The sequence below is a fragment of the Mycobacterium sp. 236(2023) genome, from assembly GCF_029623955.1.
GTDB lineage: Bacteria > Actinomycetota > Actinomycetes > Mycobacteriales > Mycobacteriaceae > Mycobacterium.
The window spans coordinates 56,985-283,497 of record NZ_JARSBP010000002.1 but is presented as its reverse complement, the minus strand read 5'-3'; the positions used below and the strand labels follow the sequence as shown (position 1 = coordinate 283,497).

The following is a 226,513-nucleotide window of genomic DNA, read 5'->3' as shown; positions in this document are numbered from 1 at the left end:
CTACGGGGACACCGACACCGACGAGATGTTCGCGCTGTTGAATACCTACACGGTGCTGAACATGGCTCAGCAGTTGGCACTTTCGCGGCTGAAGATCACCGACGTCCAGGATCCCCGCGTCGGCAAGACGGTGCGCAACCTCGTGCTGACCGAGGACTTCTTCCTGATCCAGAAGTTGCAGCGCTATGCCCGCGAGGCCATCGACGGGTTCACCGACGAGGTTCTCGCGGTGTTCATCGCCAACAAACGCATCAGCGACTACAAGGACGCCTTGTCCCAGCGCAACGTCTTGTCGATGGACAGTCCAGGCACGTACGGCTGGATCCTGTACCAGGACTCGAAGAACGTCGAACGCATCGGCCGGCTGCCCTCGTTCGAGGAACTTTTTGCTGCGCAATCGGTTCCGGATGTCGTCGCGTCGCTCGCCAGTTTGGAGACCACGCCGTGAAAATCGCCTATATCCCCCAGGACGCGCCGTTCAACGAGGACCAGCGCGCCTGGCTCTCGGGGTTCCTCGCCGGGCTGCACTCGCGGCTGGCGATGAACATGGCGCCACCGCCGCCGCCGACGTCCGACCAGTCGGCGCCGCGCCCGCCACTGCGCGTGCTGTACGGCACGCAGACCGGCAACGCCGAGGGTGTCGCCAACGATGCGGCCGCGGCGGCCAAGCTTCAGGGTTTCGACGTGACGGTGAGCGGGCTGGACGAGATCGAGCTCGACGAGTTCGCGGGGCTGAAGTTCGTGCTGATCATCACCTCCACCTACGGTGAGGGCGAGATGCCCGACAACGCCGAATTGTTCTGGGAGGCTTTGTCCTCGTCAGTGGCGCCGCGCCTGGAAGGCGTGTCCTACGGCGTGCTCGCGCTCGGTGACACCAGCTACGACGGGTTCTGTCAGGCAGGCAAGCTGTTCGACACCAGGCTCGAACAGCTCGGCGCATCACGGGTGACCAGCCGCGTCGACTGCGACGTCGACTACGAGTCCCAGGCCGCCGAATGGATCCAGGGCGCACTGACGGCGCTGGTTCCCACCTCGGGCGCCACCGGCACCCCGAGCACTCCGCCGCCGAGCGCGGTCGCACGGTCGGGGTGGACCCGCAAGAACCCGTTCGTCGCCGAACTGGCGGTCAACCGGCTGCTGTCCGGCGACGGCTCGGACAAGGAGATCCGGCACTACGAGTTCGCGTTGGCCGACAGCGGAATCGAGTACGACGCCGGCGACGCGCTGGCTGTCATCCCGGAGAACAACCCGGAGCTCGTCGAGGCGATCGCCGAACACTTCCGGGTGTCGGCGGACACGCTCGTCGACGGTGAACCGCTGGGTGAACTGCTCGGGCATCGTTACGAGATCAGCGCGCCGTCGCGGAACCTCCTCGGCGAAGTCGAGAGCCGCGCCGACAACGAGGAACTGTCGCACGTGCTGCGCGGCGGCGTGAAGGACACGCTGGATCGCTGGCTCTACGGCAAGGACATTCTCGACGTGCTGCGCATCGCGGGCGACGCCTTGAGCCTCGAGGAGTTCGTCGGGCTGCTGAAACCGTTGGCGCACCGGGCGTATTCGATCTCGTCGAGTCCGCTCGCACATCCCGACCGGATTCATCTGACGGTGGCCAGCGTGCGCTACCAGAAGGACGGCCGGATCCGCGGCGGCGTGTGCTCGACGTTCCTCGCCGATCGCGGTGGCACGGCCAAGATCTTCCTGCAGCCGAACAAGTCGTTCCGGGTGCCTGCCGATGACGGCACGCCGATGATCATGGTCGGTCCCGGCACCGGCGTCGCCCCCTTCCGGGCCTTCCTGCAGGAGCGCGCGAAGCGCGACGCCGGCGGACGCAACTGGTTGTTCTTCGGAGATCAGCATCGTGAGCACGATTTCGCCTATGCCGATGAGCTTTTGGGCTGGCAGGAATCGGGACTGCTGACGCGGCTGGACTTGGCGTTCTCCCGCGATCAGGCCGAGAAGGTCTATGTCCAGCACCGCATGCGCGAACACGGCCGAGAGCTGTTCTCCTGGCTGGAAGAGGGCGGGCACTTCTACGTGTGCGGCGACGCGACGCGGATGGCCAAGGACGTCGACAAGGCATTGCACGAAGTCGTCGCCGAGCACGGCGGCTTGGGTGTGGACGCCGCGACGGAGTACGTGAACTCGTTGAAGCGGGAGAAGCGGTACGTGCGCGATGTGTACTGAGCGCTGCGACAAGCGCGGCTTAGACGGCCGGACGGATCCCGGAGTGCGCGGCTGAGGCGACCATCCGCTCGGTGAGCTCATGATTGGCTTTGACGCTCAACGGGTTCGGTTCGCCGGCGGTCCACACCAGTTCCCCGCCCACCACGACCTGGGTGAGATTCCGCAGTCCGCAGGCCAGCACGTAGGTGGCCACCGGATCCCAGATCGGTCCGGTGTGGGGTGACGATGGGTCGACGACGAGGAAGTCGGCGAACTTGCCGACCTCGAGCGAGCCGACGCGATCGGCCACCCCGATCGCTGCCGCGGAGCCGAGGGTGTGCGCCGTGAGGACGTCAGCCGGCGTCAGGATGGCGGCATCGCTGTGTAGCGCCCGCTGGGAGAACAACCCCATCCGCATGTTCTCGAACGGGTCGGAGATGTCGGTGCAGGACTGATCGTCGACGCCCATGCCGACGGTGACGGCGTCACGCAGCAGCCGCGGTACATCGCAGAAGCCAGACCCCAGCCGCCCGTTGGACATCGGCTGCCACACCACCGATGTGCCGGTCTCACGCACCCGCGACACCATCTCCTCGGTCGGGTGCACGAAGTGGCCGAACGCGAATTCCGGACCCAGTACTCCTGCGGCGTCATACCATCCGAACTTCGACTGCTGGATCTCGATCTGTTCGGCGGTCTCGACGAAGTGCGCCTGGTTGGTGATCCCGTAGCGGTCCATCAGCATCCGCTCGCGCTCGGCGGTGGCCGGGGACGACGACCACTGCACGGCTCCGTAGACCGACCCGCCGAGGTTGAGGTCGGGCGCGACGGTGTCGAGGTGGCGCATCGCGGTGTCGAACGCAGCGAAAGCGTCGTCTTCACCGACCTGCTCGTCGTCGAGCCGCACGCTGGTGACGAATCGGATGCCGGCGTCGGCCAGGCCGTCGACCTGGCGGGTGACGAACTCCGACGGGTGGATGCGGGCGGCTTTGAGGACCGACTTGTCGTAGTCGAAGATCGAGATGACGCGGGACTGGGTGAAGTTGTACACCGAGGTGATTCCGGCGGCGAGATGGTCGAGCCCGCCGGCGAGCGTCATCCAGTACAGATCCTCGGCGTCGGAGCCGAGCAACATCTCGCCGTTGAGCGAAACCCATTCGTAGAGGGGGCTGCTGGCCGCGACCCCGCGCATTCCTCCGGTATAGATGTGGCTGTGCGCCGAGACGAAGCCCGGGGCGAGGAAGCAGCCGCGCAGGTCGTGGTGCGGCTGCGGGGCATCGGCGGGTGGCGAACCTTGCCCGATCCCGGAGATGCGCCCGCGCTCGTCGACCGACAGCCAGCCGAGAAACCACGGCTTCTCCCCGGCGACGGGAAGGATCACGGCATTGTGAAAGGTGCTCATCCAGGAAGTACTTCCGCGGTCCACGACTCGCCGGCGCGACGGAAGCGGGTGCGCTGCGACGGGCCGTCGGGGTCGCCGCGCCAGAACGTGATCTCACGCAGTTTGACGGCGAACCCGGTCCACGTCATCGGCGGCTCCAAAACTGGATGAGCAGAGTCGAATTCAGCCCACCGGCGACGGCGTTCATCGGCGGACAGCGCTGCCGCCTGCGCATCGTTGAGCCATGCCAGCAGTTGCAGATAGCGGGTCCGTTGCGCGTAGGTCTGCCGCAGTGCGTCGTCGGGCACGCCGTGGACATCGCCGTGCGCGGCGATCTGACGGCCCAGCGCCGGCCATGCGAGGGTGACCGCGGCGCGCGGTCGCGCGGCCAGTTCGGCGACTTTGGCGGACCTGCTGTCGGTGTGGAAATACACGGCACTGTCGTCGGCCTCGCTGAGCAGCACGTGCCGCACCCGCGGGTAGCCGTCGTTACCGATCGTGGCGAGTGCCATCAGTGCGGGCGGGCTGTCGGGAGACGGGAGCCAGCGCCGCAGAAGGTGAAGCGGGTCGATAGACAGGTATTCCTCGACAGCGCAATCGCTTCCGAATTCGACACTGCTGGTGATCACGGCCGGACCCGGCCCGGATCGAAGGACGCGATCTCCCCCAGAGATGCGACCAGCGCCGCCACCCGCTCGTCGAACAGCTTCTCGCCGATGTCGGCAGACGCCCCGGTGGGGTCGCCGATCACTCCTGACTCGGCGAAATCAGTGGAGAGCCAACCGAACTTGACGGTCTTGGTGAATCCGACGTGCTCGGCGTCGGCGACGGCGTCGGCCACTGACGGCTCGGCGAGTTCCATGTGCACGAGGTCGGGGCGTAGGTGCAGCATCATCGACGTCTCCGCCCAGCCCGCGTGGATGCCGAGCCCACGCTCGGTGGGCCCGGGTTGGGCGGGACCTGAGGCGAAGAATGTCTGGAGGTCGAACCGACGGCGCAGTTCTCGCGCGGCCACCTCGATCAGCGCGGTGTTGCCGCCGTGGGCGTTGAGGAACAGCAGGCGACGGACCGGCGTCTGCGCGATCGCGGCGCCGATGTCGACCAGGGTCTCGAACAGCGTGGCGGCGCGCAGCCAGATCGTCCCCGGCAACTGCGCATGCTCGTCGGACTTCGTATAGCCGAGGGCGGGCAGCAGCCAGACGTCGTGTCCCGCCGCAGCGCCTCGCTCCACGACAGCCTTCGATACCGCTTCGGCCACAATGAGATCGGTGGCCAGGGGTAGATGCGGCCCGTGTGGTTCGATCGCGCCGGTCGGCAGCACCAGCACCGAGTCCCGCGACAGCAGGGTGGCGACCTGTTCGGTGGTGAGCTCGGCGTAGCGCCTGTTCTGGACAGCGGAGGTCACATCCACCTCCCCGGGTTCAGCAGTCCTTTCGGGTCCGTGGTGGCAGCCAGTGCGCGCACGCGGTCGGCGTCGAGGTCGACGTACCACTGGTGCGGGGAGTGCACGCCCACGCCGAGTTCCTCCAGAGCGGCGACGCCGTCGATGACCTGCTGCGGGCTGCGGTAGATGCCGTTGAGCATCCCGAACATCATCTCGTGGCCGACCTCGAGGTGCAGCATGCCGCCCTCATAGACCTTCTCGACCTCCTCGAGCCGCGTCACCAGCGCGTTGCCCCGGACCTCCATGTGAAACCATGTGTCCGGCTGCGCTTTCTGTAGCCACCACGTCGGATGGTTATACGACAGTGTCGACAGTTTGACGGTTTCGGCGATCCCCTCACGCACCGCTTCGACCCGTCCGCCACCGCTGACCACCACATCGCAGGCCGCATCGACGACGCGCGCGTCGAGAATGCCCCGCACGCTGGCGCGGCCGGTGACGAGCGCCGGATCGTCGGGCAGCGCGTCGACGATCGTCGGTCCGTCGGCGGACAGCAGGCGCGGCTTGGGGTCCAGTTCCGCGACGAGCATCGCCGCGTCGAACGCTTCCCGATGTGAGCCGAAACTCGCGTAGAGGCAGCGCCATTCCTGCAGTGGTTCCACCCGGACCGCCGCGCTGACGATGATCCCGGCGACGCCGTAGGTGTGGACGAACGGTTGCGCCTCGTCCCCTTCGAGGTGGACGACTTCGGCGTCGTCGGTGCCGTAGACGATGTCGAGCGCGTCGACGAAGCCTTCGTGGTTGCGGCCGTGAACGATGGTGCCGGTTCCCGCCGAGCCGCCGCTGAGGAACCCGCCGAGCGTGGACTGCACCGTCGACGGGTACATCCACAGCTGGCTGCCGCGGTTCCACGCGGTCTGTTCCAGGTTGATCATCCGGGCCCCGGCCTGCGCGGTGATGGAACGGTCGGTGACGGAATGGATTTCGGTCAGCGACGTCATGTCGAGCACGAGTCCGCCGAACCGCGGGATCACCTGGCCGTAGTTTCCGGTGCCCTTGCCCCGCGTCGTGATGGGCACCCCGCGCGCGACCGCGGCGCGCACGATGGCGGGGACCACATCCGCGGTCCGCGGGTAGCACACCAGGTCCGGTGTCCCGAGGTCCTGTGCGGACAGGATCGGGCTCATCCCCGACCCGTCGCGCCCGGCCCGCTGCAGCGCCCGCGGCAGGAGGCTGACGCCGCGGGGACCGAGGATCGCGATCAGATCGTCGGCGAGCGCATCGACGTCGCCGGTGCCGAACTCGGGCCGTCCGTCGTCGGTGTCGACCGCGATGACGGGGGCTGTCACGGCAGGCTCACCGACGGATCGATGAATCGATTGGTGGCCACCGCCTCCGGCGCCAGACCGTCGGCGGGCGCGGTGCCCTGCTCGACGAAGATCGGCGCGGTGATGTCGATGACGCCCTGGATGCGGGCGGTGTCGAAATCGCCGATGGTGCCGTCGGGACCGTTGCCGACCAGCTTCAGGTCCAACATGGCCTGCTTGGCGTAGTCGGCGTTGCGCTGCGAGTACACCCAACCGGTGTTGTATTGCTCGACGGCGTCGAGGATGACGTCGTTGGCGGCCTGCGGCGAGGCCATGTAGTCGACGGCGCCGCGCTGCAGCACCGGGACGAGCTTCTCCAGGCACGCGGCGTTCGACTCGAGATCGGCGGATCGCACGGCCATCGCCGACTTGTAGATCGGATAGCCGACGTCGTGCACGAGTTGGTACTTGATGGGCTTCTTCCAGCCCTCGACCTCTTCCTGGTACACCTGCGGTTCGGAGCTTGCATAGCCCTGCTGGGCCGCCTTTCCGGCGTCGGCGACGAAGTTGGCCGGCGACCCGTCGTAGCTGCCGTCGGTCTGGTCCGGGGACAGGATGCCGGCTCCGGTCAGGTAGCTCATGTAGGTGGCGCCGTCGAAATAGAGGACACGCGCGTTGGGCGGTTTCAGGTCGGCGATGGCCTGTGCCTGCGGATAAGTGGCAGGGTCCCACATGATCATCTGCGGACTGATGTCGAGCGGGGCCATGACGGCCGTCGTCGGATTCGACTCGGAGTTCTGGATGCCCTGGTCGGTGTCGACGTAGCCGAGCAGGATTTCAGGATCGGCGTACATCTGCGAGGTGACCGACTGGAAGCCGATCGCCGGTCCGCCTGCACGGATCTCGATGTCGACGCCGGTGTACTGGCCGCGGTCGAACAGCGGGCCGACGACGCGCTTGTTCTCGGCGTTGATCTGGGCGTCGGGGCCGAGCAGCTGGTAGAGGTGTCCGTGTTCGGCCTCGGGGTTCCAGTCGGTCTGTACGACGACCTTCGCCGGGCAGACCTCTTTGAGGTTGACGGGTCCGATCCCACCGGAATAGCCGGAGGCTTCGGTACTTTCGTCGGACCCGCAGGCGGCGACGAACGTGATGGCGGCGGCGGCGAGCGCGGCGCTCGTGACGAGGCGATGCATGTTTACTCCTTGATCTAGGGGTGGTACCAGCGGCCGACGACGCGCTTGCCGAGCCAGCCGAAGAACCAGAAGACGGCGACGCCGAGCAGCGACGCGAGGATGATCGAGGCGAACAGTTCCGGTGCCTGCAGCCGCGATCGGTAGTTGTCGATCAGGATGCCGATGCCGGGATCGCCTTGCTTGAAGAAGAAGTCGCCGACGATTGCGCCGACCACCGACAGCCCGGCCGAGATACGCAGGCCCGCGAAGATGGCGGGCATCGCGGCGGGGAACTCAAGCTTGCGCAGGACAGTGAGGCGGCTGGGGCGGTGCAGCGCGAAGAGATCCCGCATCTGCCGGTCGACGGATCGCAGGCCGAACAACGTGTTCGACACGATCGGGAACAGCGAGATCAGCACGCAGACGAAAACCCGTGCGGTGAAGCCGAACCCGAACCAGAAGCCGACCAGCGGAACGAGCGCCAGGATCGGGATGCACTGCAGCACCACCGCGTACGGGAACAGCGCGTTCTCCATCGTGTCGGACTGGGACATCAGGACCGCCCAGATGATGCCGATGACGGCGGCCAGCGCCAGGCCGGTGAGCGCCACGGTCGCGGTCTTGCCCAGCCCTTCCCACATGTCGGGTGCGGCGTCGCCGAAGATGCCGTCGGTGATGATCTGGTGCGGGGGCGGCATCAGGAAACGGCGGCCGGGGTCGAGGAATGCGTAACTCACGACGTACCAGAGCCCCAGGACGAGCCCGAGCACCGTCAGCGGTGCAATTACGGCGATGATCTTGCGAGAACCCTTGCGGGGCTTGGGCCGCGATGTCCCCGTGACATCGGGTTCCGCCCGGACTTCCGTCTCGGTCGTGGTCATGAGTGTGCCTCCTTCAGTGCCCGCGAGATCCGGGCGGCGATCTCGCCGAACTCCGGCTCGAAGCGCAGGTCGGGCTTGCGCGGATACGGGAACGGCACGTCGATTTCGTCGACGATCGTGCCGGGCCGCCCCGACATCACCAGGACCCGAGAGGACAGGAACGCGGCTTCGGAGACGGAGTGGGTGATGAACAGTCCGGCAAAGGCTTTGACGGCGAACAGTTCGTTGAGCTCGACGCCGAGGCGTTCGCGGGTGATCTCGTCGAGTGCGGCGAACGGCTCGTCGAACAGGAACAGGTCGGGATCCAGCGTCAGTGACCGCGCGAGCGACACCCGCATCCGCATGCCGCCGGAGAGCATGTGCGGCAGGTGGTCTTCGAATCCGTCGAGGCCGACGGTGGACAGCGCAGCCGCGGCGCGCTGCTTGCGGTCGGCGGGCGGGACGCCGTCGAGTTCACCGAGCAGTTCCACGTTGTCCTTGACGGAGCGCCACGGCAGAAGCGTGGCGTCCTGGAACACATACCCGATCCGGTCCGCACCGCACTGCATGTAGCCGCCGGTGATGGACTCCAGCCCGGACGCCAGCCGCAGCAATGTGGACTTTCCGCATCCGGAAGGGCCGACGACGCTGACGAATTCGCCTTCGCGGACAGTGAGGTTCACGTCGTTAAGGGCGTGGGTGCCGTCGGGGTAGGTCAGCTCGGTGTGCTCGAACCCGACGAGCTGGCGCCCGAGCGTGGCGGTGGATGTGGTTTCTGGTGAGGTCATCAGTTCTCCACGGAGCAGAGGGTCGGGACGGCGGTCCAGCTGGTGGTCTCGGTGCGGGCGACAGGTGTTCCGTTGACGATCACGACGCGGTCTGACGGGGCGGTGGCGATCGTCTCGACGAGGTCGTCGCCGCGGACGGCGAGGAAGTCGGCGCGGGCACCGACCTGGGGACCTGCGGGTTCGAGGCCGATCGCGGTCCGCGCTGCATCGGTGACGAGCTGCATTGCCGCTGAGGGTGTTTGGTGGGCGGCAGTGACGAGCAGCGACGCGGTCTCCAGCGGATCGGTGCGGCCGACGGGGTTGAACGGGTCGCGGACGTTGTCGGCGCCGGCTGCCACCAGAACGCCGGCGTCGCGCAGCACGTCGATGGTCGTGATGCCCCGTCGCCCCGCGGACGGGCCGTGACGCCCCTGCAGGTACAGGTTGGTGATGGGTAACGCGATGACCGAGACGGACGCGCGGGCGAGTGCGCCGGCGACGCGGTGGAGGTCCTCGGGTGGCAGTGTGGACAACCGGCTGCAGTGTCCGGCGCGGCGGATGCGCCCGGCGGGCCAGTCGGCGACGCGGTCGGCGTAGGCCTCGATCGTCAGGTGGTCGCCGTCGAGGAACTCGTCGATATGCAGATCGGCTCCGACACCGTGCTTTTCGGCGATGTCGAGAAGCTTCGTCACCTCGGCAACCGGGTCGTCGGCGATGTGTGGCGCTCCCCCTACGAGATCCGCTCCGGCGTCGAGTGCCGCTTCGATCAGCGCACCGGGTGTGGCGGGGGTCGCAAGCACGACGAGCTGGAGGTCGACGAGTCCGCGCAGGCCGTGACGGACCTCGGCGAGTGCGCGGACGGCCCGCAGCGGATCGTCGTCACCCAGCACGTCGACGTGTGTGGCGATGGCGGTGATCCCGTTGCGCAGCATGGACTCCGTCGTCGCGAGGGCACGCCGCAGGAAGGAGTGCTCGTCGAGCTGGACACTGCCGGCGCGCCAGGCGGTGATCGCGTCGTGCAGATCGCCGATGGGCGGCTTGAGCTCCGAGTACGACAGCGCCTTGTCGAGATGGGCGTGCGGCTCGGCGGCCGCGGCGGTCAGCACGAAGTCGCGCAGATCGAGCCAGTCGGCGCCGATCTGCCGCTGTTCGTGCGGTCGGATGCCGTCCACCCGCGTGATGCCGTCGGCGTCGGCGGACAGGTCGATGTCCACGACGGACCCGTCGGACAGTGAGCCCGTGATACCTCGCGCAGGTGGTGCCTGCATGCGTGTACTCCGTAGCGATTGCGTGTGATTGCGCATCGTTGCGCCTGGCTTTGGTCCGCCGTGGCTGGGATCGGCAGAGTGTTGCTTCGAGTAGTCTGTTGACCACGTCAACATTCATCAAACGCGGAGTCTGTTGCAGTTCGGTTAATTGAGGCTGCGTGCGTGTAACCATCGGCGGAGGGCAGACATGGCACTCGATCAGCCCGACGTGGCGCAGGTGTCGCTGGGCGCCGAGATCCGGCGGCGCCGCAAGCAGCACGGCCTGACGTTGGCGAATCTTGCTGCCCAGGCTGAAATTTCACATCCATTCCTTTCGCAACTCGAGCGCGGCTATGCGCGGCCGAGCATGACGACGTTGGAACGCATCGCCCGCGCACTGGAAACCACGCAGGTCAGCCTGATGCTCGCGGCCAACCCCAGCGGCGCGAGGAGCGCACCGGCCGCCGTTCCCGACGGCGCGCATCTGGTCCGTTCCGACGAGGGCGTCACCCTTCCCCAGGAGGGCGACACGATCGGCTACGCGCGTCTGCTCGTCGGCGGCGAGGCCGCGTTCTTCCCGCAGGAGCAGGTGCTGAGCAGGCGTGAGTACGCCGGCTACTTCCAGCATCCGCAGGACGAATGGGTGTACGTCGTGACGGGTGACATTGAAGTCGACCTCGGCGACGGCAGTTTCGTCGAATTGCGGACCGGCGACAGCCTTTATTACGCTGGCGGCATTCCTCACCGGTGGAGACTGGTCGGGCCCGACATCGCGAAGGTGATCGTGGTCCAGGCGGGCCACTAGAGGCGGTTCCCGTGGCTGGGGCCCGGCGGAGATCAACATCGCCCGTACGAGGAGATCTCCGATGTCATTGGCATCCCAGCCGATTCGCGTTCACATCGTGGGGCGGCGCACAGTCGCCGACCGCATCGACGAGTTCGTCCTGGCCTCCGCCACCGGCGAATCGCTGCCGTCGTGGTCGCCGGGATCGCACATCGACCTGACGACGCCGGCAGGTCCGGTCCGCCAGTATTCGCTCTGCCCCGCCGATGCCGGCACCTACCGGATCGCCGTCGAGCGCCGCACCGACAGCCGCGGTGGCTCGGTGTCGGCCCACGCCGACCTTGCCGTCGGCGACGAGACGTCAATCAGCGCACCGCGCAATCACTTTGCACTGACCCGTGCCCTCGCCTACGTGTTCGTCGCCGGTGGCATCGGCATCACGCCGATCGTTTCCCTCATCGGCGAGGCCGAGCGGGCGGGCCGGCCGTGGCGGCTCATCTACGTCGGGCGGACGCGCGAGGAGATGGCGTACGGCGCCGAGCTCACTGGGGCGCACCCCGATCACGTGACGGTCCACGAGTCACGCCGGTCGGGACGGCTCAACCTCGCCGACGAACTCTCGGATCTACCGCGGGGCACGGCGGTCTACGCCTGCGGGCCGCCGACGATGCTCGACGCTGTCGCCGACGCGTGCGCACCGCAGGCCGCCGTCGACTCGTTCACCGAGCGCTTCACCGCCGCTGTGCAGTCCGACGTGCCGAACCTGGAGTTCGAACTGTCACTGGCCTTCTCGGGTCTGACGGTGACCGTTCCCGACGATCGCACCATCCTCGATGTCCTCGACGCACGTGGCGTCGTGGCTCCTGCGTCGTGCCGCGAAGGGATGTGTGGGACCTGCGAGACGGGCGTCGTCAGCGGTGAAGTGGACCATCGCGATGCGATCCTGTCCCCCGAGGAGCGCTCGGAGAACGAGTCGATGATGATCTGTGTCTCCCGGTGCACGAGCGGACGGCTGGTTCTCGAGCTGTGACCGCGACCGTCCTCTCGGGCGCCGAGACGGTCATGGTCGATGCCGACACGGCGAGCGACACCGTCGTCGTCGTGGGCGGCCGCATCGCCTCGACGGCACCCCCTGACGCCGAGGTCGTCGACGTCTCCGGCTGCGTCGTGACGCCCGGCCTCGTGAACGCGCACCATCACCTGCTGCAGAGCGCATTTCGGTCCACGGCCGACACCCGGTTCCTGCCGATGAAGGACTGGCTTGCGCGAATGGCGCAGCGCTACAAGGACATGCGGGTCGATGCGGTGTTGGCCGAGGCGGCCGCCGCGGTCGGTCTGGCCGAGTCGCTGTTGTGTGGCGTGACGACGGTGGCCGATCATCATTTGACGTGGCCGCCCGACCAGGATCCGATTGCTCTGGCCGGAGCCACCGTTGGCGCGGCGCGCCGGCTGGGAGCGCGGCTCGTCTTCGTGCGCGGGTCCGCAGGCAATGATCCTGACGTGGCGGTGAAGTCGGTGGAGGACATCCACGCCGCGCATCTGCCGGACGCACGGGACGGCGTCTCGGCCGACGGCATGGTCCAGCTGGCCGTCGGCCCTGCCGGCGTCCACTCCGACGGGCCGGATATGTTCGCAGCGCTCGCCGACGTCGCGGCGCGGTTCGGGCTTCGCCGCAGAACGCAGGCCAACGAGCAGGTCGACGTCGAGATCGCGGTCGACCGATACGGCAACAGGCCGCTGGCGCTTCTCGACGCATGGGGGTGGCTCGACGCGGACGTGACTCTCGCCCACCTGTGCGACGTCACCGAGGAAGAGATCGAGCTCGTCGCAGGGTCCGGCGCGACGGTGACCCACGCTCCCGGCTGCGACGTGCCGATGGGGTGGGGCGTGGCGCGCGTGGCCGCACTGCAGAAGTCCGGTGTCCGTGTGGGTTTGGGCACGAGCGGCGGCGGGAGCAACGACGGCGGGCATCTGCTCGCGGATGCTCGGCTCGCGATGCAGGTGTCGGGCCTGATCGGTGAGCCGATGTCGGCGCGAGAGTTTCTTGCGATTGCCACCGAGGGTTCCGCGTTCGGGTTGGGGCGGGCCGAGCTGGGACACCTTCGGGTCGGTGCCGCGGCGGACCTGTGCGTCTGGGACTGCTCGGACGTGTTCGACGCCGGAGCGCCGGATGCCCTCGACGGCCTCTTGTGGACCGCGCCGGGTAGGCGCCCGCGCGACGTGATGGTGAACGGCCGCTGGGTGGTCCGCGACGGCGGGCTCGTGTCGGCAGATTCGCGCGAGATCGCCGCCGACCTGCGGGCAGTGCTGGCCCGCTGATCCGCCGTCGCCTAGGGAAGTTGTCGGGCGACCCACTGCACGAGGGGCCTGCTCGCCGGCCACGAATCCGACTCAGCCGGAAAGACGTTCTGCGCGATGCCGTGCTCGATCATGGCCCGGGCATCGGCCAGCGGCATGTCCCCGAAGCTGATGTCAGCATCGGTGTTCTGTTGCTCGGCAACGGACACGACGTTGTCGATGGTGTTCGGCACGAAGAACGCGTCCTTCACCTCGGACCCCTTGGTGTGGTCGATCAGTACACAGCACGTCAGCTCACCGGCGCCCGCCAACCGAACGCCGAGGATGATCTCGTCGCCCTCGCCGTCGCCGTCCGTCATCCGCACCGCGCGGTAGACATCGACGCTGCCGAGCTCTTCGATCCACTGCGGCAATGCGTCACGACGGGCCGCGACCTCGCGCCGGCACCGTTCGTCGTCGAGAAACTCGGCGAGCACGGCCAGCAGCGCGGTCGTCTCCGGAATCGGGTGGCCGGCGAAGCTGCCGATCATCGTGCCCAGGTCGACCGACTCCCGCTCCGATCCGTCGGCCACGAACGTCAGCGGCGCAGGCTTGGTGGCTTCGATCAGCGTGCTGACCAGGCCGAGCAGATCGATGGGTTGCCCCGTCGCCAGGGCGGCCCGCACCTCGTCGACCAGCGGGGCCTCCTCGGCTTCGCGAGGCCTGGACCGCCGCGCATCGCGCCGCTCCTGCTTGGCCTTGCGGCGCCTGCGTCCGTCGCTCATGCCGAGCACGCTACGCCCGTGGATTGATCGCGAGCGGTCTGGAAGCATGGGCTGATGAAACGTCGCGTCCCCCGCGTCAAGGACCTCGCGCCGCTGATGCAGTTCAAGAAGCCCGAGTTCAACGCTCGGACGCGCAGACTGGAGCGCGCGCTGACGATCGAGGATCTGCGTACGATCGCCAAGCGGCGTACCCCGAAGGCCGCGTTCGACTACACCGACGGCTCGGCCGAGGCGGAACTGTCGCTGGCGCGGGCCCGGCAGGCGTTCCAGGACATCGAGTTCCACCCGGCGATCCTGCGCGACGTGTCCAAGGTCGACACCAGCTGCACCATCCTGGGCGGCCGGTCGGAGTTGCCGTTCGGTATCGCGCCCACCGGGTTCACCCGGATGATGCAGACCGAGGGTGAGTATGCCGGCGCTCACGCCGCCGCGCGGGCCGGGATCCCGTTCTCGCTGTCAACCATGGGCACCGCGTCCATCGAGGACGTCAAAGCCGCCAATCCGCACGGCCGCAACTGGTTTCAGTTGTACATGTGGAAGGACCGGGACAGGTCGATGGCGCTCGTGGAGCGGGCAGCGGCCGCGGGCTTCGACACGATGCTGGTGACGGTCGACGTGCCGGTCGCCGGGGCGCGGTTGCGGGACAAGCGCAACGGCATGTCCATTCCGCCCGCGCTGACCGCGAAGACGGTCCTCAACGCAATTCCGCGTCCAAAGTGGTGGATCGACTTCCTGACCACCGAGCCGCTGGCGTTCGCGTCGCTGGACCGGTGGTCGGGCACCGTGGCCGAGCTGTTGGACACGATGTTCGACCCGACGGTGACGTTCGACGATCTGGCGTGGATCAAGTCGCAGTGGCCGGGCAAGCTGGTCGTCAAGGGCATTCAGACCGTCGAGGATGCCGTCGCGGTGACCGACCTCGGTGTGGACGGCATGATCCTGTCCAACCATGGTGGCCGCCAACTGGATCGGGCCCCGATCCCGTTCCACCTGCTGCCCGATGTCGTCAAAGCCGTCGGGGATCGCACGGAGGTGATCCTCGACACCGGCATCATGTCGGGCGCCGACATCGTCGCGTCGATCGCGCTCGGCGCCCGCTTCACCCTCGTCGGCCGCGCGTACCTGTACGGCCTGATGGCCGGCGGGGAGGCTGGTGTGGACCGGGCTATCACGATCCTCACCGAACAGATCACGCGCACCATGCGGCTGCTCGGCGTCGCGTCCCTGGATCAGCTGCAGCCGGGGCACGTCACCCAACTCGAGCGCCTGGTCCCCCGCGCCCGGAGCTGACTCACGCGCGTCGAGGGAGGCGGCCCGGTCGCCGCTTGACGGAGCGGCCCTGCCGCCGCCGCTGGTCGTACATGTCCTGGTCGGCACGGTCGAGCACGGAGTCGATGGAGCGGCCGTCGCCGGGTCGGTTCGACGCGGAGCCGATGGTGAGCACCACGGGGACCACGGTCCCGTCGGGCAACGTGATCGGCACGCTGTCCAGTTCGTCGTTGATCCGGCGGGCCAGCACCGCCAGCCCGTGTTCCTCGAAAGAGCTTGTGACAACCAGGAATTCGTCACCTCCCCAGCGGGCCACCAGGTCGTCCTCCCCCACCGCGGCCAACAGGCGGCCGGCCACCGCGACCAGCAGGCGGTCACCGGCATGGTGGCCACTGCGGTCGTTGACGGCCTTGAAACGCTCGATGTCGCAGAACAGGACGCCGTAACCCTCGCCGGCGGCGTCGAGTTGCTCCAGGTGCTGCCACGCGGCTGACCTGTTGGCGATGGAGGTGAGTTGGTCGGTATTCGCCTGGCGGGCCAGGTCGGCCTCGCGGGCGCGCTCCGCGGTGACGTCCACGATCTGAGAGACGAAGCACTGGGGCCGGTCCCGTGGAGCGTGCACGAGCACCACGGTGAGAGCGCCCCAGACGACGTGGCCGTCGGCGGCGATGTAACGCTTGTCCATGCGGTATGACCGTCGCCGCCCGGCGAGACACTCGTTGACCAGCGCGAGGTCCAGATCGAGATCGTCGGGGTGGGTGAGGTCCTGAAATGTCAACTTTTCCAGTGCTTTTCGGCTATATCCGAGCATGGTCCGCAACGCGCGGTTGGTGCGCAGGAAAGTGCCGTCCAGGCCGACGACGCACATGCCGATCGGCGAGTGCGACAGGGCGAGCTCGAATCGGCGCTCCCCCAAGAGATCCACCGTCGCGGGTTGCAGCGGATCAGACGGCGCGGCAACGACCTCGGCGGGCGGGAATCCGTGCTGGAACGGTTTGGGACGACTGAGGAAATAGCCCTGCGCCAGGGTGATTCCCGCGGCGCTGACGGCGTCGAGTTCGCCCTGGGTTTCCACGCCTTCAGCGATGACGGTGGCGCCGATCTGGCCGGCGAACTCGGCGATGGCCTGTGCGAGCCTGCGGCGGGCGTCGTCGTTGTCGATGTTGCGGGTGATCGACTGGTCGATCTTGACGAACTCCGGCCCCAGTTCGAGCACGTGAGAAAACGATGCGAAGCCGGCGCCGACGTCGTCGACGGCGACACGCATGCCGTGCGATCGGCACTGCTCCATGACGTCGTCGAGCGCTTCGTAATCGGGCACAGCGCTGTGCTCGGTGATTTCGAGGACGATGCGCGACCGGTCCACCCCTTCCAGGAGCCTGTCCCACGGGGCGACCAGCGCGGCAGCCGGCGAGACGTTGATCGCGACGAACGCCTCAGCAGGAAGGTGGACCATCTTCGCCGCGACGCGGGCCACGATCGAATGTTCCAGTTCGATGCCCAAACCCAGCGCGGCAGCCTGCTGGAAGAAGGCGTCGGGCCGGTACGGCTCACAGGAGAACCGGGCCAGCGCTTCGACACCCACCACCTTGCCGGTCGCGATGTCGTGGACGGACTGGAAGTTCACTTCGAAGTCTTGTTCGGCCACCACCCGGCGGATCGCTGCGCGTTGCTCGGCGCTGCGGTTCGGCCCGCCGGTGGGCGGGGTGATGAGCGTGCTGACCAAGTCGGCGACCTGTTTGACGAGCAGCAGATCGTCGTCGTTGAGACCCGGTTTCGGGCTTCGGCCGATGACGGCCGCCATCCCCGCCGGGGCTCCGTCCGGGCCGTTGATGGGGGCACCGACGTAGGATCCGACCCCGACCTCACTGGTGATCGGCAGTGCCGCAGTGGTCTGGTTGAGCGACGTGTCGGGAATGACCGGGGGAAGGCGCCCGTCGATGACCCGGACGCAATACGACTCCGATACCGAGAGTTCGCGATCGGGGAGGGGGTTCCATTCGTCGAGGTTGCTGACGAATTCGTCGATGACGTAGACGCCGTCGTGGAATGAGGCCACCCAGGCGTAATCGAGGTCCAGCCGTCGACGGACGAAGCTCAGCAACGTTCGAATCAGCGCAGCAGGTGTCTCCGATTTGCTCTCGTCGAGGTCGCCGCCCACCCCCTCAGTGCGCATAGCAAAGAATAATAAACCCGTGCAGGCGCAGAACCCGGCCCATTCGTCCTCGAATGACAATGAGAAATGACTGAACCAAACTGCGTTTCAGCCTGCGCCAATTGTGCTAACGCCCAAGAGCGGTTTGTTGCTTAGGAAATGAAACAGGCTGCCACTTCGTAGCTCGGCCAGGCAAAGACGCGATGTCAGTCGTCGGTGACGGTGAGTGTCACGTCGATGTTGCCGCGGGTGGCGTTGGAGTAGGGGCAGACCTGATGCGCGGCTTCGGCGAGCTGGAGCGCGGTGTCGTGGTCGACGTTGGGCAGGGTGATCTCGAGTTCGACGGCGAGGCCGAAGGCCCCGTTGTCCAGGGAGCCGAGAACGACCTTGGCGCCGACGGCGGAGTCGGAGACGTCGGCCTTCTGCTGGCGGGCGACGAGCCGCAGCGCGGAGTGGAAGCAGGCGGCGTAGCCGACGGCGAAGAGCTGCTCGGGATTGGTCCCTTCGCCGGATCCGCCCATTTCCTTCGGAATGCTCAGTGCGACATCGACTTTGCCGTCCGAGGTGACACCGTGCCCGTCGCGGCCCTATCCGGTGGCGAGGGCTTCGGCGGTGTAGAGCGCGTTCATGCGTTTCCTTTCGGTTGGTCCACGGAGTCGAGGAGCTGATCGTCGCTGTGGGCGACAGGCAGGCGGTCTATAGTAGTGAACAATTAAATTGTGCGCAATTGGTATTAGTGCGCAGAAGGCCGGTGCGGCTGTTCTAGGCTGGGTTGGCCATGTCGTGGACAACCAGGGGAACCAGGTGGTGAGCTTTGCCGATCTCCGCTCAGCCCAACCGCACCTATGGCACGAGGCGGGTGTGGATCTGCGGAGCGCGTCGCTTCTTCACGACGACACCTGCGATGAGATCCACGCCAATGGTGTGCGGGCACTCGAGGACAACTGGGCGGACGCGGTCGGCGACCTCGCCAAGGGCGAGCTGACGAAGCTGGCCGACAAGTTCCGCGTAATGGGGGTCCTCGACAGCGGTGCCGCGTCAGCGATGGACACGCTGGACGATGCGATCTTGGTCGCGCAGCGGGAAGTGAACGACGCCGTGTATGCCGCCGAGAGCAAGGGCTTGGAAGTGTCGGCCGACGGGCGTGTCAGCCTGCCCTCCGATACCACCGGTCATGACGTCGAACTCCTGGAGTGGCACCGCGACAACGCGCAGCGCATGATCGATGATGCCGTCGAGGCGGCAACGCAAGCTGACGAAGCAGGGCGCGCGGCGATCGAGGGCTTGAAAGTGGATCCCGACACGACGACGTCGGCCCGCGCCCTCGAACTACAGGCCGACGCGGTGCACGACGCGTTGTCGATGATGCGCAATCAGCTGCCCGACGGCCTGTCCCCCGAACAGCAGACCGCGTGGTGGAACAGCTTGACGCCGGAGATGCAGGAAGACTTCAAGAAGGCTGTGCCGCTCGATCTCTACAACCTGCCCGGGCTACCCGCATCGGTCAAGACAGAGCTGGAAGCCAGAGACCGGGGGTACAACGCCATGGAGACGTTGCAGTACGCACGAGATCAATGGGACGACACCGGATCCGACATCTTCCCCAACAATTGCGCGCACTTCGTCTCGCAGGCGTTGCATGCCGGCGGCCTCCCCTATAAGGGCAGCTCCACGATGGACGAGAACGGTTGGGGCCGAAGCGCTGCCGGCGAGTGGGAGTGGGACATGCCGGACAAAGATTACTGGCCTGAAGTGGAGGGCTTCACTCACAGCCGTTCGTGGTACAACGCCGACAGTCAGCAGGGCTTCCTCTTGAACAACGGAGGTGAATCAGTGGGTATCGCCAACGCCCGCCCCGGCGATGTCGTGTATTTCGACTACGCCGACGGCCCAGGCGGAAATGTCGACGGTGAAGCGCATCACGCAGCGGTGGTGACGGCGGTGCTCCCGGACGGCGAGGTCCTCTACACACAGCACACCGCCGGTGCCGAGAACTCCACCCTGACGGGCCGACTCCCCATGGTCGCACAGGATGAAGGCGCGCAGACGGTGACGGTAGTGCGTCCGAAGCAGACGTGGTAACTCCGTTGTCTCCCAGTCGCTTTCGTGATCCGTTGAGTGTCGGCCTGCTCGGCTTTCTCGCACTGCTGGTGGGCACTGCGGCGACTGCGGCGCTCGATCGGATCGACTCGTACCGGATGCAGGTCATCGGAGTGGCGCCGTGCACCAAACGCGCGCTGGGGTTCGAGCCCTTCGAGCCGATTCTCACATGGGTCTCGCTGGGCGGCCTTGGCGTGGCGTTGACGGTCGGCATCGGGGCGGTGGCGTTGTCGCGCAGTGCAGGTCGTCGCCTCGTCACGCCGGTTCTGTTGGTGGTGGTGTCGGCATTGATGCTAGCGCTGGCCGTTGTCTCCCACAGCAGCCCGTTCGACTTCGATGACAGCTCGCTGCCGATGTGCGGAGCAGCAGTAAGGCTTGGCGCCCTGTGAATCCCGTTGTGAGAACGGCGCTGTTGACCGCCGGCGCCCTGGCGGGGCTGGTCGCCGTGTGGTCACTCGCCGGTTTCGTCGGCACGATGGCCTATCGCGACGCGCAGATCGGTCAGCAAGCGTGCCTGGCTGAGGCGCCCTGGCCCGAAGGACTCTTCGGAAGCGGTGTCATCGCCATGGTCGTCACCGTGGTTACCGTCGCATTGTCACTGCTCGGGGGCACCAGTTTCGGCCGCACGGCGACGGTGTGGGCATCGGCGGCCTTTCTCGTGGTTACCGTGCCGTTGTTGGCGGCATCTGCCGTCATGCATTCGAGCGTCGAGAAGCCGCAGACGATGTCCCGCGACGCGTGCATCGGCGGCGACCGGGCGGAAGGCACCTCGTGACCGACGACATCCACATCCGTCCGGACGAAGTGAAGAGCTCCGGTGCTTTGATCGATGAGAAGGCAGAGGAGGCGCGTGCGCGTATCGCCACTCTCTACGACGCCGGGGTTCCCGCGCGCGACGGAAACCGTGGCTTCACCACGGGACCGGCGCTCGTCGCCTACGTCGACGCCATGCGGGCGGAGGCGCTCAACGCGGTACAACGTCTCCAAGACACCGGTCGCGAGATCGTCGCAACCGCCCAGGACATCGCCAGTACGGACGAGAAGAACGCCGAGGCGGTCAGCCGGATCGCGACGGCGCTCGACGTGCCCGATGGGTGATACGTGCACGGCATTCACTCATTTGCGCTGGTCATAGCCCTGTACCTCGCGACACAGGCGGTTCCCTGAAAGTCGCCTGGCAGACTTGGTGGCAACCGAGACCTGGAGGTGGGACGCACACATGCTCGACATCAGCCCCGTGACGTGGGGTGTGACGATCGGCATCATCATCGCGCTGCTGGCGGTGGACCTTCTCCTGGCGGCGCTGCGCCCACATAAGGTCGGCTTCAAAGAGGCCACCGCGTGGTCGATGTTCTACATCCTGGTCGCCGTCGCGTTCGGGGTGTGGTTCGCGACGGCTTACGGCGGCGACGCCGGCACCGAGTACTTCGCCGGCTACATCGTCGAGAAGAGTTTGTCCGTCGACAACCTGTTCGTGTTCGTCATCATCATGGCGACGTTCGCCGTCCCCGAAGAGCACCAGCACAAGGTATTGACGTTCGGCATCATCCTCGCCCTGATCATGCGTGCGATCTTCATCGTGGTCGGCGCGACGCTGCTGTCGATGTTCTCGTTCATGTTCCTGCTCTTCGGACTGTTGTTGATCTACACGGCAATTCAGCTGTTCCGGCACCGCGACGAGGATCCCGACGTCGAGAACAACGTGATGGTGCGCGCGACCCGCAAGTTTCTGCCGATTACCGACGACTACGACGGCGGCAAGCTGCTCACCCGGCAGAACGGCCGCCGGATGGTGACACCGCTGCTGGCGGTGCTGATCGCGATCGGCAGCGTGGATCTGCTGTTCGCGCTGGACTCGATCCCTGCTGTGTTCGGCATCACCAGCGAGCCGTTCATCGTGTTCGCCGCCAATGCCTTTGCGCTGCTGGGGCTTCGGGCGTTGTTCTTCCTCGTCAAGGGCTTGCTGGACCGGCTGGTGTACCTGTCGACGGGGCTGTCGATCATCCTCGCGTTCATCGGCGTCAAGCTGGTGCTGCACTGGGGTCACGTCGACATCAACCCCAGCATCCCGGAGATCAACACCTACCTGAGCCTGGTGATCATCGTCGTAATCCTGGCGGTGGTGACGGTCGCGAGCCTGATCAAGACACGGCGCGATCCGTCGGCCAAGGCACATCCGGGATCGCTGCGGGCCAGCAAGCGCCGGGAGGAGACCGACCCCTCACGTTGAGACTGCAGCCACGGCGCGGCGCACTCGCACATTCGCGCCGTCAGCGCAGCCTCAATCGCGTGTCACCTATGACCGTCAGCGGCGGGTGAGCGCGATGACCGGGATGACCCGCGACGTCTTCTGTTCGTACTCGGCGAACCCCGGATAGCGCTGCGCCTGAAGGGCGTACTTCCGGTCGCGCTCCTCGCGGTCGAGTTCGGTGGCGCGCACGTCGAGGACGTCGTCGCCGACCTCGATGCGGACGTCGGGGTGGGCCTTGAGGTTCCAGTACCAGGCGGGGTTGTCGTCGGCGCCCGCTTTGGAGGCGAAGATCAGGTATCGGTCGTCGTCGGCCAGATACATCATGATGTTGGTCCGCGGCTCACCGCTTTTCGCACCGGTGCTGTGCAGGATCAGGAGCGGGGCTCCCTCGAACTGACCACCCACGCGGCCGTGGTTGGCCCGGAACTCAGCGATGTTGCGTTCGTTGAAGTCGCCGATCAGATTCTCTCCTCGCGGACGTGTCAGACCCTCGCTTTACAGTCTGGCTCACCATCTTGGGAGGAGACGGATATGGCACCGAAACCTGTGGCCACGGCACGGCCGGTCGACGTCGTGGCGCCGCGGTCGCGTCCGGCGATGACGGTGGCGGTCGCCGTCGCCAGCCGCGGCAGGTCCGTGTTCGCATACTCGGCGTGCTCGGCCGGCCAGCGCTGGTCGGGGACCGTCGAGGCCGAGTCGGCCGATACGGCTGTGCTGGATGCCATCAACCGCGTCCGCGAAGCATCCGACGTCGAACGGATCAAGTTCCTCGTCGCGCTGCCGACACGCAGTACGCTATGGGCGCTACGCGACGAGGTGGCGCTGCTGATGCCCGGGGTGTGGATCGAGCGGCCGAGGTTCTCCGACGAGGCACTGGTTCATCGAGCCCATGCCGTTCTGCGTGAGGTGCAGGCGCCGGTGTGCGTCGCGACGGACGGGTCGGTGCGGGGCAAGATCACGGGCTACGGGTGGCTGGCCTCAACGGGTGAGTATGGGCTGCAAGGCTTTCGGCATTCAGTCCGGCTGATCGGCCCGCAGGTGGTGCTCGTCGCCGAGCTGCGGGCGATCGCTGCCGCGGTGCAGCATCTCCGTGGCCGCGACATCACGGTGCTGTGCGACAGCACGCTCGCGGTGGCGATGGTGAAGCGGTGGATGGCCGGCGAGGACGTGCTGCCGGAGGGTTACTCGGCCTATCGCCAGAGCGGCAAGACGCCGGGGCTGGTGCGGGCGCGGCAGATGATCTTCGAGGAACGCGACCGGATCACGCCGGTATGGGTGAAGGGCCATCAGGGCGAGCCTCTCAACGAGGGCGCCGACGCGCTGGCCCGGTTGGCGTCACGATTTGCGTTGGGCGACAGCATGCTTGACGGTCCCGAGTACCACCGCCGCTCCGCCGATTTGGCAGAGACGTTCTCTCATTCCGCCAATTTGAACGCCAACACCGTCACCCAGTTCGCCGGATCGGGTTCGGTCGCGGGCCCATTATCGTAGACCTCGACGCGGCCGGCCCATTCCTCGCCGCGGTCGGTCGGCGTCGAATCCCACTGCAGGCCTTGCTCTGCGCCCCAGGACAGTAGTCGGTCCGTCGCGTCCATCAGTCCGTCGAAGTGGCCGCGGTGAGTGGCCACGGCGTAGCGCCCGCCGGGCAACGTGTCGGTCGTGACGGCTACGTCGGCGGGCAGCGGCGCGTCGATCGGCACGCACGCCTCGATGCGGAGTTCGCGGTCCATGTCGATGACGCGGTAGCGCAGGAAGGGCGCGCCGGTGGGCTCGAGGCCGTGCTTGGCGACGGCATCGAACACCTCGGGGAAACGGTCGGCGATCGCGCTGACCTGGTCCATGGTGACGGCGCCGCCGATCGACGCGTAGAGCTGGGGTGCGCGGTTCTCGATGGCCGGTTGTTCAGTCGTCATGTCTGTACCGACCGTGTCGGCGCCCGAAACTCATCAGGCGCCGCAGACGACCTTCGGTATCGGGTCGTAGCGCACGGTGTGTGACTCCGTCCGCTCCTGCCCGGTGGCGATGTCGCGCAACGTGCGGGTGTCGGTGATCGTGAAGCCCGGCGAACCGCTGCTAGCACTGCACGACTCCCCGTCAGGGATCGTGATGGTCTGCGGGCTGGTCGGCGCCGACCGCGGACTCTGCGCGGACGACACGTCGTAACGCTTGATCCCGACCAGCCGGACCGTCACGGATCCCGACGTCCAGACGGTCTGGATCTGCACCGGGGTTTTGCCGTCGTTGCGGAACTTCACGTCGATGACGTCGCCGGAGACCGTCGCCTCCCGGCCCGCCGGATACCGGCTGATGTAGTAGCTGTGTTCTTGGTGCTCAACGAGTTCCATGCCGGCGAAGTACGCGGCATTGAACAGCGTGGTGGCCACCTGGGAGACACCGCCGCCGACGCCGCGGTCCGGTCGGCCGTGCATGATGATGCCGGCTTCGACGTAGCCGTTGGCGGCGTTGCGCGGGTTGGTGGCGCCGTTGAGGCTGAAGGTCTCCCCCGGTGCGACGACGAGTCCGTCGATCGCTCCGGCGGCGCGTTTGATGTTGACGCCGGAGTCGCCCGAGAAGCCCGATGTCTGGAATTCGCCGATGACCTCGACGGGCCCGAGCGCGTCGATGTCCTCGGTGGTGAATTCCGCAGGCTCGTCGACGTAGACGGCGGAGATCTCGCGGTCGTCGGTGCTCGTGAGCGCGTCCATCAGGTCGGTGAGGGATTCGTCGTAGTCGATGCGGCGGCCGTCCTGCGACGGGACTTTCGCCGGTGGTGAGACGGCAAAGTCGATGGTGGCTTCGCGCCTCGGAGTCTCGGACGCGGCTAATTGGGGTCGAGCGGCGTCGGCGATGGCGGTCTCGCCGACGGTCGCCGTGATGTCGCTGTCCTCGACGTTGAAGGTCAGGGCGGTGGCGATGACGTCCTCGGAGATGACGGCCTGGGCGTCGTCGTCGCCGTTGATGATCAGCGGTGCGGAGACGGCCGGGGTGGCGATATCGTCGATGGCGGCTTGGACATCGGAAGTTGTTGTGCTGGGCTGAAGTTCGAGGACGGGGAGCTCGACGGCGGCGCCGGCGGCCCAGTTGCGTTTGAGGAGTTCTGCGGAGGCATCGACGTCGAGTTCGCGGCCGTTCTCCGGGTCGACGGCGACGGGTTCGCGCCCGTCGAACCGGACCGTCCCTTCGACGGGATCTTTGGCGATGGTGGTGCCGAGTTGGTCGAGGGCGGCGGTGAGTGCCGTGTTGTCGGCGGTGGAGACGACGCCGATTTCGCGGCTGCTGAACAGTGACGTCAGGCGGGTGATCGGGTTGAGGGGCTGGGTGCCGGCTTGGGCGACGGTGGCGGCCCAGTCGACGGACAGGCCGGTCGCGGCCGGGTCGATCTCGGCCTGTTCGCCGGCAAGGGTGACGGACACCGGCCGGGTCGCGCGGGGTGTGACGGCAGTGCGGAGGCGGCTCTCGGCATCGCCGAGAGCCATGCCGCCGATGGGAACGCCGGCGGCGGTGACACCGCGGGGGACGCGGTCGGAGCTCAAGAGCAGGTCCCCGAGGTAGAGGGTCGCGAGGATCGCGAAGGGGGCGGCGATGAGGAACCACAGGCGGCGGAATCGGGCGGGCTTGGAGTGCCTGCCGCCGGGGATGACCTGGGGGTGCGCTTTACCGCCCGGCGTCCCGGTGGGGTGCCCTTCGAGCGGCATCGACGTGGTACCTCGCTGGCGTGTCCGGCGCGTCAGCAAACACGCCGTAAGCCAGCTTATCGACTGGAGAAGATTCGTGCCGTGGGGCGATTACGAGCGACGGCGCCCGTTACCGATCTTGCAGTCAGCATCATCGCCCTTTGATGACAACCGCCCGCACCAGAGAGACTGATGGCAAGCGAAGCTCGAAGTACGCGTCAAAGCTAGTTATTGGTCGGCGGTGGCGGCTCGAAGGGGTTGTACCACTTCCAGTCGGCGCGTTCGGCGAGCGGTCCTCGGCATGGCTTGACCGCAGGAGCAGGAGTGGTCGGCGGCCGGGCCAGCGGTCCATGGGGCAGGACGTCGCCGTCGCTGTCCGCGACCGATTACGTCTCATACCGAAAACCCCTGCAACACAAGGTAAACCGTGGACCGCTGTAGAGATCCTGCCCCGATCATCAGTCAAACCCAATGGTGACGATGTGAAGATCACCGCCCAATGGGGACTAACGTGCCCCTAGCGATCAAGGTTGCCTGCCTTAATCCAGGCCAGCCGCATCCACGAAAGCCGCGAGAACCTCAGCGGCCCGTTGACCGTCAAGGTCGCCCCAGGGGTAGCTAGCGTTTGAGCCGATGAGGCCTGCCAGTAAGCCTCCGCATGTATATTACGAGCGCGACAATATTATTGGAGCGCGGGGGAGCGCAGAGGGGGGTGGCATTAAAGAATCAGGGCGCTCAGGACCCCGTTTTACTTGCTTCGAGACCGGTGGCGAATCAAACCTCCCCACCTTCGTCCTTCGCGATGTACCGGTATACCCATCGCCGCTGGTCAACGCTCCAGAAAAGGGATGGGCAGATTCTGTCATTTTGTTGCGACCGCCAGCGCAAACGTCTATGGTTTTGCCGGGTCGGGGGATCTTCTTCACGCAAATAGGGGGTAGTACATGCGCGCACCTATCATCACCATTGCCTTGGGCGCGATCGTTATCGGCGGAGCTGCAACGGCGAGCGCTCAGCCCGGGCCGACGCGTTTCGTTAACTACTCGGCGGCCGAGGGCGCTGGTAACTTCGACCATCCATCGTTGTTGAAGTACTACGGTCCGCATCTCGATCGCGACGATGACGGCATCGGTTGCGAGAGCTGATGAAGCGCCTCGCTCTCGCCCTTGCCGGCGTCATCTTGGCCTCGGGCCTGGCGGCGCCGTTGGCGGACGCCCAAGGGTCGAACTGCTTCAGCGACGAGGTGCGTCGCGGCATCTTCGGGCTGACATTTTTGACGCGGACCATGTGCGACGGACCGATCCTGCCGGATGGCTCCTGGATGCGCCACCGAGTGATCGGCATTCCCGCCCACTACCGGAACGCGCGCTCCACTTGCACTGGGGGGAGCTATTCGAGCACGTGCACCTACTACGAGGCTGGGTGGGTTGAGGATGACGTCTGGGAGGACGACTGGTACCCGGTACGCCCGGAGACGGTGCTACCGGACGAGCCAGGTCACATCGGCTAGTCGAAAAGGTCAATCATGAAGAAGGTCATAATCGTCAAGTCGATACGTCGGCATAGCCTCGGGCGACTGGACAGATGGTTCCACCGAGCATGCTCTCAAGAGTCCGACCGACAAGACGCGGCGACCCGAACTGGCTTATTGCGATTTTCTGTTCCCCCATATGCCAGACCGTACCGGGCAAAGCGAGCAAACTTGTGATCCTGGTTCAGGACGGTTTACTCTCCGCGACGGTCGGGGGACCACACACGATCCTTGGGGGGATTGCATTGATTCTGCGCGCTCTGATTCTTGGCTCTGCTGTTGGCGCAATCGCGCTCGGCGGGGCGGTGACGGCAATCGCTCAGCCAGGATCGACGCCCTTCGAAAACTGCACTGCGGCTCGGAAAGCCGGTTACGGGGACATTCCCTCGTCGTCGCCGTATTACGGCACGCACCTCGACAGTGATAGTGACGGCATCGGCTGCGAGAGATAGGGCCTGATTCCAATGACTCGATACGCTTTTATCTTTGGAATGTCGACACTCGTGCTCGTCGCCTGCGGCAGTAGCGAACAGGCTTCACCGGCAACGGTTACCGTGACGGACACCAGCACCGTCGCTGCGCCCACCCCGGTTCAGACGCCCGCTCCGGCACCGCCGGCCGCTACGGTGGAGCAGGCGGCGCCCCCGGCCGCGCCGGCCTCGTGGACGATGCCGAACCTTATTGGCCGCGACCTGCAGGCGGCGCAGGACGCTATTCAAGCTCTGACAAATTTCGAGGTTTCTTTCAGCACCTCGACCGACCTCACCGGACAAGGCCGCGCACAAATCATGGATCGCAATTGGCAAGTGTGCTCGTCCTCCCCATCGCCCGGGGCGGCTTTAACGACCAATACACCAGTCGATTTCGGCGTTGTGCGGGATTCGGAAAGTTGCCCATGACGCCTCGGAACACCGACCTCAGTACATCGTCACACAGTCTGGAGTCGTCCAGGTGACCGTCCCTGAGCGCTGGGAGTCAAAGGCTCCTCTTGAGTCCGAGGTGTTCCTGCCTCCACCGACCGCTGCCGCCGTTGCGGCGAATTGGTACCCCGACCCAACCAGTCCCGGGATTCTTCGCTACTGGGATGGGATGCAGTGGACTGAGCACCGGACGGCCGCAACGCCGGTGGCTACCGCGACGGTGGTTAACAACGTCCGAGTCTCAGGGGGTGGCTCGGATGCAGGTCTACACCTGCTCCTGACGATCTTTACCTGCGGGCTGTGGCTGCCGGTCTGGATTCTGATCGAGATCATCAGAGCGTTCAGCCGCTAGAAGATTCGGCAAAATGCGGTCCAAAACAGGGGTTTTTATAGGTTGTTCTGCCGGTCGCTGACAAGGGCGGTTCGGAACCGCCATCTCGTGGACGATCCGCTGCGTCCGAAACAACTGCAGCGCAAGGGACCCCGTGTTGTACGGCAGATCGTACTTGTCGCAGAGCTCGCGCACGCGGACGCTGATCTCTGGGAGTCGCCGGCTCGGCAGATCCGGGAACAGGTGGTGCTCGATCTGGTAGCAGAGGTGACCGCCCGAGACGGCCAGCAGCGGGCCGGCGGTGAAGTTCGCCGTCCCGAGCATCTGGCGCAGATACCACTCACCCTTGGTTTCGTCTTCGACCACGGCCGGGTCAAAGACCTCGGCGCCGCCGGGGATGTGCCCGCAGATGATGTTCACGTACACCCATAGGTTGCGGATCACGTTCGCCGTAAAGTTGGCGGCCAGGGTGCGGCGCCACCGGCGCAGGCTCAGAGCGGGAAAGAACACGTAGTCCTTGCCGAGCTGGCGGAAGATCTTGCCGCGCAGCTTGCGCTTTGCGGCATCGAACGCCTCTGGCGTATCAGAGTCGTCCTGCTCGGCGCGGATGCCGTGCACCGCGATGCCCCATTCGAAAGTGGCTGCCAGCACCAGGTTTCGCAACGGCGTGAACAGAAGCTGCCATCGCCACGGCTGATGCTCGGTCACCCGCAGCCAGCGGTAGCCGATGTCGTCGTCCATGCCGAGCACGTTGTTGTAGATGTGGTGGCGGTAGTTGTGCGAGTTCCGCCACTGCGCCGAATACCCGACCATGTCCCACTCCCAGGTGTTGGAGTGGATCTCAGGGTCGTTCATCCAGTCCCACTGGCCGTGGGAGACGTTGTGGCCGAGCTCCATGTTCTCGAGGGACTTCGCGTAGGCCAGTGCCGCCGTTCCGAGCAGCCAGCTCTTCTTGGACCGGCTGCCGGCGATCACCAGGCGGGCCGCCACGTCGAGGCCGCGCTGGAACCCGATCACCCGCCGGATGTAGGCCGCGTCCTTCTCGCCGAGGGAGTCCTCGACGTCACGCCGGATTACGTCGAGCTCGTCGGCGATGGCTTCGACGTCCTCCCTACTCAGATGGAGGTATGCGGGCACATCGGCGATCGCCATCAGGGTCCTCGGGTGGGTGCGGCGGTACTGCGGCGCATCCGGGCCACCGCGAGATCAGACCGCAGCGTAAAGGCTGAGAGTTACCTGGGGGTAATCGCGATCGAACGATCGGGCCAAATGGTGACGCGGATCACGCGTGAGGGGTTTCGGCAGCCCTGGCGATGAGCGGACGAGGCTCATCACAGCAGCATTGTGATCACATGATGCGCGTAAAAGTCGTCCGGCCTGTCCGTATGGGCCGCATAAATCAACGGTGACAACGTGCTACCGAGCGACGGCGGGATACCGCGGGCCGTCCATGCGCATGCATTTGTGAAGCATCACTTCATGGCTGCAATCGAGGGCAGGCATCGAACACCGTGCGTAAATTCAGAGCCTTTCCGCACGACGAAGTACCATCGCCTACGGTTCATTGGTCGACGCCGCACGGAGGACGTCCCACCACGTCACGACGACCGGCACCCCTGGCTGGTCGCAAGGAGTAAGTACCGTCACGTCGATTGAGTCGGCCCACGCAGGAAGATGATCAACAAACTCGAGATCGGCAACAAAGTAGATGTCGCCGCCCGGGCCGGGGTATCCATTCGCTACTAAGTCGGCTCTTGTTACCGGCCGCCAGCGCACTACGTTGGCCCCGTGGGTCACGTAAAGGGCACCGTTCCTGTTCTCGTAAAGAAGGAGCAGTCTTGCGCCAAGTTCACGTCCCCCAATCTCGACGGCCCCGCCGCGATCTCCCGATCGGATGTTGTACTGCTCCATCTGCTCAATCCACTGGCGATGCTCAGGATCGCGGATAAAGCCGAGCAACACATCCGTATCGGCCGGAGGTTCGTCCAGAAAGTCGGTTACCAGTATTGATGCGGGAGTGGGTTCGCCCGGTCGATGTACTGTCTCAGTCCAAAAGCGAAGCCGCTCGTCGCGCGTGACCTGACTGGCTACATGGTCGAGAACGCCATCCAGGAACTGATCGAGGGCGCGCGATGACGAAGCCAGACCGTCACTCGGCCTTAAGGGGAATGCACCCAAACCCGGCAATACTTCCTGGAAGCCTGGATGGCGCCGTATGTCTTCGACGTCCCAACCGGGGTACAGCACATAGGCGCCGGCCGTTCGGGCGATCGCGTCTCGGTAGGCATGCATCTTGAGTAGGTCGTCTCGCTTCGCGCCGACTGACGTCTTCGATTCCGCGGCCGATTCATCCGTCTCAGGCAGAGCGGCCAGCTGGGCCAACGGGTTATCCACGCGGTATTTGGCATCAAAATGCAACCAAACGTCAAGATTCTCGCGGGGAACACGGCGAGGCGTGCTGGCCTCTGGCCTAATTCGCACTGAGCAGTCGGGCCGCATTGCCTGACTCCACGATCCCCGCCGATCATCTGCACCAGCGAAAGTACGATTGAAGAACACTTCGATACGAAGCGGTCGGCCACCTCGTTGAATTAACCACTGCAGTTTCGATGCGCGGCCGGACTTCATGGTCAAAGACATGCCGTCTCCAGCGACGGCGAAGGCACGTACCGTACGATCTTCGCCGCACACTCGCCCGAGCGAATCTACCAACGCGAGAAAGCACCAGAATTCGTAGAGCGTTGCAATGTTGCGCTGTGAGGCGGCAAATAGGTCGGCCGACTCCCCGAAGTCCATTCGCAGGGTGGGCCCCGATTCCGTTAATGCGAATGTCCGAAAGACTTCGCGGTAGCCCGATCGTTTGAGGAGGACCTGGTCCGACGTTGGCAATCGGCTTAGGGAGCTGACTTCACGAAAGAGGGGATGCGCCAGGTATTCATCCAGCAGCGAACCGATTTCGGCAGCGACCTGTTGGCCGCGACGTAACGGTCCCGACTCGATATTCGTCGAGGCGCGGACGAGTACCTCCATAAGCTCCAGCGCGACTCCACGCCAACGCTCCAACGCAAACTTGATGAACCGGTTTGCCAAGCTGTCGACACTTGCTTCGGTACGAGCGCGAGTAAGAGCTATAGGCAATGAAGCGAGTGCAGCATGACCACCAGACCATGGCACCCGTTGACCGGGGGCACTTAGAGCGCGACGAAAGGCGGCCCCCGCAGGGAACGGAGATCCGATCGGACGGACCTCGGTCTCCGATACCCAGATTCGGTGCGGCTGCGAAGTGATACGACCCATCGCGGACTCAAATTCCGGATCCTGCAGGTAAGCAGCGATCATCGCGAAACGTAAGTACAGCAATTCGGCAGGAAGCTCACTTGGCGCCAGCTCCAACATGCTGGGGGCGAATCCCTGAAGCACCGCCTCAGTAGCAAGGGTCGATATGTCAGCGAGCATCTGACGATACTCAGCGTCATGGGCCATCTTGACGGCTACGACTTCAACTTCAGCCCTGCCTGCAGGGCCCTCTCCACGATTAGCGACTTGGATCCGCAGGCGGCCGACGTGCTGACGCGGCAGTAGTCGGCCCCGTTTAAAGCTGTCATCGTCGGGATCAAACAGCTCACGTGGCTCGACATCGACTCTTGTTGCATCACAATCGATTTCATAGCGGTAGACCGCGGCTTCCCGTAAAGCGGGGGTTCCGGACACTGTCGAGGTGATGTCGTTCCGACCTGGGAGATTGGTGATGTGAAGCAGCCCAACGTTGTTGCCGTCGAGATCGCACAACTCCAGCCGTAATGACTCCGGTGACATAACTACTCAGCAAAGCTGACAAACTGGTTCGCTCGAATGGAGTCGATCATCCGAACAATCTTGTTGTGGGTGATGGGAAGTCGCGGAACTGCACCGGATCCAACCGCGAGCGCGTCCAGAGCAATCAGGACTGGCTCGACCCGCCTGCGCGACCCGTTAACCTTCGGTAAGACCTTCTGCATCACTGCAAGATCGAGCGCGGTGTCAGCGTTGATGTTTCCCGTCGCCGCGAAGAACGCACAGAATCGCAGGATGTCATACAGCGTGCGGTGCCCGAACTCTAGATTGGCCTTGGCCAGTATCGCGTGCGCCTCGCGTAGAAACGAGACGATCCCGTCGCGCAGGGGATGTGGATGCTCGCTCTGCCAATTGTCGATCTCTGCGAGTGATGCAAAGGCACGCACTATTTGCCCTTCCCCGGGCTTCGCGGCCACGGGACGTCCTAGCTCCGCGTCTAATTCCTCCGACGTGACGCGGAATTCGAAAGTGAACGCCCTGTCGAGAACCTTCGGCGAGAACATATATGTCGTCTCGTCCACATTCACTGTTCCTACAACAAAGAGGTTCCTGGGCAACGAACGTCGTTGCGCCCCGGCGTCGCGCAAAACCCATTGCCGGGACAGTTCGTCGAAGATTAGGTCGGGCAAGACGGGGCGCCGGGACTCGACACCGGAGAGGAAGTCAGAGAAGTACCGTTCGACATGGGCCAGGTTCATCTCGTCGAGAATCAGTAGGTACGGATGCGACGGGTCGTCCGCTGCGCGAAGGATAAACTCAAATGCTTCCGGTACAAACCACACTGGAGCCCGCGAAGTCGACGTCCGCAGCGCATCTTCATAGCCAAAGATCGACTCCGGGCCGGTCCAATCAGGTCTCACGGGAACGACCACGTGGCGATGTCTTCCGTGTTCATCAGTGCCGAACCATTCACCGAGTCTCATCGCCAGCTGAGTCTTTCCTGCGCCGGCGAGGCCCGTGAGGATGGCAAATGGCTTTGTCAACAGGCTGCTAACGAAGGATCGAACTAGGTTCGAACCCGAGGGAAAGCGAAGCCCCGAGGCTTCCACTGCATCGGCGAAGTCACGAAAAAGTTCAGACGGCGTCGGGGCCTCCGGTGCTGTGTGATCCGAAAGTGCAACTGCCGGGATCTCAGGCAGATGCGTCGCGAGTTCTGGGAACCGTAGGACTAATTCGTTGACGAAGTCGTCATGGAGGCGAAAGAGATAGCCTTGGCGGACGGATCCCGTTACTGTGAACGGCGCTCCCTGCGTGATGCGGGCGCTTTCATCGATTGAGGCGAGCGCAATCGGTTCGTTCAACTCCAGATACTGGCATTCGACAAGCCGGCCCGCTCTGCCCCATGTTTCGTCGTCGGGGAATGGGTTCGCTTGCGGGCGGGAGGGTGCGCTGACTCGGCTCACGGCTCGTAACGAACTGTCTTTGTAGTGGACCACAACATCGCCTTCGCGAATCTGATCCATGTTGTCCCAATGAGGTTCTGGACGCGGAGGACTCGCCCGATTGAGCAGTGGGGCCCAAAGAAAACCACCGTCACGCTCCTGCGTATATGTCGAGCCCTGGTTCACCCACCAGACTGAAGGCCGTTGCCCCACCAACGCAGTCCCTACTTCGGTTAGGCCTCCACTCCGATCGATAAGCCCGGTCTCGATCAGGAGTTCTCGGTACCGGGCCCCCTGCGATTCAAAGGTCCGCTCCGACTGCCACCGTTCGGACTTCGCATGTTCAGCCAGTGCGCGCCCCAGATCGTCGTTAGACCATCCCGGCGCCAAGTCTCGCACCACTTCCAGGGCGGCATGGACATCCTTCTCCAGTTCAGCGCCTCCTCCGAACAGCTGGTCGCGAAGAATGGAAGCCTGTGCCTGGTCAACAATCCAAGGGTTACTTGCGTCTACGCGCTCAACGTAGGCGTCACCCGGTTCAGTAAGCATCCATTTGCGGTCGCTCTCCACCACCAGGTTGAGCATCCGCGCAAAGCGAAGACAATCGCGAGCCCGCCTTTCGGGGTTCTCGAACGGCCCGTCGGACTTAAACCGTTGATCAGGCTCGGTTCCGAGTAGATCCGCGACAGTTGCAGAGTCGAGCTCGCGGAGCCGAACGAGGAGCAGATTGCCGTAGCTGAACTTGAGAGTAGGGATAGCCAGCACGGTCTCAGGCTAGTGGGATGCGCCAGCGCACACACGGGAGTTATGCGTCTTTCCGCCGCCTAATCCGGTGTTGGCCGAGTCAACTGACACCTCACGCCCAGCGACAGAGTCCAGGCGGTTCGGAGGTCAACATCCGAACGGAAGCCTGCATGACCAGCTGACAGACCAATTGAGTGACGCCGTTTGGACCAATTGGTGACGGTAGCGAGAGAGCGGACGTTAAGCGAGCTACCCCTCAACCCAGCACCAATGCCACCCCACCGGCCCTCAGTTCGTCGAACGAGTAACTCAGCTCGCCCCGGTCCCCCACCTCCACGACGTAGCGATCCTGGCCTTCGGTGACATCGAATGTGAATCCGAACGTGCACATGTACCGGCCGCCTTTGCCTTCCTCCAGGTAGGTCGTCGTCAGGATCTCACCCTTGCCGTTCCTTACCGTCACGGGCGTTCCCGGATTGACGTCCGAATACCCACTCGCCCCCACGCAGGACGTCCCGTCGACGTCGATCGCCGGCGAGTACACATTCGGATCCTCATCGTTCAGCGTGAAGCTCCCCGAAATCGTCGCCGTCTCCAGCACGTGAAATCCTTCGACGAACTGCGGGCAGAAGTATTGCACCGCAACCTCATCCGCAGGCATGCCCTGCTGCGCGCCACCGCTTTCCAACTGCCGGCACACCTGCTTGCCATGCGCGACTGCGTTCGCATCGGAGTTGAACTCCGCCGAGAACCCCTCCTGCTTCAACGCTGTCAGGTACCGGTCATCAACCGTCGTGCGGTCCCGATTCAGGTACACGTAGGCCCCAACGCCTCCGCCGACCAACGCAAGGACAGTCAGCGCAGCCGCCACCGCGACCCAGACCCGGCGGGCCTTCTGAACCGGCGTATCAGCCGAAAAATGTTCGGCAACAGCCGGTTCCAACTGCTGCTTGCCGAGCGGATCCAGTGCCTCTTCACCGCCATTGCGGATCAAATCCGTCGGCTGCCCGCCCACAAAATAACGGCCCTCGTGCCGGCCTGTCGGGTCCGGCATCCAGCCGGCACCCGAAGCTGCGGCCGACGCCGCAGGCGCACCGTAGGCCGATTCGTGCCACGTCCCGCCGACGTTGACCGCACCACACGACGTGCACTGCATCGCGTCGGTCAGTCCACCGCCGCAGAACACGCAGAAACCCACCGCCATCACTTCCTGTACGCCGTGGTGCCTTCGACACCAAAGAGGGAGCTGACGAACTTCGCGAAGCAGTCGTTGACCCCCAGCCCCTGAGAGTCGCACCACCCGTTCGCTTCTGCCGGCGCCAACTTCGGGTTACCGATCACTGTCACCCACCAGTCCGGGGCACTGAACGTCGTCCACTGCCCCGACGACACCAATCGCACCCCGCTGTACTTCCCGCGCAGGGCGAGGTGATCGCGCAGGACATCGGCGCTCGTCAACGTCTTGCCGTTGACTTCGCGACCCGACTTCTTAGAACTGATCTGCGGCACCCAACGATTCGCGATCGACCCTGACACGAACGAGTAGTCGGCGTCGCGGATCTCGCGCAGGACCGCCTCGGCGACACCGTCGACACTTCCGTGTTCGGGAGTCGCGACCGAATGGGCTATCAACCGGTCCGACGTCGACGACGAGGCCGGCGTCGCCTCCGACCGGTCGCCGGGGTGGAACACCAGCTGAGGCGCCCCGGAGAACATCGCCGTTGTCCGCCAGTACATTCCGGCGGGGAAGACCAGGGTTCGTCGCGCGGTTTGGCCGGGCTTCATCGTCACCGGCGAGGCGGAGAAGTCGAAAAGCCCTGCGGCGATATCCCGTTGGCCGTCGGCAACCGTGATCCGCACACCGGAGCCGGCTTCGGTGTTTCCGCCCGCGCACTGGGAGAGGAACGCCGCGCTCACCGTCAACCCGTCGGGAGTCATGTCGACCGACTCGGCCTGCACCGCGGGCGCTGCTGTGCACTCGGGCACCAGCAACGCCGGGTCCATCGTCGCGGTCGTGAAAACGCCCCGATCTGGCGCACCCGCCTCGTCATCCGACGGGGTTGCGACCATAACGGCAACCACACCGACGACGACAACTAACGCGATAAGGGCTCCGACAACGCCGCCGATCAGCAGACCGCGGCGTCGCGGCGGCCGGGCCTCTGCATCTCCTTCGTCCTCCGGGAACGCCACCACCCCGATGGGCGATCCGCACTGCCCGCAGAATTTGTAGTTCCAGGCGTTGATGTGTCCCTGTGGGCAGAACACTGTCGGCGATGTGCCGTCGAACTCGCCGCTCATCGCAGGCGCCTTACCTGCGCGACGAATGCCGGATCACCCGGCGCGCACAGTCGGTCGAACTTCATTCCAGCAATGATTGGGCAGAGCACTGACAGAGGGAATCGGGGATTCCCCTCGTTCCTTGCAGAGAAAAGAAACTTGCGCACCTTGGATAACAGGAGCCACACATGCACCACGGGTTCGCGGAGGTCGAGGGGAATCCCCGATTCCCTCCGCCTCACCGATGGCCGCACCATTGATCCACCCGCGGATCCCACCGCGACCGACAACCCCAAGGACAACCCCATGAAGTACCTCGGCCTGCTCGGTGTCGTCTGCGGGGCGGTCGCTATCAGTGCAGCCGCTCCCGCAGCCGCAGCGCCCCAGGATGGTGCGTTCTTGAGCCGGCTCAACCAGGTCGGCATTACGTCGTCGAATGTGTATGCGACATTCCGCGAGGCCTACGCCGTGTGCCGGCACCTTGAGTTCGGGACTCCGCACTCGCGCGTGGTCGGCATCGTGCTCAGCAACAATCCGGACCTCGATTACGAGAGCGCGGCCGACTTCGTCGTCCTCGCGAACATGACGTACTGCCCGCCGGCCTGACCTCCGATACCTGTCGGTGGGTGGCCATACCCTGCGCATGTGATGCCAGGAGTCGACTCTCGCGTCGTGCAGATCGCCGACGACGCGTTGGCCGATCACCAGTTCGTCACGGCGATAGACGTCATAGTCGGCCTGGGCTGGATTACGCCGGCGAACGTCGATCTATGGCTGGCGGGATTCGTCACCACGCTCGACCGCTGCCTCCGCGTCACCAGCTCTGAGATCCACGACGCCCTCGCCATTGGGCGCCTGGGCTCGCGAACGCGGCCTACACTCGTTCGAAACCAATCACACAGGGCGATCTTTCAGCGACGATCCCGAATCCGAACGAGCCTTCCGCATCCGGTGGGCGCCCGGCGCCACTCCGGCACCGCACGTCGCACCACCGCGGCCGACGGTGTTTATCGAATTCCTCAACGTCTGGTGCAACAACTGCGGCGGTGTCCACAAACCGATCGTCAGCACCAAGGACGGCGACTTCTGCCTCGTGTGGCCGGCCTCGGTCATCTGGTGTTCCTGCCAGCCGGCGATGCCGCGCTGACCCGTCGCACGACCAAGACCGCCCGCCTGACCATCACCGTCCGTCGCGTCTACACCCGAAGTACCCGAGAAGGCATCCTGGCCGAGCAACGCGACATCGAGCGAGCAGCACAACAGTGCCTCGCCGACACCGCGCCCGCCGACGGTCTGCGACGCGAGATCACCGAGGGCATCCGCGCAGAATTCCCCGGCTGCCCAACGGCACGCGCAGGCGGCATCGCTTACTTACTCGCGGTGGATGGCGGCCACGCCCCCAGCGCCTGCATGCACCCTGACACCATCTGCGAGTGGGTCGCCGAGTCCGTCCGTCGCGTCGACACCGGCTACGACGATCTCATCCTGTCCGGAGTCGAACCCGCCGATGCGCGCCGCCTGGTGCAACCTCGCGTCGATGACATGCTCGACACCTGGCGCAGCGGCATCGTCGACCTGGATCTGTAGCGCGCACTCACATCCGCGAATACCGCGTCAGCGCAAAGCTATAGAGCCCATACGCCGCGAAGCCCGCCGCCGCGACCAGCAAGATCGTCTGCCCGAACTGGGCCTCCCCCAACGCTTCCACCGCAGCGTCGAGTCCCCTGGCCTGTGCCGGGTCGTGCAGGACCGCCGTCCCGGCGATCAGAACCCCGGCGGCGATCAGCACCAGGCCTTCGGCCACGTGACCGCAGACCCCCAGCACCGTGACCACCGGCCCGCCCGAAACCCGGAGATCCGCGAGGAACTTCCTCCACGCGCCCTTGTAGACGAAGTAACCACCGAACGCGACGACTGCCGCACCGATGGCGACGAGGATCGCCTTCCCGCCACCCGTCTGCATCAACCGCGCGCTCAAACCTTCCGCCCGTTCACCTCCCTGCCGTCCCACCCCGAGGGCGAACTGCACCGCGGTGAACGACAACAGCAGGTAGACCAGCGCCAGTCCAAATGCTTTGAGCCGATTGATCAGTGGGACGTCTCGGCGATGCGCGTTGGCATGTTCGCCGGGATGCAGCCCCACGACCGTCTCGGCCAGTCGCCACATCGCCAACGCGAGCATCCCGAACGCGACGACCCACAGCGACCACGAACCACCGGGCTGCTCGGCAAGCGTCGCCAACGCTCCCGTCTGATCGGCGTCACCGGCCAACCCGAACGCGATCCGCCCGATGGTGGCCGCGATCAATAGATGCAGCAGTCCGTTGACGGGGTAGCCGATGCGCGCGAGCCACTCCACGGTGCGACTCTCGGTGGCGCGATTGACCGCACCTTTGAACGTCATCCTGGCAAGTGCCCTTCTAACCGCAGAGGGACTCGGCTACCCACCTGCGCATTCCCGAAACCGCATCCAACATCCCGTTCCGGATTCGTGACGTCCAGGTCTCCCGCGCGTCGACATGATGAACAACCCGCGCACAACCCTCAGCGCAATCTCGGCGCGAGCGTCACACCCGGAACGCCGAGCCCCGCTCGCGGTCCAGGTACGTCTCGCTCTTGTTCTTCAGGAAGAACACATACACAAAGAGAGACACCGCGATACACACCGTCACGTACGCGATGAACAGCGGCACATGGCCGGACTCCTTCATCGCCTGGTAGATCAGCGGGGCGGTGCCACCAAAGATCGAGTTCGCCAGCGCATACCCAACACCCACGCCCAACGCTCGCACCCGCTGCGGGAACAGCTCCGACTTCACCAGCGCATTGATCGACGTGTACCCCGTCAAGATCACATAGCCCACCGCCACCAACGCGAAAGACACCAGCGGCGACTGAGTTTCAGGCAGGTACGTGATCAACACGTACGTCCAGAACAACCCGCCGACACCGAAGAACACCAGCATCGGCTTGCGCCCCACCTTGTCGCTGATCATCCCGCCCACCGGCTGCAACAGCATCAGGAAGATCAGCCCGAACAGGTTCAGCCACGTCGCCGTCATCGGGTCGTCCTTGAACGCCGTCTTCACGATCGCCGGCGCATTCACGCTGTACGTGTAGAACGCCACCGTGCCGCCCATCGTGATCAGGAAGCACAACAGCAGCGGCCGCCAGTACGTCGTGAACAGCTCCCGCATCGACCCGGCGCCCTTGTCCTCACCCGACCGGGCCGCCTCGATCACCTCTTCCGACAGCGACTCGTCCATCGTCCGCCGCAGCCAGAACACCACGATCGCCGCCACACCACCGATGGCAAACGCGATGCGCCAACCGAATTCACGCATCTGATCGTCCGACAGGAACGACTGCAGGATCAGCAGCGTGAACTGCGCCAGCACGTGCCCGCCCACCAGCGTCACGTACTGGAACGACGAGAAGAACCCGCGGCGCTCTCGCGTCGCCGCCTCCGACATGTACGTCGCCGACGTCCCGTACTCCCCGCCCGTCGCGAAGCCCTGCACCAACCGCGCCAGGATCAGGATGACCGGCGCCGCAAGGCCGATCGACGCCTGCGACGGCACCAACGCGATCACCGCCGAACACAACGCCATCAACGACACGCTGAACGTCAGCGCCGCCCGCCTGCCCCGCCGGTCAGCGAACCGGCCGAAGAACCACGACCCAACCGGCCGCATCACGAACGTGATCGCGAAGATCGCATACACGTAGACCGTCGAGTTCTTCTCCGACTCCGCGAAGAACTGGCCCTCGAAATATGTTGCGAACACGGTGTAGACGTAGACGTCGTACCACTCGACGAGGTTGCCCGAGGATCCGCGCAGCGTATTCCAGATCGCGCGCCGCGTCTGAGCTGGGCTCGACTTCGGCTGCGGTGCCTCAGTACTGGCGGTCATCGGTCGTCCTCCCCTGTTAGCTAGCCGAACCGTACTCCAACGCCGGCTCCGCCGAATCCACACTGCCACCACTGGAAATCGTCAACTCATCCGGCTGGATGTCATACCGCGCGCCGTCCGACCCGGTGACCGTGAACCCGTCACCCGAGCGCGTCGCCCCGTCGATCTCCCGGTTCGCGCCGTCACGCAGCCGCTCCCCGCGGTAGTAGAAGTCGCCCGAGGACCGCTCGCAGATGATCGCCATCGACAGCGACGTCCGGATCAGCGCCGCTGGGGTGTCCCCGGAGTCGCAGCGCGCCGTATGTCCCACGAAGCCTTGCGAATCCGTGCCCGACACGCCCTCGACTGCCGACGTCGTCGACGTGGGCGTCTCGGACGACGATGCCGGTGGCTTCGCCGCGATGCGCGGCTGCGACGGCTCGGAATCTCCTCCGAACACCAGCGCCACCGTCAAAATGATTGCGAGAGCGAACAATCCGACGATCCCGGCCACCAACGCCTTCTGCCCACGACCGAACCGTCGCGGCGTCGGCGGCGCCACCGGCATCGGCGGCGGCGTCGGATACGACGCCGAGAACTGCCGCGTCGACGGCGGCGTCACCGGCGCGACCGGTTCCGCCGTCACCGCACCGTCCAGCGCGGCTAACGCTGCCCGCGCCAGCTCCCCCGCCGTCGCGTAGCGGTCCTGCGGCTGCTTGGCCATCCCCCGCGCGATCACGTCGTCGAACGCGCGGCTGATCCCGCGCCGCATGATGCTCGGCCGCGGCGGCGGCGAGAACATGTGCGCGCTCCACACTTGACGAACATCGGCCGCCTCGAACGGCGCCCGTCCCGTCAGCGCCTCATACAGCAGGCATGCCAGCGAATAGATGTCCGAGGCCGGACCGCCCCGCTCGCCGCTGAACCGCTCCGGCGCCATGAACGCGCTCGACCCGACCACCAGACCCGTCGACGTCACCGACGCCTCACCGCCGCCGTGCGCGATCCCGAAGTCCACCAGATAGGCGAAGTCGCTCGGCGTCAGCAACACGTTCTCGGGCTTGATGTCGCGGTGGATCAGGCCGTTGGCATGCGCGTCGTCGAGCGCCGCGGCAACCTGCCCGATGATCGACACCGCCCGCGCCGGCGCCAGTGCTCCTTCGGCGCGCAACGCATCCTTGACGCTCTGGCCCTCGACCAGGCGCATGTCGATGTAGAGGACGCCGTCGATCTCGCCGAAGTTGTGGACCGGGATGACGTGCGGCTCCTGCAGACGGGCCGCGACCCGCGACTCGCGGCGGAATCGCTCCTGGAAGTCGTGATCGGCGGCCATCTCCGGCCTCAGCAGCTTGATCGCCACCATGCGCTCCCGAAGCGTGTCGTACGCGCGATAGACCTCGCCCATGCCCCCGACGCCGATCACCGACTGCAGCTCATAGGGCCCGAATTTTGTGCCCAACCGAGAGGCGCCCTTGCGGGTGCTCACATGCAATCCTTCCCGTCTGAAGACTGGCAGCAGCGGGTAGCCTTCCCCGTCGCACCACGTTGTAACCACGACGGGGACGCGCGCCCAAGACGACGTCCAGGGTAGTGCAGATCGGCATGCCTTAGCCGTGACGGGTGTGACCCCTGTTGAGAGCCAGATCGGGAATTGCTCAGCGCGAGGGTCGCTTTCAGTGTCCGATCAGCAGGCGCTGAGCAGCTCTTTGAGCTCCAGGTCGAAGCGGTCGGCCAGATCCCACAGGTCGTCGACAAGCTGCGGGCAGGAGATGACGCCGATGTTGAGCTTGTCGCCCATCGACATCACGGTGATGTTCAGGCCCGCACCGGGGAACAGCGGGCCCAGCGGGTACAGCCCGGTGATCTCGGCGCCGCCGCTGTACAGCGTCGTCGGCGGGCCCGCCACGTTGGAGATGACGAGGTTGGTGATCGCCGTCGTGCCCAGCGCTGTGCGCGACAGCAGACCCAGCGTCCAGCCGAACACGTTGCGCGACACGCTCTGCGCCAGGTCGATCAGCATTGTCGGGCCCAGCGACGCGCTATGGTCCTTAGCGCGCCCGGTCGACTCGCCGATCGCCCGCAACCGCTCCAGCGGGTCGGCGATGTCGGTATGCAGGTTGGAGAACATCCCGGACAGCTGATTGCGGCCCGGGCGATCGGAATCGTCGTGCACCGACGACGGGACGAACGCGATCAGCGGCTTGTCCGGCAGCTCCGCATTCTTTTCGAGAAAGCCCCGCAGCGCCCCGGCACACAACGCCATCACGACGTCGTTGACCTTCACACCGCACTCGTTCTTGATCTTTTTGACGTCCTCCAGCGGCAGCTGCGCGAACGCGACGCTGCGCTCCGGTGTCAGCTTCTTGTTGAAGGGCGTCGACGGCGCGGAGAACGGCGCCGCCATCGCGGTACCGCTGACCGCACGTCCGACGGTGCCGGTGATCATCGACGCCGCTGCCGGCACGACCCGCGTCAGCTGCCACGGCCGTGTCACCACCCGCCACAGCCCGTCAGCGGCGATCTCCCACATCCCCGCGGCTTGCGGCCCCTCGACCGGGTCGGGCGGTGGCGCGTCGGGTTCGGTGTCGAGTAACTGGCTGAGCAGGTTCGCCGCGGAGACGCCGTCCACGGCGGCGTGATGCACTTTGAGCAGCAGCGCCACCCCGTCACGGCTGCCGCCCACACCCTCGATGACCCACATCTCCCACAGCGGCTTGCTGCGTTCCAATGGCGTCCCGACGATCCGGCCGCACACCTCGGCAAGTTCGTCACGCCCGCCCGGCTCCGGCAGCGCAATGCGGTTGACGTGGCGCGACAGTTGAAAGTCTGTGTCCTCGACCCACACCGGATGGTCGAAGTTCAGGTCGTTGTCGGTGATCTTGGTCCGGAACTCGGGGATCGCGGGGATGCGGGACGCCAGATGCTCGCGGAACTTGTCGAAGGTGTAGCCGCCCGGCACCGTCGAGGTGTCGAGTTCGGTGATCGAACAGACCTGCAGCGGCACCGTGGGCGACTCGCTATAGAGAAAGCCCGCGTCGAGGCCACTGAGACGTTCCATGCCGCGGGCTTACCCGATGTGACCGCCGTCTCAAACCGTAGCGTCTACCCCGCCACCAGCGCATGGCACGCGAACTCCGCCGCCCCCACCGCGCCGTCTTCGCGGCCCAGCTGGCACGTCCCGATCGTCAGGCCCTTCGTCGCCGCCGGCCGCGCGTGCTCGTACACCCGCTGCCTGATCGCGCTGAGCACGACGTTCTCCGCGCCACGGATGCCCGTCGAGATGAACACCGCCGCCGGGTTCAGGATCGTCACCAACCCCGCGATCGCATAACCGACGTCCAACCCTGCCGCGCGCAGCAACGCCGTCGCCGCCGGGTCCTCCAACTCCGCAGCCTGACCGATCGCCTGCATCGACAGCGGACCCTTGGCCTTCAACTCGGCAAGGGCCGGGCTCTTCCCCGACGCCGCCAGCGCCTCGGCCTCGCGCACCAGCGCCGGCGCCGACACCGACGCCTCCAGGCACCCGGTATTCCCGCACGCACAGATCGCGGTGCTGCCGGCGTCGATCGTGACGTGGCCGATGTCGCCGGCGAACCCGTCGCTGCCCCGCACCAACCGCTCGTTGACGACCAGTCCGCACCCGACGCCGCTGGACACCTTGACGACGGCGTAGTTGCACAGTCCCGACGCCGGGCCGCCCCTGGCCCGCTCCGCGATCGCCAGGACGTTGACGTCGTTCTCGACGAACGTGGGTACGCCAAAGCACTTCTGGAAGTGCTCGGCGATCGACACGCCCGCCCAGGCCGGCATCGTCGGCGGCGGCTCGGACACGTACCCGCCGTTGTCGATGTCCGCGGCGATCGACACCCCGATCATCCGCAGCGGGCTGCGGGCCTTGGCCGTCTCCCGCTTCAGTGCCGCGTCGATCGCGCTCAGTGCCGGCTGTGGGTCCGCCGGCGCCGAGCAGTCGACGACGCGACGGGACACCACCGTGCCGTCCAGTTGCATCAACACCATCGACACGCCGCCCGCATCGATGTCGACGCCGGCCACCAACCCGAAGCCACGGTCGCCGAGCACCAGCTTCGTCGCGCGCCGGCCGCCGGTCGACTCCATCGACTCTTCCTCGCGGACAACCTTTTTCGTGATCATTCCGCCGACCTCAGGCGACAGCCGGGACCGGCTGACATCCAACCGCTCCGTCAGCTCGGCGCGCGCCAGCGGCCCGTAGGTCAGCAGCGCCGCGACGACACGGCGCTGCAGCGACGACAGCCTCACGAGTTCTGTCACAGAAAGACGCAAGTTGTTCTAGACACAGACGGAAGGGTCTCATAGCGTCGAGATCGTCAGCAAGACCCAACGTTGTAAGGGATCTCATGAGGCTCGGGTTTTACACCGACTACAGCGAGGACATCGCCCGGTTCGCACAGGACACCGGCTTCACGTCGATGGAGCTGTCCGCGTGGCCGCAGTCGTCGCTCAACGCCGACGACGTCACCGACGAACGCATCAAACAGATCCGCGTCGACCTCGACGACCGCAACATCGAGATCTCCGCGCTGGGCTACTACCCCAACTACCTTGCCGCCGACAAGGACGAAGCCGCCGAGTACAAGCGCTACTTCCGCAAGGTCATGCAACTGGCCGCGCGCATGGAGGTGCCCGCGGTCTGCACGTTCGCGGGCATGACACCAGGCCTGACCGTCGAGCAGTGCATGGATCCCTGGGCGGAACTGTTCTCCGAATTCTGCTTGGAGGCAGAGGATCTGGGCATCAAGATCGGTCTCGAGAACTGCCCGATGCTCAACCACAAAGACCGCACCGGCGAGAACCTCGCGTTCAGCCCCGAGATCTGGCAGGCCATGTTCGAGGCCGTCCCGTCGCCGGCGCTCGGTCTGGAGATCGACCCGTCGCACCTGGTGTTCCTCGGCATCGACTACCTCCAGGCGATCTACGACTTCGGCGACCGCATCGTCCATTTCCACGCCAAGGACATCGACATTGACGAACGCAAGCGCGGCCGGCTCGGCTTCTACGGCCAAGCCTTCGGGCCGCTGAAGGGATTTGGCAACGGCTGGTGGCGATTCCGCGCACCCGGCTGGGGTGTCATCGACTGGCGCCGCGTCATCACCGCCCTCACCGACGTCGGTTACACCGGCAACCTCGACATCGAGCACGAGGACGAAGTGTTCGCCGCCGCCGCCATGTCGAAGATCGACAGCGAGGCCGACATCGTCGAGATGCTCGGAAAAGAGCCCAACGCACTGGTTTTGGGATACCGCTACCTGGCGCCGATGATGCCGCTGGACTCCACGGAACTGCTTCCGCACTAGAAGGAGCTGTCATGAGAATCAAGCGCATCATCACCGTCGCGGCCGTCGGAATCCTTGCCATGGGCGGGTTTACCGCCTGTGGCAGCTCCGAGGACACCACCGCCTCTGGCACGTCCAGTACCGGGGTGACGTCGGAGCCCGCCGCCAAACCGGACCGCCTCGTCATCCGCATCTGGAGCGGCGACCAGGAGAAGGTCTACGCCGAGACGGCTGCCGCGAAATTCACCGAGGAGACGGGCATCCCGATCGTCTGGGACACCACCGACGAAGCCGTGAGTTACGCCAAGCTCAACTCCGAGATGCAGGCCAACCAGCGGCCCAGCGCCGACGCCAGCTTCAACGCCCAGCAGCGCGCCTACACCAATGCCGCACGCGGATGGACGGTTCCACTCGACCCGTCGGTGGTCCCCAACCTGGAGAAGGTGACCGCGGAGACCGCCGCTCCGCCGGATCACACCGACGGGCCGTGGGCCTACGTGAACCCCTACACGCTGACGGTGCCCTTCATCGTCCGCACCGACGAGATCGACCCCGCCACGGTCAAGACGTGGGACGACCTGTTCAAACAGGAACTGGCGCAGAGCCTCGCGGTCGACACCATCTACTCGTCCACCGCATTCGGCTTCGCCCAGTCGATGGGCATCGACCCCGCCGAGAACCCACCCGCGGGTATGGATCCCGTGTGGGAGAAGATCTCCGGCCTGCGGCCCAACCTCGCGCAGCTCGGTTCCAACGCCGACGTCGTCACCGCGCTGACCAACGGGTCGGTCAAGCTCGCCATCAGCAACACCGGCTCGGGCATCCAGGCGCAGAACGCCGGCGCGCCCGTCGCACTCGTCGCCCCCGAGGACGGCATCTACGTCGTCGGCGACGCCTACTACATCCACAAAGGCATCCCTGACGAGAATGCCTATTACGCCCAGGTTTTCGCCAACTACCTGCTCGACCCCGAAGTGCAGTCCGTGGTCGCCGACAAGCTGGGCCTGATCCCCGTCAACCCTGAGGCCACCGTGCCCGCCTACATGGCCGACAACAAGGCCGTCTTCCCCCGTACCGCCGAGGATCTCGAGGCCGTCAAAGCGATCGTGGCGCCGGTGCCGCTGATGGCGAAGAATGACGAAGCGTGGCAGAAGGCCTTCGACACCGCGATCGGCCGGTAGGAAGAACTGAATGAACTCGACCGCCGCCATCCGGGTGGACCACGTCGTGAAGAATTACGGCGTGCTCACCGTCCTCGACGACGTGTCCGTCGAGATCGGCGACGGCGAGTTCTTCACCCTGCTCGGCCCGTCGGGCTCCGGCAAGTCCACGCTGCTGCGCATCATCGCCGGCCTGCTCGACGCCGACAGCGGCGACGTGGTGATCGGCGGGCAGAGCATGACGGGCCGCCCGGCGCACACGCGCGAACTCGGCGTCGTCTTCCAGTCGCTGGCGCTGTTTCCCCACCTGAGCGTCGGTGACAACGTCGGCTTTCCCCTGCGGATGCGCCGCGTCGGTCGCAAAGAGATCGCGCGGCGCGTCAGCGAGGCGTTGGATCTGGTGCAGCTGCCCGATCTACAGCACCGCGCGGTCAGCGAGCTCTCCGGCGGACAGAGCCAGCGCGTCGCCCTCGCCCGAGCCCTGGTCTACCAGCCGCGCATCCTGCTGCTCGACGAGCCGCTGTCCGCGCTGGACCGTCGCCTGCGCGAGAGCATGCAGCTCGAGCTGACCCGCATCCACCGCGAGCTCGGCGTCACCATCGTCAACGTCACCCACGACCAGCGTGAGGCCCTGATGGTCAGCGACCGAATCGCCGTCATGGACGCCGGGCGCATCGTGCAGTGCGGCCGCGGCACCGACCTCTACGCTTCGCCCGCAACGACTTTCGTTGCCGGCTTCCTCGGCGACCCGCTGCTGCTCGAAGGATCCATTGCCACCGCGGGGACGTTGGAGAGCTCCGGCGTCACCGTCGCGGTCGGTTCGTCGGTGCCGTTGGGCCGCGCGACGGCGGTCATGCGGCCCGAGCGGCTGCGCCTCGTCGACGCCGACGCACGGCACTGCTTCGACAACGGACTGCCCGGCGAGGTGCTGTTCTCCGCGTTCGACGGACACGGCACGTTCTATCAGGTCCGCCTCGACTGCGGGCCCACCGCCGCCGTCCACATCCCCGCCGGGCGTAACGCCTCGTCGCATGCGATCGGCGACGCGGTGATCGTCGCGTGGAACGCCGACGACGTCCCCATCGTCACGCAGGCCTGACTCATGCACTCCCGCAATGCCTCCGACCCGGCCGCCTCGGCGCCGTGGCGGGTCGTCGACGCGCTCATCACGCTCCGCGAGGTCTGCTCCCGGGCGGTGCCGTCACGGTTGACGCGGGTGGTGGCGTTGGTGCCGGCGTTGATTCTCGCCGGGTCTCTCGTGGCCGGGCTCGCGGCGCTGCTGTGGCGCAGCCTGCACGCCTACGACAGCTTCCTGCTCCAGCAGGGCGACCTGTCTCTGGTGCAGTACAGCGACCTCGTCGCCGATGCGCAGTTCCACACCGTGTTGATGCGGTCGCTGACGATGGCCGTGCTGGCGCCGTTGGTGGCCGTCGCGATCGCCATTCCGTACGCGTTGACGTTGACGCGCGTGCGGCGACGGTGGCTGCGCCTGGCGCTGCTGATCGGCGTGTTCGTGCCGATGCTGACCGGCGACATCACCCGCACTTTTGGCCTGCTCGTCGCGATCGGCCCCGGCGGGCCGGTGGAATGGCTGACCTCGGCGAACCTGGTCGGCGGGCTGTGGGGCATCGGGATCGGCATCGTGCAGATCCTGCTGCCCGCGGCCGTCGTCGTCCTGCTGCCTGCGGTGTTGCGCATCAATCCCGAACTCGGCGCTGCGGCAGCCACTCTCGGCGCACCCCCGAAGACCGTCTTCCTCCGCATCACGCTGCCGCAGCTGCGCGTCGGGATCATCGCCGCCTTCGCGGCCTGCTTCGCAATGACGATGGCCGCGTTCGCCGATCCCGCCATCCTCGGCCGCGGCCTGAAGAACTTCGTGTCGAACTTCCTGCAGGACCGCTATCTCGGGCTGGGTAACCCTGCGCAGGGTGCTGCGATCGGTGTGCTGCTGATGCTGATCGTCAGCTTCGGCACGGCGCTCATCCTGGTGATCGGCCGGGCCCGGAGGCGACGGTGAAACGCATCCGGTTGGCCGCCGTCGTCACGGGCCTGGCGCTGATCCCGTTGCTGGCGCCGACGGCGCTCGTGCTGATGGCGTCGCTGTCGTCGGGCGAGGTGCTGACGTTCCCCCCGCAGGGCTTCACCTTTGACTGGTACAGCGCGATGTTCGGCAACGAGGCGGTGTGGACGGCACTGGGCAACAGCCTGTACGTCGCCGGCCTGAGCGTGCTCATCAACGTCGTGTGCGGCGTTCCCGCCGCGCTGGCGCTGCCGAATGTCGGGCGGTACAGCAGAACGCTGTTCACGGTGCTGCTGTCGCTAGGCTTGTCGTCGCCCACCATCGTCACGGCCTTCGCGTACTTCGATCTCTACGGGCAGCTCGGCGTGCGGGGCAGCCTGACCGCGCTGGCGATCGCCGTGGCGGTGACGTGCTTTCCGTTCATGCTGTGGACGGTGCTGGCCGCGATCGAGGACACCGACCCGAACCTGGTGCCCGCGGCCGCGACCCTGGGCGCCGATCCTGTCGAGCAGTTCCTTTTCGTGCGGCTGCCACTGCTCGCGCCGGGCATCGTGACGGGTGCCCTGGTCGTGTTCGTCTTGAGCATCACCGATTTCGTCGTCGCCCAAGTGTTGACGACGATCGACAACCAGACGCTGCCGGTGTTCGTGTATTCGGGGCTGCGCGGGGCGATCTCGCCGTCGCTCGGAGCGGTCTCCGCGTTCTTCATCGCCGTCGTGGCGCTGGCGTTCGCCGTCGTATTGCGCCTCGGAAAGGTGGAACGATTCCTGTTTCGGACATGACGGCGGCCATCGTCGGCACCGGTTTCATGGCGCGCACCCATGCAGAAGCGTTGGCGCGCATCGGTGTTCTCGTCGCCGGCGTCGTCGGCTCTCGCACCGTCGAGTATGCCCACACGTACGACAGCTTCGACGAGATGCTCGACGACCCTCGCGTCGACATCGTGCACATCTGTTCGCCCAACCACATGCACTTCGAGCAGGCGATGGCCTGCCTGCAGGCCGGTAAGCATGTCGTGTGCGAGAAGCCGCTGGCGATGTCGTCCTCTCAGGCGCACATGCTGTCCGCCGCGGCCACCGAGCTGGGTCTCGTCAACGCCGTCTGCTTCCTCTCGCGCTTCTACCCGCTGTGCCAAGAGGCGGCGGCCCGGTCCGTCGGCGACGTGCGACTCGTAACCGGAAACTATTTGCAGGACTGGCTGTCTGAGGACACCGACTGGAACTGGCGGCTCGACCCCGCGGTCGGCGGCCCGTTGCGGGTGGTCGGGGACATCGGTTCGCACTGGCTGGATCTCGTCGGTTTCGTGACGGGCCAGCGGGTCGAGGCGGTGATGGCGGACCTAACGACGGTTCTCCCGGTGCGCCAAGGCTCGACCGTGACGACCGAGGACATGGCGGGCGTGCTGCTGCGGTTCGACGGCGGGGCGCGCGGGGTGCTGACGCTGTCGCAGGTGTCGCCGGGGCGGAAGAACCATCTGAGCTTCGAGGTCAGCGGTTCCGAAGCGTCGCTGGCGTGGAACTCGGAGAATCCGGACCAGTTGTGGACCGGGCACCGCTCGTCGCCCAACCAGCTCGAATTGCGTTCGGCTGGTGACTACCCGGCGGGGCACGCGATGGGGTACCCCGACGCGTTTAAGGCCTTGTTCCGCGCGGTCTACGACGGTGGCGAGTACCCGACATTCGAGGACGGCCTCGAGCAGGTGCTCATCGGTGAGGCGATCGCGGAAAGCGCGCGACTCGGACAGTGGGCTACCGTCCAGCGCTGACACCCCCGGACTCTCACTCGGGCGTGCCCTGACAGAGTAGGCCTGTGCCGCACCAGTTCTGCTGGTTGAGCTGGTCGAGCATCGCCGTCTCCGCCGCGCCCGGGTTGCGTCGCAGCCCGAGAAGGACGGGCTCAGCGAGGGAGGGCTCCAGCGGGCGGGCGAGTTCTTCGAAGCCCTCGGGGATGGCGGAGGCCGGAACCACAGCGATACCCAGGCCCTCAGCCACGAGGCGTACCGCCGTGGAGATCTGTGACGCGCGGGCCACCGTCTGTGGCCCGAGGCCTGCATCGGCGAGCAGGCGGGCCAGGTACTCGTCGAGCAGGCTGGTGCGCCGGAATCGGATCCAACCCTCTGCCGCCAGCTCTTCCAGGCGCACGGTTGTGTTATCGGCGAGAAGAGGGTGCCCCTTGGGCAGGACGGCGACGTAGGCCTCCTCGCCCAGTGGGTGGATGTCGAAGGTGCATCCGGCGGGGACGCGGTGCACCAGGACCATGTCCAGCGATCCCTGGCGCAGCAGACGCTCCATGTCCGCAGGATCGGGCTCCTCGTGCAGAGTCACCTGAAGCTTTGGATGCCGCTGGCGAAGCTGGCCCAAAGCCTTTGGCAGCTGGCGCGCCCCCAGACCCATGTGAACGGCGATGATCAGTTCGCCCGCCAGTTCCCCGTCAGCTGCGCGGGCTGCAGTGACGGCGCGTCGGGATGCAGTCGTCGCGACCTTCGCCTCTGCAAGGAACGCGCGCCCAGCCACCGTCACCGTCACTCCCGTCGGAGTGCGCGTAAACAGCGCCACCCCGAGGTGCTTTTCCAAGGCGCCGATCTGCTGCGACAACGAGGGTTGGGTGACGCGCAGGCGTTCGGCTGCCGCTGTCATCGAGCCCTCCTCGGCGACGGCAAGGGCGTACTCGTATTGGCGCAGGTTCATCAGAGTCACCTCGACATGACATAGATAATCTCAATGTCGAGCATACGTTGCCACTATTTGCGTCTATGCAATGCCCGACCTACCGTGGTGCCATCAGCACGGCCACGCGCTTCGCGTCACCATCAGCGCGCGCCGCTGCCAATCCCAATCCTGAAACGCCCCAACAAGAAACGACGGGACCTCACATGAATCACCACTGCGGTGCTCGAAGAAATGCTCGCCTGGCGCGACGCACAGCAATGATCGACCGCCGCCCTAGTACGCGCTGCAGAGGATGACAACTCAAGGAGAAGGTATGCGTCTTGCGAACAAGGTAGCCCTCGTCACTGGCGGAAGCGCTGGCCTCGGCCTAGCGATTGCCCAGAGATTCGGAAGTGAAGGAGCCCACGTCTACATCACGGGTCGACGAGCGGACACGCTCGACGCCGCAAAGTCTTCCATCGCGGGACGAGTCACCCCGGTCACCGCAGACGCGACGGCGTCGGACGATCTCGGCGATCTGATGGAGATCATCCGCCAGCAGAGCGGTCACCTCGATGTGGTCGTCGCAAACGCGGGAAGTATCGAGCGGACCAATCTGGGAGACGTCACCGAAGAACACTTCGACCGCACCTTCGACCTCAATGCCCGCGGCGCCCTGTTCACCGTCCAGCGAGCCCTGCCGCTCCTTCGCGCCGGTGGATCGATCATCTTGCTGGGCTCGATCACCGCATTCAAAGGGCTTGTCGGAGCTGGTGTTTACAGCGCGACAAAGGCGGCCGTCCGATCCTACGCGAGAACATGGGCAGCCGAGTTCGGCGACCGCGGCCTCAGGGTCAACGTGCTGAGTCCGGGCCCGATCGACACGGACATCATCGACGGGCAGGCCGAGTACTTCGGTCTGGATCCTGCAGCTCTGCGCGCCGAGATGAGCACCCACGTCCCGATGGGACGCCTGGGACTCCCCGACGAGATCGCCAATGGTGCATTGTTCCTCGCGTCCGATGAGAGCAGCTTCATGACGGGTGCAGAACTTTGCATCGACGGCGGAATGGGTCAGGTGTAGCCCATCAGGGCTGCACTGCCGGCCGCCAGGTCTGCTGCGTGCCAAAGCCGACCAATCACCGTCCAGCGCTAGTGCCGCCGAAACTGTAACTACGCAGCAAAAGTTCGAGTAACGGCCTGCGTGGTTGCAGTCTCGCTGAGCCGCGGATGAATCTTCACCATGGCGCCGCCTCGGCGCCCACCGAAGAATCCGTTCGGCAACGCGAGCCGGTGGATGGTGCGCAGCGTCGACCCGTACTGGTGCGCCAGCGAGCCCGTCAGGTACGGAATGCCGTACTTCTCACACAGGGGCCGGACCCGCGCGGCGACCTCGGCAAGCCGATTACTCGGCAGATCCGGAAACAGATGGTGTTCGATCTGGTAGCACAGGTTGCCGCTCGCAAAACCCAAGAGCCGACCGGCTTTAAAGTTCGCCGTTCCCAGCATCTGCCGCAGATACCACTCGGCTCTGGTTTCGGTCTTCAGCACATCGGCGGTGAATGTCTGTGTGCCGTCAGGAAAGTGGCCGCAGAAGATCACCACATACGCCCACAGATTCCGTATCAGGTTGGCGACCGCATTCGCCTGCAGCGTCCTGCGCCAGCGTTTGAGGCTCAGCGCGGGCCACAGGATGTAATCCTTGAATCCTTGGCGGGAGATCTTGCGCAGAACGTCCTTCGCCTGCGCGACCTTCTCTGCCCGCGTTCGCTTCAAATCGACACCGTGCAGAGCGATGCCCCACTCGAATGTCAAAGCCAGGAACAGGTTCTGCAGGGGCTGCAGCAGGTGACCCCGCGTCCACGGCTGATCAGGGCTCACGCGCATCACGCCGAATCCGAGATCGTCGTCCTCGCCGATCACATTGGTGAACACGTGGTGGCGATAGTTGTGCGACGTCTTCCACTGCGACGAGACGGCGACCATGTCCCACTCCCACGTGGTCGAGTGGATCTCCGGGTCGTTCATCCAATCCCATTGGCCGTGCGACACATTGTGGCCGATTTCCATGTTCTCGACGCTTTTCGCAAAACCGAGCGCGGCGGTGCCCAGAGCCCAGACTGCCCTCGAGCGAGCGGTAGTGATGAGGACCCGCGACGCGACGTCGAGGGTGCGCTGGAACAGGATCGTCCGCCGGATGTAGGTGGCGTCACGGGTCCCGAGGGACTCTTCGATGTCACTGCGGATCAGATCGAGTTCTCGTCCGAGATTCTCGATGTCGTGTGGGGTGAGATGTGTGTATCGGGCGATGTCGGTGATTGCCATGTGGGTCCTAGAGTCGATCCAGCTGAAGGGCATCGATGTAGACCCTGAAACCGAAGTATGTGGCGCCGGTCGACGATGATCGGGCGAGAAGTCGCATCGCGTCGGCGGGCTAGCTCGAGACTACCCGCGGTCAGTGCCGATAAACGCTGACAAACCCCAGCACGTGGTCAGTGTCACGTCAGTTCGGCCAAGAGTTCGGCCAGTGGCGCGGCGGCCACCCCGATCGCGCCGTCGGCGATCCCGTACGGAATGACCACGGTGTCAGCATGGATCAGCGCGCCACAGGAGTAGACCACGTTGGGCACGTAACCGTTCTGCTCCTCCGCCGACGGGGCCAGCAACGGCCGTCTCAGACGGCCGATCACTCGCGTCGGATCGTCGAGGTCGAGCAGTATCGCCCCGATGCTGTAGGTGCGCATCGGCCCTACCCCATGGGTCAACACGAGCCAGCCCGCATCCGTTTCGATTGGCGGACCACAGTTTCCAAGCTGCAGCGTCTCCCAGGACTCCGTCGGGTGCTGGCACGGCGCCGAGGTCGGCCAAACCGACAGATGGTCGGCGAATGCAACCGAGTTCGTCTCGCGGTCCGACCTCGACATGGCCGCGTACCGGCCTTTGATCCGGCGGGGGAAAAACGCCATACCCTTGTTCGCCGCAGCACCGCCCACCAGCGGCATCGAGGTGAAGTTCTGGAAGTCGGTGGTCGTGAGGAGTTGCTGGCTGATCTGCGATCCGCTGTAGGCCGTGTACGTGGCGTGGTAAGCGATCGAACCATCGTCATCGGTGAAGCGCACGAACCGTGCATCCTCCATGCCCGCCTGCTCGGCATCCATCGCCGACCACAGCACCCGTTCGGAAAGTGTTGTTTCACTGCCGAATTCGACAGCATAGGAGCGGGCGGCGATCTGCCCGATCAGGGCGATGGTGTCTACGGCTTGTCCCCGTGTACTCAGGTGGGCCCGTAGGCTGTCGAGGCGCTCATCGAGGTCAGCTCGGGTGAAGAGGGCACCGAGAGCATCGAAGACATAGTCGGCGGCTTCGCCGGCGTGGTCATGTCTGCTGAGTTCGGCGCGGAAGACGGCGACGTCGAGCAGCGTATGTTCGATCCGCCCGGTGGAGGCGAACGGAACCGGCTCGTCGATCGTGGTACGGCCGGCGGCGTCGATGACGCCGGTGCGGAAACCGATGGTGGAGCGGTGTCCCTCGCCGATCCCCCGCACGCTCATGACGAACCGCAGGCTTCCCTGCGCTATCCCTGACTGATCAGGGTGGGCCACCATGCTGGGATTGCAGAGCGCCGCACCTTCGATGGCGAACTCGTTGGTGAAAGTGGCTCCGAGCAACAGCATTCGTGATTCGGTGAACTCCCGGTTCGGGTCGAGCCGGTCGGCGAGCTCACTGGCGTGCTTGCGCCAGGTGCCCTTCAGGTCGCGGTGCCGACCGCCGAAGCGGGTCACGACATCGTGCAGAGCCTTCCGAACCTCGTCATCGCTCAGCGCCAAGATGCGAGACAGCACGACGCCCGCACGGGACTCCTGGAGCTCGAAGCTCTCCTGGCCCGGCACGAACAGTCGGGTGACCACGCGACCGGCGTCCGCCTCGATGCGTTGCGAGCTACGGGTGACGAGTTCGGTTCGAGCGGAACTCACTGCGCAACAGACGAGAACATCTGAGCCTGCTGCAGCGTCGCGATGACGGCGAGGGTGGACTCCGCTCCCTGGTTGAGGTTCACGCGGTCTGCGTGCAAGCCGTCGAATCCCCCGCCCGTCTGCCGGTCCCACATCGGCAAGCCGAGATCGTTGTCGCCGTGGAACCACGCAGCGGCCGCGCGGACGCCATCTGGCCACAGCGCTCGCGGATCTGTGGATGCAGCGCGGTGACACGCATCGGCCAGACTGGCCACCTCGATCGGCTGCTGGTCGAACCCCGGTGCCATGTCCCTTGGTCCCCTGCCTCGTACGGGCGTGGGTGAGAGATGACCGTCGGCCGTCTCGACATCCAACAGCCATTCCAGTAGGTCCAGCCCGTGCTGTCGTAGCGCAATGTCGTCCAGGGCCACCCCTGCCGCGATCATCGCCTCGGCCAGCACGGCGTTGGCATACGTGAGTCGCGTTTCGGGCCAAGGCCATTCGCGATCACCGGTCGGCTTCGGAGCGGATGCGGCGTAGTCGGAGAGCAGCCTGAGCGCTTGCTCATGTCCGGGTTGGACACCGAGGAGCTCGGCCGCACCGATCGCCGCGAAGGCCATCGCCCGAGGATGGACAGACCTTGTCTTGGCGGCGCGTTCGAACTGAATCGTCGCGACGCGGCGAACCAGGCTGACGTCACTGCGGGCTGCAGCGGTACCGAGCCCCCAGATCATCCGTCCCCAGTGGTCGTCGGTGCTCGGAGCGTCCGTCCACTGACCGCCGACACTCATCCGATTACGGCACGTCCCGTCATGGGACTGAGCTTCGTTCAGGAAGGTCAGGGCCTTTCCGGCGAGACCGTTCACTTCGGGGCTCGACGCCGGTTCCCGGGTGGCGACGACGAGAACGCGGGCCATGTCGTCGGTGCAGTAGCCATGTGCGCGGCGAGGTTCGGTGAATCGGGCGTGCTCGAAAGTGGCGCGGTGATCAGTCATTCGCAACAGATGGTCGAATCGATGTAGTCCCGCTCTACCACTCACGCAGCTGCCAGCCGTTCGGCGACCAACCGCTGCGCCAGAACGACGTAGGCGTTGGCAACCACGGGCCACGCCATCGCCGGAGCCAGCCCCCGCGCCTCGGACGCCATGGTGCCCGCGGCGCGCGGGTTGGTCAGTGTGCGCCGTAGGGCTCTCGTCAGAGCGTCGGGGTCGTCGTGTCCGACCACGGTGCCTGCGCCGGTGCCGAGCAATTCGATGGCGTGGGGGAAGGCGGTCGCGATGATCGGCCGCCCGCCGGCGACGGAGTCGACCAGCACTCCCGAGGTGACCTGGTCTTTCGAGTCATAGGGCAGGACCACGACGGCGGCCGCCTGCATGAGCTCGGTCAACTGTTTCTGGGTGCGGTAGGCCGCGTCGAAGAACACCGAGTCGGCGACGCCAAGGCGCTGCGCCTGAGCGACGAGCCCATCGCGGTAGGCCTCGCCCTGAGCAGCGAACACCTTGGGGTGAGTGCGGCCGGCAATCAGGTACCGCGGCCGCTGAGGAAGATCCTTGAGCGCAGGCATCGCATCGATGACCCGCTCGACACCTTTTCCAGGGCCCAGCAGGCCCCAGGTCAGGATGGTCGGTCGTCCAGACCGCTTGAGGGCGACACCCACGGGGAGCGCCGCACCGTGCGGGATGATGCTCACCTTTCGGCGCGCGACGGCGAAGCCATCGCACAGGCGTCTCCGGGCCGCCTCCGACATCACGACCACATGGTCAGCCAGAGCAAGAATCTCATCGAGAACTGAATGTTGATGTGCTGTCGGATCTTTCAGCACGGTGTGGGCCACGACGATGGACGGGACCGTAAGCCCCTTCATGAGTTCGACGACCTCGTCGCCGTCAGGGCCGCCGTAGATGCCGTACTCGTGCTGGATGACCGCGACATCGTTCCTGTTCAGCAGTGCGCACGCCGCGGCGATCGACGGTGCCGAACCCTGGACGATCTCCCCGACGACGTCGCGGTCGGCAGACGGAACGTCATCGGCGATACGCACGATCCTGACATCGACGCCCCGCGTCGACAGGCCGCCGGCAAGGGCGGCACTGAAAGTCGCCAGACCGCACACCGTTGGTGCGTATGTGCTGACGATGCCGACCTTCGGTAGGTATGAAAACCCTTGCATCCCAAAGGGAGCGAGCAAATGGTTGACTAACGTTGGTGCATTCAAAACGATCCCGACTGGGCATTACCACCGGCAGAGCGGCGTAGGTGAAGACTCGGCGGGCGCAGCGCGAAATACGCAGAAACCAGGCTCAACCGAACTGCTGGAGATGACCAGCTGAACACCAGCCTACACCCGTCTGGGTCGAGATGCCTCCGCCTACGCCTGCCCCGCGCCCGGGCGCCACGTCGACATCGCCGACTCCATCTCGTCCTGGCTCAGCGCATTGACCGGAAGGGGAGCCTGCTTCGGTTGGCAGCGCAGGCCCTGCAACAGGATTGCGACGTAGCGCCGCCACAGTTCGGGGTTGATGTCACCGGCATACTCGCTCACCGCGCCCGCCATCAGCCCGAGCAGCGGCATATCCGTGGGTGCCACATCGGCCCGCAGATAGCCTTCCCGCTTAGCTCGCTCGACGAGTCTGTTCACCGGCGGATGCAACCGGTCACGGCCGATGTCGACCCGACCGCCGCAGCACTGCCTGCTGAACGCGATCTCCCGAAGCCCGCGGTCGGTGGCCGTCAACTCGCTCATCTTCCACACGAACGACGACAGGCCCTCCCACGAGTCGTCCGCTTTCAGTCCGGCCTCGGCGAGCACGACGAGTTGGTCGATGCCGTCCTCGAAGATCGCTTCGAACAGCGCGTCCTTCGTCGGAAACCGCCGGTACACCGTGCCGACTCCCAGCCCCGCGTGATGAGCCACCTCGTTGAGCGTGGCCTCCAACCCACGGGTCGCGCACAGCTCACGGGCTGCATCGATGATGCGGGCGCGGTTGCGCTCGGCATCTTTGCGCAGATCGCGGCCAGGTTTGTCAATCACGGCGCCCAGTTTAGTGATGTCCCTTACCAAATAGCTATAACCGGATTGACTCTATCCACTTTCAGGCTTAGATTTCCCTGAGATCGCCTGCCGACAGGTGGCTCGCGGCGTCCCCTCATCGAAAGGCATCACCTTGCCTGCAGTACAAGCGCGCCCACAATCGGTGAGCGGCAAGTGATTTCGCTCGTCAAACGAGTCTGGCTCCCGGTCCTAGTGGTCTTCGCTGTCGCCATCGGCGGGTTGGCCGTGTCCAACCTCCGCTCGGTGTTCGGCTCCCACGGCGCCATCGTCACACCCATCGACGCGGACACCGCCGAGAATTTCAACCCCAAGGTCGTCACCTACGAGGTCTTCGGAACCGGCTCCTCGGCGACCATCAACTACGCCGATCTCGACGGCAAGCCACAACGCACCGGCGAGGTGAGTCTGCCCTGGTCACTGACCTTGGAGACGACGCTGCCGTCCGTGATGCCGAACATCATGGCCCAGGGTGACGGCCAATCCATCAGCTGCCGCGTCACGGTCGACGACGAGGTGAAAGACGAGAGGACGGCCGAGGGTATGAACGCCGCGACCTACTGCCTGGTGAAGGCAGCATGACAACCGAAACCGACGAGGCACGCACCGACGTGCTCCCTCGGCACGCAGCCGTCAAGCGGCCCGCACTGCCGCGCTTCATCCGGATGTTCGCCATCCCGATCGTGCTGGTGTGGATCGCGATCGTCGCACTCCTCAATACCGTGGTCCCGCAGCTCGAAGAAGTCGGCAAGCTGCGCGCCGTGTCGATGAGCCCCAACGACGCCCCGTCGCTGATCGCGACCAAGCACGTCGGCGAGAAGTTCGAAGAGTACGACACCTCCAGCTCGGTGATGATCGTCATCGAAGGCGACGAACCTCTCGGACCCGACGCGCACACCTACTACGACGAAATCGTCCGCAAGCTCAACACCGACACCACCCACGTCCAGCACGTCCAGGACTTCTGGGGCGACACTCTCACTGCGGCGGGCGCCCAGAGCATTGACGGCAAGGCCGCCTACGTGCAGGTCTACATCGCCGGCGATCAGGGCGAGGCGCTGGCCAACCAGTCCGTGGACGCCGTGCGCACCGCGGTCGACGGCACCCAGGCGCCGCCGGGCGTCAAGGCCTACGTCACCGGCCCCGCGGCACTGACCACCGACCAGAACATCGTCGGCGACGCCAGCATGAAAACCATTGAAGGCGTGACGATCGCGATCATCATCGTGATGCTGCTGATCGTCTACCGATCCTTCGTCACGATGCTCGTCACGATGGGCATGGTGTTCATCGGCCTGCTGTCGGCCCGCGGGATCGTCTCGTTCCTCGGGTTCTACGAAGTGTTCGGCTTGACGACGTTCGCCACCAGCATGGTGGTGACGTTGGCGATCGCCGCCGCCACCGACTACGCGATCTTCCTCATCGGCCGCTACCAAGAGGCCCGGCGAAACGGTATGGACCGAGAGTCCGCCTACTACGACATGTTTCACGGCACCGCGCATGTGGTGCTCGCCTCGGGCATGACCATTGCGGGTGCGACGCTCTGCCTGCACTTCACCCGGTTGCCGTACTTCCAGAGCATGGGCATTCCCCTCGCGGTCGGCATGACGATCGTCGTGGCCGCGGCGCTGACGCTGGGCCCCGCCCTCATCTCGATCGTCACCCGCTTCGGAAAAGTGCTGGAGCCCAAGGGCAACGGCCGCGCCCGCGGCTGGCGACGCCTCGGCGCGGCGACGGTCCGCTGGCCCGGCGCCATACTGATCATGGCGACTGTGCTGTGCATGGTCGGACTGCTGACCCTGCCCGGCTACCACACCACCTACAACGACCGCATCTACCTGCCCGACGACGTGCCCGCCAACGTCGGGTACGCGGCAGCTGACCGGCACTTCTCCGACGCGAAGATGAACCCCGATCTGGTGATGGTCGAAGCCGACCACGACCTGCGCAATCCAGCCGACTTCCTCGTCATCGACAAGATCGCCAAAGCCCTTGTGCGGGTGAACGGGATCGCGTCGGTCACGACGATCACCCGACCCGACGGCAAACCGATCAAGCATGCGTCACTGGCCTACACGGTGAGCCAGAGCGGCAACGGTCAGATCATGAACAACGATTTCCAGCAGACCGTGCTGGAGAACACGTTGCAGCAGGCCAACGAGATGCAGGTGACCATCGACTCGATGACCAAGATGCAGAGCATCACCCTCGAGCTCGCGGACGTCACGCGCCGGATGGCCGACAAGATGCAGGACACGTCGGCGAACCTCAACGACGTGCGCGATCATCTGGCCGATTTCGACGACCAGTTCCGGCCGCTGCGCAACTACTTCTATTGGGAACCACACTGCTTCAACATCCCGATGTGCTGGGCGTTGCGATCGATCTTCGACAGCCTCGACGGCATCGGCACGATGGCCGACGACTTCAACGAACTGGTCCCCGACATCGAGCGCATGGCCCAGCTGACGCCGCAGATGGCTGCCCTGATGCCGGCAATGATTCAGACGATGAAAAACCAGAAGCAGATCATGCTGAACCAGTACCAGGCGCAGAAGATGCAACAGGACCAGAACATCGCCATGCAGGAGGACAGCACAGCGATGGGTGCGGCGTTCGACGCGGCCCGTAACGACGACACGTTCTACCTACCGCCGGAGGCCTTCCAGACTGCGGACTTCCAGCGCGGCATGAAGCTGATGATGTCGCCGGACGGAAAGGCGGTGCGCTTCACTGTGTTCCACCAAGGCGACCCGTTGACCGAGGAAGGCACCGCCCGTATCGACCCGATGCGTGTCGCCGTCGCCGACGCCATCAAGGGCACACCGCTGGAAGGCTCGACGGTCTACGTCGGCGGCAGCGCGGCGATGTACAAGGACATGCAACAGGGCGCCGACTACGACCTGCTCATAGCGGCGGTGGCGTCGCTGATCCTGATCTTCCTGATCATGGTGATCCTCACCCGGGCCGTTGCGGCCGCAGCCGTCATCGTCGGAACCGTCGTGCTGAGCCTCGGAACGTCGTTCGGTCTGTCGGTTCTGGTGTGGCAGCACATCATCGGTATCCCGCTGAGCTGGATGGTGCTGCCGATGTCGGTCATCGTGCTGCTCGCCGTCGGCGCGGACTACAACCTGCTGCTGGTGTCCCGAATGAAAGAGGAGGTCCACGCCGGAATCAACACCGGCATCATCCGGTCGATGGCCGGCACCGGATCCGTCGTCACCGCAGCGGGATTCGTGTTCGCCTTCACGATGATCGGCATGATCGTCAGCGACATGATCACCATCGGACAGGTGGGTACGACGATCGGGCTGGGCCTGCTGTTCGACACGCTGATCGTCCGCTCGCTGATGACGCCGTCGATCGCGGCGCTGATGGGCAAGTGGTTCTGGTGGCCGACGCACGTGCGTCCGCGACCGAAACCGAAACCCTGGCCGCAGGCGCGTCAGGAGGTGACCGTGTGAAGCGGGTGATCATCGGCCTGGCAGCAATTTCGATCCTGCTGGCGCCCAACGCCTCAGCCGATACCGACACCGACTTCTCGGCACAGATGCAGACCGTCGGGATCTATGGGCAGAAGGACTACAACGCGTGGCTGGCGAAGATCACGTGCAAGCGGTTGACGACCGGCGTGGACGCCGACGGCCGCGAGGCCGCCGAGTTCCTCCACGGGAATCTGGACGCGAACACCGAGCAGGTCTGGCAGTTCCTGGGCGCCGGCCTTCGCGCCTACTGCCCCGAGCATCTGGGGAAGTTGTCATGAGTGACATCCGATGGGCCGTGCGCGCCGTGATGCTCGTCGTGCTGGCAGCGGTGGTGGCCGCAGTGCTTTCACCACGGGCGCTGGCCGATTCCACGGAGGACTATCCGATCCCGCGCCGCATCATCCACACCACCTGCGACGTCGAGCAGTACCTCGCCGCCGTCCGCGACACCAACCCGGTGTACTTCGAGCGCTACATGATCGACCGCAGCAACCGCCCCGCCGACATCCAGCAGATGGCCTTCGACCGCATCCACTGGTTCTTCTCACTCGACGCCGTGGGCCGCCGCCAGTACTCCGAGAACACCGCCACCAACATCTACTACGAGCAGGTCGCCACCCGCTGGGGCAACTGGGCCAAGATCTTCTTCAACAACAAGGGCGTCGTCGCGCACGCCACCGACGTCTGCATGAACTACCCCCGCGGCGACATGTCCGTATGGAACTGGGTCATCCGCTGACCGCACGCCGAAACTGAAGATATGCAGGGAAAATTCGAGTAGACGCCTGCACAGCTTCAGTCTCGGCGCTCAAGACACGTCGAAACGCCCCTCCTGCCATCGCTTTGATGCTCGCGCGTCGACCAACTCATCGCGATCTTCGGGATGCTTCCAGTAGTGGCGCACCAGCCAGTAGAGCGCTGCGCCGCCCCGCACGTACACGTTCGCATTGCCGATGACTTCTTCGCCGCCGTCGCGCAGGCGAAGGACGACGGCGCGAGATGCTTTCTTCGACTCGGCATGCCCCACCACATCGACGACGTCGTCCCACTCGAATCGCCTCACCGACAACACATCGGCATTCTCGATCATGACAGGCGACAGCGTGACGTGGCCAATCCCACCTCGGCGCCATGCGGTGACCAACCCCGCCACCGTCACGATCACCGCGAACGCCCCCAGCACGGGAAACGCCACCTGAAGGATTCGTCCGGTCGCGAAGTCGATACGGCCCAGCGGGGCGAACACCGTGAAGATCACCAGACTTGGCAGCGCTACCAGGATCGCAGCGGTGACCAGCAGCGTGAATCGCCGATCGGGAACCATCGTCAAACCCGTTGCGTCGGTGCGAGTTCTCTCGACCGTGTGTCCCCCCATCACCGGAACCAGCGCAGCGATGAACAGCAGAGTGGACACGGCGAATCCGCTCGTCACCGCAGCCGTCAGATAGCTTGCGCGGGCCGTCGCCACCACGCCCAGCGCACCGTATCCGATGGCCACGCCCGCGCCGATCACCAGCAGGAGAGGGCCGAGCCAGCGTCGCCTGCGCCATTCGGCGGGTTCGGGCAGATCTAGTACGGGCATACGACGTCCCCGATGAACTGACCCAACTCGACGCCGCCGAATGCGCCGATGCCACCGAGGAGGATCGCTCCGGCAGGCACCGTCACCGGCGCGAACGGTCCACCCAACGTGCCTGCCGCCGCACCCAGTTCCACGCCTCCCCAACCGCCGGCACCACTGGTTACACCCGCCACGAAGGCAATACAACGATCCTTACCGGAATCGGCCATCACCATGTCGAACACGGTGGTCGCCGCGGTCAACGCCGGACCGCCGAACTTCATGGTCTTGCCGATGTTCTCCACCGACTCGGCCGTGAGCATCGGTAACGACCCGCCCCGCGCGATGTGCTTCTCGAGACCGCCCATCCCCGTGGTCGTCGCGATCGACAGATTGTCGATCAGCTCGACGGGAACTGCGCTGTGGCGTCCGTCGGCGGTGGTGAAGCCGGCAGTCCGATATCCGGTGGGATCCATCGACATCGTGAGATGCGAACCGTCTGCATACGCGATGGTGGTGTAGTCGCAATCGTTGCCGAGGTCGTGCCAGGAACTCGTGCGGGCGATAAAATTACCGTCCTTGTCGAACTCCTCCATCATGTAGAAGTTCTGCTTACTCGGGTAGTCAAACGGATCCATCGCTGTCGTTACGGCCTTGCTTCCATCCTGTTTGACGACGGTGGTCACCTCTTCACCGTATTCATTCGTCGAGTAGGTGACCTCGCGGATCTGCTGCTGTTGGTCGGCCGCCCGAATCGACTCCTGTGCACCAGGCCGATCGGACTACGCGGATCGGGAACCTGATCGGGCGGGCGTTGCGCCGTCGGCAGCATCAGGTCCCCCAGATCACCGGGCGCCTCTGGCGCAACGAAGCCGTGGTCGGTGCCTGCCGCGATGACGGCGTCGGCGGTGGCGTCGTCGACGGCGCCGACAGCAATCAGTAGCGAGTTGATCGCACCTTGTTCTTCGCGCGCCAGTGTCTCCAGCTTGGCCATCTCCCCTGCAGACATCATGACCGGGTCGATGAACACCACCCACTGATCAGTGACATTCAGCGGCCGGCGTCGACCTGATCGGCTTTGTTCAGCAGCGCGGACCGGGCTGGACCCAGCGCGGCCGCACCGTTGCTCAGCGCTGCGGCAACCGCGTGCGTGTACTGCGTGAACCGCTGCGCACTGGCGTCGGCGCGGCCGAACATGCCTGTCGCCGCGTCATGCGCCGCCCCCGACCAGCCGCGCGTCTCCGGCATTCGGCTGATCGCATCGTCGATGCCCGACACTGCATCGCCGATGTCCTGACCTGCCGATTGCACCGCTGCCGAAGATGGCGTCAAGGAATCGGGGTTCCACGCCTGCAGCGTTGAACGAGACGGCAGCACAGAGGCAATTGTCCTTCACTCTGCCCACACATCTGGTCACGAATTCGGCAGGCCGCGCTAGAGTCGAGCGAGGTTGGTCACCAGCCTCACGGAAACGTCACGGTGGCGACGCGTTGTCCCTGCCGACGAACCTCGACGTCAGCCGGTATTCGCGGTCGATACGCATACACGGGATATTGGTGTCGAGGAGTCTCACATATCCACGCCCCACCAGGCGCGCTTCAAGGCAGACCTGCAGCCCGAGACGTACAGTCGGAGGGCCTGACATCGCGCGCCCTCGGCCCACCCGGACCAGGGACCATCTGGAGTGGACTCTAGGGATCCACGCTGCACTGCGTTCACGGTCGAATTCCAGCGGCTCCCCGTTCGCATTCTCAGATCACCGGCGCCTGCGCCAATGCACTAAGGGCTGTCTATGAGCCGATTCACCGAAACCATGTACGCCAACGCAACCCTCAGCTCCAAGGGCTTCAATACCGGGGAGCCCCATGCGCCTGTCCGCCATTCCTGGCTCGAGGTCCACGAGCGTGCCCGCAGAATCGCCGGAGGGCTCGCTGCCGCCGGCGTCGGCCCAGGCGACGCGGTCGCCATGCTGGCCGGCGCACCCGTCGAAATAGCTCCTGCCGCACAGGGTATTTGGATGCGCGGCGCGAGCGTGACGATGGTGCACCAGCCCACGCCTCGCACCGACCTGGTCCGCTGGGCCGAAGAGACCACCGCCGTCATCACCATGATCGGGGCCAAAGCCGTCGTCGTCTCCGACCCGTTCATGGCCGCCGTGCCTGTGCTGTCGGGAATGGGGATGACCGTCGTGACGATCGAACAAGTGCTCGCCGGCGACCCGATAGCTCCGGTGGACACGAGCGAAGACGACATCGCGCTGATGCAACTGACGTCCGGGTCGACCGGATCGCCAAAAGCCGTCCAGATCACCCACGCCAACATCGTCGCCAACGCCGCGGCAATGACGGTCGGATGCGATTTCGACATCGACACCGACGTCATCGTCAGCTGGCTGCCATGCTTCCACGACATGGGCATGACCGGCTATCTGACGGTGCCGATGTACTTCGGCGCCGAACTGGTCAAGGTCACGCCGATGGATTTCTTGAGCGATATCCTGTTGTGGCCCAGGTTGATCGACAAGTACAGGGGAACGATGACGGCAGCCCCCAACTTCGCCTACAACCTGCTTGCCCGACGGCTGCGCAGGCAGGCCAAGCCCGGCGAGTTCGACCTGTCGTCACTGCGCTGGGCGCTCTCAGGAGCTGAGCAGGTCGACCCCCTCGATGTCGAGGACCTCTGTGAGGCCGGTCTGCCTTTCGGGCTCGCACCCGAAGCCGTCATCCCTGCCTACGGCATGGCGGAAACCACGGTGGCGGTGTCGTTCTCCGAGTGCGGCGGTGGCATGGTCATCGATGAAGTGGACGCCGACCTGCTCGCCGTCCTGCACCGCGCCGTCCCTGCGACGAAAGGCAACACCCGCCGTCTTGTCACGCTCGGACAGCCACTGCACGGACTGGAGCTTCGCGTCGTCGACGAAGACGGCGCCGAGCTGCCCGCCCGTGGCGTCGGGGTCATCGAGGTGCGCGGCGAACCCGTCACCAAGGGCTACACCACAATCGCCGGTTTCATTGCGGCGCAGAATGATCGGGGGTGGTACGACACCGGCGACATCGGCTATCTGACCGAGGTCGGCGACGTCGTAGTCTGTGGCCGCCTCAAGGATGTCATCATCATGGCCGGCCGCAACATCTACCCCACCGATATCGAACGCGCGGCCGGCCGCGTCGACGGCGTACGCCCGGGCTGCGCCGTCGCGGTCCGCTTGGATGCGGGCCGCTCGCGGGAAACCTTCGCCGTCGCCGTGGAATGCAAGGAATTCCGCGACGAAGTGCAGGTACGCCGGGTCGAGCGCCAAGTCGCCCACGAGGTGTTCGCCGAGGTCGATGTGCGGCCACGCAATGTGGTGGTGCTGGAACCCGGCACGATTCCCAAGACACCGTCGGGCAAGTTGCGGCGCGCCCACGCTCTTTCACTGGTGAGCTGACCGAGTACCGTGTGATCACACGATGGCTGATTTCGACGCACAGCCCGGACGGGCACCGAAAGCAGATCTCACGGCCACACAACGCGAAGCCGACGAGATCGACCTGCACGCCGGCCTGACAGGCGTGGCCGGGCTCGTCGCCGGCGCGCGCCCGGTCGGCGAACTACTCGGTGCCGTCGCTGAGTTCGCCTCTCACGCCATCCCCGGTGTCGACGGCGTCAGCATCGCACTCAAGAAGCCCAGTCGCGCCGCATTCGACATCGAGATATGCGCCTCGACAGCTGAATTCGTCACTGTCATCGACCATGTCCAATATGAGGAGCTCCGCGAAGGGCCGTGCATCACCTGTATGCAGGCCGGACGCGTCATCGTCAGCGGGTCACTGGGCAGTGACGACCGGTGGCCGCGTTTCGGTGGAAGGGTGGCCCGCATGGCGGTGCACTCCGCGCTGTCGCTTCCCCTCGTTGTCGACGAAGAAGTGATCGGCGCGATCAATACCTATGCGAAAGGCCGTGACACGTTCGGCGACCATGCCGTCGAACTCGGTGTCCGATTCGCCGCGCCCGCGGCAGTGTCGGTGCACAACGCCCAGCTTCTCGCTACAGCACGCGAACGCACCGAGCAGCTGCAGCGGGCCCTGAGCAGCCGCGCGGCGATCGACCAGGCCATCGGCATCATCCGGAGCCGCACCGGCGCCACCGCCGACGAAGCCTTCGGCCGCCTCGTGCATCTCAGTCAGAACGACAACGTCAAGCTCGTCGTCGTCGCCGAACATCTGGTGGACGAAGCCGTCCGCCGCGCACATGCCCGAAGGAGTTCCCAACCCGGTCCACCGAACAGCTAGTCAGTTGCGGTGCCAGAAACGCCCTTTAGTCCAACGCTTTTCGTCACCTTCGACGCGGCTCCAGTCACCGGCGGCGTACGTGTAGGGGTGTTTGACGCCGGTGCGAACGACATCGAGCGTGCCATCGTCGTGCTTGACGTAGGCATCACCGAACCTCATGTATTCGTCGACCCGCCCGTTGGGCAGGTTCACGACCACAGTCACCGCATCTTCTCAGGTATCGAATCCAGGACATGTAGCACATGCACCGCCAATGAGCCCGCGGCCTCGCGGTCGAGTTCGGAGTGGCCTTCGATGGTGTCCTGAACGAGCTGGACACGTTTCTCGTAAGGGGTTGGGAACGTTGTCGAGGATGTCATCTGTTTCCTTTGCCTAGTCATGTGATGGAGACCAATTCGCCGATGTCGTCTCTGGGAAGAGCTCCGTCGACGATGGCGCTGACGGAGATCTTGTCCAGCGAGACCGCGCCTTTGTGGTTGGAGAGAAAGGCGGTGTCGGCCGCATCGCGTCCGGTCGCGATGCGGACCAGTGATTGCCTCGGGGCCAGTAGCGTCCCGTCGACGACTCGCCATCGACCGTCGACGAACGCCTCGCCTACAGCATGAAAGTCCATGGGATACAGCCCCGGCGCGTACACCGAGACCACCCGCGCGGGCACGTTGACTGCCCGCAGCATCGCGACGACGAGATGGGCGAAGTCGCGGCACACTCCGGCACCGGCGAGCAGCGTGTCCACCGCGCCGTCGATGGGGTCACTGGAGCCCGGAACATAACTCAGCCGGTTACCGACCCAGGTCGACACCTTCTCCAGCAGCGTGGCTGAATCGGCGTACTCGCCGAACTCGGTGGCGGCGAAGCCATAGAACTTGTCCGCTTCGGCGTAGCGGCTGGGTCGCAGATACATCGACAGGTCGTATTCGGTCACCGGCGCAGGATCCGTGTGACCGATGATCGTCGCGGCGTATTCGACCTCGACGACGCCTGCCGCGACGTCGATCTTGTGCATGCGGTTGCCGTGGACTCCGCTGACCTCCAACGCCGTCACCGGTGTTCCGTCGAGTAGGACCGACAATGATTCACGAACATCGGCCCCGGGATGCGGCGCGACGGCGATCTGAAACTCCAATGTCGTCGGCGCCGTTACGGTGACTACCAGCTCCGAGCCGACAACTCGATTCATCGAGAGCCCAAATATCCTCGTGCGCAGCGATATTCAACAATCAACGTGATGTGCACATGGCATCCCGACTGGGCCGAAGGAGCACCCGGGTTCACGGCGACGACGCGATCTCATATGGGCGCGTGCGGCATACCGCCGTGACACCTACTGTACGCCGGTATCCGCCCGCAGCTCGACTGAAGTCCTAACCCGTTGATTTCCGCGCGAATTCGGTGATCGACGCGAGCAGCGCGGGTCGTGAGGTCCGGTCGGTCATCAGTCGCCGCGCCACATCGGTCAAGTGCTCGCCGTGGTCCCGCGAATACCCGCGCAGCACCGCAAAAGCCTCTTCGACAGACACGTCGAGAACCTCTCCCAGGAAGCCCTTGGCCTGCTCGACGACGACGCGACTGGTCAACGCAGAACGCAGCTGGGGTCCGATCGTCGACGGCGCGTGCTCCTGCAGAATCGCCACGCACGCGATGTGGGCCAGCGTCTGCGCCACCAGACGATCCGCGTCGGACAGTTCGCCGCGGGCGATTCCGAACAGTCCGAGGGCTCCCAGAGCTTCTCCGGCAGCACGCATCGGAACTGCGTGTACCGAAGCGAACCCGGCTCGCAACGCCGCAGGAACGAACCTGGGCCACTGCCCCACGGCCTGTTCGAGGTCGGTGACCGACACGGGTTCGCCCGTCGCGAAGCAGTCGAGGCACGGCCCCTCGTCAGCCTGAAGCTGGAACAGCTCAAGTTCGCGCGCCTGCTCCGAGGTGGCAGCGAGAAACCTGAGCTTGCCGAACGGGTCGGCCAGCAGAAAGCCCACGGCCGCCACATTGAGAAGTTCCGCGCACCGCTCCGTGAGTTCGGTCAGCAGATCGACTACGTCGAAGTCGATGAGGAGCCGATCGACGAACGACACGACGGCGTCCAGAACCAGGACCTCACGCGTTTCCTTGTTCACCACGCCCTCCTACCAGTGCCGTCAGGCCGCATATCAGTCAGCCTCCAGTCTCAGTCTGCGCTCGAGAATGTCACGGGCCACGTCCGTCACCGCGCGACCCGTCGAGAAAGCGTGCGCACGCAGACGGATGAGCGCCTCGGCGGCCTCCACCTGCAACTGTGCCGCGAGGACGCCCGTCGCCTGGCTGACCTCCGCGCGCGACAGCGCGTTCAACTCTGTCCAGGCACTACTGCCCGGATCGTTGACGGCGGCCTGCATGTCGTTGTCCAGCAGATCCAGAAGTGGAATTCCCGCGAGCTCGGCTGCGACGGCGGCACCTCCGAGCTGTGCGCCGGTCAACTCGCCAGGATGCCCGCGGAACAGATCGAGAGCTCCGATGTACTCGCCCGCGACGGCGATCGGCACCGCATGGACGCTGCGAATCCTCATGTCCATCATCGCCGGTGCATACGCGGGCCAGCGCCGGTCAGCCATGTCGGCGAGATCGGCCACCATCACTGTGGTTCGTCTGGCCACCGAGTCGAGACACGGCCCCTCCCCGAGAGTGAACTGAAGTTCGTCGTACTCCCTGGCGCGCGGGCTACTGCAACCCAGCGTCGCGGTGTTCACACCGTCGAACACCAAAGAGATCGCCGCGGCGTCTACGCCGAGCACGTCCGCGCACGCCTCGCACAAGCTGTTCGCGGCGTCGACCCCACGCAAGCCGTCGACGGCGGCGAGCAACTGTCCGATGATCGTCACGGTCAGCCGAACTGAGGCCGGCCGCGTCGAGCCACGAGCATCCTGCCGCAGCCTTTCGATAGCCGAACACATCGCCACCTGTCATGCCACCCGATATAGCCCAACGTACGCCTAAGCCGCGAAAGCAATCCCGCCGGGTCAGCGCCGACGCCGGCCCGCACTCGCGCGCAGCGCCGCACCCAGACCTCGCTTCGGCAGAGCCGATCCGGACGCCGCGGGTGACACGCCGAGAAACTTTCTCTCCGAGGCAGTTTCGGGCGCATCATCGGAAGTGGACACCAGGAGCGAGTCCGGGAGTGCGAGTTTGTGAATAGTGCGCAATGTCAGCAGATACTGGCGCGCCAGCGATCCTGTCGTATACGGCAGATCGTACTTCTCGCAGACCGCCCGGACCCGCGCCGAGATCTCCGCATAGCGATTGCTAGGTAGATCGGGGAACAGATGATGCTCGATCTGATAGCAGAGGTTGCCGGACGCGAAAGCGAGGATCGGGCCGGCCTTGAAGTTCGCCGTCCCGAGTATCTGTCGTAGATACCATTCCGATCGCGACTCGTCCTCCAGCACGTCACTGGCGAACTTCTCCGCCCCGTCGGGGAAGTGCCCGCAGAAGATCACCACATAGGCCCACAGATTGCGCAGCAGGTTGGCCGTCAAGTTCGCCATGAGTGTTCTGCGCCAACGCTTTAGGCTCAGCGCCGGGAGGATGAGGTAGTCCTTGGACGCCTGCCGCGCGATCTTGCGCATCAACGCGACACGCGGGGGCGACAGCTTGCCGGCACCGGACATGGCCCTGTCCCGCTCCGCGTGCACACCATGAAGCGCGATGCCCCATTCGAAGATCAACGCCAGCAAGACATTACGGATCGGCTGCATCAGGTGCGCAGGCTGCCAGGGCTCGTCTCTGGTCAGCCGCATGATTCCGAACCCGAGATCGTCGTCGACGCCGACGATGTTGGTCAATACATGGTGGCGGTAGTTGTGGGAGTACTTCCATTGCGCGGAGACCGCGACCATGTCCCACTCCCACGTCGCGGAGTGAATTTCGGGATCGTTCATCCAATCCCACTGGCCGTGGCTGACGTTGTGGCCGATTTCCATGTTCTCGACCGACTTCGCAACAGCAAGCGCTGCCGTACCGATGGACCACATCGCCCGGGATCGACTGCACGCGATCACCACGCGAGCGACCACGTCGAGGGTGCGTTGGAAGAGGATGGTGTGCCGGATGTAGGCCGCGTCTTTGTCACCTAGTGACTCGGCGATGTCGTCGCGGATCTGGTCAAGCTCGTAGCCGAGGGCCTCGATGTCCTCTTCGTTCAGATGCGCATAGGCAGCGATGTCGGCAATAGCCACAAAGGTTTCCTGTCAATCGTTTCGGTACTGCCTCTTCTCACCTACTCAGTGCAGGGCCCGTCGCTGCGCGAGGAGATGTCTGGCCAGATTCAGATAAGCCTCGGCCACCACCGGCCACGCCATGTTCGTCGCCAACTTGCGGGCTTCGGCGGCCATCTCCCCTGCCAGCCTCGGTTTGGTGAGGACTCGGCGGAGCGCCGACGCCAACGCCTCCGGGTCGTCGTGGTCGACGACGACGCCGGCACCGCCCGACAGCAATTCGACCGCGTGAGGGAAGGCGGTCGCCACGACAGGTCGCCCCGCCGCAATAGCGTCCACCAGGACACCGGACGTCACCTGATCACGGGAATCGTAGGGCAGCACCACCACACGAGCGGATTGGACGAGCCGAGTCAGCGTGGACGTGTCGTAATACCGGGGGTCTATCGACACCGAGTCCGTCAACCCGCGAGACCGCACCCGCTCGAGAAGCGATTCCCGGTAGGCCTCGCCCTCGGCGGCCAACGCTTTCGGATGGGTCTGACCGAGGACGAGGTAGCGGGGTCTACCCGCAACACTGTCGAGGGATTCCATGGCATCGATGACCCGCTCGATGCCCTTCCCACGGTGCAGAAGTCCCCAAGTCAGAATTATCGGCCTGGCCGCACGGCTCGGGCGCGGGCTGTCCGGGATCGTCCCGCCGTGCGGAACTGTCACGACCTTGTGGCGCGCGACGCCATAATCGCTGCACAGCAGTTCCCGCGCGGCCACCGACATCACGACGACCCGATCTACGGCCGATACCAGTTGCTCGAGCACCCAACGTTGGTGTGGTGCAGGAGTTTTCAAAACCGAATGAACGACGACCATCGTGGGCGTTCGCAATCCCGCGACGATCGCGAGTATCTCGTCGTCGTGTGCGCCGCCGTACATGCCGTGCTGATAGTGGATCAGAGCGACATCTGCCTGATTCAATCGATCGATGCACGCCGCCACCGACGGTTGCGAGTCGTTCACCAGCTCGCCGACGATCCTGTCGCTCGACGACACGTCGCCGTCCGTGATGCGAACGACGGCCACGTCCGACCCCAGATCGCACAGGGCCTGAGATAGGACTGCGCTGAAGCGCGCGACCCCGCATGGCGTAGGCGGGAACGTACTGAGCACTCCAAATCGCACCGACTGGGTGAACGATTGACGCACGGCGGGCGCGAGCATGGATTCGAAGGTGGGTAGCGAGTTCACGGTGATCCCGACGTGTGGTTGGTACCGGCGTATCCGGCGTGAGCGGTTGCTCGGCGAGATCAGCAGACACCACTGACGCATCCCGGAGTGACTGGATTCCCAACGAAATCCACGCTACACCCCAGCACCGAAATTCGGGGCGTACAGTCGTCCCATCGGGACCGCCCAGGCCCCCACGACATAAGGGGCCCCGATTTGTCTGACAAGTCTCCTCGACAAGGCATGTCCAAGAAGTCCGCCAAGTCCATCAAAGAGCGGCGCGCAGACAAGCACGCCAAAGCCGTGACCAAAGCAGCAACTGCGGAATCGCAGTACGACAAAAGGCCTGAGCGGCAGTAACTTTCACACCCTCGCTGCGAGGAGTCGCTTGACTTCCAGCAATTCGGACTCGAGTTCGACGACCGCATGCGCGACGACGCTGGTGGCCAGTGCCGCACGGGCTTCTAGGCCCCGAGGGCCCGGGGTGGCGCCATCGTCGATGTCACTGAGTCGCTTCAGCATCCTTCTGGAGACGGAGGCATGCTCTTCGATGTCGTCGATACCGAAGTCGGTAAAAGCCTTGAAAATCCGATCATCATCACTGGTCAACGTTCTGGCCTTTCAGTTACAGCGAGAGCATCAATCCAGTTGTGGTCAAATGCTTTTGCACAAATGACAATGTGGGCCGGCAGGAAATCCCACCAGCCCACATCGACGGTTCTGAGTCTGTTAGATCGCGCTCACTCGGACGGCCTGCGGGCCCTTGTTGCCCTGCTCGACCTCGAACTCGACGCGCTGGTTCTCGTCCAGCGACCGGTATCCGTTACCGCCGATCTCCGAATAGTGGACGAACACGTCTGCCGCGCCGCCATCGGGGGCGATGAAACCGAAGCCCTTTTCGCCGTTAAACCATTTCACAGTTCCCTGTGCCATACTTTTCAACTTCTCTCATTTTCAACGGATGTCGACAGACATCCGATCTCAGCGTAACACCGCATCGGCCAATCAGCCGCATCGCCCATCGCGCGATCACGAAAGTTACTCCGGTAAAACGACTTCGAATTCATTGCGAGGCAGCACCCGGCCACCTGACCAATTCCGCCTTCGCGACACCGATCACGACCTGAGCCGTCGCGAAGAGGTCAGCATCCCCGGAGCCGCTCCAGGTGGGCAGACCCGCCACCATACGCATGACGATGGCGCCCAGGGCCTGCGATGTCATGCTTGGAATGACAAGCAGTTTCGCGCTCGCTACCTGTCCGACAACCACCATGAGGCGAGGCCGCCGATGCGGACCGTTCGTCCGGTTCAGTCGCACCCCGGTCGCGACCGAGCCTAGTTCGTACTGGCCGTCGGACGGAGACCAATTGATGCGTATATCAACGATCTCGCCGAGCTTGTTATGCAGTCCCCCAACGAGATCCGGAAGTTCGGCGGCGATCATTGACGAGTGTGGCCACCAGGAGCCATCGATCTCACCGCCGAGGTCTTCGGCCAGGGAGAGCCGGATGGGCTTGGCGACCCGGCGCGGCGTCAAGATGCCGTTCACGGTGACAGCGAGTCGATCGGCATCGCAGTAGTCGAGGGCAGATCAGGTGAAGCCATACGTAACGTCCTCAAGCGGTACGAGAAGCCTCGTACGGTGTCTGAACGATGGATATCGCCAGGGGCTCCTCGTGCAATCACGTGGGAAGCCCTCGAAGGGACAGACTGCGGACGTGAACCGGCCTGACCCGACACTACACTGTCAGGCCCCTACGCCGCTGGGCTTCGGGTAAGCACCAGTTCCCACGCCGAAACTGAAGATATGCACGCAGCGTTCGAGTGGACGCGTGCACAACTTCAGTTTCGGCGCGAAGCCAGGGCGCTACGCGGCGGCGACCGGTTCCCCCGACGCCACGGCACCGACAGCGGCCAGCGTCGGGAGCGAAACGCTCATCTCCTCCACCGAGATCGCGCCCCACGAGTAGAAGTTCAGGAAGTTGATGGCCGACGCGACGACCTGAACCGTCACCGACTGACCCGGCGCCAACGTGTGAGCGACCAGTTCCATCGGGACCGTGACCGTGTGGGTCCCGCCGTCGAGCGTCACCGGCACCGGGATGACGTGATTGCCCAGCACCAAACCTGTCTTGTCGTCGACGATCTGGGCGTACACGTGCTTGGCGGTGCCGTTGCCCGAATACGTCAGGGTGAGCTCCGGGGCGCCGACGATGTGCGTCGTCTCCGTGACGTCCGGAACGCGCAGGCTCACGGCGTTGACCGCCCCGGTCGCCGACGGCAGGCCCAGAATGATCGGCACCAGGCCGCGCGTCACGATGAGCGGGTTCGGTCCGGAACCGCCCAGGAACGGGATGATCGGAATCGTGCGACGCGTATTGCGTTGCGCGACAATCGGTGTGCCCAGGTTAGGCACCGGGTAGGTCTCCGACGAGAACCAGTCCCCGTTCTGGTCGACCCATTCGAACTGGTCGCCGGTGTCGACGTCCTCATCCTTGACGTAGCGGTCCAGCCAGTTCAGCGTGCGGCCGATGATCTGCTCACCGTCGTTGAAGTCGCTCAGGCAGGCGCCGTGTCCGCCGCAGTACCACATGACCTTCGTGATGGTCCCAGCATCGATGAGCGCCTTGGCATTTGCGTCGGCCTGCCCCAGCGTGAACAGCGTGTCGACGGTGCCCTGGATCAGCAGCGTGGGTGCCGTGATGTCGGCGAGCTGGTCGGCGTACCCGCGGTCGTCCAAGAGGTCGAGGTCGTCCGGATCGACCTGCCCGGTGAGGATGCCGACGATCGCGGCGGGCAGGATCCGCTCGTTGGGCCGCGACAGCGTCAACACCAGCACGGTGCTCAGCAGGGTTCCCCAGCCGCTGCGCACCGACTCATCGGCGAACAGCACATCGTTGAGCCGGTTCCAGGCGATCGTGGGGACGATCGCATCGACGCGGTGATCGATTGCGGCCGTGGCCAATTGGATGCCGCCGCCGTAGGAGGCACCGGTCATGCCGATCTTCGGGTCGTTCACGTCGTCGAGCGCGACCTCGGGCATCGTCGCGAGAACGCTGATGAGATGCGAAATGTCGCGGCCCTCGTAATCGGGCGACTGCAACTGCATCCGGCCCTCCGAGCGCCACTCGCCGCGCGGATCCCACGTGACGACGTTGTAGCCGTTCTCGCGCAGCGTGCCGATACCGATCACATCGTTGGGCAGGAAACTGTCGCTCGGCAGCTCCAGCGCCGTCGACCCGGGCAGGCCCAGGCCCGGCCCGTTGAGCACCGTCGGCGCCTTCTCCCCCGCCTTCAGACCCTTGGCGGGCATGAAGTTCACGAAGATCCGCGTGCCGTCGAACGAGGTCACCCGGAAGCTGCGCGCCCGCGGCGTTCCCGGAGGCGCGAAATGGTCGATCGGGTAACCGATCACCGGGTGGATGATGTCGCCGACGAGCGGGATCACATGGATCACGCCGACAATCGGCGTCACGACCAGCGGCCCGAGCACCGGGATCTTCTGCAGCCATTCCAGCGGGGGCGTCCACTCCTCGACCTTGACGCCGGTCGGGATCGGGTACTGAGTGGCCTTCGCCTCGGCCAGGCTGGTCGACACCTGCTCGCCCACCGATGTCGGGGACTCGTTGGTCGCCTCCCGCCCCGCGGACAGGATCGACGTGAACAGCGATGCGAGCGCGGGCAGGACGGGGTCTCCGGTGTCGTCGGCCGGAATCTCGGGGACCGCGGCGGCGATCTCCTTCGTGACGACCTCGACCGGGTCGATCTCCTCCTCTACGGCGGGCTCGACTTCGACGACCGTCTCTGGCGGCTCCACGGCGGCGGGTTCTTCGGCGACCGGAGGCGCTTCCGCAGCCGGGGCGTCCTCAGCCTGCTCCTCGACGGCCGGTTCCTCATCGGCGGCCGGCTGTTCCTCGACGTCCGACGATTTCGACGGCTTGACGGCGTCACGCTTCGAGCGGGGCCGGGTCGGCTCGGCCTCGGTTTCTTCGGCCGGCTCGGCCTCGTCAGAGCCGTCTTCAGCGGAGTCTCCGGCGGCTTCTTCGGCCTTCGATTCGGTGTCCGGCTTGGACGCGTCGGCTTTCGGCGATGCGGCGGGCTCCGAGGACGCCGACGTGGTCGCTTTGGTCTTCGCTTCCGAGCCACCCGCGTCATCGGCGGACGCGGTGCCCGCACCTACGAATACCGCAGCGCCGATTCCCAGCGCGATTGCCAACCCACCGACCCGACCCACGTATGTCCCCGCACCCATGAGCTAAATGTTTACCCTGCGTAAACATCACGGGGGAAGGGGGTAGGCACTTTTGTTACTGATGAGTCAGTTCCGGAGGAAACGGCCAACGGAATCCGTGAGCAAATCACGATATCGCGACGGATTCCGAGGTGAGGCCCCAGTCCTGGACTGACATCAGTCGGTCCGGACAAACGACAGTGGGCTGGCAGGGAATCCCTACCAGCCCACGTAAGTCGTTGAGTTTCTTAGATCTTGGTGACCCGCACGGCCTGCGGGCCCTTCTGGCCCTGCTCGACCTCGAACTCGACGCGCTGGTTCTCCTCCAGCGACCGGTATCCGCTCCCTCCGATTTCGGAGTAATGAACGAACACATCCTTCGAGCCGTCATCGGGAGCGATAAAGCCGAAGCCCTTTTCGCCGTTGAACCACTTCACAGTTCCCTGCGCCATACTTTTCTTCTCTCATTTCATCGCAGATGTCAGTCGGACATCCAGCAGACAGGCTAGCACGGACAGATGCCCAGGCCAGAGCATAGATTGACGTCGCTGATATCCCGGTGCTCAGGACGGCGAATCGGTGAAACCGGCCCGCTGCGGCAGATCGGAGAAGACCGGGAGCTGAACCTCGTCATCGGTGGCGTCGCGCGGCGAAATCGGTTGCGGCACTGAGCGATGCGAGAACAGATCAGAAGATTCCATGGGTTACATCCCTTGGGGTGGTGTGAGGCGGACTCCGCACATTGATCGGCGGATGCCTCTGCGAAACTCGATCGATTTCGACCCTACACCCAGTCCTCAGGTCAAGCCGCGCACCGGGCACGAGGGCGATTCGTCCGCCACAGGCAGTACCGCGGCGCGTTTGGCCCTGACCCGGATCCGGGCGCCGCGGTGCGGCACGAAGATGACGTGCTTGAGCCGTCGCCGCTCGCCCCGCGCCGTCGTCGTCTCCAATTCCACGCGGCGCAGGACCTCACGCAACACCACACGGAACTCGACCATCGCGAATGTCGCTCCCAGACAACGCCGATTGCCGCCGCCGAACGGCAGATACGACGACGGGCTCAGCGTTGCGCCGATCATCCGGTCCGGGTCGAACGTGTCCGCCTCCGGGTACACCCGCGAATCGGCGTGGACCAGCACCATGCCGGGGATCACCATCACCTCGGCGGGCAAGCGGTGCCCGCCGATTTCGACGGGCTCCTTCACGACGCGGCCGACGTCGAACACCACCGGACGGATCCGCAGCGTCTCCTTGGCGACGGCATCGAGGTAGTCGTCCCTTCCTTCGCGCGCGGCCTGCACCGCCCTGGCCAGGAGCTCCGGATGTCGCGTCAGCCGCTCCAGCGCCCAGGACAGGCCCGTCGCGGTGGTGTCGTGCCCGGCGATCAGCAGCGTCATCAGCTGGTCGCGCAGTTCCCTGTCCGTCATGTCCCCGGCGCGGACCAGCATCGACAGCGCATCGGCGCGGTGGTCGAGGTCCGGATCGGCGCGGCGGTCGGCGATCTCCTCGTACAGCAGCCGGTCGGCCTCGGCGATGGCGTCCCTCATCGATCGCCACGGCCGCAACCGCAAGAGTTTCGGGTCGGCGAGCGCGATGGTTTCCCACGGCCCGACCGTGAGGACGCGCGGCATCACCTCCCGCAATGCCGCCAACCGGGCGGGGTCGCTCGCGCCGATCACCGTGCGCAGAATGATCTCCAGCGTGATCTCCGCCATCTTCGGTGCCGCGGCGAAGGTCCGCCCCACCGGCCAGCCGTCGATGTTGTCGGCGGCCACCTGCGCCATCACCGCCGCCTGCCCGGCGACGGCGTCACGCGCGAACGGGGCGAGCATGACGCGGCGGCGGTCGCGATGCAGCTCGTCGTCGACGACGAGCACCGACGTCTCCCCAAGCAGGCCCTGCAGCATCGAATTCGCTTCTCCGGCATGAAAGATGCGTGGGTCGCCGGCGAAGACCGTCTTGATGTCGGCGGGGTCGGTGACGTAGACGGCCGTCCCCATGCCCGCCACGTGCAGCGTGAACGTCGACCCGTACCGGCGCTGACACGCCGCGATGAAGCGCGGACCGCACTTGAGCATCAGCATCGCCTGCAACCCGGCGGGCAGCCGCGGCCCCGGCGGCAATGACGTCACTGACACCGTCGTCATCGCCCCAGCGTACGACCCGTTGTCGAGATCACACCAGGTTCTGAGCGTACTTCGCGACCGACGGGGCACAAGAGTGGACATGTCGCGTTTTCTGTTCACTCTGGGCTCCGCCAGCTTCCGCCGTCGGTGGCTTGTCCTCGGCACGTGGCTTGCCGTGCTGGCCGGGGTCGCCATCGCTTTCGTCGGGTTTCGCGGCGAGCCCAGCGACAACTTCACGATCCCCGGCACGGAATCGCAGCGTGCCGTCGAACAGCTGCAACAGAAGCTTCCCGACTACAGCGGGGCGCAGACGCAGATCACGTTCGCTGCGCCCGAGAACCTCGCCATCACCGATCCGCGATTCGCGACGCCGATCGACGAGGCTGTCGCGAAGCTCAACACACTGCCCGACATCGCCACCGCCGCCGGGCCGAACCAGACCAGGCAGATTTCGCAGGACGGGCGCGTCGCACTCGGCACGGTGCAGTGGAAAGCGCCGATCGGCGAAGTCAGCGACGGCGCGCTGACCGAACTCGAGAACGCGATGAAACCGGCTCAGGACGCCGGTGTCCAGGTGGAGTACTCCGGTGCCGTCTTCCCCGGCTACAAGGTCGCCGTCCCGCACCTGCCCGAGATCATCGGCATCGGCGCGGCGTTCCTGATCCTGCTCATCACGTTCGGCGCGGTCGTCGCCGCTGGACTGCCGATCCTCACCGCCGCCATCGGCGTCGGCATCGGCGCGCTCGGCATCTTCGTCGTCGCCGCGTTCGTCGACATGCCCACGGCCTCACTTTCCCTGGCGTTGATGCTCGGACTGTCGTGCGGTATCGACTACGCCCTGTTCATCCTCAACCGCTACCGCAACAACCTGCTCCTTCTGATGCCGCGTCAGGATGCTGCGGGTCTCGCCGTCGGAACTGCCGGTGGCGCAGTCGTTTTCGCGGCGCTGACGGTGATCATCGCGCTGTGCGGTCTGGCCGTGGTGGGCATTCCATTCCTGACGTACATGGGTATCGCCGCCGCGGTGTCGGTACTCATCGCGATGCTGATCGCGTTGACGCTGCTGCCCGCGCTGTTCGGGTTCGCCGGCGGCAAGGTCGCCGCGTTCATCGAACCGCCGCTGCAACCCGGCCGGCCCAAGGAGGTCGCCCAGGTCGCCGCCTATACCCCGCAACGCACAATGGGTGCGGCGTGGGCCCGGTTCGTCGTCCGCTTCCGCAAACCGTTGCTCGTCGGCGGATCGGCACTCCTCATCGTCATCGGATTACCAACGCTGGGAATGCATCTCGGCCTGCCCAGTGGCTCGTCGCAACCTGAGTCGAACACGTCGCGCCAGTCCTACGACCTGACGTCCGAGCACCTCGGTGCCGGCTTCAACGGACCGCTGCTCGTCGTGGCCGACCTGTCCCAGTCGACCGACCCGAACGCCGCGCAGACCATCGCTTCCAACATCGGCCGCGAAGACGGTGTCCTGGCCGCCACCCCGGCAGGCGGGGATCAGCGCACGGCAGTCATCCAGGTCATCCCCGAGACCGGCCCGAACGACACGGCGACGGCCGACCTCGTCACCAAGATCCGCGCCGACCGCGACGCGATCGTGGCCGACACCGGGGCGACGTTCCTCGTCGGCGGTAACACGGCGTCCAACATCGACACGTCCGACAAACTCGCCACCGCGTTGCCGATCTTCCTGGCAGTGGTCGTCGGCTTGGCGTTCATCCTGCTGACCATCGCCTTCCGCGCGGCGCTGGTGCCGATCACCTCGATCGTCGGATTCCTACTGTCGGTGTTCGCCGCAATGGGTGTCCAGGTCGCGATCTTCCAATGGGGTTGGGGCGCAGACCTTCTCGGGGTGACACCGGGTGAGACGATCAGCTTCCTGCCGATCATCGCGCTCGCGATCATCTTCGGATTGTCCAGCGACTACGAGGTATTCGTCGTGTCGCGGATCAAAGAGGAGTTGTCGCACACCGACGACGCACTGGTTGCGGTCCGTAATGGCGTGGGCCTGTCGGCGCGCGTGGTGACCGCGGCGGCGCTGATCATGTTCGGTGTCTTCATCGCATTCCTCGCCGCCGGTGATCCGATCATCAAGTCGGTCGGCCTGACGCTTGCGGTCGGCGTGTTCCTCGACGCGTTCGTCGTGCGGCTGACCTTGATTCCGGCAATCATGGCGATGCTCGGCGACACGATGTGGGCGCGGTCGAAGTGGTTCGACAAGTACGTGCCTGATCTTGACATCGAAGGCACCGCACTGGAATCCGCGCATCGCAGCCCGGTCACAAGTTCCGTTTGAGGTGACTAGTGCGGCGCACACATGGGTAAGCAAAAAGCATGAGTGTTGCAGCGGTGGTGTCGCCCACCTCAGAACAGTTGACAGTGAGGGGGGTGGCGACCGCCGCCAGTGCCGCGCAACTGCGTGACGACTTCAGCATCTGGCTGCGCGATCGCGGAGTCCCTGCCTCTCAAACGAACGAAATCCTGCTGGCGGTGTACGAGGCACTCGCCAACTGTGTGGATCACGCGTATGCCGACCACTCGTCCGTCGGCATGATGGCGGTGCGCGCCGACTTCGAGCCGACCGCACGTTGCCTCAGCGTGTGCGTCACCGACCACGGAACGTGGCGCCAGCCCGGCGCCACTGGCAAAAACGATCGTCGTGGCCGCGGCGTCGCGCTGATGCACGCCATGGCCGACCACTGCACGATCAGTGGCACAGACGACGGAACGACGGTGTGTCTGGACTACCGCTGCCGCTAACCGAGCAGCCGCACGACCATGCGCGGAACTACCTGGTCGCGCCGTTGAGCAACGGCTTGTCGATCATGCCGCGCTCGACGCCCCACATCGTGGCGATGGCCCGGTACTCGCCGGTCTCCATCAGATGTTCCAGCGCCAGGCGCAGCGATTCGGACAGACCCGAGTCCTTCGCGACCGGCCAGCCGTAGGGTGCGGAGTCGAACACGTCACCCGCGGGCACGAGATCGCCGCGGCTGAGCTTGATCGCGAAACCCGTGACCGGTGAGTCGGCCGACATCGCGTCCACCTCGCCTTTGATCAGTGCGGTCGTCACCTCGTCCTGGCTCTTGAACACCACCATGTCGATCGCGGGCATCCCGGCAGCCGAGCAGAGATCACTCTTGCCCGGCAGTTCCTCGGTGGCCTGCAGCGTTCCGTCGGCCACACCGACTTTGACGCCGCACGCCGACGCCGGCCCGATCGACGCGCCCGGCCTGCGGGCCCACTGCGTGCCCGCCTCGAAATACGTGACGAAGTCGACGAGCTCTTCGCGCTCTTTGGTGTCGGTCACCGATGACATGCCGATGTTGTAGGTGCCGTCGACGACGGCGGGCAGGATCGTCTCGAAGGACGTGTCCCGGTAGTCGGGAACGAGCCCGAGCACGCGCGACACCGCGTTCATCAGCTCGACGTCGAAGCCCACGAGCTGCCCGTCGGCGTTCTTGAACTCCATCGGCGCGTACGGCACGTTCACGCCGATGACGAGCCGGCCGGTGTCACGGATCTCCGCGGGCACCGTCGCCGCGATCTCGGGTACCGCGCCCGCCGGAAGGCCGGGCCCGTCGTCCCCTTTCCACGGCGCCCACTGCCACAAGCCGACGCCGCCCGCGGCGATGACGAGCGCGGCGACGCCGGCGACGACGAGCGCCTTGCGCGACCCCTTGCGTTCCGTACGGGCCGAGTGACGCGAATGGCTCCCGGTCCGCCGCACCGGCGCGTTGAGCGCACGCTTCGCCGCCTGCGCGAGCTCACCGGCAGATTGGTAGCGCTTGGCAGGCTTCTTCGCCATGCCCTTGGCGACCACCTCGTCGAACGCACCGAGCCGCGGATCGACGTCCGACGGTTTCGGGATCGGCGAGACCATGTGGCCGGCGATCTGCTGTTCGAGGCTGTCGGCGGGATAAGGCCGTGAGCCAGTGAGACATTCATAGAGCACGCACGTGAGCGCGTAGATGTCCGAACGTGCGTCGACCTCGCCGCCCTCGAAGCGCTCCGGCGCCATGTAGGCCAGCGTGCCGAGCGTGCTGCCCGCCGTCGTCAGACCCTTCTCCCCCGCGGTGCGCGCCAGACCGAAGTCGATCAGGTAGACGAAGTCGCGGCCGGTGATGAGGATGTTGGACGGCTTGATGTCGCGGTGGATCAGGCCGAGGCTGTGCGCGGCGTCGAGGCCGTTGGCGACCTGCTCGACAATCGTGACGGCGAATGCGGCGCCGAGCGGCTTCTCGGTTTCCTGCAGCATCGTCCCGAGATTGCGGCCTTCGATGAGGCGCATGTCCAGATAGAGCCGGCCGTCGATCTCGCCGTAGCCGTGGATGGGGACGACGTGCGGATCGTTGATGCCCGCGGCGGCCTGCGATTCGCGCCGGAACCTCGTCTGGAAGATCTCGTCCTGCGCCATGTGGTGAGGGAGAACTTTGAGCGCGACAACACGGTCGGTCTTGGTGTCGTAGGCCTGGTAGACCTCACCCATCCCGCCCTGGCCGATCAGCTTTTGCAGCTGATAGTGCCCGAATGGTGTCGCATTCACCGGTGTTCTCCTCGGCTGCGGCCAATCGGATAGTCGATTGAAGCTACATGATGTTTGCCGGGGCTGCCCGGACGCATGTCAGCCGCCTCACCACCGGTTTGCCCGATTTGGACCTCCCGGCGCAGGGCGACGCCACGGCGTGCTACTGGGGTTCAGCATTCTTACCACGCTGCGCCGACACGGGAGAGGTCATGGGCGAGGCCGAAGGTGTGGTTTCGCTGCCCGACTGGGCGCGCTGCGGTAGGAGAACGGTTACCACGGCGGACGGACCAGCGATTTCGCCGCCGCCAGGCGGGCACGTGTTCAGAGCCGGTGCATCTCCCGTCGCATGGCCGAATTCTCCAGAAACGCATCGCGCGCCGGCGCGTAGGTCCGCCGTCTCTTGAGCTCTGGACGGGCCACCGCCTCGGCAATCGCGGCCTCGACAACTTTGGGTCTTATTCGCAGAAAACCGGTCAGATCCCATCGAGGCCACGGCCAGAAGCCAGGTATGGATGCCATGTCATTACCTTTCTTCGCAGTTCAGAGGCTTGCGCTTCTCTTTCTGGAACGTAACATAAGATTTAGAAGTAACCAATAGATATGTGAGTTCACGTGGGAAACGGGAGTGCGATGAGTAGGCTTGCCGACGTGTCGCGACGGACCTATGGCCAGTTCTGCGGGCTTGCGCACGCGCTCGACGTGGTCGGCGAGCGCTGGACGCTGCTGATCGTGCGGGAGCTGACGTCCGGGCCGAAGCGCTACACCGAGTTGGCGGACGCGCTCGCCGGCATCGGGACCTCGCTGCTCGCCAACCGGATGCGGCAGCTGGAATCCGACGGCATCGTGCAACGACGGCTGGCACTCGACCAGCCCGGCTCGGCCGTCGTCTACGAACTGTCCGACGCCGGAAGGGAACTCGCCAAAGCGGTGATCCCTCTCGCGATGTGGGGCGCCCGCCATCAGATGTCGGAGGCCGACGCCGAACACGAGGCGTTCCGCGCCGAATGGCTGCTGAGCTTTCTCGCCGCCGACGTCCGGCGCGACGGGCCCCATGACCTCGACGCCGTCTACGAGTTCCACATCGACGACAGCTCCGCCTGCTTACGGTTGCTCGACGGCAAGGTGACGGTGACTCCGGGCGCCCCCGCGACGCCCGGCGACGTGACGGTGCGGTCGTCGGCAACCACCGTTGCCGCGATCGTCGGCCACCGGATCACGCTCGACGACGCCGTCGCCGACGGCAGCCTCGCGATGTCCGGCGAACCTGCCGCCGCGGCCGCGCTCGTCGGCGTCATCGAGAAGCGCCTGGCGCGTTAGGCCTCGGCGCCGACTAATGCCATTCAAGCATTAGTGATGTGCGAAATGGTCTTGGACAGGCATGGATATGTTTCCTACCGTTTAAGGCATGACTGCGACGATCCCTGGAACTTTCACCGGAGAGATGCTCATCGCCGGCACACCCGTCCGCGGAACCGGCAAGGAGGTCCGCGCGTTCGACCCGGCCGCCGGAGAATCGCTGGAGCCCGCCTACGCGCACGGCGACGTCACCCATGTCGAGACGGCGTGCGCCGCGGCCGCTAACGCCTTCGGCGTGTACCGCGCCACGACCTCCGAACAGCGCGCCACGTTCCTCGAGTCGATCGCCGCCAACATCGAGGCGATCAAAGACGACCTCATCGCCCGCACCGTCGCCGAGTCCGGTCTGCCGCAGGCCCGGATCACCGGTGAAGTCGGCCGCACCACCGGCCAGCTGCGCCTGTTCGCGTCCGTGCTCCGTGAGGGCAGCTGGAACGGCGCCCGCCTCGACACCCCGCTGCCTGACCGCGCGCCGCTGCCGCGTCCCGACCTACGCCAGCGCTTCATCCCGCTCGGCCCCGTCGCCGTGTTCAGCGCGTCGAACTTCCCCCTCGCGTTCTCCGTCGCCGGCGGCGACACCGCGTCGGCACTCGCCGCGGGCTGCCCCGTCGTCGTCAAGGCGCACGACGCCCACCCCGGCACCTCCGAGCTCGTCGCCCGCGCCATCACCGAGGCCGTCGCATCCTCCGGGCTGCCGAAGGGCACGTTCTCGCTGCTGTTCGGGTCCGGCCAGGAGCTCGGCATCGCGCTCGTCACCGACCCGCGCATCAAGGCCGTCGGCTTCACCGGATCCCGAACCGGGGGAACGGCTCTCGTGGCCGCCGCGGCTGCCCGCCCCGAGCCGATCCCGGTGTACGCCGAGATGAGCTCCATCAACCCGGTGTTCCTCCTCGACGGAGCTCTCGACACCCGCGGCGCCGAACTCGGCAAGGCGTTCGTCGCCTCGCTGACGATGGGTTCGGGCCAGTTTTGCACCAACCCCGGCCTTGTCATCGCTGTCGACAGCCCCGGTCTGACGTCGTTTGTCGCCGCCGCGTCGCAGGCACTCTCGGCTGCCCCGGCCACCCCGATGCTCACGCCGAACATCGCTCGCAGCTACGCCTCGGGCGTCGAATCGCTCTCCGGCGAAGCGGAGTTGGTGGCTCGCGGCGAAGTGGGTGGCAGCGAAACCTGTGGCCAGGCGGCCCTGTTCACCACCGATGCAGCGAGCTTCGTGAAGTCCGAAGCGCTGCAGGCCGAGGTGTTCGGGTCGTCGAGCCTGATCGTGCGCTGCGCCGACGCCGACGAGTTGCGCACCGTCGTGGCGGGCCTGGAAGGCCAGCTGACCGCCACCGTGCACGCCGACGACTCCGATCTGGACGAAGCCGGCAAGCTGCTCCCGCTGCTGGAGCTCAAAGCCGGCCGAATCCTGTTCGGCGGCTGGCCTACCGGCGTCGAGGTGTGCCACGCAATGGTCCACGGCGGACCGTTCCCCGCCACCTCGGACTCACGCACCACGTCCGTCGGATCCCGGGCCATCGAGCGCTACCTACGCCCCGTCTGCTACCAGGACGTTCCGAAGTCGTTGCTGCCCAGCGCCATCGCTGACGGAAACCCCGACAACATCTGGCGCCGCGTCGACGGCGAACTCACCCAAGACTGACGTAGTAACCCACCACCGAAAAGCACTGAAAGGCCTGCAATGCGTCCCAACTTCGACGGCGTCCTGTTCTTCCCCGTCACGCCGATGACCGAGTCCGGTGCCGTCGACCTCGACGCGCTGGCCCGCCACATCGCCAAGGGCGTCGATGCCGGCCCCGGCGGCGTGTTCATCGCCTGTGGCACAGGCGAATTCCACGCCATGGAGGACGGCGAGTTCGGCGACGTCGTGCGTACCGCTGTCGAGGTCGTCGCCGGCCGCGTCCCGGTCTACGCCGGTGCGGGCGGTTCCGTCGCGCAGGCCAAGCGGTTCGCGGTGTCGGCCAAGGAAGCCGGAGCCGACGGCATCCTGCTGCTGCCGCCTTACCTCGTCGAGGTCCCCCAGGCCGGGCTGGTTGATTACGTAGCCGAGGTCGCTTCATCTTCCTCGCTGCCCGTCATCGTCTACAACCGCAACAACGCGAAGTTCACCGAGGCATCCGCGATCGCCGTCGCCAAGATCCCGACAGTCGTCGGATTCAAGGACGGCACAGGCAATTTCGATCAGGTCGCCCGTATCGTCCAGGCTGTCACCACCCAGGTCGACCCCGACTTCCTGTTCTTCAACGGCCTGCCCACCGCCGAGACCACGCAGCTGGCCTACCGCGCCATCGGCGTGCCGCTGTACTCGTCGGCGACGTTCGCCTTCGCCCCCGACCTGGCGCTGGCGTTCTACAACGCGCTGGAGTCCGGCAACAGCGAGCTGACCAACGCACTGCTCAACGCGTTCTTCATCCCGCTCGTGCGCCTGCGCGACACCGTGCCCGGCTACGCGGTCTCACTCGTCAAGGCCGGCGTCACGATGGAAGGCGTGCCCGCAGGACCGGTCCGCCCGCCGCTGGTCATGCCGACCTCCGACGACCTCGCCGAGCTCGCCTCGATCGTCGCCGCCGGCCGCACCGTCCTCGCCGACGCCCTGACACAGGCAGTCTGACCGCATGTCCCAGATCCGCATCACCGGCGCACGCATCACGCCCGTTGCGTTCGTCGATCCCCCGCTGCTGAACACCGTGGGCGTGCACCAGCCCTACGCGCTGCGGGCGATCATCCAGCTCGACACCGATGCGGGTCTGGTGGGCCTCGGCGAGACCTACGCCGACACCCGTCACCTGGCGCGACTGCAGGCCGCGGCCGAGGCCATCACCGGCCTGGACGTGTTCTCGCTCAATCTGATTCGCGCCGCCATCGACACCCGCCTCAAGGGTGACACCGCCGCCGTCGGCACCGCCGGCATGATCACCACCGCCTCGGCCGTCGACCAGGTCCTGTCGCCGTTCGAGGTGGCCTGCCTCGACGTGCAGGGCCAGTCGCTGGGACGGCCGGTCTCGGACCTGCTGGGGGGTAAGGTCCGCGACGCCGTCCCGTTCAGCGCCTACCTGTTCTACAAGTGGGCGGCGCATCCCGGCCAGGAGCCGGACAAGTTTGGAGAAGCGCTGGATCCGGATGGCCTCGTCGCGCAGGCCCGCCGCATCGTCGACGAATACGGTTTCACCGCAATCAAAGTCAAGGGCGGCGTGTTCGCTCCTGAAGAGGAGATGGCCGGTATCGAAGCGCTGGCGCGGGCATTCCCCGGCGTGCCGCTGCGACTCGACCCCAACGCTGCATGGACCCCGCAGACGTCGGTCAAGGTCGCCTCCGGGCTGGCAGGCATCCTCGAATACCTCGAAGACCCGACCCCGGGTCTCGACGGCATGGCCGAGGTTGCGGCCCAGTCCCCGATGCCCCTGGCGACCAACATGTGCGTCGTCGCGTTCGATCAACTCGCCCCGGCCGTCGCCAAGGGATCGGTGAAAGTCGTTCTCTCCGACCATCACTACTGGGGTGGGCTGCAGCGCTCACGCCTACTGGCCGGCATCTGCGACACGTTCGGGCTCGGCCTGTCGATGCACTCCAACTCGCACCTGGGCATCAGCCTGGCCGCGATGGTGCACCTGGCCGGCGCGACGCCGAACCTCACCTACGCGTGTGACACGCACTGGCCGTGGAAGACCGAGGACGTCGTCAAGGACGGCGCACTGACGTTCGTCGACGGTTCTGTGCCCGTCCCGACCGCGCCGGGTCTGGGTGTCGAGATCGACGAGGACGCCCTGGATGCGTTGCACGAGCAGTACGTGCGCTGCGGCATCCGCGACCGCGACGACACCGGCTACATGCAGACCGTCGACCCGTCGTTCGAGCTGGCCAGCCCCCGCTGGTAAATCCGTCCCGGGGCTGACCCGCGCGTCCTACGGTGGACGCATGACTGATCAGCCGGCCGTCGATGCCGCACACCCGCCGGAAGCCATGCTCTCGGTGGTCAACCCCGCGCTGAAGATCCTGCTGAAGACGCCGGTCGGCGGACTCATCGGCGACTTCATGCTCGTCAGCTTCACCGGCCGCAAATCCGGCAAGAAGTACTCCACCCCCGTCAGCGCCCACCAGCTCGACGGCGGTCTCTACGTCGTGCTCGAGGCGCAGTGGAAGTACAACTTCCGCGACGGCGCCGACGCGCAGGTCTCCTTCAAAGGCAAGACGCGCACGATGCGCGGCGACCTGATCACCGATCGTGCTGCGGTGGCGGCGCTCTGCGAGCGGATCGCGACGTCCTACGGCGCGAAGAAGGCGCAGCGCCAGATGGGCATGACGTTCGCCGGCGATCGGCTGCCGACGATCGCCGAATGGGAGGACGCGGCCGACCGGCTGAAGATCGCGGCGATCAAGCTAACGTCACAGGCCTGATGTTCTCACTTGCCCGGCTGTCCTGCTTCGTCGCCGTCGCCGAAGAACTGCACTTCGGTCGTGCGGCAGAGCGGCTCCACATGACGCAGCCGCCGCTGTCCCGCCAGGTGCAGCAGCTGGAGAACGAGCTCGGTGTGCAGCTGATCGACCGCACCACGCGGACCGTCACGCTGACCCCGGCCGGCGCGGCGTTCCTGCCCGACGCGCGGCGCATCCTGCAGCTCGCCGAAGGGGCCGCGCAGACCGTCAAACGCATCCCCGCCGGTGACCTCGGCACCGTCGTCGTCGGCTTCACGGCGGCCTCGGCACACGCCGTGCTGCCCCGGTTGCTCGAACGTGCCAGGGAGCGGCTGCCCGACGTGAAGCTGGACCTGCGCGAGATGGTGACCGCCGCCCAGATCGAAGGCCTGATGACGGGTGAACTGGATCTGGGGATGGCCCGTCCTCCGCTGAAGCGGCCTGGCCTGGTGTCGCGGCCGCTGCTGCACGAGCAGTTGGTGGCGGCGCTGCCGGCCGGGCATCCGCTGGCCGACATGTCGCGGCAGCTGACGCTCACCGACCTCGACGGCCAGGACGTCATCATGTACTCGCCCGTGCAGGCGCGGTATTTCAACGAGTTGCTGATCTCGACGTTCACGATCGCGGGGGCGACGCCGCGCTACGTGCAATACGTGACGCAGGTGCACACCATGCTGGTGCTCGTCCGGTCGGGCATCGGGATCGCGCTGGTGCCCGCGTCCGCGGCGACGCTGCACCCCGAAGGCGTCGTGTTCCGCACGATCGGCGCGTTCCGCGAGCGGCCCGTCGAGCTCGATGCGGTGTGGCGTGGCGATTCGACGAACCCGGCGCTGGTAAGGGTTTTGAAAGATGTCCTGCCGCAACAGGAGTGGACGACCGACGATCTGGTCGAAGGCGTCAGCTAGCTTTCACGCCGAGACGGAAGCTACGCAGGCCCCTACTCGAACTTTCGCTGCTGGAATTCCGTTTCGCGGGAGCGGGTCACGGCATCGGCGAACGAGATACCTGACCACCCGCGCGAGACCATCGCCCGATGTAACCGGGCGATGACGTCGTCGCGCCGGTCTTCTCTGACAACGCAGAGCACTTCCCAGCCTCTACGCCGAAGAATGCGCATGACATCCCGGTCCTTCAGATATTGGGCGCGGTTGCTCTGGTGCTGATCGCCGTCGTACTCGACCGCGACTTTCAGTTCCTCCCAGCCGAAGTCGACAACCCGAACCGGGTAGCCGTCCTCGTCGAAGATCGGGATCTGCGTGGCAGGTGACGGGAAGCCGCAGTGCACGACCAGCATCCGCCAGTACGTCTCCATCGGAGACTGGGCGCCACCGTCGACGAACGGTAACGCCGCTTTGACACGGGCGACGCCGCGTGCGCCGCGGTAGCGCTTGGTCAACATCATCACGTCCTCGGTCGAGTACGGGCTCACGCGCATCAACGCATCCAGCCGCACCACCGCGTCGAGGCGGCGCCGAAACCTGCCAAGGTCGAATGCCGTGCGCGCCGCGTTGGCCACTGGGACGCCTGACATCAGATCCCACTCGTCGGATGCGATCCGTTCGTTGCGCGCGACGATCCCTCGCGGCGGGTGGGTGTTCTCGAAGATCAATTCCACGTCCGCGTCGTCGGGGATCCATGCCGCACCGTGGAGCCTCGCGGCCGCCAGACCCGTCACGATGCCCGTTCGCCCCGACCACAGCCACGCACCGACCGCCAGGTCCCGCAGCGTCACGACCTGACCCTTCGGAACGTGGACATTCGGAAACACGGGCCGGCACCAGCGCGCCAGTTCATGCCGGGTGACGACGCCGGCAGCGACCGCCTCGGTCCCCAAGAAGATCTCCCCCATGACGGCATCTTGGTGAGCCGCACCGACACCTCTCGCCCAGACGGAAACTACGCAGGCCCCTACTCGAACTTCCGCTGCTGGAATTCCGTTTCGGCGGGGGCGGGGACGGCTAGGGCAGGTGCAGTTCCCTGAGCTGTCGGCGGGAGGTGATGCCGAGCTTCCGGAAGATGTTTCGCAGGTGCGCTTCGATCGTGCGCGGGCTCAGGAAGAGCTGTTCACCGACCTCGCGCGACGTTGCCCCGGTCGCGACGTATCGCGCGATGGTCAACTCCTGGGCGGTGAGCGCGTCGCTGGGCTGAGACGTCCGTTTGCGTGCACGCTCGCCGGTGGCACGCAGCTCACGGGCGGCGCGGGCAGCGAACAGCTCTGCGCCCATCTCGGACAGGAGCGAGTGGGCGGTGCGGAGTTGTTCGCGTGCGTCGCTGCGGCGGCCATCGCGGCGCAGCCACTCACCGAAGACGAGATGGGCGCGGGCAAGGAACGCGCGCATCCGGCAGTTCTGAAGCCTCTTTACCGCTTCGCGGTAGAGCTCTTCTGCGTCCGCTCCACTGCTGGTCAACGCTCGCGAGTGCGCGGCAACACCAAGCGCCCACTCGGTACCGCTGGCCCGGGCTCGTGCGTCAAGCTCCTCCATTGCGCGACAAGCGGATTCCGAATCACCGGCGCGGGAGGCAGCCTCGACCAGCTCGTACAGCGCCAGCCCCCTGATCCCCGGCTCGTATGAATCACTGGCAAAGGAAGCGACACTCTGCGCCGCCGGATAATTGCCGCGACTGTTGTGCAATACCGCCATTGCCACCATGGACACCGTGGCTTCGATGCCCCGTGATTCCCCCCCGCGGACAGCGCCGTCGAAATCTATTCCGCGCCAGGCATTCAGGTACGTGTGCGCGTAGCTCAACGGCTTCGCGCCCGACACTTCCGATATCGCCGCGGCTTCGTCCGCGAACTCGGCGGCGCGGGAGAGTTCGCCGGTGTAGATCCGCGCGAACGCCGCTACGGTCAGCGCTGTGGGTAGCGCGGCGAGGGCTCCGGCTTCACGCGCCTGCCGGACGTTGCGGTCGGCCAGGTCGATGGTCAGTTCGTCCTCGAACAGAGCAATCGCGGTCCGTGCGCCCAACGACAGCCAGTTGCCGGCCTCGCCGGCCCGGACCCTCTCGACCGGGAATGGGTATTCACGCAACGTCTCCAGAGCCCGTCTCAAAAGTGGTGCGCCGGAATCGAATCCATCGGTGTGTACGGCGACCAACCCGCCGAGCAGCAGATCGGAGGGGCTCGGCGTCCCAGTCGGCGCTCGAGCGGCACGGACCGCTTCGGCAAGCTCCGACAAACCGGGTCCGGCGCCCGAACCCCCGGTGATCGTCGCCCCGTCGAAGGCCTGCAGGTAGGTCAGACGAGCCAGGGCCGGATCCAGCGGCGCCAACATCTGGGCGGCGCCCAGCAGCATCCGCGGCACATCGCTGCCCTGCGTCAGATGAAAGGCGATCTGGGCGCGAAGCAATTCCCGCCGGGCGCGTTGCAGTCCGTCCAGCAACCCGGCGTCGACACCCTCGAGCAGCGCCAGCGCGGCTTCGGGCGCGCCGGCGCAGTGTTCGGCGTTGGCGGCATCCAGTGCGCGTCTCGCGCGATGGGCCGGGTCGGGCGTCAGGTCGGTCGCACGCCGGAGAAACGCTGCGGCGGCGCAGAATCCGCCGCGGGCCAATGCTCGGTCGGCCGAACGCTCCAGATCAGCGGCGGCTTCTTCGTCGGTCCCCAGTACCGACTGCGCACGATGCCACGCGCGGCGATCCGGATCGCGCGGGTCGGTGGCCGCGGAGAGGGCGCAGTGGGCCCTACGGTGCTCCGGTGCCGAGGCGGCACGGTAAACCGCGGACCGCACCAGCGGATGACGGAACCGGACGCGAGTGTCGATCTCCAGCAGACCTGCGGTTTCCGCGGGTGCGGCGGCCTCGCGGTCGATCCCCAGGTGATCAGCCGCGCGCCACAGCAGCTCCGCATCGCCGGTCGGCTCGGACGCTGCCACCAGCAACAGCTGACGCGTTTCGGCAGGGAGGCTGTTCGAGCGCCGCCGATAATTGTCCTCGATTCGGCGCGGCACGCTCACAGCGTCGGGCAGCCCGAAGCCACCAGCCAACTGCACACTGCTGGGAAGTTCCAACAGCGCCAACGGGTTACCGCGCGCCTCGGCGACGATACGGTCGCGGACCCCGTCATCGAGCGGAGCGCACACCGCAGTCTTCAGCAGCGCCCGGGCGTCGGCGTCCCCCAGCCCGTCCACGCGCAACTCGGGCAACCCGGCCAGCGGGTCGGCGCCTTCGCAGGGGTCGCGTACCGCGAAGATCAGCGCCAGCCGTTCGGCCCCCAACCGCCGTGCGACGAACGCAAGCACCTGAGCAGATGCCTGATCCAGCCATTGCGCGTCGTCGACCAGGCACAGCATCGGCCCCTCCTCGGAGAGGAGGTTGAGGACAGCCAGCCCGACCAGGAATCGATCCGGCGCGGCGCCGGCCTGGCGACCCAACGCGACGTCGAGTGCGGTGCGTTGCGGGTCCGGCAGCGTCTCGGAGCGGTCGAGAAACGACGCGCACAGCTGGTGCAGGCCGGCGAACGCGAACTGTGTCTCAGCTTCGACCCCGACCGAAGACTCCACCCGGATACTCAGCGCGAGAGCGGATTCGCCCGCGTACGCAAGCAGCGCCGATTTGCCGATCCCCGCTTCCCCGCGCACCACGAGCACCCCGCTGCGCCCTGCAGCTGCCTCGGTCAGAAGTCGGTCGACTGCACCGCGTTCTGCACGTCGACCCAGCAGGACATCCGGCGCGGGAGAACAAAGCTCGACGGACACGATCCGCTTCCTTCCGAAGTGGCTGCCGCCTTGCGGCTACCACGACAGTAGGAGACAGTCCCCAACCCGTCAATACGGACCGGACCGTATTGCATCAGTTTTGCGTCCCTCTGGTCTACGGTCTGCGGTATGCCTGCAAGCCGCAACGAGCACTCGCGACGGGCCATCCTCGACGCGTCCATCGCGATGATCGGCGAACTCGGATACGACAACATCTCGATCGAAGCGATCGCCCGGCGGGCCTGCGTGAGCAAGCAGACGATCTACCGCTGGTGGCCGTCCAAAGGCGCGGTGATCCTCGAAGCTGCCACCGAAAGCCTCAGCACCGTCGTCACGCTCCCCGATACCGGCGACATCGTCGCCGACATCCGCACCCAGCTCACCGCGATCCTGGAGCTGATCACTACCACCGGTTTCGGCCCGGCATACCGATGCCTGATTGCCGCCGGCCAGTCCGACCACGACCTGTTGCGCGCCCTCTTCGACCAGATCATCGCGCCCAACATCGAGGACTTCCGCGCCCGCACCGCCCTGGCGCAGCAGCGTGGTGAGATGCGCGCCGACGCCGACTGGGCGACGATGCGCGACCTGCTCTACGGGGTCATCGAGTATCGGCTGATTCATGCCATGCCACTCGAACCCGAGTACATCGACGGGGTCCTGGACCTCGTCTTCGCGGGAGTGCGTTGATCTACCGTCCGTCTCGGCGGGAACAGTAAGGGTCTTTCACCGACGCGAAGGCGGCGCCGGTACCGGCAGCCTGATGCCATGACTGTGGAAGAGATTCCAGCAGCACTATCGGCGTTCTTGACGCCTCTACAAGCCCGCGATGCCACGCGCGCCGCCGCGCGATTCGCCGAATACGTGATTCTCGAGAGCCCGATCGACATTGATCCCGTCGTCGGCCGAGAGCAGGTCGCCAAAGCAGTGGCTCGGCTCCTCGACGTCATCGACGAGCTCACGGTCACCCACATCATCTCGGGAGACGGATCCTTTGCAGTCGCGACGGACATCAGGATAGGGACGACGGAGCTCAGCGGCGTCGACCTGATCGGCATCAACACCGAGGGCAAGGTCGGTTCGCTGTCGATTCACCTGCGGCCGATGCAAGCCGTCATCGCACTACACGAACGCCTCCTGCCCGCCGCCGGAAATCCATGACAGACCTCGAAAGCACTGCACCACAGATCATCACGAGCAACTCCGTTGCGCTGACGGACGAGACGGACACCGAACTCGCAGCGCGGTTCGAACGCGACGTGATCCCGCTGCTGGACACGCTCTTGGGTGGGGCCGCCCGAATGACGCTCCAACGCGCCGACGCCGAGGACCTGGTGCAGGAAACCATGATTCGCGCGTTTGCGAACTTCAGGACCTTCCAGCGAGGGACGAACCTCAAAGGGTGGCTTTTTCGCATCCAGACCAATGCTCACATCAGCGATTACCGCAAGCGCACGCGACGGCCCACCGAAGTACACACCGCCACGGACTCCGCCTTCCAGCAGATGGCAGACGTCGAGCGTTCACCGCGAGCACTGCGCTCGGCGGAGGTGGAGGTGTTGGAGATGCTGCCCGACGAAGACATCAAGAGCGCGCTGGACGCTTTGCCCGCCGAATTCCGCATGACGGTGTACTACGCCGACGTCGCTGGTCTCACGTACCGGGATATCAGCGAAATCATGTGCACACCAATCGGAACCGTCATGTCACGCATTCACCGCGGCCGATCTCGGCTGCGCGTCCTGCTGGCCGCACTCGCCGCCGACCGCGGGTACAGCGGAGTACACCGGGCGGGGTAGTTCCGACATCAGCTCCACAACAACAGGGAGGTTCGAATGACCGACACCCCAACGGGTGAAGGCTGGCCGGCGCTACTCGTCGATGACTGGGAGCCGACACGCAGGTCGCTGCACATGTGGAGCCAGATCGTCGGAAAGGTGCGACTGGCCCACGCACCGTTGCTCAATCATTGGTGGCAGGTGCCGCTCTACGTGTCGCCACGAGGATTGACGACATCCGCGATCCCGGTGGGGACCGGTTCCTTCGACATGGAGTTCGACTTCGTCGACCACGTGCTCACGGTGCGTGTGAGTGACGGCGGTGCCGCCGCCATCGATCTGCGCGGCGTCTCCGTGGCCAACTTCCACCGTGGACTTCTGGATGCTCTCGGCGATCTGGGTGTCGAGACGCGAATCTCGGACGGCCCCAACGAAGTACACCCAGCCATTCCCTTCGTCGAGGACACGCACATCGGTTACGACCCCGTCGCAGCCGAGGCCTTCTGGCGACAGCTGATCCAGGCCGACCGTGTCATCGGCCGATTCCGCGCCCGGTTCATCGGCAAGGTCAGCCCTGTCCACTTCTTCTGGGGTTCTTTCGATCTGGCCTGCACCCGATTCTCGGGTCGCCTCGCACCCCGGCATCCCGGAGGGGTGCCGAACTGCGGCGACTGGGTGATGGAGGAAGGATATTCGCACGAACTGAGCAGTTGCGGATTCTGGCCCGGCGGCGCGGCCGAGGGCGCGTTCTACTCGTACGCCTATCCCGAACCGGCCGGCTACGCCGATGCGGCCACGCCGCCCGACGGTGTCGTCTACGACACCGGCCTGCGGCAGTACCTGTTGCCGTATGAGGTTGCACGCCAGGCCGACGACCCCGACGCGGCGGTGATGGAGTTCCTCGAGTTCACCTATGGCGCGGCCGCCGACTTGATGGGATGGGATCGACACAATCTCGAAGGCGACCCTGGCCGCTGGACGCACAAAGTCTTGCCGCGATGACGGGTACCGCCAATGCAGTGCGGGTGGCGTCTTTTGATGACCTGACGCTTGACCGGCCCCATCCCGTGTCGGTCGATGGTGTGGACATCATCCTCATCCGCCGAGGTGACAGCGTGTCAGCCCTGCACGGGCGGTGCCCACATCGGGGAGCACTACTGGGGGACGGGCACGTCGACGGCAACCTGGTCGTGTGCGGGTTGCACGGCTGGCGTTACGACGCCGAGACGGGCGTCTCACCCGTGAACCCAGCGGTGTCGCTCAACACGTTTCGCGCCTGGGTCGCCGACGGCGCCGTGTACCTGGACGAGTCCTCGGTGGCGGAGTTCAAGCGTGCCGATCCGGTGGCGTACGCCGACGACGGCTATCAGGGGCGCTGGATCAAGCCGGCCGACTCCCCCGACGAGCCCTACGTCACGCACATCCACGAGCTTGCCGCGCACGGTCTCGACAGGGTCGGCCACCACGGACCGATGGCCGCCATGGGCGTGCCCAGGGATCAGTTGCCGAAGTGGGAGTCGATCCAGTTGGTGACGGCGCAGCTGGCCCGATTGCCGCTACTGGAGGACGAACCGGTCACCACCGAGACCGTCATCGGGCCGGCCGCCAAAAAGCCACTGGTGCTGGATATTCCGCTGTTCGTCAGCGATATGAGCTTCGGCGCACTGTCGGAGGAGGCCAAAGTGGCGCTGGCGGAGGGCTCGCAAATGGCAGGCACCGGAATATGTTCCGGCGAAGGCGGCATGCTCCCCGAAGAACAACAGCGCAACTCGCGCTACCTCTACGAGCTCGCCTCGGCCCGCTTCGGGTGGGATCTCCGGCATCTGCAGAAGGTGCAGGCCTTTCACTTCAAAGGCGGCCAGGGCGCCAAGACCGGAACCGGCGGTCACCTGCCCGGAAGCAAGGTGACCGGCAAGATCGCCGCGGTACGAGGCCTTCCGGAGGGAACCGCCGCGATCTCTCCCGCCCGGTTTCCCGATTGGACCGCGCTCGACCAGTTCCGCGATTTCGCCGCACAGGTGCGCGAAGCCTCCGGCGGCATTCCCGTCGGATACAAGTTGAGTGCGCAGCAGATCGAACACGACATCGACGCGGCGCTGACGATCGGCGTCGACTACCTGATCCTCGACGGTCGCGGCGGAGGAACAGGGGCGGCACCAACCCTGTTCCGCGACAACATCTCCGTCCCGACGATCCCCGCACTCGCCAGGGCACGGCGGCACCTGACCGCGTCCGCGGCCCACGACGTCACCCTCGCCGTCACCGGGGGAATCCGCACCGCAGCCGACATGGTCAAGGCACTGGCACTGGGCGCAGATGCCATCGGGCTGTCCAACTCGGCGCTCCAGGCCATCGGGTGCGTGGGCATGCGCGCGTGCAACAGCAACGCCTGTCCGGTGGGGATCGCCACCCAGCAGCCCCACCTCCGTGACCGGCTACCCGTGACGCTGGCCGCGCAACGCCTGCACCGCTTTCTGCAGTCCACCGTCGAGCTGATGACCATTCTCGCCAGGGCATGTGGTCACCGGCGCCTCGCCGACTTCCAGCTCGACGATCTCATCACGTTCGACCGCGACTTCGCCTATCTGAGCGGGGTCCCCTACGCAGGAGTGACGCCGCTGTGAGTTCCGATCAACGAGAGACGCAGTGGCACAGAGCGATCGACCCGGACTCACTCGACGAGGGCGAGGTGGAGGTATGCCCCGTCGGTCGGAAGTCCGTCGCACTGACCAAATTGGGCGGTGAGTTCGGCGCCATCGACAACCGCTGCCCCCATCAAGGCGGGCCACTGGGGCAGGGCACCTTGGAGAACGGCAAGATCCGGTGCCCCTGGCACGGCTTCGACTTCGACCCCTTCACCGGTGAAGCCGCGGGCGGGCCCGATTTCGACGTCCCGACCTACCCTGTCGAGGTCCGCGCGGACGGCGTCTACGTCGGCACGCCACCACCTGCACCCCACGTTCGTACAGTCAGCGACGTGCTGATCGAGACGATGACCGACTGGGGAATCGACACGGTTTTCGGGATGGTCGGCCATTCGAATCTCGGTATGGCAGAGGCGATGCACCGCGCCGAGAACGCCGGCAGATTGCGCTATTTCGGTATCCGCCACGAGGGGGCGGCTGCCTTTGCGGCATCGGCGTACGAGAAGATCACCGGCAGGCCTGCGGCATGCTTCGGTATCGCGGGACCAGGTTCGACGAACTTGCTGACGGGTCTTTACGACGCGAAGGCAGATCGTGCGCCGGTGCTGGCGCTGTCCGGCAACGTGGATTCAGCCGTCGCAGGCAAAGGCGCCTTCCAGGACATCGATCTACTCGCCGCGTTTGCGGACGTGTCCACCTATTCGTCCATGGTCCGTTCGGGGTCCGACCACGCCGAACTGATGGCGATGGCAATCAAGCACGCCGTGCTCAGGCGCGGAGTCGGACACCTCGTGCTGCCCGACGAGGTGCAGGTACTCCCGGCACCGCAACAACCCGCCGTCAGCCCCATCGGACGGATGCCCGACCTTCGCGTCGGTCCGCCCGCGCAGGCGCTCGGAGATGCCCTCACCCGGATCGCTGCGGCAACCCGGCCCGTCATCGTGGTGGGTGCCGGCGCCAAAGACGATATGGCTCACGTTATTTCACTAGCTGAGCGATTACATGCGCCGATTCTGACGACTTTCAAGGCCAAGGGACAGATCTCCGACAGGCACCCACTGGCGTGCGGCGTGCTCGGCCGTTCCGGAACACCCGTCGCCTCCTGGATGATGAACAAGGCAGACTTCCTGCTGGTGTTCGGCGCCTCGTTCTCGAACCACAGCGGCATCTCCCCCTACAAACCCACTGTGCAGGTGGACACGGATCCGCTGATGCTCGGCCGGTTCCGGCCCGTGACGGTGCCGGTGCTCGGCGACGTCGGCGTCACCGCGCAAGCGATGGCAGAGGGCCTCCACCTCCACCCGTCGATCATCGACCAACGCCCCGAGATCGCCGAACGCTGGGCGGTCTGGCGCACGGAGAAGGCCCGCCGCGCGTCTGCGACCCCGGCCGGCGGGCGGGTGTCTGCCGCTGCTGTCTTCCACGAGCTGAATGGCCTGACACCTGAGAATGCCGTCCTGACGGTCGACGTCGGCAACCACGCCTACTCGTTCGGACGATACTTCGAACCGACGTCACAAGCGGTTCTCATGTCGGGGTATCTCGGTTCGATCGGCTTCGGAATTCCGGCAGCTCTGGGGGCGTGGGCAGCGGCGCCCGACCGTCCCGTCATCGCGGTCACCGGTGACGGCGGTTTCGGCCAGTACCTCGCCGAGTTCACCACGGCCGTCAAGTACGGCATGAATATCACCCACATCCTGCTGAACAACGGCGAACTCGCCAAGATCAGCGAAGAGCAGCGCAGCGCCGAGTACGCGGTCTGGCAGACGTCGCTGCTGAATCCCGACTTCGCCGCGTTGGCCCGTGACTGCGGCGCCTACGGCAGGCGTGTCAGCGATCGGGCCGACCTCGTGACCGCGATCGCCGAGGCACTCGATCACCCCGGCCCCGCCATGGTGGAGATCAGGACCGACCCCGCATCGCACTAGAAATGAGAGATTCGATGAAAGCTGTTGTGCTCACACGTTTCGGCGGAACCGACGCCTTCGAGCTGTCCGACGTCTCGGTGCCGCACGTCGGCCCCCGCCAGGTGCGGGTGCGCATCCACGCCACCGCCGTCAACCCCCTCGACTATCAAATTCGTCGCGGAGACTACGCGGATCTTGTTCCGCTGCCTGCGATCATCGGTCACGACATCTCCGGTGTGATCGAGGAGGTCGGCTTTCACGTGACCGAGTTCCACGCAGGCGACGCCGTGTACTACACGCCCCAGATCTTCGGTGGTCCGGGCTCCTACGCCGAGCAGCACGTCGCCGACGTCGACCTGGTCGGGCGCAAGCCCGAGAACCTCAGCCATCTCGAGGCGGCGAGCCTGACCCTGGTCGGTGGAACGGTCTGGGAATCCCTCGTGACGCGAGCCCAGCTCACCGTCGGCGAGACGGTCCTCATCCATGGCGGCGCGGGCGGCGTGGGCACGATCGCAGTCCAGGTCGCGAAAGCCATGGGAGCGAGGGTGATCGCCACCGCGAGGGCCGGCGACGACGAGTTCGTGCGCTCTCTCGGCGCGGATGTGGTGGTCGACTATGCGTCCGGGGACTACGTCGACACCGTAGCCGAGGTGACGCGCGGCAAGGGGGTCGACGTCGTCTTCGACACGATCGGCGGCGACACGCTCACCCAAAGCCCGCTGGCACTGGCCGACGGCGGACGCGTCGTCAGCATCGTCGACATCGCGCGACCACAGAACCTCTTCGAGGCGTGGGGCCGCAACGCCGCCTATCACTTCGTCTTCACACGACAGAACCGGGGAAAGCTGGACGCACTCACCACGCTGGTCGAGCGTGGCCTCGTCAAGCCGGTGATCGGCGCGACGCTTCCGCTCGCACGCGTGGGCGAGGCGCACGCACTTCTGGAGAACAGGCGCTCGTATGCGCTGCGCGGCAAGGTCGCCATCGACGTGGCGGGTGACACCGTGGAGCTACCGGCCGCATCATGAGCGTGAAGCCAGGGCTGCGATCGGGGGACTGATCGCGACCCGGAATGCTATTTCGCGGAGACGGGGATGGGGACGGGCGTGACGAGCTCGCCCGTCTTCAGGAAGATGTCGAGGTTGCGCAGCGTCAGCTCTTCCATCGCCGCGCGGGTCTCCTCGGTGCCGCTGCCCACGTGCGGGAGCAGCACGACGTTGTCGAGGCCCAGCAGCGCCTCGGGCACCTGTGGCTCGTCGGTGAACACGTCGAGGCCGGCGCCGGCGAGGCGACGGTCCACCAACGCCGAGACCAGCGCGTCCTGGTCGACGACGCTGCCGCGGGCGATGTTAATCAGGTAGCCCTGCGGGCCGAGCGCGTCGATGACCTCGGCGTCCACCAGATTGCGGGTGCCATTTCCGCCGGCCGCGGCGATGATCAGCACGTCGACCCCGCGAGCCAGCTCGACCGGCGACGCGGCGTAGGTGTAGGGCGAGTCGGCGATCTCGTTGCGGTTGTGGTAACTGATGGAGCAGCCAAAGGCACTGAGTCGCAGGGCAATTGCTTTGCCGATGCGACCCAGGCCGATGATGCCCACCCGGGTGTCGCTCACCCGGCGGGTCAAGGGGTAATTGCCGTCGACCGGCCACCGGCCGGCACGCACGTAACGATCCGCGGCGGAGAACTGCCGCAGCGTGTCGATCGTCAATCCGACGGCCGTGTCCGCGACACAGTCCGTCAGGACGTCGGGGGTATTACTCACCCCGACGCCCCGAGTTCCAGCGGCGTCGACGTCGGTGGTGTCGTAGCCGACGCCGAAATTCACCACCGCGCCGAGATTGGGCAGAGCGCTCATCAGCGCGGCATCGACGCCCGTGCGGCCCGACGTCACCGCGACCGTGAAGTCGGCGCCGTGCCGCGCCAGGAAGTCCGCGCGGTCGGCGGCCGCATCGGGCAGCACCTGCGCCTTGTAGTCGTCGGCGAGGGTGCGCGCGAGCGACGGCTTCAGCGGCCCGACCTGTAACACGCCGGCATCAACGACAAAGTGATTTCCCACGCTGACCAAGCTACGACGAGCTGCGGATACCCGTCCACGTCCGAAATAGCATGGACTTATGCCGAACCCGCATTACTGGCCTCTTGCCCGGACCACCTGCGCATCACTGATGCCCCTCCACGCTTAAACCGCCTGATTAGGACGCATTTCCTCGACGCAGACCAGCTCTTGAACACGCGTCCAAAACCGCCGAAACCGCCCTTTGGCCGGGGTTGACGGTGTTTTGGAGAGGCTCTTACCGTGTGGTTGCCATCACAGATTGCATCTACATACGTGGACGTCACGACCCCCAGCCCGGGAGGATCCATGCACCCGAACATCACTCGGCGCCTGTCGGCGCTGGCTCTGGCGGCCGTCGCCGTCACCGCCAGCGGCTGCACCGTCGCCAACACCGGCAGCGGCGGCTACGACCCGAACACGCTGCGCATCGTCCTCCCGCAGGAGCCCCCCACGCTGGAGCCGTGTGAGGGTTCGCTGACATCCACCGGCATCGTCACCCGCTCCAACATCACCGAGCCGCTCGCAGAGCGCGACTCCAACACCGGTGAGCTGTTGCCGCTGCTGGCCACCGGCTGGGAGCAGACCGCGCCCACCGAGTGGACCTTCACGCTGCGCGACGGCGTCACATTCTCCAACGGTGCACCGTTCACATCGGCCGATGCGGCGTTCTCGATCGACCGGGCGGTCAACTCCGATCTGCAGTGCAACGTCGACGGTTACGTCTTCGGCGACGACGTGCTGACCCTCCAGACTCCGGACGAACACACCGTCGTCGTCGGCACCCCGGCGCCCGATCCGATTCTGCCGCTGCGTGTCTCGTTCGTCGAGATGGTGCCGGTGACCACCAGCATGACCGAGAAGGTCCGCGAGCCCATCGGCACCGGTCCGTACGCGATCGAGCGTTGGGACTACGGCCAGAAGCTCACCCTCGCCCGCAACCCCACCTACTGGGGGACTCCGCCGGCATTCGCGAAGGCCGAATACCAGTGGCGCAGCGAGGGAAGCGTGCGCGCCGCGATGCTCACCAATGACGAGGTCGACATCGCGACGGGCCTCGGGCCCGAAGACGGTGCCGGCGACCTCGGCGTGCCGTTCCAGAACAACGAGACCACCGCCCTGCGCATCACCGGCACCGAGGCGCCGCTGAACGACATGCGCATCCGGCAGGCCATCAACTACTCGGTCAACCGCACCGGCATCGTCAAGGCACTCTTCCGCGGACTCGGCGAGCCTGCGGCACAGCTGATCCCCGAAGGCGTCGTCGGCTACAACGCCGATCTCCAGCTGTGGCCCCATGATCCGGACAAGGCCCGCCAGCTCGTCGACGAGGCGCGCGCCGACGGTGTCCCGGTGGATCGGCAGATCCGCTTGATCGGCCGCAACGCCCAGTTCCCCGGCGTCACCGAGACCGTCGAGGTCATCCAGAGCGAGCTGGCCAACGCAGGTCTGAACGTCAAGATCGAGATGATGGACACGGCCGCGCAGCTCGAATATCAGCTGCAGCCGTTCCCCGCGAACGCCGGACCGTTCCTCGCGTTGATCCAGCACGGCAACCAGGCCGGTGACGCCGCCTTCACCGTCGATCAGTACATGAAGACCGACGGGGCCCAGAGCGCTTTCGGAACACCGGCTTTCGACGAGCAGATCGACGCCGCCGGCGAACTCACCGGTGAGGCACGCCAGCAGGCCTACGCGCAGATCTTCGCCGATGAGCCGCAGAAGATCATGCAGTTCGCCTACATCGCGCACATGCGCGGCATTCTCGGCAAGTCAGCCCGGGTGGACTACACCCCCAATCCGGCCACCGGTGACGAGATGCTGCTGGCCACCATGACACCGGCCTCGGCCGACCGCACCGACCAGTCCTGACTCCGACGTTACAGAAGGGCCAGCCCATGTTCTCCTTCGTCCGGCGCCGGATGTATTCCAGCGCACTGCCATTGATCATCGTGCTTCTCGGTGTGTTCCTGCTCGCCAGACTGACCGGTGATCCGACCAACCTCTATCTGCCCGAATCGGCGACGCCGGAGCAGCGCGCCGACTTCGCCACGGCCAACGGTTTCAACGACCCGTTGATCACCCAGCTGATCGACTACTTCAAGGGCATCATCCACCTCGACTTCGGAACCTCGCTGCGCACCGGCGAATCCGCATCCGAGATGGCGCTGCGCGCCTTCCCCGCCACCCTGCAGCTCGCGATCACCACGATGCTGCTGGCCATCGTCTTCGCCGTCATCATCGGCTGCTGGGCCGCCTACCGCCCCAACTCTCTCGCCGACCGGTTCTCGTCGCTGCTGTCCATGACCGCGGCATCGATCCCGGACTTCTGGTTCGCCATCACCGGCGTCTGGTTGTTCGCGGTGCTGCTGGGCTGGCTGCCCACGTCCGGCACCGACGCAGGCATGCTGTCGTGGATCCTGCCGATCGCCACCCTGATGATCCGTCCGCTCGGCGTACTCACCCAGGTCGTGCGCGGCGCAATGGTTTCGGCACTGTCGGCACCGTACGTGCGGCTGGCTCGAAGCAAAGGCGCCAGCGACTTCCGCGTCGTCAGCCACCACGCACTGCGCAACGCCGCCGCCCCCGCACTGACCGTCGCCGGTGACCTCGCGGTCGGCCTCATCAACGGCGCGGTCGTGGTCGAGGCCATCTTCGGCTGGCCCGGCATCGGCAAGCTGATGATCGACGCGATCCTGCAACGCGACTTCGCGGTGCTGCAGGCCGCGGTACTGCTCACCGCGGTCAGCATCTTCCTGCTCAACATCATCATCGACGCCTGCTACGCGCTGCTCGACGCGCGTGTCCGCGAAACCGCGAAAGTTTAGGGGCAGACCAATGACTCAGATCGACCTCGTACCAGTCAAGCCGACTACCGCCATCGTCGGCGAGGACGACACCGCGTCCCGGAAGTCCGGCGGCTCCAAGTGGTTCCGGCTGCTGGTCAACGACCGAGTGGCCGCCGCGGCAGCGTGCGTCCTCGGATTCGTTTTCCTCACAGCGGCTTTCGGGCCCATGCTCGTCGGTGACCTCGCCACCAAGATCGACCTCGACAACTCCAACCAGGCGCCGTTCACGCTGGCGCACGGCTGGGCCAATTTCCTGGGCACCGACCCGCTGGGCCGCAGCATGCTGGCCCGATTGATCGTCGCCTGCCAGACCACGCTGTCGGTCGCGATCCCCGCGGTCGTCATCTCGGCGGTCGTCGGCTCGGCCATCGGCATGTGGGCCGGCTACTACCGCGGCTGGCGGGAAACGCTGGCGATGCGCATCGCCGACGTCATCATGAGCTTCCCGTCGCTGCTGCTCGCCGTCGTCGTCCTCTACGTCTTCTCCCCCAGCGCGGCCAATATCGTTCTCGTGCTGGCGATCACCCGCATCCCCGTCTACCTGCGCACCGCCCGCGCCGAGTCGGCCGAACTGCAGAGCCGGGTGTTCGTCGACGCAGCCCGCACGTTCGGCGCCAGCGCCAACTCGATCATCTGGCGCCACGTCCTGCCGATCGTGCTGCCGACACTGCTCACCGTCGCGACGCTGGACTTCTGCTACGTCATGCTCGCCGAGAGTTCACTGAGCTTCCTGGGCATCGGTATTCAGCCGCCCGACGTCAGCTGGGGCCTGATGGTCTCGCAGGGCCGCACGTACCTGCACACCGCATGGTGGCTGTCCTTCTTCCCCGGCCTCGCCATCGTCATCACCACGGTGTCGGCCACCATCCTCGCCGCGTGGGCGCGCATCGCCACCGATCCCGCGCAGCGGTGGCGCCTGACCGTGCCGCAGAAGAAGCTCTCGAAGTTCACAAAGACCGGAAAGGCGCTCTGATGACTGCACTCGCCGATCACGACGTTCACACCGATGCGGTGGACGCCACGCCGGTGCTCGACGTCGACGGGCTCACCGTCGAGGTCCGCACCATCACCGGAACACTGCGAGCCGTTAACGGCGTCTCGTTCCAGGCCCGCCGCGGCGAAACCCTGGCGCTGCTCGGCGAATCCGGCTGCGGCAAGTCGATGACCGCCACGGCTCTGGTGGGGCTCCTCGACCCGGTGGCCGACGTGGTCGGAGGCACCGCCAAGCTCGCGGACGTCGACCTCTTCAGCGTCGACAACAAGAAGCGCCGCGAACTGGCAGGCACCGAGCTGGCCATCGTCTTCCAGGATGCGCTCACCGCGCTGAACCCGCTCTACACCGTGGGAACGCAACTGGCAGAACCGTTCCGGATCCACCAGCGCATGAGCGCCAGGGATGCCAAGAAGAGGGCCATCGAGCTGATGGCGCGCGTGGGCATCCCGCAGCCCGAGACCCGACTGAACTCCTACCCGCACCAGTTCAGCGGCGGCATGCGGCAGCGCCTGCTGATCGCGATGGCAGTGGCGCTCAACCCGAGCGTGCTGATCGCCGACGAACCCACCACCGCGCTCGACGTCACGGTCCAGGCGCAGATCATGGCGCTGCTGCGCGATCTGCGCTCCGAGTTCCACATGGCCGTCGTCCTCATCACCCACGACCTCGCGCTGGTCGCCGAGGAAGCCGACCGGGTCGCGATCATGTACGCCGGCAACATCGTCGAAACAGGAACGGTCGCCGAGGTTTTCGGCAATCCCAAACACCCCTACACCAAGGGCCTGCTGAACTCGGTGCCCGTCAACGCCCGCCGCGGCGACGCACTCAAGTCGATCGGCGGCACTCCACCCGATCTGCATTCCATCCCCGAAGGCTGTGTCTACCAGGCCCGCTGCCCGCTCGCCTCGGACGTCTGCCGCACGACCCGGCCGACCCTCGTCAACGTCGGCGCAGATCGCAAAGCCGCGTGCCACTTCCCGGAAGAGGTCTCCAATGTCTGATCAGATGCCTGAAACCCTGCTCGAAGTCCGTGACGTCCGCAAGAGCTTCCGCGTGCCGCACGCCGGCAAGAACAAGCTGTGCGCGCTCGACGGCATCACGCTCGATCTCAAGCGAGGCGAGACACTGGGCCTGGTCGGCGAGTCCGGTTGCGGAAAGTCCACGCTCGCGCGCACATTGATGATGTTGGAGCGCCCCGATGAAGGCTCGGTGCGCTTCGACGGCGTCGACCCGTTCAGCCTCAAGGGCGCCGACCTGCTCAAGTTCCGGCGTCGCGTGCAGATGGTGTTCCAGGATCCGTACGCATCCCTGAACGCGCGCATGTCGGCGGCGGAGATCATCTCCGAGCCGTGGCGCAGCCACAAGGGCATCGTCAAGAACCGCCACGACCGCGACATGCGGGTGCGGGGGCTGCTCGACATGGTCGGCCTCGGCGCCAAGGCCGCCAACAAGTATCCGCAGGAGTTCTCCGGCGGGCAGCGCCAACGCATCGGCATTGCCCGCGCCCTCGCGCTGGACCCGGACGTCATCATCTGCGACGAGCCGGTGTCCGCTCTCGACCTATCGGTGCAGGCGCAGGTGCTCAACCTGCTCAACGATCTGCAGGAAGAGCTGCAGATCAGCTACATCTTCATCTCCCACGACCTGTCGGTGGTGCGCCACGTCGCCGACCGCGTCGCCGTCATGTACCTCGGCCGCATCATCGAGAACGGGCCCACCGAAAGCGTTTTCGAACGCTCCAACCACCCCTACACCGCGGCGCTGATGTCGGCGGCGCCCACCTTGGACGGCGCGCAACGCAAGCAGCGCATCCTGCTCAAGGGCGAGGTGCCCTCACCGATCAACCCGCCGTCGGGCTGCCGCTTCCGCACGCGCTGCTGGAAGGCTACCGACATCTGCGCGACGACCACACCCACCGCTGCGGTGGATCCGCAGGCCGCCGACCACGCAGCGCTCTGCCACCACCCCATGCTTCTCGAGGGGAGTGGGCGTGAAACCGTGGCGGTATGAGTGTCACCGCGTATTGCGTTCTCGCCGTAGCGATCATGTTCGCGTCGGCGCTGCAGTCGTCGATCGGGTTCGGCATCGGGATGTTCGCGGCGCCGATCGTCGCGCTGATCGATCCGGAGTTGATTCCGGGCACGCTCATCATGATCGCCACGCTGGTGACGTTGATCGTCGTGGTGCGCGAGCGGGAGTCGATCGACTTGCGCGGCACGGGCTGGGCCTTGGTCGGCCGGGTACCCGGCACGGTGGCCGGAGCACTGTTGCTGGCCTCGCTGCCGGAGCGCGGGGTGGCGATCATGCTGGCGGCCGTCGTTCTCGGCGGGGTGCTGCTGACGAGCATCGGCTGGATTCCCGCACCGCGGCGACGCAACGTGGTGCTCGCCGGTGCGGCGTCGGGGGTGCTGGGCACCGCAACAGCGATCGGCGGACCGCCGATGGCGCTGGTGTGGCAGCGCAGCAGCGGCGCGCAGCTGCGCGGCACGATGGGAGGCTTCTTTCTGATCGGGTCACTGATGTCCCTTGTGGTGCTGGGGTTCACCGGAGCCATCCACCAGCACACGTGGTGGGGTTTCGGGGTGCTCGCCCCGGCAGCCGTCGTCGGCTATCTGCTGTCCAATATGTTGAACAAACACCTGAACCCGAAGCGGCTGCGCTGGTTGGCGATCGCCGTTTCGGCAGCGGGCGCGATCGTGCTGATCGCCCGCGAGCTGCTGGCGATCTGAGGAGCGGACGGTGACTGACCCCGACATCTCGGTACGCAAGGTCAAATCCGCCGTCCGCACGGTCGAACTGCTGGAGTATCTGTCCGCCCGCCACGACGAACCCGCCCGCCTGCGGGAGATCAGCGACGCGCTGGAGATGCCGCGCAGCAGCGCCCACGCCCTGCTCCGCACACTCGTCAGCCAGGGCTGGGTGCGCAGCGATCCGACGGGCACGTTGTACGGCATCGGGATTCGCGCGCTGCTGGTCGGCACCAGCTATCTCGACAGCGACCCCTACCTTCCGCTGATCACACCGTTCCTGGAGGACTTGCGCTCCGGTCTCGACGAGACATTCCATTTGGGCCGGCTCGACGGGACCGACATCGTGTACCTCGCCACCCGGGAATCCAAGCAGTACACCCGGATGTCGAACCGTGTCGGGCGGCGCCTGCCCGCCTACGCGACGTCGTTGGGCAAGGCCCTGCTGGCCGAGCGCTTCGGCACCCAGCGCGACGAACACGTCCCCTCAGCGCTGAAAACCCTGACCCCGCACACCATCGCCGATCGCGGCGCCCTCGATCACGAGCTCGATGACGTGCGGGTGCGCGGGTATGCGTGCGACAACGAGGAGAACACCGTCGGCCTGCGCTGTTTCGCGGTGCCGCTGCGCTACTGCAAGCCGGCACAGGACGCGATCAGCGCCTCGATTCCCGTCGAGCGTCTCACCCCGCAACGCGAACACGACATCGTCGACGCACTGCGCACCATGGGAGACAAGGTGTCTCGCGTCGTACGCCCCCTGGCCAACGGCGACAAATGGTTCGCCTCATGATTACTGGAGAAACTCACGTGAAGACACCTACAGTCACCGATGTGACCGTCGTCCCCGTCGCCGGCCACGACAGCATGCTGCTGAACCTGTCCGGTGCCCACGGCCCGTTCTTCACCCGCAACCTGGTGATCGTGCAGGACTCCGCGGGCAACACCGGTGTCGGCGAAGTGCCGGGCGGGGAACCGATCCGCAAGACGCTCGAAGACGCCCGCGCCATCATCACCGGCCGCAGCATCGGCGACTACCACGCCGTCCTCAACGACGTCCGCCGCGCCTTCGCCGACCGCGACGCCGGCGGCCGGGGTGCCCAGACCTTCGACCTGCGCATCGCCGTACATGCCGTCACCGCAATCGAATCCGCGCTGCTCGACCTGCTCGGCCAGCATCTCGAGGTGCCCGTTGCGGCCCTGCTCGGCGACGGCCAGCAGCGCAGCCGGGTGCAGGCGCTGGGCTACCTGTTCTTCGTCGGCGACCGCACCAAAACCGACCTCGCCTACCGGTCGCCGGCCGACGAGGCCGCCTCCAACGATCCAGCAGACGACTGGTTCACTGTGCGTCACGAAGAGGCGCTGACACCCGACGCGGTGGTGCGGCTCGCCGAAGCCGCCCGCGCCCGCTACGGATTCGTCGACTTCAAACTCAAAGGCGGGGTGCTGCCGGCGCCCGACGAGGCCAAGGCTGTCATTGCGCTGGCCGACCGCTTTCCCGACGCTCGAATCACATTGGACCCCAACGGTGGATGGCTCCTCGACGATGCGATCACGACGTGCCGCGAGCTGCGCGACGTCCTGGCCTACGCCGAGGACCCCGTCGGACCCGAGGGAGGGTTCTCCGGACGCGAAGTGATGGCCGAGTTCAAACGGGCCACCGGCCTGCCGACCGCAACCAACATGATCGCCACCGACTGGCGCGAGATGGGGCACGCGATCCGCACCAACGCCGTCGACATCCCGCTCGCCGACCCGCACTTCTGGACGATGGCCGGATCGGTGCGCGTCGCGCAACTCTGCGACGTGTGGGGGCTGACGTGGGGATCGCACTCCAACAACCACTTCGACGTGTCGCTGGCGATGTTCACCCACGTGGCCGCCGCCGCGCCGGGCGACATCACCGCCATCGACACGCACTGGATCTGGCAGGACGGCCAGGCCATCACCGAGAATCCCTACCAGATCGTCGACGGCTACCTGACCGTTCCCGACGCGCCCGGCCTCGGCGTCACTCTCGACGAGCCAGCCGTCGCCGCCGCGCATGAACTGTACAAACGCGAAGGCCTCGGCAGCCGTGACGACGCGGTCGCGATGCAGTACCTGATCCCGGGCTGGACATTTGACAGCAAGCGTCCCGCACTGCATCGGAGCTGACGTGAGAATCGTTGTCGTAGACCCGAATCTGGCACCCCACCGGGAACGGTTCGACGCCATGGTCCCCTCCGGATCCGACGTCCGGTGGTTCTCCGGTGTTGCGCCGGACGAGGAACTGCGCGATGCCGAGGTGTTCGTCGGCAGCCGGTTCACCGCGGAGATGGCGCGCGCCGCCGACAACCTGCGGCTCGTCCACCCCGCCGCAGCCGGCACCGACAGGATCGACTTCGGTGCTCTGGCGCAGGACGTGTTGGTGGCCAACACCTTCCACCACGAGCAGTCGATCGCCGAGTACATCGTCGGTGCCGCGGTGATGCTGCAGCGCGGATTCCTCACGCAGGACGCCCGGCTACGTGAGGGGGTGTGGGCGACGTCGGTCTACGACCGGTCGATACCGCAAATGCCGACACTCGGCGACGCGCACGTCGGCTTCGTCGGGTTCGGCCATATCGGCCAGCGCACGTGGAAGTTGTTGCAGGCGTTCGGATGTAGCGCCTCAGCTGTGACGGGCTCGGGGCGTGTCTCAGACGATACGGGACTCAGCTGGGTCGGTGATACCGGCCAGCTCGGCCGCCTGATGCGGGATTCCGATGTGGTCGTGGTGTCGGCGCCGCTGAACAGCCACACCGAAGGCATGATCGGGGCGGCGCAACTGCAGGCACTCGGTTCCGACGGCGTGCTGATCAACGTCGGCCGCGGCCCCCTCGTGCAGGAACAGGCACTCTTCGACGCGCTGTCGGGCAAGGTCATCAAGGGCGCCGCGATCGATGTCTGGTATCGCTACCCGGTCGATGGAGTCGGTTGCACGCCAAGCGATTTGCCGTTCGAAACCCTGCCCAACATCGTGATGACACCGCATTCGTCCGGCGTCACCCGAGACACGTTCGCGGGCCGGGCCGAAGACGTCGCCGCCAACATCGGAAGGCTCCTACGCGGCGAACCGCTGCGTAACCTCGTCCGGGGCTGAGCGCTCGCCGAAACGGAAAGTACGCAGGGGCCTACTCGCAGTTTCCCTGCGTACTTTCCGTTTCGGCGTAAGAGGCTAGGGCGTGTAGCCGTACTGCGGCTCGTGGAACCGGTTGATGATCGGGATGCGCTCGATGATGCGGTCACGCAGGCGCGGCTGCTGCACCGGCTGCTGCGGAACGACCTGCGCGGGCGGGGCGGCGGGCGGCGGCACGAAGGCCGGGGCCGCCGGAGCCGGGGGCAGATAGTTGGCAGGCGGGGGCGGAGGCACGTACTCCGGGGCGGGCGGCAGGATCGGCGCCGGCGCGAGCGGCTCCTCGTAGACCGGAGCCGGGGCCTCGGGGACAGGCACCTCGATCGCGACAGGCACAGCTTCCGGGGCAGGAGCGGGCGGCGACGCCACTTCTGGAGGGGCGGCCTTCACCGGCGTCGGCTTGGGATTCGGCGCCACCACAGGCTCAGGAGCCGGCTCGGTGACCGACCGCGCCATCTGTGACGCGGGAGGCTCAGGCGTCAGCGTCATGCCCAACGCCACCGACAGCGAGACGACGAACGTCACGACCGCCGCGGCCAGCACCGACGCCAGCGTTGCCGTGCGGCTCAGTCGGCGCCGGGCCGGGGCCTCTTGGGCATCGAGGAGCGACACCGCCGACGCCGATGCCAGCGCGGCACCCCTGGCCAGAGCCAGTTCACTCTCGTCGGCGGAGATCACGGGCACCTGCAGGCGCTGTTCCAACTCGGACACCACACCGGCGACATCACCCGAACCGAGGACGAAGACCGCGTCGGGTGCGAATCCCTCCACGTCGGTGAGAGCGGAGTTGTCGACCTGATCGGCGGTAACCCCGTCGGGAGTCACGGCCGCGACGACCGAACCGCCAGGCTCCGCGACGCAGACCACGAGTCGCTCGCAGCCGGCGATGTCCGCGATGCCGAAGGCCAGCGCCTCGGCGGCCTCCACCTCAGAGACGGCGATGACGTTGTCGACCTGACGATCGGTGAGGGCCTGCCATACTGCGCTCGCTGTGTGCTCCGCATCGGTGGTCCAGGTCAACCCGATCGCGTCGATGCGCCGCGGAGTGGACCGATCGAGCAGCCCGCCGAGCAGACCGTCCGCGTCGAAGCCCTCGTCCAGCGGGAGCGAGCCCCGGTCCACGGTCAGCGTCTCGTCGCCCGCAGCACCGTCGACGACGACCCAGCGCACCGATGACGACGTCATCGACAAACCGAGCACGAGGTCCATGAATTGCTACCAATCTCCAGCGACTAGCCCTCGACACTACCGCGACCCTTCGCCCCAGCACAGCCGATGGCCCGTCGCCTCAGGACGGTCCGTCGAGCAGTCTGCGCCGCCATGCCATGGCCGCATGCGCCGTCATCTGGTGGAACGTCAGCCACGACAGATTTGCATCCCCGACGCAGCGATGCGGCTCACCCAGCCACGATGGTCGTTTCGCTCCGCACCTGCGGCACTCCGTCATGGCTGCTCCTTCCGCTGCTTCGATGGTCCCGCCCCGCGATGATCGCCGCTGCTGGAAGTAACAAACACCACATCTCGACACCGTCTATCGCGGGCTACTGGACGGCACCATCCCTGCCCGCGAGGGCCACGTCCCGTCGGTGTGACCGGGCGAACTCCGTCGGCGAGCAACCCGCAACCCGGATGAACGCCGTCGTGAACGCATTCGCCGACTGATACCCGACACGCTGCGCCACAGCAGCGACCGACAACTGTTCGGCGCGCAGCACGTCCTTCGCGAGCGCCACCCGCCACTCCAGCAGATACTGCATCGGCGGCATTCCCATTGTGCGCGTGAATCTTTGAGCGAACACGGCGCGGGACACCGCGGCAACGCGGGCGAGGCCCTCGACAGTCCAGCCTCGGGACACGTCGGCGTGCAGCGCCCGCAGGGCAGGCGCGAGCACGGGATCGGTCAGGCCGGCGATCAGTCCGCGCTGCGCGCCGCCGAGATCGAGGTCGGCGTGCAGGCGGGCCGCCTCGATCAACAGCACCTCGACGAGCCGCTGCAGGATCACGTCGCGGGCTGCGCCGTCACCGTCGGCCTCCTCGGCGATGAGTTCTACCAGCCTGCTCAGCCGCGCGGCGCCCGGTTCGTCGCTGCGGACGTGGACGACGGGCGGCAACAGCGCCACCAGCAGGGCCGCGTTGGCGGGATCGAACCGGAAATACCCGCCGAGCATCCGCATCGTGACGGGCTCGGACACCTGCCCGTGACGGGTATGCCGGGCCGGGTCGAGCGCGGTGAACACCGGCGCGACGTCGCGGGTCCCGCTGAGGGTGAACTCCGGCATCGCGGGAAGGAGCAGAAAGTCGCCCTGGCGCAGTTCCAGCGCTTCCAGCCCGTCGGCGTCGAGCACGCACGTGCCCTCCAGCATCAGGCAGAACGCGGGATCGCCGTAGCGGGGCTTGCGGACGCTCCACTGCCCGCCGCCGGTGATGACCTTCGACAGGACCGCTTCGGGACGCAGCAAGGCCATCAGCTCTTCCATCGGTCCCGCGCCGCCCACACGGCAGACGCTAGCCGTAGTCGGTCAGGTCATCGTGCCAGCGCCACCGCGTCCGCACCGGCGGCGTATCTGAGCCGGTCCGACGTGTCGGTGGCCGCCTCGAAGACGACGTCGGCGACGTCGCCCGGCGTGGTCACCGCTCCCGGTGTCCCGAATTCCTCGAAGATGGGTGCCGCGAAAGCCTGGTACTCCTGTGGGATCAACCCTGCCATCCGTTCCACGCCGTTGCTGGTGAACTGCGTGCCGGGGCCGTAGCCGGGTTCGACGAGTTTGGCCCGCACCCCAAAGAAGCCGAGTTCCAGGGCCAACGACCCCGTGAACCCTTCGATCGCGGACTTGCTCGCGGTGTACACCGCGGCCAACGGCATGGCTGCCAACGTCGCGCTCGAGGTGACGTTGACGATGACACCCGAGCGACGCAGCCGCATCTGTGGCACCACCGCCTGCGTCACCGCCATCACCCCGAATGTGTTGGTTTCGAACAGCTCTCGCGTCGTCGACATCGGCGTCGCCTCGAACGCGCCGACCGCACCGATCCCGGCATTGTTGACGAGGACATCGATCGGTCCTGCGGCCTCGACCGCTTCGGCGATGCTCGCGGGATCCGTCACGTCCAGCCGCAGAACCCGAAGCCGGTCCGATGGGACGAACAGCCCATCGCGGGGAGTTCGCATGGTGGCAACGACATTCCAGCCTTCGTCGAGGAATCGTTGCGCGGTTGCCAGGCCGTAGCCCGAGGAGCAACCGGTGATCATCACTGTGGTCAAGGCCAAAAGCTATGTGCGGCCGGGTGGGCTATCAATGCTGTGGCGTCCGGGATTGCTTCGCGATCGTCTCGACCTCGATCGGCACGCGGTAGATCATGGAGGCATGGACTGGCAGCCTGATCCTCGCGCACTCCGCGACCGGATCGCGGTCGTCGCCGGTGCCACCCGCGGTGCCGGGCGCGGTATCGCCGCCGCACTCGGCGAGGCGGGCGCGACCGTGATCTGCACCGGCCGCAGCAGCGTCACCGGCGGAGACTCCGACTACGACCGTCCCGAGACGATCGAGGAGAGCGCAGCCCTGGTGACCGAACTCGGCGGCACGGGTATCGCAGTCCAGGTCGACCACCTGGAGCCCAGCCAGGTAGCGGCCCTGGCGGCGCAGATCCGCGCCGAGCACGGCCGCATCGACATCCTGGTGAACGACATCTGGGGCGCGGAAAAGCTCAAAGGTTCGCCACCGCAATGGAACACCCCGATCTGGGACCTCGACCTCGACGACGGATTGCGCATCGTTCGGCTTGCCGTCGAGACACATCTGATCACCGCCCACCACCTGCTACCGCTGCTGATCGCACGCCCCGGCGGTTTGCATGTCGAGATCACCGACGGCACCGCCGAATACAACGCGTCGCGCTACCGCATCTCGGCCTACTACGGATTGGCGAAGTCGGCGGTCAACCGGCTGGCGTTCGACCTCGGGCACGAGCTCGAACCGCACGTCGGCACCGCCGTCGCCATCACTCCCGGTTGGCTGCGCTCGGAGATGATGCTCGACAACTACGGTGTCACCGAAGACAACTGGCGACACGCGCTGGACCCCGATCGCACCGACGGGCCCAGCGCCCCTCGGGCATTCGCAGATTCGGAATCGCCGCGATACGTCGGCCGCGCCATCGCCGCGCTGGCCGCCGACGCCGATCGGGCCCGCTGGAATCAGGCGTCGGTGACGTCGGCACAGCTCGCCCACGAGTACGGATTCACCGACGTCGACGGCACCCAACCCGACAGCTGGTTGTAACTGCGGATCGTGCGAGGCCGGCCTGCCGCCGAAACGGAGTTCCAGCAGGTCCCCACTCGCGCTTTCCCTGCTCAAGTTCAGTCTCGGCAGCTGGCAGGAAACCGCGCATTGCGGCAAACGGCCCGAACACGCGGGGCCTTCTCCCGCCCCGGGCTCTGCACAGCTATCCGAACGTCCTCCGAGAAACTTTGCGGCAGTAGCCGGCAGCCGACGCTCAGCCATTACGGAATGCTGACCTTTCCTGGGAAAACTCTTGGCTCGGCAAACCCCGGGGCCTAGAGTTTGCCCCTAGCCGTTGGCATTGATCGCAAGGAGGCGACATGGGGGGAACACCGGCCATCGCAAGGACTGACCGGACGTCGAGCGGATACGCCCGCTACGTCGGACGTGTCGGCGGCCTGGCATTCGCCCTGGGGGTGGGCGCCGCGATGCTGACAGGAACGGCCGTCGCGTCGGCGGAGGCGTCCGACTCGAGCAGCGCGTCGTCAAGTTCGGATTCGTCGTCAAGTTCGGATTCGTCGTCCGACACGTCGACCCGGGCGACAAAAGCGTCGACGGCCAGCCCGTCGTCGAAGAGCGAATCGGAATCCGAGTCCACGTCGGCCGACGATTCCTCGGAGGAAGCCGGCGATTCCGACGCGGACGAATCCGATTCCACCGGAACGGAATCCGATGATACCGAGTCAGCTGACGACGACGCGGCACCTGCGGTCGAGGAAGACCCTGAGCCTGTTCAGGCGCTCGCCGCGGTCGAAGCCGACGCCGAAGCCGAGGAGCCGAGCTTCTTCGAGAAGCTGTTCAACAACAAGACGCCCACCATCGACCCCAACCCGGCCGAGTACGCCGTCATCGAGGGCAACGTCGTCGGAAACCTTCACCCCGAAGACCCCGACTCGACCCGCCTGACCTACACCGCGACCCGGCCCGAGCACGGATCCGTCGCCATCGGCTCCGACGGCACCTTCGTCTACACACCTGGCGAGGACTACGCCGGAACCGACAGTTTCCAGGTGACCATCAGCGACGCCCGCGACGGCTTCCACATCCACGGGGCCGCCGGACTGCTCAATCTGTTCACCTTCGGCCTGCTCGGCAGCAGCGGCCACCGGGACACCAAGACAGTGTTCATCGGGCACGAGCGCGCGACGGTCGTCGAGGGACTGAGCTCGCCGGTCGACTTCAAGTTCCTGCCCGACGGACGAATCCTCTTCGCCGAGAAGGCCGGCGCGATCCGCGTCGTCGAGGACGGGGTGCTGCGCACCGATCCGCTCATCACGCTGTCGGTGCGGACGGAAGTCGAACGTGGCATCGCCGGCCTGGCCGTCGACCCGGCTTTCGAAACCAACGGCCGTATCTACGTCGCCTACGTCGCTGCCGCGACGACCCGAAATACGTTGTCGCGCTTCGTCGTCAACGGCAACACCGCAACGTTCGACCGGGTTCTGATCGAGTCGAACATGACGGCCGCGCCCAACCACCACGGCGGCGCCCTCGATTTCGGGCCCGACGGCAAGCTGTACTGGGGCGTCGGCGACAACGCCACGGGCAGCAACGCCCAGGACCTGACCGACAACATCCACGGAAAGATCCTGCGACTCAACACCGACGGCAGCGTCCCGACCGACAACCCGCTGATCAACGGTTCGCGCACCGCGATCTACGCCTACGGCCTGCGCAACCCGTTTCGGTTGACGTTCACCCCGACCGGCGAGCTACTGGTCGCCGACGTGGGCAACGCGGCGTTCGAAGAGGTCAACAAGGTAGTCGCCGGCGGCAACTACGGCTGGCCGAGCTCGGAGGGCCTCTGCACCAGCAGCTGCGCGGGCAAGGTGGACCCGATCTTCACCTACGCTCGCGACGGCGGAGCCGCCATCACATCGGTGACCGTCCACCAGGGCAGGGTGTTCATCGCCGACCTGGTCAAGGGCTGGATCAACGTGCTGACGTGCACCCCGAACTACTCGGCATGCACCGACGTGCAAACCTTCGATCCCGAGGCCGGAGCGACCGTCGTCCTGTCCGAGGGCCCCGACGGCGCGCTCTATCAGCTGCTCTACCAGCCGGGTTCGCTCGTTCGCATCGAGCTGGGCGACATCGACGTCTGACGTCGAGTCAGCCTGCCGCCCTGACCAATTCGACAACGGGGATGACACGCTCGGTCTTGGCCTGGTATTCGCCGAACTGCGGCTCGACGGCGACCTGCTTGGCGTAGATCTCGTCGCGCTCGGCGCCGGAGAGGATTCGCGCCGTCGCCGGATAGGTCTCGGTGCCGATCTCAACGGTGATGCCGGGGTTGGCGACGATGTTGTGGTACCAGTCGGGATGGGTATCCGCGCCGCCCTTGCTGGCGAAAATGTAGGTGCGCCCATCGTCTTCCAGGGCGACCAGCGGCGCGATGCGCTCGATGCCGGACTTGGCGCCGGTGTGGTGAACGAGCACGAGCAACTTGCCTTCGAAGATGCCGCCCGCCTTTCCCCCGTTGGCGCGGAACTCGCCGACCACTCCGCGGTTCATCTCGTCGAACGCTGCTTTGTCCATGACCGTTACTACCTCCAGAAGCCGTATGCCTATTCCCGACCGGTGTTCAGCTACCTGACCGCGGCGGTCGCCGGAAAGCTCGAGGTCGCGACAGACTGTATTGGCACAATCAGCCTGCGCAAAGGAAAAGGTGACTAGACTCTGCCTGCATGGAGGGGAAGAAGCGGCTTCTTGCTGCCGCGGTGCTGATGACGGTGCTCAGCGGCTGCGCCCATGAGCCGCCGCCATACGAATCTCGTTACACACCACCACCTCCCGTCGCTCCACCGCCTCCGCCCCTGGCTGCCGGAGCATCGTTCGTCGACGATTTCGAACGCCCGGACACCGACCAGGGACTCGACGAGGACTGGGAGCTGCAGGCGGCCCCGGCCGGCAAACCCCTCGCCCCGGTTTCGAGGGGTGCTTTGATTCGCGACGGACACTATGTGTCATCCGACGACAGCAACACCTACGCGGTGCAGATCCTTCGCGGCACCGTTCGTCGGATCGGCGCCGAAGGGCGCTGGACGAGAGTCGGGGAGGGCGGCGACGAGACCCTGATCATGGGCATCGCCGCCGACGGCAGCCTGGACCAGAACCAGGTACAACTCACGGCGTCGCCGACTACGTGGGAGGTCCGCAGGTTCAGGGACAGTGCCACTCCCCAGCCCGTTGCCCGCGGCACATTCAATCCACCGCTGGCGGTGAACGGCACGTACCGCTTCGAGATGGACGTCGAAGACGGATCCGTCACCGTCCGCGTCCCCGGAGTGGAGGAGGAGGTCAGACTCGGCACGGTGGGTCTGCTCAGTGAGCACGCCTACTGGCAGCACTTCTCGCCGCCGGCGGAGGTTCCGATCGGCAACAAGTTCTGTATCGACACGGTGTGGGCCGCCGAGGAGGGCCAGCCGCTGTCCCCCGTCCCCACCGAATGACGGGGGGTCGTTTCGGGCGTGCACCCAACGGGCATGTCCAGTGGAGCGGAGCCCCCACCGCATGACCGTTGAGCAACCAGCGTGATGCGACGGGGGCTCCGCCCTCTTCGTTTTACAACACGCCACCGACAAGTTGTTTCGATTCCTGGCGCAAAAGGTAACCGGTAGCCCTGCGGGCTCAACCCTGAGTCCGGATCGCCAAAGCTCAGAGAAGGAGCCACACCATGGGCGCAGGAGACAAGGCAAGCAACAAGATCGACGACCTCGCAGGCAAGGCCAAAGAGGGACTCGGCAGGGCCACCGGCGATGACAGCACCAAGAACGAAGGCAAGCTCGATCAGGCGAAGTCAAGCCTCAAGGATGCCGGCGAGAAGGTCAAGGACGCCCTCAAGGGCAACTGAGTCCGCCGGCTCCAACGCATCAGGCCCCCTCGAAAGGGGGCCTGATTCGTGTGGCAGGTACAGGATTCGAACCTGTGTAGGCGTTAGCCGACGGATTTACAGTCCGCTCCCATTGGCCGCTCGGGCAACCTGCCGGGATGCTGCATGTGCATCGCACAGCGCGCACAGCAGGATACAACGAGGACGGTCCCCCAATACAAATCGCCAGGGTGGTTTGGCCGTCCCGACCGCGTGCGACCAAGATGGACCCAAGCAACAATCCACGAGGGAGGGACGGGTCCAATGGCGGATTCATCGTTCGACGTCGTCAGCAAGGTCGACCGCCAAGAGGTCGACAACGCACTCAACCAGGCCGCCAAGGAGCTGTCGACCCGGTTCGACTTCCGCGGCACCGACACCACCATCGAGTGGCAGGGCGAGGAAGGCATCATCCTCATCTCCTCCACCGAGGAGCGCGTCAAGGCTGCCGTCGACGTCTTCAAGGAAAAGCTCATCCGCCGCGACATCTCGATGAAGGCCTTCGACGCCGGCGACCCGCAGCCGTCCGGCAAGACCTACAAGGTGATCGGCAGCATCAAGCAGGGCATCTCCAGCGAGGACGCCAAGAAGGTCACCAAGATCATCCGCGACGAAGGCCCCAAGGGCGTCAAGGCGCAGATCCAGGGCGAAGAGATCCGCGTCAGCTCCAAGAAGCGCGACGACCTCCAGGCCGTGCAGGCGCTGCTGCGTGGGGCCGACCTCGACATCGCGCTGCAGTTCGTCAACTACCGCTGATTCGCGACGCCGGGCGCGGCGTCTGAGCAAACCCGCCCTCGACGCGTCTCCCCCGCCCTAGGGTGGTCGACATGGCACCTGCGCAACGTGAACCCAAAGTTGTTGTTCTCGGCGGCGGCTCGTGGGGAACCACCGTCGCCTCCATCTGCGCCAGGCGGGGCCCGACGCTGCAGTGGGTGCGGTCGCAGGAGACCGCCGACGACATCAACAACAACCACCGCAACTCGAAGTACCTCGGCGACGACGTCGAGCTGGCGGAAACGCTGAAGGCCACCACCGACTTCACCGAAGCCGCCGAGTGCGCCGACGTCATCGTCATGGGCGTGCCCTCGCACGGCTTCCGCGGTGTGCTCACCGAACTCGCCACGCAGCTGCGGCCGTGGGTGCCGGTGGTGTCGCTGGTGAAGGGCCTCGAGCAGGGCACCAACTATCGGATGAGCCAGATCGTCGACGAGATCCTGCCCGGCCATCCGGCCGGAATCCTGGCCGGACCCAACATCGCCCGCGAGGTCGCCGACGGATACGCCGCGGCCGCCGTCCTCGCGATGCCCGACCAGCTACTGGCCGCCAACCTCGCAAACCTGTTCCGGACCAAGCGTTTTCGCACCTACACCACCGACGACGTCGTCGGTGTGGAGATGGCGGGTGCGCTGAAGAACGTCTACGCGATCGCCGTCGGCATGGGCTTCGCGCTGGGCATCGGTGAGAACACCCGCGCCATGGTGATGGCTCGCGCCGTCAACGAGATGTCGAAGCTGGGCGTCGCGATGGGCGGCAACCGCGACACCTTCGCGGGCCTGGCCGGCATGGGCGATCTCATCGTCACGTGCACTTCGCAGCGCAGCCGCAACCGGCACGTCGGCGAGCAGCTCGGCCAGGGCAAGACCGTCGAGGAGATCATCGCCGCGATGAACCAGGTCGCCGAAGGTGTGAAAGCCGCCAGCGTCGTCATGGAGTTCGCCGACAAGTACGGCATCTCGATGCCGGTCGCCCGTGAGGTGGACGGTGTGGTGAACCACGGCTCGACTGTCGAGCAGGCCTACCGCGGCCTCATGGTCGAGAATCCCGGCCACGAGGTGCACGGCTCGGGCTTCTAGTTGAAGTAGGGGTTCGTTCCCTCGGGCCGCGCGACGAGCGGGTTCACCGGATTGACCACCCAGGTGGCGCCCGGGGTGATGACGAAGCCCGACTGGTTCATGCCGTCGACGCACGCGGTGGTGACGCCGTCGCCGCCGCAGCTGACGGTGCCGAAGCTGATCCGGGTATTCGGGGTCAGCGCGTTGACCGGCTCGGTGACGATCGGTTGCCGTGCCGTCCCGAAGCCCGGCACGGTTCCGGAGCGGCCGCTGACCAGGTTGGCGCCGTTGGGGGCGCCGGGAAGAAGACCGCTGCAGCCGTACGGGCCCGAGCGCTGCACCATGCAGGTCAGCCCCGCGGTCGAGAAGGCGTATGCCGAGCCCTGGTAGACGGCGAAGTCAGCCGGGTTGGCCAGCGCGTAGGCGTTGACGTTCGGTGGTGGGGGCGGCGGTGGCGGAGGCGCCGGTTGCGCGGCAGCCAGCCCCGGCGCGCTGAAAACTCCGGCCGCGGCGACGCACACGGCAGCAACGACAGATCGGCTCGACACCATCACAGCCTAAGTGTCGTCAGAACGGTCGGCAGTGTTTCAGAACGCGTACGAACCGGCCGGGCTGATGACGAACCCGGACTGGTTGAAGGTGTTGATGCACAACGTCACGAAGCCGTCGTTGCCACAGCTGACGGTCTTGAAGCTCAGCCGGCTGTTCGGCGGGAGGGCGGGCGCGTTCTCGATGGCGCCGTACATCGGCTGGGCCGAGTTCGCGAATCCGACACCGCCGCCCGCGTTTCCGCTGACCATGTTGGCGCCGTTCGGCGCCGCGGGCAGCGGGCCGCTGCAGCCGTAGCTGCCCGATGCCCGGTCCATCACGCACGTCACGCCGTCGAGGGCGCTGAAGGCGTACCAGTTGCCGTCGTTGGCGGCGTAGTCCTTCGGGTTCGCCATCGTCATCGCATTGACGTTGGGCGCGGGCTGGGCGGTCGCGACGCCGGTCGCGCCGAAGACAGCTGCCGCAGCGGCGGCCGACACAATGATCATTCTGCTCAGCACGGAACAGACCCTAAACGGGTGCGATCGTCTGTGCAGGTCCCGGGCCGAAAGTCTGACGGCTGCGTCAGCGCTCAGCTGATCTGGCTCAGCGAGTACTGGCGGGCCCAGGCGACGGCCATCTGCGCCCCTCCGGCCAGGTTCGGCGGATGTTTCTCCGACGCGTCGAGCTGGATCGCGAGGTGCATCGGGCCCGGCGGGAAGTGCGACGTGTCCGTCGTCTTCCACACCGGCACGCCGTCGACATAGATGGTGATCGCCGAAGGCGTCCAGCTGACCGCGTAGTTGTGCCACTCGGTGGCATCGACCTTCGTCACGCCGGCCTCGGTGAGGTCCAGCGCCGAGTAGTGCAGGTGATGGCTGACATGCTGGCGGGTCCCGTCGGCGACCACCTCGACGAAGTCGACCTCACCGCCGACCGGCCAGTTCTCGGCGTCCGGCCACAGCAGCGCGACCGCGTGGTAGTCCTCGGCGCCCTCGGGCACCCGCATCCGCACCTCCCACGCCCCGTACTTCTGACCGCCACCCCACGTCAGCCCGCCGGTGTTACCGAACGGGTCGCCGGTGATCACAAGCGCACCATCGACGAACGAGAGCGCGCGCGGGGTGCGCCTGCCCCATCCGTTGTGCCCCACCGAGTCGTAGACGACCCAGCCGTCGAGTGACGACGGCCCGCTGAAACGGGTCTCCCTCGGGGTGCCCCAGCCGTAGCGACCGGCGGCGGTCGCCGCCCCGAGTTCGACCGTCGTCGTCGCCGTCGAACCGAAGCCCGGAACGAACAGCCCCATCAACCCGTGGATGCGCCAGCCGTTCACGTCGGCGTCGTCGCTGACCTCCACCGAAAACAGGTCGCCGCCGTCGAACACGGAACCCGCGGCAGGGCGATACACAAACGAGCCGTTGTCGGCGATCGTCACGGTGGCGCCTGCAGCGACGGCTTTCGCGGTGTAGGTGAGCACATCACCGTCGGCATCGTCGGCCAGGATCACGCCGGTGACACTGCCGTCGGACTGAACCACGACGTCGTCGGGCTCCTGGGACACCGTCGGGGTCTTGTTGAAGAAGGTCCGCTGGATCCACGTGAAGAACGACGGACTCTCCGCGTCGGACGCGGCACGGGCCAGCGCCGCGAAGGTAGCTGGCTCGTCGGCATCGTCGTTACTGGTCGTCGTTTCGCCGACCGCAGACTCGTCGGCCTCGGGCGACGGGAGGTCCTCTGTGGAGGGCGACGCTTCGACCTCGGCGTCCTCGTCGTCGACCGCCTCGGTCCGATCCCACTTCTTTCGTGTGACGGCACGTTCGGCGGGTGCGGTGTCCTCGTCCGCATCCGTCAGCGAGGCATCCTCGGAGGCGTCGGCGTCCTCGACCTCCGTCTCGTCCTCGGCGGTTGCTGCAGTCGCCTCGACGTCCTCGTCATCGGCGTCCTGTGCATCGTTGTCGTCAGCGGTATCGTCTGACGCCTTCGAATCCGAGGTGTCATCGTTGCCATTAGCGGATGACTGTGCCGATTCGCTCGCGTCCGAGTCCGACCCGGCATCGGCCGACGCGGTGGCGGTCGCTCCGGCGATGAAAAAACAGGCTGTCGCGCCTCCGGTGAATGCCACCGCGGTCGCCACTCGGGGGATCGAAATGCCCTGGACCAGTGAGGAATTGCTGGACGTCATAGAAAAACACTAAGCGCCGACTTCGTTTCGCGCGCAGTCACCTATCGCAGGCCGGACAGGCCGAAAGTGCCTGCTCCGTAGCCGCTGTTGGCAGCCGGATTTGCTCAGTACTGGCCCGGCCCGCGGCCGGCCATGGCCTCCAACCGGGCGATCCGGTCGGCCATCGGCGGGTGCGTGGAGAACAGCTTGCCCATCTTCTCCCCGGCGCGGAACGGGTTGGCGATCATCAGGTGCGCCTGGTCGGCCAGTTGCGGCTCGGGCGGCAGCGGGGCTCGTTCCACCCCGGAGCTGATCTTGCGCAGCGCACTGGCCAAAGCCAGCGGATCACCCGTCAGCTCGGCACCGGACTGGTCAGCCTGGTACTCGCGCGACCGGGACACCGCCAGCCGGATGACCGTCGCCGCGATCGGCCCGAGCAGCGAAACCAGAAGAATCGCAAGCGGATTCGTACCGCCGTCACGGTTGCCGCCGAACATGCTGGCGAAGAACGCGAGGTTGGCCAAGGCGGTGATCACGGTTGCCATCGCACCGGCCACGCACGAGATCAGGATGTCGCGGTTGTACACGTGCGACAGCTCGTGGCCCAGCACCGCGCGCAGTTCGCGCTCGTTGAGCAGCTGCAGGATTCCCGTCGTGCAGCACACCGCGGCGTTGCGCGGGTTGCGGCCCGTCGCGAACGCGTTCGGGGCGGCCGTGTCACTGATGTAGAGCCGGGGCATCGGCTGGCGCGCCGTCGTGGCGAGTTCGCGCACGATCTTGTACATCAGCGGCGCCTGCATCTCGTTCACCGGCTGGGCGTGCATCGCGCGCAACGCCAGCTTGTCGCTGTTGAAGTACACGTAGGCGTTCATGCCCAGCGCGAACAGCACCGCCAGGAACATGATGTTGCGCCCGAACATCGCGCCGACCCCGACGATGAGACCTGAGAACAGCACCAACAACAGGAAGGTCTTCGCCCTGTTGGCGTGCGGATGCCAAGTCATCGTGGGTCCTCCTCCTGAAACCTGCGTCAGTTATCGCAAAGGCAACGACCGAGTGACCCCTGCGGGTTCCAGCGCGATCAACCGTCCCGATTGATGGTGTAGTCGATCAGACTGGCCAGCGCCTGGCGACCCGGGACGTCGGGAAGCGCAGCGAGCTCCTGCTCGGCCTCCTTGGCGTACGCGATCACGGTCTCTTTGGCCTTCTTGATGCCTTCGGACGCGCGTAGCAGCGTCAGTGCCTCGGCCAGATCGGCCTCGTCGGTGACGGGGCCTTTGAGAAGTTCGCGCAGGCGGTCGGCGCCCGGTCCGGTTTCGCGCAGCGCGTACAACACCGGCAGCGTGAAAACACCCTCGCGGAGGTCCGTGCCCGGCACCTTGCCCGACTCGTCGGGGTCGCTGTCGATGTCGATGATGTCGTCCGAGATCTGGAACGCGGTGCCCACGATGCCGCCGAGCCGGGCCAGCCGCTCGATCTGCGCCTCATCGGCCCCTGAGAACGTCGCGCCGAAACGCCCGGACGCCGCGATCAGGCAGGCCGTCTTCTCGTAGACGACCTTCAGGTAGTGGTCGACGGAATCCACCTGGTCGGCAGCGCCGCGCGTCTCGCGCATCTGGCCGGTGACCAACAGCGCGAACGTATCGGCGATGATCCGCACGGCATCGGGTCCCAGCCGGCTCGTCAACCGCGAAGCCGTCGCGAAGAGGTAATCGCCCGCGAGGATCGCAATGTTGTTGCTCCAACGGGCGTTGGCGCTGGGCGCACCACGACGGACCTGCGCTTCGTCCATGACGTCGTCGTGGTACAGCGTTGCCAGGTGGACCAGCTCGATAACCGCGCCGGCGACCGTGACCTGCCATGCGTCCGGCTCGGGCCCCACCTGGGCCGCCAACACGGTGAACAGCGGACGGAACCGCTTGCCGCCCGCCTGAAAAAGGTGGTGGACAGCCTCCGACATCAGGACGTCGGCCTTGCCCAGCTCATCGGACATCAGGGCCTCGATGCGGGCAACCCCATCGCGGACATCTTGGGCGAATTGGGCATCGCCGAAGTCCACTCCCGCCACCACGTTCGCCGGTGTCCTCACATAGCCAACATACTGTGAGACATGGACTCAGCGGCGGGCGGAGCGTTGCGGGGATCGTCGAGCGCTGACGTCGTCGTGATCGGCGCAGGACCTGCGGGCTCGTCGGCCGCAGCGTGGGCCGCCAGAGCCGGCCACGACGTCCTGGTGATCGATTCGGCGCAGTTTCCGCGAGACAAGGCGTGCGGAGACGGGCTGACGCCCCGCGCGGTCGCCGAGTTGCGGCGGCTCGGACTCGAGTCGTGGCTGGACGGCCGGATCGCGCACCGGGGCCTGCGGATGTCGGGGTTCGGTTCTGACGTCGAGGTGGCCTGGCCGGGCCCGTCGTTCCCGTCGTTCAGCAGCGCCGTCCCGCGCACCGAACTCGACGAACGCATCCGCCTGGTCGCCGTCGACGACGGGGCGAAGATGAAGCTCGGCGTCAAAGCTGTTTCCGTGGAACGGGATTCACGCGGGCGAGTGACCGCGGTGGTCTTGGATTCCGGCGAGGTGGTGCGGTGTTCGTCGCTGATCGTCGCCGACGGGGCCCGCTCGACGCTCGGTCGGGCGCTGGGACGCGAGTGGCATAAAGAGACCGTCTACGGCGTGGCGATCCGCGGCTACATCGCAACGCCGCGGGCCAGCGAGCCGTGGATCACGTCGCATCTGGAGCTCCGGTCACCGGCCGGTGAGGTGCTGCCGGGGTACGGCTGGATCTTCCCGCTCGGCAACGGCGAGGTGAACATCGGTGTCGGCGCGCTGGCCACCTCGAAGCGTCCGGCCGAGGCCGCGCTGCGCCCGCTGATGAACTACTACACCGATCTGCGCCGCTCAGAGTGGGGATTCTCCGGCGAACCGCGGGCCGGGCTGTCGGCGCTGCTGCCGATGGGCGGGGCCGTCTCCGGGGTGGCCGGGCCCAACTGGATGCTGATCGGCGACGCCGCGGCCTGCGTCAACCCGTTGAACGGTGAAGGTATCGACTACGGGTTGGAGACGGGTCGGCTGGCGGTGTCGCTCCTGGGGTCCGGGCCGTACACCGACGCATGGCCCGCGGTGCTGCACTCTCACTACGCGCAGGGATTCTCTGTGGCGCGACGGCTGGCACTGCTGCTGACGTTCCCGCGGTTTCTGCCGGCGACGGGTCCGGTGGCGATGCGGTCGGCGTTGTTGATGAAGATCGCGGTGCGCGTGATGGGCAACTTCGTGACCGAGGAGGACGAGGATCTGGTGGCCCGGGTGTGGCGCGGCGCGGGCAGGCTGTCGCGCCGGATCGACGAGCGCCGCCCGTTCACATGACGTTCGTCGGCCCCGTCGCACCGCGAGCGCGCGTGTCTGTCCGGCGACCCGCCGCAATTGCTGTGCCTCAGCGCGCGCTCACCGAGGCGCCGGCGTGACGTTCGTGTACAGGGCGCCCCTGCGGTCCCGCTGCGACGACATCGACCCCCAACTGACCGTGGACCGCGCGCTGTCGTTGGGGCTGTGCGGGTTTGGCGAATGCGGACACGGCGCGCAGATGGAACGCCGCGTCGAGCGGTTCGCCGAGGTGGTCAACGGATCGTTCGTCTGGACGCGCGACGTCGACGGTCTGTATTGGCTTGGCCGAATCGACGGGTCCTACTTCTACGACGACGGCGGCGTCAGCGTCGACCTCGTCCATGTCCGACCGTGTCGCTGGCAGGATTCACCAATTGTCGAATCCATTTGTCCCGCAGCAGTTATCGCGACATTCGGACGGGGCGGACGCAACTTTCAGCAGATCCACGACGCGCAGGTGGGCGAGCAGTCCCTGCGGCTGTGGGAACGCGATTGACCTTCGGCTGCAGCGAACGCGCGCGAAATGCCAAAAATTGCGGCGAGTCGGCGTGCAGACACGCGCGCTCGCGGTGCGAAATCCTAACCGAGGGACTTCGCGAACCCGCTGACGTCGCGCAGGCTTGCGGCGAACACGTCGGGCATCGCGTTGCCGAACAACAGATCTCCGCCATGGCACGTGCCGGCGACCACGCGGCCGACCGCCGGGACGCCGAGCCGAACCAGTCTGCGGTAGTACTGCAGCCCCTCGTCGCGCAGCGGGTCGAGCTCATTGACCGAAATGACATGCGGCGGCATGCCTTTCAGATCGTCGTCCGAGGCCACCGCCGCCCAGCACGTCGGGTCCTGCGAGTGTTCCCCGTCGGGGTCGTACAGCGAACCGAGCAGCGCCAGCTGTTCGCGGCTGACGAAATAGCCGTCGTTCTCCTCCAGTGACGGCAGGTCCTCACAGGTGTCCAGCCATCGGTTGGAGATATACGGGCACTGGGCGTAGAAACCGGCGATCTCACCGATCCAGCCTTCGCGTTTGGCCTTGTGCGACAACGTGAGCGTGAGATTCCCACCCCCAGATTCACCGGAGACGACGATGTGACTGATGCCGAGTTCGTCACGGTGTGCATAGACCCACCGCGTGGCCGACGCGCAGTCGTTGAGCCCCGCCGGATAGGGGTGCGGACCCAATTTGCCTCCAGAGTTACGGAATTCGACCCCGACGACCACGACGCCCGTCGCCGCGAGGTGCTCACGCAGCCGGATGTAGGCGATGTCGGCGGCACTGATGATCGCCATTCCGCCGCCATGCAGATGCACGACGCCGGGCAGCGGACCTGAGGCGTCGACGGGACGGCTGATGTAGACGGTGATGTCGTTGCCGTCCGCGCCCGTGATCGTGCGCGTGGTGGTGGACACACCATCGGGCACCGGCAGTTCCCCGGCGAGAACGCCGAAGACCGCGTCCATGCCCTCCTCGCTCATCGTCGCGAACGCGCGCCGCTCTTCCAGCGGGGCGTCGACGGACAGGCCGATCGGCGGGAGGCGTCCGTCGAGCCCGAAGCGGGCGAAGGCTTCGACCATGCGCGGATCGGCGCGCGGGTCCGAGCGGAGGGTGGCGTCGGGATCAGCGTGGCGACCATTGGGCATGACGTGACGGTAGCGCTGACGGATGTGCGGGAGGAGCGCTTTCGCGGGGCGCGAACGCGCGCGGAATGCCAAGAATTGCGGCGCGGCGGCGTGCAGACACGCGCGCTCGCGGTGCAGGGTTACTCAGGGTTTCGTGGCGGCGTGCAACGCGACGATGCCACCGGACAGGTTGCGCCAGCGCACATTCGACCAGCCGGCCGCCTCGATGCGCCTGGCCAGATCGGCCTGATCGGGCCAGGCCCTGATCGACTCCGCCAGATACACGTACGCCTCGGGATTCGACGACACCGCCGACGCCATCGCCGGCAGTGCCCGCATCAGGTACTCCTTGTACACCGTGGCGAACGGCCCGAACGTCGGCGTCGAGAACTCGCACACCACCAGGCGTCCACCCGGGCGCGTCACCCGCGCCATCTCGCGCAGTCCCGCGGAATGGTCGACGACATTGCGCAAACCGAAACTGATCGTCACCGCATCGAAGGAATCGTCGGCGAACGGCAGCCGCGTCGCGTCCCCGGCCACCTTCGGCACGTTGCGCGCGGCGCCCGCGGCCAGCATGCCCACCGAGAAGTCCGCCGCCACACACCAGGCGCCCGAGGTCGCCAGCTCCACCGTCGACACTGCCGTGCCGGCCGCCAGGTCGAGCACCTTGTCCGCCGCGCTCAACCGCAGCGCCTCCCGCGTCGCACGCCGCCAGAACCGGTCCTGCCCCATCGACAGCACGGTGTTCGTCAGGTCGTAGCGCCGCGCGACGCCGTCGAACATCGACGCCACCTCACGGGGGTCCTTCTCCAGCGACGCGCGGTTCACGCAGCCGAACGTATCAGCAAGGACGCTGCGAGTCGGCTGTGCGATCGGTGGGACCGGGAATCAAAAGCCGCCCCCTGGGCATTAACCGGGCATGACGGAAAAAGTGTGGTTCATCACCGGCGCCTCGCGCGGCTTCGGCCGCGAATGGACGATCGCGGCGCTCGAGCGCGGCGACAAGGTCGCCGCCACCGCCCGCGACCTGTCCACCCTCGACGACCTGGCCACCAAGTTCGGCGACGCGCTGCTGCCGCTGCAGCTCGACGTGACCGACCGCGACGCCGACTTCGCCGCCGTGAAGCAGGCTCACGACCACTTCGGCCGCCTCGACATCGTCGTCAACAACGCCGGCTACGGGCAGTTCGGCATGCTCGAAGAACTCTCCGAGGACGAAGCGCGTGCGCAGATCGAGACCAACGTGTTCGGCGCGCTGTGGGTCACCCAGGCGGCGCTGCCCTTCCTGCGGGCCCAGGGCAGCGGCCACATCATCGCGGTGTCGTCCATCGGCGGCATCGTCGCGTTCCCGAACCTGAGCATGTATCACGCATCCAAGTGGGCGCTGGAAGGTCTGTCGCAGTCGCTCGCGCAAGAGGTCGCCGATTTCGGCATCCACGTCACGCTGATCGAGCCGGGCGGTTTCTCCACCGACTGGGCCGGCCCGTCGTCCAAGCACACCCAGCAGCTCGGCGCCTACGACGAGTTGCGTGTCAAGAACGAGAAATGGCGGGCCGAACGCACCGCCAAGCCAGGCGATCCGCAGGCCTCGGCCAGGGCGCTGCTGAAGGTCGTCGACGCCTCGGAGCCCCCGCTGCGCGTCTTCTTCGGTGAACTGCCACTGCAGCTGGCGAAGGCCGATTACGAGGGACGCCTGGCCAATTGGGAGCAGTGGCAGCCCGTCGCCGTGGAAGCCCAGGGCTGACCGCATGGCCCGCGGCGACCATCCGATGCGCACCCCGTTCTACGGGGCGCTGCTGTCGGCCGCCGCGTTCCTGTCCTGTTGGGCGGCCGCCGTCATCACCGTGACATGGGTGTCGGCGACGATCTACATCGCCGCTGCCGTCGCGGCCGGCGTCGGATTCGTGATGACGCTGCGCGATTACAACTAGGCGGCGCGCAACGCGCGACCGCCCATGACGGCCTCGTAGTGGCCGATCAGCTCGTCGCAGATCATCGGCCACGTGCGGCCGAGCACACTCTTGCGCGCGGCCAGCGAGTAGCGGCGGCGCTCGGCGACGAGATGGTCGACAGATTCCGAGAGCCGGTCCTCGAACTCGGCGACCGGCAGCAGCAGCCCGGTGCGGTACGGCGCGACGAGGTCGCGCGGCCCGCCCGCGTCAGGGGCGACGACCGGCAGACCGGACGCCATCGCTTCCTGCACAGCCTGGCAGAAGGTCTCATGCTCACCGGCATGTACGAACACATCCATGCTCGCGTACGCGGCGGCGAGCTCCTCCCCGTACAGCGCCCCGGTGAAAATGGCTCGGGGGAAAGCAGATTCGAGCTTGTCCTTGTCGACGCCGTCGCCGACGATGACGACCTGCACGTCGTCGCGGGCGTGCAGCGGCGCCAGGCGTTCGACATGCTTCTCGGGTGCCAGCCTGCCGACGAAGCCGATGACCGGCTTGCCGTCGGGCGACCAGGACTGCCGCAGCCGGTCGTCACGCGCCGACGGCGCGAAGCCCGTCACGTCGACACCGCGCGCCCACTTGTGCACTCGCGGGATGCAATGTGCGGCAAGGTTTTCCATCGCCGATGTGGACGGCGCCAAGGTTCGGTCGGCCTTGCTGTGCAGGCGCCGCGTCCAGGCCCAGGACGCGCGCGACATCACGCCGATGCCGTAGCTCTGGGCAAATCCGGCCACGTCGGTCTGGAACACGGCCACCGTCGGGATGCCGAGATAACGGGCCGCGTGCACACCTCCCCAGCCGAGCAGCGCGGGAGACGCAAGATGCACGACGTCGGGGTTGAAACCCCGAAGCACGCGCACGATCCTCGGGTGTGGGATGCCGAGCGGCAACGACGTGACCTTCGGGAACATGGCCGACGGCACCCGGTGAACCCGCACGCCGTCGTGCACCTTGTCGGCGGGCGGCTCACCGCGCGGGGTGTCCGGGGCGATGACGAGAACCTCATGGCCCGTGCGGCGCAGATGCTCGATGACCCGAAGCACCGAGTTGGTGACGCCGTTGACATTCGGGAGGAACGACTCTGCGACGATGGCAACGCGCATGCCTCGACGGTGACATCGCGACCTGTCGCAGAGGTTGCGCGCAGGGATATGTCGCACGAATTGCGGGTGCGTCGCAACCCACGGGTCGCCCCCGACAACGTGCTTGGATAAGGACATGCGTCTGATTCGCCCGCTGCTCGTGATCTCGGCGCTCGCGCTGCTCGTGCCCGCCGCAGGCTGTTCCTCGCAGGTCACGGGTGTTCCGGTGATCTCCTCGGACACGGTGCCGCTGGCGGTCACCGAGGACGGGTTCGGCATCGTCGCCGGCTTCGACGACGCCCCCGCCAAGATCGAGATCTTCACCGAACCGCAGTGCAGCCACTGCAGTGACCTGCAACGCGACTACGGCGACGACCTCGCCTACAACATCACCGTGGGGGCGCTGCAGGTCACCTACAGGCCGCTGACGTTCCTCGACGAAGAGGACGACGGGTATTCGGCGACCGTCGCCAACGCCATGTTCCTGGCCACCGAGGCGATCGACAACTCCGCGGCGACGGGTACGCAGTTCCAGCGCTTCGTCGAGGAGCTCTGGTTCAACCAGGATTACGGCGGCGTCCCGTTCTCCGCCGAAGAACTCAGCGGCATGGCGACCACCGCAGGGCTGCCCGACCTCGTCGCCAACAACGTCGGCGACGACAAAGAGGCTGTCGACGTCATCGACATGGAGGACACCAACTTCGGGCTGCTCTACGACGTCGACCCGATCGACACCGGCACCCCCACCGTGTACGACCTCGACGCCGGGGAGAAGCTCGACATCTTCGACGAGAACTGGCTCAGTGACCTTGTGACGTCGTGACCGGCTCGCGGCGTTGCCTGCGCTTCTCGAGCACGGCGGTGCCCGCCAACGCTGCTGCGGCGATCAGCCAGCCGACAACCGCGATGGATCCGGCGGGCACGATCGCGAGCGCGGCGTTGCGATGCTGCACCCGAACCAGATTCGGGTTCGTCGTGTCGTATTCGACGTAGATGCGCATCCCGTTCTCGAGCTCCGACGGGTAGAGCACACCGAGCTCGGGCCGGTACGTGATGCGGTCCGGGGTGACGAACTCGATGGTGGAGCGCCGGGGTCCTGCATCGAGCACGGTGGCGTCGGCCACCCCCAGATGACTTTCGATCTGCTGATCGTTGCGCCACGCGCCGGCCACCAGAAGTACCGACTGCAGCGTGACCAGACACGCGAGCGCGACGATGCCGATCCGGATGCGCCGAAACACCCTGGCGCTGGCCGATTCCCCCGGCTCGCCGTACAGATGCGGGATGACGACCGGAGCCGCTTTGAGCCACAACGCTTTCAAGCGCTGTATCACAGGGCCGCCTTGATGGCGGCGTGCAATGCCCGCAGCGACGACCTGTCCGCCTTGACCTCCAGCACCCGCATGCCGTCGAAATCTTCGTCGAGCGACGCGGCGAGCTCGCCGGCCTCGATCTGGCGGCTCTCGACGTGATAGGCGCGGCACAGCGCCCCGACGTCGACGTCGTGGGGCGTCCCGAAGATGCGTGAGGACACATCGGAGAACCGCGGGTCGCCCTGCTCCAGCAGCTCGAAGATGCCGCCGCCATTGTCGTTGGAGACCACGATCGTGAGCTTGCGCGGCGTCGGCTCCGTCGGCCCCACCAGCAGACCCGAGCTGTCGTGCACGAACGTGAGATCGCCGATCAGCGCGACGGTGCGACCGCTGGTGGCGCGCTCATGGGCGAGCGCGGCGCCGATGGCCGTCGACACCGTTCCGTCGATTCCCGCGACGCCGCGATTGGACCGCACCTTGACGCCGTCGCTGTTGAACCCGACGAGTGCCATGTCGCGGACGGGATTCGAGGCCCCGAGAACGAGCTGATCGCCAGGCCCGACGGCGTCGGCGACGGCGGCCGCGACGTGCAGACCTGTCGTCAGCGGATGCGCGGCGAGCTGACCGCGAACCGCGTCGACGGCGTGCCTGTTCGCTTCGGCGCAACGGTGCAGCCACTCCTGGCTGGGCGCTCCCGACGTGACAGCCCGGGTGCCCGTCGCCTGCGAGTTACCGGACACGTCGGGCCAACGCGGACCCGTGGTCAGCGCCAGGACAGGGACCGTCGGGTCCGCCAGGAGCGACGAGACGGGACGGTGCAGGGTGGGACGGCCGAGCATGATGACCTGCTTGGGCCGAATCAGCCTCAGCGCCAACGGATGCAGAGGTGTCGCGGCATTGGGGGCGGTGGGCTCGGCGACGGTCGGCAGGTGCGCCAGGTTCGGATGCTCACCCGCGCCGTGTCCGGCGATGACGACCGTGTCGGGGGTCAGATCGATGTCGAGCGGCTGGTCGAACGTCACCGGCGGCGTGTACGTCCATGGCCTGCCGTCGGGGCGTCCCTGCGGCGCGTACGTGCCTGCGTCGGTGTCGGTTCCGGGGATCAGGGGCTCCCGCAGCGGGATGTCGAACTGCACCGGACCGGCATTCGCTGATCGAGATCCGGTGGCTGCCACCAGAACCCGGCAGGTCGCCGAGCGCCACTGTGCGTTGAGCGACTCCATGTCGGCGTGATCCTCGGCAAGCCCGAGGCTGATGCTTGCGCGTACCTGCGTGCCGAAATAGCCGAGCTGCTCGAACGTTTGGTTCGCGCCGGTGCCGAGGAGTTCGTAGGGCCGATTGGCCGACAGCACGACCAGCGGGACGCGTGCGTAGTTGGCTTCCACGACGGCCGGGCCGAGGTTGGCCACCGCGGTCCCCGACGTCATCGCCACACACACCGGTGCGCGTTCGGCCACCGCGAGCCCGATCGCCAGGAAGCCGGCGGTGCGCTCGTCGATGCGGACGTGCAGACGCAGGCGGCCGTCACGGTCGGCGTCGTGCAGCGCGAATGCCAGCGGGGCGTTGCGGGACCCCGGGCACAGGACGACGTCGCGGACGCCACCGCGAACGAGTTCGTCGACGACCACGCGGGCCTGCGCCGTCGAGGGATTCACCATTACAGGGTATCGGCGAAGAAATTGAGGATTGCGGTGTTGACGACCTCGGGCCTCTCGATGAAGCCGAGGTGGCCGGTGTCGGGGATCTCCAGGAACCGGCCGTTGGGCAGCGCGTTGGCGACCTCGCGGCCGAGGTAGGACGGGAGCACCACGTCGTCGGCGAACCCGAGGACCAGCGTGGGAATCGTCACACTCTGGTAAGCGGCCAGCCTGTTCTCCAGCGGCGCGATCGTCAGGTGGGTCCGCATCCCGGGCGTGATCTTCTGCGGCCACATCGTGAACATGTCGATCCAGTCCCGGACCGCGGCGTCGTCGTTCAACGTCTTCGGCGAAAAGCTTTCCAGCAGGCGTACTTTCGCGTCGAACTCGGGAGGCAGCTGGACACCGGAGTCGGCCAGCGCCTTCTCGCCCTGCCAGAAGAAGTCGCGGGTGCGGTCATGGCGGCCACGGGTGGCCATCAACACGGCGGACTTCACCAGGTCCGGGCGGGCGACCATGAGTTCCTGCGCGATGTAGGAGCCCATCGACACCCCGACGACGCGGGTCGGCCCCAGTCCGAGCTCCTCGATCAGCGCGGCGGTGTCGCCGACCATCGTCTCGGTGGTGAAGCCCTCGGCGGTCTCGGTGGCTCCGATGCCGCGGTTGTCGAACGTCACACAGCGGTAGCCCGCGCGGGCGAAAACCGGCACCTGATGCAGGTGCCACGTACGCCCGGCACCCCCGCGACCTGCGATGAAGAGGACCGGATCCCCGGTACCGCGAACGTCGTGAGCCAAATTCACCCCGACGACGCTACTTCACCCCGGGTTCGCGCCGAGAGTGCGCTCAGATCGCCGACACGCCCGCGAGGACGCTCTCAGCGCACTTTCGCCACCGATTTCGACCGACGGGAGCGCACCGCCTTGAGGGCGGCATCCCACAGCAGGCCTGACGAGGCGGCCAAGGCAGCCGGCTTGGCCAGCTCCTTGCCCATCATCGCGGTGGCCAGCGCCTTGGTGCTGGCCGAGGCCTTCGACATGTGGCCGGAGTCGAACGGCGGCTGCGGGTCGTACTCCATCGACAGCTGGATGGCCTTGGCCTTGGCGTCGCCGGCGATCTGGCCGGCCAGCCACAGCCCGAGGTCGATCCCGGCGGACACCCCGGCGGCGGTCACCGTCTTCGCGTCGGCCTGCACGACCCGCTGATCGCCCACCGGCTGCGCGCCGAGCGTCTTGAGCACCGGCAGCGCCGCCCAGTGCGACGTCGCCCGCTTGCCGTCGAGCACGCCCGCGGCAGCCAGGATCACCGATCCCGAGCACACCGACGTGGTCCACGTCGACGTCTGGTGGGCGCGCCGCACCCACTCGAGCACCAACTCGTCGCGGGCATGCTCCATCGTCGCGAACCCGCCCGGGATCAAGATGACGTCAGGCGTGGGGGTTTCGTCGAACGAGTGCGTGGCGCCGACGAGCAGCACATGCGAGTCGGCGGCGATCGGGCCCGGCTCGTGCCACACGAACCGGACCTCGGTGTCAGGCAGCCACCGCAGGCTTTCGTACGGGCCGATGAAGTCGAGTGCGGTGAATCCCGGGTAGAGCATGATGGCGACCTGCATGTGAATCTCCTTGGTTGTCAGGCGAATGTCTTGCGGTACTGGTCGGGCGAGATGCCGAGCCGGCGGACGAAGTTGCGGCGCAATGTCTCCGACGAACCGAAACCACACCTCACGGCGATGACGGTGACGGTGTCATCGGTTTCTTCGAGTTGTCGGCGGGCGGCCTCGGTGCGCACCCGCTCGACGTAAGCGCCGGGCGCCTCACCGACCTCATCGGTGAAGACGCGGGTGAAGTGGCGAGGGCTCATCGACGCGCGGCGCGCCAGCTCGGAAACACTGTGTGCGCCACCGGGTTCGGACTCGATGGCTTCCTGGACATCGCGGATCGGGGTGCGCCGGGCGCGAGGCATCCACACCGGTGCCGCGAACTGGGTCTGCCCACCCGGCCGCCTCAGGTACATCACGAGGTAGCGGGCGACGGTCTGCGCGGTCTCGGTGCCGTAATCGTCCTCGACGAGCGACAGCGCCAGATCGATGCCCGCCGTGACCCCCGCCGCGGTCCACACCTTCTCCGAGCTCCGCACGAAGATCGGGTCGGGGTCGACGGTCACCGACGGGAAAGCCGCGGCTAGCGCGGGTGCGTAGGCCCAATGGGTGGTCGCCACACAGCCGTCGAGCAGGCCGGCTTGCGCGGCGAGGAGCGCCCCGCTGCAGACGCTGACCACCCGCCGGGCGCGCGATGCGACGGCGGTGATCCAGTCGATCAGTGCGTCGTCCTTGCGGGCCATCTCGGTGCCGAACCCGCCGGGTAGCACGACGGTGTCGACGGGTTCGCCGGGATCGGGCAGCGGTTCGGCGACCAGCGTGAGCCCGGTGCCGGTGCTGACGGGGGCGCCCCCGACGGACACGACGCGGACGGCATAACCGTCACCGAGCCCCTGGGTGGTCGCGAACAGCGTGGCCCCGGTGAACACCTCGAACGGCCCGACCATGTCGAGAGCCTGCACGCCCTCGAATCCGGCGATGAGCACCGTGCGCACCATGGGTTCAGTGTTGGCGACCGCCGCGATGGCGTCTAGGCCGTGGGCCCCACAAATCAGGACACGAGGGGGTGGCAGGCTCGGACACGTTCGATCCACCACTGCCTGCGGTCCGCGGGGGCAGCGAGCGCGGCCAGACGCGCCGGATCCGGACCGACCATCTGCGCAGGCAGATAGCCGTCCTCGGCGACGACGGGCGCCGCGACGTCCTCGACGAACAGACTTCCGGTACCGAGGCCGCACGCGTGGTCCAGTCTGGGCAGGCAGCCGGCGGCGACCAGGCCGGCGCCGATACCGACCACAGAGTCCAGCGCGCTGGACACCACGACGGGAATGTCGATCTGTGCGGCGATGCCGAGCATCGCCTGCACGCCACCCAGCGGAGCGACCTTGAGAACCGCGATGTCGGCCGCGCCGGAGCGCACGACGTGCAAGGGATCCGCGGCCTTGCGGATGCTCTCGTCGGCGGCGACCGGGACGTCGACGCGGCGTCGCACCTCGGCCAGCTCCGGCACGGTCTTGCAGGGTTGCTCCAGGTATTCGAGCGGGCCATCGGCCGTCAGCGCGTGGGCGGCCGCGACCGCATCGTCGACGCTCCAGCCGCCGTTGGCGTCGACCCTGGCGGTCAGTCCCGCGGCGCGGACGGCGTCGACGCGCGCCACGTCGTCGGCGAGCGTCTGACCCGGTTCGGCGACCTTCACCTTCGCGGTGCGCGCGCCCGGGAACCGCGCGAGGACGTCCTCGACCTCCGACGCCGCGACGGCAGGAACGGTGGCGTTGATCGGGATGCGGGTGCGCAGAACCTCGGGCATCGGACGGTAGGCCGCCGCAATGGCCGACGCCAGCCAGTGCGCCGCCTCCGGCGGCTCGTATTCGACGAACGCGCCGAACTCACCCCAACCGGTCGGGCCGTCGATCAACGCCACCTCACGCGTCGTGATGCCGCGGAACCGGACGCGCATCGGCAAGGCGACGACGTGCAACCGATCGAGGAGGTCGGTGAGGTCCGGGATCACCGGTCCATCGTGCGCTACTTGGTCTGGGCGGCGTGACTGTCGGTGGATTTCGGCAACAGTTTCAGGCCCGCGACCGCGGCGATGATGCCGGTCAGGAACACGCCCTTGCCCAGCGAGGCGCCCTCGACGCCGCTGAACATCGCGTAGCCGACGGTCAGCGCGGCTCCGAGACCCGTCCACACCGCGTAGGCCGACCCGATGGGAATGTGTTTGACCGCCCAGCCGAGCCCGGCGAGGCTGGCCAGAAGCGCCGTCGCGAACACGACCGTGGCGACCGGAGCCGTGAAGCCCTCGGTCTTTCCCAGCGCGGTGGCCCAGACCGCTTCCAGCACAGCACTGACGATCAGCACGAACCACGCCATGGTCAGCTCACCGCCTTCAGTCCGACGACGCTGCCGACCAACAGGATCAGCAGCAAAACCCTTGCCGTCGAGGCGGTTTCCTTCTTGGTGAGGATCGCCCACAGCACCGTCAACGTTGCTCCGATACCGACCCACACCGCATACGCCGTACCGGGAGGCAGCGACCTCATCGCCAGCGCGAGACCGGCCATGCTGAGCGGGAGTGCGACGGCGAATGCCACCGTCGGACGCCATTTCCGGAAGTTGTTCGACATCCCGAGCGCTGTCGCCCAGACCGCTTCGAGGAAGCCGCTGATGACGAGAATCAGCCACGCCACAAGACCCTCCTACGAGTCAGTCTTGTCGCTGCGGGTACTGCTCCCTCGTCCGCCGGCACCCAGAATCAGGTGCCTTACCAGCCACGTTACACAGTCGTTTCAGACAGGTCATGTCCCCGACACAGATGGTGACGGGAGTCTCCACTCAGACGGTGGCGCGGTCGCGGCCGTCCCAGTGGGGTTTGCGCAACTCCTTCTTCAGGATCTTGCCGGTGGGGTTACGGGGCAGTTCATCGGTGATGTCGACCGACTTCGGGCACTTGTATGCGGCCAGCCGCTCGCGTGCGAAGGAAATGAGATCGGATTCGGTCACAGCGCCTTCTGGTCCCTCGAGTACGACGACGGCCTTGACGACCTCACCCCACTTTTCGTCGGGCACGCCGATCACCGCGACCTCGACGACGGCGTCGTGCTCGGCGAGCACACGCTCCACCTCGATCGAGTAGATGTTCTCGCCGCCGGAGATGATCATGTCCTTGAGCCGGTCCTCGACGAAGATGTAGCCGCCGTCGTCGACGCGGCCGACGTCACCGGTGCGGAACCAGCCGTCCTCGGTGATCGACTCGGCCGTGGCTTCTGGCTTGTTGTGGTAGCCCTTCATCAATTGTGCTGAACGGAACCACAATTCACCCTGCTCACCTTCGGCGACGTCCTTCAGCGTGTCGGGGTCGACGACGCGAACCTCGGCGTTCGGAACCAAAGTTCCTGCGCTGGAAAGCCTTTCCTCCCTGCCCGGGTCACGGTGCGCTTCCGGTAGCAGGTGGCTGATCACGCCACACAGCTCGGTCAACCCGTATGCCTGCATGAAATCGGTGTTCGGCCAGGCTTCCAGCGCGGCGCGCAGCAGCGGCAACGGCATCGGGGATGCCCCGTACGCGAACGTCTTGAGCGACCCGAACAGCTTGACGGCGTCCTCACCCGCGTCGAGCACCTTCGCCAGTACCGCGGGGACCAGGAAGGTTCGGTTGGCCCCCTTGAGAATCGCCCCGGCGAGCGTCATCCCGTCCACGTCGCGCGTCATGACGCTCGGGAAGCCGTCGTGAATCCCGAACTGCACGTAGGACGATCCCCCGACATGGAACAGCGGCATCGCCACCATGTTCTTGTCGCCCTCGTCGAACTCGAAACCCTCGTGGGCGTTGACGGTGTGGGCGATCAGGTTCGCCTGGGTGAGCTCGACGCCCTTCGGCCGGCCGGTCGTCCCCGACGAATACATGATGATGCAGACGTCGTCGGGCTCGACGTCGTCGGACCGGTCCACCGGCGACGCCCCCTCGAGGAGCGCCTCGTATTCGTCGTCACCTTCGGGCTTGACGGTGATGACGTGCTCGACGTTGGTGAGCTTGTCGCGGATCTTGTCGATCGACGGCGTGAACTCGTCGCCGACGATGAGCAGCTTGGCGCCCGAGTCGTTGAGCACATAGTCGAGCTCGTCGGCGGCGAGCCGGCAGTTGATGATCGCCGTGGCGGCACCAAGGGACGCGGCAGCGAACGTCAGCTCGACGCAGGCCGGGTGGTTCTTGTCCAGGAACGACACGACGTCACCACGCGTGACGCCTCGCTCCTGGAGCGCGCCGGCGAGCCGGCGAACACGGTCGTTCCATTGCGACCACGTCCAGGACCGGTCGAGGTAGTCCATCGCCTCGCCGTCGGGCTGGGCGGCCGCCCAGTGCGCGAGTCGTTCGTCGAGGAATCGGGGTTCGGGCAGATCGGCCATGGTCAGAAGCGTGCCACGCCGGTGCTCGGCACTGACCGTATTTGCCCAATCCCAAAGCGGTGTCCCACAGGTATTCCTTTCATCGGACGAGCGGTGCGAGGTAGGTCGTGGCGTACCGAGCGACGGCGTCGTCGTCGGTGACATCGAGGACATCTGTGCTGACCTGCACTAGGGAGGCCGCCAGCCGGATGTGCACCTCGGCAACGGCGAGAAGCTCGTCGTCGGACATCGTCGCCCCGGCCGCCCGCAACGCTTTCGCCATCGCTGTCGCGGCGCTTACGAGGAACAGCCGCGCCTCCTCGACCATCTCGGTGGTCGCGGTGAACTCGCCGTCGAGTTGCAGGAAGCGGCGCATCACCGGCTCGCCGGTCAGCAGCCGCACCCCTTCACGGAACGCCGCGACCGCGGCCTGTTGCGGACCCGAGTCGATGGCGACGGTCTGCAGACGCGCCATCGCGAACTCGAACGTCTGGCGCCCCAACTCGGTGATCAACGCGTCGCGGCTGGGGAACCTCCGGTACAGAGTGCTGCGGCTGACGCCCGCCTGCCGGGCGATGACGTCCATGCTCAGTCGGCCGACACCGACCAGCGACACCTCCTCGGCGGCAGCCTTCAGGATCGCCGACTCCTGCTCGCCGGGGCTGTCGGTGTTGCGGATCCGTCGCATGCCGTCAGCCCGCCGGGCAGCGGCCGGGTGGCGGCGCGAACGAGTCCAGTGCAACGGAGCGGTGCAGCCGGACCAGCTTCTCGTACTCGATACGGTTGCGGGCCAACGGAATAAGCAGCAGCTTGCCGGGCAGCGTGCGCCACGCCAGTTGCAGAACCCGGGAGTAGAGCGCGAATTCGCGGTCGTGCCGGGACTCCCACCGGAATCCCGTCATCTCACGAATGCCCGGATGCAGGATCCCGAACGAACACACGGTGAGCACTCGTCCGGCCAAGGGACGGACTGCCAGCCACCCGGGAGTGAGCGCCAGCCGGAGGATCGGCGGCAGCATCAGCGTCGGCAGCGGAAGCTTCGTGAGGTTCTCGGTGACGGTGCGCAGGAACGGATTCGACGCGAGCTCGGAATCCACCATGTCGTCGTAGTAGACAACCGCCGCGGCGTAGGTGGCCGGCAGGGCGGCGCTCTTGCCGGGCAGCTCCAACGAGCGGAAGCCTTCGAGGAGCTGCTGGTAGGCGACTTCACGCTCGTCGTCGTTGAGGACGATGCCGGTGCACGGCGTGAACGAGTTCAGGACGACGAACAGACCGCTGACCGCGATCCAGTTCCACAGCCGCGGGTCCAGGGCGCTGTACCGCACATCCGCGAAGTCACCGGTACCACGCCCACGGACGTCACGGTGCATCGTCTTGAGGCGCTCCCCCTCCGCCGCCCTGTCGGAGGCATCGCCCCAGATCGCCAGCAGGGCTGAAAACCCGCTGCGCACACCGCGATCGGCGAAGTTCGACGCGAACCTGCCGGTCTTGTCGACGGCGGCCGCCACCGGAACCAGCGCGACCTCGTCGAACGCAGCCGCACCGAACAAGCCGCTGAGCACGCTGCCGGAGTGTTTACGGAATTCGTGGATGACCTTGGGCCGCACATTGTCAGAGACAGGCTGCGGGGATTCCCCGGCGATCGCGACCATGGCGCCTCCCGACGTTGTCGTTGACACAAAGACTAGCTTCTTGTGTCAACATGTCAACGCCTGTCACGCGCCGGCACAGACCCCCGAGTCCTTGATCACGCCGCCGTAGACATTCGCGGTCGCGATGTTGGCGTTGATCTGCCCGGCGGGCAACCGTCGCTTGATCTTGTCGCTGATCTGGGTGAACTGGTACCAGAGCCGGTAGAACGAATCACCGTGGAACAGTGGCGAATACTCGCTCTGATCCGGATAGTTGATGATGAACAGCGTGTGCGCGCGAGGGTCCAGGAATGCCGCGGACTGATCGAGATTCGCGGCGACGGTGTCACCAGTTACCGTCATACCGGACAGCGACCAGTCGTCGTGGTGGTCGGCCAGGTAATTCTGAAATCCGTAGACCTGGTTCATCAGTTGGTCGTACTGCGCGTTGAGCCACTGGCAGGATTCCCGCTCGGCCGTGATCTGTTCCGGCGTGACGCGGTTCTGCCACAGGTTGTACGGGAAGACCGTGTAGTTGGGCGCCCAATTCGACGGGTACGGCACGAACACCGGAAGCGTCGGGGTGGCCGGTTGCGCATCTGCCACGGGCGCGGCGGCGAGGGTCAACGCCGCGAGTGCGACCACGGCGCACCGGCGAAACATGGCTACGCTCCCCCGAATTCGGGACGCAGCACCGGCGCCAGCGCACTGAGCGGGATGTGGGCCTGCACGGCGCCGCCGTCCATCGACCACTGCATGATGCCCGGCGTGAAGTTCGTCGGAGAATCGCGCCCGACGGGATAGTCCGGCATGTAGATCACCAGCTCGTCGCCGGAGAGCGCCCACGCCTTGTATCCGCCGGAGTACACCTTGTCGGGAGTCCAGCGGTCGGCGACGAACGGATAGCTGCCCGGCTGGTGCGGCGGTGGCGCGGCATCCAGAGCCGAGACGATGAACGGGTGCGCCAGGGGCGGAATGGCTGTCAAATCGGAGCCGGGCTTCAGCAGGTCGATCAGCTGAAGCCTTCTGCCGCTTGCCATGTCGAAGGTGAATGTGCGGTAGGCGTTGTTGAAGTCGGGCCCGTCCGCGTGATAGGTCTCCCGATACACGAGGCTCACGACAGGCCCTCGCCGGAAGATCTGGTAGTTGCCCTCGCCGAAGCTGTCGGCGACCATTTTCACGCCCGCGGTCTTCCAGTTGACGAAGAGCGTGCGCAGGTAGTCGCGCGACGCGGGGCCGGCCACCGGGTCGTCCACCAACTCGGCAGGAATCGCCATCTTGATGTCGCGGACCGCGTTGCGTTCCGACGGCACGGTGGTGTGGCAGTACTGCCCGTTCCAGGCGCCGCCGAGCTCGTCGCAGAACGACGCCGCCGACGCCGATGCGGGCGCAGCGGTGAGAAGCCCGCCTACAAGGGCCACGGCTGCGACCGCCGGTGTGTACTTCATGGCCGCCAGATCACGGGAGCTCGACTTTGCTTGCACGCCAACGACCGTCGACGTACTCCATCGTCATCTTGACCCTGCTGCGGTCGATTCGGGGATCGGGGACCGCGGTGTTGGACACCGACTGGTCGACGAACAGCAGGACCACCACCCTGTCCTTGGACGCCGACTGGATCGCCGAGTCGACGACGATGCCGTGCGCCGAGGCCTTGTTGTCGATGAGCAACTGGCGCAGCTGCATGCTCGACTCCGAGTACATGTCCTTGAACTCACCCGTCGCACCGTCGAGCACCTGATTGAAGTTCTCGTCGACCTTCGCGGAATCGATGCTCGTCAGGATCTGCGCGTACTGCACCGCGGCGGCCTGCGCCTCCTGACCGGCGCGCGCCACCTGGCGCTCCTGCCAGAGCTGCCAGCCGAGGAATCCCGACGTCGCAAGCCCGCCGATGATCAGCAGCGCCGCCAGAATCGCCACGATGCGCGGACGCCGCCGCCGCGACTCGGTTTCAGGCTCGGGATCGGCCTCCGCGCCGGTGGTCTCGGCTTCTGTAGCTTCCTCGGTTGCCGGCTTCTCGTCGTCGACGTCGGCTTTCTCGTCATCGAGGTCTCGGTCGCTCATGACAGACATTTCAGCTCCTCTCGGCTGCGTTGTCGAGATCGGTCATCGTGGTGGCTCGATGGGCAGCGTCGGGCCGCCGTACGGAGTCGGGATGGTGTAGCGGCCCTGCGGCGTCGGATCGGTGGTGCGCCCGAGATCGGCGCCGGGCGGCGGTCCTGCCGTGTCGTCGCCGGCCGGTCGGGGCGCGTTCTTCGCTCCGCGCACAAGAACTCCCGGATGGTCGTCGCGGCAGTAGGTGTACATGGATGGTTCCGGGTAGTCCGCGGACGACGGTGGTAGGCGCGGTGTGCCGTAATCGCAGGAATAGCGCGGATAGATGTCGCCGGTCGCCCACAGACCCTTGTCGTGCATGATGCTGCCGATCGCGTCGAGCACCGACGTGCGGTACGTCGGGAACAAGGCGTTCAGCGCGGGCACCCGCAGATACAGCAGCTGCGACGTCGTCGTCAGGCTGCCGAGCAACTGCACCATGGTTTCGGAGTTGTCGGCGAACAGGTTGTCGACAGAGGTCAAGGTGCCCGGCGCCTGCTCGGTGAGACGCCGGAAGCCTTCCTGCATTCTGCTGACACCCTCGAATGTCTGGTCGAGGTTCTCCGACGCAACCTCGATGCCGGCATTCTTGTCGGCGGCCAGCGTCAGGACGACCCGGCTGGTACGCAACGTGCTCGACGTCTCCGGCAGCACCGAATCCAGCGTCGTCAGAAGGAAAGTGCCACCGTCGATGATGTCGGCGAGCTTCTGCGGTCCCGCCTCGCTCATGCTCAGCTCCCGCTTGATGAGCTCCAGTTTGGCGGGGTCGACCTGTGCAAGGGCACCGTCGGCGTTGGCGAGCAGATCGGCCAGGCTGACCGGGACCGTGGTGCTGTCCTGCGCGACGACGCTGCCGTCGCCGAGATAGGGGCCGTCTTCGTTCTCGGCGACGAAGTCGAGGTACTGCTCGCCCGCGGGCGAAAGGCCGGACACCCGAACCGCACTGGCCGTCGGCACCGCCACCTTCGAGTCCACGGAGACGACCGCGTTGACCCCTGCCGGTGTGATGTCCAGCCGCTCGACGCGACCGATCGGGACGCCGCGCATCGTGACGTTCTGATTTGGCAGCAGGCCGGCCGACTCCGGCAGTTCCACGGTCACCCGGTAACTCGACGCCAGCGGATTGACCTGCAGCGCACCCAGAAACAGATATGCCGACGCCACGACCAAGGTCAGCAGCAGCGCCGCCGTGGACAGCCAGGCTTTCCTGCGGTGGCCCGCGCGGACCACCCTGACGACGCCATTGGCGAGCGGGCGGATCATCGCGGCGCCTCCGCAGGCAGCGGCGCGGCGGGCAGCGGCAGGATCACGCCGGGCTCGGTCGGGCTCGGGATCACCGGAACCTGAGGCACGCCAGGCCCTTTACCGACGATCCGCTCCTGCAGGCGGTACAGCGTGTACTGCAGCGAGCCGACCAACTGGTGCCAGTTGTACCGTTTGGGCCCGTGCAGGCCGGGGTCTCCGGTGAACCCGATGTCGGGGATGGACCCGAGGACCAGTCGATCGATGCTGGCCCGGACCGCGATCGCGTTGCTCGTCGTCGCCTTCACGAACGGGGGCATCAAACGGTTGAGGGCGTAGAGCGTCGCGTCGGGCGCCAACACGACATCGTTCCACGCCCCGGCGACCGTGTTCGCGTCGGCGATCACACTGCGACCGCTGGTGTCGTTGCCGGCAACGGACGGGAACTTGCGCAGTTGCTCGGCCGTGTCGCCGAGTTGCACAACCAGATCGGCGATTTCGTTGGTGTGGGCGGCCAGAGTGTTGGTCGCCGGACCGGCGGCGTCCATGACCTCACCGAGGGCTTCGTTCTTGGCTTCCAATTGCGCAGCCAGGCGCGACGTCTCCGACATCGCTGCCGAGATCTCCTCGGAACGGTTGTTCAACGTACCGAGCGTGTGATTGGTCTTGCGGATCAGCGCCCCGAAGGCCTGCCCCTGATCGCCGGTCGCCTTGCCGAGGCCGTTGACGATGTTGGTGAAGTTACGGACCGCCCCGCCGTTGACGAGGATTGCCGCCGAGCTCAGCACCGACTCGACAGTGGCTGCCGCCGTGGTGGATTCGATTCCGATGGTGTCGCCCTCACGCAGCAGTGGCGTGCCAGCTGCCACATCGGGTGGGGGTTTGATGGCGACGAACACGTCGCCCAGCGGGGTCGCCGAGCGTAGTTCGGCGGTGCTTCCCTTCGGCAGCTGCACCCCGTCCCTGATGCGCAGAGTCGTGACGGCGGTGTAGTTGCGCGCCCGCATCGACTCCATCTCTCCGACGTCGGCACCCGCCAGTTTCACCTTCGCCATCGCGGGCAGGTTCAGCGCGTTCGAGAACACGGCCGTCACCGTGTATCCGCCCGAGCCACCGCTCGGCGCCGGCAGTGGCAGACTGGCCAATCCCTCGGTGGCACAGGAGGAGACGGTCAGACACGTCACCGCGAGGGCCAGCACACGTTTCGGCCGATTCATTTCTGCCCCATCGCCGCAAGACCGTCCAGCACGTAGCTGAGACCGAAGTCGGGCCCGAAATCTTGCAGAGTGCCTGTGCTACATCCCAATTGCCGCAGACCCATCATGTTGCACATCTCTTTGACCGTCTGCGTGTCGAACAGCACCTTGTCCGTGAGGACGTGGACACGCACCGAACCGTTCGTCCGGTCGATGGCGTTGTAGATGTTGTCCAGTGTCATCGGCGCCAGGTCGAGGAACTCGGCGAGATCACGTTGATGGTCCACCGTCGTGGTCACCGCCGTGTTGCCGTTCTTGACGATCTCCTTGATCGCGTCGCGATGGGTGTCGAGTACCTCACCGAGTTGGTTGATCACATCGTTGAGCTTGCGACCGGTCGACCCCGATCCGAAGTTCTCGTCCGCCAGTATCTGGCTGAGTTGACGTATGGTGGAGCCGAATTCACGCAGGGTCGCATCGTTGTCGGCAGCGGCCTGGAACAGTGTGCTGACGTTGCGGATGATCGTGGTCAGCTGGTCGCGGGTCACCTCACCGCGGTCCGAACTGAGTCGCAGTGCCTCGGACAACTCACCGAGAGCATCCTTCATCGCCTGGCCGTTGCCGTCGGCGATGGCGGCGCTCGCGTCGACGACGCTGCCGATGGGGCCGTGACCCTTGCCGTCACCCCGCAGCGATGTCGACAACTTGTCCAGAACGTCGAGGACGCGGGCGAACTCGACGGGCGTGCGGGTGCGGTTGAGACCGATCGTCGCGTGATTCTCCAGAGTCGGCCCGCCCGCATACGGCGGCGTCAGCTCGATCTGCCGGTCGGTCAGAATCGAGTTCGAGATCGTGACAGCCATGGCATCGGCCGGCACAGCCACGTCACCGTCGACCGAGAACTCGACCTCGACATAGCCACCCTTGGGGGTGATCTTGGTGACCTCACCGACCGGCATGCCGAGGACGGCGACGGTGTTTCCCTCGTAAAGTCCTGCAGCACTGTCGAACTGTGCGGTCACCGAGATCCTGTCCAGACGATCGCCGAAGAAGGACCAACCGATCGCGGCGGCGGCCACGACGACCGCAAGCCCGGCGACTGCGAGCGCGACCAGCTTTGATCTCGTGCCCATCACTTGCAGTCCTTCAGGTACTCGATCATCCCGAACTGTTTGGCGCGCCCACTGATCGCGCACATCCATGAATCGACCAGCAGGCCGTTGGCCGCATTGAAGTCGACCGCGTTACCCGAGCCCGTCGCGTTGGCGAGGTTGCGCAGAGCGATCGGACCCGATTGCAGTGTGCTGCGCAGCAGGTCGTCATGCTGACCCAGCATGTCCGAGAGCTCACGAACGGTCGCCAGAAGCGCCTCCAGTTCGGGGCGATCGCCGACCACGAAGTCGTTCAGCGTCTCGACCAGGCTGGTGATCGCGGAGAGCATCGCGTGGAACGAGGCTCTCCGTACGACGAACTCCCCCACCAGATCGTTGCCCTGCCGGACCATGCTGGCGATGTTGGACTGCTGACGCTTGAGCGTGGTGCTGACGATGTCGGTGGTTTCGAGCAGTGAACCGAGCTGATCGCGGCGCGCGGCGACGATGGTGGACAGCGTGTGCGTGTTCTCCAGCGCCTGCGGCACGATCTCGGGTAAGCCCTTCAGCTCCTCGCCGAGAATCGAGAGGGTCTGCGCGAACTTGTCGGAGTCGACCTGCTCGTAGGTGGTCGTGACGTCGGTCAGCGCCTCCTGCAGGTCGTACGGCACCTCCGTGTGGCTGAGGTCGAATCCGTTCTCCGGCAACTCCCCTGGGCCCTCGGGTTCCAGCGCCAGGTAGCGCGAACCCAGGATCGTCGTGACCTTGATGACGGCCCGAGAGTTCTCGCCGAGCGCGACGTCGTTGCGGACGGTGAACTCGGCGGTGACGTGATCGCCCGCGAGCTCCATGCCGGTCACCTCACCGACGGGAATCCCGGCCACTGTCACCGGATTACCGGCCTTGAGCGCCGCAGCTTGCAGGAATTGGGCACTCACCTTGCGATAGCCGACGTCGGCTGCCTTGAACACGAGCATCGCGCCGATCAGCACAGAGACGGCGGCGATCGCGATGAACCCCAGCCAGGCCCTGTTGTAGCCCTTCAGCCGAAGGGGCGTTTTGCTAGCCATTGGCCATGTTCCTGCACTTCGGGCTGTACCGTGCGTCGTTGCCCGGGGTGGCCGCGTCGACGACGATCGGGACGACGTTGTTGAGGCCGGGGAAGAATCCGGTGGCATTCAGGTCACACGCGTAGGCGTTGGCGTAGGAACCCTCGCTGGTGATGCGCGCGAAACCCTTGAGCAGCAACGGAAGATTTGCTCCGGTGAACGCGAGCTGCGGTTCGATGTCGACCATGTGCTGAGCGAAACCTGGTTCACGCTCGACGAGTTCGTTCAGCGACGGGTACACCTCGTCGCTGATCGTCGACAGTTGGCCGACCACCCGCGACATCGACCCTGTGGAATCGATCAACTGCTGACGCTGACCGTTGAACGTCGTCACCGCCGACTGAACCTGGGTCAGCACCTGGTCGAGGCTGTCATTGTGTTTGGCCAGATTGGCCATCACCGTGTTGAGATCCGTGATGACAGTGCCGAGTTCCTCGTCTCGACCCGCCAGAGATTCGGTCAACCGCGACGTCTGGTCCACCAATCCGAAGATCGCCGACTCGTCGCCCTCCAGCGACTGGATGACGCCCTTGGTCAGGTTGTCGGCATCCCGGGGGTTGAGCAGGCTGAACAACGGCTCGTAGCCGTTGAGCAGAGTCGTCACGTCGAAGGAGGGTTCCGATCGTTCCAGGGGGATCACCGATCCCGCGGGCAACGGGCCAGGATCGCCGGTCTTGCCCAGCGACAGCCCGAGATACCGCTGACCCACGATGTTCTGGTAGGTCACCGACGCGACGGTGGTGCCGAGCACCTGCTGATCGCTCTGCACCACAAAGGAGACCTTGGCGAGGTCGCCTTCCAGTTCGATCTTCTCGACGCGGCCGACCCGCACTCCGGCCATGCGTACGTCATCGCCTTCACGGAGGCCGAACACGTCGGTGAACACGGCTCCGTACGCGACGGTCGAGCCAGCCACGTCACGACGCAGAGTCACGTACACCAGCCAGGTCAGTGTCACGGCAACGATCATGAACAGCGATAGACCTACCAGTGCGCCACGGTATTTCATCGCGGTTGCTCACTTGTCTCGCCGACTGCCGACACCGTGGTACCGCGGGCCACCGGCCCGAGCAGCAACTGGGTGGCCACCGTCGCGGGTCGCCCCGTGATCAGGCCGAGTTGGTCGAGTTCGTGGCTGCTGCCGACCGGGCCGACGTTCCCGCCGTAACTCGCCGGTGCGGCCTCGGCGGCACCGGAGCCCGGCGCGGGAACCGCCGGAGCTGGACGCGTACCCGGCACGGGGGCACCTCCGGGCTGAGGCGCCACCGGAGCCAGCGGGGACAGCGGGGACCCCGGCGGCGGCACCGGCACGAGCGCGGGATTGGCCGTTCCCGGGACCGGCGCCGACGGCGGCATCCAGTAGGGCAACGGCGGATTCGGGTCCGCCAGACTGGGATTCGGGTTCACCAACGGCGGTCCCACGGCGACCAGGTTGCCGTTGGGGCCGACAACCGTCCCCGGCGGTGGCGTCAGGTCGGGCGGCGGTTGATAGTTCTGCGGCAGCAGCACGTCGGGCAGCTCGGGCCGCGTCGGCACCAACGGCGCCGTGTAACAGCTCGGCCCCTTCAGGCCGGCGTACTGCGGGCAGTCGGCGCGCGTGTAGGAGTAGGTCGGGGTGAACGACAGGTTGACCCGCATGTTGCCGATGTCCTGCTCGTGGATCCAGACCTCGTCGAAGAACTTGCGGGACAACTCATTCAATTTGACGAACGCCGGCACCCAGTGGTGCGACGTGTCGGCCAGGTTGCCGATCACCGGCGTCATCTCGCCGGTGATCTTCACCAGCCGGTCGGTGTGGTTGTTCAGCGCGGTGTGCGCGGTGCCGACGGTGTTGATGCCGCCGTTGACGAGCGACGTGAGCGCGGCGTCCTGCTCGACCAGGGTCTGCATCGGTGCGACGGCCTGGTGCAGCGCATCGACGAGCTCAGGTGCCGTCTGCTGCAGACCCCGGGTGGCGTCGACGAGCGCGGAGACGGTGGTGGGTCCCGGTTCGGTGGCCACGATCTTGTCCAGTTCATCGACCAGACGATTCAATTGCGCACCGCTGGTGAGAAGTTCGGTGCGGCGATCCTCGGTCGCGGCGTTCACCGCGGCGAGGATGCCCACGGTGTCGTCCTCACGCCCGCGGCCCGTGGCGGCGAGGATGTCCCGCAACTTGCTGATGGTCGTCTGGAAGAGCACCGTCGGAAGCTCTGTGTCCTCCGGGATCTCGGCACCGGCCTGAATCGACGGCCCGCCGGATGCTCGGTCCACCAGCTGCACTGAGGACACCGCGAAGACGTTGCTCGGCACGACGCGCGCCGTCACCGTCGCCGGAATCGACGCCGCGTACTCGGGTTTGAGGTCGATCTGGACGAAGTTGGGATCGCCGTACTGCGCCGGCGTCACCCCGGTGACCGCGCCGACGAGGACGCCGTGGTACTTCACATCGGACCGGTCGGGAAGCCCGTCACCGACGTTGACGAGCGCGGCGACCACCCGCACGTGCGGATCCATCCGCCCGGTCGATTTCACCAGCAGCACGCCGGAGACGATCGCGATGACGGCAAGCAGGGCGATACCGGCGCCGAGCAGCTGCCGGTCCGACGGCCCACGCCCGTCCACCTCAAAGGAATTCGCCATCTAGCCACCGAACCTTGCGCCGGCGTCGACGGACCACAGCGCCATCGTCAGCAGCATGTTGACCATGATCACGACGGTGATGCTGGCCCGCATCGCGTGCCCGGCCGCGACACCGACGCCGACGGGACCGCCGCTGGCGTAGAAACCGTAGTAGCACTGGATCGTCGAGGCGATCCACACGAAGATGATCGTCTTGAGCACCGAATACAGAATGTCCTGGCCGGACAGCATCAGCGTGAAGTAGTGCAGGTACGAACCCGTCGACCCGCCGCTGATGGTCTGCACGACGATCTGGGTCGTCAGGTAGCTGACCGCCAGACACACGACGTAGAGCGGGATGACGGCGATCACGGACGCCATCAAGCGCGTCGTCACCAGATACGGAATCGGCCTGATGCCAAGCGATTCCAGCGCGTCGATCTCCTCGGCGATGCGCATCGACCCCAGTTGCGCCGTGAATCGGCAACCGGCCTGCGTCGCGAACGCCAGGGACGCGGCGATCGGCGCCAGCTCGCGCGTGTTCACCAGCGACGAGATGATGCCGGTCGCCGGGCCCAGGCCGAGCAGGTCGAGAAAGTTGTAGCCTTCGATCCCGACGAGCGCGCCCACGGTGATGCCGAGCACGACGGCCACCCCGGCGGTGCCCCCGCCGACCACCAAAGATCCATTACCCCAGGCGATGTCGGAGAGCAGCCGGACGAACTCCGACCGGTACTGCCGCACGGCCACCGGGATCCCGAGCAGGGCACGCCCGAAGAAGACGAGCATGTGACCCAGGCGGATCACCGGATTCGTCACTCCGCGGTAGACGCGACGCGCCGACGCCAGCATGGCGGGCGAGAAGGTGGAAGCCGCCATGGCTCTACAGCCCCACTCGCGGGAACATCATGATGTAGAGCTGACTGATCGCGACGTTGACCACCATCAGCACCAGAATCGATTCGACAACCGCCGCGTTCACCGAGTTCGCGACGCCCGTCGGGCCGCCTTGTGTGGAAAGTCCCTTCTGGCAGGAGACGATCGCGACGATCGCACCGAAAACCACGGCTTTGACGAGTGCCACGATCATGTCGCCCGTCGTCGCAAAGGAGGCAAACGTGGCGACGAAGCTACCCGGCGCCCCGTTCTGAAAGTAGACGTTGAACAGGTAGCTGGCGAGGAATCCGACGAAGCAGACGACACCGGTGAGCGCGATGCCGACCATGATCGCGGCGGCGAAGCGGGGGACCACGAGACGTCTGATCACCGAGACGCCCATGACCTCCATCGCGTCGGTTTCCTCGCGCATCGTGCGTGAACCGAGGTCGGCGGTGATCGCCGATCCGACCGCGGCGGCCATCAGGATCGCGGCGGTCAGCGAGGCTGCCTGGCGGATGACGGCCAGCCCGCTGGCGGCCCCCGCCAACGATGTCGCACCGACCTGGCCCGCCAGCAGGGCGAACTGGATGGAGAGGGTCACGCCGATCGGAAGGGCGACCAGCACGGTCGGCAGCACCGCGGTTCCGGACATGAACGCGCCCTGCTTGATGAACTCCTGCCACTGGAACCGACCGGTGAACAAGTCGATGAAGAAGAACTTGATCGTTTCCAGTCCGAGGATGAACTGATCGCCGACGGTGGTGAGGGAGGCCAGGGGATGGCGCCGCACATATCCGTCGGCCCAGTCCGCCGCGGTCCGCAGCCCGTCCTCCGCGTCTGGGTGCGGCAGGTTCCTGGTCATCCGCCGATGCAGGTGTGCCGGATGCCCACTGACCCCTCCCCTTCCCGGCGGCCCGGCGCCCAGCGTTGTGCGATGCAGTCGGTCACGCTATTCCCGGTCCTCGCGAATCGTCAATAGGTCCGGGAATAGTGATTAACTTATTGACTCAGGCGCAGGGACAAATACTGTCTAAACAAGGCCCACCGAGCTGTTGCAGCGGCACCGTGTGCTCAGTATGCACATTTACTTTTTTCACATGCGCCGATTGACCGAATCCGATCTTGTTCGACGGAGACACCGCTGGTCAGCGGGTAGTCACCCTACACCGACACGAGCAAAGGCTCGCCTCCATTGGTCAATTCAGATGAGGCCGCAACCAGCGTCTCCGCAAACCCAGGAGGTGACCAACAGCAGCGGCCACAACGTCACCATCACCGCGAGCGCCACGTAGTCGGCGAACGCCGTGAACTGCGCGCTGAGCGCCCTCTCCAACCGGTCCGCGAGCTCGATGTGCAGCACCAGATAGACGAAGCCGGCGATGACGTAACCCAGGATCGCCCGCAGGATGAGCTCGACGACAGCGGCGCGCGGATCGTCCTCGTCCTCGAGGTATCGGCGCAGCCAACGCCGCAGACCGCCGGCGGCCTCCGGCTCACTCACGACGACTCCCGGCGCGGGCGCAAGTAGTTCAGTGCCATCGTCGTGACCTCGTCGATGAACTGGTCACGGTCGATCGCCGGCTGATCGAGGATGTAGCGGACGCAGAGGTGCTCGACCATCCGCACCAACATCCACGCCGCGGTGTCCAGCGTGACATCGTGCCGGACCCGGCGGCTGTTGATGGTCAGATACGCCACCGTGAGTTCACCGATCCGGCGCTCGAAGGCGAACAACTTGCTCCCCGACCCCAGTCGGGGCGTCTGCTCCACCACCGCCCGCAGAAACTTCGGGTGCACATCGAGCGCGTCGATCAGCGCGGCGATCGACTCGCGCACATAGTCGGGCGCGGGTTGATCCAGCCGCTCCGAGACTCTCGTTGCGACCCGATCGGCCAGTTGATCGCTGTAGCGATCGATGACCGCCTCCGCGACCGCGTCCTTGTTCGGAAAGTACTGATACAGCGAACCGGGACTGATGCCGGCCGCCGCAGCGATACGGTTCGTCGACGCACCGTCGTAGCCGTGGGCGATCAGCATCTCCTGGCCGGCGTCGAGGATCCGGTCGACCATGGCGCGCGACCGTTCCTGGCGCGGTGCCCGGCGAAGACGCGGCGACGCTTCGCGACTCATACGTCCGTGCGACGAATGCGAATGATCGCTCGTGTCCCCATCGGGCCATCGTGACACACGAAGAACCGACCGGATCCCGAGTCCAAAAGTTTTTCCAAGCCCGTGTCGATTCGGGGTCTTGCCGTTCGACGCGATGGTGAGGGCACGATCAAGAGGCCCCTTCCCCACCGATAGAAGGAGACACGAAATGACCCGCTACATGTTGATCCTGCGTTCCACCCCCGAAGCCGAGAAGGCGATGGAGAACGTCGACTTCGAGGACGTCATCGCCGATATGGGCCGCTACAACGAGCAGCTCATCAAGGCCGGCGTGCTGCTGGCCGGCGAGGGCCTGGCCGGCCCGGAGGAGGGCTTCGTCGTCAACTTCGACACCGACACCCCCGTCGTCACGGACGGCCCGTACACCGAGGCCAAAGAACTTTTCAACGGGTTCTGGATGATCGGGGTGTCCTCGATCGAGGAGGCCAAGCAGTGGGCGCTGAAGTGCCCGCTCGGTCTCGGCGCCCGCCTGGAGGTGCGCCGCGTCACCGAGAGCGAGGAGTTCCCCCAGGACAACGAATGGGTCCAGAAGGAGATCCAGTGGAAGAAGGACGGCGTCTGGAAGTAGCGACTTCGGCGTGCTGGGTCACGCTCAACGCGACCCAGCACGCCGAAATCGCGAGACCCTACTGACTCGAATTGGAACACGTTCTAGTCTGTGTTCATGAGCCAGGTCGATCTGCTGCGTTACCCCCTGCACTCCGGACACCTCACCGTCGGCGCGCTCAAGCGCCACAAGGACCGTCCCGTCCTCTTCCTCGGGGACACCACACTCACCGGCGGCGAGCTCGCCGACCGCATCAGCCAGTACATTCAGGCGTTCGAGGCGCTCGGCGCGGGCACCGGAAGCGCGTCGGGGCTGCTGTCACTGAACCGGCCGGAAGTGCTGATGATCATCGGCGCCAGCCAGACCCAGGGCTTCCGCCGCACGGCACTACACCCTCTCGGTTCGCTCGACGACCACGCGTACGTGCTGTCCGACGCCGAGGTGACGTCGCTGATCATCGACCCCAACCCGATGTTCGTCGAGCGGGCGCTGGGCCTGCTGGAGAAGGTGCCGTCGCTCAAGCAGATCCTGACGATCGGCCCGGTCCCCTCCGAACTCGCCGATGTTGCCGTCGACCTGAGCGCGGAGGCGGCCAAGTACCCGGCCAAGCCGCTCGTCGCCGCCGACCTGGCGCCCGACAACATCGGCGGCCTCACCTACACCGGCGGCACCACCGGCAAGCCCAAGGGCGTCATGGGTACTACGCAGTCGATCACGACGATGACGACGGTGCAGCTGGCCGAGTGGGAGTGGCCCGAGAACCCGCGGTTCCTGATGTGCACGCCGCTGTCGCACGCGGGCGCGGCGTTCTTCACACCCGTCATCGTCAAAGGCGGCGAGCTGGTCGTGCTGACGAAGTTCGATCCGGCCGAGGTGCTGCGGATCATCGAGGAGCAGAAGATCACCGCGACGATGCTCGTGCCGTCGATGATCTACGCGCTGATGGACCACCCCGATTCGCACACCCGCGACCTGTCGTCGCTGGAGACCGTCTACTACGGGGCCTCCGCGATGAACCCGGTGCGCCTGGCGGAGGCGATCCGCCGGTTCGGGCCGATCTTCGCGCAGTACTACGGGCAGTCCGAAGCGCCGATGGTCATCACCTACCTGTCGAAGAAGGACCACGACGAGAAGCGGCTGACGTCGTGTGGACGGCCGACGCTGTTCGCGCGGGTGGCGCTGCTGGGCGAGGACGGCAAGCCCGTCCCGCAGGGCGAGGTGGGTGAGATCTGCGTGTCGGGTCCGCTGCTGTCGGGCGGCTACTGGAATCTGCCCGACGCGACGGCCGAGACGTTCCGCGACGGCTGGATGCACACCGGCGACCTGGCCCGCGAAGACGAAGACGGCTTCTACTTCATCGTCGACCGCACCAAGGACATGATCGTCACCGGAGGCTTCAACGTGTTCCCGCGCGAAGTGGAAGATGTTGTGGCCGAACATCCTTCGATCGCTCAGGTGTGCGTGATCGGCACGCCCGACGAGAAGTGGGGCGAGGCGGTGACGGCCGTGGTGGTGCTGCGGCCCGACGCGGCTTCGGACGAGGCTGCCGTGGCGACCATGATCTCCGAGATTCAGGCCACGGTGAAGGAGCGCAAGGGTTCGGTGCACGTGCCCAAGCAGGTCGTCGTCGCCGACTCGGTGCCGATCACCGCGCTGGGCAAGCCGGACAAGAAGGCGGTGCGCAAGCAGTTCTGGGAAGGCGCGGGGCGTTCAGTCGGCTGAGCCGACAATCCAGCTTCAGTCGGCTGAGCCTGAGCTGTCCAGGCTCGCGAGGATCCGGTCGAGCAGTTCGCCCGCCAATCGGGCCGCCTCCTCGACGTCGCCGTCGGCGATCCGGTCCAGCAGCGCCCCGTGGTCGACCATCTTCACCGGCGAGTGGTGGGTGGTCGCGACGCTGGCGGTAACGGCTTCCATCAACCCGCGGTAGAGCTCGGTGAGGATGGGGTTGCCGGACGCACGCACGACCGCGAGATGGAACGCCGCGTCGGCGCGGGCGAACGTCTCGGTGTCGTCCGTCTCGGTTGTCCGGCGCAGCAGCTCCCGGAGCTCGGCGATGTCGTCTCGCGTGTGATGGACGGCCGCCAGACGGGCGCCTTCCACTTCCAGTGCCCGCCGCACCTGGAGGACCTCGCGCAATTCCGCGCCGCACAGTCGGCGCAGCGCGCCTGACACCTCGCTGGTGGCCCGGACATAGGTGCCGTCGCCCTGCCGGACGTCGAGCAGCCCGGCGTGCGACAACGCCCGCACGGCTTCACGCACGGTGTTGCGACCGACTCCGAGCTGTTCGACGAGGACCGTCTCGTTGGGGATGCGCTGGCCGACGGGCCATTCTCCGCTGGAGATGGCGTCCCTGAGCTGCTCGATGATCTGGTCGACCAGCCCGGTACGGCGTGCAGTGCTCAACGGCACACAGATCCCCTTTCAACCAATCATGGGATGTATGGCACTCTAGCAACGTGCACACCGATCGGCAGGACATCCTCATGGCTTCACCCGAGGACCCGCGCCGCGTGCCCGCCGTCGCCGGCGGCGCACTGCTCGCGGTCGCCGTCGTGCTGACCGCGCTGAACCTGCGCCCGGCCGTCACCAGCATCGCCACCGTGCTCGGCGACATGCGCGCCGAACTGTCCGTGTCGGCGACCTGGGCCGGGCTTGTGACCACGATGCCGGCGCTGTGTTTCGCGGGCGCGGGGTTCGCCGCGCCATGGCTGGCGGCGCGCATCGGCCTCGGCCGGACCATCTCGACGGCGATGGTCGCGCTGACAGCAGGCCTGGCGTTGCGCGTGGCAGGCGGCCCGCACCTGGTCATCGGCGCGACCCTCGTCGCGTGCGCCGGCATCGCGCTGGCCAACGTCCTCATCCCCGTCGTCATCAAGAGTTCGTTCCCGGCCCGCATCGGGCTGATGACCGGCATCTACACCGCGGCTCTGCAGGGCGGCGGTGCGCTCGGGTCGGCCGTGACGCCCGGCCTGGAGGAGCCGCTCGGGGGCTGGCGGACCGCGCTGGCGGTATGGGCCGTCGTCGCGTTCCTGGCGTTGGCGGTGTGGATCCCGGCGACGCGACGGCACCGCGCCACGTGGGCCGGGCACGCTGCGGCCCCCGGCGAGCGGCGCTCGCTGCTTCGCAACCCGCTGGCCTGGACCGTGACGGTGTTCTTCGGCAGCCAGGCCTTCATGGCCTACATCGTGATGGGTTGGCTGCCAGAGGTTTTCATCGACAACGGGGTCGACAAGGTGCACGCGGGACTGCTCGTGGGCCTCGCCTCGCTGATCGGTGTGCCGCTGTCACTGATCATCGCCCCGCTGGCCGCGAGCAAGCCGAATCAGAGCGGCTGGATCGCCGTCGTCGGCGTGTTCGGATTCGCAGGCGCCATCGGGCTGATGGTGGCGCCGGCCGCGCAACCGCTGCTGTGGAGCGTCCTCATCGGCATCGGTATGAGCGCGTTCTCGATGGCCCTGACGGTCATCGGACTTCGCGCCCGCACCGCGCCCGATACGGCCCAACTGTCCAGCATGGCGCAGGGATTCGGATATCTCATCGCGGGCACCGGTCCGTTCCTGTTCGGCCTGCTGCACGACGTCTCGCACGGATGGACCGTGCCGTGGGCGATGTTCCTCGTCGTGTATGCCGTGCAGATCGTCGCCGGCGCGATGGCTGGGCGCGCGCGCTACGTTTAGGTCGTGTCGTCCTCCGACCTGCAAGCGACCGTCGACGCGGTCTGGCGGATGGAGGCTGCGAAGATCGTCGCCACGCTGACCCGAACCGTCGGCGATGTCGGTCTCGCCGAGGACCTGGCCCAGGAAGCGCTGATCGACGCTCTGACGCAGTGGCCGTCGGCCGGTGTCCCCCGCAATCCCGGCGCGTGGCTGACCACGGTGGCCAAACGCAAGGCGATCGATCAGTGGCGGCGCCAGGACAACCTCGACGCCAAATACGCGGTGCTGGCCCGCGACCTGGAAAACCGCGTCGACGACGCGTGGGACCCCGACCGCATCGACGACGACGTGCTGCGGCTGATCTTCATGTCGGCGCACCCGACGCTGTCGAGGGAGAACCAGATCGCGCTGACGTTGCGCGTCGTCGGTGGCTTGACCACCGAGGAAATCGCCAAGGCGTTCCTGGTACCGAAAGCGACTGTCGCCCAGCGCATCGTGCGTGCCAAGAAGACGCTGACCGGCGTGCCGTTCGAGGTCCCGGACCTCTCCGACTTCCCGGCACGGCTGTCCGCGGTGCTCAGTGTCATCTATCTGGTGTTCAACGAAGGGTATTCCGCGTCTTCGGGCCAGGAGTGGATCCGCGACGAACTGTGCAGCGAGGCACTGCGTCTGGGGCGGGTGCTGGCAGCGCTGGCACCCGACGAGGCCGAGGTGCACGGGCTCGTCGCGCTGATGGAGTTCCAGTCGTCGCGTCTGCGGGCACGCACGGACCGCGACGGAAGGCCCATACTTCTCGAAGATCAGAATCGCGCCCGATGGGACCGGGCCCAGATCCAGCGCGGTGTCGCTGCCCTGCAGCGCGCGTCGGATACGTTGCAGCGCAGAGGAATCGGCTGGGGCCCGTATTCACTGCAGGCCGCCCTGGCCGAATGCCACGCCGTCGCCCCCACGGCCGACGACACCGACTGGGCCCGCATCGTCGCGCTGTACGACGCGCTGCTGCAGCTCACGCCGTCGCCCGTCGTGGAACTCAACCGTGCGATCGCCGTCGCGATGGCCGACGGACCGTCGAGTGCGCTGGCTCTCGTCGATGCGATCGAGGGCCTTGACGGTTCCCATCTGCTGCCCAGCGTCAGGGGTGAGCTGCTGTCCCGGATCGGCCGCGCCGACGAAGCGGCTGCCGAGTTCGACCGTGCCGCCGGCATGGCAGAAAACGAGCGCGAGCGAGAAGTACTGCGCGACAAAGCTGCTGCCGCGCGGCAGCTTTGACGCTCGAGCTTCAGGCGCCGGGGACGCCGGTGCGGGCTCCCACCGAGGCGCCGCCCGCGGTGTCGAACACGTCGATGACGACATCGGCGTCGCGGTAGCCTCCGAGATGGTGCAACCCCTCGGTGGCGCCGACGATGTCGTTCACGTGGTCACCGTTCATCGGGTAGTCGTCGACGTCGTGACGCCAGTGCGCGGCGATCACCGTGGCCGATGTCGCCAGGCGTGGCACTTCACGGTCCAGCACTGCCCGCAGCGTGGCGGGCTGCAGATAGTAGCCGACCTCGGACAACACCACCAGATCGAAAGGTCCTGCGGGCCAAGGCTGATCGAGGGAACCACGCAGCAGTGTCGCATTCTGACGAAGACCACTCGCCGACAGCCGACGATGCGTGGCGTCCAGCGCCGCGACGCTGACGTCGGTACTGACGACGTGGTCGCAGCGAGCCGTGAGCTTCTGGGTCAACACGCCGATCGAGCAGCCCGGCTCGAAGGCGAGCCGATAGCGCGCAAACGGCAACAGCGACAAGGTGATTGCATACTTGCGCTGTTCGTACCAGCGGGACCCGAGCTGCCAGGGGTCCTCCGCTTGCGCGTACATGCGGTCGAAGTAGTCGTCGGGCATCCGGGAGGTCAGCGGAAGACCACCTCGCCGACAGCGATCAGGCGCGGCAGAAAGTAGTCCGGCAGCACCGGTTGCTCCCCGTCCCGAGACTCGAACTGGCTGCGAAACCTCTTCGCCGCCTTCAGCTTGAGGTCGATCGCCTCCGGCGTCGACGGTACGGCGTGAGCCCGCTCCCACGGCACCGCGGCGTCTCCGGGCTGAGCCCAGTGCCACATCCAGACCGGATACTCGACCAATACGGCGCCGGTAAGCGCCGCCGCCACAGCGGCCGCTCGCCCGACGGCCTCGTGATCGGGGTGTCCATCACCACGCCAGGTCGCCGCGCACCACGTGCCCGCCGGACGGGTGACCAGGATCTCGATGAGCAGGTCGGTCAGCCGTTGTTCGTGCCCCGCGATGTCACCGTCAGGAAGCCCCAGGGAAATCGGCGGCGGAAGCCCCAGCACGCCCGCAGCTTCACACAGTTCCCTGCGGCGCACCTTCTCCAGGCTATAACGTTGCAGCAGAGACGCATCCGGGAAAGCTGCCCCGCCGTCGCTGGCGGACACGATCTGCACACCCACGCCCGCTGCGGCCAGCTGCGCTGCCGTCGCACCGAACCCCACCGTCTCGTCATCGGGATGCGCACCGACCACGACAATCTCGGGACATTTCGCCAGATCGATGTCGGGAAACCGCAGTCCCGCAGCGGTCCATACATGTTCTGGGGTACCGCCCCCGGCCAGTGGATTGTCCGCCATCCGCGATGAGTTGCTCATCTGCGCGGCCGTCACGTCGCACCCGCCGCCAGCTCGCCGAGGCGTTCGAGGTCGCGCTCGGCGTGGCTTTGCCTGACGTAGATCGTCAGATCGGCCACGTGCCGGGTGTGCAGGGCATCCAGGGACAGCAGCGTCGGGCCGAGCGCACGGCCCGTTCTGGTGAGCGCTTCCTCGACAGCGGTCTCGACCACCGCGCGGGTGCGCCTCGCCAGCAATTCCGCACGGCCGTGACGATTTTGCGGATCATCGTCGACCGCGGCCGCCGTCGCCACCACCGTCGCCTCGGCGGCGGCGAGCGCCGCATCGACCGCACCCAGATGAGCCGACGTATGCGGGTCGGCCTTGCCCGATCTCTCCCGCTCGTACAGCGGGGAGGCGACTGCGCGGGCGCCGCCCAGCCAGCAGGCTGCCACCCCGACGGCGCCGTGCCAAAACCCCGGTCTGGTCAGATATTCGCCGGGTTCGCCCACCGGAACCGCCGGTGTCGCGGTGAATTGCACAGAGCGCGTGTCGGATTCTGCCATCCCCGCATGCCGCCAACGGCTGGGTAATGGACGCACACCGTGGGATTTGAGGTCGACGGCGAACAAACCCCGCTCGCCTGTCTCAAGCCGCGCCGTGACCAGCGCGTGCGAGCACAGGCCGGCTCCGGAGCACCACACCTTTGTGCCGTCGAGCAGCATCCGGCCGTCGACGTCGCGGGCGGTCACCACCGCCTCACCGGATTCCGCGGCCCACACCCCCCACCACTGGCCCGACTTCGCTGTGGGACCTCCGATTTCGGCCAGTATGGCAACGGCGTCGGCATGAGCTTCGGCCAGCCGGCCCGCGGTGACATCGGCCTCGGTGAGGTCGGCGAGCCGTCGCCAACGCTGCGCGGTCTGCCCGTGACCGGGAAGTGGCAGATCCAATTGCCCTGACGCCAGCCAGTTTCGGACCAGTGCCGCACTCATGTCTCGGCCTTCGGGCGAGCCAGCTTGCGCAGGTGCTGGGCGAAGCCGCCGGGCGCGCGGCCGTCACGGCGATCCGACGTCGCCACCGAGAGGTCGGCTTTGCGGTCGATGAACAGCCCGGCTTTCTCGAATCGCTTCACCAATTCGACGTCCTCACCGGTACGCAACGCGCGGAAGCCGCCGACCCGCCAATACGCATCGGCCCGGAAACCCATGTTCGCGCCGTGCACGTGGCGGTGGCCGCCACCACCGCGCCGTGACCGGTACAACTGCAGGTACCGCCGCGCCACCTCCGGGGGGAAGTTGCGCCACGTCGACACGCGCACGACGCCGAGCACCATGTCCGCCTGCGTGTCGGTCATCCGCACCAGCCAGTCGGCATCCACGACGCTGTCGGCATCGGTGGTGGCGTACCAGGTCGCGTCGGTCTCACGCTTACTGCACAACGAACGCGCGTACTCGAACCCGGCCGCCCGCGCCGCGCCCACATTGCCCGCGTCGACGGAGACGAAATGCACGTCGGGCCCGAAGTCGCCCGCCAGCGCCTCGCTGCCGTCGTCACAGGAATCCAGGACCACGACAATCGAGACCGGGTCGGGCACGCACAACGCGGCCGTCGTCAGCGCACGCAGACATTGCGGCAGATGCTCACGCTCGTTGTGCGCGGGCACCACCACGACCGTCTGCGCCGTGTCGCTCATGGCCGTTAGTTAGCCGCAAATGGGTCGTTTCACACCTGGCAGGATGGTCCGAGTGAGTGACCTCGACGCTGTCCTTTTCGACTTCTCCGGCACCCTCTTCCGCCTCGAAGGCGACGAGAGCTGGTTCGACGGGATGGAACTCGACACCGCCGACCGAGAACTCGACGCGCAGGTGCAGGCGGAGCTGATGCACCATCTGACCGCGCCGACCGGACCTTCGGTGTCCATGACGCCGGAGGCCATGGACGCCTGGGCCAAACGCGACCTCGCCCCCCATCTGCACCGCGAGGCCTATCTGCACGCGCTGCGGGTGGCGGGCCTGGCCCATCCGCACACCGAGTCGCTGTACGGCAAAGCCATCGACCCCGACTCCTGGACGCCGTACCCCGACACCGCGACGGTGCTCGCCGGGCTGAGGGAGCGCGGCATCAAGACGGCCGTCGTGTCCAACATCGCCTTCGATCTCCGCCCCGCCTTCGGCAGGCTCGGCCCGGCAGGAACGGTCGACGAGTTCGTGCTGTCGTTCGAGGTCGGCGCGGTGAAGCCCGACCCGGCGATCTTCCGGACGGCGCTGGACAGGCTGGGTGTGGCCGCCGACCGCGCCCTGATGGTCGGCGACAGCGACGAGACCGACGGCGGTGCGCGCGCGGTGGGTTGCGCGTTCACGCTCGTCGATCCGCTGCCCACGTCAGAACGCAAGGACGGGCTGATTTCGGCACTGCGATCGCACGGCATCCCGCTGTAGCTTCGGGGCATGGGTTCCGAGCGCATCCGGCCGCCGTGGTGGCTCAAATATGTGAACAAGGCGATGATCGCGGTCAACAAGACCGGCCTGCTCAAAGAGGGGCCCGTGGTGCTGACCGTGACGGGGCGCAAGTCCGGCCGGCCGCGGTCGACGCCGATCACCCCGTTCGAGGTCGGCGGCAAACGGTATGTCGTAGGTGGGCTGCCGGGTTCGGACTGGGTGCGCAATGCGCAGGCCAACCCCGAGGCCGTGCTGGTGCGCGGCAAGACCCGGGAAAGCGTCCGGATGGTGGAGCTGCCTGTCGAGGAGGCCCGCCCGCTGCTGCGGCAATTCCCGGTGCTGGTGCCGACAGGTGTGGGATTCATGAAGAACGCGGGTCTGGTGACCGGACCGAACCCCGACGAGTTCGAGGTGCTGGCCGGGCGCTGCCCGGTGTTCCGCTTCGATAGTGTCTGAGCCTGTGAGCAACCCGTTCGACGCGAGCCTCTGGGAGCCGGTACGCGGCTTCGACGACCTGACCGACATCACCTACCACCGCCACATCGAACAGGCGACCGTCCGCGTCGCGTTCGACCGGCCCGAGGTGCGCAACGCGTTCCGGCCGCACACCGTGGACGAGCTCTACCGCGCGCTCGACCACGCGCGGATGTCGTCGGACGTCGGCGTCGTGCTGCTGACGGGCAACGGCCCGTCGCCCAAGGACGGCGGCTGGGCGTTCTGCTCCGGTGGCGACCAGCGGATCCGCGGCCGCAGCGGCTACCAGTACGCGTCCGGCGAGACCGCAGAGAGCGTCGACCCCGCCCGAGCCGGGCGGCTGCACATCCTTGAGGTTCAGCGGCTGATCCGCTTCATGCCCAAGCCCGTCATCTGCCTGGTCAACGGCTGGGCCGCCGGCGGCGGGCACTCGCTGCACGTGGTGTGCGACCTGACGCTGGCTTCGCGCGAGCACGCCCGCTTCAAGCAGACCGACGCGGACGTCGGCTCGTTCGACGCCGGATACGGATCGGCGTATCTGGCCAGCCAGACCGGGCAGAAATTCGCCCGCGAGATCTTTTTCCTCGGCCGTCCCTACACCGCCGAGCAGATGCACGCGATGGGCGCGGTCAACGAAGTCGTCGACCACGATGACCTGGAAACCGTTGCGCTGCAATGGGCTTCGGAGATCAACGGCAAGTCTCCGCAGGCCATCCGTATGCTCAAGTACGCGTTCAACCTGCCCGAGGACGGGTTGGTGGGCCAGCAGCTGTTCGCCGGCGAGGCGACCCGGCTGGCCTACATGACCGACGAGGCCGTCGAGGGCCGCGACGCGTTCCTGGAGAAGCGCGACCCGGACTGGTCGCCATTCCCCCGCTATTTCTAGGGATTTCGGCGTAGTTGGTCAACGTCAGCGTGACCAACTACGCCGAAATCACGAAAGGACGCCACTCGTGAGTAGCAGGAACCCGCTGCGGCGGCTGGCCGAACAGGTCGTGCTGACCAGCATGCGACCGCCGATCCTCCCGTCGCTGATCAACCGCCCCAACCGCGAGACCTTCGAGCTCAAGGGCAAGCGGGTCCTGCTCACCGGGGCATCGTCGGGAATCGGTGAGGCCGCCGCCGAAAAGCTGGCCCGCCGCGGCGCCACGGTGGTGGTCGTCGCACGCCGTCAGGAACTGCTCGACGAGCTCGTCGCCCGTATCACCGACGCCGGCGGGCAGGCCCGCGCCTACGCGCGCGACCTGTCCGACCTCGACGCGATCGACGAGCTCGTCGCGGCCGTCAACGAGGAGTTCGGCGGCATCGACATCCTCATCAACAACGCCGGACGCTCGATCCGACGGCCACTCGAAGAATCCCTCGAACGCTGGCACGACGTCGAACGCACGATGGTCCTCAACTACTACGGTCCGCTGCGGCTGATCCGCGGGTTCGCCCCCGGCATGCTCGACCGCGGCGACGGGCACATCATCAACGTGTCCACATGGGGCGTGAAAACCGAAAGCCCGCCGCTGTTCGGCGTGTACAACGCGTCGAAGGCTGCGCTGTCCTCGATCAGCCGCATCGCCGAAACCGAGTGGGCCGATCGGGGAGTGAACTCGACGACGCTGTTCTACCCGTTGGTGAAAACTCCGATGATCGCGCCGACCCGCGCGTATGACGGCCTGCCCGGAGTGTCAGCTGACGAGGCGGCGGGCTGGATCATCACCGCCGCACGGCACCGCCCGGTCAGCATCGCTCCGCGCATCGCCGTCACCGCCCACGCGGTCAACAGCATCGCCCCCGCCGCGGTGGACCTGATCATGAAACGCCAGCGGATGCAGCCCAAGGACTCCTAAGCCATGTTCGGTAACCTCGCCGACATCGTCCGCACCCACGGCAGGCAGCGGCCCGGCGCAACCGCGTTGATCGCCGGTGACCGCACCGTCACCTACGCCGAGCTCGACGAGCGATCCAGCCGGGCAGCGCAGGCGTTCGCGGCCGCCGGTGTCAGATTCGGGGACCGGGTGGCGTTCGTCGAGCGCAACGGCATCGAATTCTTCGATGTGGCTTTAGGTTTGGCGAAACTCGGTGCGGTGGGCGTGCCGGTGAACTGGCGGCTCGCCGCGCCCGAGATGCGGCACGTGATCGCTGATTCCGGCGCCACGCTCGTGGTGGTGGGCGACGAATTCGCCGGGCACCTCGAGGCTGTCGAAGACGACATCGACGCCGAGATCGTGGTCATCGGGCAGCACAGCCGCTGGCCGAGCTTCGAGGACTGGATCAGCACGCACCCACCCGTCGACCCCGGAATCGTCACCGGGCCAGACGATCTGGTGTTCCTGATGTACACCTCGGGCACCACCGGCCACCCCAAAGGGGTGATGCTCACCAACACGAACTACGCCTGCAAGACCGGCGGTGTGTCCGGCCCGTGGAAGTTCGACACCGCCTCGGTCAGCCTCGCCGTGATGCCGCTGTTCCACATGGCCGGGTCCGGCTGGGCGCTGGCCGGCCTGTGGGAGGGGGCGACGACGGTGTTGCTGCGCGACGTCGATCCCGTCGCGATCCTCGACGCCATCGTCCGCCACGGCATCACGAATATGCTTCTCGTGCCCGCAGTCATCCAATTCCTGCTCGACACACCAGAACTCGCGGACGCAGACCTCTCGCCACTGAGGGTCGTCGTCTACGGGGCATCGCCGATCAGCGACGACGTCCTGGTCCGCGGCATCGAGCGGTTCGGCGGCATCTTCGCCCAGGTCTACGGCATGACCGAGACGACCGGATCGATCACCCAGCTCGACGGCAAAGACCATGTGCCGCAACTGCTTCGCTCCTGCGGGCGGCCCTATCCGTGGGTGCGGATCCGCATCGTCGATCCAGCCGACCCAGCGGGCGCCGACGCCCCGCCGGGTACCGTCGGCGAAGTCTGGACCCGGTCCGATCAGAACATGCTCGGCTACTGGAACAACCCCGACGCCACCGCCGAGACCCTGACGGACGACGGCTGGCTCAAAACCGGGGACGCCGGCTACGTCGACGCCGAGGGCTACCTCTACCTGCACGACCGCCTCAAGGACATGATCGTGTCCGGCGGAGAGAACGTGTACCCCGCCGAAGTCGAGAACGTCCTGATGACCCATCCGGCCGTCGCCGACGTCGCCGTCATCGGAGTGCCTGACGACCGGTGGGGCGAGGCGGTCAAGGCGATCGTCGTCGCCGGGTCCCCGGTCACCGAGTCGGATCTCATCGGGTTCGCCCGGGACCGCCTCGGTGGGTTCAAATTGCCCAAATCCGTCGACTTCGTCGACGCCCTGCCGCGTAACCCCAGCGGCAAGATCCTCAAACGCGCACTGCGCGAAACGTACTGGACCGGCAAGGACCGTCACATCGGCTGACAACCGTGGTAGACAAACACCCATGGAGATCCTGGCCAGCCGGGTGTTGTTCCGTCCGAAAGACTATGCGCAGTCAGTGACGTTCTACCGCGATGGCGTCGGGCTGGCCATCGCCAGGGAGTACTCCGGCGGCACGGTGTTCTATGCCGGACAGTCGCTGATCGAGATCGCCGGACACGGCGGGCCGTCCGATGCCGCGCCACCGTTCCCGGGTGCGCTGTGGTTGCAGGTGCGCGACCTTTCCGCCGCGCAGAAAGAGTTGCGTGACCGCGGCATCGACATCGCTCGTGAGGCCCGGCGCGAACCGTGGGGTCTGCACGAGATGCACGTCGCCGATCCCGACGGCGTCACGCTGATCTTCGTGGAGGTGCCCGACGATCACCCGCTGCGGCGGGACTCCCGCTAACTGGCAGGCGCGGCCAGCGGCCAGCCGACAGAGGCGAGCCGGGCCGCAACCTGGTGCATCTCTTCGGGATTCGGTTCCTTGTCGGTGACCATGTGGATCGCGGCGCGGATCTCCTCCGGCGTCACAGTGTCGGAGTCGTTGCTCCTCAACACCGTCTGCGCGACCTTGACGACCTCGTCCTCGGTCAGCGTCCGGCTCAACAGGGCCAGAAGCGGGAAATAGTCCTTCTGCGGAACGCCCTGCGGGTAGCCGGAGTGCAACCAGGACAGGACGTTGTCGAAAGCGCTCTGAGTCATATCTGTGTCAGCTCACTTCTTGGGCAGGAACGGGAACAGGTCGATACCGGTGTGATGGAAGAGCGTCGTGCGCGTGATCCACAGGACGGCGGTCAGAATCACCCAGCCGACGAACACGAACATCGCCACACCGAGGAACTTCACGGCGGGATTCGGGGCTACGACCGCGGCGCCGTCGGTGCCGTCACTGCCCGCGCCCCGCGAGTAGGCAACCAAACCGAGGGCGAACACCGCGGGCAGCCCCGCGCCCAGAAGCAGCCCCACACCCAGCACCTTGAAGATGCTCTCGAAGTACGTCATCTGAATTCCTTTGCGGTTGCCGGTCAGACCGTCGCGGCGGGCTTGGGATCGGTGGCGGCGTCGCGAACCTCCGCGGGGACGACCGAGTTCGTCGAGGCGTCCCAGTCGGCGTTGACGTTGTTATGGTCGACCTTCTGCTGCTGGGCCCGCCACCACATGTAGAAGGACAGCGCGCACAGCAGCAGGAAGATCAGACCGTCACCGGCCAGGTCGGAACCTGTCAGTGACTCGACTCCGTAGGACAGCCAGAAGGACAGCGCGCCAACGATTCCCGCGGCAGGCAGCGTGATGAGCCACGCCACGGCCATGCGGCCCGCGACCGCCCATCGGACTTCGGCGCCCGGCTTGCCGACGCCGCTGCCGAGAATCGAGCCGGTGGCGACGTGAGTGGTGGACAGCGCCATGCCGGCCGCACTGGAACTCAGGATGATCGCCGCAGACGATGCTTCGGCCGCCAGACCCTGCGGCGACTCGATCTCGACGAGACCCTTACCGAGAGTGCGTATCACGCGCCAGCCGCCGAGGTAGGTACCCAGGCCGATCGCCAGGGCACAGGAGGCGATGATCCAGAACGGCAAACCCTGCTCCTTCACGTCCCCGGTGAGGTGGCCCGTGGTGATGAGCGCGAGGGCGATGACACCCATGGTCTTCTGCGCGTCGTTGGTGCCGTGCGACAGTGCGACCAGCGATGCCGTGGCGATCTGGCCCCAGCGGAAGCCGGCCTCGCGGCGCTTCTTGTTCACGTTCTGGGTGATCTTGTAGACCAGCCACGTGCCACATGCGGCGACCAGGCAGGCGATGAGAGGGGCGGCGACGGCGGGGATCAGCACCTTCTGGGTGACACCGGACCAGTTGACCCCGCTGAGGCCGATCGCGGCGAGGCCCGCTCCGATCAGCCCGCCGAACAGCGCGTGCGAGGAGCTGGACGGGATGCCGAACAGCCACGTGAGCAGGTTCCACAGGATGCCGCCGATCAGACCCGCGAAGATGATCGTCAACCCCGTCGAAGGATCGATCGACGGAATCAGTTCGCCGGTCTTGCCGTCCTGGATCTTCAGAACCGACGTCGTCACCGTCACCGCCACCTCGACGGAGAGGAAGGCGCCGACAAGGTTCAGCACGCCCGCGAGGATCACCGCCGTCTTCGGCTTCAGAGCACCGGTCGCGATCGACGTCGCCATCGCGTTCCCGGTGTCGTGGAACCCGTTGGTGAAGTCGAAAGCCAGTGCTGTGACGATCAACAGCACCAGGATGATCAACTCAGTACTCATGGCGTTGATTCTGCTTGCTGGCTAAGAATTTTGACGAATTTCCGTCCAGGCGAGTCAGGGCTGCGACGTGCTGTTTCTCCTAGTCAGGAGTAGTTGTTCATCTGATGTTCATCTTCAGGGAGCCCTACGTTTTCCGGCCCTGGCTCACAGCATTCTCCCAGCGAACCGCGCGTCTAATATCGAGGTGCCGAGGGCACTCGTTGCCTCTGTGGGAAGTGAGTTCGTGACCAATTTTCTCGCCAGGATCGTGGCCTGGATCGTCGCCGGATACCCCGAGGGTGTGCCCGGCCCCGATCGCGTGCCGCTGTTGGCGCTCTTGCGTCGCCGGCTCACCGACGACGAGGTGAGAGCGGTGGTCGCGGAACTGGTCGTCCGTGCCGAGCTCGACGACGTCGCCGAGATCGACCGCGTCGACATCGGCGTGCTGATCACCCAGATCACCGACGAGCTCCCGACCCCCGACGACGTCGAGCGAGTTCGGGCGCGACTGGCGGCACGGGGCTGGCCGCTCGACGATCCCCGCGACGAGGCGGAGGAAGACCGATAGCCATCCTGCGCGCCGTCGGGTTCGGCACCGGCGATGCCGCCCTGACGGGGCTGTCCATCGTCGACGACGTCCTCGCCGGTCGCGCGAGCGTTCTTCCGGTGCCCGCCGACGACCCCGACCAGACCGCCACGCTGACAACGGCTTTGCGCGCAGGCCACGACATCGACGACTCCGTGAACGCCGTGCTGTCGACCTCCGGGACGACGGGAACGCCCAAGGGCGCCATGCTGACAGGGTCCGCCCTGCTCGCCAGCGCCGAGGCGACCCACGAACGGCTCGGCGGCCCGGGCCACTGGCTACTCGCGCTGCCCGCCTACCACGTCGCCGGGTTCCAGGTGCTCGTGCGCAGCGTCGTCGCAGGCACGCGTCCCGTGGCCGTCCCAGCCTCGTTCGACCCCGCGACGCTGTTGTCGGCGATCGAGTCGATGCCGCCCGGGCGACGCTATACGTCGCTCGTTGCGACCCAGTTGGACAAGGCATTACAGGACCCTCGAGCCGCCGCAGCCCTGGCCAGTCTGGACGCCGTGCTGATCGGCGGCGGACCCATGCCCGCGGGAGTGGCCGAAAAGGCCTCGGCGGCAGGCATTTCGGCTGTCCGCACCTACGGGATGAGCGAGACCGCCGGCGGCTGCGTCTACGACGGCGTGCCGCTGACCGGTGTCTCGATCCGCATCGAGGACGCAAGGATTTCGCTGGGTGGCCCGACAGTCGCCTCCGGATACCGCAACCCGGTGACGCCGGACCCGTTCGACGAGCCCGGATGGTTTCGCACCGACGACGTTGGCGTGGTTGATGAGTCAGGAGTGCTGCGGGTGCTCGGGAGGGTCGATGATGCGATCAGCACCGGCGGCCTGACGGTCATGCCGGGGTTGGTGGAGACCGCGCTGGCCACCCATCCCGCCGTCGCCGACTGCGCGGTGTTCGGACTCGCCGACGAGAGGCTGGGCCAACGGGTGGTCGCCGCGGTCGTCGTCGCCCCAGGTTGGTCGGTGACGTTGCCCGAGTTGCGTTCCCACGTGGTCGAGACGCTGCCGTCGACGGCTGCTCCGCGCGAACTGCACATCGTCGGCGAACTCCCCCGCCGCGGCATCGGCAAGGTGGACCGCCGCGAGCTGGTGCGACTGTTCAGCGACTGAGGTGGCACCCTCGGCCGGCCGGCCGGCGCGCATGATGGAGCCATGAGCCGTGAAGTGACCTCCGTCGACGAACTCCGCGCGATCGTCGGACATCCGAACGCCGCTGTCGCCAACAAGGTGCGTGACCACCTGTCGCCGATCGAGCAGCTCTGGTTGTCCCACGCGCCGCTGGGCTTCGTCGCGACGATGGACGCCGACGGTCGCGTGGACGTCTCCCCCAAGGGCGATCCGCCGGGATTCGTGCACATCATCGACTCCGCGACCATCGCGATTCCCGAGCGGCCCGGCAACAAGCGCGTCGACGGATACCTCAATGTGCTGGAACGCCCGCGAGTCGGCACGCTGTTCGTCATCCCCGGCCGCGGTGACACGCTGCGCATCAACGGCAGTGCCCGGATCATGGCCGACGCCGACTACTTCGACGCGATGATCGTTCAGGGCAAGCGTCCGATCCTGGCGTTGGAGATCGCGATCGAAGAGGTGTTCTTCCACTGCGCGAAAGCATTCCTGCGCTCGGACGCGTGGAAGCCGGAGGCGTGGGATCCGACCGCGGTGCCGAGCGTGGCGCAGCTGGTGAAGATGATGGATTCCGACGCCGACATCGAGGAGTTGCGCCGCCACCTCGACGAAGAAAACATGCGCAAGATCCTCTACTGATCCTTACGACTGTCTGACGGCACCGAGCACTTTCCCGCAGCTCACGGCCGGTGAGCGCGCGGTACTGCACGCCCTGACACGGAGTGTCGGCGTGCAGACACGCGCGCTCGCGCAGAATCGGGGGATGCGTAAAGAGGCGGGTGCGGTTGCGATCGGTGCCGTCCTGGTCGCCGTCGCGTTCGTCGTGCCGCACCTGCACCTCGAGACCGTCACGCCGTTGCTGAACGCGGACGCCGCGCGGTTCCGGGACTTCGCCGCCACCTCACCGATCTTCGGATGGTGGAACGCGCACGTCGGACCGGGCACGGTCCCCGCCGTGCTGATCGCCGTCGCGGCGGTGTTGTGGGGCCCGACGCTGGCACGGCGGCTGCCGTGGCGCTGGCTGCCCTGGACGGCGTGGGCGGTGTCGTGCACGTGGGCGTTCAGCCTCGCGATGATCGACGGCTGGCAGCGTGGCTTCGCGGGCCGCCTGGTCGCGAAGCACGAGTATCTGCGCGAGGTGCCGAGCGTCACCGACATCCCCGAGATGCTGCGCACGTTCGCCTCGCGCATCCTCGACTTCCAGCCGGACTCGTGGATCACACACGTGTCCGGACATCCGCCGGGGGCGCTGCTGACGTTCGTCTGGCTCGACCGCATCGGACTGAGCGGCGGCGCGTGGGCCGGGCTGTTGTGCCTGCTGGCCGGTTCGTCCATCGCCGCCGCGATCGTCGTCACGGTGCGCGCGCTGGCCGACGAGGACGCCGCCCGGCGTGCCGCCGTGTTCGCCGCTGTCGCGCCGACCGCCATCTGGATCGCGGTGTCCGCCGACGGCTACTTCGCGGGCGTCGCGGCCTGGGGCATCACGCTGCTGGCGCTGGCTGTCACCGGGCGCACCCGGCTGCCGCTCGTGGCCGCTGCGGGTGCGGGGCTGCTGCTGGGGTGGGGCATCTTCTGCAACTACGGCATGGGGCTGATGGCGCTGCCCGCCGTGACGGTGCTGCTCGGCGCGTCGTCGTGGCGGGCCGCGCTGCGGGCGTTCGTCCCGGCCGCGGTCGCGGCCCTGGCCGTCGCCGCGGTGTTCTATGCAGCCGGGTTCTGGTGGCTGGACGGCTACCACCTGGTGCAGGAGCGCTACTGGCAGGGCATCGCCCTTGAGCGCCCGTTCGAATACTGGGGTTGGGCCAACTTCGCGGCGACCGTGTGCTCCATCGGGCTGGGCAGCGTCGCCGCGCTCGGTCGCGCATTCGATGTTGCGGCGATCAAGCGGCGCTCCGGCCTGCATCTGCTGGTATTCGGCGCACTGCTGTCGATCGTGTGCGCCGACCTGTCGCGGCTGAGCAAGGCCGAGACCGAACGGATCTGGCTGCCGTTCACGGTGTGGCTTGTCGCGGCGACCGCGCTGCTGCCGTGGCGATCACTGCGATGGTGGCTGGCGCTCAACGTCATCGGAGCGCTCACCATCAACCATGTCATTCTGACGAACTGGTAGCCACCGCGCGAGGGCGTAATAGAGCGGCACGCAGGCCCAGACCACGGCGACCGCGATCCACAACCCCAGCGCATAATTGCGATCCAGGGCCGACGGATTGTCCAGGTGCGCTCCGGGTTTGGTGTACACCGGCACCGCGAGCAGGGCCAGCACGACGCTGCACAGTGCGGCCACCGCGACCGGGGACCGCCACCGCACCGGAAGCAAGGAACGTCCCGCGAGGCCGGCCGCGGCACACAACGGCGCGAACACGAAGTCATGGATGACGGCAGCGAGAACCGCCCACATGATGATCCGGATCAGAGACGGGTTGTCCCACAGCAGCACCGCGCCGTAGAGACCCAGTGCCACACCGGCCAGCACCAGCACGACTCGCACGGCGGTCATGCCACCACCTCGATGCGTGTCAGCCACTTCGTCTGCAGCACACCAGGTCTCGTCGGTGCGATCAGCCGGCACGGGTAGCCGTGGTCGAGGTTCAGCGTCTCGCCGTTGATCTTCAGTGCGATCAGCGTCTTATCGTCACGGGCGTGGCGCGCGGGCAGCACGGTGCGCGAATAGGGGCCGGGCGGTTCCAGCGAGATCATCCGGACGTCGGAATCCGGCGACGCCCCCACCGCAGCCACCAGTTCGGCCAGTACCACACCGGTCCACTCGGCGTCCGCGCTCCAACCTTCGACGCACGCGATGGGGAGTCGATGGGTGGTCTGCGTCATGGCATTGAGCTCGTCGATGGTGAAGACCTTGGTGCGGTCTCCGTTGACGACCGTCAGACGGTAGTCGGGTGACCGCGAGGACTGCAGAACCCCCGCCGCGACGGCCGATCGGTTCACCGGAACACCTTGGGGCCCTTCACCGGAACGCGGCGCCAGCACCGACACCTTGCGCAATGCGGGCACCGTCTGGCCGACCGTGACGAGGGTCGCCACTGCCGCAGCCAGCCATGTGCCCCGCAGCACGGTGCGTCGCGACACGCTCGGCAGATCACCACGAGGCACGCCGTCGAGCGGCTCGCCGAGAGCGCGCCGGATCACCGGCAACTTCACGCCGATGTGGACGATCACCGCGCCGATCGCGACATAGGACATCGCGTAATGCGCGGTGGTGAAGAAGAACTCGAACACATACCACTGCGCGATGTTGAGCAGTCCGGTGCTGAGCTGGAAGAGCATCGAGGCCACCAGCACCAGGATCGATCCGCGCTCCAGCGCCCGGACCGGTCCGCCGATGACGGGGCGCTCGAACAGCTTCGGCCACACCGACCACAGCTTGACGACCAGCAGCGGGATCGCCGCGATGCCCGAGGCGACATGCAGTCCCTGCGTGAACCGGTACAGCCACACCGGCCGGGTCGGCCACCAGGACCACGGCTGCGGGTGCTGGATGAAATGGCTGAGCAGCCCGGTGACGAAGCACACCCCGACCGCGATCCCGAGCGCGATGCCGACCCGGGCCGTCACCGCCGTCCCCCGCGGTGACGTGCCGCTCATGCCACCAGGCTGGCGACGACGCGGTGGCCGATGCGGTGTATGTCGGCGACCTTGAGGCCCACCTGAGTGGCCAGCGCCGGCACCGAATCGACGCCGACCACCGCCCACCGAAACCATGGACCGATCGTGTTCGAGGACTCCAGCCGCACCCAGCCCTCGTCGATACCGCTTGTTGCCTCGTCGAATTCGGCCAGGCAGCGTCCGCCGTGGCGTAACAACTCAGCGGCCCGCTGCAGGATCCTGCCGGGGTTACCGCCGAGACCCACATTCCCGTCGGCCAGCAGCACCGTCTGCCAGCGACCCATGCCCGGCAGCGGCGCGAACACGTCACGCCGCAGCGCCGGCGCCCCGCTGTTTCGGGCCAGCTCCACGGCGGTCTCGGACAGGTCCACCCCGAGGGCGGGCACCCCGCGATTCACCAGGTGTGCGACCAGACGTCCAGGGCCGCAACCCAAGTCGATCGTCGGCCCTTCGCACAGGTCGATCAGCGCCTCGTCGAACCGGGTGTCGGCGCCCGCGCCGCCCAGCCAGCTGTTCACGGGTAGGCGGGTCACGCTTCCGTCCTCCCGGCGCACCCAACATCGTTCGCCATCGAGTGCGCGGTCATACAGTTTCCCCAACATCAGTCCTCCAAGGGTGCGGTGATCCGGCGAAATCGTGACGTCGGCGAGCACGCAGCGCGGACCGCGCCGATGTCATCGACGGTGTCCACGTCAGTGAGTTCGTCGACGAGGGCCACACCGATATGGGTGTGCCGCAACGCCGCGAGCGTTACAGCGCCCGTGTCGGATTCCGACATCGGGACGTCACGCAGGCATTCGGCGTTGGCCGCATCCCGCACGCCGAGCACCCACCAGCCGCCGTCACTGGCCATACCCAGCGCAGCGTCGTTCTGGTTCAGAGCCTCCGCGCACCGGCCGAGCAGGGTCGGGCTCACCTGCGGGGTGTCCATGCCGATCTGTACGACGGGCAGTCCGCCGGTTGCCTCCGCAGCATCGAGGTGCGCATTCGCGAGCCGATCTGCGAATCCGTCACCTCGCTGCGGGAGGACGATGAAACCGTCGAGACGAGACCGGATCTCGTCGCCCGACGCGGCATCGTCGAGGTCTCCCGTCATCGCTACGACGCGCGCCGCCGCCGGGGTCTGGGCAACCGCATCCAGGGTGTCCAGCAGCGCCGCCGCGGCGATCGCCGCTGCCGTCTCGTCACCGAACGTGGCCGCCAGGCGGGTTTTCGCCAGTCCCGGGACGGGCGCCTTGGCCACGACGAGCAGGCACACCGCCGTCACGAGATGACCCGCCAGAAGTCCCACGCGGCGATCGCGCTGCCGCGCAGCGAACCGCTGACCTTCGACGTGCCCCCGGTGCGGGGACCGTAGGCCACGTCGCGCTCGGTCACCGACCACCCCGCGCCGGCCGCGCGCACGAGAAGTTCCAGCGGATACCCGGAGCGCCGATCGACCACCCCGAGATTCAGCAGCGAATCGCGCCGGGCGACCCGCATCGGCGCGATGTCATGCACCTGCAGACCGTGGCGGGTCCGCAGACGCCAGCACACCGCGGCCGTCCCGAGTCGCGCATGCCACGGCCATTTCAGACCCGGCGCCGGCCTGCGCCGCCCGATCGCCATGTCGGCACCCGCTTCCACGTCTGCGACCAGAGCGGGAAGCTCCCGCGGGTCCAACGAACCGTCGCCGTCCAGAACCGCCACGATCGGCGTCGTCGCCGCAGCCACGCCGGCGTGCACCGCGGCGCCGTACCCCGGCGTCGTCTCGGCGACCACAGCCGCACCGAATCGGCGCGCGACGTCCGCGGTGCCGTCGGTGCTGTTGTTGTCCACCACGACGGTCCTATACCCGTCCGGAACTGCGCGAAGCACGCTCGGCAAACACTCGGCCTCGTTGAGACAGGGCAGCACCACCGTGACGTCGACCATACGAACACGCTAAGGGAGCGGTGTTGCCCCGACGTATGGCAACACTGACGAATCGGTGACATCGGCGCTGGTAGTGGGTTTGCCACGCTAACCTCGGAGTGATGACCCGTGTCCTTATCGCCGATGACGACGACGTCGTACGCGACGTCGTACGCCGGTACCTGGAACGCGACGGGCTCGAGGTGTCGACCGCCCACGACGGCACCGAGGCGCTACGTCTGCTGAATTCGCAACGCGTCGACGTCGCCGTGCTCGACGTGATGATGCCCGGGCCCGATGGCATCTCGCTGTGCCGGACGCTGCGTCACGGGGGCGACTACTCGGTGCCGGTGATCCTGCTGACCGCCCTCGGCGAGGAGGACGACCGCATCGCAGGCCTGGAAGCAGGCGCAGACGACTACCTGACCAAACCGTTCAGCCCGCGCGAATTGGCGCTGCGCGTCAAGTCCGTATTGCGACGTTCCCCGTCGTCCGGCGGCACGCTGCCGATGGACATCAGGACCGGCGATCTCACCGTGTCGACGGCGTCGCGGGCCGTCACCGTCGCGGGCCGGCCCGTCAGCCTGACCAACCGGGAGTTCGACCTCCTGCTGTTCTTCCTCACGCACACCGACACCGTCTTCACCCGCGAGGACCTGCTCAAGCAGGTGTGGCACTGGGACTTCGGCGATCTGTCGACCGTGACGGTGCACGTCAAGCGACTGCGCTCCAAGCTGGGCGACCTGCACCGCGTGCAAACCGTGTGGGGCCGCGGCTACCTGTGGGCGGCCGAGGGGTCACCGTCCGGGCGGGCCGATGCCTACAACTGACTTCTGGGAGATCGTCGGCTGGGCGCTGGCCTGTTCGGTCCCCGTGGTGCTGGCCGGCGCGGCTGTCGTACGGCTGGCTCGGTCATGGTCGTTGGCTGTGAGCATGGTGGCGTTGGTGCTGATCCCGGTGCTGGCGACGCTGGCCGGGGTGCTCGGCGCGAGCGGTTTCATGATCACGCAGACCTTCGAGAAGACCGGCGTCGTGCTGGTGATCGTCTCGGTCGTGACGATCCCGGCCGCCGTCATGCTGGGCCGGTATCAAGCACGACGCACGGTCTGGGAAGCGGAAATCCGCGACTCCGAGCGCGCCGCCGAACAGTCGAGACGACAACTCGTCGCGTTTGTCAGCCACGATCTGCGCACCCCATTGGCGGGCATCCGAGCCGTTTCCGAGGCGATCGCCGACGGCGTCGTTCCCGATGACGAAGTCCAGGTACACGCCAAACACATTGAGCACGAATCGATCCGGCTCTCCGAGATGGTCGACGACCTCTTCGAGATGTCGAAGATCAATGCGGGGGCACTGACCCCGTCGTTCGACAAAGTGGCCCTCGACGAGGTTGTCGACGATGTCCTTGCCGCACACCGGATCGCGGCCGAACGTGCGGGGGTGCGGCTGGCCGCGAACCTGCCCGAACAGCCGGTGCGGGTGGTCGGCAGCGACCGCGCGCTGGTGCGGGTGCTGTCGAATCTGGTGGCCAACGCGATCGCGCACACGCCGTCGGGAGGCAGTGTGGAGCTCGCTCTGGGCGCCGACGAGAACAGCGCATGGGCGCGCGTCGACGACACCGGCGTGGGTATCGACGAAGCGGATCTGCCGCGCGTGTTCGACGTGGCCTACCGCGGGTCGAACAGCCGTGTGCCGCGGTCGGATTCGTCGCTGCCGAGCGGCTCCGGGCTGGGGCTGGCGATTGCTGCCGGTCTGGTACAGGCCCACCGCGGCACGCTGTCGGCACACAATCTGCCGACGGGCGCACGCTTCGAGGTCCGCCTGCCTTTGGCGGGCGACTGACTTTCGGTCAGCCGGGGAGCGAGTTGCCGAGGCGTTCCGCCGCGGCGAGGTAGTCCTCGATGAACTCGCGGACGACCTCGCGAGCCGGCTTCACCTTGTTCATCAGGCCGACGCCCTGCCCCACGAAGTACGTGGCCAGCGCCTGCGCACCCTCATGGCCCTGGGAGGCGAGCACGTCGATCCGGCGGATCACCGGCTCGCACAGCATCGACTGCAGCGGCAGACCGAGCGGCTGCTGACCGTCCTTGGCCGGCGCCCACGCCTTCGTCCAGTCCGACACCAGCTGCCGCGACGGCTTACCCGTGCGGCCGGCTGAGCGCACCGTGTCACGCGACGACGCGGCCAGCATCTTCGCCACCGTGTGCGGCGCGGTCTCGGCCTCTTCGGTGGTCAGCCACACCGATCCCGTCCAGGCGCCCGCGGCGCCCATCGCGACCATGCCCGCCATCTGCCGTCCGGTGACGATGCCGCCCGCCGCCAGCACGGGTGTCTTCGCGCCGGTCTGCTCGATAGCCTCGATCACCTCCGGCACCACGACCAGCGTGCTGACCTCGCCGCAGTGCCCGCCGGCCTCGGTGCCCTGCGCAACGATGACGTCGACGCCCGCGGCGACCTGCTTGACGGCATGCTCCTTCGCGCCGACCAGCGCGGCCACCGGAATACCTCGCTTCTTACCGGCCTCGATCATGTAATCCGGCGGCACGCCAAGGGCATTCGCGATCAACTTCACCGGATGCGTCAACGCGACGTCGAGCAGTTCGCGGCCGGTGTCACCCGAGAGCGAGGATCCGCCGAGCCGGCGGTTGGGCTCCGGCTCGATGTCGTGGGCGCGCAGCAGGTCGTCGACGATGTCGCGGTACGCCTGCGGGATGCGTGATGCCAGGTCCGAGCTGGAGAGCTTCTCGCCCTTGCCCTCGAATTTGGCGGGCACGATCAGGTCGACGCCGTAGGGTTTGCCGCCGACGGCCTCGTCGATCCAGGCGAGCTCCTGATCGAGCTGCGTCGGGCTGTAGGCGGTCGCGCCGAGTACGCCGAAGCCGCCCGCATTGGTCACTGCCGCGACCACGTCGCGGCAATGACTGAACGCGAAGAGGGGGAAGTCGATGCCGAACTGTTCACACAGCGCTGTGGACGTCATCGGCCCAGTATGACTTGACGGCCGATGAGCGCTTGCGCGAAGAGCAGGCGCCGGTGTCAAGAAGTCTTCGGGACCCCTCGAAGAGGTGCGGTCGCAAACTCTCGGATTCCCTGCGCCGGGTCGACGGCCGCCGTGAACCCCAGCACCTCGGCGGCCCGGCGCGGATCGGCGACGATGTGGCGGACATCGCCGCTGCGGTACTGGCCGGTGACCTCGGGAGCCACTCCGCCGCGGGTCTCGCACAGCGATGACGCGACGTCGCGGATCGCGATCGGCTTTCCCGAGCACACGTTGAACGCCTGGAATCCGTCGAGGCCTGCCTCGGTAGACGCCACGTTCGCCGCGGCGATGTCGTCCACGTGGACGAAGTCGCGCATCTGTCCGCCGTCCTCGAAAACCTTGGGGGTTTCTCCCTTTTCGAGCGAGGACCGGAAAATCGCGGCGACGCCCGAGTACGGGGTGTCGCGCGGCATGCCCGGTCCGTACACGTTGTGGTAGCGCAGCGCGACGACGGACCCGCCCGTCGATTCCGCCCAGGCCAGCGCGTAATGCTCTTGCGCGACTTTGCTTGCGGCGTAGAGACTTCGCGGCCGAAGCGGGGCGTCCTCGCCGACCAACGCCCAGTCGACAGGCCTCCCGTCGACCGGGCAGCGGTGGTCGAACACCCCGCCGTCCAGGTCGGCCCGCGTGCGAGGCAGTGGGTCGATGTCACCGTGTTCGGGACATACGAAGCGGCCCTGCCCGTACACCACCATCGACGAGGCCAACACCAGGCGCTGACACCCCGCGGCGTACATCTCGGCGAGCAGAACCGCTGTGCCGTAATCGTTGTGCGATCCGTAGGACGGGGCGTCGGCGGCGTTCACTCCCGCGCCGACCACCGCCGCCTGGTGACAGACGACGTCGGCCCCGGCGAGCGCATCGGCAACAGCGGGGCCGTCACGGACATCGACCCGACGGACGTCATCCGGCATTGACGCGTCCTCACCGTGCGCTGCAGCCAGCATCGCGTCGACGGCAACGACATCGTGGCCCGCGTCCGTCAGTTGTGCCCGGATGCGGGTGCCGATGAAACCGGCTGCGCCGGTGAGCAATACCCTCACGGCAGCTCGATCGGAAGGTTCATGCCCTCGTGTGGCAGACAGTGGGTGCAGGTGCGCTCGACGGTGACGTTCGCGATGGCGTCGTGGACCAGCTGCTTGAACGGCACCAGATTCCGCTGGAATTCTGCGAAGACGTCGACAGCCTTCACACCGTGGCCGGACTCGACACCGGCATCCACGTCGGTCACCAAAGCAATTGCCGCATAACACATTTCCAACTCGCGCGCGAGCACCGACTCCGGGTAGCCCGTCATGTTGACCAGCCGGAATCCCTGCGCGGCGAACCACTGACTCTCCGCGCGCGTCGAAAACCGGGGCCCCTGGATCACCACCATCGCGCCGCCGTCGATCACCCCGGGCAGCCCGGTCACCGCGTCGCGCAACGACGGGCAGTACGGGTCGGCGAAACTCACATGGATACCACCGGAATCGAAGTACGTGTCCTCGCGACTGCGGGTCCGGTCGACCAGCTGATCGGGCACGACCATCGTGCCCGGGCCCAGTGCGGGGTCGAGGCTGCCGACAGCGCACGGCCCGAAGATCCGTCGCACCCCGAGCGTGCGCAGCGCCCACATGTTGGCGCGATACGGGACGGTGTGCGGCGAGAATTCGTGGTTCGCCCCGTGCCGCGGCAGGAACGCGACCTCGTGATCGCCGACGGTACCGACGGTGATCGCCCCGCTCGGCGATCCATAGGGCGTGTCGAGCTCGACCGAACGCGCGTCGGGACCGAAGAACGAATAGAACCCACTGCCGCCAATGACGCCTAGCACTCGGTCACTCTCATACGCATCACACCATTGTGGTGCATAGCTGCCCCGCCGCGATCATGACGATGCCGTGACGTCCCGCGATGCCGCAACCAGCCGGGCTCCGTTGTCGGCACGCTGGCGAGCGAACCCCATGCGGCCCCACACGTCCAAGCACCAGAACCTGATCGCCCTCCTCGTCGGCCTGGCCGGTGTGACGGCCGCCCTCGCGCTGCCCTTTGCGCCCGTTTTCGCCGAGACGACGACGCTGACGTGGCCCGCCCCGGGCGAGCCCACCGAGTCGAGTTCAGTCCTCATCGCGCCGTACCGGCCGAAGCACTTCACCGCGTCGATTCCCTGCACGGCATTGCGGTCCGCGGCCGCCCAACCGGAACCCGTCACAGTGCTGGCGACCGGCACCACCGGCGACGGACTGATCGTGACGGCTTCACCGGGCGGCGCTGTGGTGCGGGTGAACGATCGGGACGTGGAGCTCGTGACCCCGACCTCCCCGCGGGACTGCGAGGTCGTCGTCGAGTCCACATCGGGCGGGATGTCCGTCCTCGGCGCTGACGGGCGCGCCTTTGTGCTCGCGTCCGAACCCATCCCGAAGGTGTTCGGGTTCCGCACCGGCCTCGACCCAGCGCAGGCCGCAGGACTGACGGTGACGATCGCCGTCACCGGACCGTTCGCCACCACACCGACGAGCGCCAAGTACGGTCTCGTCGCCGTCCAGCTCATCGCCGTCGCGGGCGCGCTCGCGCTGCTGCACCGCGACCGCGGTCCGCCCGTGCGACGGAAGCGAGTGCAATGGCGCTGGCGGGCGGCGTGGTGGGTCGATGTGGCCGTGGTCGCGATCGTCGGTGTGTGGGCAGTGATCGGCCCGCTCGCCGTCGACGACGGATGGGCCACCACGATCGCTCGCAATTTCGTCGCGACAGGGAGCCCCGGCAACTACTACCGGTGGTGGGACGCGGCGGAGGTGCCGTTCGCATTCAGCCAGCAGATCCTCGCGCCGCTGACCGAGATCAGCATCGCCCCGATCTGGCTCCGGGCGCCGAGCACCGTGCTGGCGGTGGCGACGTGGTTCGTCGTCAGCCGCGGGGTCCTCGGGGTGGCGCTACCCATCCACTCGGCCACGGTTCGCGTCCGCGCGGTGGCAGCCCTGTGCCTGCTGGTCGCGTGGCTGCCGTTCAACCTCGGCACCCGGCCCGAGTCCTACGTGGCACTGGGTGTGACCGCGGCGCTGGCTCTCGCGTGGCGGGCACGCAGGCCCGCCGGGGTGGGTTGGCTGGCGTTGATCGTCGGCCTGACCATTCCGGTCAGCCCGAACGGGCTCCTCGTCGCGGCGCCGATCCTGGTGTTCGCTCCACGCCTGGTCGCGGCAGTGCGCAGCACACCTCACAGCGGCAGGCATCCCGCGGCGACCATGGCATTGGTGTGCTGCGTTGGCGCCGTTGGGCTTTCGGTGATCTTCACCGACCAGACCTGGGACGCCCTGCTGACCGCCACCGACTGGCATGCCCACTTCGGCCCCACGCTGCCGTGGTACGCCGAGCCCGAGAGGTACGCACATCTTCTCGATGCCGAGCAGCAGGGAAGCTTCGCCAAGCGGGTGCCTGTCCTCTTCACCATCGCAATGCTGCCGATCGCCGCGACGCTCGGCGTCCGATGGCGGGGCGGCGGCGCGGCGACTCGCCTCGCCCTGGTCGTCGTGGTCGCGCTGGCACTGCTGGCATTGGGTCCGTCGAAGTGGTCCTATCACCTCGGGGCCCTGGCGGGCGTGTTCGCCTCGTTCCTGACCGCCTCCGTCGTCCTCGTCGCTCGTCGTTCAGTCACGGCGGGGCTCCGTGTCGGAGCGCTCGGCGCAGCAGGTTCGCTGCTCCTGGCCGCCGCGGCCGCACTCGCCTTCACCGGTCCGAATGCGTGGTGGCTGCCTGCGGTCTATGACCTGCCGTGGGCGCTCGACCCGATACGGCCCGCCGGCGTCTCGCTGGACAACCCGCTGCTGTGGGTCGGCGTGCTGGCGGCGGGTGGGCTTGCCGCGGCGCTCGTCGTCGGTCCAGCACGGTGGACACAGGTACCCGCCCTCGCGCCGGTCGTCGTCACTCTGGTGACGTTCGGAACGTCGCTGACTGTGCTCGTCGCGACGTTCGCGACGGCGCCACTGCGGCAGCCGCAGGGATCGCTGGCCATGACCAACCTGCAGAGGATCGCCTCGACCCGGGTGTGCGGCCTGGCCGACGCCATCGAGGTGTTGCCCGACGGGGCGGTACTGCGGGCGGCCGAACCCCGTGGGCGCTCGTCCGGTATCACCGCCCCGTCCGGCTTCACCGCGATGCGCGGCTACTTTCCCGGCGCACCGCCACCGGATCCCCCGGGCGTGGGCACCTCGTCCTACGTGTGGGGCAGTCGGGACGACGGCCCCGAGGCCGTCGGTGAGATCACCACACTGTGGTTCGACCTGCCGTCGTTGAGGTCCGACGAGGGTGTGGCGCTGTCCGTTTCGGGGCGCACATCGGGCGCCAACTCACTGAGCCTGGACTTCGGCCGCGCCGACGGTACCGACGTGGCGCTGCTCGGCTCCGTCGCACCGGTCGACCGGCCGGCGTCCGACGAGGACCCCACCCATCCACTATGGCGGACAGTGGGCGTCGACGCCGTCGACATACCGCAGGGGGCGGATCGGGTGCGCATCCGCGCAGTGGACAACCGCATCGACGACCTGGGCTGGCTGGCCTTCACAGGCCCGCGCCTACGCGCGATAGTCCCGCTCAACGCGTTTCTCGCCGACCACGCCCCGGTACTCGTGAGCTGGCCGCAGGCGTTCCTGTTCCCCTGCGTTCGTGACATCGCCGCGATTTCCGGGGGCGTCGCGCAGACCCCGCGCACCGTCATCGAATCCCCGCGCCCGTGGCTCACCGAAGACCGGAAGGTGTCGGTCGGCGGCACGTTCGCAGGGCTCGAGATATTCGATCAACTGAGTGAGATCCCGAGCCGACTGTCCGGCCATCCCGAGATCGACTGGGGATCGATCACGGTGTACAGCGACACCGCCGCACGGGATAACTACTCGCGCAGCACAACTCGCACTCGAGTGTGGGGATTGGGGGCTACTCGCGACCAGGAGCCCGAGCGCTGACGGTCAGGTGCGGCGGTCAGTCGTCGGGGTCGCCCGCAGCGCGCTTTGCACCGTCGCGGATCTCGAACACGTCGGTGGCGAAGCCGCCGATCGCATTCGCGACGTCCTTGACCGCGGTCGTGATGATCGAGGTGATCTCGCCGACCGTCGACGCCCCGGCGCCGACGATCTCCTGCACCGCGTCCTTGCCGATCTCGGCCTTGCTGAGCCGGTCATCCATGCGCTCAGTCTGCCACGGCATCGACCTGCAAGACTTGCCGTCGTGGCCAGTTTCGCCCAGTGGGTCGAGGGAGCGCGTCCCCGCACGCTGCCCAATGCCGTCGCGCCCGTCATCGCAGGCACCGGCGCCGCGGCTTGGCTCGGCGCCGCGTCGTGGTGGAAAGCGCTGCTGGCGTTGCTCGTCGCGGTCGGGATGATCATCGGGGTCAATTACGCCAACGACTACTCCGACGGCATCCGCGGCACCGACGACGTGCGCTCCGGACCACTTCGGCTGGTCGGCTCCAAGCTCGCGGCGCCCAAGGCGGTGCTGACCGCCGCGGTGATCAGCCTTGCCGTCGGCGCGGTCGCGGGCCTCGTGCTGGCGTGGTTCTCCGCGCCATGGCTGATCGCGGTCGGCGCGGCATGTATCGCCGGAGCATGGCTCTACACCGGCGGGTCGAAGCCGTACGGCTACCTGGGCTTCGGCGAGGTGGCGGTGTTCGTGTTCTTCGGCCTCGTCGCCGTGCTGGGCACGCAGTTCACCCAGGCCGGGCGCATCGACTGGGTGGGGGTGACGCTCGCCGTCGCGACCGGCTGCCTGTCGTCGGCCGTGCTGGTCGCCAACAACCTGCGCGACATCCCGACCGACAAGGAGTCCGGCAAGATCACGCTGGCCGTCCGGCTCGGCGACGCGAAGACGAGGGTGCTGTTCCAGGTGCTGCTGGTGGTGGCGTTCGCGCTGACGCTGCTGCTCATGCTGGCGACGCCGTGGTGCGCGGTCGGCTTCGTCGCGCTGCCGCTGGCCCTGCGCGCCGCCAAGCCGGTGCGCGCCGGGTCGGGTGGTCGCGAGTTGATTCCCGTCCTGAAGGACACCGGGCTGACGATGCTGGTGTGGGCAATCGCGGTCAGTGTCGCGTTGGCGGTGCCACAGCTCTGATCCGGTGCGCCCAGCGACGCTGAGCGTCGGTTTGCCCGCGCCAGCCGCGTGGTACTTGCTGCGTGATGACTGCCGCCCCGACGCCCCGCCAATCCGAGGACACCCGCGCGGCCCAACGCGTCGTCGCGGCGTTGACCGAGGCGTTCTCCGCGAAGGTCGTCGGCCAGGAACACCTCCGGGAGACGCTGCTCATCGGCCTGCTGACCGGCGGGCACATCCTGCTGGAAAGCGTGCCGGGACTCGCGAAGACGCTCGCCGCGCGCGTGATCGCCGAGTCGATCGACGGGCAGTTCCGGCGTATCCAGTGCACTCCCGACCTGTTGCCCAGCGACATCATCGGCACCCAGATCTATGACGCGGCGACCACGTCGTTCGTCACGCAACTCGGCCCGGTGCACGCCAACGTCGTGCTGCTCGACGAGATCAACCGTTCGAGCGCGAAGACACAGAGCGCGATGCTCGAAGCGATGGAGGAACGCCAGACCACGATCGCGGGCACCGAGTACGCCATCCCCGAGCCGTTCCTCGTCATCGCCACCCAGAACCCCGTCGACCAGGAAGGCACCTACGCGCTGTCCGAAGCGCAGACCGACCGCTTCCTGCTGAAGGAAATCGTCCGCTACCCGTCTCCCGAGCAGGAGGTCGAGGTGATGTCACGCCTGGACGCCGGGCTCTTCGACAAGGAGCACCACAGCCAGCCGGTCGCCACCCTCGACGACATCCGCCGTCTGCAGACGGTCACGCGCGAGACCTACATGAGCCGGGACCTGATGCTCTACGCCAGCCGCCTGGTCGGCGTGACGCGCGATCCGGCCAACCACCTGCCCAGCCAGTTGGCAAGGCTGATCGAATACGGTGCCAGCCCCCGCGCCACGATCGCGCTGTGCACATCGGCGCGTGCCCTCGCCGTGCTTCACGGTCGCGACCATGTCATCCCCGGTGACATCGCCGATCTCGCGCACCGCGTGCTGGCCCACAGGCTGATCCTCGGCTTCGAGGCGGCCAGCGCCGGCGTCACGCCTGCCAGGGTGGTCGACGCCGTGCTGCAGGCGGTCCGGGTGCCCTAGTGGGCAAGCATCTCAACCGAGCCAGGGCGTACTTCGGCACCGACACCCGGGGCATGCTCGAGGGTGGGCGCCACGCGCTGTTGCACACGCGCACTCTGGAATTCGACGAGCTCAGGCCGTATGTTCCCGGCGATGACGTGCGCGACATCGATTGGAAGGCCTCTGCCAGGTCGGCCAGCGTGCTGATCAAACGCTTCGTCTCGGAGAAGCACCACAAGATCCTGCTGGTCGCCGATGCCGGGCGCAACATGGTGGGGCTCAGCCCCAGTCGAGAGCGTAAATGCGAAGTGGCGCAGCATGTTCTCGGCGCCATCGGCCTGATCACATTGGGCCGCTCCGATGAGATCGGCATGGTCTACGGCGACGCCCGCGGTAGCCTGCGGGTCCGCCAGAGCCGCGGCGAGAATCACATCGAGAGCATGCTGTCCAACTATCACACTCACGCCGGCCGACACGGACCCAGCGATGTCGTGGCCCAGTTGACCTATGTGGCAACACATTACCGGCACTCGATGCTCATCGTCGTGGTCTCCGACGAGCCCGAACCGGACAGCCGCCTCGACGACGCGCTGGCACGTCTGACCGGGCGGCACGATGTGCTGTGGACCATGGTGGCCGACATGCCTGCCGCGGGTGTATCAGGCGGCGGGTACGACGTCGCGACGGGCAGGCCGGTGCTCGGCCCCGCCGCGGTCGACCCCGGCGTGGTGGCCGCCTACCGGCGGTCCGAGGAGCGACGGGCCGAGGAGACGACCCGGATCATGGCATCACATGCCGTGCCGCACGTCGCGATATCGGGTTCCGGGGAGATCCGGCGTGCCGTGACAGATATGACGAGGGTGTGGTCGCGTGCCGGATGATCTTCTGGAGTTCGTCAGCGGCCCGCCGGGCTACTCGATGGTGTGGTTGTGGCTTGGGCTGGCACTGCTCGTGGCCGTCATCGGTTGGTGCGCCCTGGTTCTCGTCATGACGATGCCGTCGGAACGACTGCGCCGCATCCCCGGCGTCGATGACGTGCACGGCCGGCTGCTCAGACACCGGTACGCGAAGACGGTCAGATCGGTCACCGACCGCCACCGCGCCGGGGACCTGTCCGCCGAACGCGCCAGCGCCGAGCTGAGCTGCACGCTGCGGAGCTTTCTGCATCAGGCCACCGGAACGCGCGCTCAGTACATGCAGTTGAGTGCCATCGCGGCAAGCGAACTGGCCCCTGCGGCACCGATGCTCGAAGCGCTGGGCAGCGCACAGTTCGACAGGGGTTCGACGGCCGATGTGGGCGCGCTCGGCGACGAGACGGAAGCACTGATCCGCTCGTGGAGCTGACGTGGTGGCCGGTGGTCGCCGCCGGACTTGGCGCCATCGTCCTGGTGGTGGCGCTCGCGGTGCTCATACCGATCAAGGGCAGCCAGGCCGACCAGCTGCCGCTGGCCAACACTTCGCGGCTGACGCGACTGCCCGAATACCGGGCCGTGGTCCGCAGGCAGACCCGCGCCGGGGTGATCGCACTCACCCTGCTGATCCTGCTGTGCGCGGTGACGATACTGGCAGGCGCCCGGCCCTTCGAAATATCAACGGACGCAGAGGGTTCCGCTCCGCGCGAGGACATCATGCTGTGCGTTGGAACCCCGGTCGACGAGGATGCGACGGCCGATTTCCTGGGTTACTTCGCGCGTCAGGCGACCACCTATGGAACCGAGCGGATCGGGTTGACCTCGCTGAACCGGCGGCTGATCCCGTTGACACGGGATCATCAGTTCGCGGCGGGGCGGCTCGCCGACTTCGCCAGGGACGCGCCGACGGCACCCGACTTCACCGCTGCCGTGGACTACACCGACTACTCCCCGACTGTCGCCGATGCGCTGGCGCTGTGCCTGACCGGCTTTCCCGATTTCCAGACCACCGGCGACACCCGCCGGTCCCTGATCTACCTCGGCCCCGGCGCATTACGTCCCCCCGGCGACACCACGCCGTCGCTGTACACCGACGCCCAGACCACCGAGATGGCGCAGCGCGCCGGCGTGCAGATCAACGCGATCGCGACCGCTGGTCGCGACACCCAGGACCTCAGCGCGACGACCGCCTCGACCGGCGGCCAATTCTTTCGATTCGACCCCGCTCAGGCCGACAGCCAACTCGACGCGATCCGCGGCGCACCCCCCGCAGCGGACAGCGTCAGCGCCGATGCCAGAGAGGATGATCCGGCGACTGTCCTGATCGCCGCCTTGGCTTGTGCTGCGCTACTCGGGGTTTCGCTGCTGGCGGTCCGCCGATGATGTTCGACCCGGTGCTGCCCCCGCTCGTGCTGGCCGTCGCCGCGGCGGCGTTGATCATCCTGCGTCTGCTCGCGTTGCGCCTGGCCACCACAGCAGGCCGAAGCGCCGTGTGGCGGTGGAGCGTCACCACGGCGGCGACGGTGCTCGTGCTCCTTGCCGCGGCACGCCCCATGACCGGACCTTCGGCCGAATCCGCGCCGGCAACGGCGTCGCAGGGGGGCGCGAACGTCTACTTCGTGGTCGATCGATCCGCCGACTCGGCGATCACCGATTTCGGTGGTGCACCCCGGATGTCGGGAATCCGCGATGACATCGAGACGTTGATCGATGCCCACCCCGGGTCACGGTTCGCCGTCATCGCGTTCGCGGCGCGGCCCGCGATCGACTGGCCGCTGTCCGCCGATGCGTGGAGCCTGCAGCCCGTCGTCGAATCACTCAACCCGTATCCGGGTGTGGACGGCACACTCGTCAACGCCGGAGCGGCCGCCAACACCTTGCGTTACCAGCTGATCTCGGCCGCTCAGCAATTCCCGCAGGCCCCGAACCTCGTCTACTACCTGGGGTCGGGCGCTCCGGAGTCGACGGTGCCGCAGGGCGTTTTCGACACACCGGATGTCGACGGCGGGGCCGTCCTCGATTACGGGGCCGGCGCCGGGGAAAACACGCTACGCGGCATCGCCGACCAACTCGAGCTGCCCTACGTCGCGCGCGGGGCGGGCCAGGCCCTACCGCAGGCCGATGCACCTCAGAACGGTTCATCGGCTCCCGTCACTGTGTCGGCGTCGAACCGCACCGAGCTCTACTGGATCTTCGCACTACTGGCGGCGGTACTACTGCTCGGTGAGATCTACCTGACCACAAGGGATCTGCGCCGCGCCCGGGCTACCCGAAAAGAGCTGCTGCCATGACGCGCGCCCGCATCCGGTTGCGCCGACGGCTCCTGGCGTTGTCGGCGGTCCCGGCGATCGTCGTGACAACGCTGGCCGTGAAACTCATCTCTGTTGGCGTGGTGGGCGATTCAGCGCAGGAACACTACGCCGCAGGCGATGTCAGCGCTCTGCGCGACGATGTGTCGTTGCTGGAAATCTTCAATGTGGTCGAGCCCGCCACTGCGCAGTCCGCGGCGGGTGGGCTCGCGGTCCTCGAGGGTCGACTCGACGATGCGGACACACAGTTCTCGGCGGCATTGGCCAACACCCAAGCGGCGCAGCAATGTCCGATTCGCGTCAATCTGCAACTGGTCAGAGAGCGCCAGGGTGATATCGATGCGTGGGAGGCGCGGATCGACGAGGCACGCCAGAGGTACGAGAGCGCTCTCGCGACGATCACCGAAGCACCGCCGGACTGTTTCGCAGGCAATTCCGACCCCGACCCGCAGCGCCGGGCCGTGCGCAATGATGCCGAGGCGCGTGTCCGCGCCAAGATCGCCGGATTAGGGGCGGTGGTACCCCTCGCACCACCGCCCCCTCCGCCCCCGAGCGCACCGAATGTCTCTGTACCTCCGCCGGTTTCCGTCCCGGACGCGTCAACGCCCGACGAACGTCGCATCGACATCGGCGGTGATCCGTTGGACGCGCTCCGTCAGATCCTGCGCGACGCCGCGGGATGATCCCTAAGCGCGCGCCGACGTCGTCCAGTACTCGGCGATCTTGCCGCCCTCGATCCGCAGGAGGTCGCTGCCGGTGAACCGCGCGGGCCCGTTCTTGCCTGCGCCGGTCGCGATCCAGCGGGCGGCCATCATGTCGCCGTCGCTGATCGGTCCGACGTCGACGATGAACACCAGCTCCTTCAACATCATGCGGGTGCGGTCCACGGCGGACTGGAGTTCAGCCGGCCCACGGACGTCATATGTTGGCCAGTGCCCGACGAAATCGGGTGTCACCAGCTCCCCGGCGATTCGATAGCCGGCCCACAATTCGTTCAGCCACCGTTGGTAGAGCCGGTGGCCGATCATACGTCTGGGGCTATTGATGCGGGTGGGGCTCGCCATGCCTCTAGGACGGGTCATGACCTGCGGTTTAGTCATGGCAACGGGATTACCCAGAAATTGCTACAGCTACGCCGTTTACCATCGCTGCGCCAGTGTCACGCGTCCGCGTCGGGACTCCGCGTCTCGCCGTCAGAGTTTCCCCGCAGCCGGGACTGAAGCTGCTCGCGATCGCGGCGCCGGCGCGCGTCGATCGCCGCGAGACTCGCCGTTGCGCGCCGTCGCAGCGGACTGAACACCCAGATCCCCAGCGGCAACGCGATGACGATGGCGAACAGCAATGCCACCACGACCGGGAACTCCCGGATTCCGACCAGATGCCCGATGCCGAGAATCGCGGCCGTCACCACGACCACGAGCAGGATCCGCGCCACCGTGTACGCCAGCACATCGAGGTATGGGCGGGATCCGGGCCGGGGGTCGTCAGACACGGATCTGAGCCTACCGACGACGCGTATATTGACAGGAAGGAGGTTTTGAGTGGCGTATTTGCTCCTGATTCTCGTCTTGGCTGGATTGGCCTACGTCGGCTGGCGGGTGGTCCGAATGAACGCGGCGCGGCCGCGCAGACGGACGATCGGGCCTGACGACGATCCAGATTTCTTGCGACGAATCAACCCGCGCGACGATCAGCCGAGATCCTGACCGAGACGTGCCTGACTGAAGGCCCGACCGCTAACCGACCGGGTCGGACTGACGGCGTGCCCCTGGAAAGCCATCGGCCACCGCAGCGGCCAACTCCAGCAAGGACTCTCGCGTATCGGCGCGCAGTTGCTCCAGGCTGATCTCCGCGCCTTCCTCAAGGTGCGGGTCGTACGGCACCTGGCACACCGCGCGGCAGCGCCTCGCGAAATGGTCGGTCACTTTCACGAGATCGACCTTCGCAGAACCCTTTCGCGCGCTCTTCCCGGAACGCTTGCCCGCCCCGGGGCGCACCCCGTTGATGACGGCGATGGAGTTGCGCACCAGATCCTGGTGGCCGTGCGCTTCGAGCCAGTCCAGCGTCGCCGACGCACTGCGCGCCCCGTCCACCGAACCCGAGCTGATCACGACGAGCACGTCGGCCTTGTCGATCACCGCCGACATCGCCGAATGCAGCATGCCGGTTCCGCAGTCGGTGAGAACCACACTGTAGAAGCGTTCCAGCACCTCGACCGCGCGTGCGTAATCGTCGGCGGAGAACGCTTCCGAGACGGCCGGATCGGTCTCCGACGCGAGCACCTCCAGGCGGCTCGGGCCCTGCGACGTGTACTGGCGGACGTCGCTGTACGCGGAGATCCCCTCGGCGTCGCGCAGCAGGTGCCGCACCGTGGCCGCCGTCTCCAGCGGCACCTTCTGGCTCAGCGTCCCGCGGTCGGGGTTGGCGTCGACGGCGATGACCCGATCACCACGGGTGGCGGCGAACGTCGACCCCAATGTGGCGGTGATCGTCGTCTTGCCCACCCCGCCCTTCTGGGACAGCATCGCGATCCGGTAGCAACTGCGCAGCGGCCGCTGCACCTGGGCAACAAGGCTGTTGTGCCGGATCACCTGCGGGCTCTCCCCGAGGTTGATCAGCTTGCCCGAGCCCCAGTAGAGCCATTTGCGCCAACCGGTCGACGGGCCGCTCGGCGTCGTGCGCAGCAGGGCGACGGCCGACAGGTCGAGGTAGGGGGCGATCTCGGTGCCCGGTGGCGGCGTGACCGTCACGACGGGTGCGACGCCCTCGGGCGGGGTCGGTGCCGTCCATTCGGCGGGCACCGGCGCCATCGGATCGGAGAACCGAAGCTGGGCCCGAAAACTGCCCGGCACCTCAGTCAACAGTCGCCGCCATTTCTAGCCGACGCCTGCGTACGAGTGCAGGCCCACGGTCACCAGGTTGATGAAGAACAGGTTGAAGACCATCGCGATGAACCCAGCGACGTTGATCCACGCCGCCTTCTTGTCGCGCCACCCCGCGGTTGAGCGTGCGTGCAGATACGCCGCGTAGATCACCCACGCGATGAACGACACCGTCTCCTTGGGGTCCCAGCCCCAGTAGCGCCCCCACGCCTCCTCCGCCCAGATGGCACCGAAGATGACGCCGAACCCGAAGACGGGGAACGCGAAGATCGTTGTGCGATAGGCAATTCTGTCGAGCGTCTGGGCGTCGGGCAGCTTCGCCACGATGCGGCCGATCGCATCGCTTCGGCCGGCCTCGCCCAGCCGGGACATCTTGACCAGGAACAGGATGCTGGCCACGCCGGCCACCAGGAACACACCCGAGCCGAGGCTGACGACCGAGACGTGGATCGGCAGCCAGTACGACTGCAGCGCGGGCATCACCGGTGCGGCATGCGAGTACAGCCACTTGCCCGACACCGTCAGCAGGATCAGGACGGGCACGAGGACGAACACCCACAGTGACCGGTACTGGGGTTTGCGCAGCACCCAGGCGGCGGCCACCAGACCACAGAAGCTCGTCAGGTTGATGAACTCGTACATGTTGCCCCACGGCACCCGGCTCGTGGAGAGGCCGCGCAGGACGATGCACGCGAGCAGCAGCGCGATGCCGACGTAGGTGAGCGCCATGCCCGTGGACCCGATGCGCTCGTCGAACGTGCGCCGCGGGGTCTCGGCGACGACGCCGGGCGCGGCGCTGTCACCGGCGACCCGTCCCGCCCCGGCACCGGCATTGACGAGCTCGCGCTGCTCGACCTTGCGGCTGCGGCTGTTGGCCAACTCGACGGCGAACAGCAGCAGCGCAGCCACCAGAACCAGCACGGACGACGTGAACGCCCAGTCCGAGTAGCGGGCCAGCCCGATGTCGATGGTCGTGCTCATGAAAGTTCCGCTTTCTTCTCTGACTTCGCCGGCGCCGCCTGCTCGATCGCCGCCTGCTCGATCCCGGTGAGAAGCCGCGCCGTCAGCCGCTCGAACTCGTCACCCCACCCCGAGTTGTCGGTGCGGGCCAGGCCGCCGAGCTCGACGTTCACCGTACCCGCAGGCCCGGGCGACAGTCGCACCCAGACGCGGCGGCGACGCACGATCAGCGACACCAGCAGCCCGCCCATCATCGTCATCGCGAACACGAGCACCCAGATCTGGGCGGGGTCGTGGGAGACCTGCAGATTGACGAACGGGACGGCGCCGTCGAACCGGACGACGGTGCCGTCCTCGAGCCGGGTGTCCTCTCCTGCCTTGAGGTTGACGCGGGCCATCTTCGTCAGGCGACCCTGGCCGATCATGCGTTCGTCGAGGGAGAACACCGACTGAGGGCGGCCGGTGTCCAGACCGGTGTCCCCCTTGTAGATGTCGACGGCGACGGCCGGGTCCTGCATCTCCGGGAAACGCGACGACAACAGCGTGCCGTCGAGTTGGGCGGTCGGCGCGAACAGACCCTGGATCGCGATCTGGTTCTTGCGCCGCTCCGCTTCATCGGAGTACGTGCCGCCGGGCGGGTCGAAGCGTAGGGCGCCCGATGACAGGAACGTGATCTGGTCCTCGGGGCGCCACTGCAGCGTCTGGGTGCGGACCTGGCCGTCGGGGAAGGTCACGGTGAACGTGGGGGCGTAGCCGTGGCCCTGGAGGTAGACGCGGTCGCCGCCGACGCGCAGCGGCTCGTTGACCTTGAGCAGGTACGGCTGCCAGGTGCCTGCTCTCAGGTCCTCGCCGGCCTGGTAATCGATATTGGCCTGGAAACCGACCGCCTGCCCGTTCTCCAGATAGGTGGCCGTGAAGTCGTTGACCTTGATGCACATCGGATACAGCGAGGTTCCGTCGACGGTGTTGCCCGCGCGGAACGAGTCGAAGGCCGCCGGGGAGGCCGTGCAGAAACCCGGGCCGCCGTCGGCGATGACGATGACGTTGCCTTCGTAGCTGAACAGCTTCCCCGCGGCGATCGCGACGAGCAGACCGAGCAGCGAGAAGTGGAAGACGATGTTGCCGAACTCGCGCAGATAGCCCTTCTCGGCCGAAATCTCGGTCGTCTCACCGTCCTTGCGCGTGGTGCGTCGCCACCCACGCAGGCCGCCCTCGACGGCCGCCGCCATCGTGTCGACATCGCCGGCGGGCACCTCGGCGGCGTGGCGTTTGGGCAGCCGGCTCAGATTGCGCGGCGCGGCAACAGGTGTCGCGCGCAGGCTGCGGAAATGTTCGAACAGCCGCGGCGTGAGGCATCCGACCAGCGAGACGAACAGCAGCACATAGATCGAGGTGAACCAGAAGCTGGAGAACACGTCGAAGGCCTGGACGCGGTCCAGCCAGGGACCGAGGGTCGGGTGCTCGGCCAGGTATTCGGCGACCTTGGTCTCGTTGAGGCTGCGTTGGGGCAGCAGGGCACCCGGTATCGCGGCGAGTGCGAGCAGGAACAGCAGCACCAGCGCGGTGCCCATCGACGTCAGGGTGCGCCAGGTGTTGCGGAAGAGCGCGATGAGCTTCATCAGATGGGCAGCCTGACGTCGCTGACGAACGCATCGCGGACCCAGGAGACGAACTCGTTCCACAGCCCGGTCACCAGAGCGACACCGACGAGGATCATCAGGATTCCGCCGATGACCTGGATGGTGCGTGTATTGCGACGCAGCCAGCCCAGTCCCGCGACGGCGCGCGCAGATCCGAAAGCCAACAGCACGAACGGAATCCCGAGACCGAGACAGTAGGCGATGACGAGCACCACCCCGCGGGTGACGTTGCTGCCCTCGGTCGCCGATGCCACCGCGATGACGCCCGTCAGGGTCGGCCCGAGACACGGCGTCCACCCCAGCGCGAACACCGCACCCAGCAGCGGGGCGCCGCCGAGCGTGGACATCTGGCGCGGGGTGAACCGGGTGTCACGCTGGAGCACGGGGACCAGTCCGATGAACACCAGGCCCATCAGAATCGTGACGACGCCGCCGATGCGTTGCAGCAGAAGCTGATTGGTGATCAGTGCGGTCGTCATGCCGAGCACCGCGACGGTACCGAGCAGGAAAACCACAGTGAAGCCGGCCACGAACAGTGCCGCCGCACCCGCGACCCGCAACCGGGCGCCCTTAAGGGCCACAGCGGCCCCGCGGCGCTCGTCGACCCCGACGACGGCGGCGAGATACGAGAGATAGCCGGGCACCAGAGGCACGACGCACGGCGACGCGAACGACACCAGACCGGCCAGCGCCGCCAACCCCATCGCCAACAGCAATGGGCCGGTTGCGGTCAGCTGGTCGATCTGGTCGACGTTCACTGCTCGGCCGCCAACCGCTCGACCACCGGCTGGAGATCCTCGGCGAGCAACTCGCGCAGGAAGACCGCGGCCACCCGATGCTCCCGGTCGAGCACCACCGTCGACGGGATCACCGTCGTCGGGTAGCGCCCGCCGAAGGCGATCATCGTGCGCATCGGCGGGTCGTAGATCGACGGGAACGTGATGCCGCGGTCGACGATGAAGTCGCGTGGCGCGTCGATGTTGTTGTCCCGCACGTCGATTCCGAGGAACGCCACCCCCTGGTCGCGGGTGGCGTCGTAGACCTGCTGCAGCTGGCCGATCTCGGTGCGGCACGGCCCACACCACTGCCCCCACACGTTGATGACGACGACCTTGCCGCCGAAGTCATCCAGCGAGATGGTCTTGTCGGTGTCCATCAGGTCGGGCCCGGACAGCGGTCCCGGGATCCCCCGGTCGGCCGGCGGGTCGTAGAAGATGTCGGTCTGCCCGCCGGGCGCGACGAACTCGAACGTGCCGCCCTGCGCGACAGCGTCACTGCCGGTAGAACATCCGGCGACCACGGCCACGACCGCGCACGCTGCGACCAGCGTGCGCGCCAGGGCCACTACCCGAATCACTGCCCGGCCAACTCCGAATATCCCCAGCCGACGCAGGTTTCGTCGTGGAAGTAGAACGACGTCACCGATGCGAGGTTGCACATGCGCCGCGTCGGAAAGTGGTGCAGCTGCTTGTCGGTCATGGCGCGGCGCAGCGTCTCGACCGGAAGCTGGTGGCTGACGCAGATCGCCTCGTGGCCGTCGGCAGCTTCACGCGCCCGGAACACCGCCCTTTTCATCCGGGCCGCGATCTGCGAGTACGGCTCGCCCCACGACGGCGTGCGCGGGTTCCGCAGATGCCACCAGTTGCGAGGGTCGCGCAGTGCGCCGTCGCCGGGTGAAACCCTCTGTCCCTGAAAGACATTCTCCGACTCGATCAGCTCGGCGTCGGTGTTGACCGCCACACCCTTGTGGGCGGCGATCGGGGCGGCGGTCTCCTGTGCGCGCTCCAGCGGCGAAGCCACCACGTAGGTGATGTCACGCGACGCGAGCCAGTCCGCGACGGCCTTGGCCTGCGCCTGACCCCGCTCGGAGAGGTGATAGTCGGGAAGCCGGCCGTACAGGATCTTCTCCGGGTTGTGCACCTCGCCGTGGCGCATCACATGGACGATCGTGCTGGTCATGCGGTGGCCTGCGCCGCAGCTTTCGCCGCACCCGGCAGGGCGGTGGCGATCCTGTCAAACGCGTCGTCGTCGAGAGCTGTTGAGACGAACCAGGTTTCATAGGCGCTCGGCGGCGGGTAGACCCCCGCGTCGAGCAGGCCATGAAAGAAGGCCGGGAATCGCCACGTCTCGGTGGCCTTCGCCGACGCGAAGTCGGTGACCGGTTCGGTGCCGAAGAAAACGCTGAACATGTTGCCTGCCCGCGGAATCTGGTGCGCGACACAGGCTTCGGTCAACGCATCGCCGATCAGCCCAACCAGTCGGCCGGCGTTGGCATCCAGCTTCGCGTACGCCGAGTCGTCGGCGGCCCGTAGCGTCGCCAACCCCGCGGCCATCGCGACCGGGTTCCCCGACAGCGTGCCCGCCTGATACACCGGCCCCAGCGGCGCCAGCCGGCCCATCACCTCGGCGGTACCGCCGAATGCCGCGGCGGGCAGGCCGCCGCTCATGACCTTGCCGAACGTGAACAGGTCCGCGTCGACCGGGTCGACGCCGTACCAGCCGGCGCGGCTGACACGGAAGCCCGTCATCACCTCGTCGACGATCAAAAGAGCGCCGTGGGCGGAGGTGATCCGGCGCAGCTCGGCGTTGAAGCCGGGCAGCGGCGGCACCGTGCCCATGTTGCCGGGGCTGGCCTCGGTGATGACGCAGGCGATCGCGTCGCCGAACTGCGCGAAGACCTCTTCGACGGCGGCGACGTTGTTGTACGGCAGCACGATCGTGTCGGCCGCGGCAGCACCCGTCACACCGGGCGAGGACGGCAGGCCGAGCGTCGCGACCCCGGACCCGGCGTCGGCGAGCAGCGCGTCGCTGTGGCCGTGGTAGCAGCCGGAGAACTTGACGATCTTGGGGCGCCCGGTGAACCCGCGGGCCAGCCGGATCGCGCTCATCGTCGCCTCGGTGCCGGAGTTGACCAGCCGGACCCGCTCGACGGGCGCGACGCGGTCGATGATCTCGCGCGCCAGCTCCGACTCCGACGGGGTCGGGGCGCCGAACGACAGGCCGTCGGCCGCGACCCGCTGCACCGCTTCGACGACAGCCGGATGCGCGTGGCCGAGGATCATCGGCCCCCACGAGCACACCAGGTCGACGTAGCGGTTGCCGTCGGCGTCGGTGAGCCAGTAGCCCTTGGCCGACGTGATGAACCGGGGCGTACCGCCGACGGAGTTGAAGGCGCGCACCGGAGAGTTGACCCCGCCGGGGATGACGGAGGACGCGTCGGCGAACAGCTTCGCGGACAGGTCGGTACTGCTCATGCGACCAGTGTCCCAGCCGGGTCAAAAGCGTCAACTACAGGGTGTAGGAGGCGGATGGCCACGCCGAGGCGCCTGACCACGAAACCCGACTTTTGCAGCCCGCTTCTCGCACTTCGTCTGCAGAAGTCGGATCTCGACGTCGGATCTACCGCGGTAAAGAGCGCGGGGTGACCTGTGCGCGGATCGGGCCGTGCGCGACCGTCGTGAACGGCACGTCCACCGCGAACTCCGCGTCCAGCGACCGCACCTCTAAACTGCGGACGACCGTCGCCAGCGCCAGCGCCGTCTCCAGCCGGGCGAAGTGCTCACCGATGCACGACCGCGCCCCGCCCGCGAACGGCAGGAAATGCCAGCGATCCCGCGCGGCGGTGTTCTCCGGGCTGAACCGGTCCGGGTCGAAACGGTCCGGGTCCGGCCAGATGTCGGGGTCGCGGTGCAGCGCATAGATCCCGACGGCGACCAGCGTGCCCGCCTCGACGCGGTACCCGGCGACGTCGATGTCGCGGACAGCCAGCCGTCCGACACCTGCCGCGGGCGGGCACAGCCGCAGCGCCTCGTGCAGCACCTGGATCGTGTAGCCCAGCTTCGGGATGTCAGCCGGCTCCAGCTCCCGGTCACCGATCGCTGCCACCTCGTCGGCGACGCGACGCTGCACGTCCGGGTGGTGACCGAGGATCCACAGCGCATACGTCAGCGCCGTCGCCGTCGTGTCGTGTCCGGCCAGCATGAAGATGAGCAGGTCGTTGCAGATGTCGTCGTCGGACAGCGCGAGACCCGTCTCGGGATCCTTGGCGTCCATCAGCGCACGCACCAGCGGCGCGTCCCGTTCCGGGTCGTCGCGGCACGCCTGAAGCATGTCCGCGGTGACCTTGCGCATCGCGGCGACGGCGGCTGCGGCCCGTCTGCGCGCCGGTGTCGGCAACCAGCGCGGCGCCCTGATCGGGCGCAACGCCCGGTCGGCGGTGTAGCCGGACGCCACGTGCATGTGTTCGGCGATGACGTCGGCGCTGTCGTTGAGGTCGACCCCGAGAACGGATCGGCCCAGCGACTGCATCGTGATGCGGCGGCATTCGAGGTCGAGATCGACATCCCCGCCCGAGGGCCAGGCATCGACGAACCTCTGCGCCGCCTTCGACATGTGGCCGCCGAACAACCGGACGTTCTGCCGGGTGAACACCGGCTGCAACGCGCGCTTGCGGGGACGCCACGGCTCGTTGGGCAGAACGAACAGGCTGTCGCCCGCCGTGTCCCGCACCTCTTCGTGGACGATGCACCGCTCCGAAAAGGAGTCGTTACGACCGAGCACGTCGCGGACGCCCTCGGGCGAGAACACCGCCACGAACGGCGGGAACAGCCACTTCGGAGCAACCTGAACGCGCGTGATCGGGCCGCCGGCAGCCCGGACGGACAGCTGCCCGGTGTCGAGCTTGCGGACCAGCTGCAACAGCCGCCGGTAGGGCAGTGGGTTCTTGGGCGCCAAGCTCAGGGCGCCGACGTCGGAGTCAGTCCCGGCGACCACTGTGGTCACTCCACGTCAGCACGGCGCCTTCACCACGGGTCATCACGGTCCCGGGCATCACGCGCAGGCGGTACGGCGCCAGTCTCAGAACGGCGAACTCGTCAGAGGCGGGTCCGTCTTTCCACATCGGGATGATCGACGGGTCATAGCCGACGGGCTCCGGGCCCGTGGCGAACTTGTCCCAGACCGCGGCGCACGTGTCGTCGTCGGTGTACCACTCGACCAGGCATTCGGCGGAGCAGGTGTCATGGGTGGTCGTCCAGTAGCTCACCGACACGTCCGGATGCACGGCGAGATGGTCGCGCTTGAGTGGCGTCGGCACCGTGGCGATCCAGCCGAAAAGGTCGGTACCGTCCCACTCCCAGATCGGGTGCAGGATGCGGGTGCGGGGCCTGCCGTCGCCGTCGACAGTCGCGACCGACGCCCAGACGATGGAGTGCGCCATGTCGACGAAGGCGGCCGCGGTGCGATGCAGCTGATCAGGCACTGACACAGGTTCTAGATTAAGCAAACGCAGCCCGCGGCGGGGCGTGCAATTACTCCTCGAGCTTCTTCTTGAACTCCTCGGTGTTGCGGTACTCGATGTTTCCCTCGTCCGCCGAGGTTTCGATCTTGCCCTTGTCCTCGTCGTCGACCCACTCGGTGACTGCGGTTCCCGAGACTGTGCCACTGCTGCCGGGCAGCGTGCTGGTCTGCAGATGATCGTCGTCGTAGGCCTCGGCGATCTTCTTCGCCGCTTCCTTGTGTTCCTCTGTGACCTCGGGTTTCTCGGTGAGGTTCGCTTCGTCGGGGTCGGGTGTCTCGGTGACGTGTTCGAGCTCGACGTCGGGTTTGTCTCCGGACGGACGTTGCTGAGTCTGTTCATTCGTAGCCATGGCTAGCGGGCTGCCCGAAAGTGTGACCTGCGAAACACGACGTCATGCGGGGACGGTTCGCACACTCATCGGAAGACTGGGCAGAAAATGCCGCCGCGCGAACGCGCGGATGTCGTCGGCCGTCTCCAGCGGTTGCGCGCTCGGCAGCAGCAGCACCATCGCTGCGTAGCGCAGGATGCAGTCGGCGAGGTCGTCGACCGCCTCGGCGCCGATGCGTTCGGCAAATCCCGGCGGGAAGATCACCCGAAGCGCCTCGGCCATCCGCTCGATCGCGGCGCGGTGATAGAGCGCCGCGAGCTGCAGCACGAGACCTGGCTCCTCGACAATCATCTGGTGCAGCACCCGGTGCCTGCGGAACTTCAGTATCGACAGCGTGAAGGCTTCGACGTACATATTCGACTGCGGCCCAGCCTGTTTCAGCTCGGTTGCGATGTCGGCGAACAGCGCGACGTTCTCCCTCTCGATCACCGCGCCGACGAGCTCGTCCTTGTTGGCGAAGCGCCGGTAGATCGTGGTGCGGCTGACACCGGCGCGACGGGCGACGTCCTCGAGCGCGACCCGGCGGAAGCCGTGCCGCTCGAACTCGACGACGGCGGCGTCGAGGATGTGAGTGGTCGCCGCGTCAGCCCCTGGCATAGCCCTTGACGGCGTAACCGCTGTAACGCACGTTCATCGGAAGACGGTCCCACACCCAGTTCACCGGCCGCGTGCGCCAGAACGCGGCGAACCGCTGATAGCGGCGTTCCTGCTTGTCACTCCAGGGCAGGCCCAGCAGCTGGCGTGCCCTCGGCGGCAGGCCTCCGGTGGTCAGGAACGCCGCGGCCGGGTTGAAGACGGGGGCGACGAGCTTCCAGACGAGTGGGTGGACGGCCTTGGGCTTCGGGAAGCCCTTCGTCACATAGCCGACGCCGTACTTGGCCGACGGGTGCGCGACGACGACCTGCTCCATCATCCGGTCCCAGTACTCGACGAACTCGGCGTACGTCGCCGGCATGACGCGGTCGCTGACGCCGTAGCGGCGGTACCACGTCTTCGACTCGAGCCAGATCTGCTCGCGCTCTTCGTCGGTCAGGCGCTTCACGAACGTGTCGGCGAAGTAGTAGATCTGCTCGACGAACGTCGCGTGCGCCCAGAAGTACGTCTCCGGATCGAGAGCGTGGTAGCGGCCCGCCTCTCCTCCCTGGGTGTCCGGCATCACGCCCTTGACGTGATGGTGGAAGTCGCGGACCTGGAGTCCCGCGTTGTCCTCGTCGGACCCGTACACGGTGTTGAAGATCGGCGGGATCGTGCGGCGCAGGCGCTCGGCGGTGTCGGCGAAGAACGTCGAGTGGTCGTACACGCCCTGGCCGAGTTCGGCGAGCATGTTCTGCAGCACCGCCGGCCGCGGGCCGATCAGGTACATGCGGTTGTCGCCGAACCACCGCCACACCAGGGACTGCGGCCCTAGGGGCAGGGCGTCATCCAAATGCTCGGGCTGCTGCGCCAACTCGGTCATACGCAACAGTGTTACAGATTCCGAACTTTGTACCAACGTGGTTGTGGCGAGGCCCACAGACATTTCGCGAGAGCGCCACGGCGGTAGTCACGCGGCGCACAGGACTACCGCGTTGGCGGTTTCGCGACGCCGCGGCGCAGGCGCGCGATCCCGACGACGGCGAACACCCCCGCGACGGTCGCCAGCAGCAGCGACAGCGTCAGCATCGGCGCGTAGTAGACCTGCGACATCGTCGACGGCTCACCGTCGACCACAGGCTCGACGACGACGTCGGCGCTGGCGTTGACCCAAGCAAGGACACAGCCGAGCGCCGCGACGGCTGCGACGACGAGTTCGATGACCGCGCGCCGAGAGGTCACGACGCTGGCTCCGGCGGGATGCGCTCCTCGACCAGGTTGGTCAGCGCCTCACGCAACTGGTGGTGCTTGCGCGCCCAGGCCTGCGCCGTCCGGTCGTTGGTGAGGCGCACCCCGATACCCGTACGACCGCGCGGAACGCCGGTGAGCTCACCGAGCGCGCGAGCGTACTGCCACTTCGGCGTCTCCGACCCGCTCGCCTCCGGATAGATCCGGACGATCTCGTCGATCCGGGTGACCTCGGTGCCCTGGCGCAGCCTCTCGGTCGTCAGCTCCACCGACGTGTGAATGCGGGCCGCCTTCACCTGGATCGCCAGGAAGCCCGAGACCAACACGAAGAACAGTGCCGGCACCACCCACTGGATGCCGTAGCCGGCGGAGAGCTGGATCAGCGCCATCGCGATGCCGGCACCTGGTCCCGCCAGCACCCACAGCCAGCTCGCGCCCTGTTCGCGGAACAGCACCTCGGCCGTCTCGGCGGGGTTCGCGGACCCTGCGGCCGGCTCTGTCACGCCTTCTCCTCCTGGAACCACAGTCGCGCCGACGGCTGGACGAACAGCACGGTGCCGATGAGGACGGGGAGCAGACCGAGCAGGATCAGCGGCTGGGCGACACCGACGCCGAGCGCCAGCATGCCGATGACCACCACCATCGCGAACGCCAGCGCGAGGGTGGCCAACCGGAAACGAGGGTCACCACCGCGGGCGCGGCCTGCGAGAAAGGCGAGCGCACCCGCCACGACCACCGAGCCGATACCGCTGTACCGGTAGATGGTGAGGTAGCTGCGCACCTGGTCATCGGACACGGTGTCCGGGATGGCACCCCTGGCCGCCTCATAGGTGGCGGTGGCGGCCATCAAGCCGCCGACGATGATGATCACCGCACCGCCGATGAAGCACCAGAACGCGAGATCGACGATGCGTGGCCTGCTCGGCGGCGTCGGTGCGGTCATGATCGGGCCAGCGTAACGAATCAGCGGGCGAAGAATTCGTGGGAGTCCTTGCGGTGCAGCAGGTACGTCCCGCCGCCGGCCAGCACCGAACCGACGATCACCAGCGCGGCGAAAACGACGGCGAGCGTGTCGGGCCGCTCCACGTTGAACAAACTCGACACCGAATAGACGACGACCGCGATCGCGCCGCCGGTCAGCAGCGTGCGGGCCCACCGATACCCCTGCCGCATCAGGAACATGAACGTCAGCACCACCGCGGACACGATGACGACGAAGATCAGCGCGATGGCCAGCACGAAGGCGTTGGGATGCTTCTGCACTGTGACCAGGTCGAGCACGTAGGCCGCGGACATCAACGGCAGCGAGAGGACCCACAGCCAGAATCCCGTGTCGACGTCCTCGGGTCTCTTCGGTTTGTCCGGTGGTTGACTCGGGCCCGTCACGACAGCCAGCGCGCCGCGTCGGCGGCCCAGTAGGTGAGCACGATGTCGGCGCCTGCGCGCCGGATCCCGGTCAGCGTTTCGAGTGCCACCGTGCGCAGGTCGATCCAGCCGTTGGCCGCCGCGGCCGTGATCATCGAGTACTCCCCCGACACCTGGTACGCGGCAACGGGAACCGGTGAGATGTCGGCGGCTGCCCGCACCACGTCGAGGTAGGACATCGCGGGCTTGACCATCACCATGTCGGCGCCTTCGTCGATGTCGAGCTCGACCTCGTGCAGCGCTTCGCGGGAGTTGCCCGAATCCTGTTGGTAGGTACGGCGATCGCCCTGCAGGCTGGAGGCCACCGCCTCCCGGAACGGACCGTAGAAGCCGGAGGCGAACTTCGCGGCGTAGGCCAGGATCGCCGTGTCGGCGTGCCCGGCAGCGTCAAGCCCGTCGCGGATCGCGGCCACCTGACCGTCCATCATGCCGCTCGGACCCACCACGTGTGCACCGGAATGCGCTTGCGCCACAGCAAGTTCGACGTAGCGACGATTGGTCTGGTCATTGTCCACGCGACCCGCCGCGTCGATCACACCGCAGTGGCCGTGGTCGGTGAACTCGTCGAGGCACGTGTCGGCCATCAGCACGGTGTCGTCGCCGAGGTCCTCAGCGAGATCGCGCAACGCGACGTTGAGGATCCCGTCCGGGTCGACACCCACGCTGCCGGTGGCGTCCTTGTCCTCGTCCCTGGGCACCCCGAAGAGCATCAACCCGCCGACGCCCGCGGCGACCGCGTCGGCGGCGGCGCGGCGCAACGAGTCCCGGGTGTGCTGATAGACGCCCGGCATGGAGGCGATGTCGCGGGGCGCGTCGATACCGTCGGCGACGAACATCGGCAGAACGAGATGCCTTGGCTCCAAAGAAGTCTGGGCGACAAGCCGGCGCATCGCCGGAGTGGTCCGCAGCCTTCTGGGGCGGTGTCGGGGGAACCCCACTTTTGGCAGCTCCTCGGCTAGCGGCGGCGGCTCTTCTTCCGCGGCGGCGGCAACGCCCCTTCGGCGCGGAGCCTCGCGGCGTGCTCGGCCAGCGCCTCGACAAGCGGACCGACCGCGGCGACCTCGGGCTGCACATCGACGCGCAGGCCGAATTCGGCTGCGGTCTCGGCAGTCTTGGGGCCGATGCAGGCGACGATCGTACGGGCGTGCGGCTTGCCCGCAATGCCGACCAGGTTGCGCACCGTCGAGCTCGAGGTGAAGCACACGGCGTCGAAACCACCGGTCTTGATCATCTCGCGGGTGTGCGCCGGCGGCGGAGCAGCACGCACGGTGCGGTACGCGGTGACATCCTCGATCTCCCAACCGAGTTCGCGCAGACCTTCGGCCAGCGTCTCGGTCGCGATGTCGGCACGCGGCAACAGCACGCGGTTCACCGGATCGAAAATGTCGTCGTACGGCGGGAACTCGTCGAGCAGGCCCAGTGAGCTCTGCTCACCGGTCGGCACCAACTCGGGGTTGATCCCGAAGGCGCGCACCTTCTCCGCGGTGGCCTGACCGACACACGCGATCTTCACCCCGGAGAACGCGCGGGCGTCGAGCCCGAACTCGTTGAACTTCTCCCACACCGCACGCACGGCGTTGGTGGACGTGAACACCACCCACTGGAACCGGCCGTCCACCAAACCCTTGACGGCCCTTTCCATCTGGGCCGGGCTGCGGGGCGGCTCGACCGCGATGGTCGGCACCTCGATGGGCAGCGCGCCGTGGCCGACGAGGCGATCACTCATCTCGCCCGCCTGGTCCTTGGTGCGAGGCACCAGCACCGTCCACCCGTACAGGGCGCGGCTCTCCCACCAGTTCAGCTTGGCCCGGTTGGCGACGGTGCGGCCGATGGTCACGACGAGCGTGCCCGTCAGCGGTCCTGCCGGTTCGGCGCCCGCCAGCGTCGCCTTGTCGAGCAGCCCGGCGAGCGTCGTCTCGACCGAACGCTGTTGGCATGTGGTGCCGTTGGCGGTCACCACGGCAGGCGTGGAGTCGGCGAGGCCGTACTCGATCAGCGTGCGGGCCGCGTCCGGCAGGCGCGACGCCGTCGCGTGCAGGATCAGTGGTCCCGGTGCCGCGGCCAGCGCGGCCCAGTCGACGTCGCCGCGGATGTCGGCCACGGTGTGCGCCGAGCCCAGCGGCAGCCCCGCGTAGGTCGGCACCGCCGACGTGTCCGGCAGGCCGGGCACGATCTCGAACGTCAGCTGCGTCTTGGCCAGCGCGTTGACCTCGGTGATCACCGAGTCGACCGACAGCGGGTCACCGGCGACCAACCGCACGACGTCGACGCCGGTGCGCGCCTCGGTGGCCAGCGTCTTGGCGACCTCGGCCGGATCACCGAGGGCGGGCCGCACATCGGGGCCGCCAGGGATGACGGCGTCCTCGGCAGGTGCGACCGCGTCGGCCGGCTTGTCGGCCTGATCGTCCTGTCTGGCCGCTGCGTCGGCCGGCTTGGGCGCCGCGTCGGCAGCCGGCTTCGAAGCCGCTCCGGCAGCGACCGGTGGCAGGGGTCCCGACGGCGGCGGCAACTCACAGCCCACCAGGGCGAGCACCGCTTCAGGCACGTCGGGATCGGTGAACACCAGGGCGGCGTTGGCAAGCACCGTGCGGGCACGCGCCGTCAGCAGACCCGGGTCACCGGGCCCGGAGCCGACGAACGTGATGCGGCCGGGCTTGCCCTTGCGTCCTCGCAAGCTCATATGTCTCTCCCGCGTTCGTCCAACAGATCGCGCGCCCCCAGCTCGAATAGCTCCTCGGCCACGGAGAGCCCTAGCTCTCGTGCCCGATCGGGTGTCCCGATGCCGGACGCACGGATCACATCGGATCCGTCCAGCGTCGCCACGCAGCCGCGCAGCGACAGCTCTTCGAAGACTCGGCCGTCCTCATCGATCGACTCGACCACCTCTGCGATCGCGCCCACCGGTGCGGAGCAACCCGCCTCCAGTTCGGCCAGCAAGGTTCGCTCTGCGGTGACCGACGCCCGGGTGTCGGCGTCATCGAGTGTCGCCAACAGTTCCGCAAGCGCCGTATCACCGGCACGGCACTCGACTGCCAAAGCCCCCTGCGCCGGCGCCGGCAACATCTGTACCGGTTCCAGCGTCTCGGTGACTGCGTCGAGGCGACCGATGCGGGCCAATCCCGCCCGGGCGACGACGACGGCGTCGAGATCACCGCTGCTTACCCTGTTCAACCTGGTATCTAGGTTGCCTCGTAGGGGGCGGATTTCCAAACCGAGACCCAGTGCTTTAAGCTGTGCCGCCCGCCGCGGCGACGAGGTGCCGATGACCGAACCCGCCGGCAACTCTCCGAGCACCAATCCGTCACGGGCCACCAAGGCGTCGCGAGCGTCCGCGCGCACCGGTATCGCAGCGATCACGAAGCGCGGGTCCACCGCTGTCGGCAAATCTTTGTACGAGTGCACCGCCATGTCGACGGAGCGGTCTGCGATGGCCTCGCGCAGCGCCGCGGTGAACACTCCGACACCGATCTCGGCGATCGGAGCGTCCGATCGGTCCCCCTCGGTGGACACGATGAGCAACTCGGCGTCGTGGCCGGCTGCGGTCAACGCGTCGCGGATCACGCCCGCCTGGGTGGTGGCAAGCAGGCTTCCCCTGGTGCCGATACGAATCACGTGGTGACTTTCCGCAGACCGAGCGTTACTCGGTCTTGTCGAGATCGATTGTGAGAGAACTGATTTCATTGCCTGGAAGGGGTCCGAGCTCACCCGCGGCAACCGCGTCGACGGCGTGCTGGTCGAGTTCGAACAGCTCGCGCAGCGCTTCGGCGTAGCTGTCGCCGCCCGGTGCGCTCGCCAACTGCTTGACGCGCACCGTCGGCGCGTGCAGCAGCTTGTCGACGACCCGGCGCACCGTGTTGGCGACCTCGTCACGGTGCGTGGCCTCCAGACCCGGCAAACGGTTGTCGAGACGCAGCAGCTCCGCTTCGACGACGTCGGCGGCGCGCTGACGCAGCGCCGTGACGGTCGGGGTGACCTCCGCCATCCGCTGTCCGGCCAGGTAGTTGGCGACTTCCGCGGCGACGATCGTGCGCGCGGCGTCGGCGTCCGACGTCGCCGCCTTCGCCGACGGCTCGCGCAGGATGCGGTCCATGTCGACGACGAAGACGCCGGGCAGGCCGGCGACCGCCGGGTCGACGTCGCGGGGCATGCCGAGATCGCAGATCACCAGCTGCTTGGGCTCGCGGACCGAGGCCAGGCCGCGGTGCACGTCGGCCAGCGACACGACGGGACGGACGGCTCCGGTGCAGGTGACGACGATGTCTGCGTCGGTGAGCAGCGGCGGCAGATGGTCGAACGGGAACGCTTCGGCCGCGACGCCGTGGCCGCGGATGTTCTCCGCGAGCCGCTTGGCGCGGGGCAGGCTGCGGTTGACGACGTGAATGCGTTCCACACCGGCGCGCATCAGCTGCTTGGCGGCCAGCGCACCCATGGATCCGGCACCGACGACCACCGCGCTGCGGCCCGCCAGCGAGCCCACCTTCTTCTCGGCGGTGGCCAGCGCGACCGACACCACAGACGCGCCAGCGCCGTCGATGCCGGTCTCCGAGTGGACCCGTTTGCCGACGGCCAGGGCGCGCTGCGAAAGCTCATGCAGCGTGCGGCCGACGGTGTGGTTGGACTCCGCGGAGGCGTAGGCCCGCCGGACCTGGCCCAGCACCTGCTGCTCCCCGACGACGGCCGAATCCAGCCCGCTGGCGACGGCGAAGAGGTGCTCGACGGCGGCCTCGGCGTAGCGGACGTAGGCGTATTTGGTCAGATCCTGCAGCGACATGCCGGAATGCTCCGAGAGCACCTGCCCGATGACCGACAGGCCGCCGTGGAATGCCTCGACGACGGCGTAGATCTCCACGCGGTTGCAGGTGGACAGGACCATGGCCTCGGTGACCAGCGAGGACTGGAGCACCTCGGCGATGATCTTGGCCTGGTCGGATTCGTCCGTGCTCAGTTGCTCCAACACGGATACCGGCGCACTGCGGTGCGAAACGCCAAAAAGCAGGACGCTCATGGCTTCCTCACCACGGTCAGCACAGGTTCAAGGTAGTCGTTTACCAGCTGGTCTACCAAATTTGCTCTCAATGTGGGCACGGGCGTCCTCAGACGGCGAGGTCGGCCCGCAGCCGGGCTTCGTCGACTTCCCAATAACTGTGCTCGGCCCCGTCGAGAAGCACAACGGGAAGCCGATCGCCGTACTCGGCCCGCAGCGCGTTCCGGCCCGCCGCGGCGGCGGCATCCACATCCGTGACAGCCAGCTCGAACCCCAGCTCGCCCGCCAGCTGCGCAAGCTGCGCTCCCGCGGCCGCGCACATCGAACAGCCCTCACGTGTCAGCAGCTCCACCCGTCGGTCCACCCCGCCAGTATCGCGCCGTGGTGACCTAATGTTGTAGCCGTGTCCGACACCGGGGGAGCTGCGTTCGGTCCCGAGACCGGGGCGCAGGAATTGGCCGGCGAAGCCAGCGCCGAAGCCGCGTCCGAGGGCCTCTCCGGTTCCGACGGCCCGCTGGGTGAGCTGGACGGTCCGCCGCCACCTCCGCCCGATCTGACGGCGGCCGCGTTCTTCGACGTCGACAACACGTTGGTGCACGGGTCATCCCTGGTGCATTTCGCCCGCGGCCTGGCCGCCCGGGACTACTTCACCTATCAGGACCTGGCCCGGTTCGCCTTCGCCCAGGCCAAGTTCCAGCTGACCGGGCGGGAGAACAGCGACGACGTCGCCGCCGGAAGGCGCAAGGCGCTGTCCTTCATCGAGGGCCGGTCGACGGCTGAGCTGGTCGAGCTCGGCGAGGACATCTACGACGAGATCATCGCCGACAAGATCTGGCCGGGCACCCGGGCGCTGGCCCAGATGCACCTCGACGCGGGCCAGCAGGTGTGGCTGGTCACCGCGACGCCGTACGAGCTGGCCGACACGATCGCGCGGCGGCTGGGCCTGACAGGCGCACTCGGCACCGTCGCGGAATCGATCGACGGGGTGTTCACCGGCAGGCTGGTCGGCGACATCCTGCACGGCTCCGGAAAAGCGCATGCGGTGCGCTCCCTGGCCATCCGCGAGGGCCTCAACCTGCGCCGCTGCACCGCATATTCGGACAGCTTCAACGATGTGCCGATGCTGTCGCTGGTCGGCACCGCTGTGGCCATCAACCCGGACGCCGACCTGCGCGACCTGGCCAGGGAGCGGGGTTGGGAGATCCGGGACTTCCGGACCGCGCGCAAGGCGGCACGCATCGGGGTGCCGTCGGCGCTCGCGCTGGGCGCCATCGGAGGGGCCCTGGCAGCGGCCGTGTCACGCAGAGACAAGTAGGCTCGCGCCCCATGGGTATCGCTGAAGAGATCATCGGAACTCACTACCGGTATCCCGACTACTTCCAGGTCGACCGGGAGAAGATCCGCGAATTCGCACGGGCGGTCAAGGACGACCACCCCGCGCACTACGACGAGGAAGCTGCGCGGGAGTGCGGTCAGGAGGCGCTGATCGCGTCACTGACCTTCATGGCTGTGGCCGGCCGCCGCGTGCAGCAGGAGATCTTCAACCAGTTCGACCTCCCGATCAATATGGAGCGGGTCCTGCACCGCGACCAGAAGCTGGTGTTCCACCGGCCGATCGTGGCGGGCGACAAGCTCTGGTTCGATTCGTACCTCGATTCCGTGACCGAGTCGCACGGCGCGGTGCTGACCGAGGTCCGCGGCGAGGTCACCGACGACAACGGTGAACCGGTGATCACCAGCATCGTCACCGTCATGGGCGAGGCCGCTCATGACGACGAGGCCGACGAGCTCACCGCGCAGATCGCTGCGAAGCGCGACGCGGCCATGAAGCAGATGCTTGCTCGGCAAACCGCGAAGACCGACTAACTGCGTAAGCCCTGCGCGCTCAGCCGAAAAAGGTGTTACGGCGGTTGGCCAGCAGTTGATAGAGGGTCTGCTGGATCGTCTCGCGCACCTGGTCGGTCAGGTCGAACGTGACCATCGGATCTTCGGCGGCTGATTCGTCGTAGTCCGCGGTGTCGATCGGCTCGCCGAACTGGATGTACCACTTTGACGGGAGCGGCACGATGCCGAGCGGACCGGCGAGCGGGAACAGGGGCGTCACCGGGAAGTACGGCAGGCTCAGCAGCCGTGCCAACAGCTTGACGTCGGCCATCATCGGGTAGATCTCCTCGGACCCGACGATCGAGCACGGCACGATGGGCGCTTTGGTGCGCAGCGCGGCCGACACGAAACCACCACGTCCGAACCGCTGCAGTTTGTACCGGTCCTTGAATTGCTTACCCAGGCCCTTGTAGCCCTCGGGGAAGACCGCAGTCAGCTCGCCCGCGGCCAGGAGCCGGTGCGCGTCGTCGGCGCACGCCATCGTGTGCCCGGCCTTACGGGCCGCCTGCCCGACGCCCGGCATGTCGAACACGAGGTCGGCGGCCAGCAGCCGCAGGTCGCGATGGGCGGGATGCTCGTCACGGACGGCGACCTGGGTCATCAATCCGTCGAACGGCAGGACACCCGCATGGTTGGCGACGATGAGGGCGGCACCGTCGTCCGGCAGGTTCTCGATGCCGCTGACCTCAACCCGGAACCAGGAGTTGAAGAGGACTCTCAGCAAAGGCAGGAAGATTGCGTCGGTGAGGTGACGGTCGAAGCCGAACTCGTCGACGGTGTACTCGCCCATCATCCGTTTGCGGATGAATTCGGCGACGGCCGCGATGCGCTGCGCGAGTTCGTTGGGCTCGGCAGCCTCGATGCCGGTACCGGATGCGGCACCGCGTCGTTGGTCGATCTCGCGAACGACGGCGGCGATTTGTTCGGCGGATGCGCGGCTTCCCGGGTCGGTCAGAAGAGACGGATGACGGGCCCCGCCGTCGAGACGCTGCGCCGCCGCGCGACGCTGAGCCGCTCCACGGCCTGAATTACCGTGCAGCGGAATGACTTTGGCTCTCGGCTCGCCCGCCACTCTTTTACCCTCTTCCCCCACCCGGTGCTGAGCGATGAGTCTACCGTCCCCAGCGCTGTGCCGCCGCTACCGCGCGATTCTCCACAGCGTGTATCCAGCGGGGGTCCACGATCGGTGTCAGCCCGCGGCCGCGCACGTAGTCGTCGAACGCCTCGGCCGTCGTCCACTTCGTCGTGTACCCGAGATCATTGCGCATCCGGGCGGTGTCCATGACGCGCCCGTAGCTCAGATAGTCGAGCTGCTCGCGATCCAGTTCCGTGTTGCGGGCCGCCCGCCACAGCGAATCGACGGCCACGAGCGCCGACCGCGGAACGGGCAGCGCCAGCCGGCCCGATCGCCGGATCGCCTGACTCATCATGATGACGCCGGAGGCCCCGATGTTGTACGCGCCGGCCTTGCCTGCCATCGTCGCGCGTTCCAGCGCACCGAGCGCGTCCTGCTCGTGCAGGAGCTGCAGCCGGGCGTCGTGGCCGACGACGGTCGGCACCACCGGACCGGCCAGGTAGCGCGACAGAGCAGTGTCCATCGCGGGACCGATCATGTTGGCCAGGCGCAGGATCGTCACCGCGATGTCGGGCCTGCGCCGCCCCATGCCGCGCGCGTAACCCTCGATGTCGATGCTGTCGCGGGCGAAGCCCTCCGCGGGCGGCCTGCGCCGGCTGCTGGTCTCGGAGAACAACACCGGATCACGCGCACTGGACCCGTAGACCTCGGACGTCGACTTGAGGATGACCCGCCGCACCGACGGCGCCTTCTGGCACGCCGCGAACAGCTGAATCGCGCCCATCACGTTGAGTTCCTTGAGCGTCGCCCGCCCACCCGAACGGGGGGCGTACGACGCTGCAGCGGCGTGGACGACGGTGTCGACCTCGCCGTTGCGGATGACTTTCGCGATGAACGGGTTTCGGATGTCGGCGCGGACGAACTCCGCGCGACCCATCCTGCGCAACAGATCCTTGCTCGGCGCGACGGCGTCGACCGCGATCACGTGGTTGATCAGCGGGTTCTGCGCAAGCCGCGCAGTCAGATATCCGCCGAGGAACCGGCACGCGCCGGTGACCAGAACAACCTTCGGATAGTTCAGGGCGTCCGTTGCGTCGGCGCCTCCCCCGGACCGACCCTCAGAATCCATCCCGACAGCCTAGCGACGAGGCGTCGGACCTACTTGCCGAGTTTTCTGCGCTGCACCCGGGTGCGACGAAGCAGCTTGCGGTGCTTCTTCTTCGACATGCGCTTGCGCCGCTTCTTGATGACAGAACCCATGAACTCCGCTACCTAAGTGTTTCTTCGACAAACTCGACCGGTGACAATCTCGACCGGTCACATTACCGGGCGACCATCCCGAGGCAGAAATCCGCCGTCCGCCGACGAACGCTTGCGTAAGGAGAAATCAGCCGCCGACAGACCGCCAGGTTTACCCCGCGTCGAAGTACGAGCTCTCCAACATGTCGTGGACGGCCTTGGCATGCACGCGGAATGAACGCCCCACGCGAACGGCGGGCAGTTCCCCGTTGTGCACCAACCGGTACACGGTCATCTTGCTGACCCGCATCAGACTCGCCACTTCGGCGACGGTGAGGAATTGAGCCCGAGGCGCGTCACCGGCATTTCCCTGCCCGGCATCGCGCGCCGCCTTCCCGCCAGCGGAATCCCGCGAAGATGGCCCGTTCATAGACGTCATCGCAACCCAATCCATCAGGCCCGGGCAGTTCCAGCGGCTTCCCCACCGCTGGCACCGGACCCGTGCTTACCACTGGGAGAATAGCGTGGCAGGTGGGGTTACTGCGACGGGTGTGGGGTAATCCGTTCCAAATTGATGAACTACTCAGATGTAATTCCGAGCTGCTCAGAGCGCTTTTTCGCGGCTTCCACGGCGTTGGCCACCGCTGCTCGCAAACCACCCCGCTCGAGTTCCCGCAGACCAGCGGCGGTGGTGCCGCCCGGCGAGGTGACCGTGGCCCGCAGCTGCGCCGCCGAGGTGTCGATGGCCACCCCGTTCGTCGACCCACCGGGCTGCCCGGCTTCGTCGAGGCGCTCCAGCAGCATCGCGGCTGAGCCCGCCATCGTCTGCACGACGAGATCGGTCGCCACAGAGCGCGTCAGGCCCGATTCCACGGCCGCGTCGACGAGCGCCTCCACCATCAGGAAGAAGTAGGCCGGCCCCGAACCCGACACCGCGGTGACGGCGTCGATCTGCGACTCCGACACGGTGAGCACACCGCCCACGGCGTCGAACAGGCTCGCGACCTCCTTGACGTGTTCGGCCGTGGCGAACCGGCCGGGTGCGACGGCGCTGACGCCGCCGCCGACGAGCATCGGGGCGTTCGGCATGACGCGGACCACCGGCGAACCCGCGGGCAACTTGTTCTCGTAGTACTCCGTGCTGACGCCGGCGGCCACGGTCACGAAAACCTGTTCGGCGGCATCACTTTCGGCACGGGCGGCGGTGTCGGCGATGTCACCGATGACGTTGCCGACGTCGTTGGGCTTGACCGCGACGACGACGTAGGTGGCCGCGTCGACCGCGTCGGACACCGACGTCACCCGCACCGAGTACTTCTCGGCGAGGAACTTCGCGCGCTCCGGATAGCGCTCCGCGACCACGAGGTCTTTGACTTGTCTGCCGGCACGCAGGAGCCCCGCCAGCAAGGCTTCGCCGATATTGCCGCCACCGATGATCGCGATTCTGGCCATGTCAAAAGCATGGCACGGGGTCAGGACTCCAGAGCGGGCACCATCGCCAACTGGCGGGTCTGCACGATGATGCGCCCCTCGCAGTCCACGACGACGTGGTCCTCGTCGAACCAGTCCTGACCGATCTGGGTGGCCGTGCACATCACCCGCAGCCAGCCGTCGGCGGGCAGCGCCCGCAGATAGGCGGTCAGCTGCACTGTGGGCGCCCAGCCAAACCTGTTGACGCCGAACGTCACCGGGGCCGACACATCGCCGCACAACAGCGCGAACAACAGATCCGGCGCCACCCCCTTCGGGCGCACCCAGTACTCGATGACCGGCATCTGCTGTTCTGCTCCTCGCGTGCGCGGTCCTCCGTCGGAACGACGGTTGAAGGACGTCAACGACGGCCGGATGTCGCAACCGTGCGCCAGGTGCACGATGTCGGCCATCTGGTGGCCCGGCCCGATCGGCTCCAGACCGGGCGGCGGCTCCGGCGTCATCAGGGGCACGACCGGGTTGACCGACAGCAGCGGCGGAACGTTGTGTTCGGGCGTCCCCATCGTGATCGCGGCGCGCAGCGCGGTCCTGTCACCCTGGCGCAACTCGACGTCGATGAGGCTGACCCGCCGACCCCGCTTGCGGACGGCGGTGACGACGTCCATGGGCCCCGGGTCCGGGGCCCACAGAAAGCTTCCCGACACGGCGATCGGTTCGACCCCCGGCTCGTCGAACTCCGTCCGCGCGGCGTTGGCGCACAGCGCCAGCATGGCGCCGCCGTGCACCTTCGGCCCGATCGTCCAATGCTCGTTGAGAAGGCCTCGATAGACCCCGTCCCCGGCGGATGTCAGCGCCATCGCATCGGTGAACAGCGTGGAGCTCGTCATGCACATCCTCGCGTTAGCGCAGCAGATGCTCCCTGGCGAACTGCAGCGACTCGGACAACAACGCCTCTCGTTCGGCGGCGTTGCGCGCGCCGGAGGTCGTGACCTCGAGGATGACATGACCCGCAAACGAGCTCGCGGCCAGCATCTCGCAGATCTCCACGGTGGGCTGCGTGCCGTGGCCGGGCACCAGGTGCTCGTCGTGGGAGGCGCCGCTGCCGTCACACAGATGCAGGTGCACGAGACCCTCACCCATGCGCCTGGCCATGTCGATCGCGTCGGTGCCCGCGGTTGCGGAGTGGGACAGGTCGAGCGTGTAGTGCGCGTGCCCGCCGTCGAGAGGGTCGTACGACGGCGCGAACGCCGAGATGCCGGGCCCCGGCGCTCCCCCGCGCTTACGCATCCGCTCGATCGACGTCTGCCCGGCCCCGAAGAACCTGTCGGCCCGGAACGGGAACATGTTCTCCACCGCGACCATCACGTCGCTGGTGGATTCCAACTCGGCCACCTGGTCGCTGAATCCTTCGGCGTAGCGACGTTGCCAACGGAACGGCGGATGGACGACGACGGTCTGCGCGCCGAGCTGCTCGGCGGCGCGCACGCTGCGGTCCAGCTTCGGGATGGGATTGGCGCCCCACACCCGCTGCGAGATGAGCAGACACGGCGCGTGAACCGACAACACGGGCACGTCGTAACGCCTGGACATCGCCTCGATCGCATCGATGTCCTGGCTGACCGCCTCGGCCCACACCATGAGCTCGACGCCGTCGTAACCCAGTTTCGCGGCGGCCTCGAACGCGGCCTCGGTCTTCAGCGGGTAGACCGAGGCCGTCGAAAGGCCGACCTTGATTGCGGGGCGCACCGGGGCGGGCTGCCCTAGCCCGACTGCAGCAACGCCAACGGTCCGAGCGTGACCAGCGCACCGACCGCGACGGCGATCAGGGTGCTGCCGATGTCCTCGGTTTTGCGCACCACGCGCACACCGACCACCAGGCCCAGAATGACGAGCACCGACAGCACCAACGCGACGATGTTGTTCCACTTCCACAGCTGGTCGAAGGCAACAAACAGACCTGCGCCGAAGACGACGGCGACGATGCTCTGCCCAACGATCCAGAGGCCGTGGACCAGCGACGACATCTGACGGGGCTCGTCCGGCTCGTCATCCAGGTCGTCTTCGTCCTCGCCACGATCCTCGTCGCGGTCCTCGTCCAGGGAGGCACGTCCCCCGCGCTGGATCAGCTCGTCGGCGACGGACTGGCCACCGAACAGCGGCTCCTCGGTGGATCGCAGGTATGACGGAAGTTCGTCCCGGTCGTCATCGGTGCCGACGGAGTCGTCGCCGAGCGACTCGGCGTCCTCGTCGACGGCGATTTCGACGTCGAGTGCCTCGATGTCGACCGGCTCGTCGAGCTCATCGGTCACCTCGACGTCGTCGACGCTCCCACCGACGGCGTCCGGAGTCCATGTCTCGACATCGGTACCGCGCTGCTGCATCTTCGCCGAGTACGCGGCGACCGCGTCGGCGTAGTCATCGTCGGTCTCATCCGTGCGCTCGGTCTCGACCTCATCCGTGGGCTCGGCGGCCTCATCGACCTCGTCGGCGGTCTCATCGGTCTCAGCCGGTTCCTCGGCCTCAGCCGGTTCCTCGGCCTCAGCCTCGGCGCTCTCGTCGGTCTCCTCGACGACCTCGTCGGTCTCCGGTTCCGCGACGTGGTCGACTTCGCCGTTCGTGGCAGCCGTCTCCGCCTCTTCGAGGGAGTCGCCGGGTTCTTCAGGGGCCTCGTCGACATAGACGTCGTCGACGGCCTCCGGGACGACGGGTGGTGCGACCGGCGGCGGATCGTCGGGCCGGATGATCGGGATCTCGCCCGTGAGCTCGGCGACGGTGACCGCATCGGCATTACCCCGCCGTCGACGGCGTCTGCCGCCGACCGGCGGTGCACCGATCGTGCCGTTCTTGGCCAGCAGCTCGGCGACCGAAATCGGCCGCGTGTTGCTGTTGCTGTCGTCAGTCATTGTCTCGTTGCCTTCGAGCCTCGCCGCTTCACCGTCCAGCATTGCGCACGGACATCAGCCGTGAGGCCGAATCTCCTGCGCCGCCCTTGGCTGATTTGTCCGCTCCGCTCACTTTGCCTGATTTGCCGGAGCCGCCGACCTTCGCCGGATTGTCGGCACCGCCGACCTTCGCCGGATTGTCGGCGCCACCCACGCCGGCCGTATTGTCAGCTCCGCCGACGAAAGCGCTGCCGTCGGCCTCACTGTCGAGTTTCCGCAGAATGAGCCCTTCTCGCAACGCCCATGGACAGATGTCGACGCTCTCGATGCCGAGTGCTTTCATGCTCGCCTCCGCCACCAGAGCGCCCGCCACGATCTGGGGAGCCCGGTCGACACTCACCCCTTCCAATTCCGCTCGGTCAGCCGCGGTCATCCTAGAGATGAAATTTATGAGTTGCCGAAGACCCGTTGCCGTCAGCGTGCGCTTGACGCGCGGGCCGGCTCCCGACGGCGCGGCGCCGGTGAGCCGCGCCAGCGACCGGAACGTCTTGGACGTCGCGACGGCGAGGTCCGGGCTGCCCGCCTCGGTGATCGCAGCAGCGGCGTCGCCCATCTCGTTGGCCAGCCAGTCGCGCAACATGGCGACGCGTCGGCGCCCCGGCGGATCGTCGGGCAGCCATTCGCGCGTCATCCTGCCCGCGCCGAGCGGCAGCGACAGGGCCACATCGGGTTCCTCGTCGACGCCGCTGGACAGTTCGAGGGAGCCGCCGCCGATGTCGATGTTGATGATCCGGCCGGCGCTCCAGCCGTACCACCGGCGCACCGCGAGGAACGTCAGCCGCGACTCGTCCACTCCGCTGAGCACCTTCAGCTCCACGCCCGTCTCCGACTTCACACGGGCGAGCACATCTTCGGAGTTCCTGGCGTCGCGCACCGCGGAGGTCGCGAACGCCATCAACTCCGCGCATCCCGAACTCGTCGCGATGCGCGCGAACTCGTCGAGGGTGCCGACCAGTGCGTCGGCACCACGCCGGGTGAGCTTCCCGGAATCGTCGATCGCCTCGGCCAGCCGCAAGGACGCCTTCGTCGAACTCATCGGGGTCGGGTGACCACCGCGACGAGCATCCACCACCAAGAGATGGACGGTATTGCTGCCCACGTCGAGCACGCCTAATCGCACTCAACCAACCTAATGGGTCTACCGTGGAAAATTGTGAGTGCATCCCCAACGCATCCCGGTGAGGTCGAGTTGGATTTCGCCCGCGAATGGGTGGAGTTCTACGACCCCGACAACCCCGAGCACCTGATCGCGGCCGACATGACATGGCTGCTGTCACGGTGGACCTGTGTGTTCGGGACACCTGCGTGCAAGGGCACCGTCGAGGGCCGGCCGGACGACGGATGTTGTTCGCACGGCGCGTTTCTGTCCGACGACGACGATCGCGCCCAGCTCGACGACGCGGTCAAGATGCTGACCGCCGAGGACTGGCAGTACCGCGAGAAAGGCCTGGGCAGGAAGGGCTATCTCGAGATGGACGAATATGACGACAAGCCGAACCTGCGCACGCGAAAGTACAAGGGCGCCTGCATCTTTCTCAATCGTCCCGGCTGGTCCGGCGGTATCGGCTGTGCGCTGCACAGCAAGGCGCTCAAGATCGGCGTCGAGCCGCTGACCCTCAAACCCGAGGTGTGCTGGCAGCTCCCGATCCGCCGGACCCAGGAATGGATCACCCGGCCCGACGACACCCAGGTTCTCAAGACCACCATCACCGAATATGACCGCCGTGGCTGGGGAGAGGGCGGCGCCGATCTGCACTGGTACTGCACCGGCGATCCGGCCGCCCACGTCGGCGCCAAGCCGGTGTGGCAGTCCTACGGGCCCGAACTGACCGAGCTGCTCGGCGACAAGGCGTACTCGGAGCTGGCCGCTATGTGCAGGCGCCGCAGCGGTTTAGGGCTCATCGCAGTACATCCTGCAACGCGCGCGGCCGAATGAACCTCTTCCTGTTCCGGCTGATTCCGCCGCGCGCCGACTTCGCGCAGACGATGACCGAACCGGAGCAGCAGGCGATGGCCGACCACATGGAGTACTGGCAGGAGTTGCTCGCCGCGGGTCGCGTCGTGGTCTACGGTCCCGTCGCCGACCCCGAAGGGGTGTGGGGTCTGGGCGTGGTGCGTGCCGGCGACCGCGCCGAGGTGCTCGCGATCGGTGAAGCGGATCCGTCAGTGCTGGCCGGCGTCAACACTTTCGAGGTGGCCGAGATCATGGGCGGCACGACGGGCTAGCGCCCTCGGCGAGGCCGTGCGCCGGATCGCCGGCGCGACAGGGCGACCTTGTAGCAGACCGCCGACACTGCCCGCCTCGATGGCATACCCGTAGACCGTCAGCGCTCCGCGCACCGCCTCCACTGTCGCGTCGACGTCGTCGTTGCTGTGGACGGCCGACGTCACGAACGACTGACCGAGCACCCCGCGGCGCATCAACTCCTGCAGGAACAACGTCCGATAGGCCTGCGACGGCGCGCGATCGGCGTCACAGGCCGCAAAGACCAGACACGACGGACGCCCCGTCACCCGCACGTAATCGGACAGCCCCGCCGCAGCGACGGCTTCGGTGACGCCGCGGGCCAGCCGCCGCCCTGCACCTTCCAACCTGGCGACCGGATCCCCGGTGCGGTACGCAGCCACAACGGCCCGAAAAGCGGCCAGCGACGCGGTTTCCGGGCCGTGGGTGGTCGACAGCAAAAACACCCGGTCCGATTCGGCCCGCAGTCCGCCCAACTCCATGAAGCGGCGCCGGCCCGCCAGCGCCGAGACGGGAAAGCCGTTGCCCATCGCCTTCCCCCAGCAGGACAAGTCGGGCGTCACGCCGTACAGGGTCTGGGCTCCGCCTGCGGCCCAACGGAATCCGGTGATCATCTCGTCGAACACCAGCACCGTGCCGGTTCGGTCACACAAATCCCGCACACCCTGCAGGAAGCCGTCGGCGGGTTCCGCGGTGGCCGTCGCGGCCTCCATCACCACGCAAGCGACATCCCCGGGCTCCAGAAGCGCTGCGAGCGAAGGGAGGTCGTTGTATCGAAACCGGACGGTCGCGGCCGCGTGGTCGGCAGGGATCCCACCGTCCATGGCTGTCGTCCCGATGAACCAGTCGTCAGTGGAGAAGAACGGCTGATCGCAGATCGCCACCTTCACGCGTCCGGTCGCCGCGCGCGAGAGCCGCACCGCCGCCGTCGTGGCATCGGAGCCGTTCTTGGCGAACTTGACCATCTCGGCGCCGGGTACGAGGTCCAGAAAGTCCTCGGCGGCAGCGATTTCCAGCGTGGTCGGCCTGCTGAAGCTCAGGCCGTCGGCCATGGCGCGTGCCGCGGCCTCCACCACCTGCGGATAGCCGTGGCCGAGCGTGACCGCCCGCAACCCCATGCCGTACTCGACGTATTCGTTGCCGTCGGCGTCCCAGACGTGGCACCCCGCACCGTGCGTGAGCACGGCGGGCATGAACTCCGGGTACTGGTCGGGGCCTCTCGCATACGTGTGCGCCCCGCCCGGGACCATGTCGTGCAGCCGATGCTGCAGCTGCCGGGAACGGGCGAAGCTTGGTGTGCGCGAGACGAACCGATCGTCGGGCACCCAGCGGCCGTCGAGCTGCGGCCACCGCGCCGACACCTCGGGCAACAGGTCGCCGAGGGTGAGCAGCACCCGGTCGGGGTCGGCGCGGACGAGGTCCTCCGGTGCGACGATCGGTACGTCGGTGCCCGGCATCCGGCGGCCCTGTTTGGCGGGAGACGCGTCGGCGACTGCGGCGATCAGCGACCGGCTGACCCCTGCGCGAGCGAAGAGCGCGACAGCGCGCGAGGCGGCACCGTAGGCGTACACGCTCCGCCCTGCCCGGCGTTCCTCCTCCAACCAGCAGCGCAGCGCCACAACCTGCGAATCGGCGGCGTCCTGCACAACTCCGACGGTCGCGGGGTCGGTGAGCGCGGCCTCGGACTCCATCAGCGCGCTGACTGTCGGACCGGGCTCGCCGGTCCCGTGCACCGCCGCGACGAGCACGGTGCCACCGTAGAGATCGAAGGTCCAGGCCTGCGCCGCCCGCATGCCGATCCGCTGCAGGTACGACACCACGACCGGAGTCGAGTAGTACGCGAAGTGTCCGTGCCGCAACGAGTTCCACTGCCCGTGTGCGACGATCGCCCCCAGCGTGTGGAACTGCAGAAGCAGGACCCCACCCGGCGCAGTCGCAGCGGAGCGCGCATCGAACGCCGCCATCTGGTCGGCGTCGTGCATGATGCCGAAGCAGTCCAGGACCACGTCAGCGGGTTCGTCGACCGCCCGAAATCCGCGCTCGGCGAGCAGCGGCACCCAACTGCCGCCGTGCGGGCTGCCGAACTCCCGGACGGTACCGCCGGCCAGCCAGCCCGCCTCGCCGACGACCCGGACCGCTTCTGCCGCCTGATCTTTGAGGGCCTGAGGTTCGACACCGCGCGGTTCGGCGGTGACGGTGTCGTCGTCGGCCAGCTGAGCGAGCCCGCACCCGGCGCAGAGGTCCATCGCGAGGGGATGCGAAACCTCCGACGGATCGACGGCCCGGTCCGCCGACGGGAAGTCGTCGGCCGCGGGCACCAGCCCGAGATCGAGCACCCTGTGCAGTTCGGAATGGCCGCATCCGCGGCACCGGCCGGCGGTCATGCCACCATGGCTGGGTGCGTATCGAACCGGCCCGGCTCGCCGGGGTGATCACCCTGGTGCCCCAGACTCACCATGACGACCGCGGGTTGTTCACCCGCACCTTCGACGCGGAGATCTTCGACGCATGGGCCGGCCCAAGCAATGCAGCCGCGTCGTTCATCCAGGACTCGCAGTCCCGGTCGGCCCTCGGCGTCATCCGCGGCATGCACGGCCGTAGCGGAGCGGGTGAGGCCAAGCTGGTGCGGTGCGCCCGCGGCGCCGTCAACGACGTCCTGGTCGATGCGAGGCCGGGTTCGCCGACGTTCGGTCAGCAGCAGGCCTTCCTGCTCGACGACGTCACCTTCACCCACCTGTACGTGCCGCCGGGCATGCTGCACGGATTCCAGGCACTCACCGACACCGCCGACGTGTGTTACCGCATCAACCGTGCCCACGACCCTGCCGAAGACCTCGCGGTCGCCCACGACGATCCCGATCTGGCGATCGACTGGCCGCTTCCCGTCACTCTCGTGTCGCCGCGCGATGCGGCCGCGGGCAGTTGGGCCGACCTCGTCAGGCATCTTGGCTGACCCGGCGCAAGTCCCCGTCCAGCAGCCCGCCGTCACTCAGATACGCCAGCCGCGCCAGCCGGGTGAACTTCCCGACCAGATCGGCGTCGGTCAGTCCGTACCGCCGATACGCATCGGCGAGCTCTGTTGCCCCGTCGGCCACCGACATGCCGGCTTCGAAGCCGAGTTCATTTCTGGCCCTGGCGAAATCAACGCGGTAGGAACGCGGGTCAGCACCGGTCTCCCCGGTGATCAGCACCTCGGAACCCGGAACGGCTTCAGCGACGCTCCGGGCGATCTCCGCGACGGTGACGTTGTTGACTTCGCTGCCGATGTTGTAGGCACGGCAGGACACGGCCGACGCGGGCATCTCCAGGCACCGGGCAAAGGCGGCGGCGATGTCGCGCGCATGCACCAGCGGGCGCCAGGGTGTGCCGTCGGACAGCACGCGCACCACACCGGTCAGCACCGCAGAGCCGACCAGGTTGTTCAGCACGATGTCGGCCCGAAGACGCGGTGAGAAACCGAAAGCCGTTGCATTGCGCAGGAATACGGGACTGAAGTCCGCATCGGCCATCGCGGCGAGGTCGTCCTCCACCCGTACCTTGCTCACCGCGTACGGCGTCAGCGGATGCAGCGGCGCATCCTCGTCGACCAACCCGTCGCCTGCGGCCCCGTACACCGAGCACGTCGACGCATATAGGAACGTCGTGACGCCGGCGTCCTTCGCCAGGCGGGCCAACCGCACCGACGCGTGGTGGTTGATGTCGTGGGTGACTTCAGGGACCAATGCGCCCAACGGATCATTGGACAGCGCGGCAAGGTGGATCACGGCGTCGTAATCCCGCAGGTGCTCCGGGCCGACGTCGCGTAAGTCGACCGAGACGGCGGGCG

Annotated in this window: 234 protein-coding genes, 1 tRNA gene, 2 pseudogenes and 1 riboswitch (2 of these 238 only partly in view); of the genes and pseudogenes, 95 read left to right on the top strand and 142 right to left on the bottom strand. The window is 66.7% G+C overall.

Annotated elements, in window-relative coordinates:
- Window positions 1–448, top strand: partial view of a glutamate synthase-related protein gene (locus tag P9A17_RS03880; protein ID WP_278037287.1) — the 3' portion only. It extends 5,027 nt beyond the left edge of the window; 448 of the gene's 5,475 nt are visible here — the last part of the coding sequence; its start codon lies beyond the left edge, outside the window; it ends in the stop codon at window positions 446–448.
- Entirely contained in the window at window positions 445–2,184 is a 1,740-nt protein-coding gene (locus tag P9A17_RS03875; RefSeq protein WP_278037286.1) for a sulfite reductase subunit alpha, read from the top strand. Before P9A17_RS03880 ends, P9A17_RS03875 begins: the two co-directional genes overlap by 4 nt.
- A gap of 19 nt (window positions 2,185–2,203) precedes the next feature.
- Here P9A17_RS03875 and P9A17_RS03870 read toward each other — a convergent pair whose 3' ends face one another.
- The 8 genes from P9A17_RS03870 to P9A17_RS03835 are packed head-to-tail and all read right to left on the bottom strand — an operon-like array spanning window position 2,204 to window position 10,302.
- Window positions 2,204–3,565, bottom strand: coding sequence for an amidohydrolase family protein (locus P9A17_RS03870; protein WP_278037285.1), 1,362 nt, complete (start codon window positions 3,563–3,565; stop codon window positions 2,204–2,206).
- Window positions 3,562–4,173: a pyridoxamine 5'-phosphate oxidase family protein gene (locus P9A17_RS03865; RefSeq protein WP_278037284.1), complete on the bottom strand. Its 612-nt coding sequence runs from the start codon at window positions 4,171–4,173 to the stop codon at window positions 3,562–3,564. The genes P9A17_RS03870 and P9A17_RS03865 overlap by 4 nt, the downstream gene beginning before the upstream one ends.
- Window positions 4,170–4,949, bottom strand: a complete 780-nt coding sequence (locus P9A17_RS03860; RefSeq protein ID WP_278037283.1) for a creatininase family protein — start codon at window positions 4,947–4,949, stop codon at window positions 4,170–4,172. Before P9A17_RS03860 ends, P9A17_RS03865 begins: the two co-directional genes overlap by 4 nt.
- Complete coding sequence (locus P9A17_RS03855; protein WP_278037282.1) at window positions 4,946–6,277, bottom strand: FAD-binding oxidoreductase; 1,332 nt, start codon at window positions 6,275–6,277, stop codon at window positions 4,946–4,948. The genes P9A17_RS03860 and P9A17_RS03855 overlap by 4 nt, the downstream gene beginning before the upstream one ends.
- A complete protein-coding gene (locus P9A17_RS03850; RefSeq protein ID WP_278037281.1) occupies window positions 6,274–7,428 on the bottom strand; it encodes an ABC transporter substrate-binding protein in 1,155 nt (384 codons plus the stop codon). Before P9A17_RS03850 ends, P9A17_RS03855 begins: the two co-directional genes overlap by 4 nt.
- 14 nt (window positions 7,429–7,442) lie before the next feature.
- On the bottom strand, window positions 7,443–8,288 hold the full coding sequence (locus tag P9A17_RS03845) for an ABC transporter permease (RefSeq protein WP_278037280.1): 846 nt from the start codon (window positions 8,286–8,288) through the stop codon (window positions 7,443–7,445).
- Window positions 8,285–9,055 carry an ABC transporter ATP-binding protein gene (locus P9A17_RS03840; protein WP_278037279.1) on the bottom strand — a complete coding sequence of 257 codons (771 nt, stop codon included), beginning with the start codon at window positions 9,053–9,055 and terminating at the stop codon, window positions 8,285–8,287. The genes P9A17_RS03845 and P9A17_RS03840 overlap by 4 nt, the downstream gene beginning before the upstream one ends.
- Window positions 9,055–10,302, bottom strand: a complete 1,248-nt coding sequence (locus P9A17_RS03835; RefSeq protein ID WP_278037278.1) for a cytosine deaminase — start codon at window positions 10,300–10,302, stop codon at window positions 9,055–9,057. Before P9A17_RS03835 ends, P9A17_RS03840 begins: the two co-directional genes overlap by 1 nt.
- Before the next feature lie 187 nt (window positions 10,303–10,489).
- Here P9A17_RS03835 and P9A17_RS03830 point away from each other — a divergent pair, with 187 nt between their 5' ends.
- From P9A17_RS03830 to P9A17_RS03820, 3 genes are all read left to right on the top strand, one after another.
- Window positions 10,490–11,086 carry a helix-turn-helix domain-containing protein gene (locus tag P9A17_RS03830; RefSeq protein WP_278037277.1) on the top strand — a complete coding sequence of 199 codons (597 nt, stop codon included), beginning with the start codon at window positions 10,490–10,492 and terminating at the stop codon, window positions 11,084–11,086.
- 61 nt (window positions 11,087–11,147) lie between these two features.
- Window positions 11,148–12,095 carry a PDR/VanB family oxidoreductase gene (locus tag P9A17_RS03825; protein ID WP_278037276.1) on the top strand — a complete coding sequence of 316 codons (948 nt, stop codon included), beginning with the start codon at window positions 11,148–11,150 and terminating at the stop codon, window positions 12,093–12,095.
- Window positions 12,092–13,384, top strand: coding sequence for an amidohydrolase family protein (locus tag P9A17_RS03820; protein ID WP_278037275.1), 1,293 nt, complete (start codon window positions 12,092–12,094; stop codon window positions 13,382–13,384). Before P9A17_RS03825 ends, P9A17_RS03820 begins: the two co-directional genes overlap by 4 nt.
- Before the next feature lie 11 nt (window positions 13,385–13,395).
- On the opposite strand, the gene P9A17_RS03815 is transcribed toward P9A17_RS03820, so the two are convergent.
- Entirely contained in the window at window positions 13,396–14,127 is a 732-nt protein-coding gene (locus P9A17_RS03815; protein WP_278037274.1) for a hypothetical protein, read from the bottom strand.
- 54 nt (window positions 14,128–14,181) lie between these two features.
- Between P9A17_RS03815 and P9A17_RS03810 the strand changes: the two genes are divergently transcribed.
- Complete coding sequence (locus P9A17_RS03810; protein WP_278037273.1) at window positions 14,182–15,417, top strand: alpha-hydroxy acid oxidase; 1,236 nt, start codon at window positions 14,182–14,184, stop codon at window positions 15,415–15,417.
- Between the two features lies 1 nt (window position 15,418).
- On the opposite strand, the gene P9A17_RS03805 is transcribed toward P9A17_RS03810, so the two are convergent.
- Both P9A17_RS03805 and P9A17_RS03800 read right to left on the bottom strand, forming a co-directional pair.
- Window positions 15,419–17,572, bottom strand: a complete 2,154-nt coding sequence (locus P9A17_RS03805) for an EAL domain-containing protein (protein WP_278037272.1) — start codon at window positions 17,570–17,572, stop codon at window positions 15,419–15,421.
- Window positions 17,573–17,757: 185 nt separating this feature from the next.
- Window positions 17,758–18,180: pseudogene (locus P9A17_RS03800) on the bottom strand (organic hydroperoxide resistance protein).
- A 232-nt stretch (window positions 18,181–18,412) separates the two neighbouring features.
- Between P9A17_RS03800 and P9A17_RS03795 the strand changes: the two are divergent.
- The 5 genes from P9A17_RS03795 to P9A17_RS03775 all read left to right on the top strand — a co-directional run bounded on the left by P9A17_RS03795 (window position 18,413) and on the right by P9A17_RS03775 (window position 21,881).
- Entirely contained in the window at window positions 18,413–19,633 is a 1,221-nt protein-coding gene (locus tag P9A17_RS03795) for an amidase domain-containing protein (RefSeq protein WP_278037271.1), read from the top strand.
- 32 nt (window positions 19,634–19,665) lie between these two features.
- The gene (locus tag P9A17_RS03790) at window positions 19,666–20,040 is read left to right on the top strand and encodes a hypothetical protein (protein WP_278037270.1); all 375 of its coding nucleotides are present in this window, start codon (window positions 19,666–19,668) and stop codon (window positions 20,038–20,040) included.
- Entirely contained in the window at window positions 20,037–20,426 is a 390-nt protein-coding gene (locus P9A17_RS03785; RefSeq protein WP_278037269.1) for a hypothetical protein, read from the top strand. The genes P9A17_RS03790 and P9A17_RS03785 overlap by 4 nt, the downstream gene beginning before the upstream one ends.
- The gene (locus P9A17_RS03780) at window positions 20,423–20,749 is read left to right on the top strand and encodes a hypothetical protein (protein WP_278037268.1); all 327 of its coding nucleotides are present in this window, start codon (window positions 20,423–20,425) and stop codon (window positions 20,747–20,749) included. Before P9A17_RS03785 ends, P9A17_RS03780 begins: the two co-directional genes overlap by 4 nt.
- Window positions 20,750–20,870: 121 nt before the next feature.
- Window positions 20,871–21,881: a TerC/Alx family metal homeostasis membrane protein gene (locus tag P9A17_RS03775; RefSeq protein ID WP_278038594.1), complete on the top strand. Its 1,011-nt coding sequence runs from the start codon at window positions 20,871–20,873 to the stop codon at window positions 21,879–21,881.
- Between the two features lie 75 nt (window positions 21,882–21,956).
- Here P9A17_RS03775 and P9A17_RS03770 read toward each other — a convergent pair whose 3' ends face one another.
- The gene (locus P9A17_RS03770) at window positions 21,957–22,361 is read right to left on the bottom strand and encodes a nitroreductase family deazaflavin-dependent oxidoreductase (protein ID WP_278038593.1); all 405 of its coding nucleotides are present in this window, start codon (window positions 22,359–22,361) and stop codon (window positions 21,957–21,959) included.
- A gap of 72 nt (window positions 22,362–22,433) precedes the next feature.
- Between P9A17_RS03770 and P9A17_RS03765 the strand changes: the two genes are divergently transcribed.
- A complete protein-coding gene (locus P9A17_RS03765) occupies window positions 22,434–23,393 on the top strand; it encodes an RNase H family protein (RefSeq protein ID WP_278037267.1) in 960 nt (319 codons plus the stop codon).
- Here P9A17_RS03765 and P9A17_RS03760 read toward each other — a convergent pair.
- Entirely contained in the window at window positions 23,318–23,815 is a 498-nt protein-coding gene (locus P9A17_RS03760) for a GyrI-like domain-containing protein (RefSeq protein WP_278037266.1), read from the bottom strand. The two genes, P9A17_RS03765 and P9A17_RS03760, sit on opposite strands and share 76 nt — an antisense overlap.
- Window positions 23,816–23,848: 33 nt before the next feature.
- A complete protein-coding gene (locus tag P9A17_RS03755; RefSeq protein WP_278037265.1) occupies window positions 23,849–25,597 on the bottom strand; it encodes a VanW family protein in 1,749 nt (582 codons plus the stop codon).
- 923 nt (window positions 25,598–26,520) lie between these two features.
- On the opposite strand from P9A17_RS03755, the gene P9A17_RS03750 reads away from it, so the two are divergent.
- From P9A17_RS03750 to P9A17_RS03735, 4 genes are all read left to right on the top strand, one after another.
- Entirely contained in the window at window positions 26,521–26,721 is a 201-nt protein-coding gene (locus P9A17_RS03750) for an excalibur calcium-binding domain-containing protein (protein WP_278037264.1), read from the top strand.
- A complete protein-coding gene (locus P9A17_RS03745; RefSeq protein WP_278037263.1) occupies window positions 26,721–27,086 on the top strand; it encodes a hypothetical protein in 366 nt (121 codons plus the stop codon). Before P9A17_RS03750 ends, P9A17_RS03745 begins: the two co-directional genes overlap by 1 nt.
- Before the next feature lie 74 nt (window positions 27,087–27,160).
- Complete coding sequence (locus P9A17_RS03740; protein WP_347403825.1) at window positions 27,161–27,559, top strand: excalibur calcium-binding domain-containing protein; 399 nt, start codon at window positions 27,161–27,163, stop codon at window positions 27,557–27,559.
- Between the two features lie 39 nt (window positions 27,560–27,598).
- Complete coding sequence (locus tag P9A17_RS03735; protein WP_278037261.1) at window positions 27,599–28,006, top strand: hypothetical protein; 408 nt, start codon at window positions 27,599–27,601, stop codon at window positions 28,004–28,006.
- 286 nt (window positions 28,007–28,292) lie between these two features.
- Here the strand turns inward: P9A17_RS03735 and P9A17_RS03730 are convergent, their stop codons facing one another.
- The 5 genes from P9A17_RS03730 to P9A17_RS03710 all read right to left on the bottom strand — a co-directional run bounded on the left by P9A17_RS03730 (window position 28,293) and on the right by P9A17_RS03710 (window position 36,619).
- On the bottom strand, window positions 28,293–29,510 hold the full coding sequence (locus tag P9A17_RS03730; RefSeq protein ID WP_278037260.1) for an acyl-CoA desaturase: 1,218 nt from the start codon (window positions 29,508–29,510) through the stop codon (window positions 28,293–28,295).
- A 402-nt stretch (window positions 29,511–29,912) separates the two neighbouring features.
- On the bottom strand, window positions 29,913–32,174 hold the full coding sequence (locus tag P9A17_RS03725; protein WP_278037259.1) for a DUF2357 domain-containing protein: 2,262 nt from the start codon (window positions 32,172–32,174) through the stop codon (window positions 29,913–29,915).
- A 2-nt stretch (window positions 32,175–32,176) separates the two neighbouring features.
- Entirely contained in the window at window positions 32,177–34,339 is a 2,163-nt protein-coding gene (locus P9A17_RS03720) for a hypothetical protein (RefSeq protein WP_278037258.1), read from the bottom strand.
- A gap of 235 nt (window positions 34,340–34,574) precedes the next feature.
- Window positions 34,575–35,516 carry a DUF732 domain-containing protein gene (locus P9A17_RS03715; protein ID WP_278038592.1) on the bottom strand — a complete coding sequence of 314 codons (942 nt, stop codon included), beginning with the start codon at window positions 35,514–35,516 and terminating at the stop codon, window positions 34,575–34,577.
- 5 nt (window positions 35,517–35,521) lie between these two features.
- Window positions 35,522–36,619 (bottom strand): hypothetical protein, encoded by a 1,098-nt coding sequence (locus P9A17_RS03710; protein WP_278037257.1) that lies wholly within the window; start codon window positions 36,617–36,619, stop codon window positions 35,522–35,524.
- 285 nt (window positions 36,620–36,904) lie between these two features.
- Between P9A17_RS03710 and P9A17_RS03705 the strand changes: the two genes are divergently transcribed.
- Both P9A17_RS03705 and P9A17_RS03700 read left to right on the top strand, forming a co-directional pair.
- Window positions 36,905–37,204, top strand: coding sequence for a DUF732 domain-containing protein (locus P9A17_RS03705; protein WP_278037256.1), 300 nt, complete (start codon window positions 36,905–36,907; stop codon window positions 37,202–37,204).
- A 489-nt stretch (window positions 37,205–37,693) separates the two neighbouring features.
- Window positions 37,694–38,185: a DUF2293 domain-containing protein gene (locus tag P9A17_RS03700; RefSeq protein WP_278037255.1), complete on the top strand. Its 492-nt coding sequence runs from the start codon at window positions 37,694–37,696 to the stop codon at window positions 38,183–38,185.
- Window positions 38,186–38,192: 7 nt separating this feature from the next.
- Here P9A17_RS03700 and P9A17_RS03695 read toward each other — a convergent pair whose 3' ends face one another.
- The 5 genes from P9A17_RS03695 to P9A17_RS03675 all read right to left on the bottom strand — a co-directional run bounded on the left by P9A17_RS03695 (window position 38,193) and on the right by P9A17_RS03675 (window position 44,781).
- Window positions 38,193–39,002 (bottom strand): DUF1206 domain-containing protein, encoded by an 810-nt coding sequence (locus P9A17_RS03695; RefSeq protein WP_278037254.1) that lies wholly within the window; start codon window positions 39,000–39,002, stop codon window positions 38,193–38,195.
- A 163-nt stretch (window positions 39,003–39,165) separates the two neighbouring features.
- Window positions 39,166–40,512, bottom strand: coding sequence for an MFS transporter (locus P9A17_RS03690; RefSeq protein ID WP_278037253.1), 1,347 nt, complete (start codon window positions 40,510–40,512; stop codon window positions 39,166–39,168).
- A 16-nt stretch (window positions 40,513–40,528) separates the two neighbouring features.
- Window positions 40,529–41,977 (bottom strand): serine/threonine-protein kinase, encoded by a 1,449-nt coding sequence (locus tag P9A17_RS03685; protein WP_278037252.1) that lies wholly within the window; start codon window positions 41,975–41,977, stop codon window positions 40,529–40,531.
- Window positions 41,978–42,175: 198 nt separating this feature from the next.
- Window positions 42,176–43,549 (bottom strand): wax ester/triacylglycerol synthase family O-acyltransferase, encoded by a 1,374-nt coding sequence (locus P9A17_RS03680; RefSeq protein ID WP_278037251.1) that lies wholly within the window; start codon window positions 43,547–43,549, stop codon window positions 42,176–42,178.
- 44 nt (window positions 43,550–43,593) lie between these two features.
- Entirely contained in the window at window positions 43,594–44,781 is a 1,188-nt protein-coding gene (locus P9A17_RS03675) for an ROK family transcriptional regulator (protein ID WP_278037250.1), read from the bottom strand.
- An 86-nt stretch (window positions 44,782–44,867) separates the two neighbouring features.
- On the opposite strand from P9A17_RS03675, the gene P9A17_RS03670 reads away from it, so the two are divergent.
- Genes P9A17_RS03670 through P9A17_RS03645 form a run of 6 tightly spaced genes read left to right on the top strand, consistent with a single transcriptional unit; the run spans window position 44,868 to window position 50,748 of the window.
- Window positions 44,868–45,824, top strand: coding sequence for a sugar phosphate isomerase/epimerase (locus tag P9A17_RS03670; protein WP_278037249.1), 957 nt, complete (start codon window positions 44,868–44,870; stop codon window positions 45,822–45,824).
- Window positions 45,825–45,835: 11 nt separating this feature from the next.
- Entirely contained in the window at window positions 45,836–46,984 is a 1,149-nt protein-coding gene (locus P9A17_RS03665; protein WP_278037248.1) for a PotD/PotF family extracellular solute-binding protein, read from the top strand.
- Between the two features lie 10 nt (window positions 46,985–46,994).
- Window positions 46,995–48,062: an ABC transporter ATP-binding protein gene (locus tag P9A17_RS03660; protein ID WP_278037247.1), complete on the top strand. Its 1,068-nt coding sequence runs from the start codon at window positions 46,995–46,997 to the stop codon at window positions 48,060–48,062.
- Between the two features lie 3 nt (window positions 48,063–48,065).
- Window positions 48,066–48,980, top strand: coding sequence for a hypothetical protein (locus P9A17_RS03655; RefSeq protein WP_278037246.1), 915 nt, complete (start codon window positions 48,066–48,068; stop codon window positions 48,978–48,980).
- Window positions 48,977–49,765, top strand: a complete 789-nt coding sequence (locus tag P9A17_RS03650) for an ABC transporter permease (protein WP_278037245.1) — start codon at window positions 48,977–48,979, stop codon at window positions 49,763–49,765. The genes P9A17_RS03655 and P9A17_RS03650 overlap by 4 nt, the downstream gene beginning before the upstream one ends.
- Entirely contained in the window at window positions 49,762–50,748 is a 987-nt protein-coding gene (locus tag P9A17_RS03645) for a Gfo/Idh/MocA family oxidoreductase (protein ID WP_278037244.1), read from the top strand. Before P9A17_RS03650 ends, P9A17_RS03645 begins: the two co-directional genes overlap by 4 nt.
- A gap of 13 nt (window positions 50,749–50,761) precedes the next feature.
- Here the strand turns inward: P9A17_RS03645 and P9A17_RS03640 are convergent, their stop codons facing one another.
- Window positions 50,762–51,670, bottom strand: coding sequence for a LysR family transcriptional regulator (locus P9A17_RS03640; protein ID WP_278037243.1), 909 nt, complete (start codon window positions 51,668–51,670; stop codon window positions 50,762–50,764).
- A 295-nt stretch (window positions 51,671–51,965) separates the two neighbouring features.
- Between P9A17_RS03640 and P9A17_RS03635 the strand changes: the two genes are divergently transcribed.
- Window positions 51,966–52,715 carry an SDR family oxidoreductase gene (locus tag P9A17_RS03635; RefSeq protein WP_278037242.1) on the top strand — a complete coding sequence of 250 codons (750 nt, stop codon included), beginning with the start codon at window positions 51,966–51,968 and terminating at the stop codon, window positions 52,713–52,715.
- Window positions 52,716–52,804: 89 nt separating this feature from the next.
- Here P9A17_RS03635 and P9A17_RS03630 read toward each other — a convergent pair whose 3' ends face one another.
- The 5 genes from P9A17_RS03630 to P9A17_RS03610 form a co-directional block, all read right to left on the bottom strand.
- Complete coding sequence (locus P9A17_RS03630; protein WP_278037241.1) at window positions 52,805–53,956, bottom strand: acyl-CoA desaturase; 1,152 nt, start codon at window positions 53,954–53,956, stop codon at window positions 52,805–52,807.
- Window positions 53,957–54,129: 173 nt separating this feature from the next.
- A complete protein-coding gene (locus P9A17_RS03625) occupies window positions 54,130–55,605 on the bottom strand; it encodes a glycoside hydrolase family 130 protein (protein ID WP_278037240.1) in 1,476 nt (491 codons plus the stop codon).
- Window positions 55,602–56,579, bottom strand: coding sequence for a glycosyltransferase (locus P9A17_RS03620; RefSeq protein ID WP_278037239.1), 978 nt, complete (start codon window positions 56,577–56,579; stop codon window positions 55,602–55,604). Before P9A17_RS03620 ends, P9A17_RS03625 begins: the two co-directional genes overlap by 4 nt.
- A gap of 41 nt (window positions 56,580–56,620) precedes the next feature.
- On the bottom strand, window positions 56,621–57,754 hold the full coding sequence (locus tag P9A17_RS03615) for a glycosyltransferase (protein ID WP_278037238.1): 1,134 nt from the start codon (window positions 57,752–57,754) through the stop codon (window positions 56,621–56,623).
- A 198-nt stretch (window positions 57,755–57,952) separates the two neighbouring features.
- Complete coding sequence (locus P9A17_RS03610) at window positions 57,953–58,615, bottom strand: TetR/AcrR family transcriptional regulator (protein ID WP_278037237.1); 663 nt, start codon at window positions 58,613–58,615, stop codon at window positions 57,953–57,955.
- Between the two features lie 174 nt (window positions 58,616–58,789).
- Between P9A17_RS03610 and P9A17_RS03605 the strand changes: the two genes are divergently transcribed.
- The 4 genes from P9A17_RS03605 to P9A17_RS03590 are packed head-to-tail and all read left to right on the top strand — an operon-like array spanning window position 58,790 to window position 62,857.
- Window positions 58,790–59,215, top strand: a complete 426-nt coding sequence (locus tag P9A17_RS03605; RefSeq protein WP_278037236.1) for an MmpS family transport accessory protein — start codon at window positions 58,790–58,792, stop codon at window positions 59,213–59,215.
- Complete coding sequence (locus P9A17_RS03600) at window positions 59,212–62,097, top strand: MMPL family transporter (protein ID WP_278037235.1); 2,886 nt, start codon at window positions 59,212–59,214, stop codon at window positions 62,095–62,097. Before P9A17_RS03605 ends, P9A17_RS03600 begins: the two co-directional genes overlap by 4 nt.
- A complete protein-coding gene (locus P9A17_RS03595; protein ID WP_278037234.1) occupies window positions 62,094–62,396 on the top strand; it encodes a DUF732 domain-containing protein in 303 nt (100 codons plus the stop codon). The genes P9A17_RS03600 and P9A17_RS03595 overlap by 4 nt, the downstream gene beginning before the upstream one ends.
- Window positions 62,393–62,857 (top strand): DUF5078 domain-containing protein, encoded by a 465-nt coding sequence (locus tag P9A17_RS03590; RefSeq protein ID WP_278037233.1) that lies wholly within the window; start codon window positions 62,393–62,395, stop codon window positions 62,855–62,857. The genes P9A17_RS03595 and P9A17_RS03590 overlap by 4 nt, the downstream gene beginning before the upstream one ends.
- A 69-nt stretch (window positions 62,858–62,926) precedes the next feature.
- Here the strand turns inward: P9A17_RS03590 and P9A17_RS03585 are convergent, their stop codons facing one another.
- From P9A17_RS03585 to P9A17_RS03570, 4 genes are read right to left on the bottom strand one after another with little or no spacing between them, the layout of a single operon-like run.
- Window positions 62,927–63,700, bottom strand: coding sequence for a hypothetical protein (locus P9A17_RS03585; protein WP_278037232.1), 774 nt, complete (start codon window positions 63,698–63,700; stop codon window positions 62,927–62,929).
- The gene (locus P9A17_RS03580) at window positions 63,688–64,365 is read right to left on the bottom strand and encodes a hypothetical protein (protein ID WP_278037231.1); all 678 of its coding nucleotides are present in this window, start codon (window positions 64,363–64,365) and stop codon (window positions 63,688–63,690) included. The genes P9A17_RS03585 and P9A17_RS03580 overlap by 13 nt, the downstream gene beginning before the upstream one ends.
- Window positions 64,362–64,712, bottom strand: coding sequence for a hypothetical protein (locus tag P9A17_RS03575; protein ID WP_278037230.1), 351 nt, complete (start codon window positions 64,710–64,712; stop codon window positions 64,362–64,364). Before P9A17_RS03575 ends, P9A17_RS03580 begins: the two co-directional genes overlap by 4 nt.
- 17 nt (window positions 64,713–64,729) lie before the next feature.
- On the bottom strand, window positions 64,730–65,056 hold the full coding sequence (locus P9A17_RS03570) for a WXG100 family type VII secretion target (protein ID WP_278037229.1): 327 nt from the start codon (window positions 65,054–65,056) through the stop codon (window positions 64,730–64,732).
- A gap of 415 nt (window positions 65,057–65,471) precedes the next feature.
- On the opposite strand from P9A17_RS03570, the gene P9A17_RS03565 reads away from it, so the two are divergent.
- Entirely contained in the window at window positions 65,472–67,106 is a 1,635-nt protein-coding gene (locus P9A17_RS03565; RefSeq protein ID WP_278037228.1) for a fatty acyl-AMP ligase, read from the top strand.
- A 22-nt stretch (window positions 67,107–67,128) separates the two neighbouring features.
- Complete coding sequence (locus P9A17_RS03560; RefSeq protein ID WP_278037227.1) at window positions 67,129–67,950, top strand: GAF and ANTAR domain-containing protein; 822 nt, start codon at window positions 67,129–67,131, stop codon at window positions 67,948–67,950.
- On the opposite strand, the gene P9A17_RS03555 is transcribed toward P9A17_RS03560, so the two are convergent.
- From P9A17_RS03555 to P9A17_RS03490, 14 genes are all read right to left on the bottom strand, one after another.
- Window positions 67,951–68,154, bottom strand: a complete 204-nt coding sequence (locus P9A17_RS03555) for a hypothetical protein (protein WP_278037226.1) — start codon at window positions 68,152–68,154, stop codon at window positions 67,951–67,953. It lies immediately after the preceding gene.
- Window positions 68,151–68,309, bottom strand: coding sequence for a DUF6307 family protein (locus P9A17_RS03550; RefSeq protein ID WP_278037225.1), 159 nt, complete (start codon window positions 68,307–68,309; stop codon window positions 68,151–68,153). Before P9A17_RS03550 ends, P9A17_RS03555 begins: the two co-directional genes overlap by 4 nt.
- A 17-nt stretch (window positions 68,310–68,326) precedes the next feature.
- Window positions 68,327–69,130, bottom strand: coding sequence for a transglutaminase family protein (locus tag P9A17_RS03545; RefSeq protein WP_278037224.1), 804 nt, complete (start codon window positions 69,128–69,130; stop codon window positions 68,327–68,329).
- Window positions 69,131–69,314: 184 nt separating this feature from the next.
- The gene (locus P9A17_RS03540) at window positions 69,315–70,067 is read right to left on the bottom strand and encodes a GAF and ANTAR domain-containing protein (RefSeq protein WP_278037223.1); all 753 of its coding nucleotides are present in this window, start codon (window positions 70,065–70,067) and stop codon (window positions 69,315–69,317) included.
- Window positions 70,068–70,100: 33 nt separating this feature from the next.
- The gene (locus P9A17_RS03535) at window positions 70,101–70,808 is read right to left on the bottom strand and encodes a GAF and ANTAR domain-containing protein (RefSeq protein WP_278037222.1); all 708 of its coding nucleotides are present in this window, start codon (window positions 70,806–70,808) and stop codon (window positions 70,101–70,103) included.
- A gap of 138 nt (window positions 70,809–70,946) precedes the next feature.
- A complete protein-coding gene (locus P9A17_RS03530; protein ID WP_278037221.1) occupies window positions 70,947–72,161 on the bottom strand; it encodes an acyl-CoA desaturase in 1,215 nt (404 codons plus the stop codon).
- A 45-nt stretch (window positions 72,162–72,206) separates the two neighbouring features.
- On the bottom strand, window positions 72,207–73,358 hold the full coding sequence (locus P9A17_RS03525; RefSeq protein ID WP_278037220.1) for a glycosyltransferase: 1,152 nt from the start codon (window positions 73,356–73,358) through the stop codon (window positions 72,207–72,209).
- Window positions 73,359–73,727: 369 nt separating this feature from the next.
- Window positions 73,728–73,973, bottom strand: coding sequence for a hypothetical protein (locus tag P9A17_RS03520; protein WP_278037219.1), 246 nt, complete (start codon window positions 73,971–73,973; stop codon window positions 73,728–73,730).
- Window positions 73,974–74,093: 120 nt separating this feature from the next.
- Window positions 74,094–74,297 carry a cold-shock protein gene (locus P9A17_RS03515; protein ID WP_278037218.1) on the bottom strand — a complete coding sequence of 68 codons (204 nt, stop codon included), beginning with the start codon at window positions 74,295–74,297 and terminating at the stop codon, window positions 74,094–74,096.
- A gap of 130 nt (window positions 74,298–74,427) precedes the next feature.
- Window positions 74,428–74,913 carry a DUF5994 family protein gene (locus P9A17_RS03510; protein ID WP_278037217.1) on the bottom strand — a complete coding sequence of 162 codons (486 nt, stop codon included), beginning with the start codon at window positions 74,911–74,913 and terminating at the stop codon, window positions 74,428–74,430.
- Window positions 74,914–75,231: 318 nt separating this feature from the next.
- Window positions 75,232–77,616 carry a CocE/NonD family hydrolase gene (locus P9A17_RS03505; protein ID WP_278037216.1) on the bottom strand — a complete coding sequence of 795 codons (2,385 nt, stop codon included), beginning with the start codon at window positions 77,614–77,616 and terminating at the stop codon, window positions 75,232–75,234.
- Window positions 77,617–77,843: 227 nt separating this feature from the next.
- Window positions 77,844–78,047 carry a cold-shock protein gene (locus P9A17_RS03500; RefSeq protein ID WP_024447725.1) on the bottom strand — a complete coding sequence of 68 codons (204 nt, stop codon included), beginning with the start codon at window positions 78,045–78,047 and terminating at the stop codon, window positions 77,844–77,846.
- 111 nt (window positions 78,048–78,158) lie between these two features.
- Complete coding sequence (locus P9A17_RS03495) at window positions 78,159–78,296, bottom strand: hypothetical protein (RefSeq protein ID WP_278037215.1); 138 nt, start codon at window positions 78,294–78,296, stop codon at window positions 78,159–78,161.
- Between the two features lie 96 nt (window positions 78,297–78,392).
- Entirely contained in the window at window positions 78,393–79,745 is a 1,353-nt protein-coding gene (locus P9A17_RS03490; protein ID WP_278037214.1) for a cytochrome P450, read from the bottom strand.
- Between the two features lie 79 nt (window positions 79,746–79,824).
- Here P9A17_RS03490 and P9A17_RS03485 point away from each other — a divergent pair, with 79 nt between their 5' ends.
- Both P9A17_RS03485 and P9A17_RS03480 read left to right on the top strand, forming a co-directional pair.
- Window positions 79,825–82,020, top strand: coding sequence for an MMPL family transporter (locus P9A17_RS03485; RefSeq protein ID WP_278037213.1), 2,196 nt, complete (start codon window positions 79,825–79,827; stop codon window positions 82,018–82,020).
- 38 nt (window positions 82,021–82,058) lie between these two features.
- Complete coding sequence (locus tag P9A17_RS03480) at window positions 82,059–82,484, top strand: ATP-binding protein (RefSeq protein WP_278037212.1); 426 nt, start codon at window positions 82,059–82,061, stop codon at window positions 82,482–82,484.
- A 28-nt stretch (window positions 82,485–82,512) separates the two neighbouring features.
- Here P9A17_RS03480 and P9A17_RS03475 read toward each other — a convergent pair whose 3' ends face one another.
- Window positions 82,513–84,270 (bottom strand): bifunctional serine/threonine-protein kinase/transporter substrate-binding domain-containing protein, encoded by a 1,758-nt coding sequence (locus P9A17_RS03475; protein WP_278037211.1) that lies wholly within the window; start codon window positions 84,268–84,270, stop codon window positions 82,513–82,515.
- Between the two features lie 303 nt (window positions 84,271–84,573).
- Complete coding sequence (locus tag P9A17_RS03470; protein ID WP_278037210.1) at window positions 84,574–84,771, bottom strand: hypothetical protein; 198 nt, start codon at window positions 84,769–84,771, stop codon at window positions 84,574–84,576.
- Window positions 84,772–84,882: 111 nt separating this feature from the next.
- On the opposite strand from P9A17_RS03470, the gene P9A17_RS03465 reads away from it, so the two are divergent.
- The 6 genes from P9A17_RS03465 to P9A17_RS03440 all read left to right on the top strand — a co-directional run bounded on the left by P9A17_RS03465 (window position 84,883) and on the right by P9A17_RS03440 (window position 90,926).
- Window positions 84,883–85,569: a winged helix-turn-helix transcriptional regulator gene (locus tag P9A17_RS03465; RefSeq protein WP_278037209.1), complete on the top strand. Its 687-nt coding sequence runs from the start codon at window positions 84,883–84,885 to the stop codon at window positions 85,567–85,569.
- Window positions 85,570–85,657: 88 nt separating this feature from the next.
- Entirely contained in the window at window positions 85,658–87,250 is a 1,593-nt protein-coding gene (locus tag P9A17_RS03460; protein ID WP_278037208.1) for an aldehyde dehydrogenase (NADP(+)), read from the top strand.
- A 39-nt stretch (window positions 87,251–87,289) separates the two neighbouring features.
- Window positions 87,290–88,219, top strand: a complete 930-nt coding sequence (locus P9A17_RS03455) for a 5-dehydro-4-deoxyglucarate dehydratase (protein ID WP_278037207.1) — start codon at window positions 87,290–87,292, stop codon at window positions 88,217–88,219.
- 4 nt (window positions 88,220–88,223) lie between these two features.
- A complete protein-coding gene (locus tag P9A17_RS03450; RefSeq protein ID WP_278037206.1) occupies window positions 88,224–89,483 on the top strand; it encodes a glucarate dehydratase family protein in 1,260 nt (419 codons plus the stop codon).
- A gap of 40 nt (window positions 89,484–89,523) precedes the next feature.
- A complete protein-coding gene (locus tag P9A17_RS03445) occupies window positions 89,524–90,003 on the top strand; it encodes a hypothetical protein (protein WP_278037205.1) in 480 nt (159 codons plus the stop codon).
- Window positions 90,003–90,926 (top strand): LysR substrate-binding domain-containing protein, encoded by a 924-nt coding sequence (locus P9A17_RS03440; protein WP_278037204.1) that lies wholly within the window; start codon window positions 90,003–90,005, stop codon window positions 90,924–90,926. The genes P9A17_RS03445 and P9A17_RS03440 overlap by 1 nt, the downstream gene beginning before the upstream one ends.
- A 32-nt stretch (window positions 90,927–90,958) precedes the next feature.
- Here P9A17_RS03440 and P9A17_RS03435 read toward each other — a convergent pair whose 3' ends face one another.
- A complete protein-coding gene (locus P9A17_RS03435; RefSeq protein WP_278037203.1) occupies window positions 90,959–91,870 on the bottom strand; it encodes a DUF559 domain-containing protein in 912 nt (303 codons plus the stop codon).
- A 109-nt stretch (window positions 91,871–91,979) separates the two neighbouring features.
- Window positions 91,980–94,715: an AAA family ATPase gene (locus tag P9A17_RS03430; protein WP_278037202.1), complete on the bottom strand. Its 2,736-nt coding sequence runs from the start codon at window positions 94,713–94,715 to the stop codon at window positions 91,980–91,982.
- A gap of 129 nt (window positions 94,716–94,844) precedes the next feature.
- Between P9A17_RS03430 and P9A17_RS03425 the strand changes: the two genes are divergently transcribed.
- The 7 genes from P9A17_RS03425 to P9A17_RS03395 all read left to right on the top strand — a co-directional run bounded on the left by P9A17_RS03425 (window position 94,845) and on the right by P9A17_RS03395 (window position 102,073).
- The gene (locus P9A17_RS03425) at window positions 94,845–95,405 is read left to right on the top strand and encodes a TetR/AcrR family transcriptional regulator (protein ID WP_278037201.1); all 561 of its coding nucleotides are present in this window, start codon (window positions 94,845–94,847) and stop codon (window positions 95,403–95,405) included.
- 78 nt (window positions 95,406–95,483) lie between these two features.
- Window positions 95,484–95,876: a hypothetical protein gene (locus P9A17_RS03420; RefSeq protein ID WP_278037200.1), complete on the top strand. Its 393-nt coding sequence runs from the start codon at window positions 95,484–95,486 to the stop codon at window positions 95,874–95,876.
- Window positions 95,873–96,514, top strand: coding sequence for a sigma-70 family RNA polymerase sigma factor (locus tag P9A17_RS03415; RefSeq protein WP_278037199.1), 642 nt, complete (start codon window positions 95,873–95,875; stop codon window positions 96,512–96,514). Before P9A17_RS03420 ends, P9A17_RS03415 begins: the two co-directional genes overlap by 4 nt.
- 36 nt (window positions 96,515–96,550) lie before the next feature.
- Window positions 96,551–97,495, top strand: a complete 945-nt coding sequence (locus P9A17_RS03410; RefSeq protein WP_278037198.1) for a DUF5996 family protein — start codon at window positions 96,551–96,553, stop codon at window positions 97,493–97,495.
- Window positions 97,492–99,117, top strand: coding sequence for a glutamate synthase-related protein (locus tag P9A17_RS03405; protein WP_278037197.1), 1,626 nt, complete (start codon window positions 97,492–97,494; stop codon window positions 99,115–99,117). The genes P9A17_RS03410 and P9A17_RS03405 overlap by 4 nt, the downstream gene beginning before the upstream one ends.
- Window positions 99,114–101,066, top strand: a complete 1,953-nt coding sequence (locus P9A17_RS03400; protein WP_278037196.1) for a thiamine pyrophosphate-dependent enzyme — start codon at window positions 99,114–99,116, stop codon at window positions 101,064–101,066. Before P9A17_RS03405 ends, P9A17_RS03400 begins: the two co-directional genes overlap by 4 nt.
- Before the next feature lie 14 nt (window positions 101,067–101,080).
- The gene (locus tag P9A17_RS03395; protein WP_278037195.1) at window positions 101,081–102,073 is read left to right on the top strand and encodes a zinc-dependent alcohol dehydrogenase family protein; all 993 of its coding nucleotides are present in this window, start codon (window positions 101,081–101,083) and stop codon (window positions 102,071–102,073) included.
- Window positions 102,074–102,120: 47 nt separating this feature from the next.
- Here P9A17_RS03395 and P9A17_RS03390 read toward each other — a convergent pair whose 3' ends face one another.
- The gene (locus tag P9A17_RS03390) at window positions 102,121–103,101 is read right to left on the bottom strand and encodes a 2-hydroxyacid dehydrogenase (protein WP_278037194.1); all 981 of its coding nucleotides are present in this window, start codon (window positions 103,099–103,101) and stop codon (window positions 102,121–102,123) included.
- Window positions 103,102–103,407: 306 nt separating this feature from the next.
- Here P9A17_RS03390 and P9A17_RS03385 point away from each other — a divergent pair, with 306 nt between their 5' ends.
- The 9 genes from P9A17_RS03385 (at window position 103,408) to P9A17_RS03345 (ending at window position 112,812) form a co-directional block, all read left to right on the top strand.
- Window positions 103,408–104,970, top strand: coding sequence for an ABC transporter substrate-binding protein (locus P9A17_RS03385; protein ID WP_278037193.1), 1,563 nt, complete (start codon window positions 103,408–103,410; stop codon window positions 104,968–104,970).
- A 26-nt stretch (window positions 104,971–104,996) separates the two neighbouring features.
- Window positions 104,997–105,926: an ABC transporter permease gene (locus tag P9A17_RS03380; protein ID WP_278037192.1), complete on the top strand. Its 930-nt coding sequence runs from the start codon at window positions 104,997–104,999 to the stop codon at window positions 105,924–105,926.
- A 10-nt stretch (window positions 105,927–105,936) separates the two neighbouring features.
- Window positions 105,937–106,920 carry an ABC transporter permease gene (locus P9A17_RS03375; RefSeq protein WP_278037191.1) on the top strand — a complete coding sequence of 328 codons (984 nt, stop codon included), beginning with the start codon at window positions 105,937–105,939 and terminating at the stop codon, window positions 106,918–106,920.
- A complete protein-coding gene (locus tag P9A17_RS03370; protein WP_278037190.1) occupies window positions 106,920–107,942 on the top strand; it encodes an ABC transporter ATP-binding protein in 1,023 nt (340 codons plus the stop codon). The genes P9A17_RS03375 and P9A17_RS03370 overlap by 1 nt, the downstream gene beginning before the upstream one ends.
- 4 nt (window positions 107,943–107,946) lie before the next feature.
- A complete protein-coding gene (locus tag P9A17_RS03365; protein WP_278038591.1) occupies window positions 107,947–108,951 on the top strand; it encodes an oligopeptide/dipeptide ABC transporter ATP-binding protein in 1,005 nt (334 codons plus the stop codon).
- The gene (locus P9A17_RS03360) at window positions 108,948–109,670 is read left to right on the top strand and encodes a sulfite exporter TauE/SafE family protein (RefSeq protein ID WP_278037189.1); all 723 of its coding nucleotides are present in this window, start codon (window positions 108,948–108,950) and stop codon (window positions 109,668–109,670) included. Before P9A17_RS03365 ends, P9A17_RS03360 begins: the two co-directional genes overlap by 4 nt.
- A 10-nt stretch (window positions 109,671–109,680) precedes the next feature.
- Window positions 109,681–110,481, top strand: a complete 801-nt coding sequence (locus tag P9A17_RS03355; RefSeq protein WP_278037188.1) for an IclR family transcriptional regulator — start codon at window positions 109,681–109,683, stop codon at window positions 110,479–110,481.
- A 74-nt stretch (window positions 110,482–110,555) separates the two neighbouring features.
- Window positions 110,556–111,845 carry an enolase C-terminal domain-like protein gene (locus tag P9A17_RS03350; protein WP_278038590.1) on the top strand — a complete coding sequence of 430 codons (1,290 nt, stop codon included), beginning with the start codon at window positions 110,556–110,558 and terminating at the stop codon, window positions 111,843–111,845.
- Between the two features lies 1 nt (window position 111,846).
- Entirely contained in the window at window positions 111,847–112,812 is a 966-nt protein-coding gene (locus P9A17_RS03345) for a 2-hydroxyacid dehydrogenase (RefSeq protein ID WP_278037187.1), read from the top strand.
- Window positions 112,813–112,887: 75 nt separating this feature from the next.
- Here the strand turns inward: P9A17_RS03345 and P9A17_RS03340 are convergent, their stop codons facing one another.
- The 3 genes from P9A17_RS03340 to P9A17_RS03330 all read right to left on the bottom strand — a co-directional run bounded on the left by P9A17_RS03340 (window position 112,888) and on the right by P9A17_RS03330 (window position 116,107).
- A complete protein-coding gene (locus P9A17_RS03340) occupies window positions 112,888–114,054 on the bottom strand; it encodes a hypothetical protein (protein WP_278037186.1) in 1,167 nt (388 codons plus the stop codon).
- A gap of 332 nt (window positions 114,055–114,386) precedes the next feature.
- Window positions 114,387–115,322, bottom strand: coding sequence for an AraC family transcriptional regulator (locus P9A17_RS03335; protein ID WP_278038589.1), 936 nt, complete (start codon window positions 115,320–115,322; stop codon window positions 114,387–114,389).
- A gap of 47 nt (window positions 115,323–115,369) precedes the next feature.
- A complete protein-coding gene (locus P9A17_RS03330; RefSeq protein WP_278037185.1) occupies window positions 115,370–116,107 on the bottom strand; it encodes an SDR family oxidoreductase in 738 nt (245 codons plus the stop codon).
- A gap of 103 nt (window positions 116,108–116,210) precedes the next feature.
- Between P9A17_RS03330 and P9A17_RS03325 the strand changes: the two genes are divergently transcribed.
- Together P9A17_RS03325 and P9A17_RS03320 are read left to right on the top strand one after the other, a co-directional pair.
- Window positions 116,211–117,125 carry an SDR family oxidoreductase gene (locus P9A17_RS03325; protein ID WP_278038588.1) on the top strand — a complete coding sequence of 305 codons (915 nt, stop codon included), beginning with the start codon at window positions 116,211–116,213 and terminating at the stop codon, window positions 117,123–117,125.
- A gap of 320 nt (window positions 117,126–117,445) precedes the next feature.
- Window positions 117,446–119,230 (top strand): PQQ-dependent sugar dehydrogenase, encoded by a 1,785-nt coding sequence (locus P9A17_RS03320; RefSeq protein ID WP_278037184.1) that lies wholly within the window; start codon window positions 117,446–117,448, stop codon window positions 119,228–119,230.
- 7 nt (window positions 119,231–119,237) lie between these two features.
- On the opposite strand, the gene P9A17_RS03315 is transcribed toward P9A17_RS03320, so the two are convergent.
- Complete coding sequence (locus tag P9A17_RS03315; RefSeq protein ID WP_278037183.1) at window positions 119,238–119,663, bottom strand: nitroreductase family deazaflavin-dependent oxidoreductase; 426 nt, start codon at window positions 119,661–119,663, stop codon at window positions 119,238–119,240.
- Between the two features lie 149 nt (window positions 119,664–119,812).
- On the opposite strand from P9A17_RS03315, the gene P9A17_RS03310 reads away from it, so the two are divergent.
- Window positions 119,813–120,577, top strand: coding sequence for a hypothetical protein (locus P9A17_RS03310; RefSeq protein ID WP_278037182.1), 765 nt, complete (start codon window positions 119,813–119,815; stop codon window positions 120,575–120,577).
- A gap of 224 nt (window positions 120,578–120,801) precedes the next feature.
- Entirely contained in the window at window positions 120,802–120,978 is a 177-nt protein-coding gene (locus tag P9A17_RS03305; protein ID WP_278037181.1) for a CsbD family protein, read from the top strand.
- A 51-nt stretch (window positions 120,979–121,029) separates the two neighbouring features.
- On the opposite strand, the gene P9A17_RS03300 is transcribed toward P9A17_RS03305, so the two are convergent.
- Window positions 121,030–121,112: transfer RNA gene (locus tag P9A17_RS03300), tRNA-Tyr, on the bottom strand.
- A 148-nt stretch (window positions 121,113–121,260) separates the two neighbouring features.
- Between P9A17_RS03300 and P9A17_RS03295 the strand changes: the two genes are divergently transcribed.
- Together P9A17_RS03295 and P9A17_RS03290 are read left to right on the top strand one after the other, a co-directional pair.
- Entirely contained in the window at window positions 121,261–121,752 is a 492-nt protein-coding gene (locus tag P9A17_RS03295) for a YajQ family cyclic di-GMP-binding protein (RefSeq protein ID WP_278037180.1), read from the top strand.
- A gap of 71 nt (window positions 121,753–121,823) precedes the next feature.
- Window positions 121,824–122,849 carry an NAD(P)H-dependent glycerol-3-phosphate dehydrogenase gene (locus P9A17_RS03290; protein ID WP_278037179.1) on the top strand — a complete coding sequence of 342 codons (1,026 nt, stop codon included), beginning with the start codon at window positions 121,824–121,826 and terminating at the stop codon, window positions 122,847–122,849.
- On the opposite strand, the gene P9A17_RS03285 is transcribed toward P9A17_RS03290, so the two are convergent.
- The 5 genes from P9A17_RS03285 to grcC1 all read right to left on the bottom strand — a co-directional run bounded on the left by P9A17_RS03285 (window position 122,846) and on the right by grcC1 (window position 127,606).
- Entirely contained in the window at window positions 122,846–123,379 is a 534-nt protein-coding gene (locus P9A17_RS03285; RefSeq protein WP_278037178.1) for a hypothetical protein, read from the bottom strand. The two genes, P9A17_RS03290 and P9A17_RS03285, sit on opposite strands and share 4 nt — an antisense overlap.
- A gap of 36 nt (window positions 123,380–123,415) precedes the next feature.
- Window positions 123,416–123,877, bottom strand: a complete 462-nt coding sequence (locus P9A17_RS03280; protein WP_278037177.1) for a hypothetical protein — start codon at window positions 123,875–123,877, stop codon at window positions 123,416–123,418.
- 71 nt (window positions 123,878–123,948) lie between these two features.
- Window positions 123,949–125,538, bottom strand: a complete 1,590-nt coding sequence (locus tag P9A17_RS03275) for a family 16 glycosylhydrolase (protein ID WP_278037176.1) — start codon at window positions 125,536–125,538, stop codon at window positions 123,949–123,951.
- A 104-nt stretch (window positions 125,539–125,642) separates the two neighbouring features.
- On the bottom strand, window positions 125,643–126,521 hold the full coding sequence (gene htpX / locus P9A17_RS03270; protein ID WP_278037175.1) for a zinc metalloprotease HtpX: 879 nt from the start codon (window positions 126,519–126,521) through the stop codon (window positions 125,643–125,645).
- A 77-nt stretch (window positions 126,522–126,598) separates the two neighbouring features.
- A complete protein-coding gene (gene grcC1 / locus P9A17_RS03265) occupies window positions 126,599–127,606 on the bottom strand; it encodes a nonaprenyl/(2E,6E)-farnesyl/geranylgeranyl diphosphat synthase (protein ID WP_278037174.1) in 1,008 nt (335 codons plus the stop codon).
- Between the two features lie 21 nt (window positions 127,607–127,627).
- On the opposite strand from grcC1, the gene menJ reads away from it, so the two are divergent.
- Window positions 127,628–128,878, top strand: a complete 1,251-nt coding sequence (gene menJ, locus P9A17_RS03260; protein ID WP_278037173.1) for a menaquinone reductase — start codon at window positions 127,628–127,630, stop codon at window positions 128,876–128,878.
- A gap of 94 nt (window positions 128,879–128,972) precedes the next feature.
- Window positions 128,973–129,392, top strand: a complete 420-nt coding sequence (locus tag P9A17_RS03255) for a GAF domain-containing protein (RefSeq protein ID WP_278037172.1) — start codon at window positions 128,973–128,975, stop codon at window positions 129,390–129,392.
- Between the two features lie 83 nt (window positions 129,393–129,475).
- Here the strand turns inward: P9A17_RS03255 and P9A17_RS03250 are convergent, their stop codons facing one another.
- Both P9A17_RS03250 and P9A17_RS03245 read right to left on the bottom strand, forming a co-directional pair.
- Window positions 129,476–130,534: an alpha/beta hydrolase gene (locus P9A17_RS03250; protein WP_278037171.1), complete on the bottom strand. Its 1,059-nt coding sequence runs from the start codon at window positions 130,532–130,534 to the stop codon at window positions 129,476–129,478.
- Between the two features lie 123 nt (window positions 130,535–130,657).
- Window positions 130,658–131,344 (bottom strand): demethylmenaquinone methyltransferase, encoded by a 687-nt coding sequence (locus tag P9A17_RS03245; RefSeq protein ID WP_278037170.1) that lies wholly within the window; start codon window positions 131,342–131,344, stop codon window positions 130,658–130,660.
- Window positions 131,345–131,435: 91 nt separating this feature from the next.
- Here P9A17_RS03245 and P9A17_RS03240 point away from each other — a divergent pair, with 91 nt between their 5' ends.
- Both P9A17_RS03240 and P9A17_RS03235 read left to right on the top strand, forming a co-directional pair.
- Window positions 131,436–132,260 carry an SDR family oxidoreductase gene (locus P9A17_RS03240; RefSeq protein ID WP_278037169.1) on the top strand — a complete coding sequence of 275 codons (825 nt, stop codon included), beginning with the start codon at window positions 131,436–131,438 and terminating at the stop codon, window positions 132,258–132,260.
- Between the two features lie 4 nt (window positions 132,261–132,264).
- Window positions 132,265–132,447 (top strand): hypothetical protein, encoded by a 183-nt coding sequence (locus tag P9A17_RS03235; protein ID WP_278037168.1) that lies wholly within the window; start codon window positions 132,265–132,267, stop codon window positions 132,445–132,447.
- Here the strand turns inward: P9A17_RS03235 and P9A17_RS03230 are convergent.
- Complete coding sequence (locus P9A17_RS03230; protein ID WP_278037167.1) at window positions 132,444–133,571, bottom strand: glycosyltransferase family 1 protein; 1,128 nt, start codon at window positions 133,569–133,571, stop codon at window positions 132,444–132,446. The genes P9A17_RS03235 and P9A17_RS03230 overlap by 4 nt on opposite strands.
- Before the next feature lie 115 nt (window positions 133,572–133,686).
- Here P9A17_RS03230 and P9A17_RS03225 point away from each other — a divergent pair, with 115 nt between their 5' ends.
- On the top strand, window positions 133,687–134,373 hold the full coding sequence (locus P9A17_RS03225; RefSeq protein WP_278037166.1) for a thioredoxin domain-containing protein: 687 nt from the start codon (window positions 133,687–133,689) through the stop codon (window positions 134,371–134,373).
- On the opposite strand, the gene P9A17_RS03220 is transcribed toward P9A17_RS03225, so the two are convergent.
- The 24 genes from P9A17_RS03220 to P9A17_RS03105 form a co-directional block, all read right to left on the bottom strand.
- The gene (locus P9A17_RS03220) at window positions 134,351–134,884 is read right to left on the bottom strand and encodes a DUF3592 domain-containing protein (protein ID WP_278037165.1); all 534 of its coding nucleotides are present in this window, start codon (window positions 134,882–134,884) and stop codon (window positions 134,351–134,353) included. The two genes, P9A17_RS03225 and P9A17_RS03220, sit on opposite strands and share 23 nt — an antisense overlap.
- The gene (menD, locus tag P9A17_RS03215; RefSeq protein ID WP_278037164.1) at window positions 134,881–136,518 is read right to left on the bottom strand and encodes a 2-succinyl-5-enolpyruvyl-6-hydroxy-3-cyclohexene-1-carboxylic-acid synthase; all 1,638 of its coding nucleotides are present in this window, start codon (window positions 136,516–136,518) and stop codon (window positions 134,881–134,883) included. Before menD ends, P9A17_RS03220 begins: the two co-directional genes overlap by 4 nt.
- A gap of 2 nt (window positions 136,519–136,520) precedes the next feature.
- Window positions 136,521–137,303 (bottom strand): alpha/beta hydrolase, encoded by a 783-nt coding sequence (locus tag P9A17_RS03210; protein WP_278037163.1) that lies wholly within the window; start codon window positions 137,301–137,303, stop codon window positions 136,521–136,523.
- A 74-nt stretch (window positions 137,304–137,377) separates the two neighbouring features.
- A complete protein-coding gene (locus P9A17_RS03205) occupies window positions 137,378–138,115 on the bottom strand; it encodes a DJ-1/PfpI family protein (protein ID WP_278037162.1) in 738 nt (245 codons plus the stop codon).
- A 17-nt stretch (window positions 138,116–138,132) separates the two neighbouring features.
- Complete coding sequence (locus tag P9A17_RS03200; protein ID WP_278037161.1) at window positions 138,133–139,098, bottom strand: helix-turn-helix domain-containing protein; 966 nt, start codon at window positions 139,096–139,098, stop codon at window positions 138,133–138,135.
- Between the two features lie 53 nt (window positions 139,099–139,151).
- Entirely contained in the window at window positions 139,152–140,111 is a 960-nt protein-coding gene (locus tag P9A17_RS03195; RefSeq protein ID WP_278037160.1) for an o-succinylbenzoate synthase, read from the bottom strand.
- A gap of 14 nt (window positions 140,112–140,125) precedes the next feature.
- The gene (locus P9A17_RS03190; protein ID WP_278037159.1) at window positions 140,126–140,473 is read right to left on the bottom strand and encodes an SMR family transporter; all 348 of its coding nucleotides are present in this window, start codon (window positions 140,471–140,473) and stop codon (window positions 140,126–140,128) included.
- A 2-nt stretch (window positions 140,474–140,475) separates the two neighbouring features.
- Window positions 140,476–140,790 (bottom strand): multidrug efflux SMR transporter, encoded by a 315-nt coding sequence (locus P9A17_RS03185; RefSeq protein ID WP_278037158.1) that lies wholly within the window; start codon window positions 140,788–140,790, stop codon window positions 140,476–140,478.
- Window positions 140,791–140,800: 10 nt separating this feature from the next.
- A riboswitch (guanidine-III (ykkC-III) riboswitch) is annotated at window positions 140,801–140,868 on the bottom strand.
- A gap of 67 nt (window positions 140,869–140,935) precedes the next feature.
- Window positions 140,936–142,507 (bottom strand): long-chain-fatty-acid--CoA ligase, encoded by a 1,572-nt coding sequence (locus P9A17_RS03180; RefSeq protein WP_278037157.1) that lies wholly within the window; start codon window positions 142,505–142,507, stop codon window positions 140,936–140,938.
- 79 nt (window positions 142,508–142,586) lie between these two features.
- Complete coding sequence (locus P9A17_RS03175) at window positions 142,587–143,174, bottom strand: TetR/AcrR family transcriptional regulator (protein ID WP_278037156.1); 588 nt, start codon at window positions 143,172–143,174, stop codon at window positions 142,587–142,589.
- 4 nt (window positions 143,175–143,178) lie between these two features.
- Window positions 143,179–144,138, bottom strand: coding sequence for an oxygenase MpaB family protein (locus P9A17_RS03170; protein ID WP_278038587.1), 960 nt, complete (start codon window positions 144,136–144,138; stop codon window positions 143,179–143,181).
- Window positions 144,139–144,201: 63 nt separating this feature from the next.
- Window positions 144,202–144,780 carry a hypothetical protein gene (locus P9A17_RS03165; RefSeq protein ID WP_278037155.1) on the bottom strand — a complete coding sequence of 193 codons (579 nt, stop codon included), beginning with the start codon at window positions 144,778–144,780 and terminating at the stop codon, window positions 144,202–144,204.
- A 2-nt stretch (window positions 144,781–144,782) separates the two neighbouring features.
- Window positions 144,783–145,565 (bottom strand): mannan-binding family protein, encoded by a 783-nt coding sequence (locus P9A17_RS03160; protein ID WP_278037154.1) that lies wholly within the window; start codon window positions 145,563–145,565, stop codon window positions 144,783–144,785.
- Between the two features lie 10 nt (window positions 145,566–145,575).
- Complete coding sequence (locus P9A17_RS03155; protein ID WP_278037153.1) at window positions 145,576–146,190, bottom strand: DUF3329 domain-containing protein; 615 nt, start codon at window positions 146,188–146,190, stop codon at window positions 145,576–145,578.
- Between the two features lie 33 nt (window positions 146,191–146,223).
- On the bottom strand, window positions 146,224–147,474 hold the full coding sequence (locus P9A17_RS03150) for an MlaD family protein (RefSeq protein ID WP_278037152.1): 1,251 nt from the start codon (window positions 147,472–147,474) through the stop codon (window positions 146,224–146,226).
- Window positions 147,471–148,670, bottom strand: coding sequence for an MlaD family protein (locus tag P9A17_RS03145; RefSeq protein WP_278037151.1), 1,200 nt, complete (start codon window positions 148,668–148,670; stop codon window positions 147,471–147,473). The genes P9A17_RS03150 and P9A17_RS03145 overlap by 4 nt, the downstream gene beginning before the upstream one ends.
- Window positions 148,667–149,782, bottom strand: coding sequence for an MCE family protein (locus P9A17_RS03140; RefSeq protein WP_278037150.1), 1,116 nt, complete (start codon window positions 149,780–149,782; stop codon window positions 148,667–148,669). Before P9A17_RS03140 ends, P9A17_RS03145 begins: the two co-directional genes overlap by 4 nt.
- Window positions 149,782–150,810 carry an MlaD family protein gene (locus tag P9A17_RS03135; RefSeq protein ID WP_278037149.1) on the bottom strand — a complete coding sequence of 343 codons (1,029 nt, stop codon included), beginning with the start codon at window positions 150,808–150,810 and terminating at the stop codon, window positions 149,782–149,784. Before P9A17_RS03135 ends, P9A17_RS03140 begins: the two co-directional genes overlap by 1 nt.
- Entirely contained in the window at window positions 150,803–151,858 is a 1,056-nt protein-coding gene (locus P9A17_RS03130; RefSeq protein WP_278037148.1) for an MlaD family protein, read from the bottom strand. Before P9A17_RS03130 ends, P9A17_RS03135 begins: the two co-directional genes overlap by 8 nt.
- Window positions 151,855–153,471, bottom strand: a complete 1,617-nt coding sequence (locus P9A17_RS03125) for an MCE family protein (RefSeq protein WP_278037147.1) — start codon at window positions 153,469–153,471, stop codon at window positions 151,855–151,857. Before P9A17_RS03125 ends, P9A17_RS03130 begins: the two co-directional genes overlap by 4 nt.
- On the bottom strand, window positions 153,472–154,302 hold the full coding sequence (locus P9A17_RS03120; protein ID WP_278038586.1) for an ABC transporter permease: 831 nt from the start codon (window positions 154,300–154,302) through the stop codon (window positions 153,472–153,474). It abuts the gene before it with no gap.
- Between the two features lie 31 nt (window positions 154,303–154,333).
- The gene (locus P9A17_RS03115) at window positions 154,334–155,191 is read right to left on the bottom strand and encodes an ABC transporter permease (protein ID WP_278037146.1); all 858 of its coding nucleotides are present in this window, start codon (window positions 155,189–155,191) and stop codon (window positions 154,334–154,336) included.
- 339 nt (window positions 155,192–155,530) lie between these two features.
- Window positions 155,531–155,830, bottom strand: a complete 300-nt coding sequence (locus P9A17_RS03110; protein ID WP_278037145.1) for an addiction module protein — start codon at window positions 155,828–155,830, stop codon at window positions 155,531–155,533.
- Window positions 155,827–156,399, bottom strand: a complete 573-nt coding sequence (locus P9A17_RS03105) for a TetR/AcrR family transcriptional regulator (RefSeq protein WP_278037144.1) — start codon at window positions 156,397–156,399, stop codon at window positions 155,827–155,829. Before P9A17_RS03105 ends, P9A17_RS03110 begins: the two co-directional genes overlap by 4 nt.
- Window positions 156,400–156,646: 247 nt before the next feature.
- Between P9A17_RS03105 and P9A17_RS03100 the strand changes: the two genes are divergently transcribed.
- Together P9A17_RS03100 and fadD8 are read left to right on the top strand one after the other, a co-directional pair.
- On the top strand, window positions 156,647–157,066 hold the full coding sequence (locus P9A17_RS03100; RefSeq protein WP_278037143.1) for a YciI family protein: 420 nt from the start codon (window positions 156,647–156,649) through the stop codon (window positions 157,064–157,066).
- A 96-nt stretch (window positions 157,067–157,162) separates the two neighbouring features.
- Entirely contained in the window at window positions 157,163–158,767 is a 1,605-nt protein-coding gene (gene fadD8, locus P9A17_RS03095) for a fatty-acid--CoA ligase FadD8 (protein WP_278037142.1), read from the top strand.
- Window positions 158,768–158,782: 15 nt separating this feature from the next.
- Here fadD8 and P9A17_RS03090 read toward each other — a convergent pair whose 3' ends face one another.
- On the bottom strand, window positions 158,783–159,454 hold the full coding sequence (locus P9A17_RS03090) for a FadR/GntR family transcriptional regulator (protein WP_278037141.1): 672 nt from the start codon (window positions 159,452–159,454) through the stop codon (window positions 158,783–158,785).
- Between the two features lie 74 nt (window positions 159,455–159,528).
- Between P9A17_RS03090 and P9A17_RS03085 the strand changes: the two genes are divergently transcribed.
- Both P9A17_RS03085 and P9A17_RS03080 read left to right on the top strand, forming a co-directional pair.
- Window positions 159,529–160,722, top strand: a complete 1,194-nt coding sequence (locus P9A17_RS03085; RefSeq protein ID WP_278037140.1) for an MFS transporter — start codon at window positions 159,529–159,531, stop codon at window positions 160,720–160,722.
- Window positions 160,723–160,770: 48 nt separating this feature from the next.
- Window positions 160,771–161,970, top strand: a complete 1,200-nt coding sequence (locus tag P9A17_RS03080) for an RNA polymerase sigma factor (RefSeq protein ID WP_278038585.1) — start codon at window positions 160,771–160,773, stop codon at window positions 161,968–161,970.
- Between the two features lie 10 nt (window positions 161,971–161,980).
- Here the strand turns inward: P9A17_RS03080 and P9A17_RS03075 are convergent, their stop codons facing one another.
- From P9A17_RS03075 to P9A17_RS03060, 4 genes are read right to left on the bottom strand one after another with little or no spacing between them, the layout of a single operon-like run.
- Window positions 161,981–162,592: an SAM-dependent methyltransferase gene (locus P9A17_RS03075; protein WP_278037139.1), complete on the bottom strand. Its 612-nt coding sequence runs from the start codon at window positions 162,590–162,592 to the stop codon at window positions 161,981–161,983.
- An 8-nt stretch (window positions 162,593–162,600) separates the two neighbouring features.
- Complete coding sequence (locus P9A17_RS03070) at window positions 162,601–163,350, bottom strand: PIG-L family deacetylase (protein ID WP_278037138.1); 750 nt, start codon at window positions 163,348–163,350, stop codon at window positions 162,601–162,603.
- 11 nt (window positions 163,351–163,361) lie between these two features.
- A complete protein-coding gene (locus P9A17_RS03065; protein ID WP_278037137.1) occupies window positions 163,362–164,303 on the bottom strand; it encodes an acyl-CoA dehydrogenase in 942 nt (313 codons plus the stop codon).
- Window positions 164,300–165,004 (bottom strand): glycosyltransferase, encoded by a 705-nt coding sequence (locus tag P9A17_RS03060; RefSeq protein ID WP_278037136.1) that lies wholly within the window; start codon window positions 165,002–165,004, stop codon window positions 164,300–164,302. The genes P9A17_RS03065 and P9A17_RS03060 overlap by 4 nt, the downstream gene beginning before the upstream one ends.
- Window positions 165,005–165,047: 43 nt before the next feature.
- Here P9A17_RS03060 and P9A17_RS03055 point away from each other — a divergent pair, with 43 nt between their 5' ends.
- The 6 genes from P9A17_RS03055 to P9A17_RS03030 all read left to right on the top strand — a co-directional run bounded on the left by P9A17_RS03055 (window position 165,048) and on the right by P9A17_RS03030 (window position 170,012).
- Window positions 165,048–165,749 carry an HAD-IA family hydrolase gene (locus P9A17_RS03055; RefSeq protein ID WP_278037135.1) on the top strand — a complete coding sequence of 234 codons (702 nt, stop codon included), beginning with the start codon at window positions 165,048–165,050 and terminating at the stop codon, window positions 165,747–165,749.
- A 9-nt stretch (window positions 165,750–165,758) separates the two neighbouring features.
- On the top strand, window positions 165,759–166,205 hold the full coding sequence (locus P9A17_RS03050) for a nitroreductase family deazaflavin-dependent oxidoreductase (RefSeq protein ID WP_278037134.1): 447 nt from the start codon (window positions 165,759–165,761) through the stop codon (window positions 166,203–166,205).
- Entirely contained in the window at window positions 166,198–167,109 is a 912-nt protein-coding gene (locus P9A17_RS03045; protein ID WP_278037133.1) for a 1,4-dihydroxy-2-naphthoyl-CoA synthase, read from the top strand. Before P9A17_RS03050 ends, P9A17_RS03045 begins: the two co-directional genes overlap by 8 nt.
- Window positions 167,110–167,176: 67 nt before the next feature.
- Complete coding sequence (locus P9A17_RS03040) at window positions 167,177–168,064, top strand: SDR family oxidoreductase (RefSeq protein WP_278037132.1); 888 nt, start codon at window positions 167,177–167,179, stop codon at window positions 168,062–168,064.
- 3 nt (window positions 168,065–168,067) lie between these two features.
- The gene (locus tag P9A17_RS03035; protein ID WP_278037131.1) at window positions 168,068–169,606 is read left to right on the top strand and encodes a long-chain-fatty-acid--CoA ligase; all 1,539 of its coding nucleotides are present in this window, start codon (window positions 168,068–168,070) and stop codon (window positions 169,604–169,606) included.
- Between the two features lie 22 nt (window positions 169,607–169,628).
- Complete coding sequence (locus P9A17_RS03030; RefSeq protein WP_278037130.1) at window positions 169,629–170,012, top strand: VOC family protein; 384 nt, start codon at window positions 169,629–169,631, stop codon at window positions 170,010–170,012.
- Here P9A17_RS03030 and P9A17_RS03025 read toward each other — a convergent pair.
- The 3 genes from P9A17_RS03025 to P9A17_RS03015 are packed head-to-tail and all read right to left on the bottom strand — an operon-like array spanning window position 170,009 to window position 171,879.
- A complete protein-coding gene (locus P9A17_RS03025; protein WP_278037129.1) occupies window positions 170,009–170,308 on the bottom strand; it encodes a DUF3349 domain-containing protein in 300 nt (99 codons plus the stop codon). The genes P9A17_RS03030 and P9A17_RS03025 overlap by 4 nt on opposite strands.
- A gap of 12 nt (window positions 170,309–170,320) precedes the next feature.
- Window positions 170,321–170,608: a hypothetical protein gene (locus tag P9A17_RS03020; protein ID WP_278037128.1), complete on the bottom strand. Its 288-nt coding sequence runs from the start codon at window positions 170,606–170,608 to the stop codon at window positions 170,321–170,323.
- 23 nt (window positions 170,609–170,631) lie between these two features.
- Window positions 170,632–171,879 carry an inorganic phosphate transporter gene (locus tag P9A17_RS03015; RefSeq protein ID WP_278037127.1) on the bottom strand — a complete coding sequence of 416 codons (1,248 nt, stop codon included), beginning with the start codon at window positions 171,877–171,879 and terminating at the stop codon, window positions 170,632–170,634.
- Window positions 171,880–172,102: 223 nt separating this feature from the next.
- On the opposite strand from P9A17_RS03015, the gene P9A17_RS03010 reads away from it, so the two are divergent.
- The 4 genes from P9A17_RS03010 to P9A17_RS02995 all read left to right on the top strand — a co-directional run bounded on the left by P9A17_RS03010 (window position 172,103) and on the right by P9A17_RS02995 (window position 175,690).
- Window positions 172,103–172,426 (top strand): DUF3349 domain-containing protein, encoded by a 324-nt coding sequence (locus tag P9A17_RS03010; protein WP_278037126.1) that lies wholly within the window; start codon window positions 172,103–172,105, stop codon window positions 172,424–172,426.
- 56 nt (window positions 172,427–172,482) lie between these two features.
- Complete coding sequence (menE, locus tag P9A17_RS03005; RefSeq protein WP_278038584.1) at window positions 172,483–173,562, top strand: o-succinylbenzoate--CoA ligase; 1,080 nt, start codon at window positions 172,483–172,485, stop codon at window positions 173,560–173,562.
- A 42-nt stretch (window positions 173,563–173,604) separates the two neighbouring features.
- Window positions 173,605–174,219, top strand: a complete 615-nt coding sequence (locus tag P9A17_RS03000; RefSeq protein ID WP_278037125.1) for a pyridoxamine 5'-phosphate oxidase family protein — start codon at window positions 173,605–173,607, stop codon at window positions 174,217–174,219.
- Between the two features lie 124 nt (window positions 174,220–174,343).
- Window positions 174,344–175,690, top strand: coding sequence for a hypothetical protein (locus P9A17_RS02995; protein ID WP_278038583.1), 1,347 nt, complete (start codon window positions 174,344–174,346; stop codon window positions 175,688–175,690).
- On the opposite strand, the gene P9A17_RS02990 is transcribed toward P9A17_RS02995, so the two are convergent.
- The 5 genes from P9A17_RS02990 to P9A17_RS02970 are packed head-to-tail and all read right to left on the bottom strand — an operon-like array spanning window position 175,616 to window position 179,115.
- Window positions 175,616–176,077: a hypothetical protein gene (locus P9A17_RS02990; protein ID WP_278037124.1), complete on the bottom strand. Its 462-nt coding sequence runs from the start codon at window positions 176,075–176,077 to the stop codon at window positions 175,616–175,618. The two genes, P9A17_RS02995 and P9A17_RS02990, sit on opposite strands and share 75 nt — an antisense overlap.
- A complete protein-coding gene (locus P9A17_RS02985) occupies window positions 176,074–177,180 on the bottom strand; it encodes a molybdopterin-dependent oxidoreductase (protein WP_278037123.1) in 1,107 nt (368 codons plus the stop codon). Before P9A17_RS02985 ends, P9A17_RS02990 begins: the two co-directional genes overlap by 4 nt.
- Window positions 177,177–177,803 (bottom strand): methyltransferase domain-containing protein, encoded by a 627-nt coding sequence (locus tag P9A17_RS02980; protein WP_278037122.1) that lies wholly within the window; start codon window positions 177,801–177,803, stop codon window positions 177,177–177,179. Before P9A17_RS02980 ends, P9A17_RS02985 begins: the two co-directional genes overlap by 4 nt.
- Window positions 177,803–178,468, bottom strand: a complete 666-nt coding sequence (locus tag P9A17_RS02975; RefSeq protein ID WP_278038582.1) for a DUF2064 domain-containing protein — start codon at window positions 178,466–178,468, stop codon at window positions 177,803–177,805. The genes P9A17_RS02980 and P9A17_RS02975 overlap by 1 nt, the downstream gene beginning before the upstream one ends.
- The gene (locus P9A17_RS02970; protein WP_278037121.1) at window positions 178,465–179,115 is read right to left on the bottom strand and encodes a glycosyltransferase family 2 protein; all 651 of its coding nucleotides are present in this window, start codon (window positions 179,113–179,115) and stop codon (window positions 178,465–178,467) included. The genes P9A17_RS02975 and P9A17_RS02970 overlap by 4 nt, the downstream gene beginning before the upstream one ends.
- A gap of 101 nt (window positions 179,116–179,216) precedes the next feature.
- Here P9A17_RS02970 and P9A17_RS02965 point away from each other — a divergent pair, with 101 nt between their 5' ends.
- Both P9A17_RS02965 and P9A17_RS02960 read left to right on the top strand, forming a co-directional pair.
- A complete protein-coding gene (locus P9A17_RS02965) occupies window positions 179,217–179,924 on the top strand; it encodes a response regulator transcription factor (protein ID WP_278037120.1) in 708 nt (235 codons plus the stop codon).
- Window positions 179,911–180,936 carry a HAMP domain-containing sensor histidine kinase gene (locus P9A17_RS02960; protein ID WP_278037119.1) on the top strand — a complete coding sequence of 342 codons (1,026 nt, stop codon included), beginning with the start codon at window positions 179,911–179,913 and terminating at the stop codon, window positions 180,934–180,936. Before P9A17_RS02965 ends, P9A17_RS02960 begins: the two co-directional genes overlap by 14 nt.
- 7 nt (window positions 180,937–180,943) lie before the next feature.
- Here P9A17_RS02960 and P9A17_RS02955 read toward each other — a convergent pair whose 3' ends face one another.
- The 3 genes from P9A17_RS02955 to P9A17_RS02945 are packed head-to-tail and all read right to left on the bottom strand — an operon-like array spanning window position 180,944 to window position 183,950.
- A complete protein-coding gene (locus P9A17_RS02955; RefSeq protein ID WP_278037118.1) occupies window positions 180,944–182,074 on the bottom strand; it encodes a nitronate monooxygenase in 1,131 nt (376 codons plus the stop codon).
- A 56-nt stretch (window positions 182,075–182,130) separates the two neighbouring features.
- Window positions 182,131–183,177 carry an NAD-dependent epimerase/dehydratase family protein gene (locus P9A17_RS02950; RefSeq protein ID WP_278037117.1) on the bottom strand — a complete coding sequence of 349 codons (1,047 nt, stop codon included), beginning with the start codon at window positions 183,175–183,177 and terminating at the stop codon, window positions 182,131–182,133.
- The gene (locus P9A17_RS02945) at window positions 183,174–183,950 is read right to left on the bottom strand and encodes an S-methyl-5'-thioadenosine phosphorylase (RefSeq protein ID WP_278037116.1); all 777 of its coding nucleotides are present in this window, start codon (window positions 183,948–183,950) and stop codon (window positions 183,174–183,176) included. The genes P9A17_RS02950 and P9A17_RS02945 overlap by 4 nt, the downstream gene beginning before the upstream one ends.
- A 67-nt stretch (window positions 183,951–184,017) precedes the next feature.
- On the opposite strand from P9A17_RS02945, the gene P9A17_RS02940 reads away from it, so the two are divergent.
- A complete protein-coding gene (locus P9A17_RS02940) occupies window positions 184,018–187,068 on the top strand; it encodes an arabinosyltransferase domain-containing protein (RefSeq protein WP_278037115.1) in 3,051 nt (1,016 codons plus the stop codon).
- A gap of 16 nt (window positions 187,069–187,084) precedes the next feature.
- On the opposite strand, the gene P9A17_RS02935 is transcribed toward P9A17_RS02940, so the two are convergent.
- Entirely contained in the window at window positions 187,085–187,288 is a 204-nt protein-coding gene (locus tag P9A17_RS02935; protein WP_278037114.1) for a hypothetical protein, read from the bottom strand.
- A 42-nt stretch (window positions 187,289–187,330) separates the two neighbouring features.
- Here P9A17_RS02935 and P9A17_RS02930 point away from each other — a divergent pair, with 42 nt between their 5' ends.
- The 7 genes from P9A17_RS02930 (at window position 187,331) to P9A17_RS02900 (ending at window position 193,155) form a co-directional block, all read left to right on the top strand.
- A complete protein-coding gene (locus P9A17_RS02930) occupies window positions 187,331–188,206 on the top strand; it encodes a 1,4-dihydroxy-2-naphthoate polyprenyltransferase (RefSeq protein ID WP_278037113.1) in 876 nt (291 codons plus the stop codon).
- A 65-nt stretch (window positions 188,207–188,271) separates the two neighbouring features.
- Entirely contained in the window at window positions 188,272–189,273 is a 1,002-nt protein-coding gene (locus P9A17_RS02925; RefSeq protein ID WP_278037112.1) for an AAA family ATPase, read from the top strand.
- Window positions 189,273–190,133: a DUF58 domain-containing protein gene (locus P9A17_RS02920; protein ID WP_278037111.1), complete on the top strand. Its 861-nt coding sequence runs from the start codon at window positions 189,273–189,275 to the stop codon at window positions 190,131–190,133. Before P9A17_RS02925 ends, P9A17_RS02920 begins: the two co-directional genes overlap by 1 nt.
- The gene (locus P9A17_RS02915) at window positions 190,123–190,596 is read left to right on the top strand and encodes a hypothetical protein (RefSeq protein ID WP_278037110.1); all 474 of its coding nucleotides are present in this window, start codon (window positions 190,123–190,125) and stop codon (window positions 190,594–190,596) included. Before P9A17_RS02920 ends, P9A17_RS02915 begins: the two co-directional genes overlap by 11 nt.
- The gene (locus P9A17_RS02910) at window positions 190,587–191,546 is read left to right on the top strand and encodes a hypothetical protein (RefSeq protein WP_278037109.1); all 960 of its coding nucleotides are present in this window, start codon (window positions 190,587–190,589) and stop codon (window positions 191,544–191,546) included. Before P9A17_RS02915 ends, P9A17_RS02910 begins: the two co-directional genes overlap by 10 nt.
- Entirely contained in the window at window positions 191,543–192,454 is a 912-nt protein-coding gene (locus P9A17_RS02905) for a VWA domain-containing protein (protein ID WP_278037108.1), read from the top strand. Before P9A17_RS02910 ends, P9A17_RS02905 begins: the two co-directional genes overlap by 4 nt.
- Entirely contained in the window at window positions 192,451–193,155 is a 705-nt protein-coding gene (locus P9A17_RS02900) for a hypothetical protein (protein WP_278037107.1), read from the top strand. Before P9A17_RS02905 ends, P9A17_RS02900 begins: the two co-directional genes overlap by 4 nt.
- Window positions 193,156–193,158: 3 nt before the next feature.
- On the opposite strand, the gene P9A17_RS02895 is transcribed toward P9A17_RS02900, so the two are convergent.
- The 23 genes from P9A17_RS02895 to P9A17_RS02785 form a co-directional block, all read right to left on the bottom strand.
- Entirely contained in the window at window positions 193,159–193,500 is a 342-nt protein-coding gene (locus P9A17_RS02895; protein WP_278037106.1) for a nuclear transport factor 2 family protein, read from the bottom strand.
- Window positions 193,501–193,631: 131 nt separating this feature from the next.
- On the bottom strand, window positions 193,632–193,964 hold the full coding sequence (locus P9A17_RS02890) for a DUF4229 domain-containing protein (RefSeq protein ID WP_278037105.1): 333 nt from the start codon (window positions 193,962–193,964) through the stop codon (window positions 193,632–193,634).
- A gap of 244 nt (window positions 193,965–194,208) precedes the next feature.
- A complete protein-coding gene (locus tag P9A17_RS02885) occupies window positions 194,209–195,282 on the bottom strand; it encodes a MinD/ParA family protein (protein WP_278038581.1) in 1,074 nt (357 codons plus the stop codon).
- A 66-nt stretch (window positions 195,283–195,348) separates the two neighbouring features.
- On the bottom strand, window positions 195,349–196,335 hold the full coding sequence (gene ccsB, locus P9A17_RS02880) for a c-type cytochrome biogenesis protein CcsB (RefSeq protein WP_278037104.1): 987 nt from the start codon (window positions 196,333–196,335) through the stop codon (window positions 195,349–195,351).
- The gene (locus P9A17_RS02875; protein WP_278037103.1) at window positions 196,332–197,933 is read right to left on the bottom strand and encodes a cytochrome c biogenesis protein ResB; all 1,602 of its coding nucleotides are present in this window, start codon (window positions 197,931–197,933) and stop codon (window positions 196,332–196,334) included. The genes ccsB and P9A17_RS02875 overlap by 4 nt, the downstream gene beginning before the upstream one ends.
- Window positions 197,933–198,658, bottom strand: a complete 726-nt coding sequence (locus P9A17_RS02870; protein WP_278038580.1) for a cytochrome c biogenesis CcdA family protein — start codon at window positions 198,656–198,658, stop codon at window positions 197,933–197,935. The genes P9A17_RS02875 and P9A17_RS02870 overlap by 1 nt, the downstream gene beginning before the upstream one ends.
- 50 nt (window positions 198,659–198,708) lie before the next feature.
- Entirely contained in the window at window positions 198,709–199,311 is a 603-nt protein-coding gene (locus P9A17_RS02865; RefSeq protein WP_278037102.1) for a TlpA disulfide reductase family protein, read from the bottom strand.
- A complete protein-coding gene (locus P9A17_RS02860; RefSeq protein ID WP_278037101.1) occupies window positions 199,308–199,913 on the bottom strand; it encodes a histidine phosphatase family protein in 606 nt (201 codons plus the stop codon). Before P9A17_RS02860 ends, P9A17_RS02865 begins: the two co-directional genes overlap by 4 nt.
- Window positions 199,910–201,208 (bottom strand): glutamate-1-semialdehyde 2,1-aminomutase, encoded by a 1,299-nt coding sequence (gene hemL, locus P9A17_RS02855; protein WP_278037100.1) that lies wholly within the window; start codon window positions 201,206–201,208, stop codon window positions 199,910–199,912. Before hemL ends, P9A17_RS02860 begins: the two co-directional genes overlap by 4 nt.
- Before the next feature lie 145 nt (window positions 201,209–201,353).
- On the bottom strand, window positions 201,354–202,727 hold the full coding sequence (locus P9A17_RS02850) for a cytochrome P450 (RefSeq protein WP_278038579.1): 1,374 nt from the start codon (window positions 202,725–202,727) through the stop codon (window positions 201,354–201,356).
- Window positions 202,711–203,172: a pyridoxamine 5'-phosphate oxidase family protein gene (locus P9A17_RS02845; RefSeq protein ID WP_278038578.1), complete on the bottom strand. Its 462-nt coding sequence runs from the start codon at window positions 203,170–203,172 to the stop codon at window positions 202,711–202,713. The genes P9A17_RS02850 and P9A17_RS02845 overlap by 17 nt, the downstream gene beginning before the upstream one ends.
- A gap of 91 nt (window positions 203,173–203,263) precedes the next feature.
- Window positions 203,264–203,602: a hypothetical protein gene (locus P9A17_RS02840; protein WP_278037099.1), complete on the bottom strand. Its 339-nt coding sequence runs from the start codon at window positions 203,600–203,602 to the stop codon at window positions 203,264–203,266.
- A gap of 42 nt (window positions 203,603–203,644) precedes the next feature.
- Complete coding sequence (locus tag P9A17_RS02835; RefSeq protein WP_278037098.1) at window positions 203,645–204,238, bottom strand: TetR/AcrR family transcriptional regulator; 594 nt, start codon at window positions 204,236–204,238, stop codon at window positions 203,645–203,647.
- A complete protein-coding gene (locus tag P9A17_RS02830; RefSeq protein WP_278037097.1) occupies window positions 204,225–205,097 on the bottom strand; it encodes an oxygenase MpaB family protein in 873 nt (290 codons plus the stop codon). The genes P9A17_RS02835 and P9A17_RS02830 overlap by 14 nt, the downstream gene beginning before the upstream one ends.
- A gap of 104 nt (window positions 205,098–205,201) precedes the next feature.
- Window positions 205,202–205,456, bottom strand: a complete 255-nt coding sequence (locus P9A17_RS02825; RefSeq protein WP_278037096.1) for a hypothetical protein — start codon at window positions 205,454–205,456, stop codon at window positions 205,202–205,204.
- Window positions 205,453–205,965, bottom strand: a complete 513-nt coding sequence (locus P9A17_RS02820) for a DUF3093 domain-containing protein (protein ID WP_278037095.1) — start codon at window positions 205,963–205,965, stop codon at window positions 205,453–205,455. Before P9A17_RS02820 ends, P9A17_RS02825 begins: the two co-directional genes overlap by 4 nt.
- Window positions 205,962–206,405, bottom strand: coding sequence for a hypothetical protein (locus tag P9A17_RS02815; RefSeq protein ID WP_278037094.1), 444 nt, complete (start codon window positions 206,403–206,405; stop codon window positions 205,962–205,964). Before P9A17_RS02815 ends, P9A17_RS02820 begins: the two co-directional genes overlap by 4 nt.
- 20 nt (window positions 206,406–206,425) lie before the next feature.
- Window positions 206,426–206,848 (bottom strand): hypothetical protein, encoded by a 423-nt coding sequence (locus tag P9A17_RS02810; protein WP_278037093.1) that lies wholly within the window; start codon window positions 206,846–206,848, stop codon window positions 206,426–206,428.
- Window positions 206,845–207,825 (bottom strand): porphobilinogen synthase, encoded by a 981-nt coding sequence (gene hemB / locus P9A17_RS02805; protein ID WP_278037092.1) that lies wholly within the window; start codon window positions 207,823–207,825, stop codon window positions 206,845–206,847. The genes P9A17_RS02810 and hemB overlap by 4 nt, the downstream gene beginning before the upstream one ends.
- A 17-nt stretch (window positions 207,826–207,842) precedes the next feature.
- Window positions 207,843–209,567 (bottom strand): bifunctional uroporphyrinogen-III C-methyltransferase/uroporphyrinogen-III synthase, encoded by a 1,725-nt coding sequence (locus P9A17_RS02800; RefSeq protein WP_278037091.1) that lies wholly within the window; start codon window positions 209,565–209,567, stop codon window positions 207,843–207,845.
- Window positions 209,564–210,499: a hydroxymethylbilane synthase gene (hemC, locus tag P9A17_RS02795; RefSeq protein WP_278037090.1), complete on the bottom strand. Its 936-nt coding sequence runs from the start codon at window positions 210,497–210,499 to the stop codon at window positions 209,564–209,566. Before hemC ends, P9A17_RS02800 begins: the two co-directional genes overlap by 4 nt.
- A 25-nt stretch (window positions 210,500–210,524) precedes the next feature.
- Complete coding sequence (locus P9A17_RS02790; protein WP_278037089.1) at window positions 210,525–211,892, bottom strand: glutamyl-tRNA reductase; 1,368 nt, start codon at window positions 211,890–211,892, stop codon at window positions 210,525–210,527.
- Window positions 211,893–211,980: 88 nt separating this feature from the next.
- Window positions 211,981–212,235, bottom strand: a complete 255-nt coding sequence (locus P9A17_RS02785) for a glutaredoxin family protein (protein WP_278037088.1) — start codon at window positions 212,233–212,235, stop codon at window positions 211,981–211,983.
- Window positions 212,236–212,274: 39 nt separating this feature from the next.
- Here P9A17_RS02785 and P9A17_RS02780 point away from each other — a divergent pair, with 39 nt between their 5' ends.
- The gene (locus P9A17_RS02780; protein WP_278037087.1) at window positions 212,275–213,186 is read left to right on the top strand and encodes an HAD-IB family hydrolase; all 912 of its coding nucleotides are present in this window, start codon (window positions 212,275–212,277) and stop codon (window positions 213,184–213,186) included.
- A gap of 11 nt (window positions 213,187–213,197) precedes the next feature.
- The gene (locus P9A17_RS02775; RefSeq protein WP_278037086.1) at window positions 213,198–213,737 is read left to right on the top strand and encodes a MaoC family dehydratase N-terminal domain-containing protein; all 540 of its coding nucleotides are present in this window, start codon (window positions 213,198–213,200) and stop codon (window positions 213,735–213,737) included.
- 19 nt (window positions 213,738–213,756) lie between these two features.
- Here the strand turns inward: P9A17_RS02775 and P9A17_RS02770 are convergent, their stop codons facing one another.
- From P9A17_RS02770 to P9A17_RS02730, 9 genes are all read right to left on the bottom strand, one after another.
- Entirely contained in the window at window positions 213,757–214,827 is a 1,071-nt protein-coding gene (locus P9A17_RS02770; RefSeq protein ID WP_278037085.1) for a lysophospholipid acyltransferase family protein, read from the bottom strand.
- 40 nt (window positions 214,828–214,867) lie between these two features.
- Window positions 214,868–215,959, bottom strand: a complete 1,092-nt coding sequence (locus P9A17_RS02765; RefSeq protein WP_278037084.1) for an SDR family oxidoreductase — start codon at window positions 215,957–215,959, stop codon at window positions 214,868–214,870.
- A gap of 29 nt (window positions 215,960–215,988) precedes the next feature.
- Window positions 215,989–216,090 (bottom strand): AURKAIP1/COX24 domain-containing protein, encoded by a 102-nt coding sequence (locus P9A17_RS02760; RefSeq protein ID WP_003402602.1) that lies wholly within the window; start codon window positions 216,088–216,090, stop codon window positions 215,989–215,991.
- Window positions 216,091–216,241: 151 nt separating this feature from the next.
- Entirely contained in the window at window positions 216,242–216,508 is a 267-nt protein-coding gene (locus P9A17_RS02755) for a helix-turn-helix domain-containing protein (RefSeq protein ID WP_278037083.1), read from the bottom strand.
- A 140-nt stretch (window positions 216,509–216,648) separates the two neighbouring features.
- A complete protein-coding gene (gene proC, locus P9A17_RS02750) occupies window positions 216,649–217,521 on the bottom strand; it encodes a pyrroline-5-carboxylate reductase (RefSeq protein ID WP_278037082.1) in 873 nt (290 codons plus the stop codon).
- A gap of 20 nt (window positions 217,522–217,541) precedes the next feature.
- Window positions 217,542–218,387, bottom strand: coding sequence for a thioesterase family protein (locus P9A17_RS02745; RefSeq protein WP_278037081.1), 846 nt, complete (start codon window positions 218,385–218,387; stop codon window positions 217,542–217,544).
- Window positions 218,388–218,400: 13 nt separating this feature from the next.
- Window positions 218,401–219,246, bottom strand: coding sequence for a sugar phosphate isomerase/epimerase (locus tag P9A17_RS02740; RefSeq protein WP_278037080.1), 846 nt, complete (start codon window positions 219,244–219,246; stop codon window positions 218,401–218,403).
- 14 nt (window positions 219,247–219,260) lie between these two features.
- Complete coding sequence (locus P9A17_RS02735) at window positions 219,261–220,403, bottom strand: hypothetical protein (RefSeq protein ID WP_278037079.1); 1,143 nt, start codon at window positions 220,401–220,403, stop codon at window positions 219,261–219,263.
- A 28-nt stretch (window positions 220,404–220,431) separates the two neighbouring features.
- Window positions 220,432–221,562, bottom strand: coding sequence for a Ppx/GppA phosphatase family protein (locus P9A17_RS02730; RefSeq protein ID WP_278037078.1), 1,131 nt, complete (start codon window positions 221,560–221,562; stop codon window positions 220,432–220,434).
- Window positions 221,563–221,574: 12 nt separating this feature from the next.
- Between P9A17_RS02730 and P9A17_RS02725 the strand changes: the two genes are divergently transcribed.
- Together P9A17_RS02725 and P9A17_RS02720 are read left to right on the top strand one after the other, a co-directional pair.
- A complete protein-coding gene (locus tag P9A17_RS02725) occupies window positions 221,575–222,378 on the top strand; it encodes a hypothetical protein (RefSeq protein ID WP_278037077.1) in 804 nt (267 codons plus the stop codon).
- Entirely contained in the window at window positions 222,375–222,668 is a 294-nt protein-coding gene (locus P9A17_RS02720; RefSeq protein ID WP_278037076.1) for a YciI family protein, read from the top strand. The genes P9A17_RS02725 and P9A17_RS02720 overlap by 4 nt, the downstream gene beginning before the upstream one ends.
- Here the strand turns inward: P9A17_RS02720 and P9A17_RS02715 are convergent.
- Window positions 222,606–224,012 carry a glutamate-1-semialdehyde 2,1-aminomutase gene (locus P9A17_RS02715; RefSeq protein WP_278038577.1) on the bottom strand — a complete coding sequence of 469 codons (1,407 nt, stop codon included), beginning with the start codon at window positions 224,010–224,012 and terminating at the stop codon, window positions 222,606–222,608. The two genes, P9A17_RS02720 and P9A17_RS02715, sit on opposite strands and share 63 nt — an antisense overlap.
- A gap of 72 nt (window positions 224,013–224,084) precedes the next feature.
- Window positions 224,085–225,071, bottom strand: a pseudogene (locus P9A17_RS02710) (methyltransferase domain-containing protein); the annotation flags it as partial.
- Window positions 225,072–225,085: 14 nt separating this feature from the next.
- Here P9A17_RS02710 and P9A17_RS02705 point away from each other — a divergent pair.
- The gene (locus tag P9A17_RS02705) at window positions 225,086–225,640 is read left to right on the top strand and encodes a dTDP-4-dehydrorhamnose 3,5-epimerase family protein (RefSeq protein WP_278037075.1); all 555 of its coding nucleotides are present in this window, start codon (window positions 225,086–225,088) and stop codon (window positions 225,638–225,640) included.
- On the opposite strand, the gene P9A17_RS02700 is transcribed toward P9A17_RS02705, so the two are convergent.
- A protein-coding gene (locus tag P9A17_RS02700) for an SDR family oxidoreductase (protein ID WP_278037074.1) crosses the window boundary here: on the bottom strand, window positions 225,624–226,513 show its 3' portion. The gene runs 145 nt beyond the window's last position; only the last 890 of its 1,035 coding nucleotides appear in the window; its start codon lies off the right edge, out of view; its stop codon occupies window positions 225,624–225,626. The genes P9A17_RS02705 and P9A17_RS02700 overlap by 17 nt on opposite strands.

Excerpts from the sequence above, each read along its gene's own strand:
- P9A17_RS02935 (WP_278037114.1), bottom strand. The coding sequence starts at position 187,288 with ATGGATGACCGGCTCAGCAAGGCCGAGATCGGCAAGGACGCGGTGCAG.
- P9A17_RS03680 (WP_278037251.1), bottom strand. The coding sequence starts at position 43,549 with ATGGAACGTCTCAGTGGCCTCGACGCGGGCTTTCTCTATAGCGAGTCG.
- P9A17_RS03105 (WP_278037144.1), bottom strand. The coding sequence starts at position 156,399 with ATGGTCGACCGGATCCTCGACGCCGGCCAGGAGATGCTGATCGCCCAC.
- P9A17_RS03000 (WP_278037125.1), top strand. The coding sequence starts at position 173,605 with ATGAGCCGTGAAGTGACCTCCGTCGACGAACTCCGCGCGATCGTCGGA.
- P9A17_RS02745 (WP_278037081.1), bottom strand. The coding sequence starts at position 218,387 with ATGACGAGCTCCACGCTGTTCACCGATGCGATGGCGCTGACATCCGCC.
- htpX (WP_278037175.1), bottom strand. The coding sequence starts at position 126,521 with ATGACTTGGCATCCGCACGCCAACAGGGCGAAGACCTTCCTGTTGTTG.
- P9A17_RS03380 (WP_278037192.1), top strand. The coding sequence starts at position 104,997 with ATGTTCTCCTTCGTCCGGCGCCGGATGTATTCCAGCGCACTGCCATTG.
- P9A17_RS02965 (WP_278037120.1), top strand. The coding sequence starts at position 179,217 with ATGACCCGTGTCCTTATCGCCGATGACGACGACGTCGTACGCGACGTC.
- ccsB (WP_278037104.1), bottom strand. The coding sequence starts at position 196,335 with ATGAGCACGACCATCGACATCGGGCTGGCCCGCTACTCGGACTGGGCG.
- P9A17_RS02960 (WP_278037119.1), top strand. The coding sequence starts at position 179,911 with ATGCCTACAACTGACTTCTGGGAGATCGTCGGCTGGGCGCTGGCCTGT.
- P9A17_RS03445 (WP_278037205.1), top strand. The coding sequence starts at position 89,524 with ATGACTGATCAGCCGGCCGTCGATGCCGCACACCCGCCGGAAGCCATG.
- P9A17_RS03690 (WP_278037253.1), bottom strand. The coding sequence starts at position 40,512 with ATGACCGCCAGTACTGAGGCACCGCAGCCGAAGTCGAGCCCAGCTCAG.
- P9A17_RS03235 (WP_278037168.1), top strand. The coding sequence starts at position 132,265 with ATGGCCCGCGGCGACCATCCGATGCGCACCCCGTTCTACGGGGCGCTG.
- P9A17_RS03560 (WP_278037227.1), top strand. The coding sequence starts at position 67,129 with ATGGCTGATTTCGACGCACAGCCCGGACGGGCACCGAAAGCAGATCTC.
- P9A17_RS03665 (WP_278037248.1), top strand. The coding sequence starts at position 45,836 with ATGAGAATCAAGCGCATCATCACCGTCGCGGCCGTCGGAATCCTTGCC.
- P9A17_RS03485 (WP_278037213.1), top strand. The coding sequence starts at position 79,825 with ATGTCGCGTTTTCTGTTCACTCTGGGCTCCGCCAGCTTCCGCCGTCGG.
- P9A17_RS03115 (WP_278037146.1), bottom strand. The coding sequence starts at position 155,191 with ATGACCAGGAACCTGCCGCACCCAGACGCGGAGGACGGGCTGCGGACC.
- P9A17_RS03655 (WP_278037246.1), top strand. The coding sequence starts at position 48,066 with ATGCACTCCCGCAATGCCTCCGACCCGGCCGCCTCGGCGCCGTGGCGG.
- P9A17_RS03750 (WP_278037264.1), top strand. The coding sequence starts at position 26,521 with ATGCGCGCACCTATCATCACCATTGCCTTGGGCGCGATCGTTATCGGC.
- P9A17_RS03250 (WP_278037171.1), bottom strand. The coding sequence starts at position 130,534 with ATGCCCAATGGTCGCCACGCTGATCCCGACGCCACCCTCCGCTCGGAC.
- P9A17_RS03590 (WP_278037233.1), top strand. The coding sequence starts at position 62,393 with ATGAGTGACATCCGATGGGCCGTGCGCGCCGTGATGCTCGTCGTGCTG.
- P9A17_RS03100 (WP_278037143.1), top strand. The coding sequence starts at position 156,647 with ATGACCCGCTACATGTTGATCCTGCGTTCCACCCCCGAAGCCGAGAAG.
- P9A17_RS03165 (WP_278037155.1), bottom strand. The coding sequence starts at position 144,780 with ATGTTTCGCCGGTGCGCCGTGGTCGCACTCGCGGCGTTGACCCTCGCC.
- P9A17_RS03395 (WP_278037195.1), top strand. The coding sequence starts at position 101,081 with ATGAAAGCTGTTGTGCTCACACGTTTCGGCGGAACCGACGCCTTCGAG.
- P9A17_RS03080 (WP_278038585.1), top strand. The coding sequence starts at position 160,771 with ATGGAGGCTGCGAAGATCGTCGCCACGCTGACCCGAACCGTCGGCGAT.
- P9A17_RS03365 (WP_278038591.1), top strand. The coding sequence starts at position 107,947 with ATGCCTGAAACCCTGCTCGAAGTCCGTGACGTCCGCAAGAGCTTCCGC.
- P9A17_RS03335 (WP_278038589.1), bottom strand. The coding sequence starts at position 115,322 with ATGGAAGAGCTGATGGCCTTGCTGCGTCCCGAAGCGGTCCTGTCGAAG.
- P9A17_RS03455 (WP_278037207.1), top strand. The coding sequence starts at position 87,290 with ATGCGTCCCAACTTCGACGGCGTCCTGTTCTTCCCCGTCACGCCGATG.
- P9A17_RS03325 (WP_278038588.1), top strand. The coding sequence starts at position 116,211 with ATGGACTGGCAGCCTGATCCTCGCGCACTCCGCGACCGGATCGCGGTC.
- P9A17_RS03060 (WP_278037136.1), bottom strand. The coding sequence starts at position 165,004 with ATGAGCGACACGGCGCAGACGGTCGTGGTGGTGCCCGCGCACAACGAG.
- P9A17_RS03120 (WP_278038586.1), bottom strand. The coding sequence starts at position 154,302 with ATGCTGGCGTCGGCGCGTCGCGTCTACCGCGGAGTGACGAATCCGGTG.
- P9A17_RS03565 (WP_278037228.1), top strand. The coding sequence starts at position 65,472 with ATGAGCCGATTCACCGAAACCATGTACGCCAACGCAACCCTCAGCTCC.
- P9A17_RS03640 (WP_278037243.1), bottom strand. The coding sequence starts at position 51,670 with ATGAACCTGCGCCAATACGAGTACGCCCTTGCCGTCGCCGAGGAGGGC.
- P9A17_RS03290 (WP_278037179.1), top strand. The coding sequence starts at position 121,824 with ATGGCACCTGCGCAACGTGAACCCAAAGTTGTTGTTCTCGGCGGCGGC.
- P9A17_RS03310 (WP_278037182.1), top strand. The coding sequence starts at position 119,813 with ATGGAGGGGAAGAAGCGGCTTCTTGCTGCCGCGGTGCTGATGACGGTG.
- P9A17_RS03550 (WP_278037225.1), bottom strand. The coding sequence starts at position 68,309 with ATGACATCCTCGACAACGTTCCCAACCCCTTACGAGAAACGTGTCCAG.
- P9A17_RS03545 (WP_278037224.1), bottom strand. The coding sequence starts at position 69,130 with ATGAATCGAGTTGTCGGCTCGGAGCTGGTAGTCACCGTAACGGCGCCG.
- P9A17_RS03150 (WP_278037152.1), bottom strand. The coding sequence starts at position 147,474 with ATGATCCGCCCGCTCGCCAATGGCGTCGTCAGGGTGGTCCGCGCGGGC.
- P9A17_RS02895 (WP_278037106.1), bottom strand. The coding sequence starts at position 193,500 with ATGATCGGCCACCGGCTCTACCAACGGTGGCTGAACGAATTGTGGGCC.
- P9A17_RS03230 (WP_278037167.1), bottom strand. The coding sequence starts at position 133,571 with ATGCGCGTTGCCATCGTCGCAGAGTCGTTCCTCCCGAATGTCAACGGC.
- P9A17_RS03340 (WP_278037186.1), bottom strand. The coding sequence starts at position 114,054 with ATGGACCTCGTGCTCGGTTTGTCGATGACGTCGTCATCGGTGCGCTGG.
- P9A17_RS02875 (WP_278037103.1), bottom strand. The coding sequence starts at position 197,933 with ATGAAGCTCATCGCGCTCTTCCGCAACACCTGGCGCACCCTGACGTCG.
- P9A17_RS03070 (WP_278037138.1), bottom strand. The coding sequence starts at position 163,350 with ATGAGCAACTCATCGCGGATGGCGGACAATCCACTGGCCGGGGGCGGT.
- P9A17_RS03760 (WP_278037266.1), bottom strand. The coding sequence starts at position 23,815 with ATGACGACTGAACAACCGGCCATCGAGAACCGCGCACCCCAGCTCTAC.
- P9A17_RS03840 (WP_278037279.1), bottom strand. The coding sequence starts at position 9,055 with ATGACCTCACCAGAAACCACATCCACCGCCACGCTCGGGCGCCAGCTC.
- P9A17_RS03505 (WP_278037216.1), bottom strand. The coding sequence starts at position 77,616 with ATGGGTGCGGGGACATACGTGGGTCGGGTCGGTGGGTTGGCAATCGCG.
- P9A17_RS03075 (WP_278037139.1), bottom strand. The coding sequence starts at position 162,592 with ATGCCCGACGACTACTTCGACCGCATGTACGCGCAAGCGGAGGACCCC.
- P9A17_RS03190 (WP_278037159.1), bottom strand. The coding sequence starts at position 140,473 with ATGGCGTGGTTCGTGCTGATCGTCAGTGCTGTGCTGGAAGCGGTCTGG.
- P9A17_RS03515 (WP_278037218.1), bottom strand. The coding sequence starts at position 74,297 with ATGGCACAGGGAACTGTGAAATGGTTTAACGGCGAAAAGGGCTTCGGT.
- P9A17_RS03630 (WP_278037241.1), bottom strand. The coding sequence starts at position 53,956 with ATGGCAATCACCGACATCGCCCGATACACACATCTCACCCCACACGAC.
- P9A17_RS02985 (WP_278037123.1), bottom strand. The coding sequence starts at position 177,180 with ATGAGCGGCACGTCACCGCGGGGGACGGCGGTGACGGCCCGGGTCGGC.
- P9A17_RS03805 (WP_278037272.1), bottom strand. The coding sequence starts at position 17,572 with ATGCGCACTGAGGGGGTGGGCGGCGACCTCGACGAGAGCAAATCGGAG.
- P9A17_RS03600 (WP_278037235.1), top strand. The coding sequence starts at position 59,212 with ATGACAACCGAAACCGACGAGGCACGCACCGACGTGCTCCCTCGGCAC.
- P9A17_RS03815 (WP_278037274.1), bottom strand. The coding sequence starts at position 14,127 with ATGAGCGACGGACGCAGGCGCCGCAAGGCCAAGCAGGAGCGGCGCGAT.
- P9A17_RS02980 (WP_278037122.1), bottom strand. The coding sequence starts at position 177,803 with ATGTTGGGGAAACTGTATGACCGCGCACTCGATGGCGAACGATGTTGG.
- P9A17_RS02720 (WP_278037076.1), top strand. The coding sequence starts at position 222,375 with ATGAACCTCTTCCTGTTCCGGCTGATTCCGCCGCGCGCCGACTTCGCG.
- P9A17_RS03385 (WP_278037193.1), top strand. The coding sequence starts at position 103,408 with ATGCACCCGAACATCACTCGGCGCCTGTCGGCGCTGGCTCTGGCGGCC.
- P9A17_RS03135 (WP_278037149.1), bottom strand. The coding sequence starts at position 150,810 with ATGGCTAGCAAAACGCCCCTTCGGCTGAAGGGCTACAACAGGGCCTGG.
- P9A17_RS02970 (WP_278037121.1), bottom strand. The coding sequence starts at position 179,115 with ATGGTCGACGTCACGGTGGTGCTGCCCTGTCTCAACGAGGCCGAGTGT.
- P9A17_RS03020 (WP_278037128.1), bottom strand. The coding sequence starts at position 170,608 with ATGACGTACTTCGAGAGCATCTTCAAGGTGCTGGGTGTGGGGCTGCTT.
- P9A17_RS03085 (WP_278037140.1), top strand. The coding sequence starts at position 159,529 with ATGGCTTCACCCGAGGACCCGCGCCGCGTGCCCGCCGTCGCCGGCGGC.
- P9A17_RS03635 (WP_278037242.1), top strand. The coding sequence starts at position 51,966 with ATGCGTCTTGCGAACAAGGTAGCCCTCGTCACTGGCGGAAGCGCTGGC.
- P9A17_RS03170 (WP_278038587.1), bottom strand. The coding sequence starts at position 144,138 with ATGGTCGCGATCGCCGGGGAATCCCCGCAGCCTGTCTCTGACAATGTG.
- P9A17_RS03620 (WP_278037239.1), bottom strand. The coding sequence starts at position 56,579 with ATGACTGATCACCGCGCCACTTTCGAGCACGCCCGATTCACCGAACCT.
- proC (WP_278037082.1), bottom strand. The coding sequence starts at position 217,521 with ATGGCCAGAATCGCGATCATCGGTGGCGGCAATATCGGCGAAGCCTTG.
- P9A17_RS03145 (WP_278037151.1), bottom strand. The coding sequence starts at position 148,670 with ATGAATCGGCCGAAACGTGTGCTGGCCCTCGCGGTGACGTGTCTGACC.
- P9A17_RS03730 (WP_278037260.1), bottom strand. The coding sequence starts at position 29,510 with ATGGCGATCGCCGATGTGCCCGCATACCTCCATCTGAGTAGGGAGGAC.
- P9A17_RS03435 (WP_278037203.1), bottom strand. The coding sequence starts at position 91,870 with ATGGGGGAGATCTTCTTGGGGACCGAGGCGGTCGCTGCCGGCGTCGTC.
- P9A17_RS02765 (WP_278037084.1), bottom strand. The coding sequence starts at position 215,959 with ATGGATTCTGAGGGTCGGTCCGGGGGAGGCGCCGACGCAACGGACGCC.
- P9A17_RS03465 (WP_278037209.1), top strand. The coding sequence starts at position 84,883 with ATGAGTAGGCTTGCCGACGTGTCGCGACGGACCTATGGCCAGTTCTGC.
- P9A17_RS02815 (WP_278037094.1), bottom strand. The coding sequence starts at position 206,405 with ATGACCGCACCGACGCCGCCGAGCAGGCCACGCATCGTCGATCTCGCG.
- P9A17_RS03035 (WP_278037131.1), top strand. The coding sequence starts at position 168,068 with ATGTTCGGTAACCTCGCCGACATCGTCCGCACCCACGGCAGGCAGCGG.
- P9A17_RS02845 (WP_278038578.1), bottom strand. The coding sequence starts at position 203,172 with ATGGCGCACTCCATCGTCTGGGCGTCGGTCGCGACTGTCGACGGCGAC.
- P9A17_RS03850 (WP_278037281.1), bottom strand. The coding sequence starts at position 7,428 with ATGCATCGCCTCGTCACGAGCGCCGCGCTCGCCGCCGCCGCCATCACG.
- P9A17_RS02840 (WP_278037099.1), bottom strand. The coding sequence starts at position 203,602 with ATGGCTACGAATGAACAGACTCAGCAACGTCCGTCCGGAGACAAACCC.
- P9A17_RS03240 (WP_278037169.1), top strand. The coding sequence starts at position 131,436 with ATGACGGAAAAAGTGTGGTTCATCACCGGCGCCTCGCGCGGCTTCGGC.
- P9A17_RS03415 (WP_278037199.1), top strand. The coding sequence starts at position 95,873 with ATGACAGACCTCGAAAGCACTGCACCACAGATCATCACGAGCAACTCC.
- P9A17_RS03440 (WP_278037204.1), top strand. The coding sequence starts at position 90,003 with ATGTTCTCACTTGCCCGGCTGTCCTGCTTCGTCGCCGTCGCCGAAGAA.
- P9A17_RS03125 (WP_278037147.1), bottom strand. The coding sequence starts at position 153,471 with ATGGCGAATTCCTTTGAGGTGGACGGGCGTGGGCCGTCGGACCGGCAG.
- P9A17_RS03480 (WP_278037212.1), top strand. The coding sequence starts at position 82,059 with ATGAGTGTTGCAGCGGTGGTGTCGCCCACCTCAGAACAGTTGACAGTG.
- P9A17_RS03835 (WP_278037278.1), bottom strand. The coding sequence starts at position 10,302 with ATGCAGGCACCACCTGCGCGAGGTATCACGGGCTCACTGTCCGACGGG.
- P9A17_RS02860 (WP_278037101.1), bottom strand. The coding sequence starts at position 199,913 with ATGACCAGCACGATCGTCCATGTGATGCGCCACGGCGAGGTGCACAAC.
- P9A17_RS02995 (WP_278038583.1), top strand. The coding sequence starts at position 174,344 with ATGCGTAAAGAGGCGGGTGCGGTTGCGATCGGTGCCGTCCTGGTCGCC.
- fadD8 (WP_278037142.1), top strand. The coding sequence starts at position 157,163 with ATGAGCCAGGTCGATCTGCTGCGTTACCCCCTGCACTCCGGACACCTC.
- P9A17_RS03705 (WP_278037256.1), top strand. The coding sequence starts at position 36,905 with ATGAAGTACCTCGGCCTGCTCGGTGTCGTCTGCGGGGCGGTCGCTATC.
- P9A17_RS03155 (WP_278037153.1), bottom strand. The coding sequence starts at position 146,190 with ATGTCTGTCATGAGCGACCGAGACCTCGATGACGAGAAAGCCGACGTC.
- P9A17_RS02725 (WP_278037077.1), top strand. The coding sequence starts at position 221,575 with ATGGGTCTACCGTGGAAAATTGTGAGTGCATCCCCAACGCATCCCGGT.
- P9A17_RS03775 (WP_278038594.1), top strand. The coding sequence starts at position 20,871 with ATGCTCGACATCAGCCCCGTGACGTGGGGTGTGACGATCGGCATCATC.
- P9A17_RS03225 (WP_278037166.1), top strand. The coding sequence starts at position 133,687 with ATGCGTCTGATTCGCCCGCTGCTCGTGATCTCGGCGCTCGCGCTGCTC.
- P9A17_RS03015 (WP_278037127.1), bottom strand. The coding sequence starts at position 171,879 with ATGAGTACTGAGTTGATCATCCTGGTGCTGTTGATCGTCACAGCACTG.
- P9A17_RS03065 (WP_278037137.1), bottom strand. The coding sequence starts at position 164,303 with ATGAGTGCGGCACTGGTCCGAAACTGGCTGGCGTCAGGGCAATTGGAT.
- P9A17_RS03375 (WP_278037191.1), top strand. The coding sequence starts at position 105,937 with ATGACTCAGATCGACCTCGTACCAGTCAAGCCGACTACCGCCATCGTC.
- P9A17_RS03740 (WP_347403825.1), top strand. The coding sequence starts at position 27,161 with ATGGTTCCACCGAGCATGCTCTCAAGAGTCCGACCGACAAGACGCGGC.
- P9A17_RS03670 (WP_278037249.1), top strand. The coding sequence starts at position 44,868 with ATGAGGCTCGGGTTTTACACCGACTACAGCGAGGACATCGCCCGGTTC.
- P9A17_RS03320 (WP_278037184.1), top strand. The coding sequence starts at position 117,446 with ATGGGGGGAACACCGGCCATCGCAAGGACTGACCGGACGTCGAGCGGA.
- P9A17_RS03130 (WP_278037148.1), bottom strand. The coding sequence starts at position 151,858 with ATGAAATACCGTGGCGCACTGGTAGGTCTATCGCTGTTCATGATCGTT.
- P9A17_RS02885 (WP_278038581.1), bottom strand. The coding sequence starts at position 195,282 with ATGGCGCCGGTGCCCGCCGAATGGACGGCACCGACCCCGCCCGAGGGC.
- P9A17_RS03285 (WP_278037178.1), bottom strand. The coding sequence starts at position 123,379 with ATGGTGTCGAGCCGATCTGTCGTTGCTGCCGTGTGCGTCGCCGCGGCC.
- P9A17_RS02905 (WP_278037108.1), top strand. The coding sequence starts at position 191,543 with ATGATGTTCGACCCGGTGCTGCCCCCGCTCGTGCTGGCCGTCGCCGCG.
- P9A17_RS03845 (WP_278037280.1), bottom strand. The coding sequence starts at position 8,288 with ATGACCACGACCGAGACGGAAGTCCGGGCGGAACCCGATGTCACGGGG.
- P9A17_RS03205 (WP_278037162.1), bottom strand. The coding sequence starts at position 138,115 with ATGCAGGTCGCCATCATGCTCTACCCGGGATTCACCGCACTCGACTTC.
- P9A17_RS03370 (WP_278037190.1), top strand. The coding sequence starts at position 106,920 with ATGACTGCACTCGCCGATCACGACGTTCACACCGATGCGGTGGACGCC.
- P9A17_RS03755 (WP_278037265.1), bottom strand. The coding sequence starts at position 25,597 with ATGCCGCTCGAAGGGCACCCCACCGGGACGCCGGGCGGTAAAGCGCAC.
- P9A17_RS03160 (WP_278037154.1), bottom strand. The coding sequence starts at position 145,565 with ATGAAGTACACACCGGCGGTCGCAGCCGTGGCCCTTGTAGGCGGGCTT.
- P9A17_RS03725 (WP_278037259.1), bottom strand. The coding sequence starts at position 32,174 with ATGTCACCGGAGTCATTACGGCTGGAGTTGTGCGATCTCGACGGCAAC.
- P9A17_RS03490 (WP_278037214.1), bottom strand. The coding sequence starts at position 79,745 with ATGACGACGGTGTCAGTGACGTCATTGCCGCCGGGGCCGCGGCTGCCC.
- P9A17_RS02735 (WP_278037079.1), bottom strand. The coding sequence starts at position 220,403 with ATGACTGACGACAGCAACAGCAACACGCGGCCGATTTCGGTCGCCGAG.
- P9A17_RS03460 (WP_278037208.1), top strand. The coding sequence starts at position 85,658 with ATGACTGCGACGATCCCTGGAACTTTCACCGGAGAGATGCTCATCGCC.
- P9A17_RS03055 (WP_278037135.1), top strand. The coding sequence starts at position 165,048 with ATGGTCCGAGTGAGTGACCTCGACGCTGTCCTTTTCGACTTCTCCGGC.
- P9A17_RS03735 (WP_278037261.1), top strand. The coding sequence starts at position 27,599 with ATGTCGACACTCGTGCTCGTCGCCTGCGGCAGTAGCGAACAGGCTTCA.
- P9A17_RS03200 (WP_278037161.1), bottom strand. The coding sequence starts at position 139,098 with ATGGTGCGCACGGTGCTCATCGCCGGATTCGAGGGCGTGCAGGCTCTC.
- P9A17_RS03425 (WP_278037201.1), top strand. The coding sequence starts at position 94,845 with ATGCCTGCAAGCCGCAACGAGCACTCGCGACGGGCCATCCTCGACGCG.
- P9A17_RS03180 (WP_278037157.1), bottom strand. The coding sequence starts at position 142,507 with ATGGCCGATCTGCCCGAACCCCGATTCCTCGACGAACGACTCGCGCAC.
- P9A17_RS03305 (WP_278037181.1), top strand. The coding sequence starts at position 120,802 with ATGGGCGCAGGAGACAAGGCAAGCAACAAGATCGACGACCTCGCAGGC.
- P9A17_RS02870 (WP_278038580.1), bottom strand. The coding sequence starts at position 198,658 with ATGGGGTTGGCGGCGCTGGCCGGTCTGGTGTCGTTCGCGTCGCCGTGC.
- P9A17_RS03695 (WP_278037254.1), bottom strand. The coding sequence starts at position 39,002 with ATGACGTTCAAAGGTGCGGTCAATCGCGCCACCGAGAGTCGCACCGTG.
- P9A17_RS03500 (WP_024447725.1), bottom strand. The coding sequence starts at position 78,047 with ATGGCGCAGGGAACTGTGAAGTGGTTCAACGGCGAAAAGGGCTTCGGC.
- P9A17_RS02790 (WP_278037089.1), bottom strand. The coding sequence starts at position 211,892 with ATGAGCGTCCTGCTTTTTGGCGTTTCGCACCGCAGTGCGCCGGTATCC.
- P9A17_RS02755 (WP_278037083.1), bottom strand. The coding sequence starts at position 216,508 with ATGACGTCTATGAACGGGCCATCTTCGCGGGATTCCGCTGGCGGGAAG.
- P9A17_RS03615 (WP_278037238.1), bottom strand. The coding sequence starts at position 57,754 with ATGCAAGGGTTTTCATACCTACCGAAGGTCGGCATCGTCAGCACATAC.
- P9A17_RS03420 (WP_278037200.1), top strand. The coding sequence starts at position 95,484 with ATGACTGTGGAAGAGATTCCAGCAGCACTATCGGCGTTCTTGACGCCT.
- P9A17_RS02925 (WP_278037112.1), top strand. The coding sequence starts at position 188,272 with ATGACTGCCGCCCCGACGCCCCGCCAATCCGAGGACACCCGCGCGGCC.
- P9A17_RS03765 (WP_278037267.1), top strand. The coding sequence starts at position 22,434 with ATGGCACCGAAACCTGTGGCCACGGCACGGCCGGTCGACGTCGTGGCG.
- P9A17_RS03275 (WP_278037176.1), bottom strand. The coding sequence starts at position 125,538 with ATGACGTCCAGCAATTCCTCACTGGTCCAGGGCATTTCGATCCCCCGA.
- P9A17_RS03030 (WP_278037130.1), top strand. The coding sequence starts at position 169,629 with ATGGAGATCCTGGCCAGCCGGGTGTTGTTCCGTCCGAAAGACTATGCG.
- P9A17_RS03830 (WP_278037277.1), top strand. The coding sequence starts at position 10,490 with ATGGCACTCGATCAGCCCGACGTGGCGCAGGTGTCGCTGGGCGCCGAG.
- P9A17_RS03410 (WP_278037198.1), top strand. The coding sequence starts at position 96,551 with ATGACCGACACCCCAACGGGTGAAGGCTGGCCGGCGCTACTCGTCGAT.
- P9A17_RS03025 (WP_278037129.1), bottom strand. The coding sequence starts at position 170,308 with ATGACTCAGAGCGCTTTCGACAACGTCCTGTCCTGGTTGCACTCCGGC.
- P9A17_RS03710 (WP_278037257.1), bottom strand. The coding sequence starts at position 36,619 with ATGAGCGGCGAGTTCGACGGCACATCGCCGACAGTGTTCTGCCCACAG.
- P9A17_RS03450 (WP_278037206.1), top strand. The coding sequence starts at position 88,224 with ATGTCCCAGATCCGCATCACCGGCGCACGCATCACGCCCGTTGCGTTC.
- P9A17_RS03870 (WP_278037285.1), bottom strand. The coding sequence starts at position 3,565 with ATGAGCACCTTTCACAATGCCGTGATCCTTCCCGTCGCCGGGGAGAAG.
- P9A17_RS03175 (WP_278037156.1), bottom strand. The coding sequence starts at position 143,174 with ATGCGACGGATCCGCAACACCGACAGCCCCGGCGAGCAGGAGTCGGCG.
- P9A17_RS03360 (WP_278037189.1), top strand. The coding sequence starts at position 108,948 with ATGAGTGTCACCGCGTATTGCGTTCTCGCCGTAGCGATCATGTTCGCG.
- P9A17_RS02990 (WP_278037124.1), bottom strand. The coding sequence starts at position 176,077 with ATGACCGCCGTGCGAGTCGTGCTGGTGCTGGCCGGTGTGGCACTGGGT.
- P9A17_RS02800 (WP_278037091.1), bottom strand. The coding sequence starts at position 209,567 with ATGAGCTTGCGAGGACGCAAGGGCAAGCCCGGCCGCATCACGTTCGTC.
- P9A17_RS03350 (WP_278038590.1), top strand. The coding sequence starts at position 110,556 with ATGCTGCTGAACCTGTCCGGTGCCCACGGCCCGTTCTTCACCCGCAAC.
- P9A17_RS03495 (WP_278037215.1), bottom strand. The coding sequence starts at position 78,296 with ATGGAATCTTCTGATCTGTTCTCGCATCGCTCAGTGCCGCAACCGATT.
- menJ (WP_278037173.1), top strand. The coding sequence starts at position 127,628 with ATGGACTCAGCGGCGGGCGGAGCGTTGCGGGGATCGTCGAGCGCTGAC.
- P9A17_RS03745 (WP_278037263.1), top strand. The coding sequence starts at position 26,721 with ATGAAGCGCCTCGCTCTCGCCCTTGCCGGCGTCATCTTGGCCTCGGGC.
- P9A17_RS02900 (WP_278037107.1), top strand. The coding sequence starts at position 192,451 with ATGACGCGCGCCCGCATCCGGTTGCGCCGACGGCTCCTGGCGTTGTCG.
- P9A17_RS03810 (WP_278037273.1), top strand. The coding sequence starts at position 14,182 with ATGAAACGTCGCGTCCCCCGCGTCAAGGACCTCGCGCCGCTGATGCAG.
- P9A17_RS03585 (WP_278037232.1), bottom strand. The coding sequence starts at position 63,700 with ATGCCCGTACTAGATCTGCCCGAACCCGCCGAATGGCGCAGGCGACGC.
- P9A17_RS03050 (WP_278037134.1), top strand. The coding sequence starts at position 165,759 with ATGGGTTCCGAGCGCATCCGGCCGCCGTGGTGGCTCAAATATGTGAAC.
- P9A17_RS03825 (WP_278037276.1), top strand. The coding sequence starts at position 11,148 with ATGTCATTGGCATCCCAGCCGATTCGCGTTCACATCGTGGGGCGGCGC.
- P9A17_RS03470 (WP_278037210.1), bottom strand. The coding sequence starts at position 84,771 with ATGGCATCCATACCTGGCTTCTGGCCGTGGCCTCGATGGGATCTGACC.
- P9A17_RS02830 (WP_278037097.1), bottom strand. The coding sequence starts at position 205,097 with ATGACCGAGTTGGCGCAGCAGCCCGAGCATTTGGATGACGCCCTGCCC.
- P9A17_RS02835 (WP_278037098.1), bottom strand. The coding sequence starts at position 204,238 with ATGCCAGGGGCTGACGCGGCGACCACTCACATCCTCGACGCCGCCGTC.
- hemL (WP_278037100.1), bottom strand. The coding sequence starts at position 201,208 with ATGAGCAGTACCGACCTGTCCGCGAAGCTGTTCGCCGACGCGTCCTCC.
- P9A17_RS03295 (WP_278037180.1), top strand. The coding sequence starts at position 121,261 with ATGGCGGATTCATCGTTCGACGTCGTCAGCAAGGTCGACCGCCAAGAG.
- P9A17_RS02760 (WP_003402602.1), bottom strand. The coding sequence starts at position 216,090 with ATGGGTTCTGTCATCAAGAAGCGGCGCAAGCGCATGTCGAAGAAGAAG.
- P9A17_RS03645 (WP_278037244.1), top strand. The coding sequence starts at position 49,762 with ATGACGGCGGCCATCGTCGGCACCGGTTTCATGGCGCGCACCCATGCA.
- P9A17_RS02775 (WP_278037086.1), top strand. The coding sequence starts at position 213,198 with ATGGGTATCGCTGAAGAGATCATCGGAACTCACTACCGGTATCCCGAC.
- P9A17_RS03660 (WP_278037247.1), top strand. The coding sequence starts at position 46,995 with ATGAACTCGACCGCCGCCATCCGGGTGGACCACGTCGTGAAGAATTAC.
- P9A17_RS03315 (WP_278037183.1), bottom strand. The coding sequence starts at position 119,663 with ATGGACAAAGCAGCGTTCGACGAGATGAACCGCGGAGTGGTCGGCGAG.
- P9A17_RS02955 (WP_278037118.1), bottom strand. The coding sequence starts at position 182,074 with ATGACGTCCACAGCGCTGTGTGAACAGTTCGGCATCGACTTCCCCCTC.
- P9A17_RS03525 (WP_278037220.1), bottom strand. The coding sequence starts at position 73,358 with ATGCTCGCGCCCGCCGTGCGTCAATCGTTCACCCAGTCGGTGCGATTT.
- P9A17_RS03405 (WP_278037197.1), top strand. The coding sequence starts at position 97,492 with ATGACGGGTACCGCCAATGCAGTGCGGGTGGCGTCTTTTGATGACCTG.
- P9A17_RS03140 (WP_278037150.1), bottom strand. The coding sequence starts at position 149,782 with ATGGGCACGAGATCAAAGCTGGTCGCGCTCGCAGTCGCCGGGCTTGCG.